204 protein-coding genes, 4 tRNA genes, 2 rRNA genes, 1 pseudogene and 1 riboswitch (1 of these 212 only partly in view) are annotated in these 195978 nt (G+C 67.5%); of the genes and pseudogenes, 84 read left to right on the forward strand and 127 right to left on the reverse strand.

The window, feature by feature from the left end; all coding sequences use genetic code 11:
• From VMT40_RS33315 to VMT40_RS33405, 19 genes are all read right to left on the reverse strand, one after another.
• A protein-coding gene (locus VMT40_RS33315) for an MCE family protein (protein WP_326363359.1) crosses the window boundary here: on the reverse strand, positions 1 to 415 show its start. It extends 593 nt beyond the left edge of the window; 415 of the gene's 1008 nt are visible here — the first part of the coding sequence; its start codon is at positions 413 to 415; its stop codon lies off the left edge, out of view.
• Complete coding sequence (locus tag VMT40_RS33320) at positions 415 to 1491, reverse strand: MlaD family protein (protein ID WP_326363614.1); 1077 nt, start codon at positions 1489 to 1491, stop codon at positions 415 to 417. Before VMT40_RS33320 ends, VMT40_RS33315 begins: the two co-directional genes overlap by 1 nt.
• A gap of 8 nt (positions 1492 to 1499) precedes the next feature.
• The gene (locus VMT40_RS33325) at positions 1500 to 2852 is read right to left on the reverse strand and encodes an MCE family protein (RefSeq protein ID WP_326363360.1); all 1353 of its coding nucleotides are present in this window, start codon (positions 2850 to 2852) and stop codon (positions 1500 to 1502) included.
• Positions 2849 to 3715 (reverse strand): MlaE family ABC transporter permease, encoded by an 867-nt coding sequence (locus tag VMT40_RS33330; protein WP_326363362.1) that lies wholly within the window; start codon positions 3713 to 3715, stop codon positions 2849 to 2851. The genes VMT40_RS33325 and VMT40_RS33330 overlap by 4 nt, the downstream gene beginning before the upstream one ends.
• Before the next feature lie 3 nt (positions 3716 to 3718).
• Positions 3719 to 4513: an MlaE family ABC transporter permease gene (locus VMT40_RS33335; RefSeq protein WP_033088700.1), complete on the reverse strand. Its 795-nt coding sequence runs from the start codon at positions 4511 to 4513 to the stop codon at positions 3719 to 3721.
• A gap of 10 nt (positions 4514 to 4523) precedes the next feature.
• Complete coding sequence (locus VMT40_RS33340; RefSeq protein ID WP_326363364.1) at positions 4524 to 5585, reverse strand: ABC transporter ATP-binding protein; 1062 nt, start codon at positions 5583 to 5585, stop codon at positions 4524 to 4526.
• 380 nt (positions 5586 to 5965) lie between these two features.
• Positions 5966 to 6346 carry a 50S ribosomal protein L7/L12 gene (rplL, locus tag VMT40_RS33345; RefSeq protein WP_442790095.1) on the reverse strand — a complete coding sequence of 127 codons (381 nt, stop codon included), beginning with the start codon at positions 6344 to 6346 and terminating at the stop codon, positions 5966 to 5968.
• Between the two features lie 63 nt (positions 6347 to 6409).
• Positions 6410 to 6973, reverse strand: coding sequence for a 50S ribosomal protein L10 (rplJ, locus tag VMT40_RS33350; RefSeq protein ID WP_326363366.1), 564 nt, complete (start codon positions 6971 to 6973; stop codon positions 6410 to 6412).
• Positions 6974 to 7271: 298 nt separating this feature from the next.
• The gene (locus VMT40_RS33355) at positions 7272 to 8000 is read right to left on the reverse strand and encodes a hypothetical protein (RefSeq protein ID WP_326363368.1); all 729 of its coding nucleotides are present in this window, start codon (positions 7998 to 8000) and stop codon (positions 7272 to 7274) included.
• A gap of 287 nt (positions 8001 to 8287) precedes the next feature.
• Entirely contained in the window at positions 8288 to 8998 is a 711-nt protein-coding gene (gene rplA / locus VMT40_RS33360) for a 50S ribosomal protein L1 (protein ID WP_326363370.1), read from the reverse strand.
• Between the two features lie 92 nt (positions 8999 to 9090).
• On the reverse strand, positions 9091 to 9525 hold the full coding sequence (gene rplK, locus VMT40_RS33365) for a 50S ribosomal protein L11 (protein WP_326305986.1): 435 nt from the start codon (positions 9523 to 9525) through the stop codon (positions 9091 to 9093).
• A gap of 171 nt (positions 9526 to 9696) precedes the next feature.
• On the reverse strand, positions 9697 to 10497 hold the full coding sequence (gene nusG, locus VMT40_RS33370; protein ID WP_326363371.1) for a transcription termination/antitermination protein NusG: 801 nt from the start codon (positions 10495 to 10497) through the stop codon (positions 9697 to 9699).
• Positions 10498 to 10627: 130 nt separating this feature from the next.
• Positions 10628 to 11017 carry a preprotein translocase subunit SecE gene (secE, locus tag VMT40_RS33375; protein WP_326363373.1) on the reverse strand — a complete coding sequence of 130 codons (390 nt, stop codon included), beginning with the start codon at positions 11015 to 11017 and terminating at the stop codon, positions 10628 to 10630.
• Between the two features lie 29 nt (positions 11018 to 11046).
• Positions 11047 to 11119: transfer RNA gene (locus tag VMT40_RS33380), tRNA-Trp, on the reverse strand.
• A 200-nt stretch (positions 11120 to 11319) separates the two neighbouring features.
• Positions 11320 to 12366, reverse strand: a complete 1047-nt coding sequence (locus VMT40_RS33385) for a fused (3R)-hydroxyacyl-ACP dehydratase subunits HadA/HadB (protein WP_326363616.1) — start codon at positions 12364 to 12366, stop codon at positions 11320 to 11322.
• A gap of 198 nt (positions 12367 to 12564) precedes the next feature.
• A complete protein-coding gene (gene rpmG, locus VMT40_RS33390) occupies positions 12565 to 12735 on the reverse strand; it encodes a 50S ribosomal protein L33 (RefSeq protein WP_029925945.1) in 171 nt (56 codons plus the stop codon).
• 43 nt (positions 12736 to 12778) lie between these two features.
• Positions 12779 to 12851, reverse strand: a tRNA-Met gene (locus tag VMT40_RS33395).
• 71 nt (positions 12852 to 12922) lie between these two features.
• Positions 12923 to 12995, reverse strand: a tRNA-Thr gene (locus VMT40_RS33400).
• Between the two features lie 212 nt (positions 12996 to 13207).
• A tRNA-Tyr gene (locus VMT40_RS33405) sits at positions 13208 to 13292 on the reverse strand.
• A gap of 138 nt (positions 13293 to 13430) precedes the next feature.
• Here VMT40_RS33405 and VMT40_RS33410 point away from each other — a divergent pair.
• Positions 13431 to 13922: a YajQ family cyclic di-GMP-binding protein gene (locus tag VMT40_RS33410; protein ID WP_326363375.1), complete on the forward strand. Its 492-nt coding sequence runs from the start codon at positions 13431 to 13433 to the stop codon at positions 13920 to 13922.
• On the opposite strand, the gene htpX is transcribed toward VMT40_RS33410, so the two are convergent.
• Together htpX and VMT40_RS33420 are read right to left on the reverse strand one after the other, a co-directional pair.
• Positions 13919 to 14800, reverse strand: a complete 882-nt coding sequence (gene htpX, locus VMT40_RS33415) for a zinc metalloprotease HtpX (RefSeq protein WP_326363377.1) — start codon at positions 14798 to 14800, stop codon at positions 13919 to 13921. The two genes, VMT40_RS33410 and htpX, sit on opposite strands and share 4 nt — an antisense overlap.
• Positions 14801 to 14875: 75 nt before the next feature.
• A complete protein-coding gene (locus VMT40_RS33420; RefSeq protein WP_326363378.1) occupies positions 14876 to 15898 on the reverse strand; it encodes a polyprenyl synthetase family protein in 1023 nt (340 codons plus the stop codon).
• 178 nt (positions 15899 to 16076) lie between these two features.
• Between VMT40_RS33420 and VMT40_RS33425 the strand changes: the two genes are divergently transcribed.
• Both VMT40_RS33425 and VMT40_RS33430 read left to right on the forward strand, forming a co-directional pair.
• Positions 16077 to 17351 (forward strand): geranylgeranyl reductase family protein, encoded by a 1275-nt coding sequence (locus VMT40_RS33425; RefSeq protein ID WP_326363379.1) that lies wholly within the window; start codon positions 16077 to 16079, stop codon positions 17349 to 17351.
• The gene (locus tag VMT40_RS33430) at positions 17348 to 17767 is read left to right on the forward strand and encodes a helix-turn-helix transcriptional regulator (protein ID WP_326363380.1); all 420 of its coding nucleotides are present in this window, start codon (positions 17348 to 17350) and stop codon (positions 17765 to 17767) included. Before VMT40_RS33425 ends, VMT40_RS33430 begins: the two co-directional genes overlap by 4 nt.
• Before the next feature lie 3 nt (positions 17768 to 17770).
• Here VMT40_RS33430 and VMT40_RS33435 read toward each other — a convergent pair whose 3' ends face one another.
• Positions 17771 to 19420, reverse strand: a complete 1650-nt coding sequence (locus tag VMT40_RS33435) for a purine-cytosine permease family protein (protein ID WP_442790096.1) — start codon at positions 19418 to 19420, stop codon at positions 17771 to 17773.
• A gap of 224 nt (positions 19421 to 19644) precedes the next feature.
• On the opposite strand from VMT40_RS33435, the gene VMT40_RS33440 reads away from it, so the two are divergent.
• On the forward strand, positions 19645 to 20088 hold the full coding sequence (locus tag VMT40_RS33440) for a VOC family protein (RefSeq protein WP_326363617.1): 444 nt from the start codon (positions 19645 to 19647) through the stop codon (positions 20086 to 20088).
• Positions 20089 to 20160: 72 nt separating this feature from the next.
• Here the strand turns inward: VMT40_RS33440 and VMT40_RS33445 are convergent, their stop codons facing one another.
• A complete protein-coding gene (locus VMT40_RS33445) occupies positions 20161 to 20664 on the reverse strand; it encodes a DUF2505 domain-containing protein (protein ID WP_326363383.1) in 504 nt (167 codons plus the stop codon).
• A 39-nt stretch (positions 20665 to 20703) separates the two neighbouring features.
• On the opposite strand from VMT40_RS33445, the gene VMT40_RS33450 reads away from it, so the two are divergent.
• The 4 genes from VMT40_RS33450 (at position 20704) to VMT40_RS33465 (ending at position 27901) form a co-directional block, all read left to right on the forward strand.
• A complete protein-coding gene (locus tag VMT40_RS33450; protein ID WP_442790097.1) occupies positions 20704 to 21222 on the forward strand; it encodes a DUF3592 domain-containing protein in 519 nt (172 codons plus the stop codon).
• A gap of 9 nt (positions 21223 to 21231) precedes the next feature.
• Positions 21232 to 21945: a demethylmenaquinone methyltransferase gene (locus VMT40_RS33455; protein ID WP_326363384.1), complete on the forward strand. Its 714-nt coding sequence runs from the start codon at positions 21232 to 21234 to the stop codon at positions 21943 to 21945.
• Between the two features lie 133 nt (positions 21946 to 22078).
• Positions 22079 to 26770, forward strand: coding sequence for a molybdopterin-dependent oxidoreductase (locus VMT40_RS33460; RefSeq protein ID WP_326363386.1), 4692 nt, complete (start codon positions 22079 to 22081; stop codon positions 26768 to 26770).
• A gap of 54 nt (positions 26771 to 26824) precedes the next feature.
• The gene (locus tag VMT40_RS33465) at positions 26825 to 27901 is read left to right on the forward strand and encodes an alpha/beta hydrolase (protein WP_326363387.1); all 1077 of its coding nucleotides are present in this window, start codon (positions 26825 to 26827) and stop codon (positions 27899 to 27901) included.
• Between the two features lie 4 nt (positions 27902 to 27905).
• Here the strand turns inward: VMT40_RS33465 and VMT40_RS33470 are convergent, their stop codons facing one another.
• Positions 27906 to 28940, reverse strand: a complete 1035-nt coding sequence (locus tag VMT40_RS33470; RefSeq protein ID WP_326363388.1) for an aldo/keto reductase — start codon at positions 28938 to 28940, stop codon at positions 27906 to 27908.
• Between the two features lie 82 nt (positions 28941 to 29022).
• On the opposite strand from VMT40_RS33470, the gene VMT40_RS33475 reads away from it, so the two are divergent.
• Positions 29023 to 29688 (forward strand): TetR/AcrR family transcriptional regulator, encoded by a 666-nt coding sequence (locus VMT40_RS33475; RefSeq protein WP_326363390.1) that lies wholly within the window; start codon positions 29023 to 29025, stop codon positions 29686 to 29688.
• Positions 29689 to 29952: 264 nt separating this feature from the next.
• On the opposite strand, the gene VMT40_RS33480 is transcribed toward VMT40_RS33475, so the two are convergent.
• A complete protein-coding gene (locus VMT40_RS33480) occupies positions 29953 to 30525 on the reverse strand; it encodes a TIGR03086 family metal-binding protein (RefSeq protein ID WP_326363391.1) in 573 nt (190 codons plus the stop codon).
• A gap of 233 nt (positions 30526 to 30758) precedes the next feature.
• On the opposite strand from VMT40_RS33480, the gene VMT40_RS33485 reads away from it, so the two are divergent.
• Together VMT40_RS33485 and VMT40_RS33490 are read left to right on the forward strand one after the other, a co-directional pair.
• Positions 30759 to 30992: a hypothetical protein gene (locus VMT40_RS33485; protein ID WP_326363392.1), complete on the forward strand. Its 234-nt coding sequence runs from the start codon at positions 30759 to 30761 to the stop codon at positions 30990 to 30992.
• Positions 30993 to 31082: 90 nt separating this feature from the next.
• Complete coding sequence (locus VMT40_RS33490; RefSeq protein ID WP_326363393.1) at positions 31083 to 31301, forward strand: hypothetical protein; 219 nt, start codon at positions 31083 to 31085, stop codon at positions 31299 to 31301.
• A 40-nt stretch (positions 31302 to 31341) separates the two neighbouring features.
• Here VMT40_RS33490 and menD read toward each other — a convergent pair whose 3' ends face one another.
• Positions 31342 to 32976, reverse strand: a complete 1635-nt coding sequence (menD, locus tag VMT40_RS33495; protein WP_326363395.1) for a 2-succinyl-5-enolpyruvyl-6-hydroxy-3-cyclohexene-1-carboxylic-acid synthase — start codon at positions 32974 to 32976, stop codon at positions 31342 to 31344.
• An 88-nt stretch (positions 32977 to 33064) separates the two neighbouring features.
• Between menD and VMT40_RS33500 the strand changes: the two genes are divergently transcribed.
• The gene (locus VMT40_RS33500) at positions 33065 to 33892 is read left to right on the forward strand and encodes a siderophore-interacting protein (RefSeq protein ID WP_326363396.1); all 828 of its coding nucleotides are present in this window, start codon (positions 33065 to 33067) and stop codon (positions 33890 to 33892) included.
• Positions 33893 to 33974: 82 nt separating this feature from the next.
• On the opposite strand, the gene VMT40_RS33505 is transcribed toward VMT40_RS33500, so the two are convergent.
• Complete coding sequence (locus tag VMT40_RS33505) at positions 33975 to 34421, reverse strand: DUF6918 family protein (RefSeq protein ID WP_326363397.1); 447 nt, start codon at positions 34419 to 34421, stop codon at positions 33975 to 33977.
• 350 nt (positions 34422 to 34771) lie between these two features.
• Between VMT40_RS33505 and VMT40_RS33510 the strand changes: the two genes are divergently transcribed.
• From VMT40_RS33510 to VMT40_RS33560, 11 genes are all read left to right on the forward strand, one after another.
• Entirely contained in the window at positions 34772 to 35665 is an 894-nt protein-coding gene (locus VMT40_RS33510) for a 1,4-dihydroxy-2-naphthoyl-CoA synthase (RefSeq protein ID WP_326363398.1), read from the forward strand.
• Positions 35666 to 35705: 40 nt separating this feature from the next.
• Positions 35706 to 36095, forward strand: coding sequence for a VOC family protein (locus tag VMT40_RS33515; RefSeq protein ID WP_326363400.1), 390 nt, complete (start codon positions 35706 to 35708; stop codon positions 36093 to 36095).
• Positions 36096 to 36190: 95 nt separating this feature from the next.
• Positions 36191 to 37405 (forward strand): inorganic phosphate transporter, encoded by a 1215-nt coding sequence (locus VMT40_RS33520; RefSeq protein WP_326363402.1) that lies wholly within the window; start codon positions 36191 to 36193, stop codon positions 37403 to 37405.
• A gap of 9 nt (positions 37406 to 37414) precedes the next feature.
• Positions 37415 to 37684 (forward strand): hypothetical protein, encoded by a 270-nt coding sequence (locus VMT40_RS33525; protein WP_326305963.1) that lies wholly within the window; start codon positions 37415 to 37417, stop codon positions 37682 to 37684.
• Between the two features lie 25 nt (positions 37685 to 37709).
• Complete coding sequence (locus VMT40_RS33530; protein WP_326363404.1) at positions 37710 to 38066, forward strand: DUF3349 domain-containing protein; 357 nt, start codon at positions 37710 to 37712, stop codon at positions 38064 to 38066.
• A 109-nt stretch (positions 38067 to 38175) separates the two neighbouring features.
• On the forward strand, positions 38176 to 39312 hold the full coding sequence (menE, locus tag VMT40_RS33535) for an o-succinylbenzoate--CoA ligase (protein WP_326363619.1): 1137 nt from the start codon (positions 38176 to 38178) through the stop codon (positions 39310 to 39312).
• Positions 39313 to 39389: 77 nt separating this feature from the next.
• Positions 39390 to 40400, forward strand: coding sequence for an ATP-binding cassette domain-containing protein (locus VMT40_RS33540; RefSeq protein ID WP_326363406.1), 1011 nt, complete (start codon positions 39390 to 39392; stop codon positions 40398 to 40400).
• The gene (locus tag VMT40_RS33545) at positions 40397 to 41236 is read left to right on the forward strand and encodes an ABC transporter permease (RefSeq protein ID WP_326363408.1); all 840 of its coding nucleotides are present in this window, start codon (positions 40397 to 40399) and stop codon (positions 41234 to 41236) included. Before VMT40_RS33540 ends, VMT40_RS33545 begins: the two co-directional genes overlap by 4 nt.
• Positions 41237 to 41382: 146 nt before the next feature.
• Positions 41383 to 41742 (forward strand): hypothetical protein, encoded by a 360-nt coding sequence (locus VMT40_RS33550; RefSeq protein WP_326363410.1) that lies wholly within the window; start codon positions 41383 to 41385, stop codon positions 41740 to 41742.
• A 59-nt stretch (positions 41743 to 41801) separates the two neighbouring features.
• Positions 41802 to 42557 (forward strand): DsbA family protein, encoded by a 756-nt coding sequence (locus tag VMT40_RS33555; protein WP_326363412.1) that lies wholly within the window; start codon positions 41802 to 41804, stop codon positions 42555 to 42557.
• Entirely contained in the window at positions 42554 to 43417 is an 864-nt protein-coding gene (locus VMT40_RS33560) for a cytochrome c biogenesis CcdA family protein (RefSeq protein WP_326363414.1), read from the forward strand. Before VMT40_RS33555 ends, VMT40_RS33560 begins: the two co-directional genes overlap by 4 nt.
• Here VMT40_RS33560 and VMT40_RS33565 read toward each other — a convergent pair.
• Positions 43380 to 46898, reverse strand: coding sequence for an AfsR/SARP family transcriptional regulator (locus tag VMT40_RS33565; RefSeq protein ID WP_326363416.1), 3519 nt, complete (start codon positions 46896 to 46898; stop codon positions 43380 to 43382). The two genes, VMT40_RS33560 and VMT40_RS33565, sit on opposite strands and share 38 nt — an antisense overlap.
• Positions 46899 to 47076: 178 nt before the next feature.
• On the opposite strand from VMT40_RS33565, the gene VMT40_RS33570 reads away from it, so the two are divergent.
• Together VMT40_RS33570 and VMT40_RS33575 are read left to right on the forward strand one after the other, a co-directional pair.
• Positions 47077 to 47532 (forward strand): SRPBCC family protein, encoded by a 456-nt coding sequence (locus tag VMT40_RS33570; RefSeq protein WP_326363418.1) that lies wholly within the window; start codon positions 47077 to 47079, stop codon positions 47530 to 47532.
• Positions 47533 to 47574: 42 nt separating this feature from the next.
• Positions 47575 to 48450 carry a 1,4-dihydroxy-2-naphthoate polyprenyltransferase gene (locus tag VMT40_RS33575; protein WP_326363420.1) on the forward strand — a complete coding sequence of 292 codons (876 nt, stop codon included), beginning with the start codon at positions 47575 to 47577 and terminating at the stop codon, positions 48448 to 48450.
• Here VMT40_RS33575 and VMT40_RS33580 read toward each other — a convergent pair.
• From VMT40_RS33580 to VMT40_RS33595, 4 genes are all read right to left on the reverse strand, one after another.
• Positions 48447 to 48827, reverse strand: a complete 381-nt coding sequence (locus tag VMT40_RS33580) for a phage holin family protein (protein WP_326363422.1) — start codon at positions 48825 to 48827, stop codon at positions 48447 to 48449. The two genes, VMT40_RS33575 and VMT40_RS33580, sit on opposite strands and share 4 nt — an antisense overlap.
• Before the next feature lie 87 nt (positions 48828 to 48914).
• Positions 48915 to 49505 (reverse strand): Clp protease N-terminal domain-containing protein, encoded by a 591-nt coding sequence (locus VMT40_RS33585; protein ID WP_326363424.1) that lies wholly within the window; start codon positions 49503 to 49505, stop codon positions 48915 to 48917.
• On the reverse strand, positions 49505 to 49726 hold the full coding sequence (locus VMT40_RS33590; protein ID WP_033089567.1) for a helix-turn-helix domain-containing protein: 222 nt from the start codon (positions 49724 to 49726) through the stop codon (positions 49505 to 49507). The genes VMT40_RS33585 and VMT40_RS33590 overlap by 1 nt, the downstream gene beginning before the upstream one ends.
• A gap of 98 nt (positions 49727 to 49824) precedes the next feature.
• On the reverse strand, positions 49825 to 50109 hold the full coding sequence (locus tag VMT40_RS33595; RefSeq protein WP_326363425.1) for a hypothetical protein: 285 nt from the start codon (positions 50107 to 50109) through the stop codon (positions 49825 to 49827).
• Between the two features lie 152 nt (positions 50110 to 50261).
• On the opposite strand from VMT40_RS33595, the gene VMT40_RS33600 reads away from it, so the two are divergent.
• Positions 50262 to 51146, forward strand: coding sequence for a helix-turn-helix domain-containing protein (locus VMT40_RS33600; RefSeq protein WP_326363426.1), 885 nt, complete (start codon positions 50262 to 50264; stop codon positions 51144 to 51146).
• A gap of 37 nt (positions 51147 to 51183) precedes the next feature.
• On the opposite strand, the gene VMT40_RS33605 is transcribed toward VMT40_RS33600, so the two are convergent.
• Both VMT40_RS33605 and VMT40_RS33610 read right to left on the reverse strand, forming a co-directional pair.
• Complete coding sequence (locus VMT40_RS33605) at positions 51184 to 52269, reverse strand: PLP-dependent cysteine synthase family protein (protein ID WP_326363427.1); 1086 nt, start codon at positions 52267 to 52269, stop codon at positions 51184 to 51186.
• The gene (locus VMT40_RS33610) at positions 52266 to 52577 is read right to left on the reverse strand and encodes a DUF4229 domain-containing protein (protein ID WP_326363429.1); all 312 of its coding nucleotides are present in this window, start codon (positions 52575 to 52577) and stop codon (positions 52266 to 52268) included. The genes VMT40_RS33605 and VMT40_RS33610 overlap by 4 nt, the downstream gene beginning before the upstream one ends.
• Positions 52578 to 52803: 226 nt before the next feature.
• On the opposite strand from VMT40_RS33610, the gene VMT40_RS33615 reads away from it, so the two are divergent.
• Both VMT40_RS33615 and VMT40_RS33620 read left to right on the forward strand, forming a co-directional pair.
• On the forward strand, positions 52804 to 53034 hold the full coding sequence (locus tag VMT40_RS33615; protein ID WP_120743867.1) for a BldC family transcriptional regulator: 231 nt from the start codon (positions 52804 to 52806) through the stop codon (positions 53032 to 53034).
• An 84-nt stretch (positions 53035 to 53118) separates the two neighbouring features.
• Positions 53119 to 53307: a hypothetical protein gene (locus VMT40_RS33620; RefSeq protein WP_326363431.1), complete on the forward strand. Its 189-nt coding sequence runs from the start codon at positions 53119 to 53121 to the stop codon at positions 53305 to 53307.
• A gap of 101 nt (positions 53308 to 53408) precedes the next feature.
• Here the strand turns inward: VMT40_RS33620 and VMT40_RS33625 are convergent, their stop codons facing one another.
• On the reverse strand, positions 53409 to 53810 hold the full coding sequence (locus tag VMT40_RS33625) for a Dabb family protein (RefSeq protein WP_326363432.1): 402 nt from the start codon (positions 53808 to 53810) through the stop codon (positions 53409 to 53411).
• A 110-nt stretch (positions 53811 to 53920) separates the two neighbouring features.
• On the opposite strand from VMT40_RS33625, the gene VMT40_RS33630 reads away from it, so the two are divergent.
• Positions 53921 to 54547 carry a TetR/AcrR family transcriptional regulator gene (locus VMT40_RS33630; RefSeq protein ID WP_326363433.1) on the forward strand — a complete coding sequence of 209 codons (627 nt, stop codon included), beginning with the start codon at positions 53921 to 53923 and terminating at the stop codon, positions 54545 to 54547.
• Between the two features lie 25 nt (positions 54548 to 54572).
• Here the strand turns inward: VMT40_RS33630 and VMT40_RS33635 are convergent, their stop codons facing one another.
• On the reverse strand, positions 54573 to 55136 hold the full coding sequence (locus VMT40_RS33635) for a TetR/AcrR family transcriptional regulator (RefSeq protein WP_326363435.1): 564 nt from the start codon (positions 55134 to 55136) through the stop codon (positions 54573 to 54575).
• Between the two features lie 94 nt (positions 55137 to 55230).
• On the opposite strand from VMT40_RS33635, the gene VMT40_RS33640 reads away from it, so the two are divergent.
• Entirely contained in the window at positions 55231 to 55653 is a 423-nt protein-coding gene (locus tag VMT40_RS33640) for a tautomerase family protein (RefSeq protein WP_326363436.1), read from the forward strand.
• 42 nt (positions 55654 to 55695) lie between these two features.
• Here the strand turns inward: VMT40_RS33640 and VMT40_RS33645 are convergent, their stop codons facing one another.
• Complete coding sequence (locus tag VMT40_RS33645; protein ID WP_326363437.1) at positions 55696 to 56886, reverse strand: Rieske 2Fe-2S domain-containing protein; 1191 nt, start codon at positions 56884 to 56886, stop codon at positions 55696 to 55698.
• Between the two features lie 259 nt (positions 56887 to 57145).
• Between VMT40_RS33645 and VMT40_RS33650 the strand changes: the two genes are divergently transcribed.
• Positions 57146 to 58708, forward strand: coding sequence for a glycosyltransferase family 39 protein (locus tag VMT40_RS33650; RefSeq protein WP_326363438.1), 1563 nt, complete (start codon positions 57146 to 57148; stop codon positions 58706 to 58708).
• Positions 58709 to 58717: 9 nt separating this feature from the next.
• On the opposite strand, the gene ccsB is transcribed toward VMT40_RS33650, so the two are convergent.
• The 6 genes from ccsB to hemL form a co-directional block, all read right to left on the reverse strand.
• The gene (gene ccsB, locus VMT40_RS33655; RefSeq protein WP_326363439.1) at positions 58718 to 59704 is read right to left on the reverse strand and encodes a c-type cytochrome biogenesis protein CcsB; all 987 of its coding nucleotides are present in this window, start codon (positions 59702 to 59704) and stop codon (positions 58718 to 58720) included.
• Complete coding sequence (resB, locus tag VMT40_RS33660; RefSeq protein ID WP_326363440.1) at positions 59704 to 61323, reverse strand: cytochrome c biogenesis protein ResB; 1620 nt, start codon at positions 61321 to 61323, stop codon at positions 59704 to 59706. The genes ccsB and resB overlap by 1 nt, the downstream gene beginning before the upstream one ends.
• 1 nt (position 61324) lies before the next feature.
• On the reverse strand, positions 61325 to 62149 hold the full coding sequence (locus VMT40_RS33665; RefSeq protein WP_326363620.1) for a cytochrome c biogenesis CcdA family protein: 825 nt from the start codon (positions 62147 to 62149) through the stop codon (positions 61325 to 61327).
• Between the two features lie 5 nt (positions 62150 to 62154).
• On the reverse strand, positions 62155 to 62814 hold the full coding sequence (locus tag VMT40_RS33670) for a TlpA disulfide reductase family protein (RefSeq protein WP_326363442.1): 660 nt from the start codon (positions 62812 to 62814) through the stop codon (positions 62155 to 62157).
• Complete coding sequence (locus VMT40_RS33675) at positions 62811 to 63455, reverse strand: histidine phosphatase family protein (RefSeq protein WP_326307392.1); 645 nt, start codon at positions 63453 to 63455, stop codon at positions 62811 to 62813. The genes VMT40_RS33670 and VMT40_RS33675 overlap by 4 nt, the downstream gene beginning before the upstream one ends.
• Before the next feature lie 620 nt (positions 63456 to 64075).
• Positions 64076 to 65413: a glutamate-1-semialdehyde 2,1-aminomutase gene (gene hemL / locus VMT40_RS33680; protein ID WP_326363444.1), complete on the reverse strand. Its 1338-nt coding sequence runs from the start codon at positions 65411 to 65413 to the stop codon at positions 64076 to 64078.
• Between the two features lie 338 nt (positions 65414 to 65751).
• Between hemL and VMT40_RS33685 the strand changes: the two genes are divergently transcribed.
• On the forward strand, positions 65752 to 66129 hold the full coding sequence (locus VMT40_RS33685; protein WP_326363445.1) for a hypothetical protein: 378 nt from the start codon (positions 65752 to 65754) through the stop codon (positions 66127 to 66129).
• A gap of 128 nt (positions 66130 to 66257) precedes the next feature.
• Here VMT40_RS33685 and VMT40_RS33690 read toward each other — a convergent pair whose 3' ends face one another.
• The 5 genes from VMT40_RS33690 to hemB all read right to left on the reverse strand — a co-directional run bounded on the left by VMT40_RS33690 (position 66258) and on the right by hemB (position 69140).
• Positions 66258 to 66482 carry a hypothetical protein gene (locus tag VMT40_RS33690; protein WP_326363446.1) on the reverse strand — a complete coding sequence of 75 codons (225 nt, stop codon included), beginning with the start codon at positions 66480 to 66482 and terminating at the stop codon, positions 66258 to 66260.
• Positions 66483 to 66600: 118 nt separating this feature from the next.
• Positions 66601 to 66834, reverse strand: a complete 234-nt coding sequence (locus VMT40_RS33695; protein WP_326363447.1) for a hypothetical protein — start codon at positions 66832 to 66834, stop codon at positions 66601 to 66603.
• Positions 66834 to 67349, reverse strand: coding sequence for a hypothetical protein (locus VMT40_RS33700; protein ID WP_326363449.1), 516 nt, complete (start codon positions 67347 to 67349; stop codon positions 66834 to 66836). The genes VMT40_RS33695 and VMT40_RS33700 overlap by 1 nt, the downstream gene beginning before the upstream one ends.
• Before the next feature lie 278 nt (positions 67350 to 67627).
• On the reverse strand, positions 67628 to 68140 hold the full coding sequence (locus VMT40_RS33705; protein ID WP_442790098.1) for a hypothetical protein: 513 nt from the start codon (positions 68138 to 68140) through the stop codon (positions 67628 to 67630).
• Positions 68141 to 68162: 22 nt separating this feature from the next.
• Positions 68163 to 69140 carry a porphobilinogen synthase gene (hemB, locus tag VMT40_RS33710; RefSeq protein WP_326363451.1) on the reverse strand — a complete coding sequence of 326 codons (978 nt, stop codon included), beginning with the start codon at positions 69138 to 69140 and terminating at the stop codon, positions 68163 to 68165.
• Between the two features lie 227 nt (positions 69141 to 69367).
• Between hemB and VMT40_RS33715 the strand changes: the two genes are divergently transcribed.
• A complete protein-coding gene (locus VMT40_RS33715) occupies positions 69368 to 69667 on the forward strand; it encodes a hypothetical protein (protein ID WP_326363452.1) in 300 nt (99 codons plus the stop codon).
• A gap of 87 nt (positions 69668 to 69754) precedes the next feature.
• Here VMT40_RS33715 and VMT40_RS33720 read toward each other — a convergent pair whose 3' ends face one another.
• The 6 genes from VMT40_RS33720 to VMT40_RS33745 form a co-directional block, all read right to left on the reverse strand.
• A complete protein-coding gene (locus VMT40_RS33720; RefSeq protein ID WP_326363454.1) occupies positions 69755 to 69994 on the reverse strand; it encodes a hypothetical protein in 240 nt (79 codons plus the stop codon).
• A gap of 306 nt (positions 69995 to 70300) precedes the next feature.
• Positions 70301 to 71863 (reverse strand): bifunctional uroporphyrinogen-III C-methyltransferase/uroporphyrinogen-III synthase, encoded by a 1563-nt coding sequence (locus VMT40_RS33725; RefSeq protein WP_326305929.1) that lies wholly within the window; start codon positions 71861 to 71863, stop codon positions 70301 to 70303.
• Positions 71860 to 72888 carry a hydroxymethylbilane synthase gene (gene hemC / locus VMT40_RS33730; protein ID WP_326363624.1) on the reverse strand — a complete coding sequence of 343 codons (1029 nt, stop codon included), beginning with the start codon at positions 72886 to 72888 and terminating at the stop codon, positions 71860 to 71862. The genes VMT40_RS33725 and hemC overlap by 4 nt, the downstream gene beginning before the upstream one ends.
• Before the next feature lie 8 nt (positions 72889 to 72896).
• Positions 72897 to 74303 carry a glutamyl-tRNA reductase gene (locus VMT40_RS33735; protein WP_326363456.1) on the reverse strand — a complete coding sequence of 469 codons (1407 nt, stop codon included), beginning with the start codon at positions 74301 to 74303 and terminating at the stop codon, positions 72897 to 72899.
• On the reverse strand, positions 74300 to 75088 hold the full coding sequence (locus tag VMT40_RS33740; RefSeq protein ID WP_326363458.1) for a redox-sensing transcriptional repressor Rex: 789 nt from the start codon (positions 75086 to 75088) through the stop codon (positions 74300 to 74302). The genes VMT40_RS33735 and VMT40_RS33740 overlap by 4 nt, the downstream gene beginning before the upstream one ends.
• Positions 75089 to 75410: 322 nt before the next feature.
• A complete protein-coding gene (locus VMT40_RS33745; RefSeq protein WP_157393203.1) occupies positions 75411 to 75671 on the reverse strand; it encodes a glutaredoxin family protein in 261 nt (86 codons plus the stop codon).
• A 101-nt stretch (positions 75672 to 75772) separates the two neighbouring features.
• Here VMT40_RS33745 and VMT40_RS33750 point away from each other — a divergent pair, with 101 nt between their 5' ends.
• The gene (locus VMT40_RS33750; RefSeq protein WP_442790099.1) at positions 75773 to 76816 is read left to right on the forward strand and encodes an HAD family hydrolase; all 1044 of its coding nucleotides are present in this window, start codon (positions 75773 to 75775) and stop codon (positions 76814 to 76816) included.
• An 83-nt stretch (positions 76817 to 76899) separates the two neighbouring features.
• On the opposite strand, the gene VMT40_RS33755 is transcribed toward VMT40_RS33750, so the two are convergent.
• From VMT40_RS33755 to VMT40_RS33795, 9 genes are all read right to left on the reverse strand, one after another.
• Positions 76900 to 77919 carry a lysophospholipid acyltransferase family protein gene (locus tag VMT40_RS33755; protein ID WP_326363459.1) on the reverse strand — a complete coding sequence of 340 codons (1020 nt, stop codon included), beginning with the start codon at positions 77917 to 77919 and terminating at the stop codon, positions 76900 to 76902.
• Positions 77916 to 78947 (reverse strand): NAD-dependent epimerase/dehydratase family protein, encoded by a 1032-nt coding sequence (locus VMT40_RS33760; protein WP_326363627.1) that lies wholly within the window; start codon positions 78945 to 78947, stop codon positions 77916 to 77918. Before VMT40_RS33760 ends, VMT40_RS33755 begins: the two co-directional genes overlap by 4 nt.
• 226 nt (positions 78948 to 79173) lie before the next feature.
• Positions 79174 to 79275 (reverse strand): 30S ribosomal protein bS22, encoded by a 102-nt coding sequence (locus VMT40_RS33765; protein ID WP_003402602.1) that lies wholly within the window; start codon positions 79273 to 79275, stop codon positions 79174 to 79176.
• 192 nt (positions 79276 to 79467) lie between these two features.
• Positions 79468 to 79710: a helix-turn-helix domain-containing protein gene (locus tag VMT40_RS33770; protein ID WP_045437601.1), complete on the reverse strand. Its 243-nt coding sequence runs from the start codon at positions 79708 to 79710 to the stop codon at positions 79468 to 79470.
• Between the two features lie 232 nt (positions 79711 to 79942).
• A complete protein-coding gene (gene proC, locus VMT40_RS33775) occupies positions 79943 to 80761 on the reverse strand; it encodes a pyrroline-5-carboxylate reductase (protein WP_326363461.1) in 819 nt (272 codons plus the stop codon).
• Positions 80762 to 80788: 27 nt separating this feature from the next.
• The gene (locus VMT40_RS33780; RefSeq protein WP_326363462.1) at positions 80789 to 81685 is read right to left on the reverse strand and encodes a thioesterase family protein; all 897 of its coding nucleotides are present in this window, start codon (positions 81683 to 81685) and stop codon (positions 80789 to 80791) included.
• Positions 81686 to 81824: 139 nt separating this feature from the next.
• Complete coding sequence (locus VMT40_RS33785) at positions 81825 to 82745, reverse strand: sugar phosphate isomerase/epimerase family protein (RefSeq protein WP_326363629.1); 921 nt, start codon at positions 82743 to 82745, stop codon at positions 81825 to 81827.
• Positions 82746 to 82767: 22 nt separating this feature from the next.
• Positions 82768 to 84144, reverse strand: a complete 1377-nt coding sequence (locus VMT40_RS33790) for a hypothetical protein (RefSeq protein ID WP_326363464.1) — start codon at positions 84142 to 84144, stop codon at positions 82768 to 82770.
• 398 nt (positions 84145 to 84542) lie between these two features.
• On the reverse strand, positions 84543 to 85535 hold the full coding sequence (locus VMT40_RS33795) for a Ppx/GppA phosphatase family protein (protein WP_326363465.1): 993 nt from the start codon (positions 85533 to 85535) through the stop codon (positions 84543 to 84545).
• 65 nt (positions 85536 to 85600) lie between these two features.
• Here VMT40_RS33795 and VMT40_RS33800 point away from each other — a divergent pair, with 65 nt between their 5' ends.
• The 4 genes from VMT40_RS33800 to VMT40_RS33815 all read left to right on the forward strand — a co-directional run bounded on the left by VMT40_RS33800 (position 85601) and on the right by VMT40_RS33815 (position 88452).
• Positions 85601 to 86521, forward strand: a complete 921-nt coding sequence (locus VMT40_RS33800; protein ID WP_442790100.1) for a hypothetical protein — start codon at positions 85601 to 85603, stop codon at positions 86519 to 86521.
• A 100-nt stretch (positions 86522 to 86621) separates the two neighbouring features.
• The gene (locus tag VMT40_RS33805; protein ID WP_326363466.1) at positions 86622 to 87266 is read left to right on the forward strand and encodes a hypothetical protein; all 645 of its coding nucleotides are present in this window, start codon (positions 86622 to 86624) and stop codon (positions 87264 to 87266) included.
• Positions 87267 to 87342: 76 nt separating this feature from the next.
• Positions 87343 to 87909, forward strand: coding sequence for a hypothetical protein (locus VMT40_RS33810; RefSeq protein ID WP_326363467.1), 567 nt, complete (start codon positions 87343 to 87345; stop codon positions 87907 to 87909).
• A gap of 186 nt (positions 87910 to 88095) precedes the next feature.
• Positions 88096 to 88452: a hypothetical protein gene (locus VMT40_RS33815; protein ID WP_326363469.1), complete on the forward strand. Its 357-nt coding sequence runs from the start codon at positions 88096 to 88098 to the stop codon at positions 88450 to 88452.
• A 106-nt stretch (positions 88453 to 88558) separates the two neighbouring features.
• Here VMT40_RS33815 and VMT40_RS33820 read toward each other — a convergent pair whose 3' ends face one another.
• From VMT40_RS33820 to VMT40_RS33830, 3 genes are all read right to left on the reverse strand, one after another.
• A complete protein-coding gene (locus VMT40_RS33820) occupies positions 88559 to 89248 on the reverse strand; it encodes a response regulator transcription factor (RefSeq protein ID WP_326305904.1) in 690 nt (229 codons plus the stop codon).
• The gene (locus VMT40_RS33825) at positions 89245 to 90495 is read right to left on the reverse strand and encodes a sensor histidine kinase (protein ID WP_326305902.1); all 1251 of its coding nucleotides are present in this window, start codon (positions 90493 to 90495) and stop codon (positions 89245 to 89247) included. The genes VMT40_RS33820 and VMT40_RS33825 overlap by 4 nt, the downstream gene beginning before the upstream one ends.
• Positions 90496 to 90660: 165 nt before the next feature.
• Positions 90661 to 91047: a winged helix-turn-helix transcriptional regulator gene (locus tag VMT40_RS33830; protein ID WP_326363471.1), complete on the reverse strand. Its 387-nt coding sequence runs from the start codon at positions 91045 to 91047 to the stop codon at positions 90661 to 90663.
• Positions 91048 to 91135: 88 nt separating this feature from the next.
• Between VMT40_RS33830 and VMT40_RS33835 the strand changes: the two genes are divergently transcribed.
• Positions 91136 to 91804, forward strand: coding sequence for an NADPH-dependent F420 reductase (locus tag VMT40_RS33835; protein ID WP_326363473.1), 669 nt, complete (start codon positions 91136 to 91138; stop codon positions 91802 to 91804).
• Positions 91805 to 91999: 195 nt separating this feature from the next.
• Here the strand turns inward: VMT40_RS33835 and VMT40_RS33840 are convergent, their stop codons facing one another.
• The 6 genes from VMT40_RS33840 to VMT40_RS33865 form a co-directional block, all read right to left on the reverse strand.
• Complete coding sequence (locus tag VMT40_RS33840) at positions 92000 to 94048, reverse strand: CocE/NonD family hydrolase (protein WP_326363475.1); 2049 nt, start codon at positions 94046 to 94048, stop codon at positions 92000 to 92002.
• 246 nt (positions 94049 to 94294) lie between these two features.
• Entirely contained in the window at positions 94295 to 95032 is a 738-nt protein-coding gene (locus tag VMT40_RS33845; RefSeq protein ID WP_326305894.1) for a phosphoglyceromutase, read from the reverse strand.
• 43 nt (positions 95033 to 95075) lie between these two features.
• Positions 95076 to 95963, reverse strand: a complete 888-nt coding sequence (locus VMT40_RS33850) for an ROK family protein (RefSeq protein ID WP_326363476.1) — start codon at positions 95961 to 95963, stop codon at positions 95076 to 95078.
• Between the two features lie 51 nt (positions 95964 to 96014).
• Positions 96015 to 96581 carry a YbjN domain-containing protein gene (locus VMT40_RS33855; RefSeq protein ID WP_326363477.1) on the reverse strand — a complete coding sequence of 189 codons (567 nt, stop codon included), beginning with the start codon at positions 96579 to 96581 and terminating at the stop codon, positions 96015 to 96017.
• Positions 96578 to 97948, reverse strand: a complete 1371-nt coding sequence (mshA, locus tag VMT40_RS33860; protein ID WP_326363631.1) for a D-inositol-3-phosphate glycosyltransferase — start codon at positions 97946 to 97948, stop codon at positions 96578 to 96580. Before mshA ends, VMT40_RS33855 begins: the two co-directional genes overlap by 4 nt.
• 98 nt (positions 97949 to 98046) lie before the next feature.
• Positions 98047 to 98871: an alpha/beta fold hydrolase gene (locus VMT40_RS33865; protein ID WP_326363479.1), complete on the reverse strand. Its 825-nt coding sequence runs from the start codon at positions 98869 to 98871 to the stop codon at positions 98047 to 98049.
• A 59-nt stretch (positions 98872 to 98930) separates the two neighbouring features.
• Here VMT40_RS33865 and VMT40_RS33870 point away from each other — a divergent pair, with 59 nt between their 5' ends.
• The 5 genes from VMT40_RS33870 to VMT40_RS33890 all read left to right on the forward strand — a co-directional run bounded on the left by VMT40_RS33870 (position 98931) and on the right by VMT40_RS33890 (position 104098).
• Positions 98931 to 99665 carry an SDR family NAD(P)-dependent oxidoreductase gene (locus VMT40_RS33870; RefSeq protein ID WP_326363480.1) on the forward strand — a complete coding sequence of 245 codons (735 nt, stop codon included), beginning with the start codon at positions 98931 to 98933 and terminating at the stop codon, positions 99663 to 99665.
• 151 nt (positions 99666 to 99816) lie between these two features.
• Positions 99817 to 100851, forward strand: a complete 1035-nt coding sequence (locus VMT40_RS33875) for a 3-oxoacyl-ACP synthase III family protein (RefSeq protein WP_326363481.1) — start codon at positions 99817 to 99819, stop codon at positions 100849 to 100851.
• Between the two features lie 6 nt (positions 100852 to 100857).
• Positions 100858 to 101739, forward strand: coding sequence for a 3-oxoacyl-[acyl-carrier-protein] synthase III C-terminal domain-containing protein (locus VMT40_RS33880; RefSeq protein ID WP_326363482.1), 882 nt, complete (start codon positions 100858 to 100860; stop codon positions 101737 to 101739).
• Positions 101740 to 101768: 29 nt separating this feature from the next.
• Positions 101769 to 102521 (forward strand): glycosyltransferase family 2 protein, encoded by a 753-nt coding sequence (locus VMT40_RS33885; protein WP_326363483.1) that lies wholly within the window; start codon positions 101769 to 101771, stop codon positions 102519 to 102521.
• Entirely contained in the window at positions 102521 to 104098 is a 1578-nt protein-coding gene (locus VMT40_RS33890) for a class I adenylate-forming enzyme family protein (protein WP_326363484.1), read from the forward strand. Before VMT40_RS33885 ends, VMT40_RS33890 begins: the two co-directional genes overlap by 1 nt.
• Here VMT40_RS33890 and VMT40_RS33895 read toward each other — a convergent pair.
• Positions 104066 to 105412, reverse strand: coding sequence for a phthiocerol/phthiodiolone dimycocerosyl transferase family protein (locus VMT40_RS33895; RefSeq protein WP_326363485.1), 1347 nt, complete (start codon positions 105410 to 105412; stop codon positions 104066 to 104068). The two genes, VMT40_RS33890 and VMT40_RS33895, sit on opposite strands and share 33 nt — an antisense overlap.
• Between VMT40_RS33895 and thrS the strand changes: the two genes are divergently transcribed.
• Positions 105397 to 106836 carry a threonine--tRNA ligase gene (gene thrS, locus VMT40_RS33900; RefSeq protein ID WP_326363487.1) on the forward strand — a complete coding sequence of 480 codons (1440 nt, stop codon included), beginning with the start codon at positions 105397 to 105399 and terminating at the stop codon, positions 106834 to 106836. The genes VMT40_RS33895 and thrS overlap by 16 nt on opposite strands.
• Before the next feature lie 55 nt (positions 106837 to 106891).
• On the opposite strand, the gene VMT40_RS33905 is transcribed toward thrS, so the two are convergent.
• Positions 106892 to 108133, reverse strand: a complete 1242-nt coding sequence (locus VMT40_RS33905) for a L,D-transpeptidase (RefSeq protein ID WP_442790101.1) — start codon at positions 108131 to 108133, stop codon at positions 106892 to 106894.
• A gap of 64 nt (positions 108134 to 108197) precedes the next feature.
• Complete coding sequence (locus VMT40_RS33910) at positions 108198 to 109292, reverse strand: UDP-N-acetylmuramate dehydrogenase (RefSeq protein ID WP_326363633.1); 1095 nt, start codon at positions 109290 to 109292, stop codon at positions 108198 to 108200.
• A 41-nt stretch (positions 109293 to 109333) separates the two neighbouring features.
• Here VMT40_RS33910 and VMT40_RS33915 point away from each other — a divergent pair, with 41 nt between their 5' ends.
• The 3 genes from VMT40_RS33915 to VMT40_RS33925 are packed head-to-tail and all read left to right on the forward strand — an operon-like array spanning position 109334 to position 111136.
• The gene (locus tag VMT40_RS33915; RefSeq protein WP_326363489.1) at positions 109334 to 109819 is read left to right on the forward strand and encodes a DUF2505 domain-containing protein; all 486 of its coding nucleotides are present in this window, start codon (positions 109334 to 109336) and stop codon (positions 109817 to 109819) included.
• A 31-nt stretch (positions 109820 to 109850) separates the two neighbouring features.
• A complete protein-coding gene (locus VMT40_RS33920) occupies positions 109851 to 110366 on the forward strand; it encodes a DUF2505 domain-containing protein (RefSeq protein ID WP_326363491.1) in 516 nt (171 codons plus the stop codon).
• The gene (locus VMT40_RS33925) at positions 110363 to 111136 is read left to right on the forward strand and encodes a class I SAM-dependent methyltransferase (RefSeq protein WP_326363635.1); all 774 of its coding nucleotides are present in this window, start codon (positions 110363 to 110365) and stop codon (positions 111134 to 111136) included. The genes VMT40_RS33920 and VMT40_RS33925 overlap by 4 nt, the downstream gene beginning before the upstream one ends.
• A gap of 13 nt (positions 111137 to 111149) precedes the next feature.
• Here the strand turns inward: VMT40_RS33925 and VMT40_RS33930 are convergent, their stop codons facing one another.
• Entirely contained in the window at positions 111150 to 112640 is a 1491-nt protein-coding gene (locus VMT40_RS33930; RefSeq protein WP_326363493.1) for a hypothetical protein, read from the reverse strand.
• Between the two features lie 61 nt (positions 112641 to 112701).
• Positions 112702 to 113319: a hypothetical protein gene (locus VMT40_RS33935; RefSeq protein ID WP_326363495.1), complete on the reverse strand. Its 618-nt coding sequence runs from the start codon at positions 113317 to 113319 to the stop codon at positions 112702 to 112704.
• Positions 113320 to 113431: 112 nt separating this feature from the next.
• Here VMT40_RS33935 and VMT40_RS33940 point away from each other — a divergent pair, with 112 nt between their 5' ends.
• Complete coding sequence (locus VMT40_RS33940) at positions 113432 to 114673, forward strand: LmeA family phospholipid-binding protein (RefSeq protein ID WP_326363497.1); 1242 nt, start codon at positions 113432 to 113434, stop codon at positions 114671 to 114673.
• Here VMT40_RS33940 and deoC read toward each other — a convergent pair.
• On the reverse strand, positions 114670 to 115329 hold the full coding sequence (deoC, locus tag VMT40_RS33945) for a deoxyribose-phosphate aldolase (RefSeq protein WP_326363499.1): 660 nt from the start codon (positions 115327 to 115329) through the stop codon (positions 114670 to 114672). The genes VMT40_RS33940 and deoC overlap by 4 nt on opposite strands.
• A gap of 90 nt (positions 115330 to 115419) precedes the next feature.
• On the opposite strand from deoC, the gene VMT40_RS33950 reads away from it, so the two are divergent.
• A complete protein-coding gene (locus VMT40_RS33950) occupies positions 115420 to 115986 on the forward strand; it encodes a GNAT family N-acetyltransferase (RefSeq protein ID WP_326363500.1) in 567 nt (188 codons plus the stop codon).
• A 60-nt stretch (positions 115987 to 116046) separates the two neighbouring features.
• The gene (gene purU / locus VMT40_RS33955; protein WP_326363501.1) at positions 116047 to 116928 is read left to right on the forward strand and encodes a formyltetrahydrofolate deformylase; all 882 of its coding nucleotides are present in this window, start codon (positions 116047 to 116049) and stop codon (positions 116926 to 116928) included.
• 17 nt (positions 116929 to 116945) lie between these two features.
• Here purU and VMT40_RS33960 read toward each other — a convergent pair whose 3' ends face one another.
• The 6 genes from VMT40_RS33960 to VMT40_RS33985 form a co-directional block, all read right to left on the reverse strand.
• Complete coding sequence (locus VMT40_RS33960) at positions 116946 to 117944, reverse strand: alpha/beta fold hydrolase (protein WP_326363503.1); 999 nt, start codon at positions 117942 to 117944, stop codon at positions 116946 to 116948.
• 146 nt (positions 117945 to 118090) lie between these two features.
• Positions 118091 to 119104, reverse strand: a complete 1014-nt coding sequence (locus VMT40_RS33965; protein WP_326363505.1) for an alpha/beta fold hydrolase — start codon at positions 119102 to 119104, stop codon at positions 118091 to 118093.
• A 188-nt stretch (positions 119105 to 119292) separates the two neighbouring features.
• The gene (locus VMT40_RS33970) at positions 119293 to 119589 is read right to left on the reverse strand and encodes a DUF2516 family protein (RefSeq protein WP_326363507.1); all 297 of its coding nucleotides are present in this window, start codon (positions 119587 to 119589) and stop codon (positions 119293 to 119295) included.
• Positions 119590 to 119757: 168 nt separating this feature from the next.
• A complete protein-coding gene (locus tag VMT40_RS33975) occupies positions 119758 to 120444 on the reverse strand; it encodes a heparin-binding hemagglutinin (protein ID WP_326363509.1) in 687 nt (228 codons plus the stop codon).
• A complete protein-coding gene (locus VMT40_RS33980; protein ID WP_326305849.1) occupies positions 120441 to 120974 on the reverse strand; it encodes a helix-turn-helix domain-containing protein in 534 nt (177 codons plus the stop codon). The genes VMT40_RS33975 and VMT40_RS33980 overlap by 4 nt, the downstream gene beginning before the upstream one ends.
• 123 nt (positions 120975 to 121097) lie before the next feature.
• On the reverse strand, positions 121098 to 122447 hold the full coding sequence (locus VMT40_RS33985; protein ID WP_442790102.1) for a DUF445 domain-containing protein: 1350 nt from the start codon (positions 122445 to 122447) through the stop codon (positions 121098 to 121100).
• A 162-nt stretch (positions 122448 to 122609) separates the two neighbouring features.
• Here VMT40_RS33985 and VMT40_RS33990 point away from each other — a divergent pair, with 162 nt between their 5' ends.
• From VMT40_RS33990 to VMT40_RS34000, 3 genes are all read left to right on the forward strand, one after another.
• A complete protein-coding gene (locus tag VMT40_RS33990) occupies positions 122610 to 123311 on the forward strand; it encodes a TetR/AcrR family transcriptional regulator (RefSeq protein WP_326307381.1) in 702 nt (233 codons plus the stop codon).
• Between the two features lie 112 nt (positions 123312 to 123423).
• Complete coding sequence (locus tag VMT40_RS33995) at positions 123424 to 124857, forward strand: ABC1 kinase family protein (RefSeq protein WP_326363511.1); 1434 nt, start codon at positions 123424 to 123426, stop codon at positions 124855 to 124857.
• A gap of 24 nt (positions 124858 to 124881) precedes the next feature.
• On the forward strand, positions 124882 to 126123 hold the full coding sequence (locus VMT40_RS34000) for a saccharopine dehydrogenase family protein (protein ID WP_326363513.1): 1242 nt from the start codon (positions 124882 to 124884) through the stop codon (positions 126121 to 126123).
• Positions 126124 to 126148: 25 nt separating this feature from the next.
• On the opposite strand, the gene VMT40_RS34005 is transcribed toward VMT40_RS34000, so the two are convergent.
• Positions 126149 to 127105: a hypothetical protein gene (locus VMT40_RS34005; protein ID WP_326363515.1), complete on the reverse strand. Its 957-nt coding sequence runs from the start codon at positions 127103 to 127105 to the stop codon at positions 126149 to 126151.
• Between the two features lie 81 nt (positions 127106 to 127186).
• Here VMT40_RS34005 and VMT40_RS34010 point away from each other — a divergent pair, with 81 nt between their 5' ends.
• The 5 genes from VMT40_RS34010 to VMT40_RS34030 all read left to right on the forward strand — a co-directional run bounded on the left by VMT40_RS34010 (position 127187) and on the right by VMT40_RS34030 (position 131067).
• Positions 127187 to 127822 carry a TetR/AcrR family transcriptional regulator gene (locus VMT40_RS34010; RefSeq protein WP_326363517.1) on the forward strand — a complete coding sequence of 212 codons (636 nt, stop codon included), beginning with the start codon at positions 127187 to 127189 and terminating at the stop codon, positions 127820 to 127822.
• A 151-nt stretch (positions 127823 to 127973) separates the two neighbouring features.
• Complete coding sequence (locus VMT40_RS34015) at positions 127974 to 128696, forward strand: ESX secretion-associated protein EspG (RefSeq protein ID WP_326363518.1); 723 nt, start codon at positions 127974 to 127976, stop codon at positions 128694 to 128696.
• Between the two features lie 49 nt (positions 128697 to 128745).
• Positions 128746 to 129597, forward strand: coding sequence for a polyphosphate kinase 2 family protein (locus tag VMT40_RS34020; protein ID WP_326363520.1), 852 nt, complete (start codon positions 128746 to 128748; stop codon positions 129595 to 129597).
• A 109-nt stretch (positions 129598 to 129706) separates the two neighbouring features.
• Positions 129707 to 130501 carry a DsbA family protein gene (locus VMT40_RS34025; RefSeq protein WP_326363521.1) on the forward strand — a complete coding sequence of 265 codons (795 nt, stop codon included), beginning with the start codon at positions 129707 to 129709 and terminating at the stop codon, positions 130499 to 130501.
• Positions 130501 to 131067: a vitamin K epoxide reductase family protein gene (locus VMT40_RS34030; RefSeq protein WP_326363522.1), complete on the forward strand. Its 567-nt coding sequence runs from the start codon at positions 130501 to 130503 to the stop codon at positions 131065 to 131067. Before VMT40_RS34025 ends, VMT40_RS34030 begins: the two co-directional genes overlap by 1 nt.
• On the opposite strand, the gene VMT40_RS34035 is transcribed toward VMT40_RS34030, so the two are convergent.
• Both VMT40_RS34035 and VMT40_RS34040 read right to left on the reverse strand, forming a co-directional pair.
• The gene (locus tag VMT40_RS34035; RefSeq protein ID WP_326363523.1) at positions 131064 to 132161 is read right to left on the reverse strand and encodes a S1C family serine protease; all 1098 of its coding nucleotides are present in this window, start codon (positions 132159 to 132161) and stop codon (positions 131064 to 131066) included. The two genes, VMT40_RS34030 and VMT40_RS34035, sit on opposite strands and share 4 nt — an antisense overlap.
• 40 nt (positions 132162 to 132201) lie before the next feature.
• Positions 132202 to 132939 (reverse strand): ZIP family metal transporter, encoded by a 738-nt coding sequence (locus VMT40_RS34040; RefSeq protein ID WP_326363524.1) that lies wholly within the window; start codon positions 132937 to 132939, stop codon positions 132202 to 132204.
• 106 nt (positions 132940 to 133045) lie between these two features.
• On the opposite strand from VMT40_RS34040, the gene VMT40_RS34045 reads away from it, so the two are divergent.
• The gene (locus VMT40_RS34045) at positions 133046 to 134098 is read left to right on the forward strand and encodes an NAD(P)-dependent alcohol dehydrogenase (protein WP_326363525.1); all 1053 of its coding nucleotides are present in this window, start codon (positions 133046 to 133048) and stop codon (positions 134096 to 134098) included.
• A gap of 145 nt (positions 134099 to 134243) precedes the next feature.
• Positions 134244 to 134504, forward strand: coding sequence for a hypothetical protein (locus VMT40_RS34050; RefSeq protein WP_326363527.1), 261 nt, complete (start codon positions 134244 to 134246; stop codon positions 134502 to 134504).
• 81 nt (positions 134505 to 134585) lie between these two features.
• Here the strand turns inward: VMT40_RS34050 and VMT40_RS34055 are convergent, their stop codons facing one another.
• The 4 genes from VMT40_RS34055 to VMT40_RS34070 all read right to left on the reverse strand — a co-directional run bounded on the left by VMT40_RS34055 (position 134586) and on the right by VMT40_RS34070 (position 136193).
• Positions 134586 to 134801: an antitoxin gene (locus VMT40_RS34055; protein ID WP_326363529.1), complete on the reverse strand. Its 216-nt coding sequence runs from the start codon at positions 134799 to 134801 to the stop codon at positions 134586 to 134588.
• A 41-nt stretch (positions 134802 to 134842) separates the two neighbouring features.
• Positions 134843 to 135223: a VOC family protein gene (locus VMT40_RS34060; RefSeq protein ID WP_326363531.1), complete on the reverse strand. Its 381-nt coding sequence runs from the start codon at positions 135221 to 135223 to the stop codon at positions 134843 to 134845.
• Positions 135224 to 135317: 94 nt separating this feature from the next.
• Positions 135318 to 136022 carry a helix-turn-helix transcriptional regulator gene (locus tag VMT40_RS34065; RefSeq protein WP_326363533.1) on the reverse strand — a complete coding sequence of 235 codons (705 nt, stop codon included), beginning with the start codon at positions 136020 to 136022 and terminating at the stop codon, positions 135318 to 135320.
• A 45-nt stretch (positions 136023 to 136067) separates the two neighbouring features.
• Positions 136068 to 136193, reverse strand: a complete 126-nt coding sequence (locus VMT40_RS34070) for a hypothetical protein (protein ID WP_326305823.1) — start codon at positions 136191 to 136193, stop codon at positions 136068 to 136070.
• Between the two features lie 136 nt (positions 136194 to 136329).
• On the opposite strand from VMT40_RS34070, the gene VMT40_RS34075 reads away from it, so the two are divergent.
• On the forward strand, positions 136330 to 137058 hold the full coding sequence (locus VMT40_RS34075; protein ID WP_326363535.1) for an NIPSNAP family protein: 729 nt from the start codon (positions 136330 to 136332) through the stop codon (positions 137056 to 137058).
• A 66-nt stretch (positions 137059 to 137124) separates the two neighbouring features.
• On the opposite strand, the gene metE is transcribed toward VMT40_RS34075, so the two are convergent.
• The 3 genes from metE to aceA form a co-directional block, all read right to left on the reverse strand.
• Positions 137125 to 139440, reverse strand: coding sequence for a 5-methyltetrahydropteroyltriglutamate--homocysteine S-methyltransferase (gene metE / locus VMT40_RS34080; RefSeq protein ID WP_326363537.1), 2316 nt, complete (start codon positions 139438 to 139440; stop codon positions 137125 to 137127).
• A gap of 169 nt (positions 139441 to 139609) precedes the next feature.
• On the reverse strand, positions 139610 to 140482 hold the full coding sequence (locus VMT40_RS34085; RefSeq protein ID WP_326363538.1) for a 3-hydroxybutyryl-CoA dehydrogenase: 873 nt from the start codon (positions 140480 to 140482) through the stop codon (positions 139610 to 139612).
• A 315-nt stretch (positions 140483 to 140797) separates the two neighbouring features.
• Positions 140798 to 142087 carry an isocitrate lyase gene (gene aceA / locus VMT40_RS34090; protein WP_326305815.1) on the reverse strand — a complete coding sequence of 430 codons (1290 nt, stop codon included), beginning with the start codon at positions 142085 to 142087 and terminating at the stop codon, positions 140798 to 140800.
• Between the two features lie 526 nt (positions 142088 to 142613).
• Here aceA and VMT40_RS34095 point away from each other — a divergent pair.
• Positions 142614 to 143093, forward strand: a complete 480-nt coding sequence (locus tag VMT40_RS34095; protein WP_326363540.1) for a DUF1772 domain-containing protein — start codon at positions 142614 to 142616, stop codon at positions 143091 to 143093.
• Positions 143094 to 143190: 97 nt separating this feature from the next.
• Here the strand turns inward: VMT40_RS34095 and VMT40_RS34100 are convergent, their stop codons facing one another.
• Positions 143191 to 143412 (reverse strand): hypothetical protein, encoded by a 222-nt coding sequence (locus VMT40_RS34100; protein ID WP_326363542.1) that lies wholly within the window; start codon positions 143410 to 143412, stop codon positions 143191 to 143193.
• Positions 143409 to 143774, reverse strand: a complete 366-nt coding sequence (locus tag VMT40_RS34105; protein WP_326363543.1) for a hypothetical protein — start codon at positions 143772 to 143774, stop codon at positions 143409 to 143411. The genes VMT40_RS34100 and VMT40_RS34105 overlap by 4 nt, the downstream gene beginning before the upstream one ends.
• A gap of 363 nt (positions 143775 to 144137) precedes the next feature.
• Here VMT40_RS34105 and VMT40_RS34110 point away from each other — a divergent pair, with 363 nt between their 5' ends.
• Together VMT40_RS34110 and VMT40_RS34115 are read left to right on the forward strand one after the other, a co-directional pair.
• Positions 144138 to 146666: a tetratricopeptide repeat protein gene (locus VMT40_RS34110; RefSeq protein ID WP_326363545.1), complete on the forward strand. Its 2529-nt coding sequence runs from the start codon at positions 144138 to 144140 to the stop codon at positions 146664 to 146666.
• 369 nt (positions 146667 to 147035) lie between these two features.
• Positions 147036 to 148061 carry an XdhC family protein gene (locus tag VMT40_RS34115; protein ID WP_326363546.1) on the forward strand — a complete coding sequence of 342 codons (1026 nt, stop codon included), beginning with the start codon at positions 147036 to 147038 and terminating at the stop codon, positions 148059 to 148061.
• 20 nt (positions 148062 to 148081) lie between these two features.
• Here VMT40_RS34115 and VMT40_RS34120 read toward each other — a convergent pair whose 3' ends face one another.
• The 6 genes from VMT40_RS34120 to VMT40_RS34145 form a co-directional block, all read right to left on the reverse strand.
• Positions 148082 to 149182: an ABC transporter substrate-binding protein gene (locus VMT40_RS34120; RefSeq protein WP_326363548.1), complete on the reverse strand. Its 1101-nt coding sequence runs from the start codon at positions 149180 to 149182 to the stop codon at positions 148082 to 148084.
• A gap of 79 nt (positions 149183 to 149261) precedes the next feature.
• Complete coding sequence (locus VMT40_RS34125; protein ID WP_326363549.1) at positions 149262 to 150065, reverse strand: ABC transporter permease; 804 nt, start codon at positions 150063 to 150065, stop codon at positions 149262 to 149264.
• Positions 150065 to 150841: an ABC transporter permease gene (locus VMT40_RS34130; RefSeq protein WP_326363551.1), complete on the reverse strand. Its 777-nt coding sequence runs from the start codon at positions 150839 to 150841 to the stop codon at positions 150065 to 150067. Before VMT40_RS34130 ends, VMT40_RS34125 begins: the two co-directional genes overlap by 1 nt.
• Positions 150838 to 151641: an ABC transporter ATP-binding protein gene (locus VMT40_RS34135; protein WP_326305801.1), complete on the reverse strand. Its 804-nt coding sequence runs from the start codon at positions 151639 to 151641 to the stop codon at positions 150838 to 150840. The genes VMT40_RS34130 and VMT40_RS34135 overlap by 4 nt, the downstream gene beginning before the upstream one ends.
• A 99-nt stretch (positions 151642 to 151740) precedes the next feature.
• Entirely contained in the window at positions 151741 to 152112 is a 372-nt protein-coding gene (locus tag VMT40_RS34140) for a hypothetical protein (RefSeq protein ID WP_326363552.1), read from the reverse strand.
• A 262-nt stretch (positions 152113 to 152374) separates the two neighbouring features.
• The gene (locus VMT40_RS34145) at positions 152375 to 153307 is read right to left on the reverse strand and encodes a hexose kinase (protein ID WP_326363554.1); all 933 of its coding nucleotides are present in this window, start codon (positions 153305 to 153307) and stop codon (positions 152375 to 152377) included.
• 116 nt (positions 153308 to 153423) lie between these two features.
• On the opposite strand from VMT40_RS34145, the gene VMT40_RS34150 reads away from it, so the two are divergent.
• Entirely contained in the window at positions 153424 to 153864 is a 441-nt protein-coding gene (locus tag VMT40_RS34150) for a DUF4254 domain-containing protein (RefSeq protein WP_326305795.1), read from the forward strand.
• 387 nt (positions 153865 to 154251) lie between these two features.
• Here VMT40_RS34150 and VMT40_RS34155 read toward each other — a convergent pair whose 3' ends face one another.
• On the reverse strand, positions 154252 to 155769 hold the full coding sequence (locus VMT40_RS34155) for an ATP-dependent DNA ligase (protein ID WP_326363556.1): 1518 nt from the start codon (positions 155767 to 155769) through the stop codon (positions 154252 to 154254).
• 105 nt (positions 155770 to 155874) lie between these two features.
• Here VMT40_RS34155 and ramB point away from each other — a divergent pair, with 105 nt between their 5' ends.
• The 9 genes from ramB to VMT40_RS34200 all read left to right on the forward strand — a co-directional run bounded on the left by ramB (position 155875) and on the right by VMT40_RS34200 (position 164540).
• On the forward strand, positions 155875 to 157284 hold the full coding sequence (ramB, locus tag VMT40_RS34160; protein WP_326305791.1) for an acetate metabolism transcriptional regulator RamB: 1410 nt from the start codon (positions 155875 to 155877) through the stop codon (positions 157282 to 157284).
• A gap of 60 nt (positions 157285 to 157344) precedes the next feature.
• A complete protein-coding gene (locus tag VMT40_RS34165; RefSeq protein WP_326363557.1) occupies positions 157345 to 157968 on the forward strand; it encodes a hypothetical protein in 624 nt (207 codons plus the stop codon).
• A 304-nt stretch (positions 157969 to 158272) separates the two neighbouring features.
• The gene (urtA, locus tag VMT40_RS34170) at positions 158273 to 159547 is read left to right on the forward strand and encodes an urea ABC transporter substrate-binding protein (protein ID WP_326363558.1); all 1275 of its coding nucleotides are present in this window, start codon (positions 158273 to 158275) and stop codon (positions 159545 to 159547) included.
• Between the two features lie 132 nt (positions 159548 to 159679).
• Positions 159680 to 160564, forward strand: coding sequence for an urea ABC transporter permease subunit UrtB (urtB, locus tag VMT40_RS34175; RefSeq protein ID WP_326363560.1), 885 nt, complete (start codon positions 159680 to 159682; stop codon positions 160562 to 160564).
• Entirely contained in the window at positions 160561 to 161721 is a 1161-nt protein-coding gene (gene urtC / locus VMT40_RS34180) for an urea ABC transporter permease subunit UrtC (RefSeq protein WP_326363562.1), read from the forward strand. The genes urtB and urtC overlap by 4 nt, the downstream gene beginning before the upstream one ends.
• Positions 161721 to 162521, forward strand: coding sequence for an urea ABC transporter ATP-binding protein UrtD (gene urtD, locus VMT40_RS34185; RefSeq protein WP_326363564.1), 801 nt, complete (start codon positions 161721 to 161723; stop codon positions 162519 to 162521). Before urtC ends, urtD begins: the two co-directional genes overlap by 1 nt.
• A complete protein-coding gene (urtE, locus tag VMT40_RS34190) occupies positions 162505 to 163197 on the forward strand; it encodes an urea ABC transporter ATP-binding subunit UrtE (RefSeq protein ID WP_326363566.1) in 693 nt (230 codons plus the stop codon). The genes urtD and urtE overlap by 17 nt, the downstream gene beginning before the upstream one ends.
• A 12-nt stretch (positions 163198 to 163209) precedes the next feature.
• On the forward strand, positions 163210 to 163950 hold the full coding sequence (locus tag VMT40_RS34195; RefSeq protein WP_326363568.1) for a GntR family transcriptional regulator: 741 nt from the start codon (positions 163210 to 163212) through the stop codon (positions 163948 to 163950).
• 56 nt (positions 163951 to 164006) lie between these two features.
• Positions 164007 to 164540 (forward strand): carboxymuconolactone decarboxylase family protein, encoded by a 534-nt coding sequence (locus VMT40_RS34200; RefSeq protein WP_326363570.1) that lies wholly within the window; start codon positions 164007 to 164009, stop codon positions 164538 to 164540.
• A 9-nt stretch (positions 164541 to 164549) separates the two neighbouring features.
• Here VMT40_RS34200 and VMT40_RS34205 read toward each other — a convergent pair whose 3' ends face one another.
• Positions 164550 to 165239 carry a GNAT family N-acetyltransferase gene (locus VMT40_RS34205; RefSeq protein ID WP_326363572.1) on the reverse strand — a complete coding sequence of 230 codons (690 nt, stop codon included), beginning with the start codon at positions 165237 to 165239 and terminating at the stop codon, positions 164550 to 164552.
• 121 nt (positions 165240 to 165360) lie between these two features.
• On the reverse strand, positions 165361 to 166140 hold the full coding sequence (locus VMT40_RS34210; protein WP_326363573.1) for a TetR/AcrR family transcriptional regulator C-terminal domain-containing protein: 780 nt from the start codon (positions 166138 to 166140) through the stop codon (positions 165361 to 165363).
• A 123-nt stretch (positions 166141 to 166263) separates the two neighbouring features.
• Here VMT40_RS34210 and VMT40_RS34215 point away from each other — a divergent pair, with 123 nt between their 5' ends.
• From VMT40_RS34215 to VMT40_RS34235, 5 genes are all read left to right on the forward strand, one after another.
• The gene (locus tag VMT40_RS34215; RefSeq protein WP_326363575.1) at positions 166264 to 166641 is read left to right on the forward strand and encodes a VOC family protein; all 378 of its coding nucleotides are present in this window, start codon (positions 166264 to 166266) and stop codon (positions 166639 to 166641) included.
• Positions 166642 to 166750: 109 nt separating this feature from the next.
• Complete coding sequence (locus VMT40_RS34220) at positions 166751 to 167326, forward strand: dihydrofolate reductase family protein (protein ID WP_326363577.1); 576 nt, start codon at positions 166751 to 166753, stop codon at positions 167324 to 167326.
• Positions 167327 to 167341: 15 nt separating this feature from the next.
• Positions 167342 to 167695, forward strand: a complete 354-nt coding sequence (locus tag VMT40_RS34225) for a YciI family protein (RefSeq protein WP_326363579.1) — start codon at positions 167342 to 167344, stop codon at positions 167693 to 167695.
• Positions 167696 to 167733: 38 nt separating this feature from the next.
• Entirely contained in the window at positions 167734 to 168957 is a 1224-nt protein-coding gene (locus tag VMT40_RS34230) for an RNA polymerase sigma factor (RefSeq protein ID WP_326363580.1), read from the forward strand.
• A gap of 144 nt (positions 168958 to 169101) precedes the next feature.
• Positions 169102 to 169611: a transglycosylase SLT domain-containing protein gene (locus VMT40_RS34235; protein WP_326363581.1), complete on the forward strand. Its 510-nt coding sequence runs from the start codon at positions 169102 to 169104 to the stop codon at positions 169609 to 169611.
• Positions 169612 to 169630: 19 nt separating this feature from the next.
• Here VMT40_RS34235 and VMT40_RS34240 read toward each other — a convergent pair whose 3' ends face one another.
• Entirely contained in the window at positions 169631 to 170482 is an 852-nt protein-coding gene (locus VMT40_RS34240) for an SDR family oxidoreductase (RefSeq protein ID WP_326363582.1), read from the reverse strand.
• 109 nt (positions 170483 to 170591) lie between these two features.
• Between VMT40_RS34240 and VMT40_RS34245 the strand changes: the two genes are divergently transcribed.
• Complete coding sequence (locus VMT40_RS34245; protein ID WP_326363583.1) at positions 170592 to 170990, forward strand: winged helix-turn-helix transcriptional regulator; 399 nt, start codon at positions 170592 to 170594, stop codon at positions 170988 to 170990.
• A gap of 58 nt (positions 170991 to 171048) precedes the next feature.
• Here the strand turns inward: VMT40_RS34245 and lpdA are convergent, their stop codons facing one another.
• The 3 genes from lpdA to VMT40_RS34260 all read right to left on the reverse strand — a co-directional run bounded on the left by lpdA (position 171049) and on the right by VMT40_RS34260 (position 173890).
• Positions 171049 to 172452 (reverse strand): dihydrolipoyl dehydrogenase, encoded by a 1404-nt coding sequence (gene lpdA, locus VMT40_RS34250; protein WP_326363584.1) that lies wholly within the window; start codon positions 172450 to 172452, stop codon positions 171049 to 171051.
• Positions 172453 to 172531: 79 nt separating this feature from the next.
• On the reverse strand, positions 172532 to 172837 hold the full coding sequence (locus VMT40_RS34255; protein WP_326363585.1) for a nuclear transport factor 2 family protein: 306 nt from the start codon (positions 172835 to 172837) through the stop codon (positions 172532 to 172534).
• Positions 172838 to 172888: 51 nt separating this feature from the next.
• Positions 172889 to 173890: a dipeptidase gene (locus VMT40_RS34260; RefSeq protein ID WP_326363587.1), complete on the reverse strand. Its 1002-nt coding sequence runs from the start codon at positions 173888 to 173890 to the stop codon at positions 172889 to 172891.
• A gap of 115 nt (positions 173891 to 174005) precedes the next feature.
• On the opposite strand from VMT40_RS34260, the gene VMT40_RS34265 reads away from it, so the two are divergent.
• A complete protein-coding gene (locus tag VMT40_RS34265; RefSeq protein ID WP_326363589.1) occupies positions 174006 to 176057 on the forward strand; it encodes a prolyl oligopeptidase family serine peptidase in 2052 nt (683 codons plus the stop codon).
• A 3-nt stretch (positions 176058 to 176060) separates the two neighbouring features.
• Here VMT40_RS34265 and VMT40_RS34270 read toward each other — a convergent pair whose 3' ends face one another.
• Positions 176061 to 177380 carry an anaerobic C4-dicarboxylate transporter gene (locus tag VMT40_RS34270; RefSeq protein ID WP_326363591.1) on the reverse strand — a complete coding sequence of 440 codons (1320 nt, stop codon included), beginning with the start codon at positions 177378 to 177380 and terminating at the stop codon, positions 176061 to 176063.
• Positions 177381 to 177545: 165 nt separating this feature from the next.
• Here VMT40_RS34270 and VMT40_RS39460 point away from each other — a divergent pair.
• Positions 177546 to 177887: pseudogene (locus tag VMT40_RS39460) on the forward strand (cyclic nucleotide-binding domain-containing protein); the annotation flags it as partial.
• Positions 177888 to 177953: 66 nt separating this feature from the next.
• Positions 177954 to 179411 (forward strand): aspartate ammonia-lyase, encoded by a 1458-nt coding sequence (gene aspA, locus VMT40_RS34275; RefSeq protein WP_442790103.1) that lies wholly within the window; start codon positions 177954 to 177956, stop codon positions 179409 to 179411.
• 32 nt (positions 179412 to 179443) lie between these two features.
• On the opposite strand, the gene VMT40_RS34280 is transcribed toward aspA, so the two are convergent.
• The 17 genes from VMT40_RS34280 to VMT40_RS34360 form a co-directional block, all read right to left on the reverse strand.
• On the reverse strand, positions 179444 to 180292 hold the full coding sequence (locus VMT40_RS34280) for an alpha/beta hydrolase family protein (RefSeq protein ID WP_326363594.1): 849 nt from the start codon (positions 180290 to 180292) through the stop codon (positions 179444 to 179446).
• A gap of 102 nt (positions 180293 to 180394) precedes the next feature.
• Positions 180395 to 181027: a TetR/AcrR family transcriptional regulator gene (locus tag VMT40_RS34285; protein ID WP_326305750.1), complete on the reverse strand. Its 633-nt coding sequence runs from the start codon at positions 181025 to 181027 to the stop codon at positions 180395 to 180397.
• Positions 181028 to 181690: 663 nt separating this feature from the next.
• Positions 181691 to 182299: a peroxidase-related enzyme gene (locus VMT40_RS34290; RefSeq protein ID WP_326363596.1), complete on the reverse strand. Its 609-nt coding sequence runs from the start codon at positions 182297 to 182299 to the stop codon at positions 181691 to 181693.
• 30 nt (positions 182300 to 182329) lie between these two features.
• Positions 182330 to 182821 (reverse strand): hypothetical protein, encoded by a 492-nt coding sequence (locus VMT40_RS34295; protein ID WP_326363598.1) that lies wholly within the window; start codon positions 182819 to 182821, stop codon positions 182330 to 182332.
• Complete coding sequence (locus tag VMT40_RS34300; RefSeq protein ID WP_326363599.1) at positions 182818 to 183834, reverse strand: putative FMN-dependent luciferase-like monooxygenase; 1017 nt, start codon at positions 183832 to 183834, stop codon at positions 182818 to 182820. Before VMT40_RS34300 ends, VMT40_RS34295 begins: the two co-directional genes overlap by 4 nt.
• Positions 183831 to 184583 carry an ABC transporter ATP-binding protein gene (locus tag VMT40_RS34305; RefSeq protein WP_326363600.1) on the reverse strand — a complete coding sequence of 251 codons (753 nt, stop codon included), beginning with the start codon at positions 184581 to 184583 and terminating at the stop codon, positions 183831 to 183833. Before VMT40_RS34305 ends, VMT40_RS34300 begins: the two co-directional genes overlap by 4 nt.
• Positions 184576 to 185451, reverse strand: coding sequence for an ABC transporter ATP-binding protein (locus tag VMT40_RS34310; RefSeq protein ID WP_326363601.1), 876 nt, complete (start codon positions 185449 to 185451; stop codon positions 184576 to 184578). The genes VMT40_RS34305 and VMT40_RS34310 overlap by 8 nt, the downstream gene beginning before the upstream one ends.
• Entirely contained in the window at positions 185444 to 187279 is a 1836-nt protein-coding gene (locus VMT40_RS34315) for an ABC transporter permease (RefSeq protein ID WP_326363603.1), read from the reverse strand. Before VMT40_RS34315 ends, VMT40_RS34310 begins: the two co-directional genes overlap by 8 nt.
• Positions 187280 to 188443 carry an ABC transporter substrate-binding protein gene (locus tag VMT40_RS34320; RefSeq protein ID WP_326363604.1) on the reverse strand — a complete coding sequence of 388 codons (1164 nt, stop codon included), beginning with the start codon at positions 188441 to 188443 and terminating at the stop codon, positions 187280 to 187282.
• A gap of 71 nt (positions 188444 to 188514) precedes the next feature.
• A riboswitch (SAM riboswitch) is annotated at positions 188515 to 188631 on the reverse strand.
• 146 nt (positions 188632 to 188777) lie between these two features.
• Positions 188778 to 189416, reverse strand: a complete 639-nt coding sequence (locus tag VMT40_RS34325) for an HAD family hydrolase (protein WP_326363605.1) — start codon at positions 189414 to 189416, stop codon at positions 188778 to 188780.
• Between the two features lie 42 nt (positions 189417 to 189458).
• Positions 189459 to 189938 (reverse strand): MarR family winged helix-turn-helix transcriptional regulator, encoded by a 480-nt coding sequence (locus tag VMT40_RS34330; RefSeq protein WP_326363606.1) that lies wholly within the window; start codon positions 189936 to 189938, stop codon positions 189459 to 189461.
• Positions 189931 to 190365, reverse strand: a complete 435-nt coding sequence (locus VMT40_RS34335) for an SRPBCC family protein (protein WP_326363607.1) — start codon at positions 190363 to 190365, stop codon at positions 189931 to 189933. The genes VMT40_RS34330 and VMT40_RS34335 overlap by 8 nt, the downstream gene beginning before the upstream one ends.
• Before the next feature lie 144 nt (positions 190366 to 190509).
• On the reverse strand, positions 190510 to 192543 hold the full coding sequence (fusA, locus tag VMT40_RS34340) for an elongation factor G (protein ID WP_326363608.1): 2034 nt from the start codon (positions 192541 to 192543) through the stop codon (positions 190510 to 190512).
• A gap of 298 nt (positions 192544 to 192841) precedes the next feature.
• A complete protein-coding gene (locus VMT40_RS34345) occupies positions 192842 to 193189 on the reverse strand; it encodes a YrdB family protein (protein ID WP_326363610.1) in 348 nt (115 codons plus the stop codon).
• 141 nt (positions 193190 to 193330) lie between these two features.
• Complete coding sequence (locus VMT40_RS34350; RefSeq protein WP_326363612.1) at positions 193331 to 195412, reverse strand: TerD family protein; 2082 nt, start codon at positions 195410 to 195412, stop codon at positions 193331 to 193333.
• Positions 195413 to 195580: 168 nt separating this feature from the next.
• A 5S ribosomal RNA gene (gene rrf, locus VMT40_RS34355) occupies positions 195581 to 195697 on the reverse strand.
• Positions 195698 to 195800: 103 nt separating this feature from the next.
• Positions 195801 to 195978, reverse strand: a 23S ribosomal RNA gene (locus tag VMT40_RS34360); the annotation flags it as partial.

Here is a 195978-nt window from a genome sequence, read left to right on the forward strand (position 1 = left end):
CCACGTCGTAGGGAGACACGGTGCGCGACAGCGGGATCACGTCCGACGGGTCGAGGATCTTGGTGCCCTTGGGGTCCAGCGCCAGATACTTCTGCCCGAGCAGGGTCTTGATCTGGATGGAGGCGGTGGTCTCGTTGCCGACCCAGGCGTCCTGGGTGCGGAAGTCCACCAGCACCTTGTCGCCGTCGAGCCGGACATCGGAGACCGAACCGACCTTGACGCCCGCGATGCGAACCTCGTTGCCCTTCTTCAGACCGGCGGCCTCGGAGAACTCGGCGGTGTACTTGGTACCGGCGCCCAGCAGCGGCAGCTTGTCCAGATTGAACGCGGACAAGGTGATCAGCAGCACCATGAGCAGGCCGAGCCCGCCCATGAATGCCGGACTGCGCTTACCCAATACGATGCGATCGTCCATCAGCGGCCTCCCTTCCCATGGCAGCGCGGCGCCGGATTCGTATAGATCGGCTGGTTCACGGTCGGCATGTTCTGCAGTGCGGGTGGGAAGTTCAGCTGCGGCGCGTCGCTCAGTCCGGGCCCGGCGACGATGTCGATGCCGCACAGGTAGAACTGGAACCAGGAGCCGTAGGACGCCGCGCGCCCGAGCTTCTCCATCTTGATGGGCAGATTGGTCAGGCCCTCGTCGACCTCGCCCTTGCGATCGTTGAGCGTGCCGGTCAGCTGGTTCAGACCGGCGATCGCGCCCTGCAGGTTCGGCCGCACCGGCACCAGCAGGTCCGCGGTGGCCGAGGCCAGATTGCCCAGCGAGGTGACGGCCGAGCCGATGGTGCCGCGCTCGGCATTGAGGCCGGTGACCAGCGCCTCGGTATTCACGATCAGCTGGTCGAGCTGGTTGCCGCGCGAATTGATGCTGTCCAGAACGGCATTCAGGTTCGTGATCAGCGAGCCGATCACCGCGTCCTTGTCGGCCACTTTGTTGGTGAGCGAGGCGGTATTGGCGACCAGATCCGCGATGGTGCCGGACTCGCCCTGGAAGACCTGAATGATCTCGTAGGACAGCTTGTTCACGTCTTCGGGCGTGAGGGTCTGGAACAGCGGGCGGAAGCCGTTGAAAAGTTCGGTCAGATTCACCGCGGGCTTGGTGCGCTCCAGCGGAATCGTCGCACCCTTGTTCATCTTGCGACCCTGCTGACCGGTGCCCTGTTCCAGCGCGATGTAGCGCTGGCCCACCAGGTTCCGGTACTTGATGGTCGCGGTGGTGGAGGCGGGCAGCCAATCCCGGTCGGTCAGTTCGAATTCCACATTGGCCAGGCGCTTGTCCACGATGGACACGTTGGTCACCTTGCCCACGCGGACACCCGCGATGCGCACCTCGTCGCCCTTGTTCAGCGAGGTCACGTCGCTGAAGCGGGCATTGAACTTGGTGCCGCCGCCACCGTAGTTGGCGATGGTCATCGCCAGCACGCCCGTCAGGAAGACCGTGACGAGAATGAAGGCGATCAGTTTGGTCAGCGTCGGCCCGAGGCCGCGCAACAGATCCTTCACTTGACGCTCACCTCACTGCCGCGGAACGCCGGGGCCGCGATCTTGGTGATCCAGCTGGGCACCTGATCGGGCGAAACACCGTGCGCGGCACCGTAGATCGTGCCCAGCGCCTGGGACTCCTGCGGCGAGTACGCGGTGGTCGGCGTGTACGGGCCGTACACCTTGTACTGCGGCTCGGGCATCTTGCCGATGTTCTGGTCACCCGGATTGCGGCTGGGCGGCTGGTAGGAGCCGTCATTGGCGGACCCGTCGGTGTACTGGCCCGGGTCGGTGCCCGGCGGGTACATCGGGATGCACATGGGCCCGCGCGAATCGAACCAGCGCGGCTCGTCCTGGTTGGGGACGTAGCGGCCGCGCGGGTTCACGATCGACACGCTCACCCGGGAGCCCGGCATGTCGGTGCCCTTGCCGAAGATCTGGTCGATGCGCGGCTTGAGCTCCGCGAAACCGGCCAGCGCGCAGCTGTAGCTGGGCGAGTACTTGGCCAGCGCCTCGAGCGCGGGCCGCGAGTCGGCGGCCACGTCGATGATGTTGTCGCGGTTGGCCAGCAGGAAGTCCGCGGTGGTGGCGGCGCTCGGGGTGAGCGTGGCCATCAGGGTGTCGATCTGCGAACGCTTCTGCACGATGGTGGCATTGGTGGTGCGCAGGTTGTCCAGCGCGTCGACCAGTTGCGGCGCGGCATCGGAATAGGTCGTCGCCACGTCCGCGAGGCTCTTCAGATCCTGCTGCAGCGTGGGCATTTCGCCATTGACCTGCGTGATGATGTCGTCGAGCCGGTCCACCGTCCTACCCAGCTCCTCGCCCTGCCCCTGCAGCGCGTTGGACAGCGCGCCCAGGGTGGAGGACAGGTACTGCGGCGGAATCGCCTGCAGCAACGGCAGGATGTGGTCCAGCAGCTGGCTCACCTCGACGGCATTGCCGGTGGTGTCCTGGTGCAGGGTGACGCCCTCGGTGAGGTGACCCTGCGGGGACTGCGGCCACACCAGATCGATGTAGCGCTCGCCGAACAGGGTCTTGGGCAGCAGTCGCGCGGTCACATTGGCCGGGATCTCGCTCGCCTTGGACGGATCGATGGCCAGGTCCAGGGTGACGTTCTTGCCGTCGTACTTGCTCGACCGCAGCTCGCCCACGGTGACGCCGCGGACCTTCACATCCGCGTTGCGGGTCAGGGCGTTTCCGACGGTGTCGGTGATCAGGTTGACCCGCACCGAGTCGGTGAAGGTCTTGTTGTAGATGGCGATGGTCGTATAGAGGAACAGCGCCACCACCGCGAAGAACAGCACACCGAGGGTGCGCTTGCGCAGCTTCTCGGTGGAGCGCCACAGCTCCACATTGCGCGGATTGCTCATCCGGCCACCCGCACCGTCGTGGTCGTGCCCCAAATGGCCAGGGAGAGGAAGAAGTCCAGCACATTGATCAGCACGATGGCGGCGCGGACGGCGCGACCCACGGCCACGCCGACACCCGCGGGGCCGCCGCTGGCGTTGTAGCCGTAGTAGCAGTGCACCAGGATGATGACGAACGCGAAGACGAGCACCTTCACGAACGAATAGAGCACATCTTCCGGCGGCAGGAACAGGCTGAAGTAGTGGTCGTAGGACCCGCTCGACTGCCCGTTGAAATAGATGCTGATCAACCGCGAGGCGACGTAGGTGCCCAGCAGGCCGACCACGTAGAGCGGGATGACCGCGAGGAATCCGGCGATGGCGCGCGTGGTCACCAGGAACGGCACCGACGGCACCGCCATCACCTCGAGCGCGTCGATCTCCTCGGAGATGCGCATGGCGCCCAACTGCGCGGTGAAGCCGCAGCCGACCGTCGCCGAAAGTGCCAGTGCCGCAACCAGGGGCGCGAGCTCACGGGTGTTGATGTACCCGGTCAGGAAGCCGGTGAGAACTCCCGAGCCGAGGGCGTCGAGAGCCTTGAAGCCCTGCAGGCCGACGACCACACCCACCGACGCCGACATGAACACGATCACGCCGATGGTGCCGCCGATGACGGCCAGCGCGCCCGAACCGAAAGTCACCTCGGCCAGCAGCCGCATGACCTCCTTGCGGAAGTGCAGGATCGTGCGCGGGATGGCGGCAATGGCCCGCGAGTAGAACGACATCTGGTCCCCGGCCCGATCGACCAGATGCACCGGGGCCTCGAGCACGGGCTTGACCCGGCGCGCCGACCGGGAGAAGACGGTGGTGCGCTGCGAAACAACCATGGATCACGCGCCCTTTGCGGGGACGACCTGAAGATAGATCAGGGTGAGGACCAGATTCAGGAAGAACAAGACCAGGAAGGTGATCACCACGGATTGATTCACCGCGTCACCCACTCCTTTCGGTCCCCCCTTCGGATGCAGGCCCTTGTAGGCGGCGATCACGCCCGCCACGACACCGAAGATCAGCGCCTTGATCTCGCCGATCACCAGGTCCGGGATCTGCGCGAGGGCCGAGAAGGACGCGAGATACGCGCCCGGGGTGCCGCCCTGCAGTCCCACATTGAAGAAATAGCCGCCGCAGATGCCGACCACCGAGACGAGGCCGTTGAGCAGGAAGGCGACCAGCATCATGCCCAGCACGCGCGGAACCACCAGGCGCTGAATGGGATCGATGCCGAGGACCTCCATGGCGTCGATCTCCTCGCGGATGGTCCGCGAGCCGAGATCGGCGGCCACGGCCGAACCGGCCGCACCGGCGATGATCAGTGCGGTCACCACCGGAGCGGCTTGCTGCACGGTCGCCAGCACGGAGGTCGCACCGGTGAAGTTCTCCGCGCCCAGCTGCTTGATCAGCGAGCCGGTCTGCAGGGCCACCACCGCGCCGAACGGGATTGCCACCAGGGCGGCGGGGAGGATCGAAACACTCGCGATGAACCACGACTGCTCGATGAATTCCCGCCACTGGAAGGGCCGACGGAACGTCTTGCGCAGCACGTCCAAGAACAGTGCGAAGATGTTGCCAGCCTGGGCAAGTCCCGACTCGACCGGGGTGCGCAGGCGCGTCAGGGTCGGGTTCACGCCGCGTATGTTACCCGTTAGTCAGGTTCTGTCGAACCGTGGTGTCGTACCCGCCTTGATAGGCGGGGATCACCTGTGTGTCGGGATCATCGCCGTTCTGCTCCATGGACTCCCGAATGGCTTCCTGAGCGGCCGGGGGCAGGGTGTGCATGATCTGACGGACCCGTTCGCGACGACGCGAGACCGCGCCACGGATCGGCATGCCCGGTGTGGCCCGCATCTGCGGGATGATGCCCTCGATCTCCTCCGCGCCACCGCTGTGGTGACCGGCGTCGAACATGGCCTGCTCGCGGGCCATCTGGGCTTCGTCCTTCTCCTCGGACATACCGATCGGGCCCTGCATGCGGCCGTTGAGGAACTGCTTGACCACCGGCTCGTCCGAGGTGAGCAGCACCTCGCGGGGACCGAACATGACCAGGTTGCGGCGGAACAGCATGCCGATGTTGTCCGGCACGGTACGGGCCAGGTTGATGTTGTGCGTGACGATCAGGATCGTCGCGTCGATCTGCGCGTTGATATCGATCAACAGCTGCGAAAGATAGGTGGTGCGAACGGGATCCAAACCCGAGTCCGGCTCGTCGACGAGGATGATCTGCGGGTCCAGCACCAGCGCGCGGGCCAGACCGGCACGCTTGCGCATACCGCCGGAGATCTCACCGGGCAGCTTGTTCTCCGCGCCCAGCAGACCGGTCAGCTCGAGCTTCTCCATGACGATCTTCTTGATCTCGGATTCGCTCTTCTTGGTGTGCTCGCGCAACGGGAAGGCCGTGTTGTCGAACAGGTTCATGGATCCGAACAGCGCGCCGTCCTGGAACAGCACGCCGAACAGCTTGCGGATCTCGTAGAGCTCCTTGTTGGAGCACGTGGTGATGTCGGTGCCGTCGATGTAGATGGAGCCCTTTTCCGGACGCAGCAGACCGATCAACGACTTCAGGAAGACGGACTTACCGGTACCGGACGGGCCGAGCAGAGCGCTGACTTCCCCCGGCGGCAGCGTCAGAGTGACGTCCTGCCAAATACGCTGCGAACCGAACGACTTCGTGATGCCTTCGGTCCTGACCTCGACGCCCACGCCAACCTCCACTTTCTCCGACGAGCGCCCTACATGTGACCGCGCGCCACAAAATTCGCGCGGTGTGGCGCGTCACAGTAGGTTCGGCCACTGTATCGCATATATACCGTCTCGGACACCGGGACCTGACTGGTCGGTAGAAAGTTTCTTCGCCTATTCGCAATCACGCCCCAATTACGGGAGCAGAATACGCGAAAAGAGCGGTCCCCCAATGGGAACCGCTCTTTTCGAAAGCAAGGCTGCGAGGCAAAGCCCCGCGACTCTCCGGGTTCCAGGGGCGGAGCCCCTGAATGCCCGCGGGGTTCCAGGGGCGGAGCCCCTGTATGCCCCTGGGGTTTCAGGGGCGAAGCCCCTGAGAGTCCCGAGAGTTGGGAAAACCCTTACTTGATGGTGATCTTGGCGCCGGCCTCTTCGAGCTTCGCCTTGGCGGCCTCGGCGGCCTCCTTGGCGACCTTCTCCAGGATCGGCTTCGGGGCACCCTCGACCAGGTCCTTGGCTTCCTTCAGGCCCAGGCCGGAGACGATCTCACGGACCACCTTGATGACCTGGATCTTCTTGTCGCCCGCGCCCTCGAGGATGACGTCGAACTCGTCCTGCTCCTCGGCAGCCTCGGCCGGGGCAGCGCCACCGGCGACCGCGGCGACGGCGACCGGAGCAGCGGCGGTGACCTCGAACTTGTCCTCGAACGCCTTCACGAACTCGGACAGCTCCAGCAGGGTCATGCCGGCGAAGGTCTCGAGCAGCTCATCAACGTTGGCCATTGATATTTCCTTTCATAGGTTCGTCGCTGTTCGAACAGCGGCGAATAGGTTTGGGGTAGTGACTTATTCGGCGTCGGCAGCAGCGTCGGCGGCCGGAGCGGCGGCGCCACCCTCGGCCTGCTTCTTCTCCTGCAGCGCGGCCAGCAGGCGCGCGACCTGGTTGCCGGGGGCGGCGAACAGACCGGCGGCCTTGGACAGGTTGCCCTTCATGGCACCGGCCAGCTTGGCCAGCAGCACCTCGCGCGACTCGAGATCGGCGATGCGCTCGACCTCGGACACGGACAGCGCCTGGCCGTCCATGTAGCCGCCCTTGATGATCAGCGCCTTGTTGTCCTTGGCGAACGCCTTCAGCGCCTTCGCGGCGTCGACCGGCTCACCCGTAATGAAGGTGATAGCGGTCGGACCGACGAACAAGTCATCCAGGCCTTCCACGCCCGCCTCGGCGGCAGCGCGCTTGACCAGGGTGTTCTTGGCGACGGAGTAGGTAGCGTTCGCGCCGAGCGCACGACGCAGTTCGGTGATCTTGCCAACGGACAGGCCACGGTATTCCGTGACGACGGTCGCGGTGGACGACTTGAACTGCTCAGTGATCTCCGCGACCGCGGTGACCTTCTCAGCCTTTGCCATACTTCGCCTCCTCTCTGGATGGTCGGTTCTCGTGTGAACTACCGAGTTCCGCCACAGGGGTCGGCGACAAAGCTAACGCCCCGGTCGCAGAGCGAACCCGGGGCGCACAAGAAACGATCGCGATGACTCGCGGTTTCCCTACCTCGGCTCTCCCTGCGTGGGCCGTCGGCAATATCGCCGAACCTTCGACTGCCTGACGGCAGCAACCAACGGTCTTCGGTAGAACGATTGGGGTTGATCACCGACAGTGCTTCGAAAAGCTGGCCGATGACCGTCGTCCAATATAGCGGACACGCATCTAACCAGCAAAATCGAGGTGGAATCCGGCCCCGACCCCGCCGCGGCGATCGAGGTCTTCGAGGATCGCGGTCATCGCCGAGCTGCCGCCCCACACCCACTGATTGCCGATCAGGGTCTCCCCCGCCACCACCGGGGCACCGGAGTCGCCCGGAAACTCGGGCACCGTGGTGACCAGATACGGACCCATCGAGGTGAGCGTGGTGCCGCAGGTCCGGCCACTGGTGGTGCCCTGCTTGCACACCGGGGTGCCCTCCGGCGGCGGTGCCGCGATCCCCCGAATCGTCGTATCACCCACCGTAGCAACGGGATTCACCTTCGACCGATCGAAGACGATCACCGCGTAATCCAGCCCCACCCCGTGCGGCCCCGGCCCGATCGGATTCCCGCCGCTGACATACTCCACCGTCCCAATCCGCCCAACCGACGGATCATGCCCCGCCCCCGGCTCAACCGCCGACTGCAGATAAACCGCATCCCCCGGCTCATAGGCACAGTGCGCATTGGTCAGCCCCACCAGATTCCCCGCCCCATCCACCCCGATCGCGGTCACCGTACAGAAGTGCAACAGCGACAACGACCCAACCGGCACCCCCCACGCCAACGCCACCCCGGTACCGCCCCCAACCGGCACGCGGCCCGCTTCCCCCGCGTGCGCAACTGCCGCGACACCGGTGAGCACCACCAGCACCGCACCGAAAAGCATTGCCGCCGAGCGAAACCGGTTCATCACGCCTCCGGATGGGATGGACGATCAGAGCAGACGCGCACATCACGCTTCACCCCATCCAAATGCCCGAAAACGCACGACCCCGGTACCAAACCCCGATCGCCCGGTCGCCCGGCGTGTCTCCCCTTCGACCCCCACCGCAAAAGCGAAGGGCCGGTACGAGATTCGCACCGGCCCAACCATGCCCTCGCGGAGCGTTCGCCCCTCCCCTCCAACACCAAGGGCCAGCGCGATTTCTCGCGCTGGCCCTTGTATGTTTTTGCGTCGCTACGCTACGCGGAGGAGACTCAGTCTTCCTCGGCGAAGTTGCGGGTGCGGTTCGGATCCACCGGGATGCCCGGTCCGGTGTTGGTCGAGAACGTCACCTTCTTGACGTAGCGGCCCTTCGCGGTGGAGGGCTTGACACGCAGGATCTCGTCGAGCGCGGCGCCGTAGTTCTCGGCCAGCTTCTTCTCGTCGAAGGAAGCCTTGCCGATCACGAAGTGCAGGTTGGCCTGCTTGTCGACGCGGAAGTTGATCTTGCCGCCCTTGATGTCCTGAACGGCCTTGGTCACATCGGGGGTGACGGTGCCGGTCTTGGGGTTCGGCATCAGGCCACGCGGGCCCAGCACGCGAGCGATGCGACCGACCTTGGCCATCTGGTCCGGGGTGGCGATCGCGGCGTCGAACTCCAGCCAGCCGCCCTGGATGCGCTCGATCAGGTCCTCGGCGCCCACGGCGTCGGCACCGGCGGCCTCGGCCTCGGCGGCCTTGTCGCCGACGGCGAACACGATGACGCGGGCGGTCTTACCGGTGCCGTGCGGCAGGTTGACGGTGCCGCGGACCATCTGGTCGGCCTTGCGCGGGTCCACACCGAGACGGACGGCGACCTCGACGGTGGCGTCGGTCTTGGTGGTGGCGGTCTCCTTCGCCAGGCGCACGGCGCTCAGCGGGGAGTACAGCTGGGTGCGGTCGACCTTGGCGGCCGCCTCGAGATAAGCCTTGCTTCGTTTTGCCATGATTGTCTGTCCTTGTCTAAGTCAGAAGTGGTGCGGGACAGGCGGTCCCTTCCACGAGAGCTCGCGTCGCTTTGCAGCGACACAGCGGGCTCTTACTCCGCGATGGTGATACCCATCGAGCGGGCGGTACCAGCGATGATCTTCGCCGCGGCGTCGATGTCGTTGGCGTTCAGGTCTTCCTGCTTGGTCTTGGCGATCTCACGGACCTGGTCCATGGTGATCTGCGCGACCTTGTTGCGGTGCGGCTCGGCCGAACCCTTCTGGATTCCCGCGGCCTTCAGCAGCAGACGCGCGGCGGGCGGCGTCTTCAGCTTGAAGTCGAACGAGCGGTCTTCGTAGACCGTGATCTCGACCGGGATGACGTTGCCACGCTGCGACTCGGTCGCCGCGTTGTACGCCTTGCAGAACTCCATGATGTTGACGCCGTGCTGACCCAGCGCCGGACCGACCGGCGGAGCCGGGTTGGCCTGGCCGGCCTGGATCTGGAGCTTGATGAGCCCAGCGACCTTCTTCTTCTTCGGGGGCATCTTTCTTCCTTGGTTAGGTTCCTTACGGATTACCCGTAAGCCTTTTCCGGGACATGCTCCCCGGGGCATGCCTGAACTCAGGCATATATCCGGGGGGCAACCCGGCAAGTCTACGCGGACGCGAAAAAGGCGGTGACACCGGGTGAAACCCGAGCCACCGCCTCCCCGCGACTAAATCTTGGCGACCTGCGTGAAGGCCAGTTCGACCGGAGTCTCGCGGCCGAAGATCGAGACCAGCACCTTGAGCTTCTGCTGCTCGGCATTGACCTCGGAAATGCTGGCCGGGAGGGTGGCGAAGGGGCCGTCCATGACGGTGACCGACTCGCCGACCTCGAAGTCGACCTCGATGATCGGCTTGGCCAGCGGGGCCTCGCCACCGGTGCTCGCGGCCGCGGCGGCGGTCGCGGCGGCCGGGGCGGCCTTCTTCTGCTGCGCGGCCGGGACCAGGAACTTCACGACCTCGGGAATGGTCAGCGGGGACGGGCGCGAGGTGGCGCCGACGAAACCGGTGACACCCGGGGTGTTGCGGACCGCGCCCCAGGACTCGTCGTTCAGCTCCATGCGGACCAGGATGTAGCCCGGCAGCACCTTGCGATTGACGTTCTTCTTCTGGCCGTTCTTGATCTCGGTGACCTCTTCGGTCGGGACCTCGACCTGGAAGATGTAGTCCTCGAGACCGAGGTTCTGCACGCGGGTCTCGAGATTGGTCTTCACCTTGTTCTCGTACCCGGCGTAGGAGTGCACGACGTACCAGTCGCCGGGCGCGCGGCGCAGCGCGGCGGTCATTTCGGCGACGGGGTCGGCGGGCTCGTCGGAGATCTGCGCGACGGGCTGCGCGGGCTCGGCCGCTTCGGCATCGGCCGCGAACTCGTCGGCGTCGGCGAAGCCCTCAGCGTCTTCCGCGGCGGTCTCTTCGATCACCACGTCATCCACCGGGAATTCCTCGGTTGTGCCGTTCTCCGGGGTGCTCACTGGGGCACTCGCTTCCTTAGTCGTCACGTAATCCTCTGCGCGCCGGGGCATTACGCCCGACGGATGGTCCCCCGCCTCTGCACGGGGGCCGGTCACCGGCCGCGACGGTCAGAGGCGGTCATCGTGCCGCCTAGCCGAAGAGCCAGCTGACACCCTTGATGAACGCCACATCCAACCCGCTGATGAACGCGATCACGAAGATCACGAACACCAGGACAACGCTCGTATAGGTGACCATCTGCTTGCGGTTGGGCCAGATGACCTTGCGAAGCTCCGCGATCACTTCCCGCAGGAACTTCACCAGGCGCTTGAACGGATTGCCCGTACCGCCTCGCCCGGCCTTCTTGTCTTTGCCGGACTGCTTGTCGGTTGCCTTGGCCTTCGTCGACGGTCGTTCGATCGTCGCGACGGCGCTGGACGACGCGGCGCGTGAACGCCGGGCGGACCGCTTGCCGCTCGGCCGAGCCACCGCGGCGGTGTCATCGCCATCTTCGTGGCGAGTGTCCCGCTCGTCGCTCACGTCGATCCTCTCTACGTCGGCATCCAGGGCAGGGGCGACAGGACTTGAACCTGCAACCTGCGGTTTTGGAGACCGCTGCTCTGCCAGTTGAGCTACGCCCCTTCGGCTGGACGGGGTTTGGTCCAGCCACTGTTCTTATTCAGTTGTACACGGGTTTTCACACAACATACGCGCCGCTCCTCGGAGCAGCGCGCATCGGCTGGTGACCCCAGATTCCCGAGTGTACGTTACCCCGCGCGGCGATCGCCAATCGGGGTGTCGCAACGTACCTCGGATAATGCGGACGTACCTCGGGTAATGGGTCAGGACAGCTGGACGGTTGCGGTGGCGCGACCGAAGATCTTGCGCCCCTCCGACTTGGCCACGATGGCGATGACGGCGGTGCGGGTTTCGGGGTCCACGGACTTCACCTTGCCGGTGTATTCGATCTCCGCGGGGCGGTCCGCGGGGACGTACACGGGGCTGGTGAAGCGGACGTTGTACTCCTTGACCGCGCCCGGGTCGCCGAGCCAGGAGGTGACGAAGCCGCCGCCCAGGCCCATGGTCAGCATGCCATGCGCCACAACGTTTTCCAGGCCGACCAGCTTCACGACATCGTCGCTCCAGTGGATCGGGTTGGCGTCGCCGGAGACGCCCGCGTAGTTGACCAGGTCGCCGCGGGTGAGTTGCACGATGCGCGCGGGCAATTCGTCACCGGCCGCGATGTCCTCGAAGCGGCGGGCGTGCGCGCTGGCCACCACGCGTCCGGTCTTGACGACCGCCACGGCCTGCTCGGGGGTGTCGATGGCGACGGTCTTGTCGGCGTCGGCGGCGTACGGGCCGACCCCGTGCATGAGCACATTGCGCACGGCGTCACCGATATTGGGATCGATGTCACCGCCGCTGCGGCCGATGAGGGTGGTGTAGGTGGTGAGCACCAGCTCGTCGTTCTGGGCCACCACGTCATTGCGGGTGACGATGATGTCGCCGCCGAAGGCCTGGCGGAACGAGTGCAGGTAGACGATGCAGGACAGCTGGTCCCCGGCCTTGATGGGCCGGTGGAACTCCAGGATCTGGTCGGTCTGCATGATCTGGCTCAGGTCGTAGCCGGTGACGATCTGCTCGAAGAGCTTGCGCTGGGCCAGGATTCCGACCAGGGAGATGAAGGTCAGCGGGGCCACCAGGCCGTCGTGGCCGTACTCACGCGCGACGTCCTCGTCCCAGTGGACGGGGTGGTAGTCCTGCACGGCGCGGGCGTATTCACGCACCTTCTCGCGGCCGACCTCGTAGTAGTCGTCGACGCGGTAGTGATGACCGACCATGGCGGCGGCGTGCGCGGCGGGGTCGAAAACCTCACTCGAATCGAGCATGTCGGCCTCGGTAGTGATCTCGGTGTTGATCGTCACGGCAGGAAGTCCCTATCTGATCCTTCATCAGGATCGGGGCGAGAGCGCTGAACCACCGCTATATACACCAAGTGCCGGACCGGGGCCAATGTCCCTTTTCAAGAGACGAATTGACTTGCCGATCCGGCACTGCTTCCACGCGGTAGAACGCGCGGGGTTAAGTTAGCGAGACTCGCGGTGCGCCCGGTGGGTACCGCAGTTCGGGCAGAACTTCTTCAGCTCGAGGCGGTCCGGGTCGTTACGCCGGTTCTTCTTGGTGATGTAGTTGCGGTGCTTGCACTGCTCGCAGGCCAAGGTGATCTTTGGCCGGATATCAGTGGACTTCGCGGCCACGATTTGCCTTCTTTCCGGTCAGCCTGATTGGAATATCAGTATGTAGCGATGGCCGGACTTGAACCGGCGACACAACGATTATGAGTCGTTTGCTCTACCGACTGAGCTACACCGCCATCTGTTGTCGGTACTTGACGGCGGGGACCTGCAAGGAGAAGCCGATTCGGTCACCACCGGCAATCCGGCGAGCCCCCTAACGGAATCGAACCGTTGACCTTTTCCTTACCATGGAAACGCTCTGCCGACTGAGCTAAGGGGGCGTGTCTGTCTTGCTCCGGTCTCGGCCGGGGCGCTGACGACTTGAACGAGATTACACAACCCACCGCCACACTTCCAAACCGGGTGGTCAGAGCGGGTTTTGAGGCGAATCGGAGGGTACCCGGGCGAACCGGCGGTCGACACGGCGTCGACAGACTTCGATCCCACCCCCAAACGCAAAGAACCCCGTGGACTCTGGGTCCACGGGGCTCTCTGGTGGCGGATGAAGGATTTGAACCTCCGAAGCATTACGCGGCTGATTTACAGTCAGCTCCCTTTGGCCGCTCGGGCAATCCGCCGGGGTACGCCTTGCAGCGCTCCAGCAGAATACAACGAACACACGCCCGGAATGCAAACCGGCTGGATACAGGCATGCCGGAGGGGCTAGCGTCGGCAGGGAACATCCCGAATATCCGATCCCCGGACAGGAGAAGAGTGTGGCGGATTCGTCGTTCGATGTCGTCAGCAAGATCGATCGCCAGGAGGTGGACAACGCGCTCAACCAGGCCGCCAAGGAGCTGAGCCAGCGCTACGACTTCCGCGGCACCGGCGCGAGCATCGAATGGTCCGGCGAGGACAAGATCATCCTCAGCGCGGAGTCCGAGGACCGCGTGAAGGCGGCCCTGGATGTGTTCAAGGAGAAGCTGATTCGCCGCGATATCTCGCTCAAGGCGTTCGACGCCGGTGATCCGCAGGCCTCCGGAAAGGTGTACAAGATCACAGGCACCCTGGTGCAGGGCATCTCCTCGGAGAACGCGAAGAAGATCGCCAAGAAGATTCGCGACGAGGGCCCCAAGAGCGTGAAGGCGCAGATCCAGGGCGAGGAATTGCGGGTCAGCTCCAAGAGCCGTGACGACCTGCAGGCGGTCATCTCCCTGCTCAAGGGCAGCGACTTCGACATCGCCCTGCAGTTCGTCAACTACCGCTAGTAATTGCGGTTGCCACCGGCCATTTCCTCGAGGCGGGCGATGCGGTCCGCCATCGGGGGGTGGGTGGAGAACCAGCGCGCCATTGCCTCGCCGTTGCGGAAGGGGTTGGCGATCATCAGGTGCGATTGCGCCGTCAGTTGCGGTTCGGGGGGCAAGGGGGCGGCCTGGGTGCCGCGTTCCAGCTTGCGCAGGGCCGAGGCCAGGGCCAAGGGGTCGCCGGTGAGTTCGGCGCCGTCCTGGTCGGCCTGGTACTCACGGGAGCGGGAGACGGCCAGTTTGATCAGCGAGGCCGCGATCGGGCCGAGCAGCGAAACCAGCAGGATGCCAATGACATTCGGGCCTTCGCCGTCGCGATTGCCGCCGAAGATGCCCGCGAACATGGCCATCTGGGCCAGACCGGAGATCACCGCCGCCATCGCGCCCGCGACCGAGGAGATCAGGATGTCGCGGTTGTAGACGTGCGAGAGCTCGTGGCCGAGGACGGCCCGCAGTTCGCGCTCGTCGAGGATCTGCAGGATGCCGGTGGTGCAGCAGACCGCCGCATTGCGCGGATTGCGGCCGGTGGCAAAGGCATTGGGGGCGTTGGTGGGGCTGATGTAGAGCCGCGGCATGGGTTGGCGCGCGGTGGTGGCCAGCTCGCGCACGATGCGGTACATGGCGGGCGCTTCCAGCTCGGTCACCGGCTGGGCGTGCATGGCCCGCAGTGCCAGCTTGTCGCTGTTGAAGTACGCGTAGGCGTTCATGCCCACGGCCAGCAGAATCGAGAAGATCAGGATCGTGGGATTGCGGAACAGCGCGCCCGCGAACACGATCAGCGCCGACATGCCTACCAGCAGTCCGAACGTCTTCAGTCCATTCGCATACCCGTGCCCATGCATATGGTCTCCTTCTGACGCCCCCTCATCGCTGAGTTACACCAGGTCAACGATAGAGCCGTGGGTTGAAGTTCCCCGTCAGCCGACGCGTTCGATGGTGTAGCGGACCAGCTGTTCGAGGGCCTCGTTGGCCGGGCCGCCGGGCAGGGCGGAGAGTTCGGCGTGGGCGATGTCGGCGTAGCCGTGCAGTTTCTCCTTGGCCAGCACCAGTCCGCGGGAGCGGCCCAGCAGGTACAGGGCCTCCTCCACCTCGGCGTCGGTCTGCAGCGGTTGGGCCAGCAGTTTGCGCAGGCGGTCGCCCTCGGCGCCCTCGTCGCGCAGGGCGTAGAGGACGGGCAGGGTGTGGACGCCCTCGCGCAGGTCGGTGCCGGGGGTCTTCCCGGACTGCTCGGACACCGAGGAGATGTCGATGATGTCGTCGGCGATCTGGAAGGCGGTGCCCACGGCGTCGCCGAGGCGGGCCAGGCGCTCCACGTGGTCGATGTCGGCGCCGGAGAAGGTGCCGCCGAAGCGCCCCGCGGCCGCGATCAGCGAGCCGGTCTTCTCCCACACGACCCGCAGGTAGTGCTCGACCGGGTCCTGTGATTGCCGGGCGCCGATGGTCTCTCGCATCTGGCCGGTGACCAGTTCGGCGAAGGTCTCGGCGATGATGCGGACCGCGTCGGGGCCGAGGGTGGAGACCAGGCGGGAGGCGTGGGCGAACAGGTAGTCGCCCGCGAGGATGGCGACGCTATTGCCCCAGCGCGAGTTCACGCTGGGCGCGCCGCGGCGCATGGAGGCCTCGTCCATGACGTCGTCGTGGTAGAGGGTGGCCAGGTGCACGAGTTCCACGACCGTGCCCGCGGTGACCAGGTCCGGGCTGGTCGGGTCCGGGCCGAGTTGGCCGGTGAGGATGGTGAACAGCGGGCGGAATCGCTTGCCGCCCGCCTTGGCCAGGTGCAGCGCGGCTTCCTGCAGAAACTCTTCGCCGTCGGACAGCTCGGTGATCAGCAGGTCCTCGACCTCGATCAGCCCCTTGCGCACAGTGGCGGCGAGCTCGGGATCACCAAGATCCACCCCCGCGACCACGGTGCTCTCATCGCTCACAGCTGATGCGCTCATTTCATCTCCCAGTGCCGCGTCCGACCCCACGCCAAAGAACCTAGCGTGTGGACCGATCACCCCCTATGGACACCACCGTAGTGCGACGCACGAAACAACCGCTATGTGAATTGCGACGGCCGCGGCGGACCACAGGGCGAATATGCGCGTCCGGTCATGTGCTGCAAGTATTGACCGCATGGGTTCACCGGAAGTCGCGCCCGAGCAGGGGAAATCATCGGATGTTCTGCCTGCGCACGCCGATGTGCTGGTAGTCGGCGCGGGCCCCGCCGGGTCCGCGGCGGCCGCGTGGGCGGCGCGGGCGGGTCGCGATGTGCTGCTGACCGATTCCGCGGTGTTCCCGCGCGACAAGACCTGCGGTGACGGTCTGACGCCGCGCGCCACCGCCGAACTCGAGCATCTCGGACTCGGCGACTGGGTGCGCGCGCACACCGTCAATCGTGGTCTGCGCATGGCCGGGTTCGGGCGCGAGGCGCTGCTGCCCTGGCCGGACGGGTCCTTCCCCACCTACGGAAGTGCCGTTCCGCGAACCGAACTCGACGACAAGCTGCGCGAGACCGCGGTCAAGTCGGGGGCGCGCATGGTGGACGGGGCCAAGGTGGTGGAGGTGGCCCGCGAGGGCGACCGGGTCACCGGGGTGACGATCAAGACCGACGGCGGGCTGCGGGCGGTGTCGTGCAAGACGCTGATCGTGGCGGACGGGGTGCGCTCGCCGGTGGGAAAGATGCTGGGCCGCACCTGGCATCGGCAGTACGCGTACGGGACCGCGGCGCGCGCCTACATCAAGTCCGACCGCAGTGACGACGAGTGGATCACCTCGCATCTCGAATTGCGGGACGCGAGTGGCGAATTGATTCCCGGCTACGGCTGGGTCTTCCCGCTGGGCAATGGCGAGGTGAACATCGGCGTCGGCTCGCTGGCGACCGAGAAGCGGCCCTCGCACATCGCGTTGAAACCGCTGCTGCAGCACTATGTTTCGCTGCGTCGCGCGGAGTGGGGTTTCGAGGGCGAGGCGCGCGCGGTGGCGTCGGCGCTGCTGCCCATGGGCGGGGCGGTGTCGAATCTGGCCGGGCGCAACTGGGCGCTGGTCGGCGACGCGGCGGGCTGCGTGAATCCGCTGAACGGCGAGGGCATCGACTACGGCCTGGAGGGCGGGCACATGCTCGCCGGGATCCTGGATCAGCCCGATCTGACCCGCATCTGGCCGGACCTGCTGCGCGAGCGCTACGGCCGCACCTATTCGGTGGCGCGTCGCCTGGCGGGGCTGGCCACGCATCCGCGCACGGTGCCGCTGGGCGGGCCGCCCATGATGCGGTCGAAGCTGTTGCAGCGCACGGCCGTCCGGGTGATGGGCAATCTGGTGACCGACGAGGATCTGGATCTGACCGCCAAGCTGTGGCGGGGCGCGGGCCGCGCCTCGATGCGTTTCGACAAGATTCAGCCCTTCGCATGACGACTCGGCCGGTTCCCGAGGAGCTGCTCCCGCATTTGCGGCGAGCGCGGGATCTGGCCGACCGGAATTACGCCGAGCCGCTGGATCTGGAGAGTCTGGCGGCGGCCGCGGGAGTGTCGAAGTTCCACTTCCTGCGCTGTTTCGCCGCCACCTACGGCAAGACACCCGCGCTGTATCTGGCCGAACGCCGGATCGAGCGGGCGCAGGATCTCTTGCGCGCCACGAATGTGACGGTGACCGAGGCCTGCATGCTGGTCGGCTATTCGAGCCTCGGGTCGTTCAGTCGGAAGTTCACCGAGTTGGTAGGGATGTCACCCTCGGAGTATCAGGCGAAATTCGCCGCCGAGGGCGCACCCCACATCCCCGGTTGCTACGTCTTCATGCACGGTCTCTCGGATCGGAAACCGCTGACGTAGCGGCTATTTCGACGGCAGTACGTGCACGCCGGTCTTGTCGGTCGACAGTGCCAGCGAGCTGATGTACTGGATCTCGCCCTCCGGCCCCGGTACCGCCGAGGCGATCATGTCCGGGCGCTCGAATTCCATGCCGGTGACCACGCAGGTGAGGGTCTCGCCCGACGGGTTGCCGTGCTCGTCGAACATGGGCAGGTCGATGCCGTCGTGGTCGCGGCGCAGGTAGTACCTACCCTTGGTCGCGATGGCGGTGAGCGGCGTGGCGAGGAACGAAACCACCACGGCCACAATGGGTGAGTACGGTTTCAGGGTCTCGCCGAAGACTCCGAAGAAGGTCATGATCGACAGCACCGCCGACAGTCCGAAGCCGACCAGGCCGACCGGATTGAAGTCGTAGAGCATGCCGCGCCGGAACTCCGGCCGCTTCGGCGAGATCTTCAGCAGGTACTTGTTGATCGCGATATCCGTTGCGACGGTGACGATCCAGGCGATGCCGCAGTTGGCGTAGAAGCCGAGGATATTGTTGAGGAAGTCGAACATATTGGCTTCCATCAGGATCAGCGCGATGGCCAGGTTCAGGCCGAGGAACACGATGCGGCCCGGGTAGGTCTTGGTGATGCGGGTGAAGGAGTTGGTCCACGCCAGCGAGCCCGAGTACGCGTTGGTCACATTGATCTTGATCTGGCTGATGACGACCAGCGCCACGGCCAGGGTCATGGCCAGCCAGGACGGCATCATGTCGCGGTAGATCTCGAGGAACTGGTGCACCGGCTGATTGGCGATGTCCTGCGCGCCGGGCAGATTCGCGATCAGGTAGACCGCCAGGAACAGGCCGACCACCTGCTTGAGCGCGCCGAAGATGACCCAGCCGGGTCCGGCCAGCAGCATCCAGCCCCACCACCTGCGAGCGTTCTCCGGGGTCCGGGGCGGCATGAAGCGCAGATAGTCGATCTGTTCGGCGATCTGGGCGATGAGCGAGAGGCAGACGCCCGCGGCGAGCAGCGCGCCCGACAGGCTGACGCCCTTGCCGTCCTGGCCGCCGTAGGACAGGAAGGTGTTCACCGAATCCGGGTGGCGCACCAGCAGGAAGCCGAAGGGCAGGACCATCAGGATCAGCCACAGCGGGGTGGTCCACACCTGGAGTTTGGCCAGGGTGTTCATGCCGTAGATGACCAGCGGGAAGATCATCACGGTCGACACCAGGTAGCCGAGCGGAAGCGGCACGTGCAGGCCGAGTTTCAACCCCTGCGCCATGATCGAGCCCTCGAGCGCGAAGAAGATGAAGGTGAACGAGGCGAACACGATGTTCGTCACCACCGACCCGTAGTACCCGAAGCCGCTGCCGCGGGTGATCAGGTCCAGATCGATGTTGTAGCGCGCCGCGTAGTAGGCCAGCGGGAAGCCGGTGATCATGATGACGATCGCGAAGATGCCGATGCCCAGCAGCGCGTTGCCGGTGCCATTGGCGATGCCGATATTCGCGCCGATGGAGAAGTCGGCCAGGTAGGCGATGCCGCCCAGCGCCGAGACGCCGACCACCGCCGGACTCCATTTGCGGTAGCCGCGGGGCGCGAATCGCAGCGTGTAATCCTCCAGCGTCTCCTTGGACGCGGCGACCGCATTGGCCGCGGGTGTTTCGACTTGAACCACCGGCACTCCTCGTTCGGGCTCGTCACGAGCTTGTTCCGGTTTCGAGGGTGGTCAGCGAATGTTGATCTTGGCTTTCCGAGCCGTTGCGTGGCTGTTACGGCAGGCTCACGGAGGTTCCGAGTGTGTGAACTCGGCTATTCCCGTGTGAACCGCGCGATCGACACAGCGTGAATCGAGCAATTTCGGAGAAGCGTCGCAAGGTCGCGGGTCCATAGCCTGGGGGCATGACGATCATCTCGAATGTCTCGCTCGTGACCGTGTACGTGACCGATCAGACCGAGTCCAAGCAGTGGTACATCGACAATCTGGGTTTCGTGGAGCGTTCCGACATCACCATGGGCGACAACGGCTTCCGCTGGGTGACGGTGGCGCATCCGGATCACCCGGAGCTGGAGATCACCCTGATGGTGCCCGGTCCGCCGCTCACCGACGATCTGGCCGAGGCGATTCGCCGCTCCATGGCCAATGGCACCCACGGCGCACTCGGTCTGCGAACCGAGAACTGCCAGAAGGCTTTCGAGGAACTCACCGCGAAGGGGGTCGAGTTCATCCAGCCGCCCGCCGAGCGCCCCTACGGCGTGGAGGCCATCATCCGCGACAACTCCGGCAACTGGCTGGTCCTGGTCGAGAATCGCGAATACGACCCGAGCAAGGGCGACTTCGGGCCGCAGTGACCCGATTCGGCCCGGTGACTCGGATCCGGCCCGTGGATGCGGGACCACCCCCGCATCCACGGTGCTCCGGGATCAGGCGTTCTGCGCGGCGAACCAGGATTCGACGGACTTGCGCTCGCTGTTCATGACCTTCTTGAGCAGGTTCTCGACCAGCGGCTCGATGGCCCCGCCCACCAGCGGGACCTTCACGTCGACCGTGCCGGTGGCCTCGATCTCGGAACCTTCGGCGGTGGGCCGCAATTCGAACGCGCCCGCCATCTCGGTGGTAATACCGCCGGAACGGCCGGTGAAGCCGCCCTTGGCGACGCCGTCGGTGAGCGGACCCCAGGTGTCGGTGCGCTCGAGCATGAGCTCGCTCTTGAGGACCTTCTTGACGATGCCGGGAATCTGGTCTTCGGGAGCCTTTTCGGTCATATGGATCTGAATGGTGCCGGGGCCGTCCGGGTGGGTGAGCTCCAGCGTGGCGGTCGACGCTCCTTCGAAGCGGGACTGCCACATCTCGTCATTGGTGAGTGCCCGGTGAAGATCTTCGACCGGAACGCTGTACTGCACGGTGAAGCTGAATTTTCGGGACATGGCGAAGACGGTAACTCAGCGATGGAATAGCCTGCTGAAGTGTCGGAAACTAGCCAGTCGCATAGCCCTGAACGGAGCCGGACGGTTCGGTTCAGGCGGGCCCGGATCGCGGTCGTCGTCACCGCGTCCGTGTTCAGCGTGCTGGCCGTACTGCTGGTGCTGGCCGCCTGGCGCGACGACCATCTGATCAACTCCGACAAGGGCGTGACCAGCGCGGAAGTGCTCTCGGCGGGCACCCTGCGCTCCGCGGTCATCTTCGTCACCCCCGACGGCGAGACCCACAACCCGAAAACCGGCGTGCTGTATCCGACCAAACTGACCGTCGGCGAACGCATCAATGTCGAATACCGCCGCAGCGATCCCGATCTCGTACGCGTGGCGGGTCGCGATGCGCGTGTCGCGATCATCCCGGCGCTGTCGGTCATCGTGGTCGCCTGGGCCATCGCCCTCCCCCTGCTGTGGCTCCTCGGCTCGCCCCCGACCCTGTGGTGGGGTGCGCTCTCGACGCGACTGCGCGCCGCGCGGGCGCGATCGTCACGGACCGGCACCGCCGGTTAGGGTGCGAAGGTGGCGAAAATCAGGCAGCGGGAATCGTTTCGGGCCCAGCTGGACAAGCAGCCGCACGAGGTCGCGTCGATGTTCGACGGGGTCGCGAAGCGGTACGACATCACCAATACCGTGATGACCGGGGGCATCGACCGCTACTGGCGGCTGGCGACCCGGAAGGCATTGGCGCTGCGGCCCGGTGAACGGGTGCTGGATCTCGCGGCGGGAACCGGTGTTTCGACCGTGGAGATGGCCAAGTCCGGTGCGTGGTGTCTGGCCGCCGACTTCTCCCAGGGCATGCTCGCGGCGGGGCGCTGGCGCAATGTGCCCATGGTGGCCGCCGACGGCATGGCGTTGCCCTTCGCCGACGAGTCCTTCGACGCGGTCACCATCTCCTACGGGCTGCGCAATATCGCCGATCCGGATCTGGCGCTGCGGGAGATGCTGCGGGTCACCAAACCCGGTGGGCGGCTGGTGGTTGCCGAGTTCTCCACCCCGACCTTCGCACCGTTCCGAACGGTCTACATGGAGTACCTGATGAAGGCGCTGCCGCAGGTGGCCAATACGGTCAGCTCCAATCCGGATGCCTACGTCTATCTGGCCGAGTCGATCCGGGCCTGGCCGAATCAGGCGCAGCTGGCGCTGCGCATCGCCGACGCGGGATGGTCGTCGGTGAAATGGCGCAATCTCACCGGCGGGATCGTGGCCCTGCACCGCGCGTACAAACTGGGCTGAAGCCCTGTGGTCTTGCTCACGGCAGCGGCCTGACCTGGCCTCACAGTCGAGAAATCCGACTGTGAGGCCGATTGTCATCTGGCGATAACGTTCGGTAAATCCGTCGCAACCCTGGCTGGTTTAACTCGGAACCATGCCGGATCAGACCGTTCCCCCGACGCGCACCCGGACCGCGTGCTCGTACTGCGGGGTGGGCTGCGGCATCACGGTCGAGACCCAGCCGGACGCGCGCGGGCTGCCGATCATCGCCAAGGTCAAGGGCGACAAGGACCACCCGGTCAACGCGGGCCGACTGTGCACCAAGGGCAATACGCACGCCGAGATGATGGCCGCGCCCGGGCGCATGGAGACCGCCTACCGACGTCCCGAGCGCGGGCAGCCCCCGGTTCCCATGCCGGTCGACGAGGCCATTCACGAAGCCGCGCAACGCCTTCGGGTGATTCTCGACACGCACGGGCCGGACGCCATCGCGCTCTACGTGTCCGGGCAGCTGTCGCTGGAAGCCCAGTACCTGGCCACCAAACTCGCCAAGGGCCACCTGCGCACCGTGCACATGGAGGCCAATTCGCGGCTGTGCATGGCCAGCGCGGCCAGCGGCTACAAGCTCTCGCTGGGCGCGGACGGGCCGCCCGGATCCTATGACGACCTCGACCACGCCGACCTGTTCTTCGTGATCGGCGCGAACATGGCCGACTGCCATCCGATCCTGTTCCTGCGCATGGCCGATCGGCTCAAGGCGGGCGCGAAGCTGATCGTGGTCGATCCGCGGCGCACCGACACCGCCGCGCGCGCCGACCTGTTCCTCCAGATCAGGCCCGGCACCGATCTGGCGCTATTGAACGGGCTGCTGCATCTGCTCGTCGAGAACGGCGATATCGACGCCGACTTCATCGCCGAGCACACCGAGGGCTGGGCGGCGATGCCGGACTTCCTGGCCGGGTACCGACCCGAACTGGTCGCCGAGGTGACCGGGCTGGCCGAGGCCGATATTCGCACCGCGGCCGCGTGGATCGGCGCGGCCGGGGAGTGGATGTCGCTGTGGACCATGGGAATCAACCAGTCCACGCACGGCACCTGGTCCACCAACGCGCTGATCAACCTGCACCTGGCCACCGGCGCGATCTGCCGGACCGGCAGCGGGCCGTTCTCGCTGACCGGCCAGCCCAATGCCATGGGCGGGCGCGAAATGGGTTATATGGGACCGGGATTGCCGGGCCAGCGCAGCGTGCTGTCGGCGGATGATCGGGCCTTCGTGGAGGAGATCTGGGGTCTCGAGCCGGGCACCATTCGCGACGAGGCCGGGCCGGGTTCCATCGAGATGTTCCGCGGGCTCGCCGACACCAGTATCAAGGCCGCGTGGATCATGTGCAGCAATCCCGTTGCCTCCATGGCGAATCGGCGCACGGTCATCGAGGGGCTCGAAGCCGCAGAGCTGGTGATCGCCCAGGACGTGTACACCGACACCGCCACCAATGCCTACGCCGACCTGCTGCTGCCCGCCACCCTGTGGGCCGAAGCCGATGGCGTGCAGGTGAATTCGGAACGCAACCTGACCCTGCTGCGGCGCTCGGTGGATCCGATCGGCGACGCCCGCCCGGACTGGCAGCTCATCGCGCAAATGGCGACGGCCCTCGGCTTCCCGGGCTTCGACTACGCCTCCAGCGCCGAGATCTTCGACGAGATCCGGCGTTTCGCCAATCCCGCCACCGGCTACGACCTGCGCGGCATCGACTACGCCGTGCTCGCCGACGGACCCGCCCAATGGCCCTGTCCGGATCCGGCCCGGCGCCGCAACCCGATTCGCTACCTGAACGACGGCGTCAGCCAGACCCCGTTCACCGACGAGCACGGCCACACCCCGCGCCTGGCGTTCGCAACCCCCAGCCGCAAGGCCATCTTCTGGCCGCGCCCGCACCTGCCGCCGGACGAGATGCCCGACACCGAATGGCCGTTCGTGCTCAATACCGGCCGTCTGCAGCACCAGTGGCACACCATGACCAAGACCGGGAAGGTGGCGAAACTGACCAAACTGAACGGCAAGCCCTTCCTGGAAATCCACCCGGAAGACGCCGCGCACCTCGAGGTCCACCCCGGCGATCAACTCGAAATCGCCTCCCGCCGCGGCCGCGCCGTCCTCCCCGCCCAAATCAGCGACCGAGTCCTCCCCGGCACCTGCTTCGCCCCCTTCCACTGGAACGACGAACAGGGCGAATACCTGACCATCAACGCCGTCACCAACGACGCGGTCGACCCCCTCTCCCTCCAGCCCGAATTCAAGGCGTGCGCGGTGCGACTGCGCAAGGTCGCCGCACTGAACACAACGACGCCGACCGATTCCGACAGCCTCGACGCGACGGGCCAGCGGTCCGCGATGTCATCGAATTCCACAGCCACGAACGGCGATTCGGTTTCCGTGGCTGGTTTCGGCGCATTCCCGAACATGTCCGCCGCGAGAGATGGTGCCGAGGCCCACCCGACCGAGAGCCGATCCGCCGAACCCCACCCACTGGCCGCGATGCTCGGCTTGGAGAGCGCCACCGCGCCGACGCTGAGCGAGGTCGAGCGCATCTACCTGGGCGGCTACCTGGCGGCCCTGCAAAGCCTGCCGGTGACGGGCGTCCCGGTGCTGCCGCCGACCGCACCGATCTCCGACCGCAGCCGCGCCTGGGTCGACGGTCTGCTCAGCGGCATGTACTCGCGTGCCGCACAGACTGTTTCACCGACAATCGCGCCCGGCCCGAGCACCGACGGCGTCGGCTTCTCCGGCAGCGACGCCGCGAATCCCCCGGCCGCGACTCGGACGGTGACGGTCCTATGGGCCTCGCAGACCGGTACGGCCGAAGACTTGGCCGCCGCCCTGACCACCTACCTGGTCGATCTCGGCTTCGAACCCCGCCTGCTGGTCATGAATTCCGCCGAACTGTCCGATCTGACCGGCGATGTCCTGATCATCACCAGCACCTTCGGCGACGGCGGCCCACCCGACAATGGCGCGGACTTCTGGAACCGCCTCAACGACAGCGCCATCCGCCTGACCGGCGTCCGCTACGCCGTCTTCGCCCTGGGCGACTCCTCCTACGACGACTTCTGCGGCCACGGCCGCAAACTCGACGAACTGTTCGCGAAGCGCGGTGCGACACGCCTGCTCCCCCGCGTCGACAGCGAGCCCGACCACGAGGATGCCTCCGCCACCTGGTTCGACGCGATCATCACCACCCTCGCCGACCGCGCAGATAATGCTGCCGCACAGGACGCCGCCGGTCAGGACAATTCGGGCGTGAAAGATGCTGACCTCCAGCGGGACAGGCACGTTGGACCTTCTCGGCCGCTCGGACTAGGTGAATTCACCGGCGCGGCGCACATCTACGGCGGTCCCGGAGGCTCCGAATGGGCGAGCACTGACGCGGCGGGGCGTGGGGCGACCGGTTCCGCGACGAGCGCCAACGACCGCATCCCTGACGACGCCGCTGGAGCCGATGGCGGTCCCGCCCACCCGGGCGGACCGGGGGGCAGATTCGGCGCGTCGGTCGTTCCGACTGGCGACAGTGCATCGAAAGGGCCGACGGGCGCCGCGGGCCGGGGTGGATACGGTGCGGGTGCGGTGAATTCCCGCGGACGAGGCGCGCAGAATGGCACCGGAATCGGCAGGTCCGCCACGCTTCTCGTCCCGGGCCGGGTGGGCGGGCGCGCTGCTGCACCCTTCACGAGGAATTCGCCGGTGATGGCGAAATTGGTGCGGAATGAGCTGCTTTCGCGGGAGGGGTCCGGGAAAGAGGTGCGGCAGTTCGGGTTTGATTTGGGGGATTTGGAGGCCACTTACGAGGTTGGGGATTCGCTCGGGATTCGGCCCGCGAATTGTGAGGCGCTGGTGGCGGAGTGGCTCGAGGTCACGGGGCTGGACGGCGGGCGGGTCATCGATGTCGAGGATGACGAGCTGACGCTCGCCGAGGCGCTGCGCACGCGGTACGACATCACGCGGGTGAGTAGGGATCTGCTGACGTTCGTCAATGAGCGCAATGCGAGTCCGCGGCTGGCGAAGCTGTTGCGGCGGGACAATCGCAATGAGCTCGAGGGGTATCTGTGGGATCGGCAGCTGGTGGACGTGCTGCGCGACTTCCCGGTGCGCGCGGATCTGGTGGAGTGGTTGGGGACGCTGAAAAAGCTGCAGCCGCGCCAGTATTCGATCTCGTCGAGCCCGCTGGTGCATCCCCGCGAGGTGCAGCTGACCGTGGGTGTGGTGCGGTACGGCGATCCCGCGGCCATTGGGTCGTCGGCTCGACGCGGCGGGGTGTGCTCGACGTTCCTGGCCGATCGCGTCGCGACCGAGGTGCCCATCTTCCTGCAGCGCGCACCGCATTTCCGTCCGCCGCTGGACCCGAACGCGCCCATGATCATGGTGGGCCCGGGCACCGGCATCGCGCCGTTCCGAGGCTTCCTGCAGGAGCGTCGCGCCCTCGGCTGCACGGGCCGCAACTGGCTGTTCTTCGGCGATCAATACGCCAGGGACAACTTCTACTACCGCTCCGAGCTCGAGGACATGTTCCGCTCCGGCTTCCTGACCCGCCTGGATCTGGCCTTCTCGCGGGATCAGCGCGAACGGATCTACGTGCAGCACCGCATGATCGAGCACGGCGCGGAGCTGTGGTCCTGGTTGCGCGAGGGCGGCCACTTCTACGTGTGCGGCGATGCGTCGCGCATGGCCAAGGATGTGGACGACACCCTGCTCGAGATCGCGCGCATCCACGGCAAGCTGAGCGAGGACGGCGCGCTGGCGTTCAAGAAGCAGCTGGTGGCCGAGAAGCGGTACGTGCGCGACGTCTACTGATCCTTGCGCCCGATTCCCGCCTCAGAAATCTGAAAACATGATATTCCTGACGCCATGTCGGTCCGGATCAGTCGAATCACCGCGCGGTTGGCGGTCGCTGCCCTCACCGCCGCCGCATCCTTGAGCCTGGGCGTCACCCCCGCCGGGGCCGATCCGGACCCCTCCGCACCGACCACCCTGCCCGGTGTCATCGTGCCCGACCTGAAGACCGAGGACGGCTCCTACATCAAGAGCGTGGCCGCCAAGGACGACCGCACCGTCACCTTCACCGTCTTCTCCGGTGCCATGAACCAGGTCTTCCCGGTCGACGTGCTGCGTCCCGAGGACACCTCGCAGGCGCGCCCCACCCTGTACCTGCTCAATGGCGCGGGCGGCGGCATCGACCAGGCCACCTGGCAATTGCGCACCGACGCACTGGATTTCCTGGCCGACAAGAACATCAATGTGGTGCAGCCCATCGGCGGCGCGTTCAGCTGGTACACCGACTGGCTCAAACCCGACAAGTCACTGGGTGTGAACGAGTGGTCCACCTACCTCGGCAAGGAACTGCCGCCGCTGATGGATGCCGCGCTGGGCGCGAATGGCGTCAATGCCATCGCCGGGATCTCGATGGCCGGTCTGCCCGTGTTGAATTCGGTCATCTTCAATCCCGGCCTGTTTCGCAGCGCGGCCGTGTACAGCGGCTTCTTCCAGACCACCACGCCGCAGGGCCGGGAATCCATCAAGATGGTCACCGAGCTCTACGGCGGCGGCAAGGTCGAGAACATGTGGGGGCCGGAGGGCGGGCCGCTGTGGGTCGCCAACGACCCCACCCTCAATGCCGAGAAACTGCGCGGCACACACCTTTTCATCTCCACCGGCAATGGCATTCCCGGCGCGTTCGATGTGCCGGGCGCGCGCGGGCGCATGGAATCCAACCCCGCCGACACCACCAAGACCGTGGCGCTGGGCTCGTTCATCGAGGCCAATGTGGCACTGTCCACGATCATTCTGCAGAAGCGCCTCGAATCCCTGAATATCCCCGCGACCTTCGAATTCCGCACCAGCGGCACCCATATCTGGGGCTACTGGCAGGACGATCTGAAGGCGTCGTGGCCGGTGCTGGCCGAGGGCCTCTACTCGGCCCCCTAACCGCCTAGACCACAGGCGGATTGAGCCGCGCGAAGTCGCCGAGCCGGTAGTACGGGTAGTAGGGGTACGGCGGGGTGACCGCGCTCGCCTTGTCCAGGCGGGCGATCTGCTCGGAGTCGAGGCTCCAGCCGACCGCGCCCAGATTCTGCCGCAACTGCTCCTCATTGCGCGCGCCGACAATGACCGTGGCCACGCTCGGACGCCGCAGCAGCCAGTTGAGCGCGATCTGCGGGACGGTGCGGCCGGTCTCGGCGGCCAGTTCGTCCAGCACGTCGACCACGTCGTAGAGCACCTCGTCGTCGACGGGCGGACCGGCCTCGGCCGTCTTGTGCAGGCGGCTGCCCGCCGGAAGCGGTTGGCCGCGACGGATTTTGCCGGTGAGCCGACCCCAGCCGAGCGGACTCCACACCACCGCGCCGACGCCCTGGTCGAGGCCCAGCGGCATGAGCTCCCATTCGTAATCGCGACCCACCAGCGAGTAGTAGACCTGGTGCGCGACATAGCGCGGGAAACCGTACTTGTCTGCGGCGGCAAGGGATTTCATCAGCTGCCAGCCCGCGAAGTTGGACGCCCCGACGTATCGGATCTTGCCCGCGCGCACCAGATCGTCGAGGGCCGAGAGCACCTCCTCGACCGGGGTCGCCGCATCGAAGGCATGCAGCTGAAACAGGTCGATGTAGTCGGTGCCGAGTCGCCGCAGCGAGCCCTCCACCGCCGAAATCAGCCGAGCCCGGCCCGATCCCGCGTCGCGCGGACCGGGCCCGGTGGGCAGCGACGCCTTGGTGGAGACGAGCAGTTCGTCGCGGCGACCCCGAATCGCCTCGCCCAGCACCTCTTCCGAGGCCCCGTCCGAGTAGACGTCGGCGGTGTCGAACAGGGTGACGCCCGCCTCCAGGCTGATGTCCACCAGGCGACGCGCCTGACGCGCGTCGGTATCACCCCAGGCCGAGAAGAGTTCCCCGCGACCACCGAAGGTGCCCGCGCCGAAACTCAGGGCCGGAACCAGCAGACCCGAAGCGCCGAGCCGACGGTATTCCATGACCACTCCTAACGGAACTACAGTTTCATTAACACGGGGGACGTTACACTCGTCTCGCCGCAAATGAAACTGGAGACCCGTTATGAGTCGTGACACAGCAGATTCGGCGACAGCCGTCTTCCCGGACCCCGCCGCACCGGGCTCGGTCCGCCCGGGCGGCCGCACCGCCCGGGTCCGCGAGGCCGTCCTGCGCGCCGCGGGCGATCTGCTGGCCGAACGCGGTTTCGCCGCCCTCGATCTCACCGAGGTGGCCGCCCGCGCCGAGGTCGGCAAGACCACCGTCTACCGCCGCTGGCGCACTCCCGCCGGACTGGTCGCCGACCTGCTGGCCGACATGGCGGAAACCTCACTCCCCCACAGCGATACCGGTTCGCTGCGCGGCGACCTCCTCGAAAATGCCCGCCTGGTCGCGAAAACCCTCACCGACTCCCGCCAGGGCCGCCTCTTTCGCGCCGTCATCGCCGCCGCCACCAGCGACGACATCGCCGCCACCGCCCTGCGCGCCTTCTACTCCACGCGCCTGACCGAGTGGTCCCCCTGTATCGAAGCCGCCATCATCCGCGGCGAGGTCCCACCCGAAACCGACCCCCGCGCAGTCCTTTCCGCCGTCTCCGCCCCGCTCTACTACCGCCTGCTCGCCAGTGGCGACCCGGTCGACGAGGCAGCCATCCACACCGCTGCCACGGCCGCCGCCCTCGCCGCCGAGCAAGGTGTATTCGCCCTCGCCACAGAGAAATCCCCGGGCTGAATCCCTCTTCGCCCGGTCGCTCCGGTGCGCTGATGGCCGGAATCCATCCCCCCACAATGAATCCCGGCCACGAGTGTGCCGGGATGGCGGGGGCGTACCCGATAGACACGCGGGCGTGGGCCGCCGGAAATGATCCGAGATGTGGCCGCCGGGATGGGCGAGGAGTGCCCCGGCGCGTGGCCAGCCGCGCGATACCCCGACGCACGATGCGGACCGCACGCGCGACCCCTCGCCGGGCGTGCGGGCCGAGCGTCTCGCGTCGGGTTACGTTGCCGCCCAGGCCGGATCGCGGCCGGTCAGGCCGACCACGCGATCGAGGAGGGGCGCTTCGGCCGGGATGTCGATGACCGGGCCGAAGAGGCCGGGGATGCCCTCGCGCGGGGTGTCGCGGAGGAAGCCGAGCAGGACCGCGAGGTCCTCCTGGGCGGGGCTGTAGGGCTGGCCGGTGGCGCGGGCCAGATCCCAGCCGTGAATCACCAACTCGTCCAGGGCGAAGATGGCCATTTGCGGGGCCGGGGCGAGGACGCCGCCGACCTCCGTCTCACCCACCCACGCCTCGGGTTCGCGCCAGGCGGCCACCAGCGCCTTCAGCTGGGCCGGAATCCGTTCGCGCCAGTCGGGCGCGAGGGGCGCGGGGCCGGGCGGCTGGGAGCGGCCGATCGCCTCCTTGGTCGCGCCCTGCCGGAAGCCCTCGGTGAAGCTGAGCACGTGGGCGAGCATGTCGCGCACGGTGATCTCCGAGGGCGTGCGGCGCTCGAAGTCGGCCTCGGTGACGCCGGAGACGACCGTCTCCACCGCCGTGGCGGCGGCTTCCATATCGAAGGCCGGTGTGGTCATGGTTCCTCCCGGGACGGTTGATCGAAGTGCATGCCGAACCACCGAGTGGCCCGGTCACAGAAGTGGACGGCCCGTCGCCGCCGAATTCATCGGTCGGTGCTGAACGCGCGCTGGAACGCAATGCCGATACTGCGCTGGATCGCGGTGCCGAATGTGCTTGCAGCCCCGTGTCGCAACCGGTTCGTTAGGTCGGAGCAGCGGCGAAAGTCGCTGGTGGGGAGGAGAATTGATAGATGAAGGGTGATCGTGTGGAGATCGTCGTGGATACCGGCGACGGATCTCGGAATTACGAAATCATCGCGACGCGAGCGGGCAGGCGGATCGAGACCCGCATTGCCCGCGGCATCGTGGAAGTCAGTGAAGTGACCCGAACCGGGAGTTCGGTACGCACCGCCCGGTTCATGGCCGGACGGGTATTGGCGCTGGTCGAACACCCCGCCGACGATGGGGCGCTGCCCGACGAGTGACCTTCGTCGGTTGCCGATCACGGCGAACAGGCGCATCCTCGACAGTGCCTGAACTGCACGGCCCGCCAACCCGGCAGAGAGGAGCATCCGATGATCGATCGCATCGATGAAGTGCCCGAGGCCGACTACGTAGAGCAGACCCTGCCCGCCTACCCCGCGGACGACGCGGAGTCCGAGACCCGCGATGCCGATCTCGCCGCGGTCCCCGCCGAGGACAATGGCTGGACCGCTTCCGAGGGCGACCTCGTCGAGCAGGCGATCCCGGTCCCCCTGGACGACGACCACGACGACGTCGGCGAGCAGTACTGACCGACGCCCGCCGCGATCCCGTCAACCCGTCGCGGCCAAGCTAACTCGACACGCCCGCCCGCACGGTGGCGTGCAATTCCCGCAGGCTCGACCTCTCGGTGGCGACCTCGAGCACCCGAATCCCATGGGCGCTCCCGGCCAGTTCGACCGCCAGCTCCGCCGGGTCGACCTGCCGGTGCGGAATCCGGTACGCCGCGCACAATGCGGCCAGATCCATACCGTGCGGTGTGCCGAAGACCCGCTCGAACACGCCCGCGTACTGCGGATCGCCCTGCTCCAGCAGCTCGAAGATGCCGCCGCCGTCGTCATTGGCGACCACGATGGTGAGGTCCTCCGGCCGCGGCTCGCCCGGCCCGATGAGCAGGCCCGACGCGTCGTGCAGGAAGGTCAGATCGCCCATGAGCGCAACCGTGCGCCCGGGATGGGTGAGCGCCGCGCCGACCGCCGCCGACACCGTGCCGTCGATACCGGCCACACCGCGATTGGACATCACCCGAATGCCGGGCCGCGGATGCGAGACCAGCGCCGCATCGCGCACCGGATTCGACGCGCCGAGCAGCAATTGATCGCCCTCGTGCAACGAGTCCATCACCACCGCCGCCACATGCAGGCCGGTCGGCTTCGGATGCCCGGCGAGTTCCGCGCGCACCACCGTGACGGCCTTCTCGTTCAGATCCCGACACTGCTCCAGCCACTCCGGCCGCGGCGCGCCATAGGTGACCGCGCGCGTGCCGGTGCCGACCACATTGCCCGAGACATCGGGCCAGCGCGGACCGGTCGTGAGCGCGTAGACGGTGACCTCGGGATCCGCCAGCACCTTCGACACCTGCCGATGCAGGGTGGGCCGTCCGGTGATGATGGCCTGCTTGGGCTTCAGCAGCGACAACGCCAGCGGATGCAGCGCCGGACCATGCATGGGCGCGGTCGGTTCGGCCACCGTGGGCAGTGCCGCGAGTTCGGACCGATGGCCCGCGCCGTGACCGGAGATGACCACCGTGTCCGGGGTCAGATCGATATCGAGCGGCACATCGAGGGTGGCGTATTGCGTTGCCGTCCAGGGCCGTTCGTCGGAGCGCCCGGGCGGCAGCGGATCACCCGCGACCAGGTCCGGGACCAGCGGTTCGCGCAGCGGGATATCGAAGTGCACAGGTCCGGCATTGCCGGAGCGGGTACCGCGGGCAGCGGCCAGCACCCGGCACACCGCCGAGCGCCAGACGCTGTTCTGCTTCGGGTAGAGCGGCTCGCCGGGTTCCGCTTCGGCCAGGCCGAGGCTGATGGCGGCACGCACCTGGCTACCGAAGAGTCCGAACTGTTCGACCGTCTGGTTCGCGCCGGTGCCGAGCATTTCGTAGGGCCGATTGGCACTCAGCACGATCAGCGGCGTGCGGGCGTAGTTCGCCTCGAGCACGGCCGGGCCGAGATTCGCCACCGCGGTGCCGGAGGTCATGACCACGGGCACCGGGCGACCGCTGGAGACCGCCAGGCCGATGGCCAGGAAACCGGCCGTGCGCTCGTCGATCCGCATGTGCAGGCGGATGCGCCCGGCCCGATCCGCGGCCTGTAATGCGAAGGCCAACGGCGCGTTTCGCGATCCGGGGCACAGGACGACGTCCCGGACTCCGCCGCGCGCGAGCTCGTCGACAACGACGTGCGCCTGTGCAGTCGAAGGATTCACACCCCCAGCCTCTCAGACAGCGGCCCGGCGCGCTGCGTCGCCCCGCTCACACCTATGCTGGCAAGTTAGGCTTTGCTAACCTAAGCCAATGGCGAAGCGCACCAAGCATGTCAAGCCCGAGCACCGCGAGATCCTCACCGCGGAAGTCCTGGCCAGCAAACGAATCAGCCCCAATTTCGTGCGGGTCACCGTGGGTGGCCAGGGGCTCGCGGGCTTCACCGCCATGGGCTTCGACCAGTGGTTCCGGCTGTTCATGCCCGGCCGCGACGGCAATCTGAAACTCCCCACCTCGGCCAGCAACCTGGGCTGGTTCGCGCAGTACCTCATGATGGGCAAGGAGCATCGGCCACTGACCCGCAACTACACGGTGCGCGACTATCGGGCCGCCGGTTTCGGGGAGTTCGGCAGCACGGCCGAGATCGACATCGACTTCGTCGCCCACGGCGACGACAGCCCGGCCTCCGCGTGGGCGAACAATGCCACGCCGGGCAATCGGGTCGGCCTGCTGGACGAGGGCATCATGTACCAGGCGCCGGACCATTGCGACTGGCATCTGCTGGTGGGTGACGAGAGCGCGCTGCCGGGCATCGCGGGCGTGCTGCGGTCGCTGCCACGCGAGAGCGCGGGCGCGGCGTTCATCGAGATTCCGCACGCCGAGGACGCGCAGGAACTGGGCGAACCGGCGGGCATGCAAGTGAACTGGCTGGTTCGCGAGGACGCGCACGCGGAAGTCGGCACATTGGCCGCGGCGGCCGTGGCGAAGGCGGACATTCCCGGCAAGGGCGTCTACGCCTTCGTCGCCGGTGAGCAGAAATTGGCCGCCGGGGTGCGGCGGCACCTCGCGCAGGAGCGGGAAATCCCCAAGACGGACATCACTTTCACCGGCTACTGGCGAGTCGGCAAGTCCCAGGGCTGAATTCGCGAGGGAGGTGGCTGCATTCGCGAGGAAGATGACTGTTCGCGGCCCCTCGCCGGGCCGCGAACCGGTCGGTCTCTAATTAACCAGCGTGCTTCTGCACCAGGTCACCCAGGCGCGGAAGAGCCTCGGCGACATGCTTCTTCGCCGACGAGCGCATGGAGTTGTAGACCTTGGTCAGCGCCGGGCGCGAGGACGCCGCGGCACGCGCGTCGGTCACCGACAGCAGCGCGTCGGCCACCTCGTCCTGCTTGGCGACCAGCAGATCGGCGAACGAACCCGCGCCACCGTTCTGGTACTCGGCCCAGTACGGCTCGAGCTGCTCGACGAACTTGGGCGCGAAGGACTCCAGCGCGTCACCCACGATCGAGGGGCTGACCTTCTTGATCGCGGCATAGCCGCCCTTGACGACGAGGCCCGACGCGCCGCCCTTGTCCGACACCTCCTCATCCAGAACCTTCTCCGCGTCGGCGATGAAGGCCGGACGCTTGGCGTCATCGAGCAGGGATTCAGACAGTGCTGCAACCACTTTCAGGTTCCTCCGGATAGTTTTTCGATGAACGAGCGCACGCAACTATACGCATCGGTGTCCCCGCACACACGATGCCAACGCGCCGCTACTGCCTCAGCAGCAACAGCACTGTAAGCCCTCCGCAATCGATTGGCAGCGTTTCACTTTCGGTGACCGCTCGGTCCACGTTCGTCGACGGCAAAGAGCAAGCGACCGATCGTGCCGTCGGACAACCGAACCCGCTGATAACCAGCGCCCTTATCGCATGGCCGAATTCCGCTTCCCTGGTCCGTGGTGACGCACTGAACACAGCACCGAACAGCGGTGGGCCTGCATCACCCGGAACGCCGGAACAGTATGTTCGGATCGTGACCTTCAATGCGAGTTTGTGGCGGCCCGTTCCGGGTTTCGAGAATCTGACCGACATCACGTATCACCGGCACGTCGAGCAGGGCACGGTGCGGATCGCTTTCGATCGCCCGGAGGTGCGGAACGCGTTTCGCCCGCACACCGTCGACGAGTTGTATCGGGCGTTGGATCACGCGCGGATGAGCGCGGATGTGGGTGCGGTGCTGTTGACCGGCAACGGGCCCAGCCCCAAGGACGGGGGCTGGGCGTTCTGCTCGGGTGGGGATCAGCGCATCCGCGGGCGCAGTGGCTACCAGTACGCCTCGGGGGAGACCGCCGACACCGTCGATGTCGCCCGCGCGGGTCGCCTGCACATTCTCGAGGTGCAGCGGTTGATCCGGTTCATGCCCAAGGTGGTCATCGCGTTGGTCAACGGATGGGCGGCCGGGGGTGGGCACAGTCTGCATGTGACCTGTGATCTGACCCTGGCGTCTCGGGAGCATGCGCGGTTCAAGCAGACCGACGCGGATGTGGGCAGCTTCGATGCCGGGTACGGCAGTGCGTATTTGGCGAAGATGGTGGGGCAGAAGTTCGCCCGCGAGATCTTCTTCCTGGGTCGGCCCTACACCGCCGAGGAGATGCACGCGATGGGCGCGGTCAACGCGGTGGTCGATCACGAGCGGCTCGAGGACGTCGCGTTGGAGTGGACCGCGGAGATCCTGGGCAAGTCGCCGCAGGCGATTCGGATGTTGAAGTACGCGTTCAACCTCCAAGACGACGGTCTGGTCGGTCAGCAACTGTTCGCCGGGGAGGCGACGCGGTTGGCATACATGACCGATGAGGCGGTCGAGGGCCGCGACGCGTTCCTGGAAAAGCGCGCACCCGACTGGAAGCCCTACCCCTGGTATTTCTGATTCACCGTGACCGCAAACACCCGGCTGCCATGCTGCACTCATGGAGATACTGAGCAGTCGGGTGATCCTGCGGCCGAGCGACTACGAGCGGACGCTCTCGTTCTACCGCGACGCCCTGGGTCTCGCCATTGCCCGCGAGTATCCGGGCGGGACGGTCTTTTTCGCCGGTCAGTCGCTGATCGAGGTGGCCGGGCACGGGCGCGCCGCCGACGCGCCGGGCGGATTCGCCGGTGCCCTCTGGTTGCAGGTGCGTGATTGTGACGACACCGCCGCGGAACTCACGTTGCGCGGCGTCCCGATCGACCGCGCGCCCGTGCGCGAGCCGTGGGGACTCGTCGAAATGTGGATCCGCGACCCGGACGGCGTGCCGATCGTGTTCGTGGAGATTCCGGCGAATCACCCGCTCCGGAGGGACATCCGGGGCGACTGAGCGCCACCCGACCCGCCTTAGCACGAAGGTAACTGTGAAACGCGCCGGGGGCACCGGTTAACGGAGCGTAAAGGGTATAGCGCAAACTGATCGGTGTGTCTGCCGAACTGCTCGTTCTGCTGATCGTTGTTTGCACAGCCTTGGCATTCGACTTCACCAACGGATTCCACGACACCGCGAACGCGATGGCCACCTCCATCGCCACCGGTGCGCTCCCGCCGCGTACAGCCGTACTCCTTTCCGGAGCGCTGAATCTGGTGGGCGCCTTCCTCAGCGTCGCCGTCGCCGCGACGGTCGCGGAGGGCATTGTCGACCTCTCGGAGGTGAGTGGTCGGGCCCTGCTCGACATCGTCTTCGCCGGTCTGGTCGGCGGCATTCTGTGGAATCTGTTCACCTGGCTGTTGGGTTTGCCGTCGAGTTCCTCGCACGCCCTGTTCGGCGGCATCATCGGCTCGACCATCGCCGCGCTGGGCTGGCACGGCGTCATCTGGGCCCACGGCAGCAAGGGCGTGCTCGCCAAGATCATCGTTCCGGCCCTGCTGTCCCCGATCGTGGCCGCGCTGGTGGCCGCCATCGCCTCCTGGGTGGTGTACCGGATCACCAAGGGCAGCAATGAGAAGACCGTGACACGCGGCTTCCGCTGGGGTCAGATCGGCACCGCCTCCCTGGTCTCGCTGGCGCACGGCACCAATGACGCGCAGAAGACCATGGGCATCATCTTCCTGGCGCTGATCGCGCACGGCTCGGCCAAATCCACCGATCAGATTCCGCTGTGGGTGATCGTGGCCTGCGCCATCGCCATGGCCGCGGGCACCTGCCTGGGCGGCTGGCGGATCATTCGCACGCTGGGCAAGGGCCTGGTCGACATCGCGCCGCCGCAGGGCTTCGCCGCCGAATCCACCAGTGCGGCGATCATTCTCACCTCGGCCCACTTCGGCCTGCCGCTGTCCACTACGCAGGTGGTGACCGGATCCATCCTGGGTTCCGGCATTGGACGGCCCGGCGCGGAGGTGCGCTGGGGCGTGCTGGGGCGCATGGTGACCGCGTGGGTGCTGACCCTGCCGCTGGCCGGTGTGGTGGGCGCGATCTGCTGGGGCATCCTGCACGGCATCGGCGGCACGGTCGGCGTGCTGGTGGTGTTCGCGCTGCTGATCGCCATGGCCGCGTTCATCTGGTTCCGGTCCAAGCGCGCCGAGGTGAACTCGCACAACGTCACCGACGACTGGGACGACGGGAAGGCCGCCGCGGCCCCGACCCGCCACGACAACCCGGCGGCGCGCCGCAATGACGACACCGTCGGAATCGGTTAGGAGATCGCGATGCACACGCTGCTGCACAACCTCTCCGACCTGTGGCGAGTCATGCTGGCCGCCTTGATCTTCGGGGCCGGACTGCCGACCGTCTTCGCGGTCGGCATCCGCTGCCGGGCCCAGGTGGACGACGGCGCGACCGGCGCCACGCGCACCACCGCCCTGATCGCGTCCACGCTCTGCTTCGCGGTGGTCATGATCGCGGTGGTGGTCGGTGTGCTCTTCATCGCACGCGGCTTCCTGGCCACCCGACTCGGTATCCACCTGCTCGGCGCGTGACGCCGCCGGATCGAAAGGCACGTTGGTGAGCACTCCCGAACCGAACCGGACGCCCGACCCGGCCCCCGCCGCACCGCCGCGCACCAATGTCCTGCAGAAGGTGCTGGACTGGCTGAAAGCCGGATATCCGCAGGGTATTCCGCAATCGGACTATGTGGCGCTGCTGGCGGTGCTGCACCGCCGCCTCACCGACTACGAGGTCCACCTGGTCGTGGAGGAGCTGATTCGCGAGCGCGTGGCCGCCTCCGACATCGAGCGCGCCGACATCGAGGCGGCGATTGCCCGAGTTGCCAAGGAGCAGCCCGGCGAGGACGATATCGCTCGGGTGGCCTCCAGGCTCGCAGCCGGTGGATGGCCGCTGGCGACACCGACGTCCGACTGACCGCACGAGACCCCGCAGCATCGACACCCGGGCGCCGACCCCTCCGCGCGCCGCCACTCCACGGAATGACACGATCGCGAACGTGAGCAATACCCTCCGAATTCTTCCCATGCCCACCGGCGCCGCGGTGGGCGAAGTATTGCCGCATCTCCGAGAAGCCTTGGAGGGCAACGGGCCCGCCTGGCTGCCCGTGCCCACCGCCGACCGCCGCGAGACCCAGCGCCTGAGCGGCAGCCTGCGGCCCGGCGAGGAGATCGACGAGGACGTGGCCCTGGTGGTCACCACCTCCGGCACCACCGGAAACCCCAAGGGCGCCATGCTCACCGCCGCCAATCTGCGGGCCAGCGGCGACGCCACCCACGAGCGCCTGGGCGGGCCCGGGCAGTGGTTGCTGGCCTTGCCGACCCATCACATCGCGGGCCTTCAGGTCCTGCTGCGCAGCATTCTGGCCGGGACCGAACCGACCGTGCTGGACGTCTCCGGCGGCTTCCTGCCCGAGGCGCTGGTCGGCGCGATCGCCAGCATGCGCGGCGAGCGCCGCTACACCTCGCTGGTACCGACCCAGCTCATCAAGGCCCTCGACGAACCCGCCGCCACCGCGGCCCTGGCCTCGCTGGATGCCGTCTTGGTCGGCGGCGCGGCCACTCCCAAGCCGGTGCTGGAACGGGCCCGCGCGGCGGGCATCACCGTCTTCCGCACCTACGGCATGAGCGAAACCTGCGGCGGGTGCGTGTACGAAGGAGTACCGCTGACGGGCACGCAGGTACGAATCGAGGAGGGCCGGGTGCTGCTCGGCGGCGACATGGTCGCCAAGGGCTACCGCAATCTCCCCGACCACGAGGCCTTCGCCGAACCGGGCTGGTTCCGCACCGAGGACGCCGGTCATTTCGACAATGGCGTGCTCACCATCACCGGCCGCCTGGACGAGGCCATCATGACCGGCGGCCTGCTGGTCATCCCCCAGGTCGTCGAGGCCGTCCTCATCACCCACCCGGCCGTCTCCGAATGCGTGGTCCTGGGCCTGCCCGACGAACGCCTCGGCCAGCGCGTGGCGGCGGCCATCGTCCCCGCCCCCGGTGCGACCGCACCCACCCTCGACGACCTGCGCGACCACGTGGTCGCCGAACTCGACCCCATCGCCGCCCCCCGCGAACTGGCCGTCCTCGACGAACTCCCCCTTCGCGGCCCCGGCAAGCCCGACCGCACCAAACTGCGCGAACTCCTCCTGGCGACAACACCGCACTGACCCGCGCAAGAGCCCCTTGCGTGGGCGCGCAATCGTCACGCAAGGGGGGTGCAAGGCCCGGGCCGCAGGCTCTAGCCATGACTTCTTACACACCTGCTGAGGCACTCGCCATCGAGGCGAACGACTTGGTCAAGGTCTTCGGGGAGCAGCGGGCCGTTGACGGCGTGAGTCTCGCGGTGCCGCGGGGGGCTGTCTACGGCGTGCTCGGTCCCAACGGAGCCGGTAAGACCACGACCATCCGCATGCTCGCCACCCTGCTGCGCCCCGACGGCGGCAGCGCCCGGATCTTCGGCCACGATGTACTCGCCGAGCCGACGGCCGTGCGCTCGCTGATCGGCGTGACCGGCCAGTACGCCTCCGTCGACGAAAAGCTCACCGCCACCGAGAATCTGGTGATCTTCTCGCGGCTGCTGGGCCTGTCCAAGACCGACTCGCGGCGCAAGGCGGCCGAACTCCTCGAGGAATTCGGCCTGACCGAGGCCGCCGACAAGGCGCTGGAGAACTTCTCCGGCGGCATGCGGCGCCGCCTGGATCTGGCCGCCAGCCTGATCGCGCGCCCGCCGCTGCTGTTCCTGGACGAGCCGACCACCGGCCTGGACCCGCGCACCCGCGCCCAGATGTGGGACACCATCCGCCGCCTGGTGCGGGAGGGCTCGACCGTGCTGCTGACCACGCAGTACCTGGACGAGGCCGACCAGCTGGCCGACCGGATCGCGGTCATCGACCACGGCAAGGTCATCGCCGACGGCACCTCCGACGAGCTCAAGTCCTCGGTCGGCCTGTCGGCCCTGCAGCTCACGCTGGCCGACCGCGCCCGCATCGAGGAGGCCCGAAACCTGGTGGGCGAGTTGCTGTCCCGCGCCGCGGGCCGGATCGTCGAGGCCACCATCACCCCCGAAGCGGGTCGCATCACCGCGCCCCTGCCCGATCCCTCCATCACCACCGACATCCTGATCCGGTTGCGCGAGAACGACATCCGGGTCGACGAGATCAATGTCGCCAAGCCGAGCCTGGACGAAGTGTTCTTCGCACTCACCGGGCACGCGGCCGAGGACGACACCGACGAAACCGAACGGAGCGCGGCATGACCACGACTCTCTCCGCCCCCGCCGGGCGGCACGCGGCCACGGCCGCGCCCATTCCCGAAGCCAGCAATCACATTCCGTTCAAGCAGACCGTGGCGAATTCGCTCACCATGGCCTACCGCGGCATCCTCAAGATCAAGCACAACCCGGAGCAGCTGTTCGACGTCACCGTGCAGCCGATCCTGTTCACCGCGCTGTTCGCCTACATCTTCGGCGGGGCGATCGGCGGCAATGTGCACGACTACCTGCCCGTCCTGATCCCCGGGATCCTGGTGCAGACGGTGGTGCTGACCTCCGTGGTCACCGGCACCCAGCTGCGCGAGGACATGGACAAGGGCGTGTTCGACCGGTTCAAATCCCTTCCCATCGCCCGCATTTCGGCGCTGGCCGGTGCGCTCATCGCCGATATGGTCCGCTACGGGCTGGCCACCGTGCTCACCGTGGGCATGGGCCTGCTGCTCGGCTACCGCCCGGCGGGCGGCGTGGCCGGTGTGCTGGTCGCGGGTCTGGTCGTGGTGTTCTGCTCGTTCGCGGTGAGCTGGATCTGGGCCCTGGTCGGTATCACCGGCAAGAGCGCGGCCGCCGTGCAGGGCGTCTCCATGATGATCATGTTCCCGCTGACCTTCATGTCCGGCGCGTTCGCCCAGGTCTCGACCATGCCTGGCTGGCTGCAGGGCATCAACAAGGTCAACCCGATCTACTACATGGTCAATGCCGCCCGTGAGCTGATGAACGGCAATGTCTACAGCTCCAACCTGGCGTATTCGATCATCGGCTCCATCGTGGTGATCGCGATCTTCGCCCCGCTCGCGGTGAAGGCGTACATGCGGCGCGCCTGACGCGCTCGCCCGCCCCGCGGTTGGGACGCCCGTCCATCGAGAATTCGATGGGCGGGCGTTCTGTTATGGTCGGTTCGGTGAATCCCGCAACCGCCCCGCTACGCCGAAGGTCCATTCGGCTCCCTTGGGGTGCGCTTTTCGCGGCGATGTTGATTGTCATCGGGCTCATAGCCGCGGTCGCCGGATGGGGCTCGTCACAGCGGCTTTCACTGCTGGAGCCGAGTGCGCCGATCGTGGCATCCGCCACCGGTTCGCAGTTCGCGACGGATTCCGGACACTCGGCGGCGGATCCCGCCCCGGCCTGTAAAAGGCAGGAATACCCGGCGTCCGACCCGACGGGTTCGCTCGCGACACCGCCGCGCGCGATCGGCGACCAGCTGGTCGCCGATTTCACTCGATTCGAGCCGGAACCCTTTACACCCCACTCCTTGTCGATCGGGAAGCAACCTCGAGCGCCCACCCTGCCGGTGGCGGCTCCGCATCTGACGACCGTGCTGATCATTTAGAAGCTCCTCTGTGATCCAGCACCATTTCGTCATGCTCGCAGCAGCCGAGGAGTACCCGCATGTCCAGGAAGACCCAGAAGACCCGAAAGATCCAGCACCGCAGCACTAGAAAAACATTCGCCGGACTCGCCATTATCGCGGCGATCGGTCTGCTCGCCATTGCGGCGATTCAAATGCTGGGTGACGACAAGAAATCCGATAAACCGGCCACCGCGGCCACCCAAACGAATCCCATGTACGCGCAATTGGCGAAAATGGCCAAGCGCGACGCGAACGACCCGCTGGCCATGGGCCGTGCCGACGCACCGGTCGTCATGGTCGAGTACTCGGATTTCCAGTGCCCGTTCTGCAAGGTGTTCGCCACCAAGCTCGAACCCCAGCTCATTTCCGACTACGTCGACAAGGGCGTGCTGCGCATCGAATGGCGCAGCATGGCCATTTTCGGCGCGGAATCCGAGGACGCCGCGCGCGCGGCCTGGGCGGCCGGGCAGCAGGGCAAGTTCTGGGACTACCACAAGGCGTTGTTCGACCATGCGCCCGAGAAGAAGAACACCGGCGCGTTCACCCGCGACAAACTCGTCGAATTGGCCGGTGGGGCGGGCGTTCCCGATATCGACAAGTTCCGGACCGATCTGGACTCCCCCGCCGCCACCGCGGCCGTGCAGGCCGATGTGAACGAGGGCATCGGCATCGGCGTGAACTCGACCCCGGCGTTCCTGATCAATGGCCGCCCGATACTGGGCGCGCAGCCGATCGAGCAGTTCCGCGCCGCCATCGACATCGCGCGTTCGACCGCCGGGCAGGCCACGGAATGACCGGCGGCATCGGCTTTTTCGCGGCCTTCCTGGGCGGGCTGCTGGCCCTGCTCAGCCCGTGCAGCGCGCTGCTGCTGCCCAGTTTCTTCGCCTATTCCTTCGAATCCCAGGGCAAGCTGCTGGCCCGCACCGGCGTCTTCTACCTGGGCCTGTGCACCACCCTGGTGCCGCTCGGCGCGGCGGGCTCGCTGGCCGGGCGGTTGCTGGTCGGCCACCGCGAACTCCTGATCGCCATCGGCGGCTGGACGATCATCGTGCTCGGCGTCGTCCAAATCCTCGGCCGCGGTTTCGCTTTCGGTTTCGCCCAGCGCGCCGCCGCCAGACAGGGCCGCCCCGAGCAGGCGGGCGCGGTGTATCTGCTGGGCCTGGTCTATGGCCTGGCAGGGTTCTGCGCGGGCCCGATCCTGGGCTCGATTCTCGCGGTGGCCGCGGTCGGCGGCTCGCCGATCCGCGGTGGTCTCCTGCTGGCGGTCTACGCCCTGGGCCTGGCCGCCCCGCTGTTCGTCCTGGCCTCCCTCTGGGACCGCTTCGAACTGGGTCGGCGAAAGTGGCTGCGCGGCCGCACCTTCCACCTCGGCCGCGTCGAACTGCACACCACCTCGGTGCTGTCGGGCCTGTTCTTCATCGCTCTCGGCGCGCTGTTCCTGGTGTTCGACGGCACCGCCGCCCTCCCCGGAATCCTCAGCGCTGATACGGAATTCGCCCTGGAGAACCGCGCCCGCCAACTCGGCGACCTGGTGTCCAACACGACGGTGCTGCTGATCCTCGCCGCGATCGCCCTGGCCGTGGCGGCCTGGCGGCTGCTCGCCGGTGACCGGGACGTCAGAGCGTCCCGTCGATCGCCTTCAGGTGATTCATGATCCGATCGGCGGCCTTCCGGCGGCCCAGTCCCGCAACGGCATTCAGCGCGGTGGTGACCCGCTCCTCCCCCACCGCCGCGCGGTGCAGGTCCAGGTGCAGCCGCCATTGCATGGACGGATAGTCCTGGCGTCCGAAGACCTTGGGCGTCAGGGCGATCAGCTCCAGACCGCGCTCGACGTGCTGCCCGGTGGCCAGCAGGTAGGTGCCGATCGCGCAGCTCATCGAGCCGATCTGGGGCAGGTCCCAATACTGGCCACCCATGACCCGGACCACCACGTCGGTGAGTTCGACGGCGGTCCGGCGCACCTGGTCGACGCGGTCGTGCAAGACATGCGCGTCGATGACTGCGGAGGCGTAGATCAGGGTCGCGGGGCCCGGCATCGCGACATTGTGCGGCCAGTCCATCAACGGCAGCACCTGCCGGTACCGACGCAGGCCGGTATCGATATCCCCTTCGGCGAGTTCGATTTCCGCCAGTGCCGCGGCAACGGAGGCGATGCGGTGGTTGGGCTTGGTGACGGGGGCGTCGGCGGGCAGCTCGCCGACCACCGCGAGGGCGGGTTCGAGCGCCGCCCGGGCCGCGGCCGGATTCCCCATTCCGGCCAGTGTGATCGCCAGTAGGCTACGCATCTCCACGGCCTCGTCGAAGGCCCGCAGTTCCTCGAGCAGTTCGACGGCCTTCCGGTAATAGCCGACCGCCTCGTCGTAGCGCGCCGACTGGCCGTACATGCTGCCCAGATGCTGGGTGGTCATGGCCGTGCCCCAGACGTCCTGATCACCGCTGAGGCGCATGGCGATCTCGGCATCCTTGATCGAGCGGTACACCATGCCGTCGTTCTCGCACAGATTGGCGCGCAGGATCAGGGCCGCGAGCCGGATCTGCTCATCGGAGGACCGCACGCCCGCGCTCAGCATCCGAGCCAGCTGCGTGGTGTTCCTGGGCCGGGTGGCGAGTTCACCGAGATACCGGGCGACCGGACTGACCGGTGCTCCGGAGGCCAGAATGCGCCGGATCGTGGTCCGGACCCGCGCCACGTCGCGCGTATCGGGACCACCGAACATCAGGTGCAGGCCGAGCAGAAGCTGGCCTTGGACATAGAGGTCGGTCTCGGCGGCGACGGTCGGAAAGGTCGTGGGCGGCACCGCGATAATGCGCGGCGACCAGCTGATCAATTCGGCGTGCGCGCCCCGCACCACCCACAGTCCGGCCAGGATCGGGAACACCGTGTGCACGGTGGCGACGTCGCGGCGTTCCAGCGCATGGCGCAGTACGGCGACCAGATTGTCCATGTCCGCGCCCAGGCCCAGGACCGCGCGCAGCTGTTCGTCGGTGTGGTACCGGCGGGCGGTCTCCACCGCGAAATCCTTGGCCCACTGAGACATTCGTGCCATGACCCAGTCGATCTCACCGGCGAAGGCCAGCTGCTCCTCGCCGAATTCACGCACGGTCTCCAGCATCCGATAGCGGGTGCCGCCGTCCTCGCCCTCCAGCACCGTCAGCATCGACTGACTCACCAGACCGTCGACGGCCAGTGCGGGATCGTCGATCTCGGGTCCGCTCAACAGGTATTCGGCCGCCTCGAGCGTGAATCCGGCCGGGAATCGGCACAATCGGCGCAGGGCCACCCGCTGCGGCTCGTCGAGCAGATTCCAACTCCACTCGATCACCGCGTGCAGGGTGCGGTGCCGCTGCGGCGAACTGCGATCACCGCTGCGCAGCAACGCGAATCGATGGTCGAGGCGGGAGTCGATCTCCTCCACGCTCATGGTCCGCACCCGTGCCGCCGCGAGCTCGATGGCCAACGGCAAGCCGTCGAGGGTGCGGCAGAGCCGCGCGACCACCTGCGGATCCAGGCGCACCGACGGCCGCACCGCGCGGGCGCGCGCCTCGAACAGGTCGGTGGCGGGCGAACCGGAGGCGTCGATGGTCAACGGCGGCAACGGATATACCGCCTCGGCCATGATCTCCAGCGGTGCGCGGCTGGTGGTGAGCACGGTCAGCTGATCGCTGACCCCGATCAGGTCCGCGACCACCTCGGCCACCGGCTCGATCAGGTGCTCGCAGTTGTCGAGGATGAGCAGCGTCGGCCGAATTCCCAGGGCCTCGCGCATCTTCTGCCGGATGTCGCGCTTCTGGGCCTGCCGCAGCGCGCTGGTCTCCCAGACGATATCGGCCACGCCGAGGGTGGTCGCGATCGCCATCTCGATCTCCGCCCGGGTGTCGGCCGGATTGTCCGCCTCCGCGCGCAGCGAGGCCAATTCCACCAGCGCGACCGCGGTTTCGTGTGCCATCCGGGCACCGAGTTCATTGGCGATCCGGGTCTTGCCGGTGCCACCGGGTCCGAGCACGGTGACCACCCGTGCGGACCGCAGCAGCGCCTCCAACGCCGCCAGATCGGCTTCCCGGCCCAATAGCGGGTTCGGCGCGGCGCGCAGTCCGATCGCGGTCTCGCCCACCAGCTCTCGCGCCTCCGCGGTGCGCGCGGACCCGACGTGAGCGGATGTCGCCATGCGCCCCAGCGAACGCACCTCGTGTGAATCATGGTGCGCGCCACCAGCTCCCGGCGCGGCCCAATGGTGTCCATCGATCGATGTCACCTGGCCTCCGGGCGTGGAACCACCATCCCCGGAACCGGGCCGTTCGCCCCCGCCCGGCACGGCGGACAAACCGCCCTCACCCGAACCGTGTGGCCCGGGCGGTTGATTGCGGACCTGCGGTTCACCGCGCAGGATGGCGGTATTCAAGGCCACCAGGGCGGGGCCGGGATCCGCGCCGAGCTGGTCGACCAGGCGGGTGCGCAGGGTGGCGAAGACGTCGAGCGCCTCGGTGGTGCGGCCCGCCGCGGCGAGCAGTCGCATGAGGGTGCCGTGGGCGGGTTCGTCGAAGGGGTCGGCGGCCACGGCCTGTTGGGCCAGTTCGATGGCGGCGGGTAGGTCGCCGATGGCCTCGCGGGCGGAGAGTTCCAGGGTGTCGAGGGCACGGCGGCGGGTGGCGGCGAGGGTGGCCAGTTCCTCGGCGACCGGGCCGGGCGGCAGGTCGGCGGCCGGTTCACCGCGCCAGAGCCCGCGGGCGGTGGACAGCAGGTCCAGGCAGGTACGGTGGTCACCGGCCGTATGCGCTTGCCGCGCTTGACCTTCCAGTCGCTGGGCCAGGGTCAGGTCGACCTGGTCGGGCGCGAGGATGAGCCGGTATCCGGCCGGGCCGATCTCCAGCGCGCCGTCGGGCAGCGCGGAGCGTAGTCGTGAGACCTGGGTGTGCAGCGCGTTCATGGGCGCGCGGGGCGGGTCCTCACCCCAGACCTCGTCGATGAGCGCCTGCGCGCCGCGGCTGCGGCCGGGGTGCGTCGCGAGCGCGGCCACCAGGAGTCGGGCCCGGACTCCGGGTACGGCGGTGAGCACGCCGTCGCGGCGCACCGCGATCTCACCCAACAGGGCCACCGCGATCTCGCTCCGCAGGGCCATCGGGGTCGAGTCGCCCACGTCCGCCACCCGCGCGCTTCCCGTGCTCGAACTGCCGTTTTCCGAATCCATTCCTCGCCAATCGTAGGTGAGCGACCGGTCCGACGCCCGCTCCGGCTTACCCGAATCGGCGGGCCCGGTTCAACCGGATTTCGCCAGGGCGGGGCCATCGGGGACCGGCACGGCCTAGGCTCATGCCATGGCCGAATTCGACATTCACCGGGAAACGGTCATCAAGGCCGATCCCACGCAGGTGCAGGCACTCATCGACGACTTCCACCAGTGGCGCAAATGGTCTCCGTGGGAGGACACCGACCCCGCCATGGAACGCGTCTACAGCGGCGCCGATCGCGGCATCGGGGCCCGCTACTTCTGGAACGGCAATCGCAAGGCGGGCCGCGGGGATATGGAGATCACCTCCGCGACCTCCGAGGAGATCGGCATCAAGCTGAACTTCGAGAAACCGTTCAAGGCGAGCAATCAGGTCACCTTCGAATTCCGTCCGGCGGGCGACACCACCGCGGTGACCTGGCGCATGACCGGTCAGCAGAACGGGCTCATGGCCATCGTCGGCAAGCTGATGCCGATGGATCGGCTGGTGGGCAAGGACTTCGAGAAGGGTCTGGCCCAGCTCAAGGCCGCCGCCGAGGCCTGACCGACAGGCGCGGTCGCCGACCCTCGCATTAGGCTGCGGTGCATGGCTACAGCAGCGCAGTGGATCGAGGGCGCGCGGCCGCGCACCCTGCCCAACGCCATCGCCCCGGTGTTGGCGGGGACGGGGGCGGCCGCCTCGATCGGGGGGTTCGTGTGGTGGAAAGCGGTACTGTGCCTGCTGCTTTCGGTGGCCCTCATCATTGGCGTGAACTACGCCAACGACTATTCCGACGGCATTCGCGGCACCGATGACGAGCGGGTCGGTCCGCTGCGGCTGGTCGGTTCCAAGCTGGCGGCCCCGGCGGCCGTGCGCAACGCCGCCATCGGCTGTCTGGCGCTGGGCGCGGTGATCGGCCTGGTCCTGGTGGCCACCAGCGCTTGGTGGCTGATTCTGGTGGGCGCGGCCTGCCTGGCCGGAGCCTGGTTCTACACCGGCGGCCGGAACCCGTACGGGTACAGCGGTTTCGGCGAGATCGCGGTGTTCGTGTTCTTCGGCCTGGTGGCGGTGCTGGGCACCGAGTTCGTGCAGGCCGGGCGGGTCGACTGGGCCGGGCTGGCGTGCGCGGTGGCGGTCGGGTCGTTCTCCAGCGCGGTGCTGGTCACCAATAACCTGCGCGATATTCCGACCGACACCGAATCGGGCAAGCTGACCCTGGCCGTGCGCCTGGGCGACACCCGCACCCGCACACTGCATCTGGTGCTGCTGGCGGTGCCGTTCGTGGCGAGCCTGGTGCTGGTGGCGCGCACCCCGTGGGCGCTGGCCGGACTGATCGCCCTGCCGCTGGCCCTCAAGGCCAATGAACCGGTGCGCACCGGCAAGAACGGGCCGGGTCTGATTCCCGCCCTCGCCGGTACCGGTCTGGCGATGCTGGTCTGGTCCGTCCTGACCGCCATCGCGCTGGCCATCTCCGGGCTCTAGTCCTCGTCCGGAACCAGCACGCCCAGCACCCAGTTCACCAGCGAGATGATGATGCCGCCGAGCACCGCGGCCCAGAAGCCGTCCACCCGCAGGCCGTAATCCGTGGTGCCGGTGATCTTCGCGGTCAGCCACAGCATGAGCGCGTTGATCACCAGCAGGAACAGGCCCAGCGAGACCACGATGAACGGGAAGGACAACACCTTCACGATCGGCTTCACCAACGTGTTCACGATCGCGAACACGACGGTGATGGCGGCGATCACCAGCAGCTTGCTCTGGGCGGTGTCCTCGGGGGTCTTGATCTCGATGCCGTTCACCCAGGCGGCGGCCAGCCAGATGGCCACACCATTGATCAGCAGACGTATCAGGAGCGTCATGCCCCCGATCGTAGGGCGAGATCATCTCCGCGGCCGGACATCCAGGACACGACGCGGACCCGATCGGGCCAAACGGTCTGTTCTCGCTCAGGCCGCCCGCCCCAGATAGCCGGACACCGCGTCGCGCAGGGCGCGCTGCGCGGCCTCGTCGCCGAGCAGTCGGCCGGTGACCACATTGGGCGCGCGCAGCACCGCGAGCATGAGGTGCCCCGCCTCGATCCGGTCGTCCTTGCGCGCGATCGCCTCCCGCAGGGACAGTTCGACGATCTTCTTGGACTCCTTGGTGAACGGGATGTGCCCGCGCGGCGCGCCCTCCGGACCCCAGTACTTGCGCCAGCGCGATTCGCCGCCGGGCACCGCCGCCTGCTCGAGGGCGTTCTCGCCGAAGGTGGCCTCCAGACTCTCCCGCACCGCGTCCAGATCGATGCCGATGGACCGCAGCGCCTCCGCGTCCTCCGCACCGAGCGGCTCGCCGGTCCGCTTGCGGGCCAACACATCCCGCACACCCTCGGCGGTGAGTCCGTGCGCCGCAAGGATTTCCACCAGCCCGGCATCGGGACTGGCGAGCAGGCCCAGCAGCACGTGCTCGACCTCGATGCTCGAGGAGCAGAGCTCCCGGGCCTCCTCCTGCGCCATGACGATCGCGTATTTGGCCGCCCTGTCGAATCGTTCGAACATCAGCGAATACCGCCCTTCCGGTTGTACTTCTGGTGGACCGCCTGCCGACTGACCTCGAGCGCGTCGGCGATGGCCTGCCAGGACCAGCCCTGCTTGCGGGCATTGGTGACCTGAATGGCCTCGAGCCGCTCGAGCAACCGGCGCAGCGCCAGCACCGCGCGGAGCCCGACCTGCGGGTCGGGGCTGCCCGCGGCGGCCGCCAGAGTCGTTGCTTCACTCATGTACGTCAATTTACGTTGACATTCGAGGCGCGTCAACAAAAATTGACATACCGAGGAGGGCGTTCACCGTCGGCGAACGTCGGGACGGCGAGAGTCGTTCAGCCCCAGGGGGTGAAGGGCGCGAACTCGCGAACCGAATCGGACCAGTCCCACACGGTCTCGGGATCGACCGGGAATCCGGCCTGCAGGCACAGCCGCCAACCGCGCGCATCCTTCTCCCAGATGTCACCGTCGCGGTCCCGGTACAGCCCGAAAGCCGCAGGCTCCCAAGCATTGCCGAGCCCGGCGGCGGTCGCGGAGGTGAATCCGCCACCCGCCGTGGCGATCACCCAAGGCCCCACCGTGACATTGACATCGAGAACCGGCCGCGGTTGCTGCCCCAATTCGACTCCTGATTTGTTGCTGATTTGTTGTTGTTTCAAACTATTGGAGCAGAACCGTGTACCGCGCAGTCCCGTCCCCGGAGACCGCATCGGGATCGGTCGGCAACCGCGCGTGTACCTGACGGCCATACTAGTAAGGTCAGCCTAAGTAAATGGATGGAGTCCCCACGTTCGGCGAGTACATTCGCCAGCGCCGCACCACCGCGAATCTCACGCGCCCCCAGCTGGCCTGGCTGGCCAACCTCTCGGTGCCCTACCTGACCAAGATCGAAGGCGGCGCCAACCCGTCCCGCCGCGTCATCGAATCCCTCGGCACCGCACTGAAACTCCCCCCGGCCGAATTCGAGTACGCCCTGGTGCTGGCGGAGGGACCGCTCCCGCGCATCGAGGCCGACCACCCCACCCCCGCCGACCAGGAGTACCTGGATCTGCTCAACCCCGCGATCGGCGCGTACGTCACCGAGCTCTGGGACATCGTCGCGGTCAATGCCGCACACCGGGAGGTCTTCCTCGAACTCGAACCCGACGCCAACTACCTGGAATGGCTGATCTTCAATCCGATCTCGCGCACGGTCATGGTGAATTGGGAGACCGAGACGCGCATGGCGGCCAGCCGCTTCCGCATGCAACTGGCCCGCAGCGACCAGGACGAGCGCGGCGCGCAGGTGCTCGAGAAGTGCCTGTCCGATCCGGACTTCGCGCTGCTGTGGCGCTCCGACGCGGTCGCGGCCGCGCGCACCGACCTGGTGAAGCTGGTGCGCGATCCGCGCACCCTGGCCATTACCGAGTTGCGCATCAATATGTGGCGCACCCAATCGAGCCTGCAATCGTGGCTGTTCGTCCTCGGCACGACCGTCGATCGACCGACCGCGGTGACCCGTCCGGTGGTGCGCCAGCGGCCCGAAACGTCAAGGCCTCTTAACGCGACTTCACCCCAAGAAAACCGACCGGTGCGCCCGGAACAAACTGCTCAGGCTAACGACCTGACCCCGACAAAACCACTACAGCAAATTAATGGCAACCCTATGGATGGGTGATCAACGGTTATCGGCCGAGCGCCGTGCGGTGGGAAAACTATCCGGACCAAGTACCGGTGGCGATGAATTCGGCCAGCACCGCGGCGGGCTCGGCGAGACTCAGCCCCTGGTCGGCAACCCAGGCGTCATTGAAATAGGTTCCGGCATAACGGTCTCCGCCATCACACAGTAGCGTCACCACGCTGCCGGTGCGGCCCTCCGCGATCATGTCGGCAATCAGGGCAAACGCACCCCACAGGTTGGTTCCCGTCGACCCGCCGACCCGTCGACCGAGGACCTCGCTGGCATGCCGGGCGGTCGCGATCGAGGCCGCGTCGGGCACCTCGATCATGCAGTCCACTACCGTCGGCAGGAACGACGGCTCCACCCGCGGTCGCCCGATTCCCTCGATCCGCGAAGGCATTCCGGTCTGATAGCCGAGATCGTCGAGCTCGTAGCCCCCGTAGAAGGCCGAATTCTCCGGATCCACCACGGCCAGCCGGGTCGCGTGCCGCTTGTAGCGCAGGTAGCGCCCGATGGTCGCGCCGGTGCCGCCGGTGCCCGCGCCCACCACCACCCACTCGGGCACCGGGTGGGTCTCCAAAGTCATCTGCTGGAAGATCGATTCGGCGATGTTGTTGTTGCCGCGCCAGTCGGTGGCGCGCTCGGCATTGGTGAACTGGTCCATGTAGTGGCCGCCGGTCTCGGCGGCCAAACGCGCTGCCTCGGTATAGATATCGGGGGCCCGTTCGACCAGATGGCAGCGCCCGCCCTGCGCCTCGATGAGCGCGAGCTTCTCCGGCGAGGTCTTGGCGGGCACGACGGCCACGAAGTCCAGGCCCAGCATGCGGGCGAAATACGCCTCGCTGATGGCGGTCGAGCCGGAGGAGGCCTCCACCACGGTGGTGCCTTCCGTGACCCAACCGTTGCAGATGGCATAGAGGAACAGTGATCTCGCCAGGCGGTGTTTGAGACTGCCTGTCGGATGTGTGGATTCGTCCTTCAGATAGAGCTGAATGCCCCACTCGCTCGGGAGGGGGTAGCGCAACAGATGGGTATCCGCGCTGCGCTGGGTGTCGGCGTCGATCAACCGGACGGCATTGTCGACCCAGTGTCGAGGTGCGCTGCGATCGCAGCGTTTCACTGCTCGTCCTTGCCCTGCAGGCGAGACATCAGCTGATCACGGTCCTTGCGGCGCTTGGCATCCACCGCGGCGATGTCCCGATTCACCTGCGAGCGCAGCTTCTTGAACAGCAGCAGCGACAGCGGCATGGCGATGAGCAGCGCGAACAGCAGCGCGACGAACAGCGGGATGGAGACTTTCACCGCGGCGCCCACACCAATGATGATCGCTGCGATCACGGCGACCAGCCCGAGTCGGGCCACCGTGTAGAGGGCCAGGTTTCGGGCCAGTCGGCGGCCCGCACCGTCGGGCGGGGTTGCGTCACTCACGCAGAACAGCGTAGGTGACCGTGTCCCGGCGGATGCCGTTGGCCCATGCGCGGAGGTCGCTGGAGATTCGCTGCGTTCGCGTCAAACGTGACCGTAAACACATAACGGATATCCGTTTTGTCTATTACTTCGTCTTTACCAAAGCGAGACCGTTCGAACACCAGGGGGGTGCAGTGCAACGATGTCGCTACTGATGAGGGATCTGTCGAAACGGAAAGGTTTGCGAATGACTGCGTTCACCGCGCCGAGCCGCGCATTGGGTTCCGTCTCCGGCCAGGACACCTTGCTCACCCCTGGCCAAGTCGCTGCCCTGTTCCACGTCGATCCGAAGACCGTGACCCGCTGGGCTCACGCAGGTCGGCTCGGCTCCCTGCGGACTCCGGGCGGTCACCGCCGGTTCCGCGAATCCGAAGTCATGCAGCTCCTGCGGTCCCTCACCACCGAGGCCCGCGTGTAACACCGATTCAGTTCAGCAATACATCCCGCTTCACGTGCCGCGGGTACGCACTCGGATTACCCTCGTTGTCAGGAGGTGAGCGACGTGACGTACCTGTTGGCACTCATCGCGGTAGTGGCCGTCGCGATGCTGTGCTGGAAGGCTTTCGGGCCCCAGCGACCGGTTGGCACCGGCCCAGCATTCACACGGCGCAACCGCGTAATCGGTCCCGAAGATGACCCGGATTTCCTCGCCACGCTCTCCCAGGAGCATCGCGACGGCGAATCCACCTGAATTACCGAAGCTCGCCAACCAGTTAGCCAGTAGACAGATGTGACCGTCCCCCGCGGAACCGCGCCAGCGCACCCGCGGGGGACAGTCATATCCGCGGCCTCTCAGGCGAAGACCACCTCGGGAATGCTGGCCATCAACCGCTCCCAGTCGGGGTACATCGCCACCTTGCGCAGATGCAGCGCCTGGATCTTGGCGGCCAACTCCGGGTCCGGATCATCCGAAAGGTCCGGTCCTATCACGAGTTTCGCGAAATGCGGGGCGATGTGCGGGTCCCCGGCCAGATGCACCGGGTCGTGCAGATAGCGCTCCAGCGCCGCGAGATCCTCGATCCCCACGCAGAACGCGTGCGTGAGCCCCTGCGACGGATCGCCCAGGCTCTGCCCGATCGTCGAGAAACTCACCGAATCCACCGAGGCGGTGCGCCGCATGGCCGCCAGCACCTCGGCGCGCTGTTCCTCCGTCGTCTCGTCGCGGAAGCGGAACCTCAGGACGTGCACGATCATGGCAACTCCTCAATTGAACTTTTCAGTTCATTTTTCGATACCGACAAGACCAAGTAGACCGTATTGAACCCTTGAGTTCAATACTGCGAACGCACCGGTAGCATCGAGACGTGACCACTGCGAAGCCGAGCCGCGGCCGAATCGACAAGCGCCACGCCATCTTGGAGGCGGCGCTCACCGTGTTCGCGCGGCGCGGATACGCCCAGGCCTGCGTGCAGGAGATCGCCGACGCGGCCGCGGTCGCCAAGCCGACCGTGTACAACCACCTCACGGACAAGGAAACCCTGTTCCGAGAGGCGATTTCGGCCGCCGCGGAGACCGTCGGCAGCGCGGCGCTGACCGCGCTCGAACCCTTGCGCGCACCCGGAGACGACCTCGCCACAGCCGTCCAGGACACGGCCTTGCTCCTGCTGCAGGCCTGTTCCGACGACCGTGCCCTGGCCCTGCATCGACTCACCTACGCGCAGGCCGGGGACTTTCCCGATCTGGTCGAGGCCGTCCTGGAGCGGACCACACTGCGGTTACGCGAGACCCTGGCCGACCGGTTGGCGCGACTGGCCCTGGCCGGTCGACTGCGCCACGGCGATCCGTCCATCGCCGCCGAACAGTTCCTCGCACTCTTGAGCGGACCTTTGGAAATCCGCTCGCGGCAAGGCAATCGCGCGGTGCCGGAGGCGGAATTGCGCGCGCTCGCGGAGGCCGCCACGGAGACCTTCCTGCGCGCCTACCGCGCCTGACGTGAATCGCCGCGGCGGGCGATCCCTATGCTTCGAAGCGGTGCCGCACCAGATCGGTTGCGGTACGGGCCATTCGGTCGAACGGGTCGATCGAGCCCTCGGCCCGGCACAGGACGTGCGCACCCTGCAGGAGGGTGAGCAGGGTGGTGGCCAGATCTGCGGCGGCCGCGGGTTCCATCCCGGCGGCGGTGAGTCGTTCGGCCAAAGTCGTTGTCCAGGAATCGAATGCGGCGGCGGCGACGGTGCGCAGCTCGCCGCTGTCCGGATCGACGGTGACGGCGGCGACAGCACAGCCCGCGCCCTCCGCGGAGCAGGCGACGACCGGGCGGACCAGGTCCAGGAAAGCCTGCACCAGACTCAGCGGGTCGGTGGCCGGTAGGGCGGCGAGCAGTTCGCGCACCTGATCGCCGTTGCGGGCCGCGGCGGTCGCCACCAATTCGGCCTTGCCGCCCGGAAAGTGGTGGTAGATCGCGCCGCGGGCCGCGCCGCTGGATTCCAGGATCGCCGTGAACGACATGCCCGCGACACCCTTCTTCTGCAGCGCGTCGATGGCCGCGTCGATCATGCGATCGCGGGTGGTCGCCGCCATGATTCCTCCCGAACCGTTGACTAGTACGGCCATACTAGTACACACTCGACTCGCTAGTACGTGCGTACTAGCGACTTCGAGAATGGAGCACTCCATGCCCATCACCGTCACCGCACCCCGCGGCATCCTCACCGCTCGCGGCGAACGCGAGATCCTGCCCGCGCTCTCCGCCGCACTCGCCGAGGTCAGCGGCGGCACCGGCAATGACTTCTTCACCGGAATCATCGGCGGCACAGTGCATTTGCTGTCGCCGCAGGACGTCTACGCAGGCGGGGTGAATCGTCCGATCGTCATGGTCGAGTTGAAACTGCCCAATATCGGGCTGCCCGATCCGGCCACCCGCGCGGCATTCATCACCGCCGCCACCGAGATCGTCGCGGGATCGACCGTGGAAGGCCATCGGCGCGAGGACATTTGGGTCAATATCCTCAATGCTCCCGACGGGGCCTGGGGCATCGGCGGCCGCGCGTACACCGGCGAGGACTTGATCGCCGCGGTCACCGCCGCGGCCCACTGAACAGCAGCGGGGCGGGCGGATTGCCCGCCCGCCCCGCGAGCGTCAGTTGCTCAGCGCGTCCTCTTCGGCCTTGCGCCTGAGGTTTTCGGCGACCTCGGCCTGCCAGGCCTGGTTCGCCTTGGTGGTGTCGACCTCGAATTCGAAGCGCTGCACCGACTTCGGATCGATATCGGCGACATCGACGTAGAACTGGTCGTACCAGCGGCGCAGCTGGTAGACCGGGCCGTCCTCCTCGGTCAGCAGCGGATTCTCGATCTTGGACTTGTGCTTCCAGATCTCGACATCCTGGAGGAAGCCCTCGCCGATGCCCTTGGTCATCTTCTTGGCGATGCGGTCGGCGGTGGCGTCGTCCACACCCGTGGGCTTGCGCACCGACATGCCGTACTGCAGCACGAAGGCGTCCTGCGAGATCGGGTAGTGGCAGTTGATCAGCACCGTCTCCAGCTCGAAACCGCTGTAGTTGTTGACCAGCGGATTGACCATATAGGACGGGCCGAAGTAGGAGGCCACCGATTTCAGGGTGGAGTTGCCGCCGTACTGGGTGGCCATGCCCTTGTCGGGACGGGCCGTGGAATCCAGGTACTGCGTGGCGACATGGCCCTCGAAGACGTTCTTGAAGTACGTGGGGTACGCGTAGTGGATATAGAAGAAGTGCGCCATATCCACCACGTTGTCGATGATCTCGCGGCAGTTGGAGCCCTCGATCACCATGGACTCCCAGGTCCACTCGGTCCAGCCCGCGGCCAGCGTCTCCGAACCGCTGCCGTCGGCATTGGTGTACGGGCCCTCGATATAAGGGATCGTCACCTCGTCCGGCGGCGGGTTGCCCTCGTGGTCGTGCCAGACGAACAGTTGGCCATTGCGCTCCAACGTGATCCACGACCGCGTGCGGGCCAGCGGCGGCACCCGGCGGGCGTACGGGATGCCGGTGCACTTGCCATTGCCGCCCCAACGCCAGTCGTGGAACGGGCAGGCGATCGAATCGCCCTTGATCTCACCCATGCTCAGGTCACCGCCGAGGTGGCGGCAGTAGGAATCGAGCACATGCAATTCGCCCGTGCTGTCGGCGAACACCACCAGTTTGGTCCCGAACGCGGAGATCGCGTGCGGCTTGCCATCCCGGAACGAGGCGGCCAGCCCGAGGCAGTGCCAGCCCCGCGCGTACCGCGTCGGGGCGGTACCCACATCGATCTCCCGGACCTTGCCGACGCGACCCTGCGGCGCCACTGCCATGATGAGCCTCCCCATCGATAAAAATTAGAACGTGTTCTAATCACGGACGCTTAATACGGTACAACGCGCCGGTACTCACCGGTAGGGGCGATGGGAAAGAAAGTCCCGGCCGAGCTGCCCATCCGCCGCGGCGGAGCAAGCCCCGGAAACGCCGGGGGCGACCGAACCTCGCGGACCGGATATCCTGCAGCAGATCGACGCCCGGCACCGCCGCAATTCGGTGTCCGCCGGGCGTCTTTGTGTTTCTCGGGAGGGAAAAATGGCCACCACCGGTACGGCGTCCCATGTGGGCGCCGTCGAACCAGTCGCCGAACGGGCGCCGTTCGCCTGGAAGGGCGTGCTGGCGGTGTCCTTCGGATTCGCCGCGATCATGGGCATCGCCGCGGCCCGGATCAATTACTTCGGCGACGAGCTGTATTTCATCGCGGCCGGGCGGCGCCTCGCCTGGGCCTATCCGGACCAGGGGCCGCTGGCGCCGTTCGTCGCGCACGTGATGGATCTGATCGCGCCGGGTTCGGTACTGGGCCTGCGGATTCCCGCCCTCGCCCTGATGGCCGCCGCGGCCGTGCTGTCCGCGGCCACCGCCCGGGAGCTCGGCGCCGGGGCGCGGTATCAGATCCTCGCCGCCCTGGCCTATGCCGTGTCGCCGCTGGCCTTCGACCAGATTCAGCTGATCACACTGACTTTCGACATCCCGTTGCAGGCGCTGATCATCTTCCTGCTGATCCGCTGGGTGCGTGTGCGCCAGGACTGGCTGCTCATCGCCGCGGGCGTGGCCGCCGCACTGGCGTTCCAGGCCAAGTGGATGGTGCCCGGCGTGTGGGCGATGCTGGGCATCGGCGTCCTGGTGGCCGGGCCGCGCGAGGTGCTGCGCCGTCCGGCGCTCTACATCGGCACGCTGATCATGGTGGTCGCCATGATTCCCGGCATCATCTGGCAGACCCAGCACGGCTGGGTGGAATCCCAGATGACCGAGATCATTTCGCAGGAACAGCACGCCGCCAATACCGGACCGCTCATCTGCGCGATCGAGATCGCCGTCCAGTGCGGCCTGATCGGCGGCCTGCTCAGCATCTTCGGCCTGTGGGGCCTGGTGCGCCTGGAAGCCTTGCGCCCCTACCGTTTCGCGCTGATCGCGGGCCTGCTGCTGCTCATCGTGGTGCTGGCCGAGAACGGCCGCTCCTACTACGTCGCGGGCTTCTGGCCCGCCCTGCTCGGCGCTGGCGCGTTCGCCCTCGGCACAGTCGAGGTCAAGCAGCTGTACCGGCGCCTGGTGAACGCCCTGGCCTTGGTCTCGGCAATCCTGTTCACCGCCTGGATGATCGCCGTCCCACTCCCCAAGAGCTGGATCAACTCCCCCATCACCAACCAGGCCGACTACTGGATGCGCGAATCCTGGTTCGGCCCCGACGGCTACACCACCTTCACCGCCGCCGTGAACGACGCCGTCCAATCCCTCCCCGAACCCGACCGCAAGAACACCGCCGTCGTGGCCGCCGCCTACGTCCAGGCCAGCGCCCTAGAGGAATTCGGCCGCGACTACCACCTACCCCCCGTCTACAGCCCCAACCGAGGCTTCGGCTACTTCGGCCCACCCCCGGACTCCGCCCACACCATCATCTACCTCTCCGTAGACGGCGTAGGCGACAAGGACTTCCTCTCGAAATTCGCCGCCACCACCGAATTCCGCAAAATCAACAACCCCAACGGCCTCCCCGGCCTAGAACGCCTCATCACCGTCTACATCTGCAAGGACCCCCTGCGCCCCTGGGCCGAAACCTGGCCGGGCCTGCAAACCCTCACCTTCCCCAGCGGAATCTGATTCGCCGGGTCAGTTGAGACCGGCGTAGCTGTGGAGGCCGCTCACGACGATGTTGATGATGAAGAGGTTGAAGAGCATGGCTATGAAGCCTGCGATGTTGATCCAGGCGGCCTTGGTGTCTCGCCAGCCCGAGGTGGCTCGGGCGTGGAGGTAGGCGGCGTAGAGGACCCAGGCAATGAAGGAGCAGGTTTCCTTGGGGTCCCAGCCCCAGAAGCGGCCCCAGGCGGCCTCGGCCCAGATGGCGCCGAGGATGACGCCCGCGCCGAAGATGGGGAAGCCGATGATGGTGGTGCGGTAGGCCAGGCGGTCGAGGAGTTGGGCGTCGGGGAGGCGGCGGGCCAGCTGGCCGAGGAGGTTGTCGGACTCGTGGCCCGCGGGCTGCCAGATGCGGTAGAGGAACAGCAGACTCGCGACGCCGGAGACCAGGAAGACACCGGAGCCCAGGGAGACGACGGTGACGTGGACGGGGAGCCAGTAGGACTTGAGGGCGGGGACGACGGGGGCCGCGTCCACGTGGAGCTTGGTGCCCGCGAGGAAGAGCAGGATCAGGACCGGGACGAGCAGGAACGACCACATGCCGCGGTAGCGCTGGTCGCGCAGTAGCACCAGGCCGAGGCCGACGGCCGCAGCGGTCGCCATGGAGATGAACTCGAACATGTTGCCGAGCGGGAAGCGGTGGGTCGCGAAGCCGCGCAACACGATCGAGGCCGCGTGCACGCCGAAGCCGACGAACAGGACGGCGAAGGCCATATTGCCCAGGCGTTCCGGGAAGGGGCGTTCCGCGCCGCGGGGCGCCACCTTGCCGGGGACGTTCGCGGGCGGTTCGTCCACGACGTCGGAACCGCCTCCGGCGGTGACCAATTGGCGCGCCGTGGTCGGCACCGTGCGGGTGAGGGCGAACTGCCAGACCAGCATGATCCAGACCAGCGCGTAGATCACGATGGCCGACTTGAAGGCGAGATCGCTGTAGGAGGCGATGGTCTCGTCGATCGGCATTACTTCTCTCCCGTCAGCAGCCGCTCACGCAGGCGATCGAATTCGCCGCCCCATCCGGCCTGGTCGGTGCGGGCCAATCCGCCCATTTCTACTACGGTACGTCGTACCCCATCGGTTTCGTCGCCGGGGTACACGCGCAGCCAGATGCGGCGGCGCTTCACCAGCAGCGACACCAGCAGGCCCGCCATCATGGTCAGCGCCGACACCAGCACCCACTGCTGCGCCGGATCATGCGAAACCTGCAGGTTCACGAACTCTTCCGCGCCGTCGAAGGTCACCTTGGTGCCGTCGGCCAGGGTCGCGGTCTCCCCCGGTTTCAGATTCACGCGCTGCTGTTTGACCAGACGGCCCTGCTTGATCATCTCCTGGTCCAGCGCGAACAGCGACTGCGCGCGACCGGTATCCAGACCGGTGTCGCCCTGATAGATGTCGATTGCCACGGCCGGATCCTTCATGGCCGGATACATCGACGTCAGCAGCTGACCGTGCATCAACGCGGTCGGCGCGAACAGACCCTGGATCGCGACCTGATGCTTACGACGCTCGTCCTCGCTCGGGTACATGCCACCCGGCGGGTCGATGCGCAGCACACCGGAGGACAGGAAGGTGGTGGCGTCGTCCGGCTTCCACTGGATGGCCTCGGTGCGGGTCTGACCGTTCGGGAAGGTCACCGTGAACTTGGGCGCGAACCCGTGGCCCTGCAGGTAGACCCGATCACCGGCGACCCGCAGCGGATGGTTCACCTGAATGGTGGCGTCGCGCCAGGTATCCGAGTTCAGGTCACCGCCGGTCTGGTACTGGATGTTCGAGGTGAACATCGACGCCTGGCCGTTCTCCAGATAGTCGGCCTTGAAGTCCTTGACGCGCACGCACATCGGGGTCAGCCCGGTGCCGTCGTTGACATTGCCCGCGCGGAAGGAATCGAACACCGCGGGGCTGGTGGTGCAGAAACCCGGACCGTCATTGGCGAGCACGACCACATTGCCCTCGTAGCCGAACAGCTTGCCGATGGCCACCGCCGCCAGCAGACCCACCAACGCCAGGTGGAAGACCAGGTTGCCGAGCTCGCGGGTGTAGCCCTTCTCCGCCGACAGCGTCACCTCGCCCTCGCGGGTGCCCGGCTGCACGACCGTCCGCCAGCCGCGCATCTGGCCCAGGGCGCGATCGATCACCGCGTCCGGACTCGACGCATCGGTCCCGGACCAGTGGTGCGGCAGCCGAGAAAGGTTGCGGGGCGCCTTGACCGGGGGCGTGCGCAGCGCCCGATAGTGGTCCAGGCAGCGCGGCAGGATGCACCCGACCAGCGAAACGAACAGCAGCACATAGACGGCCGTGAACCAGGCGCTCGAGAACACGTCGAACAGCTGCAGCCGATCCATCCACGGGCCCAGCGTCGGCCGGTTGCGGATGTAGTCGTCGACCTTGCCCGCGTTCAGACTGCGCTGCGGCAACAGCGCGCCCGGGATGGCGGCCAGGGCCAGCAGGAACAGCAGCATGAGCGCGGTGCGCATGCTGGTCAGGCCGCGCCACGCGTTGCGCAGCAGGGCGATCGCGCGGCGCAAGGGCGACTGACGCGGCGGAGTCACGGGGGCACTGGGGGTTTCGATGGTGGCAGTCATGTCAGATCGGCAGGGTCACATTCGAGACGAAGGCGTCGCGGACCCAGGAGACGAACTGGTCCCACGCCCCGGTCACCAGGGCGATGCCGACGGCCACCAACAGCAGCCCGCCGATCACCTGAATGGTGCGGGAATTACGGCGCAGCCAGCCGACGCCGCGCAGCGCGGTCGCCGAACCGAAGGCCAGGATCACGAAGGGCAGGCCCAGACCCAGGCAGTAGGCCACGATGAGGGCGACACCGCGCACGGCGGTGGTGCCCTCGGTGCCCGCCGACACGGCCATCACACCCGACAGGGTCGGGCCCAGGCACGGCGTCCAGCCGAGCGCGAAGACCGCGCCCAGCAACGGGGCACCGATGATGCCGCTCAACCGACGCGGCTCCATGCGGGTGTCGCGCTGCAGCGCGGGAATGAGGCCGATGAAGGCCAGACCCATCACGATCGTCACCACGCCGCCAATGCGTTGCAGCAGATCGCGATTCACGTTCAAGGCCTGGATCGCGCCGAACACGGTCGCCGAGGCGAGCACGAACACCACGGTGAAGCCCGCCACGAACAGCCCCGCCGCGCCCGCGACCCGCAGGCGCGCGGAATTGCGGTGGGCCACGGCCGTTTTGGCGTTCTTGGCCGACTCGACCGTCACCGGCGGGGCCTCCGCGCCGACCACGCCCGCCAGATACGACAGGTAGCCCGGCACCAACGGCACCACGCACGGCGACGCGAACGACACCAGCCCCGCCAGCAGGCACGCGCCCAGCGCGAGCAGCAGCGGTCCGGTGGCGGCGGTCTGCTGGAACGAATCCCCCACGCTCGCAAGCACGGTCACGTGGTTCACGACTGCTCCTGCGCGAGCTTGTCCACCACCGGCTGCAGGTCCTCGGCCAGCAGGGCGCGCAGGAACACCGCCGCCACCCGGTGCTGTTTGTCCAGCACGATGGTGGTGGGGATGACGCTGGTCGGGAACTTGCCGCCGAGCGCGAGCAGACTGCGCATGGACGGGTCGTAGATCGAGGGATAACCGACCTTGTTGTCGGTCACGAAATCCTGGGCCTTGTCCTTCTGGTTGTCGCGGACATTGATGCCCAGGAAGGCGACGCCCTTGTCCTTGCTCGCCTCGTAAACCTGTTCCAGCGCCGGGGCTTCCGCGCGGCACGGGCCGCACCACTGGCCCCAGATATTGACGACCACGACCTTGCCCGGGAAATCATCGACGGAGGTGGTCTTGCCGTCGTGCGTCAGATCCGGGCCGGACAGCTTGCCGATGGTGCCGCGCGCGGACGGCGGATCGTAGAAGATCTCGGTCTTGCCGCCCGGGGAGACGAAATCGAAGGTGCCGCCCTGCGCCACCGCGTCCTTGCCCGCCGTCGAACACCCGGCCAGCGCGGCCGCCACACACAGGCCCGCCAGCAGTGCCGCCACGCGCCGGAAACGGCGCGGAGCACGGGCGGGCTCGGACGCGATGGCGGGCAGGGGCGCGATGGCGGGTCTCATGCGCCGGTCACCGACGGATCGGACGCGCCCGCGGGCTCCGAGTAGACGATGTCGATCAACGTATCGCCCTGGTAGACAAGCGAAGTCAGCGACGCCAGCGAGCACTGGCGATTGCGCGGGTCGTGCCAGAGCCGCTGGCCCTGCAGGAACCGGCGCAGCGTCCACACCGGCAGCTGATGCGACACCAGCACGGCCTCGCGACCGGCGGCCTCCACCCGCGCCTTGTTCACCGCGGCCAACATGCGATGGGCGATCTGCAGATACGGCTCACCCCACGACGGCGTGAACGGATCGCGCAACTTCCACCAGTGCCGCGGCTTGCGCAGCGCCCGCGCGGTGACGGTCAGGCCCTCGAAGGTGTTTCCGGCCTCGATCAGATTCTCGTCGGTGCGAATGGTGAGCCCGTGCCCGAGCGCGATCGGCTCCGCGGTCTCCTGCGCCCGCTGCAGGGGCGAGGCCACCACCAGCGCGATGTCGTGATCCGCCAGCGACCGCGCCACGGCCTGCGCCTGCGCGCGGCCCGTCACCGACAGCTGGAAACCGGACAGTCGCCCGTACAGAATGCCCTTGGGGTTGTGCACCTCGCCGTGCCGCAGCACGTGCACGATCGTCTCGACATCGGAGGCCACCTCGCCCGGCAGGATCAATCCGCCTGCGGCGCTCTCGGATTCGACGACCTCGTCACCGGATTCGGCCTCCTGCGCCGCATCCGGTGCCACATTGGATTCGACCGCCTGATCGGCGGGGTCGACCTCGACCACCACGTCGGAGGCGAACCCGGCGGACTCGACCAACTCCGACACCCGCGCGCCCGCGTCGGAATCACCGGCATCGGCGACGAATTCATCGGCGGCGGTGACCACGGCCGCGAACACCTCGGCCGCGGAGCCGACCGGCACACCGTCGGCGCCGTGCTCGGCGGCCTCGGCCGCCTCGGCTGTCTCGCCGGAGCCGATGGAGACCGCGGCGGCGTATTCGTCGGCGGGGGTGGCCGCGTCCTCGGCGTCAGCTTCGGCGGCGGGGGTCGCCGCGTCGTCGGCGTCGGCGTCCGGGGCGGCGGCCTCGGCCACGTCGGAATCGTCGGATTCCTCTGGGGCGGACGGGGATTCCGCGGACGGGGAGACGACGATGTGTTCGCCGGTCACCGCCAGGTCGTGTTCGGCCTGGCGGATGGAGTCCAGGAGGCGGGTGGCTTCGGCGGCGGAGAGGGGGACCTCGTGGGGGGTGGGCTCGGGTAGGCCGGAGTCGTGGGGGGTGGAGCTCACGCGGCGGATCCTTCGGGGGTGGCGGCCGCCGCGGCGCGCGCGGCGGCGGGGAGGGCGGCGGCGATGCGGTCGAACGCGTTCTCGTCGAGGGCGGCCGAGACGAACCAGGCTTCGAAGGCGCTCGGCGGCGCGTACACGCCCGCGTCCAGCAGGGCGTGGAAGAAGGCTGGGAAACGCCAGGTTTCGCTCGCCTTGGCGGCGGCGTAGTCGGTGACCGGGTTCTCGGCGAAGAACACGCTCACCATATTGCCCGCGAATTGCACCCGGTGCGCCACGCCTTCGGCGGTCAGCGCCTCGGTCATGAGCGCGCCCAGGCGCTCGGCGTTCTTGTTCAGCGTCGCGTACACCTGCTCGTCGGCGGTCCGCAGCGTGGCCAGGCCCGCCGCGACCGCGACCGGATTCCCGGACAGGGTGCCCGCCTGATAGACCGGACCCATCGGGGCCAGGTGATTCATGATGTCGGCGCGCCCGCCGAACGCCGCGGCGGGCAGGCCGCCGCTCATCACCTTGCCGAAGGTGTAGAGGTCGCCGGCCACGCCGTCGAGGCCGAACCAGCCCGAGTGGCTCACCCGGAAACCGGTCATGACCTCGTCCATGATCAGCAGCGCGCCGTTCTCGGCGGTGAGCTTGCGCAGCCCCTCGTTGAATCCGGGCAGCGGGGCGACCGCGCCCATATTGCCCGCCGCGGCCTCGGTGATGACGCACGCGATCTCGCCCGGGTTGGCCGCGAAGGCGGCGGCCACGGCCGCGAGATCGTTGTAGGGCAGCACGATGGTGTCGGCCGCCTGCGCACCGGTCACGCCCGGCGAGGTCGGCAGACCCAGCGTGGCCACACCCGAACCGGCGTCGGCCAGCAGCGCGTCCACGTGCCCGTGGTAGCAGCCGCTGAACTTCACGATCTTGCTGCGGCCGGTGAAGCCGCGCGCCAACCGGACCGCGCTCATGGTGGCCTCGGTGCCCGAGTTCACCAGGCGCACCCGATCGACCGGGGCGACCCGGGCCGCGATGGCCTCGGCGAGTTCGATTTCCGCCTCGGTCGGCGCGCCGAAGGACAGGCCGCCCGTGGCCGCCCGCTGGACCGCCTCCACCACGGCCGGGTGCGCGTGCCCGAGAATCATCGGTCCCCAGGAACACACCAGGTCCACGTACTCGTTGCCGTCGGCGTCGGTCAGCGTGCAGCCGCGCGCGGACGCGATGAAGCGCGGCGTCCCGCCCACGGATTTGAACGCTCGCACCGGCGAATTCACGCCACCGGGAATGACCGCCGCGGCGCGTTCGAAAAGTTGGGCCGAGACCGGGACCGACACCTGGCTCACACGCGGAGAAGAACTCACGGCACCCAGTCTCTCAGCCGCCCCGACCGGCGTCGACGACAGGGTGTAGTCGAGTGGCCCCTCCCACAGCCGAACCCGACATATTCGCACCTCGATCCGAATTCCGCATCCCGAAGGCAAACCGGCCCACGCGCTCGGGCGCACTCCCCGACAGCCGCAGCCATTCCGGAAATCGCTCTCTCGCCAGCCGACTCCGAGGGGACCGGCCAGCGGATGACCGGGGAGGACGCGCCGGGTGCAACACGCCGGAGTGGAATTCGGACAACGTTATTCGCTAGCTGATTGCCAATGCGTAATGTCTCGAGACAGGAGACGGCTTCGGAGAGAGGGCGGGACGTATGCGGATCGTTCTATTCGGGGTTGGGATCGCCGCGGTCGCGGTGGCGGCCGGAAGCGGGGTGGCGACGGCGGGAGTGCCGGTGGCGCAACCGGATCAGGGGCGGGTCGGGGTGGTGTTGTCGCATGAGGAAACCGTGGCCGTCGCGGACGGTCCCATACCGGCCGTGATCAGCATGTTCGTACCGTTGAGCCGGATGGGCGCGGGCCTGCAGCCGAACACCACCATCTACAGGGACGACAAGGGTGGCGTCCACGCCTCGCTACGACAGGTGATCATGGAGGCCGGTGATCACCCCGACGGCAATGTGGCGGTTTTCTTCAATGCGCCCGGAACCCACGGCGGGCGAGTGCTGGATGTTTACCAGAACTGGGGCTGAGGTATTCGCCCAGACCATTTTTCACCGAATTCGTCCGAGTGGATTTCGCCCCGACGAATTCGTTCCGGCGGAGGCGGCGGCACGGTCTGCGGTCGCGCCGCCACGACCACCCTTGTGACACGAGCCCGCTACGAAAGCGGAATCCCCAGGCAGAACACCGCCCATCCGGTGGAGAGCAGGCAATTCAGCTGGGGCGGTAGTAGGTCTTCCCAGGACGTCGCCGCGGGCTGCGACCGGAGATCCGGGATGGCATCGACCGGAGCGGCAGCCACCGGGGCCGCCGCCACAGCGCCGACGAACCCCGTGGCCAGCACCGCGGCCGCGATGCGTTTCACGTGATCTGTGCGCTTCATGCCTTTCATTTTCCGGCCGTACCCCAGGCCCTCCAAGGCAAAACCAGACTTCGCACCCCCGGCACACGGTGTGTCGACGCGACTCGCAGGCCATTCGCCCATGATTCGGGCGAAAGGGTCAGCGCCGCCGGAAGGCCCGCGCGAGCATATCGATAAAGAACAGCCCCGCCCCGATGGCGAACACCGCGGACCCGGCCAACCACGGCCCCACATACCGCGTCGCGCTGAACGCCGGTGCCTCGCCCTGCGGCTTGAACACGGTGGTCGCGATCCCATTGCGCCAGCACCACACCGCCGCCACCACCAGCACCGGCACGAGCACGAATTCGGCGAATACGGTCGGCCACCGCATCACTGCGCCTCCTTCTTCTCCTCGACCGTCCCACCGTTCAACCGTTCCAGCGCGGCCGCCAATTCGGCGCGCAGGGTGAGATGGTCACGCGCCCATGCCTGCACCAGCCGCCCGTCCTTCAGCTCGAGCCCGAATCCCTTGCGCCGCCGCGGCACTCCGGTCAACTCGCCCAGCGCCCGCGCGGACTGCCAGTCCTCATAATCCCAGGACTCTTCATCTTCCTCCGGCAGCACCTTCGCGATGTCGCGCAGCGGCGTCACCTCGGTGCCCTCGCGCAGGCTCTCGGGCGTCAACTCGACGCTGATGTGCCGCCGCCCGGCCACCACCTGCAACCACACGAAGCCCGCGAGCAGGAGCGCGCAGAAGACCAGCCCGAACCAGTGGATGGCCCCGCCGCGGATCACCTCGATCACCAGGATGATCGCGCACAGCGCGGGCCCGTACGCGATGGTGCGCCAGCGCGCGCCGGGCTCGGAGAACAGCACGGCCCCGGGGGCGTTGATGGCCTCACTCATAGATCGAGGGTAAAGATCGCGGAATCGTTCAGCGGGCCAGGCCCGGAATCAACAGCACGGCGAGGGTGAGCAGTCCGAAGAGGAACAGCAGACTCAGCACCAACACATCGCGCCGCAGGCTGTGCGGCTGCTGGATCACCACTCGCATCGTTGCCTCCGCCTTCCCGGCGCCGAGACGCGCCATAGCACAACGTATGGCGCCCGGCTTCCGGTTCCCGAAATCCCTGTGACTGCCCTCACCATACCCGTTAGTACGCCCGTAACAAACTCAGGAGTACTCATTGCGGGGGCGGCCGGAAGAACGCCTCGGATTCGCTTCGGTAGCAAAGGAATACGGCTCCGCCCGCCAGCACCGCCTGCACGATCCCGGCACCGCCCGCGACCAGCGCGGCAATGCCGTCCTTGCCGCCGAACCCGAACAGCGTGCCCGCCGCGCCGAGCACCAGAAACAGACCGAAACCGGTGAGAACCGCTCGCGCCCAGTTCTTTCCGCGCCCCAGCTGATACACCACGGCCACCGCGGCCCCGGTGAGCACCAGCCAGAAGACGGCGACCAGCACGAACACGATCACCGTCCAGACCTGCACCTGCGCCAGCGTCACGCCCGGCTGCTGGTCCTTGACCTGGTCGAACATCTGCTGCGCCAACTCGTGACGCTGCCCGAACTGGGCGATCAGCGAGGCGATCAACTGCACCACGCCGACACCCAGTGCGGCGTACCAGAGTTGACCGGCGGTGCGGACGTCTTCCGGCGTCGGGCGCGAAACACCCGGCGGGAGCATGGGATTCACGACGGAAACTGCTCGGTTCCGCTCACCGCAGCCAGTGTGCGGCCTCGGTGGCCCAGTAGGTGAGCACCATGTCCGCGCCCGCCCGCCGAATGCCGAGCAGCGATTCCAGCACCGCGCCCTTGCGATCGATCCAGCCGCGCTCGGCGGCCGCGGTGATCATGGCGTACTCGCCGGAGATCTGATACGCCGCCACCGGCACCGGGGAGCGATCGGCGACCTCGCGCAGAATGTCCAGATACGACATGGCGGGCTTGACCATGACGATGTCCGCGCCCTCCATCAGATCCAGCTCCAGCTCGCGCAGCGCCTCGCGGCGGTTGGCCGAATCCTGCTGGTAGGTGCGGCGATCACCCTGCAGCGAGGAGCCGACGGCCTCGCGGAACGGGCCGTAGAACGCCGAGGCGTACTTGGCGGCATAGGCGAGGATGCCGGTATCGACGTATCCGGCGACGTCGAGACCCTCACGGATCGCGCCCACCTGGCCGTCCATCATGCCGCTGGTGCCGAGCAGGTCGGCACCGGTTTCGGCCTGCGCCAGCGCCATTTCCACGTAGCGGGTCAGGGTGGCGTCATTGTCGACCGCGCCGTTGGCGTCCAGCACGCCGCAGTGTCCGTGATCGGTGAACTCGTCCAGGCAGGTGTCGGCCATGACGACCGTGGACCCGCCGACCTCGTGCACCAGCGCGCGCAAGCCGCGGTTCAGGATCCCGTCCGGATCGCTCGCACCGCTCCCCTGCGCGTCCTTGTCCTCCGGCTTCGGCACGCCGAACAGCATGAGCCCGCCCACGCCCGCGGCCACCGCCTCGACGGCGGCCTTGCGCAGCGAATCCATGGTGTGCTGGAAAACGCCTGGCATGGAGGAGATCTCATGCGGCTCGTCGATCCCGTCGGCGACGAACATGGGCAGAATCAGGTGCCGCGGCTCCAGGCTGGTCTCGGCGACGAGCCGACGCATGGCGGGAGTGCGGCGCAACCGCCGAGGGCGGTCCATTCCGGTCATGTTCGCATGATATGCCCGCCCCGCGAACCGGGTGCGCGCGCCTCCCAATGGCCGGTAGGACAGCGCGGCTCGCGTTCGGATGACCTTGAAAGTCATTGTGAGCAGCGGATTTTGTCGGTGGTCGCGAGTAGAATCGAAGATGTGTTCGATGGGGTCGCATTTCCCTTGCGGGGGTGCGGGTCCGGTTCGCGACGGGAGGAATGGCCGTGCTCGCTGCAGTTACCAGCATGTCCGACAAGAGGAACAAGCCCGCCGGGGTGCCGAAGCAGGGGGAGGTAATCGATCACGCGTGGATGCCGCTGGCCAAACAGCCGCTGCCAGCGGGCCGCCCGCGCACGTGGTACATCTCGCACAATCGCCGCCTGAAGGCCATGCGGCTGGCCATCGCGCTGCTGGACTCGGGCGTCTTCAGCCCGGATCGGGCGACGAACGAAACCATCCGCGAGACAGCCGAAGTCATCGGCGTCCACTGGCCCTCCGACGCCACCTGCCGCATGGTCCGCCGCCTGATGGCGGCCCAGCGCTGACCGCTGCGGCCCGCCGACCACGACGGAGGCCCTCCGACGGCCGCGCAAGTGAACGTCGGAGAGCCTCCGCCACAGCGCGGCCCGGCTTCAGGAGTTGAGGCAGCCGGTATGGGTCGACCCCGGAGTACCGAGATTGGCCGAACCGGTGGTCAGGCACTTCACCAGCGTGTTCAGAATGGCGGCGGACCCGGTCTCCGGGTATTGGCCGACAACCGGCACAGCGCTCGGCCCCTGCTCCGAGACCTGCGCGGACGCCGCGGCCGGAGCCAGTGCCGCGCCCACCGCGATCGCGCTCATCGCCAGGAATCCGATTGCCGTGCGCTTCATCAACACTCACCTTTCCAAGATCGAATACTCAACGCAGCCTATGCATTTCGACCCAGAATGAAACGCCGCAACTTCCAAGGCCACCATTTCCATGGGCATCCGCCCAGCGAACCCGCAACCGCGCCCAGCGGGTTCGCATCGCACGTTGCCGCGGTCCATACCGGAGCGGCAATGGCCGGACGCCGGGCACAAGTCGGGGAGGCGTCCGGAACCGGTTCCCGGGCACCCTCGCATCGCCCGGAACCACGAAAGACGATCGGCCCCCGCACCATTCGATGCGGGGGCCGATCGGGGTCGGTTCGAGCCTCAGCGGCTGCGGCGGCTCTTCTTGCGGGGCGGGGGCAGGAGGCCCTCGGCGCGGAGGTGGGCGGCGTGTTCGGCGAGGGCCTCGACGAGGGGGCCGACCTGGGCCACCTCGGGTTGGACGTCGACGCGCAGGCCGAATTCGATCGCCGTTTCGGCCGTCTTGGGGCCGATGCACGCCACGATGGTGCGGGCGTGTGGCTTACCGGCGATACCGACCAGATTGCGGACCGTGGAGGACGAGGTGAACAGGACCGCGTCGAAGCCGCCGGTCTTGATCATCTCGCGGGTCTCCGCGGGCGGCGGAGAGGCCCGCACGGTGCGGTACGCGGTGACGTCGTCGATCTCCCAGCCACGATCGCGCAGACCCTCGGCGAGGGTCTCGGTGGCGATGTCGGCACGCGGCAGCAGCACCCGGTTGACCGGGTCGAAAACGTCGTCGTAGGGCGGGAAGTCGGCCAGCAGACCCTCGGAGGACTGCTCGCCCGACGGCACCAGCTCCGGGTTGATGCCGAAGGAGCGCACCTTCTCCGCGGTGGCCTCGCCGACGCAGGCGATCTTCACGCCGCTGAAAGCGCGCGCGTCCAAACCGAATTCGCCGAACTTCTCCCACACCGCGCGCACCGCGTTGGTGGAGGTGAACACCACCCACTGGTAGCGCCCGTCGACCAGACCCTTGACCGCGCGCTCCATCTGCGCCGGGCTGCGCGGCGGCTCCACCGCGATGGTCGGCACCTCCATCGGAATCGCGCCGTGCATGACGAGCTTCTCGCTCATCTCCCCGGCCTGCTCCTTGGTGCGCGGCACCAGCACGGTCCAACCGTAGAGCGCCCGCGACTCCCACCAGGAGGTCTTGGCGCGCTTGTCCACTTCCTTGCCGACCGTGACCACCAGCGGCCCGACCAGTTCGGACGCGGCATTGTTCAACGTCGCCAGCGTGGCGTCGATGGTGCGCTGCTGGCGCGTGGTGCCGCGCACGGTCACCGCGACCGGGGTCTGCGGGGCCATGCCGTGTTCGACCAGGGCCGAAGCGGTTTCGGCCAGATGCCCCGAGGTGGCGTGCAGCACCAGCGGACCCGGCGCGGCCGCCACGGCCGCCCAGTCCACCTCGCCGCGCACATCCACCTCGGTGTGGCTGGAGCCGATCTCGATGCCCGCGTAGGCCGGAACGGTGGTGCCCGCCGAAAGGCCCGGCAGCACCTCGAAGTTCAGATGCGAGCGGGTGACGGCGTTGATCTCCTGGATGACCGAATCGGTGGTCATGGGGTCGCCGGACACCAGGCGCACCACGTCGAACCCGTTGCGCGCCTCCGCGATCAGGGTCTTGGCCACCTCGGCGGCGTCACCCAGGGCGGGGCGCACGTCCACCGGACGGGTTCCGTCCGGGTTCTCCTCGACCGCGGTGCCGATCAGGGCGAGCACGCCCTTGTCGACATCGGGATCGGTGAACGCCAGCGTCGCCCGGCCGATCACCTCCCGGGCACGCACGGTGAGCAGCGCCGGGTCGCCGGGGCCTGACCCCACGAAAAGGATCCGACCGGGATTCTTCTTCGTCACTCGGCTCATCGTTCGTTCTCCATTGGGCTGGGATTGCTGTCGTCGGTGAGCTCAGCGGATTCCTCTGTGACGCTGAGCAGTTCGCGCGCCCCCAGCTCCAAGAGCTCGCGCGCCAGTGCTCGGCCCAGTTCCTCGGCATCCGCCACCGGGCCAACCACTGAAGCCCGGATCACGTCCGAGCCATCGATCGCCGCCGCGCAGGCGCGCAGCGACAACTCCTCCACCACCCGGCCGTCGTCGTCGAGCGATTCGACGACCTCGGCCAGCGCGCCGATCGGCGCGGTGCAACCGGCCTCCAGTTCGGCCAGCAGCATCCGCTCCGCGGTGATCGCGGCACGGGTGCCGGGATCGTCGAGGGCGGACAGGATGGTCACGAGTTCGGTATCGGTGCTGCGGCATTCGACCGCCAGCGCGCCCTGCGCGGGGGCGGGCAGCATCTGCACCGGTTCGAGCGATTCGGTGACGGCGTCGAGGCGGTCGATGCGGGCCAGCCCGGCCCGCGCCACCACGACGGCATCGAGTTCACCCTTGACGACCTTGGAAATCCGGGTGTCGAGATTGCCGCGCAGCGGCACGATCTCGATGCCGAGGCCCAGCGCCTTCAGCTGCGCCGAGCGCCGCGGCGCGGAGGTGCCGACCTTCGCGCCCGGGGGCAGCTCGCCCAGCACCAGGCCGTCCCGGGCCACCAGCGCGTCGCGCGGATCCTGGCGGGGCGGGATCGCCGCGATGGTGAACAGCGGGTCCTGCGCGGTCGGCAGATCCTTGTACGAGTGCACCGCGATATCGACCGTCCCCGCGGCCAACTCCTCGCGCAGCGCGGCGGTGAACACCCCGACGCCGATCTTCTGCACGGGATCGGTGGCGTTCTGGTCACCGGCGGTCTTCACGATCACCAGTTCGGCCTGCTGGCCATTGGCGACCAGGGCGTCGCGCACATGCCCGGCCTGGGTGAGGGCCAGCAGACTGCCGCGGGTACCGATGCGCCACGGCGCGTCCACTGTTCCGCGCACTGTTGTCTCGTTCTCGTGCACCATAGCTCCGGTCATGCGGTCCGCCCCTGTTCGTCGCCCGGGTGGGCGGCGGTGAAATCGTCGGCCAGTTCGCCCTGTAGGGCGGAGATCTCCATCGGCGCGGCAACCGCTTGTGCCGCACCGGGTTTGAGTTCGAACAACTCGCGCAGCGCCTCGGCGTAGCTGTCGCCGCCCGGCGTCGAGGCCAGCTGTTTGACCCGCACGGTCGGCGCGTGCAGCAGTTTGTCGACCACCCGTCGCACGGTACGGGCGACTTCCTCGCGTTCGGTGGATTCCAATCCCGGTAGTCGGGAATCCAGGCGTAGTAGTTCGGCTTCGACCACATCGGCGGCCATCTGGCGCAGCGCGGCCACGGTCGGGGTGACCTCGGCCATGCGCTGTCCGGCAAGGTATTTGGCGAGTTCGTCGGCCACGATGGAGCGCGCGGCGGCGGTGTCGTCGGCGGCCGCACCGGCCAGCGGGTCGCGCTGCAGCGTCTCCATGTCGATGACGGTCACACCCGGCAGCCCGGCCACCGCGTGGTCCACATCGCGGGGCAGGCCCAGATCGCAGATGACCAGCTCTCTGGCCCCGGCCGTGCCCGTAGACGAAGCCTTCGCCGCCAGCGCGCGATGCACATCCGCGAGGGTCACCACCGTGCCGACCGCGCCGGTACAGGTCACCACCACGTCGGCGGCGGCCATGGCCTCGGCCAGCCGGTCGATCTCGATGGCCTCGGCGGCCACCCCGTGCATGGTGGTGGCCGTATTGGCCAGGCGCTGCGCCTTTTCCAGGGTCCGGTTCACCACCAGGATCTTCTCGACCCCGCCGCGCGCCAGCTGCGCCACCGCGAGCCCGCCCATCGCGCCCGCGCCCAACACCAGGGCGGTCCGCCCGGGCAGCGGACCCAGCACGGTGCGCGCGCGATCCAGCGCCACCGACACCACCGACGCGCCCGCGCGATCGATGCCGGTCTCGGAGTGCACCCGCTTGCCGACCCGCAGCGCGTGCTGGGCCAACTCGTGCAGGGTGCGCCCGGCGGCCTGCTGGGCATCGGAGGCGGAGTAGGCGGCGCGGATCTGGCTCAGGATCTGCTGCTCGCCGATCACCATGGAGTCCAGGCCCGAGGCCACCGCGAACAGGTGCTCGGCCGCGGCCTCCGCGTAGCGCACGTACGCGTGCTTGGTGAGCTCCGGCAGCGGCAGACCCGAATGGCGGGTGAGCAATTCGCCGATCTCGCCCAGCGCGGGGTGGAAGGCGTCCACGACCGCATAGACCTCGATGCGGTTGCAGGTGGAGACGATCATCGCCTCGGAGACGTGGCTCGAGGCCAGCATCTTGTCGGTCAGCTTGGGGCGGTCGGTCTCGGTGATGGCGATCTTCTCGAGCACCGCGACCGGTGCACTGCGATGCGAGATCCCGACGAGAAGCACACTCATGGCTGGACCACCGCTCCCTTGCTGGTTGTCATCGGTACCCGGCGAATCGGGGTGGACACCACGGTTACATCGCCAGCAGCGGCGGCGGCGCTCATGGCTTCCTCCGCGGCCGATTCGGCATTGCGGGCCCGCTCGAACGACAGCAGCTGCATCTCCACCGCGAGATCCACCCGCCGCACCTCCACGGTCGCGGGCGCGTCCAGCGCCAGCGCCGAGAAACTCAGAATGCACTGCATGCCCGCGTCCACCAGCAGATCGCACACGCCCTGCGCGGCCGCGTCCGGCACCGTGATGACGGCGATGGTGGGCTCCAGAGTGGCCACCGCGTCGGACAATTCGGCGACGTCGCGAACGACCAGTCCGCACACGACCGTGCCGATCACGGCGGGATCGTTGTCGAACAGCCCGACCATGGCGAAACCGCGGCGGCGGAAACCGCCGTAGCCGACCAGCGCCCGGCCCAGGTGACCCGCGCCGACCAGCACCACCCGGTGTCCCTCGGACAGTCCGAGCACATCCTCGATGCGGTCGCGCAGCTTGATCACGTCGTAGCCGACGCCGCGAACTCCATTGGGGCCGAGGAACGAAAGATCCTTGCGCAACTTCGCCGAACCGACACCCGCCGCGACAGCCAGTTCCTCACTCGATACGATGGCTACACCGTCGTCGGCGAGTACGGCGAGCACTCGGAGATAGGTGGCCAGCCGGGCCACCGTGGCCTGCGGGATGTCCTTCTGCAGAGCCCTGGAGACGCCATTGGGCGGCGTCTCGTGCTGCTCTGTCACGTCGCTTGCGCTCCTCGTCCGGCCGGGGGTGAGTGTCCGGGTTCTTTTGTCGACCCGACGCCGGGAGACCGTCGCGGTCCTTACAGGCGAGGTCGAGTCAGGTTCAGGGGGTCGCTTCCGCTGCCCGAGAAGGCGGGTCGCGTGCCACCACCGTAACCGCTTGTGAAGCCCTGCACAAAGTCGGTGAATTCAGTCACTTTGCGGCGGGCTCCGGCCCCGCGTTCATTCAACCCTCATCGGCACGAAGCCGCTACGCAACGCGCCGGAGCGGATGGGTGAAGGGGGTTCGGGTATCGCGCCCCCACAATGCCCCTATTTCACGCTATTTCGCGAGGTCGGCGCGCAGTCGCGGCTCGTCCACATCGAAATAGCTGTGCTCGCGCCCGTCCAGCAGCACCACCGGCAGCCGGTCACCGTATTCGGCGCGCAGACCCGGATCGGTGGCGGCGGCCTCGTCCACATCGACCGTGGCGACCTCCACGCCGAACTCGGCGCAGATCGGCCGCAATTGCTCGAGTGCCGTGTGGCACAGTCCGCAGCCGCTGCGGGTCAACAGAGTCACAGCGTGGGGGGAATCGCTCATAGCCACCATCTAACAACTTCCCGTTATGTCGTTCGCCGTCTACGTTGCGGTCACCCCTGGGCGTTACTGTTGACTTGTCGCGCTAACAGGCGGAGGTACTGGTGCCGGAGAGTTCGAAAGAGCCGGGGACGGGTTTCATCGCGGGACGCTTCGGTGAATTTCCGGCGCGTTGGGGGCAGGGCCTGCAGGACCTGCAGGAGCAGTTCACCCGGATCACGCGCAGCCCGTTCGGTCCGAGCGAGGAAGAGGTACGCGCCAATCTGGCCGGTGAGGCCAGCGCCGATGCCGCCCTCGCCCTGCACGACGCCGAACTCGCCGCGCAGGCGCGGGACAGTGACGACGACACGCCGACCCCCGCGGTCCCCCGCGACCTGACCGCCGCCGCCTTCTTCGACGTGGACAACACCATGGTGCAGGGCGCGTCCATCGTGCACTTCGCCCGCGGGCTGGCCGCGCGCAAGTACTTCAAGACCTCCGACCTGGTCGATATGGCCTGGAAGCAGGTCAAATTCCGGGTGACCGGCAAGGAGAGCCACTCGGACATGGCCTCCGGCAAGGAGAAGGCGCTGTCCTTCATCGCGGGCCGCCCCACCGCCGAACTCGCCGCGCTGGGCGAGGAGATCTACGACGAGATCATCGCCGACAAGATCTGGCCCGGCACCCGGGCGCTGGCGCAGATGCATCTGGACGCGGGCCAACAGGTCTGGCTCGTCACCGCGACCCCGGTGGAGCTCGCGCAGGTCATCGCCAAACGGCTGGGCCTGACCGGCGCGCTGGGCACGGTCGCCGAGAGCGAGAACGGCGTGTTCACCGGCCGCCTGGTCGGCGACATTCTGCACGGTCTGGGCAAGGCGCACGCGGTGCGCACGCTGGCCATCCGCGAGGGCCTGAACCTCAAGCGCTGCACCGCCTATTCCGACAGCCACAATGACGTGCCCATGCTCTCGCTGGTCGGCACCGCGGTGGCCATCAATCCGGACGCGGATCTGCGCGAGGTCGCCAAGAACCGCGGCTGGGAGATCCGCGACTTCCGCACCGGCCGCAAGGCCGCGAAAGTCGGTGTGCCCACGGCCATCGCGCTCGGCGCGGCCGGTGGGGCGGCGGCCGCGGTGCTTTCCCGCAAGCGCGAAGCCAAGGCCAGCTAGCCCGAAAAGCGCTTCGCCAGAACATAAGAACGACCGGCCCGCTCCATTTCGGAGCGGGCCGGTCGCCTATGTGTGCGAATTTTCTAGCCCGTGAACGGATTACGCCGCTTGATCAGGTTCTTGTACAGCGTTCCCTGAATGGTTTCGCGGACCTGGTCGGTGATTTCGAACATCGTCATCGGATCATCGGCGTCGGTCGGTTCGTATCCGGCGGTCGAAATCGGCTCGCCGAATTCGATGTACCACTTGGACGGGAACGGAATCGCGCCCAGCGGACCCAGATGCGGGAAAAGCGGTGTCACCGGGAAATACGGGATACCGAGCAGTCGGGCCAGCGGCTTCAGATCCGCCAGCTTCGGGTAGATCTCCTCCGAACCCACGATCGAGCACGGAATGATCGGCACCCCGGTGCGCACCGCCGCCGACACGAATCCGCCGCGGCCGAAGCGCTGCAGCTTGTACCGGTCCGCGTACGGCTTGCCGATGCCCTTGTAGCCCTCCGGGAACACGCCCGCGACTTCGCCCGCGCGCAACAGCCTTTCGGCGTCGGCCGGGCAGGCCAGGGTGTGCCCGGCCTTGCGGGCCAGGCCGCCGATGATGGGCGTCTCGAAGACGAGATCCGCGGCCAGGATGCGCAGCGCGCGCTGCTTGGGATGGCGATCGTGCACGGCCAGCTGCAGCATGAGCCCGTCCAGCGGCACCGTGCCCGCGTGATTGGCCACGATCAGCGCGCCGCCCACCTCGGGAATGTTCTCGATGCCCGACACCTCGACCCGGAACCACAGGTCCGACAGCGGCCGCAGCATCGGGAGGATGACCGATTCGAGAAGATGCTCGTCCAAACCGAATTCGTCGACCTGATAGTCGCCGGTGAGGCGACGGCGCGCGAAATCGGCGGTGTAGCGGACCCCCTCCGCCACGGTCCCCCGAATCAGCTCACTCAGCGATTTGGGCTGACGCGCTTCGACTTCGGCGAGCCGATCGGTCAGCGAGGTCACCGGGGTGAGCGCCGGTTCCCCCACCGGCCACACCCGAGACGGGCGATTGTGCCGCGCCTCGAAATCCGCGTCGTGAAGACGAATCACCTTCGCTACATCACTCATTGGTGTGCTCCCGTCCCGGCCCCGAGCAGGCCGAGAAGTTTGTTCTCTGCGGCGTCGATCCACGCGGGATCGATCACGGGCCGCAACGCTGCGCCCCCTATGAAGTCGTCGAATGCCTGCACCGTTGTCCAGCGCGGTTGGAATCCGAGTTCGGTGCGCATCCGGGTGGTGTCCAGACCGCAGCCGAAGTGGAAGTAGTCGATCTGCTCCGCGGTGAACTCCCGCATCACCGGGCCCATGACGGTGCGCCCGACGGTGCGGAAAACCGCGTATGGGACCGGTAATTCGATCCGCCCGGCCCGGCGGATGGCCTGCGACAGCGCCATGGCGCCGTCCCCGGCCACATTGAACGTGCCGCCCGGAGCCGTCATGGCCCCGTGGACGAGGGCGGCGATGGCGTCCTCCTCGTGCAGCAGCTGCATGCGCGGATCACGCCCGAGGATGGTCGGCGTGATCGGCGAACGGAAATACTGCACACCGCGTTTGGCCAACTGCGGACCCACGATCGGCGGAAATCGCAGAATGGCCGCCGAGATGTCGGGACGCCGCCGCGCCAGACCGCGGACGAAACCCTCCACCTCGACCATGTCGCGCGCGAACCAGCCGCGCGGCGGCGTGCGCGCGCTCATCTCCTCGGTGAACTTCACCGGATCCTTGGCACTGCACCCGTAGACGGCGGAGGAGGAACGCACCACCACCCGCCGCACGCTGGAAGCCTTGCGGCACACCGCGAACAGCTGCATGGCCCCCAGCACGTTCATATCTTTCATGGCGGCCCGGCCGCCGCCCGAGGGCGGACGCGAGAGCGCGGCGGGATGCACCACCGTGTCCACCTGATTTCCATCGATCACCTTGCGGATCAATGGGTTTCGAATATCGGCCCGCACGAATTCGGCACGACCCATGCGGCGCAGCAACTCCCGGCTGGGCTGTTTGGCATCCACGGCGATAATGCGTTCGACGGCAGGGTCGGCCGCCAGACGGGCCACCACATTGCCTCCGAAGAACCGGCTCGCGCCGGTCACCATCACCACCTTGGGCGCCTGCCCGTCCCGGGTCCCTGCCGCACCGGATCCCACTCGCAGCCCCCATGTTTTGCTGTACCGCCGCCGTTATTCCCGCGCTCTCAGGGTAACCGGCCGGTAGGGGTCATCCGAAGGGTATTAACCAGGATCTAACGATGACTTCAATCACCTGATAAATGACGAAAGCCCGCCACCGGAGGTGACGGGCTTCCAGCTACGACGCAGCGGCTTACTTGCCGAGTTTACGACGCTGAACACGCGTGCGGCGAAGCAGCTTGCGGTGCTTCTTCTTCGACATGCGCTTGCGGCGCTTCTTGATCACAGAACCCATAGGGTTGTTCCTCGCGTTCTCTCGGGTCATCCCCACTCGGGGTGCACACTGTCTGACCCTGCACAGTCCCTACCCGATACGGGCCGAGATGGACCCGGCGGCACCACCGGCACGTACAGGATGCCGGTCCATGCTACCGGGCCACTCTCCGGCGAACGAAACGGGTGGGGGCTGACTGACTACCCCGGCGTTCTACCCAGCGTCGAAGTAGGACGTCTCCAGATAGTCGTGCACCGCCTTGGCGTGCACTCGGAAGGAACGCCCCACCCGCACCGCGGGCAGCTCTCCCGAATGCACCAGCCGGTACACCGTCATTTTGGATACCCGCATGAGATTCGCGACCTCGGCGACGGTGAGGAACTGCGTACCACCGCCGATCACGGATCCCGCATTGATTGGGCTGTTTCCGGACCTCGCTTGGCTGTTTCCAGACATCATTGCGCCACTGACCTCCGGCACGTCCGCGCCGCCGGCTTCCCCACCGGCGGAACAGACACGCACGTGCTCCTTGAAGCTTAGCGGGACCAGTGGGATTGCTGCGACGGGTGTGAGAAATCAGCCTTTGCTGTGGCGAGTCGGCCTTCGGCAGCAAACTAGCAACCGAGCAGTATTGGAACCCTGCGGCGCGAAGAAAGGCGCGGCGCACACCGACACCGCACTCTCAACGTTAGTCCGCGATCGCGCCGAGTTCCTGAGAACGGCGTTTTGCGGCGTGCAACGCATCGTGGAAAGCCGAACGCACCGCGCCCCGCTCCAACTCGCGCAGACCCGCCGCGGTGGTGCCCGCGGGCGAGGTGACGGCCGCACGCAATTCCGGAGCAGACTGACCCGACTCGTCGAGCAGGGCGGCCGAACCGAGCATGGTCTGCACCACCAGCTGGGTGGCCACGTCGCGGGTCAGGCCCAGGCCCACCGAGGCGTCGATCATCGCCTCGGCGACGAGGAAGAAGTACGCCGGACCCGAACCCGACACCGCGGTCACGGCATCCATCTGCGACTCGGAGACCGTGACGACCTTGCCGACGGACTCCAAGACCTCGGTGACCAGGGTGAGCTGCTCCTTGCGGGCGTAGCGCCCCGGCGCGATGGCACTCATGCCCTGGCCCACCAGCATTGGCGTGTTCGGCATGACCCGCACGACCGGGAAGCCCGCGGGCAGCTTGGCCTCCATCCGATTGGTCGGCACGCCCGCGGCCAGCGAGACCAACACCTGGTCCTGGTCGTCGCCGAGCTCGGCCTTGGCCAATTCGGTCAGCACGCCGTCCACGTCGTTGGGCTTCACGGCGATCACGATGAGATCGGCGGACTTGGCGGCATCGGCGATATCGGTGGTGGCGCGAATTCCGAATCGCTCGGCCAGCAATTCGGCCCGCGTCGCCACCGGCTCGACCACCACCAGATCCTTGTTGGCCCGCCCCGATTCGAGCAGACCCGCGATCAACGCCTCACCGATCCGGCCGCCGCCGATCACCGCAATCCTCGTCATAACTGTCAAGGCTAGCGGGACAGGCGTTTACCTCGGCTGGGGGATCAGGGCCAGTTGGCGGCTTTGGGCGACGATGGCTCCGGTGGAGTCGAGGACCAGTTGGTCCTCGTCGAACATGCGGTGGCCGACCTCGCGGCTGTGGGCGATGACGCGCAGCCAGCCGGGGGCCGGGCGGCGGCGCAGATAGGTGGTCATCTGAACCGTGGGGGCCCAGCCGAAGTGGCCGAGGTTCATGGGGACCGGGGGGCTCATGTCGGCGGCCATCATGGCGAAGAAGGCGGAGACGTCCGGATCGCGTTCGTCGCCGTCGAAGGGGCGAATCCACAGGCGCAGGCGCGGTTCGGATTTCTCGCCGGTGAGGAAGCGGGCCCACGTCGGGTCGAGGGCGACCGAGGAGCCCTGGGCCACGTGGACGACCTTGCCCATGGGGTTGTTCTCGTCGTAGGCGAGGGCGTCCGGGGCGGGCTCGGCGGGCATGTCCCGGGCGTGGTCGGCGGCGTACTGCGGATCCGCGTCGTCGAGGTGGCCGAAGGTGAAGGCGGTGTGCACCAGGGTGCGGCCGTTTTGGATCAGGCTCGCGTCGATGAGGGCGATCTGACGGCCCAGCTTGCGGGTGCGGACCTCGTATTCGACCTCGCCGGGATCGGGCGCGCCGAGGAAGTCGGTGCTCGCCGAGATCGCGAACATGGCGGCCTGCTCGGGCGCGGTGCGGCGCAGCCACTCCGTCGCGGCCGCGGCGCTGGCGGCGACCATCGTGCCGCCGTGCACCTTGGTGCCGATGGTCCAGATCGGGTCGATGGAGCCCGCGTAGCGACCGAGTTCGGGAGTCGGCGAATCGAGTTCGGTGAGCGCGCAGACGCGACCGAACGGCGCGTCGGCCAATTCGCTCGCCGACGCGAGATCGACGGTCAACTCCGTTGTCATCCGCTGTCCTTCCACTGTGGTTTGTACAGCGTAAATGGACATCACGATCATTCCGAACCGAAGGTGGGATTAGTCACCCAACTCTCGGGGGCTCTCAGGGGCTTCCCCTGAAACCCCAATCAACCGATGAGAAAAATAGTCAGCCGAGGTGGGCGGCTGTGGGCTCCGGGGTTGGGGCGGGGGTCAGGTCGGTGAGGTGTTTGCGGGCGAAGAGCAGGGCGCGGTTGAGCATGGCGGCGCGGGCACCGGTGGTGCGGGCCATTTGGGTGTTCACCTCGATGACGGCCTGGCCGTCGAAACCGTTGTGGACCAACATTTCACACAGTTCGGCGACCGGTTGGGTGCCCTCGCCGGGGATCAGGTGTTCGTCGGTGGCCGCGCCGCGGCCGTCGGCCAGGTGCAGGTGGGTCAGGCCGGAACCCATGCGGCCCGCCAACATCAGCGGATCCATGCCCGCGGTCGCGGTGTGCGACGTGTCGAGGGTGTAGTGGGCGAACCCGACATCGGTGGGGTCGTAGGACGGGCTGAAGGTCGTGATCGAGGGGCCCGGCCCGCCGCGGCGTTCCAGCCGCTGAATCGAGTTGCCGCGGAACAGGGTGTCGGCGCGCATGGGGAACATGTTCTCCACGGCCACCGCGACCGGGCTCGAACTCTCCAGCTCGGCAACCTGTTTGGCGAAGCCCTCGGCGTAGCGGCGCTGCCACCGGAAGGGCGGGTGCACGACCACGGTCGCCGCGCCCAGCGCCTCGGCGGTGTGGACGCTGCGGGTGAGCTTCGCGATCGGGTCCGACCCCCAGACCCGTTGCGAGATCAGCAGACACGGCGCGTGCACGGCCAGCACCGGAATGTCGTATTTGTGGGTGAAATGCTGCACGGTGGCAATGGACTGGCTGGCCGGTTCGGCCCACACCATGAGTTCCACACCGTCGTAACCGAGTTCGGCCGCGTAGCGGAACGCGGCCTCGGTGTTCTCCGGATACACCGAGGCCGTCGAGAGCCCGACCCGGATCTGCCGTCGCCCCGCCCCGTTCTCGGTGCCTGCCCCCTGTGCCCGCACGATGTTCCCCACTGCTGCTCCCTGCTCAGTTCGTACTGAGTAGAAAGGCTAGCGGCCCGAGCGTCACGAAGACGCCTACGACGACGGCAATCACAGTCGAGAAAATGTCGTCGGTGCGGCGCAATACCCGAACCAATGCCACCAGGCCCAGAATCACGATCATCGCCAGGGCCAGGGCAACCCACGGCTGCATTTCCCACATGCGCTCGAAGCCCTTGAACAGCAACATGCCCGCGACCGCCGCGCCCACGCTCTGGCCCGCGATCACCGCCCACTGTCGCCGATTCTCGTCCTCCTCGGAACGACCCTTGGCGCGCGAGCGAGCGGGTGCGGCGGCGCGGCTGCCGCGCGTGGCCGTGCGGCCCTTCGCCCCGGCCTTGCGGCCGATGGTTCCGGCCTTGGCCGTGAGCGTCGAGAGCCGACCGGCCATGGAGGGCCGGGGCTCGTCGTCGTAGTCGTCGTATTCGTCGTCGTCGAGCGGTTCGTAGAAATCGGTGAGGTGATCGTCGGGTTCCGGCTCGGGCACGGCTCGACCGCGACGTTTGCCACCGTTTCGCGAATTCCGGTCCGCGCGTTGGTCGTCGCGGCTCTGGGCGTCGCGGAGCAGATCACCGGCAACCGATTGGCCCGACAGCAGCTGCTGATCGTCGTCGGCCAGTGACGATGACCACGCGGCGGTCGGCACGGCCGCTTGATCCGCGCGAGCGCTCATCTGATCCCCGCGCGCGCCCATCTGATCTCCGCGAGCGCTCGGCTCGGCGTCGGGTCGTCTTCGCGCCGACCACGCCGGAAGTCCATTGGCGGCACCGTGATCGACACCGCCGCGCCGGTCGGCGGGCGGGCCCGGGAGCGGCTGGCGCTGGGCCTCGGCATGCCGACGGGCCGACCGCGACATCGGCGGCGCGCCGGGGGACATGGGCGCGGCCGCGGGGGGCATCGGCGGAGCCGGGGGTGACATCGGCGGGGCCGGGGGTGACATCGGCGGGGCCGCGGCGGCCTGCGGCACATCGAAGGCCGGGCGCGGATTGCGGGTCTGCGGTTCGGATCCCACCGTCGGCGACCACGCGGGGGCCGCCGGGGCCAAGGGGTTGAACTGGGTGCGGGACGAGTCACCGCGGAAGGGACGCACCTCGTCGGTGGTCTCGTCGTCCGGGTCGTAGCGGCGGCGACGGCCGCCCTCGCGCGGCGCGGGCGGAGCGGGAGTCCCGTTGGGCTGCAGGTGGTCCAGGCCGCCCTGCAGGTGGTCCAGCGACACCTCGGAATCCAGCGGATCCGGCTTGCGGCGACGGCCGCCGGTGGATCGACCGTCCGGCGGGGTCTCGGTGGGCGGCCAGTTCAGCCCGGCCGCCCAGTCCCGGCCGGACGGCTCGGGTAGGGACGGCGGCTGCGGGGCGGGCGCCAACGGGTCGTAATACGAAATCGGCCCGGAGAGGGGCGAATACGAGGGTTCCGGATCGGGTACCGAATAGGAAGAATAATCCGGTTGCGCCTGCGGTGCGGGCGCGGAGAAGTCCGAGTAATCCGAAAAGTTCGAGTAATCAGAATAATTCGAGTAGTTCGAAAGGTTTGAATAGTCCGATTCAATCGGAGCAGGCTCGGATACGGGCTCGGCCGCGGCCTCGTCCGGCGCGGCATGCGAGGACGAACCATTGCGCACGACCGGAATATCACCGGTCAGATCCGCGACGGAAATGCCTCGGCCGCTTCGACGTCTACGTCCCCCACCGCTCGCGGGGGGCCCACCTTGCTGCCCGTTCCGTGCCAGTAGTTCGGCGACGGACAGCTGACTTGCATCCTCGGTCATCGAGACACCGTTTCGATCGGGCCCGACAGGCCGCCCTCGGGGCCGCCTGCTATCGGTTCGCTATCCAGGTCGGTATCCAGTTTGCGCAAGATCAATCCCTCTCGCAGTGCCCAGGGACAGATTTCGAGCGTGTCCAGGGACAGTGCCCGCATACTCGCCTCCGCGACCAGCGCACCGGCCACGAGTTGCTGTGACCGATCAGAACTTACGCCTTCCAATTCTGCCCGGTCGGCGGCTGTCATTCGGGAAATGAACGCAATCAGCTGCCGCAGGCCGGAACTGGTGAGGGTACGCCGCACCCGGGGTCCCGCAACAGAGGGGGCGGCACCGGTCAGCCGCGCCAGCGAGCGGAAGGTCTTGGAGGTGCCCACCGCCAGATCCGGGCGGCCCACCTCGAGCAGCTGCTTGGCGGGCAGCACCAGCTCGGCGTCGAGCCAGTCGCGCAGCACGGCGACCCGGCGTTTGCCCGGCGGGTCGTGGCGCAGCCAGTCGCGGGTCAGGCGGCCCGCGCCCAATTGCAGCGAGAGCGCCACATCCGGCACCTCGTCCGCGCCATTGCTCATTTCGAGCGAGCCGCCGCCGATGTCCAGGTTGAGAATTCGCCCGGCGCTCCAGCCGTACCAGCGGCGCACGGCGAGAAAAGTGTGTCGAGCCTCATCGACACCGGAGAGGACCTTCAGATTGACGCCGGTCTCGCGGCGCACCCGGGCCAGCACCTCATCGGAGTTGGTGGCCTCGCGGACCGCGGAGGTGGCGAACGCCATCAGCTCCACGCAGCCGGAAGTCTTTGCGATGCTTGCGAATTCGGCTACCGTGGCGGTCAGTTTGGCCGCGCCCGCGGCGGTGATCCGACCGTGGTCGTCCATGCTCTCCGACAGCCGCAGCGCGGACTTCGTCGAACTCATCGGCATCGGGTGTCCACCACGATGCGCGTCCACCACGAGCAGGTGGACGGTATTGCTTCCCACATCGAGTACACCGAGCCGCACAAGAACACGGTACTGGGTGCGTCACGACTTCAGGCCAGGCGACTGAGCTGTTAGCGTTCCGCGTTGTGACGGCAGGTGCATCGGCGAGCGGGCCGACCGGGCTTCGACCAGCGACGAAGATCGACCCGGCGCCCGAGGTGGAACTCGACTTCCCCCGGGAGTGGATCGAATTCGTGGATCCAGCTAATGACGAGCATTTGATCGCGGCCGATCTGACCTGGCTGCTCTCGCGCTGGACCTGCGTTTTCGGCACCCCGGCCTGCCAGGGCATCATCGACGGCCGCGAGAACGACGGCTGCTGCTCGCACGGCGCGTTCCTCTCCGACGCCGAGGACGGCAAGAAGCTGCACGCGGCTGTGAAAATGCTCACAGCCGACGACTGGCAGCTGATGGACAAGGCCGTCGACAAGGACGGGAAGGTCCGCAAGAAGCTGTATCTGGAAGAGGACGACCTCGACGACGAACCGGCGTTGCGCACCCGGCGTGTCGACGGCGCGTGCATCTTCCTGAATCGGCCGGGCTTCAGCGAGGGCATCGGCTGCGCGTTGCACACCATGGCGCTGCGCAAGGGTCTCGAGCCGCTCACCGTGAAGCCCGAGGTTTGCTGGCAGCTTCCGATTCGCCGCACCCAGGAGTGGGTCGACCGGCCCGACGGGGTGGAGATCCTGCGGACCGTGATCACCGAATACGACCGTCGCGGCTGGGGTCCGGGCGGCCTGGATCTGAACTGGTACTGCACGGGTTCGCCGGACGCGCACGTCGGCACCCGGCCGGTGTGGGAGGCGTACGCGCCGGAGCTGATCGAGCTGATCGGCAAGCCCGCGTACGACGAGCTGGCGCAGCATTGCAAGCGTCGGCAGGGGCTCGGCATCGTGGCGGTGCATCCGGCCACGGCCATCGCCGAGGAGAAGGCGGCCGCGGAGGCGAATACCCCCGCGAAGAAGCCGAGCGCGGCCAAAACGGCCCGCAAGCCGAAGAACGGTTAGCTGATCGTTCCTCAGTTTTCTGAAATCTAGGATTTTCAGAACTGGTTTCACCTACTGTGCGATTGACCCAACCCCTCATGGGTCCAGCACAGGAGTACACATGAGCAAGACTTCGCCCGCACGGCGGCAGCTCGGCCTCGGCCTGGCCGGTGTCGCCGTCGCGGCCGGGGCCGTGACGGTACTGGTGGCCTCGCACTCGCCGACCGCCAATGCCACCGTCGATTCGATCAGCATCTCGAGCACGGATCTCGTCGTCGGCCATACATACACGCTCAGCGCCGATCTGAGCGGCGCTTCGGTCGGACTGCTCGTCTATTGGAGCGACAACGGCCACAACCTCACCAGCGTGGGCAAGGTGCCGTGGCCGCCCGGGCACGCCAGCCTGGACTGGACCCCGGGCACGGCCGGACAGCACATCATCGCGCTCTCACAGGGCAACAGCACCAAGACGCTGATCGTGAACGTGTCCGACGGGTCGGTCCCGACGACCACCACCACGGTGCCGCCCACCACGACCACCACCGTCCCGCCCACGACCACGACGGTGCCGCCCACGACCACCACGACCGTCCCGCCGACCACCACGGTCCCGCCGACGACGACCACCGAGCCGCCGACCACCACCACGGCTCCGCCGACCACCACCACCGAGCCCCCGACCACCACCACGGCCCCGCCGACCATCACCACCCAGCCCAGCGGTGGCGGCACCGGTAGCGCCAACGGCCTGCCCTTCGGGCTCTGACGGATTTCCAATTCCCTTGGGCCACAGCCCGAGACATCCCTTGGGCCACGGCCCGAGACACAGCACAGGAGTACCCATGCGCAGCAACCCTTCGGGCCGCGTGATCGGGGCCGGACTGGCCGCCCTCACCGTCACCGGCGCGGCCGCGATGGCGGTGACCATGTCGCCCGCCGCGAACGCCACCGTGGACACCATCACCGTGTCGGACAACTCGCCGGTGGTCGGCGGCTCGTACACCCTCTACGCCGATCTCTCCGGCGCGTCGATCGGCCTGCTGGTCAACTGGAACGACAACGGGCAGAGCCTGACCAAGGGCGTCGGCATCGTGCCCTGGCCGGTCGGGCACTCCAGCGTGACCTGGCAGCCCACCACCCCGGGCCAGCACATCATCACGGCCTCGCAGGGCAGCAGCACCCAGACCCTGATCCTGAACGTGAGCGACGGTTCGGGCACGCCGACCACCACCACCGCACCGCCGACCACCACCACGACCGTGCCGCCGACCAGCACCCCGGCCACCAGCCAGCCGAGCACCAGCCAGCCGGGCAACGGCGGCAGCGGCAGCGGCGGCACGGGCAGCGCCACCGGTAGCGCGGGCACGCTGGTCGGCGCGCTGCTGCGCGGGCTCTTCGGCAGCAGCTAGTCGCACCGGGCGCGGGTGTCCGGCGGGTGAACATTCGGTGTCCCCGCCGGGCAATCGAATCAACCTGCGCCGAAGTATATTTCGATTCGCTATCGGCGCCGTGACCTCGGCCGGTGAATAGCCGGAAGTATGCGTGACATCGCCTCGCTATTGCGAATTCACCGAAACGTGTTAGACATCCTGGCCATGATCAAGAAAACCCTCGCCGTCGCGGCCCTGGCCGCCGGTGCCGTTGTCTCCCTTGCGCCGCAAGCCTTCGCCGATAACGCCGATCCCAACGCGTACTCCGATCAGACCGCCAACTTCGTCGTGTACAACGACCCCGCCGTGCTGGGCGCGAAGGATGCCGGTAAGCAGATCATCGTCAGCCCGTACGGCACCAGCCACACCATCGCGTGCAAGGGCAATGGCGTGGACGTGCCGCTGTACGCCTGCATGCAGCAGGACAACCCGGGTCTGGGCTGGATCATCCTGCAGCAGCAGGATCTTCCGGGTCTCGGCCCGGCGTGGGTCGACACCATGCAGAACGACCCCAACGCCTAGTCGCCGACAACGGCCGGGGGGCTGCTCGAATCTTGGTCGGGAGAAAGCACGAAACCCGCCCGCCTCGCGAATCGCGAAGCGGGCGGGTTCTTTTCGTTCGAGGGGCCTACGCTTCCAGCTTGTAGCCCAGGCCGCGCACCGTGACCAGGTGTTCCGGCTTGGCCGGGTCCGCCTCGATCTTGGAGCGCAGGCGCTTGACGTGCACGTCGAGGGTCTTGGTGTCGCCGACGTAGTCGGCGCCCCAGACGCGGTCGATGAGCTGTCCGCGGGTCAGGACGCGACCCGAGTTGCGCAGCAGGTACTCGAGCAGGTCGAACTCCTTGAGCGGCAGGGTCACCGCCTTGCCGTTGACCTGCACGGTGTGGCGGTCCACATCCATGCGCACGGGTCCGGCCTCGAGCACGCTGGTCTCGCTGCCGTTGTCGGGCTCCTCGCCCGCGCCGCGGCGCAGCACCGCGCGAATGCGAGCGATCAGCTCACGCGAGGAGTAGGGCTTGGTGACGTAGTCGTCGGCGCCCAGTTCCAGGCCGACCACCTTGTCGATCTCGCTGTCGCGCGCGGTCACCATGATGACCGGGACGCTGCCGCGAGCACGCAGCTGCTTGCACACGTCGGTGCCGCTCATGCCGGGGAGCATGAGATCGAGCAAGACGATGTCCGCGCCGGAACGATCGAACTCGGACAGGGCGGACGGGCCGTCGCCCACCACCGTGACCTCGAACCCCTCCTTGCGCAGCAGGAACGCGAGCGGATCGGCCAGCGACTCCTCGTCCTCGACGATCAGCACACTCGTCATCGGGTTGCCTCCACACCGTTGGTTCTGGCCCGCCCGACGGGGCGCGGGCCGTTTTCCTTCTTGGCCACCGGAACCCCGATGGCAAGCTTCTTCTCGCCCTGCCCGTTGGAATCGGCAGGGTGGGCCGGGATACGCAGCGTGAACGTCGATCCGGTGCCCAGTTTGCTCCACAGCGTGATCTCACCGTTGTGGTTGGCGGCCACATGCTTGACGATAGCCAGCCCCAGGCCGGTACCGCCGGTGGCGCGCGAGCGCGCCTTGTCGGCCCGGAAGAAACGCTCGAAAACGCGCTCCTGGTCCTCCTTGGAAATGCCGATACCGCGATCGGTGACCGCGATATTGACATAGCCGCCGCGCAGCGCCCGGCTCACCGAGACGTGGGAGCCGCGCGGGGAGTACGCGATGGCGTTCTCGACCAGGTTGGACAGCGCGGTCACCAGCAGGGTCTGATCGCCGAGCACCTCGAGGCCGCTGGTGGCGTCGGTGGAGACGGTGATGCCCGCGGCCTCGGCGGCGGTGCGGGAGCGCTCGATGGCCTGGGTGACGACGGTGTCGACGTCCACGGCCTCGAGCTCGGGCAGGCGTTCGGCGCCCTGCAGGCGCGAGAGCGCGATCAGCTCGGTCACCATCTTGCCCATGCGGCGGGCCTCGCCGTGCAGGCGTTCGCCGAAGTGCCGCACCGAGTCCGGATCGTCGGCGGACTCCAGCAACGCCTCGGCCAACAGGCTCATGGCACCGACGGGGGTCTTGAGCTCATGGCTCACATTGGCGACGAAGTCGCGGCGGGTGGCCTCCATGCGGGCCTGCTCCGAATCGTCGTCCGCGAACAGGACCACGAAGTTCGGATTCTCCTGCGAGAGCGGGCGAGCAACCCCTCGGACAGCGAGGCGGGCGCGGCCGGGCATGGGGATCTTGGCGGTGAGCTCGAACTCCACGTCCTGGCCGCCCGCCAGGACCTGTTCGACCGCGGCCCAGGCGCGTTCGTCGAGCAGCCGGTCGTGGACCACGCCCAGTTCCTCGGCGCGCGGGTTCACCAGCACCACGTCCCGGTACTGGTCCACCACGGCGATGCCGGACTCGGAGGCGAGCACGATCAGGTCCAGGACCTGCGACATGGTCAGCCCGGTGTCGGTGGCGGCGCGCAAGCGCTCCTGACGAGCGTTCACATACGGAATGAGCAGTCCGCCGACGGCCAGTCCTACTACGGCCGCCAGGACTGCCAAAAGCACGGCCTGTGGAACGCTCACACTTTGAATCGTACGGTCGCCCACGCGGGGTCAAACCCCGGGTGCAGGAAGTTTCGCGCAGGTCATGGGCACTTCCACGCTCGTTAGCCCGGCGTTTACGCAATGTTCGGTCTGCGTGTCAGCGCTGGTGAGCGGCTTTGCGGCAACCACTTTCGAGGCGCGCGTTCAGTCCTCCGGATCGTCGTAGAGCGCGGCGCGCACGGCGTCCCCGTGACGGTCCGCCCACTCACCCAGCGCGAAGATCGGACGCAGCAGATCGACGCCCGCCGGAGTCAGCGAATACTCCACGCGCGGAGGCGCTTCCGCGTATCGGCGACGTTCCAGCAACCCCATGGTCTCCATGCGCCGGAGGGTCTGGGTGAGCATCTTCTGACTGATTCCGCCGATGGCCCGGCGCAACTCGACCGGACGCATGGGCCCGTCCCGGAGTGTGTAAACGATCACAGTCAGCCACGAGTTGCCGAAGATGTCCACGCCCAACCGCGCCGGGCAGTCGGATTCGTAGGCGCCGTATTCGGGGAACCGCACCGGCTCGATGCTCTCGACCGTCATGAATACAGCCTGCCAGCGCCATTGCGCACCCGCAGGTGCGCATCGGAATTCCTAGCGTCGGGTTCGCAAGTCGAACCTAGGAGTTGAAATGCGAATCGGAATCATTGGAGCCGGTGCGATGGCGCGGGCACTCGGCGGCGGCTGGGCGGCGGCGGGCCACGAAATCGCCGTGGGGGCAAGGACTCCCGACGGGGCGGCCGCGGCGGCCGAGGTGATCGGGCACGGCGCCCGCGCGACCACCATCGCGGAGGCGGCGCGGTTCGGCGAGGTGACACTGCTCGCCCTGCCGGTCTCGGCGCTCGACGATGTCGTGCGGGAACACGGCGAGGCCTGGGCGGGTCGAACGGTCATCGACTGCACCAATGCCTATGCCCCCGACGGCTTCGCGCCGGACAGCGGCGGATTCACCCTCACCGAACCCGCCGTCGCCGAACGGATCGCCGCGACCGCTCCCGGCGCGCACGTGGTCAAGGCGTTCAACCTGCTGGCGGCCGAGGTATGGGAATCGGAGCAGCGCGAATTCGAGGGCCGCCAGCTGGCCGTTCCGCTCTGCGGGGACGCGCCCGAGGCATTGGATCTCGTGGCGAGCCTCGCCGAGGATCTGAAGCTGCGCCCCCTGCGCGCGGGCAAGCTCCGCCACGCCCGCTACCTGGAGGCCACGTCCGCTTTCGTGGTCGGAAACTGGTTCGCGGGCAACGACGCCCGAGCCATGTTCCCGCCCCTCGAATCGGCCTTCGCCATCCCTGACGCCGAATAGTACTGCCGTGTAGGACTGTTCGACATCGCACAAAGCCCGCCCGCGTCATCCCGGCATGTTGTTGGCCGGGATCTCCCCGCCGCTGGTGGGTTGCGGCCACACACGTCGGAATGACGGGGAGGGGGCCGAATAGCGAAAACCCCGGGGTGCACGCCGTTGTGCACTCCCGGGGAATTCATTCCCGGCGAGGCGGATTCACCAACCGGTGTTGCCGCGGACCGGGATATTCACGAAGCTCGGGCGGTTGGGGTCGAGTTGCAGGTGCTCGGGTTTCAGGCCGGTGTCGATGAGCATCGGCAGGATGGGCAGGCCCTTGGGGAAGTTGCCCGCGAAGACGTCGACGCGCAGGCGGTGGCCCGGCTGCAGCACGGCCTGGGTGCCGCCGAGGGCGATGTCCAGGGTGGTGGCCTCGCCGGGAACCGTCTCCTCGCGCTTGTCCAGGGAGGTGTAGGCGCGCGGGTCGGTGTAGTCGCCATTGGCCGAGCGGGTGCTGTTGGCCTCGTCGACCTGGCGCAGCGAGGCCATGAGCGAGCCGGAGGTCAGCACCGTGGACTGGCCGTCGGGCGCGACATCGTTGACGGTGACGGTCCAGTAGCCGTCGATGGCGTCCTGAACGGTATTGAGGTGCACCGCGATCGGGCCCGAGACGGTGGTCGCCTCGGCCACCGGCGCGCTGGTGAAGGTGAGCGCGTTGGTCTCGGCGATGCGGGAGTCCTTGGCGCAGGCGTCGATCAGGTTCAGGATGCCCGCGGTGGCCTGGGCGGCGTCATTGGAGCAGACGGTGGACAGGCCGGGCGCGATGGTGAGCCGGTCGGTATCGCCGTTCGCGGCCGCGGTGAGCGAGCCGTCGTGGACGCTGTTCGCGGTGCCGGAGGGCTGCGCCGAGAGGTACATGCGGCGGTAGTCCGCGGCCTCGGAAGCCGGTGCGGTGGGGCCGAATCCGCCCTGGGTGTTCCAGCCGCCGCCCTGCGTCTTGAGGGTCACCGGGCCGTAGGCGTCGATGCCGTTGTCGATGCCCTTGAGCCACTTGTCGAACCAGGCGCGCTGCAGCACGTCCAGGCGCGGCGGTGCGCCGACGCGGTTGACGTCCGAGCCCGAGGTGACGTGGTAGGTGTTGCCCATGAGCAGCTGCTTCTGGCCGGGCGGCAGCGGAATCTGGTTGTAGATCTTGGATTCCGAGTAGGTGAACAGGTCGTGCCAGCCACCGGTGACGAAGGTCGGGACCTGGATCTTGCTCGGGTCGCCGAGCCAGTCCCGACGCTCCTGGGTCAGGCCGTTGAGCATGTCCTTGACCCGCGGGTCGAGGCTTTCCATGGTCGTGCTGGTGTACGCCGACATGAGCACGTCGAGGTAGCCGAAGGGATCGTTGGCGCGATCCTGCAGCCACTTGAAATCGAAGCTGCCGTTGGCGATCGAGGCCAGGTCCGGCACCCACTTGAGGCCGTTGATGGCGCTCAGCCACAGCGGAATGAAGTTGAAGCCGAAGCCGCCGCCGGGCGCGAGCACGTCGTCGATGAGGTCGCTGCCGGGCACGATGGGGAAGATGGCCTTCAGCGCGGGCGGCTGCTTCTCGGCGGCCTGCACCTGGTTGATGGCCGAGTAGGACAGGCCGTTCATGCCGACGCGGCCGTTGCTGAAGCCCTGCTTGGATGCCCAGTCGATGACCTCGACGGTGTCCTGCTGCTCACGGCCGCGCAGCATGTCCCACTCGCCCTGCGAGAAGCCGGTGCCGCGCACGTCCACGACGACCTGCGTGTAGCCGGACTTGATGAGCTGGCGGTCGACGGAGAAGTTGCGGAGTTCGCCGTTGCCCGCCGCGTTCAGCAGTTCACCGAAGCCGGTGATCGGGGTGCCGTCGAGGTGGATGTTGCGGAAGACATTGAGCAGCGCGTCGCCCAAGCCGGGAATCGAGAAGGCGCTGTCGGCGACGTTCGACACCAGCTTGGTGTAGGGCGTCATGTTCACGATGGTCGGCGTCGGGGTGTCGATGCGACGGCCCGCGGCGTCGGCCGGGTGGTAGACGTTGGCCTTGAGGACCGTGCCGTCACTCATGGTGATCGGGACGTCCCAGTCGATGGCCACGTTCGGATACTGCTGCGGCCCATCCTCGGTGGCGGTCCAGGCGGCTCCGGCGGCGCCGCCGTCGGGTCCGGTCGGGGTGTCGGCATCGGCTGTGATGCCGGTCAAAGGAAGGAGCAGAGCGGCCGCGGTGGCTAGCACCGTGGCCCGTAGCGCGTGCCTCATCGAACGTGATCTACCTCTCGCAAATGGTCGAACGACCAGAGCATATCTACTCCGAAGTAAGTTGCAAACTCCGGTTACACATACCGATTTAAAGGGGCAACGCTTCGGCAAATTCATTTGCGAGAGTTGAGAAATACCCTACGGCGACGTAGTGAGATGCGGATCACACGAGCGTATAAGACATTCTGGAAATGAAAAACGCGCCGCGCCCGAAAGATTCGGTCGCAGCGCGTTTTTCGTTACTAACTACTTACCGCCCTGGTTGGCGACGGCGGCGGCACCGGCCGCGGCGGCCTCGGGGTCGAGGTAGACGCCCGCGCCGATCGGGCGCAGGTTCTCGTCGAGCTCGTACTTGAGCGGAATGCCGGTGGGGATATTCAGCCCGGCAATGTCCTCGTCCGAGATGTTCTCCAGGTGCTTCACCAGTGCGCGCAGCGAATTGCCGTGCGCGGCAACGAGAACGGTCTTTCCGGCGCGGACATCGGTCGCGATGGTGTCCTCCCAGTAGGGAACCATGCGGGCGACGACGTCCTTGAGGCATTCGGTGCGCGGCACCTCGATGCCCGCGTAGCGCGGGTCGCCGTCCTGCGAGTACTCGCTGTCCAGTTCGATCGGCGGGGGCGGGGTGTCGTAGCTGCGACGCCACAGCATGAACTGGTCGTCGCCGTACTGCTCCTTGATCTCCGCCTTGTTCTTGCCCTGCAGCGCGCCGTAGTGGCGCTCGTTCAGACGCCAGTCGCGGACCACCGGAATCCAGTGGCGGTCGCAGGCGTCGAGGGCATTGTTGGCGGTGCTGATGGCGCGGCGCAGCAGCGAGGTGTAGACGATATCGGGGAGAATCCCGTGCTCGGCCAGCAATTCACCGGCACGCTTGCCTTCCGCGACACCCTTGTCGGTGAGGCGAACGTCCACCCAGCCGGTGAACAGGTTGAGGGCATTCCATTCGCTCTCGCCGTGGCGCAGCAGCACGAGGGTGTACGTCATGAGGTCATCCTGCCACGCGGGATTTCACCCCTCACGCTGGGGTTTAAAGCTCGGCGAGGGCGAGAATCGCGGCCCCTTGCAGGGTGGCCTGATCGGTCAATTCGGACGGCACCACGCGCAGTTGGCGCAGGAATGTCAGGCGGGCGTGCGCCGCGGCGGCCGCGCGCAGCGGACCCCACAGCGGCTCACCGGATTGCGCGAAGCCGCCGCCGATGGCCACCAGATCGGTGTCGAGCAGGGCAGCCGCCGAGGCGACGGCCGTCCCGATCGCGGTGCCCGCCCGCTCGAGCGCGGCCACGGCGATCGGCTCGCCCGCGTGCGCGGCGGCCGCGAGCTCGACCCCGGTCGTCCCCGTCCACCCCTGCCGCCGCGCCCAGCGCACCGAGGATTTACCGCTCGCCACGGCCTCGACGCAGCCGAAACCGCCGCAGGCACAGGGCTCTTCCTGTCCGGGCACGACGATATGGCCGATGTGTCCGCCATTCCCGGTGCGGCCCATGACAACCCGGCCGTCGGAGATGATGCCGCCGCCGATACCGGAGGACACGGTCAGGGCGAGGACGTTGTCCACCCCGCGCGCCGCACCCAGCCGCTGTTCGGCCAGCACCAGGCACACGCCGTCGATGGCGAAGCGAATCTCGGCCTCGGGAAACAGTTTTCGCACCGAGTCCACGATCGGGAAACCGTCCACCCATTCCGGAATATTGAGCGGCCCGCACAGTCCGGCGGTCACATCCACCGGCCCGGCCGACCCGATCCCCACCGCGGTGACCCGGCTATCCCCCGCCACCTCGGTGAGCAGCGTCCGACAGGCGTCCCACACCCCGGATTCCGGCACCGCCACACGCCGAGACTCCCCCACCGTCCCGGCCGAATCGACCATGGCGGCCGCGAATTTCGTAGCCCCGATATCCAAAGCCAACGCCGTCATGGTTCCCGGTCTCCTTCGGTCGATGGAATCCGGACCGATTGTGCCAGCCGATTACTCTTTGTCGGCGGCTTCCACGAGGTGTTCGAAGGCTCGGAGGTTTTTCAAGGATTCGCCGCGCGAGACTCGCCATTTCCATTCCTTGCGAATGGATTCGGCGAAGCCGAGTTCGAGCAGGGTATTGAAGTCGGCGTCGACGGCCTCGAGGATTTGGCCGAACCAGCGGTCGAGTTCGTCGGCGCTGACGCGGTCGTTGGACATGCGGCCGACCAGGTAGATGTCGCCGACCCGGTCGATGGTGTAGGCCACGCCGTAGAGGCGGCGATTGCGGCGCAGCAGGAACTTGTAGACGCCCTCGAAGTTCTCGTCGGGCTTGCGGCAGACGAAGGACTCCATGCGCACGCCGTGCTTGCCGACGCTGACGCCGATGACGGTCTTGAGTTTGCGCTCGCCGGGCAGCACCACCACGAACAGGTCGGGTGCCTCGCGGCTGTGCTCGATCTCGCGCTCGCGCAGTGTCTCGGCGATGAGTTCGGCGGTGGCGCGGGCGGTTTCGTCGTTCAGGCCGCCGGTGCTCGCGTGCGGGCGCGGGGTCCAGTCGTCGCGGTCCACCTGACTCATCTGCGTAGTGCTCCCGTCCGACGCCGCCAGAGCGCCAGCGATCTCGCGTGATTGCTGTCGGTATGCAGGCTACCGCTGCGAATCCGGCTGCCCCGCGCCTGGGACAGGGCCGCCGAGTAGCTGGTGAGCAGTCCATCGGCGGTGTGCGCCCAGGAGAAGTTGGCGGCGTGGTCGACGGCGGCCGCGCCCATGACGCGGAGTCGGGCCGGGTCGTCGAGCAGGGAACGCAGGGCGGCGGCCCAGTCCGGGGTGCGGTGGCCCGGGACCAGCAGGCCCGAGACGCCGTCGCGCACGGCCGTGCCGAGTCCGCCCACATCGGCGGCCAGCACCGGGGTGCCGCTGGCCTGCGCCTCGATGGCGACCAGGCCGAAGGATTCGTTGTAGCTGGGCACCGCGACCACGTCGGCGGCGCGATAAACCTGCACCAAGCGGTCCGGCGGCTGCGGCGGCAGGAACGTGACGCGGTCCGAAATCCCCAGGGCCGCAGCCAATTCGATGAGGGCGTTGGGTCGCTCCAGGCCGCTGCCGGAGGGTCCGCCGACGATTACCACGCGCAGCGGGCGTCGGGTCGGATCGGGTTGGGCGGCCTCGTCGGCGAGCAGCTGCGCGGCGGCGCGGACCAGGACGTCGGGGGCCTTGAGGGGCTGGATGCGGCCGACGAAGGCCACGATCCGCTCGTCGGCGGGCAGCCCGAATTCGGCGCGGGCGGCGAGTTTGTCGCCCGGGCGGTAGCGGCTCAGGTCCGCGCCCGGCAACACCACGTCGATGCGTTCGGGGTCCGCGCCGTAGAGCTCGATGAGCTGGCGGGCTTCCTCACCGGTATTGGCGACCAATCGGTCGGCCTCGGCCACGATCTGCTTCTCACCGATCTCGCGCACCGCGGGCTCGGGACAGTCACCCTCGGCCAGATAGGCGTTCTTCACCGCGGCCAGGGTGTGCGCGGTGTGGACCATGGGCACCCGCCAGCGATCCCGGGCCAGCCAGCCCACCTGGCCGGACAGCCAGTAGTGCGAGTGAATGAGGTCGTAGTGCCCGACCGGATGCCGGGCCTCGGTGCGCAGCACCTCGGCGGCGAAGGGGCACAGCTGCGTGGGCAGATCGTGCTTGTCCAGGCCCTCGAACGGCCCGGCCACCACGTGGCGCACCAGCACGCCCGGGGCGGCCTCGACGACGGGTTCGTCATTGGAGGAGGTGGCCCGGGTGAAGATCTCGACCTGGGTGCCGCGCCGGGCCAGTTCGATGGCGGTCTGCAGCACGTAGACGTTCATGCCGCCCGCATCGCCCGTGCCGGGCTGGGCAAGTGGTGAGGTATGGACCGACAGCACGGCAATCCGATGGGGCCGTACGTCCGATCGTTGACTCACCACTTCAGTGTGCACGGGTGATTCAACACCCCATGCGGTGGTTACCTTCCCAAGTGACCTGCTTCACAAGGATTTTCGTCAGCGTGAATACAAATCCGCTATCAGCCCAGGTCGCGGGAAAAAGTAGTGATCTCCGACACGAACCGCTCGGGATCCTCGATGAAAAGGCCGTGCAGCGAGCCCGCCCAGTACGAGGTCCGCGCGTTCGGGACGTGCTCGGCGATATAGCGGCCGTTCTCGATCGGAACCACCGGGTCGTCGGTGCCGTGCAGGACGAGAACCGGCACGTCCAGGCCGCGCAGGGTCTCGGTGTTGTCGACCGTGCGATAGAACAGCGCCTTGCGGACCCTGGGCAGGGTGGCGATGCTGCCGCCGAACAGGCGCTGGGCGTCCACACCCTTGTCGCGGCCGGGGCCGACATTGGCATTGCCGAAGGCGGCGAAACCGCGGGTGGCCTTGCCCGCGTTCTCGTCGAAGACGTCGGGAATGGCCTTGCCCATGTTCGGGCCGGTGGCCGCGCCCTCGACGCCGCGACCGATATTCGCCTGTGAACCGGTGTAGACGACGCCCGCGACGGCGGTGGTGCCGTAGGCGGTCAGGTAGTCCGACAGCACGATGCCGCCGTAGGACCAGCCGAGCAGGATCGCGCCGGAGGTGATGTGCTCGGCGGCGAGGACGGCGGCGATATCGGCCGCCCAGTTCTTGGGATCGTCGTATCCGGTTTCGGGGGCATCGGAGTAGCCGTGGCCGCGCAGGTCCACGGCGATGACGCGGAAGTGCTCGGCGAGCAGATCGGCCGCGCGGCCCCAGTTGCGCAGGTTCCCGGCCCACCCGTGCAGGAGGACCAGCGGCCGAGCCGCTTCCGGACCGGTCACCCGGTAGACGATGGTCGTGCCGTCCGCGCTTGCCACATCCCGAATAGCCATACGAGTGAGGCTAACCACCCGCGACGCGCCGCCGACACGCCCTGCCTAAGCTCAGGATCATGAGCACTCGTAGCGCTGTGGTGACCGGAGCCAGTTCGGGTATCGGCGAGGCAACCGCCCGCGAACTCGCCAAGCAGGGGTATCACGTCTATGTCGGCGCGCGGCGGGTCGATCGGCTGGCGAAGCTGGCCGAGGAGATCGGCGGCACGGCGCTGCCGCTGGACGTGACCGACGAGGAGTCGGTGCGCGCCTTCACCGCGGCCGTCGAGCACTGCGACGTGCTGGTCAACAACGCGGGCGGCGCGAAGGGGCTGGCCCCGGTGCTCGAGGCCGATCTGGACGACTGGCGCTGGATGTGGGAGACCAATGTGCTGGGCACGCTGCGGCTCACGAAGGCCTTGCTGCCCAAGCTGATCGCCTCCGGCGACGGCCTCATCGTCACCGTCACCTCGGTGGCGGCGTTCTCCATCTACGACAATGGTTCCGGCTACACCTCCGCCAAGCACGCGCAGGCGGTGCTGCATCGGACGCTGCGCGGCGAATTGCTCGGCCAGCCCGTGCGTTTGACCGAGATCGCGCCGGGCGCGGTGGAGACCGAGTTCTCGCTGGTGCGTTTCGGCGGCGATGCCGAGCGCGCGGCGAGTGTGTACCGGGGCATCGATCCGCTGGTGGCGCAGGACATCGCGGAGATCGTGGGCTTCGTGGCGTCGCGGCCGCCGCACGTCAATCTGGACACCATCGTGGTCAAGCCGCGCGATCAGGCCGAGTCGGGTCGCTTCGCCCGGCGCAGCTGAGCTGCGTATCGCCGCGTAGCTGACCGGTCGCACGCCTGATGCGTTGTGCCGCACTGTAATTCAGCTCACAGATCTGAATCATAGATTTTTCAAAACCGAAATGCGGGCACTGCTAGCGTCCCTCGAAACCGAGGACGCTGGAAGTGAACACATGGCGAGATCACGCATCGAGGCGATCGGGTCCCATCTGCCCGACACCGAGGTATCGACCGCGGAACTACTGGCCCGACTGGCCGTCGAAGCACCTCTCGACCTGGAGCGCATCAGCGGCGTGCGGCACCGCCGCGTGTGCGCCGAGGGTGAGGATTCGTTCAGTCTCGCCCTGGCGGCGGCGCGTGCGGCACTGGACAATTCGTCCTATGACGCCGCCGAACTGGATGTCGTCATTTCCTGCTCCATCACCCGCATTCGCGACGGCGAATTCTGCGTCGAGCCCTCGTTCGCGCTGATGCTGCGCAATGAACTCGGCGCGGCCGGTGCCATCCACTTCGACGTCTCCAATGCCTGCGCGGGCATGATGAGCGGAGTTCTGGTGCTGGATCGCATGATTCGTGCGGGCCTGGTGAAACGCGGCCTGGTGGTTTCAGGAGAGTACATCACGCCCATCTCCGATACCGCGGTGCGTGAGATGTCGCAGAAATACGATCCGCAGTTCGCCTCACTGACCGTCGGTGACGGCGCGGCGGCCGTCATTCTCGATGGCGAAGGCACGGACGAGGATTGCGTCGACTACATCGAACTCAATACCAGCGCCGCGTTCGCGCAGCTCTGCCTCGGCATGCCCAGTGATCGCAGCCCCGGCATCGCGCTGTACACCGATAATCGGGCCATGCACAACGAGTCTCGCTATCTGCTGTGGACGACCCGGCAGCGAGATTTCCTCGCCGAGCGCGGCAGCAGTTTCGCCGCCGAGCGCTACGACCATGTGATCCATCATCAATTCAGTGCCCCCGCAGTGGAATTCGTGGCCAAGATCGCCGAGCGGGAATTCGATGCCGCGGTGCCGCCCGCGCTCATGGTCCTGGACCGCTTCGGCAACACCGCTTCCACCTCGCATTTCGTTGTTTTGCACGACGCGCTCAAACAACAACGGATAGCGTCCGGAGCGAAAGTACTGATGGTGCCCGCGGCCTCCGGTGTCGTGGCCGGGTTTCTGTCGGTGACGCTCGGCGATCTTCGGGTGTGATGCAGCATGGGAATCGTAATTTCTTCCGTAACCACCGAAATCGGCGGCGGCAGTTCCATCGAACAGGCGGCGGCCGCCGCGCGCCGCGCCATCGCGGAGGCCGGTACCACGCCGGAGCGCATCGACGCGCTCATCAATACCGGCGTCTATCGCGACTCGAACATGGTGGAACCGGCCATGTCCGCGCTGATTCAGCAGCAGGCGGGCATCGGGCTGGAGTATCACAGCGGTGATGTGCCGTGCCTGTCGTTCGATCTGATGAACGGGGCCTGCGGGATTCTCAATGCGGTGCAGGTCAGCCAGGCGCTGCTGGAGGCCCCGACCGTGCACCGGGTGCTGCTGGTGTCCGGTGACGCGCACCCGTCGAAATCGCCGGAGCCGCAGGCGGGCTTCCCGATCAAACCGGTCGGTGCGGCCATGCTGCTGGAAAAGGTGCCCGGCACAGCCGGTTTCGGGGCCTTGCACATCAGCGCCACCGACGGACGACCCGCGGCCGAAGGCTATCTGCGCTTATCGGAGATGGGAACGACCGGTCGGTCTTCGATCACCGTGAACCGCACCACCGGCCTCGAAGAGCTCCTGCACCACGCGATTTCGGCGGCCAGCGAGGCGCTCGAGGTGGCCGACGTGCCCGCCGACCGCGTCGTGCTCATCTGCGGACGGCCCACCGCCGACTTCCCGCACCTGCTGGCCCAACGGCTCGGCATCGACCCCGAGGCCGTCAGCGCCGACGACACCGAGAGCGACGCGCACACCTCGGCACTGCCGGTCGCCTTCCTGGCAGCCCGCGACAGCGGCAAGCTCGAGCGGGCCGACGTAGCCTTGTTCGTGGCCGCCGGGGCCGGACCCTCGGCCGCCGCCATCGCCTATCGCTTGCCGAAACGGTAAGCCCGGGCGCGAAATCCACCGGAGGAACGATGCACGGACTCTGGGTGATCGTGCCCGCCTACAACGAGGAGCACGGCATCACCGCCACGCTCGCCGCCCTGGCCGCCCAGCGCGACCGTGATTTCACGCTGCTGGTGGTGGACAACGATTCGACCGACGGCACCGCGAAGGTGGTGCGCGACTTCGCCGAAACGCATCCGGGAATGCGGATCGAACTCATCACCGAGACGCGCAAGGGCACCGGCGCGGCCGCCGACACCGGCATGCGACACGCCATCGCGGCGGGCGCGGTGTGGCTGGCCCGCACCGACGCCGACTGCCTACCCGCGCCGGACTGGACCGCGCGGATACGGGCCGCCTTCGATTCCGGGCTGCGGCTGATCAGCGGGCAGCTGCTGCCGCGCACCGACGAGGGCGTGAACCTGCGCGACCGCACCGTGATTCGCGTGGCGCTCGAGGTCGCGTCGTACTTCGGGAAATTCCGGCCCGGCAATCGAGATCCGCGCTATCTGGGGCCGTACGTCATGACGCCCGGCTGCAATATGGCCATTACCGCCGAGCTCTACGAGGCCGCGGGCGGCTTCCCGCGCACCGCCATCGAGGACCTGCACGAGGATCGGGCGCTGGTGAACGCGGTTCGCATGCTCACCACCGACTACGGGCTGCGCCGGGACGTGCGGGTGTACGGCTCCAATCGGCGCGTGCGAGCCTGGGGTGTGCGCAAGACCCTGGCCTGGTACGCCGATCACCGCTACAAACCGGAGCTGGTGGACATCCGGTGATGGACGGTGGTCTCGACAGTGGTTCGGCGGGTGAGGATTTCACCGCGCTGCTGCGTGAGCAGGTGCTGCGCACCCCCGACGCGCCCGCCCTGGGCATGATCGGGGAGCCGCCGCTCAGCTTCGCCGAACTGGACGCCCGGATTCGGCTGGTGGTGAAGCGGCTGCACAGCAGGGGCTTCCGGCCCGGCGACCGCATGCTGTTCTCCATTCGGCCGTGTGTCGACGCGGTGGTGCTCATTCTCGGGACGGTCACGGCGGGCGGCACCATCGTGTTCGTGGATCCGGGGGTCGGTCCCGAATTGTTCGCGCGCCGACTGGAATTGGTGCGGCCGACCTGGGCGGCGACGGAATCGCTGCTGTACCTGCTGAGCGGACCGTTGCGGCGTTACGGGCGCAGGCTCGGGCTGTCACTGCCCGAATTCGGGAAGCTGCCGCTACGCCACATTCACTGTGGGCCGCGCCTACCCGGGACGCCGCGCGGGTCGATTCCGCTACGGCAGCTGATCGGCTCCGAGCCGGGCTGGTCGGGTCCGGCCAGCGGCTCGACCGTCGACACGCCGGTCGAGGATCCCGAGGCGGAGGCGCTGATCGTCTTCACCTCCGGCACCACCGCCGCGCCCAAAGCCGTTGTGCACACCCGGGGTTCGCTGGGCGCCGGGCTGACGGCCATGGCCGGGTCCACCACGCTCATGCCCGGCTCCCATCTGCACACCGAGCAGCTGATGATGGGCCTACCCGCGGTGCTCGAGGGCGCGCGCTGGTCCATGCCGCGGTATCCGCGCTTCGAAACCCATATCGACCCGGTCGGATTCGCGCGGACGCTGGATACCGCCACGCACGCGTTCTTCACGCCCGCCGATCTCGCGGTGGCGCTCGACGCCGTCGAATCCGGGCGGGTGCCCGCACCGACGAACCTCGAGGAGATCTCCCTGGGTGGCGCGCCGGTGACCCCGGCACTGCTGCGGCGCGCTCGCGCGGCGCTGCCCGACACGGAATTCCTCGCCATCTACGGAATGACCGAGATACTGCCCGTCGCCATCGTTTCCGGCACCGACAAGCTGGATTTCGACGCTCCCGGCGATCTGCTCGGCCCACCGGCCGAGGGTGTCGACGCGCGCATTGCCGACGACGGCGAACTCATTCTCTCCGGCCCCAATCTGTGCCGCGGCTACCTCGGCGAGCCCGCCTTGAAGGAGATCGCGACCGGCGACCTGGCCCGCTTCGAGGGCGACACCCTGGTGCTGATGGGCCGCAAGAAGGACATGATGATTCGCGGCAAGACCAATATCTATCCGGGACTGTACGAACCGGCCATCGCCACGGTGGCGGGCGTGCGGCAGGCCATCATGGTCGGCATTCCGGACGAGATCGGCGACGAACGCATTGTGCTGGCCGTGGTGGCGGACCCGGACGCCGGTGATGTCGAATCCCGGCTGCGGCGCGAATTGCCCACGCTCATCGATGTTTCCGCGTTGCCGGACGACATTGTGACGGTCGCGGAAATCCCCGTCAGCGGCCGCACCAGAAAGCCCGATCGGGCCGCCCTACGCACCCTGCTGGAGCGCCGGATCGGCTGACGGCTCCGGCCGCGCCAGCAGGGCGGACACCACCGCGTCGGCGAATGCCTCCGCCCGCCGCGCGGTGACCACCTGCTCGACGTAGCAGAACGCGAGACGCATTTCGTCGTGCGCGGTCGCCACCGCGACCGTCATGACGCTCACGCACGAATTCGACGCCGCCAAGGTGAGGTCCGAAATGCGGTGTGCGCCCACCCGGCCCGGAAAATCGACGCGGCCGATATTCGTGACCGAGACATTCCAGGGCGCACGCCGATCCACCATGCCCGCCAAGCGTCGTCCGGCGCGTGCGTCCTTCGGCGTCCCGAACCGCATCCCGGCCACCGTCGACAAATGCCGCCGCTCCCGCACGCCGCGATCCAACTGCCGCTTCACCGAGCGCGCGGCCTTCCACACCGAGAGTTCCGGCCCGAACGGCACGAAACCCACCAGCACCGGAGCATAAATTCCCAGGTCATCGGGCTCGGGCGCGGGTTCCAGCAGGCTCCGGAAATCCACGGGCGACCCAATTCCCGCGAAACCGGCTACCCCCGGGTCCGCCGCCCGGCCGATGGCCCCGGCCACCGCTGCCGCCAGCATCCCGTGCACCGTGACCCCGGCTCGGCGGCAATCGGAAACCAAGTCCGCCAACGCTTCCCGATCGACGACCCGATGCACAACCCTGGTCCGCCGATCCGACAACTCCACCGGCGTCCCGGTCAACCGCACCGGACGCGCCCGCAAGGCCGCCACCTGATCGAACAGATTCGTGTACGCGTATCGCCAAAACCCGCGTGCCGCAGCAGGAATCACCACGTCGGCCGGGGCCGTCGAATCCCGTTCGACCGGGGCGGCACCGTGCCCGCCTACGTGCAGTACCAATTTCCGCAACAAGGTCATCAACGATCGGCCATCGACGATGATGTGCGACACGGTCAGCACGATGTCGTGAAACTCGCCGTCGGTCCCGACGCCCACGGCGATATCGACCACTCTGACAAGGCCTTTCCGAAGGTCGAACGGCGTCCGCAACTCCGCGTCGATCGCACCGACCCAGGCCTCCCCGTCGCCGGTCACCATCCGCCGCACCGGAATCGAGGACGCCGCTTCCGGCCGCAGCCAGGGATCCCGTCCCGCGCGGTCCACCACCCCCATCCGCAGCAACGGATACTCGGCGAGCAAGGCGTCGGCCGCCGCCGCCACACGTTCCGCGGCGACCGGCCCACCTACTCGCACCCGCCCCACGCAATGCGCCGGGGACAACCGGTCGATGATCCAAAACCAGCGCTCCGACGGGCTCAGGGGCCGCCCGAATCGTGGTGTCGCGGTGGTCATTCGACGACCCTAACCGTGACGGACCGAACTCGCAGTTGTCGTTCGGCCGAGGGCCGAGGTACCGTTCCCGTCATGCAGCGCGCTCAGTCGACTACGACGCCGGACACCGTCCCGGCGCGCTGAACCCTGTTCTGACCAAAGCCCCGGGCGAATGCCCGGGGCTTTTGCTTTGTGCGGTCATTCGCCCTCGTTCGGAGGAGACCCACATGTACGACCATCGAAAACTCGGCCGCGAACTGGAATTGTTCGACACCGACCCGCTGATCGGCGCGGGCCTGCCCTACTGGCTGCCGGACGGCGCGATCATCCGCCACAGCCTCGAGGAATACATCCGCACCGTCGAACGCCGGGCCGGATACCGCCACGTGTATTCCCCGGTGCTCGGTAAACGCGAGCTGTACGAAATCTCGGGCCACTGGGCGCATTACAACGACGACATGTATCCGCCGATGGATCTCGGCGGCGAACAGGTGGTGCTGCGGCCCAGCCTGTGCCCGCATCACGCCCTGATCTACCGCTCCCGCTCACACAGCTATCGCGAACTGCCGCTGCGACTGGCCGAGCTGGGCGGCATGTATCGCTCCGAATTGTCCGGCGTCCTGGGCGGTTTGACCCGGGTGCGCTGTATTCAGCTCAATGACGCGCACGTCTTCTGCACCCTGGAGCAGGTGGCCGACGAGGCGGCCGCGGCGCTGGAGTTGATCACCACCGCCTACCGCGCCATGGGCATCACCGCGAGCCGCTACCGGCTGTCCCTGCCCGGTGGGGGCGGGAAATATGTTGCGGCACCGGAGATGTGGCAGCAATCCACCAAACTGCTGACCGAGGTGCTGGATCGCTCCGGGCTGCCCTACGAGTCGGCCGAGGGCGAGGCGGCCTTCTACGGGCCCAAGATCGACGTCCAGGTCACCGACCACGCGGGCCGCGAGGCCACCCTGTCCACCGTGCAGATCGACTTCCACCAGCCCGAGCAGTTCGATCTGCACTACATCGGCGCGGACGCGAGCAAGCATCGCCCGGTCATGGTGCACCGCGCCATTATCGGCAGCGTCGAACGCGCGGTGGCGCAGCTGATCGAACAGCACGGCGGCGCGTTCCCCGCCTGGCTGGCCCCGCTGCAGATCGCGGTGTTCCCGGTCTCCGAGGCCGAGGAGTCCGCGGCGGCCGACCTGGTCGACCGCTGTGTCGCCGCCGGGCTGCGCGCGCAGGTGTTCGGCGCGGAGTCGGGCAGCCTGGGCGCGCGCATCCGCGAAAACCGCTTGGTCCCTTACCAGTTCATTCTCGGACCCGCCGAAACCGCGAACGACGAGGTGGCCGTGCGGCTGCGGGACGGACGACGGCTACCCGCGCAGCCTGCCGCCCAGGCCGTGAATCACGTTCGCGCCCTGGTCGAATCCCACGACACCCGGCTGTGGATCGACTGAGGCGCGAGGCTCGCCGCGGCAGGTGAACACGAGTTCACCTGCCGGGCAGGACGTTTCAGCGGCCGCCGACGGGCTGCGGCGGCAGCGGAGTGGCCGAGATCTGGTTCTTCGGCTCGCCCTGGAGGGCCGAGAGGCCCTTCCAGGTATCCCAGTCGATGGTCCAGTCGTAGATGTCGCCGTCGGCCGCCGAGAGCTGGATGCGGGTGCCGGTGACCTCGACCGGATCACCGTAGAGAGCGGTCGGGAAGTACGCCTGGGCGTCGGCGGTGCTGAGGTTGATGCAGCCGTTGGTGACGTTCGAATTGCCCTGGGCGCCAGCGGACATGGGGTTGGCGTGAATGAATTCGCCATTGTTCGAGATGCGGACGGCCCAGCGTTCCCGCGCGTTGGTGTAGAACGGCGGGTTGGACATCACGAAGTCCTCGTACTTCTCGGTCACCACGTGGATGCCCGACCGCGTGACATTGCGGTCCTCATTGCCCTCGCCGTAGCTGCAGGGGAAGTCGAAGACGGTCTGGCCGTCGCGAATCACCTGGACGCGGTGGCTGGGCGCGTAGCCGCGCACGATCTGCGAGCGACCGATCTTGAAGTCGGAGGTGAGGTCGGAGTCGCCGAACAGGCCGCCACCCATATCCAGGCCGTACAGCTTGGCGCCGACGTGCACCGTGGTGCCGGGCTGCCAGTACTCGCGCGGTCGCCAGTGCACGCGCGACCCGCCATTGTCGTCCTGCAGCCAGGCCCAGGAACCCTCGGTGGCCGGGGTCGCGGTGACGGTGAGCGCCTTCTCGACGGCCGCCTTGTTCTCGATGTGCCCCTTGAACTGGAGCATGATCGGCGCGGCGATGCCGACCTCCTGGCCGTCACCGATATTGATGGTGGCGGGCGCAGTGGCCTTGGGGCTGACGGTGGTGAACTTGCCGTCGATGGCCACCGGCTTGTTGTCGGTGCCGATCGCGGTGCCCGCCCAGGTGTAGGTCACGCCGTACCCGAGGGCTTCGTTCACCGTGAATTTGCTGCGCGTGGCGTCGAAGGTGCCGGTTACCTGCTTGCCATTGGCATTGGTCAGGGTCAGCTGATCGATGCGGCCATTGGTGACCGTCGCGCTCACCGCCGCCGTCGGGTTGACGTTCTCGCTGCCATTACCCGGTTCCAGCTTGACGGTCGCGACCGGCTCGGCGGCCTTCGGAGAGCCGCCGCCACCGTTCTTGGATGACGAACACGCCGCCGCGATCACTGCCGTCGATGCCACGAGTGCCGCCCGCAGGGCAGCACGACGGGACAGTCCTCGATTGCTCACTTTCTCGACCCTACCCCCGCAAACCGTGTATCCCGGACGCTGAAATGGTGGCCCAAGCCACTCGCTACAGGCTCACACCCACGGTCACGGGTTCGGGTTCGAGACGAATCCCGAAGCGTTCAGCAACCCCGTCGCGAACCGTGCGGGCGAGGGTGACCAGATCGGTCGCGGTGGCCGCGCCCCGATTGGTCAGCGCCAGCGTGTGTTTGGTCGACAAACGTGCTGGGGACCCGTCGCCCGGAAAGCCCTTGGCGAAACCGGCGCGTTCGATGAGCCAGCCCGCGGAGAACTTTACCCCGCCCGCGCCGGGGAACGTGGGCACGGCCACGTCCGCGCCCACATGTGACGCGATCGCCGCCCGCACCGCCGCCACCTCATCGTCCGGAATGACCGGATTGGTGAAAAACGAGCCAGCACTCCAGGTGTCGTGATCGTCCGGATCGAGCACCATGCCCTTGCCCGCCCGCAGCCGCAGCACCTCCGCGCGCACCTGCGCCGCCGGGCGCGATTCGCCCTCCGCCGCACCGAGGGCCGTGGCCAGCTCGCGATAGCCCAGCGGGGCGCTGGAACCGTCCGCGCGCAGCGCGAATTCGACGGCCAGCACGACCGCCGCGTCGCTGTGCTTGAGAACCGAAGTGCGATAACCGAATCCGAGCTCCCCCGGCTCGACCCAGCGGATCTCGCCGCTCGCGCGGTCCAGCAATCGCACCCGGCGCAGCAAACTCGCCACCTCGACGCCGTACGCGCCGACGTTCTGCACCGGCGTGGCACCCGCGGAACCCGGAATGCCGGACAGGCATTCGAGACCGCCGAATCCGGCCGCCACGGTCGCGGCCACCACCGTGTCCCAGTTCGCGCCCGCCTCGGCGAGCACCGAGTCCGCGCCGATCTCGACGCCCTCGGTGGCGATGCGCACGACCACGCCCTCGAAACCCGCATCGGCGATGAGCAGATTGGAGCCGCCCGCGATGAGCAGCACCGGGATTCCGGCCGCGTCCAGTTCGCGCACGGTCGCCACCAGCGCGTCGGTGCTCGCGCACTCGGCGACCGTGGCCGGACCGCCGACCCGCAGGGTCGTCAGCTCGGCCAGCGGCACCTGCGCACGCAGCCGCGCGCCGGTCGCCGTCAGTCGGTCCCGCAGGTCGTCGAAGGACACCACCCGAGAAGTACGCACAGGCACAGACGGTAGCGTGTCCGACCATGGCGACACCTCTGGCCTTCACCGCGCACTCCACCCATCCCATGGCCGCGGTGCGTGCGGCGTTCGCCGACGAGCAGTACTGGAAGGACCGGATCGAGGCGGTGGGCGGTCCGAACGCCCGCATCGAGAACATCGCGATCTGCGGCGACCAGGTGCGCGTCGACATGGTGCAGACGATCCCGGCCGAAGAACTCCCCAGCCAGATCACCGCGATCAAGCCGGAGGGCCTGGTCATTCCGCGCACCGAGACCTGGCACGGCAGCGGCGGCACCGTCGAGGCGCACGTGGACGGCGCGCCCGCGAACGTGAACGGCACGCTGACCGTCACCGACGACGGCTCCGGTTCCACCTTCGTGGTGGACGCGTCCATCGAGGTGAAGATCCCGTTGTTCGGCAAGAAGATCGAGGCCGCGATCCAGGAGCACCTCACCGCGCTGCTGGAACGCGAGGCCGAGTTCACCGACAATTGGCTGAGTTCGCACTGACGGGGGTCGCCCGGCAGTAACCTGAGCGATCGTGGCCCGCCGACTCGACTACTCCGCGCGGTATCCGCTGCACACCACGCAAGAGGTGTACGCGGCGATGATGAACCGCGAGCACTGGGATGCCCGCATCGCGGAACTGCGCAAGCACTCCCCGAACGACATCGTGAGTCTGGACTCCGACGAGGACGGCATCACGGTCGAACTGCGGCACGTGCTCCCGCGCGACACGCTGCCCGACATGGCGCAGATGGTCGTGCACATGGACATGGTGATCACCCGCCGGGAAACCTACGGCCCCTTCGGACCCGAGGTGACCGGCGCTTACACCACCGAAGTCCCCAGTGCCCCCGGCACTCTGGGCGGCACCATGCGCCTGTTCCCCACCGATATCGGCTGCACCCTGCGGATCTCCTCACACGCGCAGGTGGCCATGCCGTTCTTCGGGCGCAGGCTCGAACAGCTCATGCTGGTGAACCTGGTCGACCTGTTCCGCATCGAGGCCGAGGTGACGAAGAACTGGCTGGATCAGCACTACCCCGTCGGCTGAACAAACCGATCGGGACGATCACCCGCGGCACCACCGGGATCAACAGACTGCGCCGCAGCGACCGGTGGCTCAGCCACGACCCCTTGGTCGCTCATCGGTTGCTGGAAGCCGCCGACCCGCTCGTTGTAGATCTCGGTTACGGGGCCAGCCCGGTCACCACGCTGGAAATGGCGGCGCGGCTGCGCACCGTTCGACCGGATCTGCGCGTGGTCGGGCTGGAGATCGATCCGGACCGCGTCGTCCCCGCCCGGGACGGCGTGGTCTTCGCCCGCGGCGGTTTCGAGCTGGCGGGCCTGCGCCCCACCCTGGTTCGCGCCTTCAACGTGCTGCGCCAGTACCCGGAGGCCGCCGTCCCCGATGCCTGGTCCACCATCCAATCCGGCCTCGCCCCCGACGGTCTGCTCCTCGACGGCACCTGCGACGAACTGGGTCGCCGCTGCGCCTGGATCCTCCTGGACCGCACGGCACCGCTGTCGCTCACCCTGGCCTGGGACCCCTTCACCGTCGAAACACCCTCCGACATAGCCGAACGCCTCCCCAAAGCCCTCATCCACCGCAATATTCCGGGCGAACCCATTCACACCCTGCTGACGGCCGCCGACCGCGCCTGGGCCGTCGCCGCGCCGCTGGCCCCCTACGGTCCGCGCGTGCGCTGGCGGCACGCCGCGGAACTCCTACGCCAGCAGGGCTTTCCGCTGCGGGTGTATCGCCGCCGCCTCCGCGACAACGTCCTGACCGTGCCGTGGTCCGCGGTCGCGCCCCTACCTTGAGGCGTCGAAGAAACTACTGGAACTTGTGACGCAGTTCGCGGATCGCGCCGGACAGCGCGGCGGGGGCGAGCAGCGAGCGCGGGGCGAAGGGCTGACGCCATAGGCCACCGTGGGCCGCGCCGGTCGCGAAAAGCGCCTCGGGGTTGGGGATTCGGGGCTCGTCCGGGGCATGCAGATCGGCGACCAGCTTGGCGGCGAGCAGGGTGCGGGCGGTGGCGGGGTCGAAGACCTCGATGCCGAAACGAGAGGCGGCGCGGTACGCGGCCGTGCGCCAACCGGGTTCGCGGGCCAGGCTGCGGGTCCAGGCGGGTGGGGCGACCGTGAAGGAGACGGGGTGACCGGCCGATTTCGCCAGGACGGCGCGCCAGCGCGGAAGCCGTTGCGCCAGGGCGTAATCCGGTCCCGCGAGGGCGGGCAGATTGTCGAACAGGCCCCAGGCCCCGCCCTCGGTGTCGAAGATGGGGCGGGTGTAGTTGAGGCGGTACAGCGAGCGCGGCGCGAGCTTGTGCACCAGATCCTGGGCGCTACCGCGAAAACCGCGCCGCACCAGCTGGTCTCGGGCGGCGGCCACCACCGAGGCCGGGACGGCGTAGGTGTCGGTCGGGGAACCGAGCAGGGCCAGGGCGGCATCCGGATGGTGGCGCAGCAGGGTTTCGGCGAGGACGTCGGAGGCCGCGGCCAGGCGCACGCCCGCCGCACCGGGGAGTTCCGCGTAGAGACCGAGCACCGGCCGGGCGTCACTGTGGGCGGTGATCCAACGGGCCAGGGCCGGAAAGCTTCTGGCGATATCGACGCCGGGTTCGGTGTCGGTGACGGGGAATCGCATGACACCGGCCCCACCCCGCGCGGCGGCCCGCAGTCGGTCCCAGCGGGCCCGCCCGGGTCGATCCACGGCCAGCACCTCCGCACCCCAGGCCAGCAGCGGCCGCAGCGGTCCGAGTTCCGCGCCCGCGCCGGTCACGGTGACGCGGAAACCGGGCAGCGCCAACCATTCCGGGTGATCGATGACGCGCTCGATCGCCGCCACGAAATCGGGCTCGAGAATTCCCTCGGTCTGCCACCGCGCCAGCCGCAGCCGCAGCGCGTCCTCGGCGAGCAGCAGGCCCCGCCACGGCACCTCGAGTCGTTTCACCGCCGCGGCCTCGCCCGCCACCTCGGCCGTCTCCAGCACGGCCGCATCGGCTTCGGCGTCCACGTCGATGGTGTCCAGGGTGGCGACGGTGCGCCCGACCGCGAAGCGCAGCATGTGCCGCACCGAGTCCAGTCCGGCCGCGGCCATGCCCAGCGAGATCTCCGGCGCGCTGATGGCCAGCGCCGTCATGCCCCGGAAGACCCGGTGATATTCGCGCCGCCAGTCGCGGCAGGTCTCCACCGATTGCGCGAGATCGGCGTCGTAGGGCCGAATCGCGTCGGCGACCACGGCCGCGGAGAACATGTCCGCGATCAGGTCGGGCGGTCCGGGCGGAAACACCAGATCCCACACGCCAGCACCGACCTTGCCCATGGACAGTCACCCTGCCACGAATCCGGCCCCCGCAAAACTCGAAGCCCGCGCGCTGAAACCCCTAACGCGGGTCCTGCTGGGTGCGGGCCAGCGCCCGACGCAGCCGCGCGGCCGTGGACGGGTCCAGAGCGGCACTGGCGGAACGGATTTCGGCCCGCGCGCAGCGGTGGATGGCGACCGCGTCGGACACCACCTCGTCCAGCGCGGCCTGCCCGATGCCCGCCTCGGCCAGATCCAGCACGGTGCGCAGCGGCGTCGTCACCAGGAACGCACCCGCCGACTCCACATCCTTGCGGGCGAAACCGCGACGCAGCACCACCAGTCGCGGCGAGAGCGGAAACCGCCCCACCCGCGCCGACAGATGCACGAACCTGGGCCGCAGGCGACCGAGACCGTGCAGTTCGGCCGCACTGTGATGGGAGACCGCGGCCGCGCCGTCGAACCAGGCCGACCACATGGCGTATTCGTCCAGCGGACCGTCCGGCCAGTCGGCCAGCCGCAGCAGCCCGACACCGGACCGCAGCACGCTGCCGTCGCGCAATCCGTCCCGAATCCGAACCTCACACCCCGTGCGCAGCACCTGACGGGTGGTGAAATATCCGGCGTGCCGCCCGGCCTGCTCCCGCAATGCCTGCCATCCGTGTTCCGGATCGGGCTCCGGCGCCCCGTCCCCTGCCATGAGATCCAGAATAGGCCGGAGCCCTGTGTGATACGTCACAATCCGGCGCTGTGAGCCGACACCTCACGGGAAGCTCAGAGCCCGCACAGAAAGCTCGGGAAGAATCGCTGCCATGAGTTCGGACCCCACCTCGAACGATGCGACCCCCCGCGACACCGCCGCGCAACCGGCCGATGCCACTGTGCAGCCTGCCGATCAAAAAGTGCGGCCTGTCGATCCACAAGGGCGGCCTGTCGATCTCGACAAGCCGGACAGCGCGCCCACCGAAGTCCTAGGCACGCAGCACGACTCGCAGACCGAGGTGCTGAACGGCCAAGGCGCAGCGCCGACGCCCCGACAAGAGTGGTGGAACGACCCCACCGCCCAGCACGGCGACCAGCCCACCGCGGTGCTCGGCGAGCAGGCGACCCAGGCCATTCACCCGGGCGAGGCCGCCTACGCGCCGGGCGCGAGCGGCGGTCACCCGATCGCCGACCAGGCGGGCTATCCACCGAACGCGACCGCGCCCCTGCCGAATGGCATGGGCTACACCGGCGACCCCGCCTACGCCCAGGGCGCGACCGGCGGTTTCCAGCAGCCGCCCGGCACCCCGCCACCGCCGGTGAATGTCGGTGGTGGACAGGGAGGTTCGCCCGGTATGCGCCGAAATCGCAAGAAGACCTTGCTGATCGTCGGCCTGGTGGTGGCGCTGCTGGTGGCGGGCGGCCTGGCCGGTGGCGAGGCCTATGCCCGGCACAAGTACGAGTCGTGCATCAGCTCGCAGTTCGAGGCCCAGATGGGCTCCAAGATCGATGTGTCCTTCGGCTGGAAACCGCTGCTACTCACCATGTTCGACAAGAAGGTGTCCTCGGTGACGGTCGACAGCGACGACACCAAGTTCGGCCCGGCCCAGGACATGGTCGTGCACGCCACCTTCAATGATGTCGAGCTGAAGGACAATGGCCAGCAGGGCGCCACCGTCGGCAGCTCCACCGCCGAGGTGACCTGGAGCAACGCGGGCATCACGAAGACCTTGGGCGGCTTGGTCTCCGGCGCGACCTCGGACCCGAACTCGGGCACGCTGAGCTTCGCGGTGCTGGGCGGCCTGGCCCAGCTGCAGGTCAAGCCGAAGATCGTGGGCGACAAGATCCAGGTCGACACCCTGCAGGCCTCGCTCATGGGCTTCGGGCTGCCCACCGATCTGGTCTCGGGCATCGTGGATCTCATGACCCAGAGCCTGCAGAGCTACCCGATGGGGTTGAAGCCGACCAAGGTCGAGGTCACCAACGACGGGCTGCACGTCTCGCTGCGCGGCGGCCACGCCGATCTGCAGGCCGCCGACCAGAACGGGCAGCAGCAGAACGTGACCTGCTAGACCGGAAACCCTTCCAGCACTTCACGAGACCGTGACAACCCGAGCCGCGTAGCGCCAGCGGCGATCATCTCCGCCGCCTGCGCCGCGGTGCGGATGCCGCCGCTGGCCTTCACGCCCAGTCGTCCACCGACGGTGTCGGCCATCAGCTTCACCGCGTGCGCGCTGGCCCCGCCCGCGGGATGGAAACCCGTGGAGGTCTTCACGAAGTTCGCGCCCGCCAGTTCGGCGGCCCGGCAGGTCTCGACAATGGCCTTGTCGTCGAGCGCGGCACTTTCGAGAATCACCTTGAGCAAGGCCGTGTCCCCCATGGCCTCCCGCACCGCGACGATGTCGGCCAGCACCGCGTTGTAGTCCCCCGCCCGCGCCGCGCCGACATCGATGACCATGTCCACCTCGGCCGCGCCCTGGTCCACGGCCAGCCGGGCCTCGGCCGCCTTCACCAGCGAATGATGTTTGCCGGACGGGAAACCCGCGACCGTGGCCACCACCAGACCCGGCGCGCGCACCGGCAGCATGGAGGGGGACACGCAGATCGCGAGCACCCCCAACTCGCGCGCCTCGTCCACGAGCGCGGTCACGTCGGCGGGGGTGGCCTCGGGGGCCAGCAGGGTGTGATCGATCATCGCCGCCACGTCACGGCGGGAAATCTGTGCCATGAGCACCGAGTTTGGCACATCCTCACGATCCAGCACCGTCCCGGCGAATTTCGTTGCGGGCCGCAGCCGCCGTCACGCATGCTTGTAGGCGTGCTGATCCGTCGTGAACGTACCGGCGATGCCGTAACGATCGACGCGGTGCATCGCAGCGCCTTCGAGCGCTCCCCCGGTAATCCCTCCGCTGACCCAGCCAATCCCTCCGCTGATGCAGCCAATCCCGCCACCGACCCGGTCGAGGTCGGTCTCGTGCACCGATTGCGCGACGATGGCTCGGCCTGGATTCCGACCCTGTCGCTGGTGGCGGAATTCCAGGATCAGGTGGTCGGCCACGTCTGCCTCACCCGCGCGGGCGTGGGGCCGTTCCCGGTGCTGGCCCTGGGCCCGATCGGGGTGCTGCCCGCCCACCAGGGCAAGGGCATCGGATCGGCCCTCATGCACGCCGCCCTCGGCGCGGCCGACGCCCTCGACGAGCCGCTGGTCGGCCTGCTCGGCAGCCTCGAGTACTACCCCCGCTTCGGTTTCGTCCCCGGCACCCGGCTGGGCATCCTCCCCGATGTCGCGGACTGGACCTCCCACTTCCAGGTCCGTCCCCTGACCGCCTACGAACTCGAGATCAAGGGCGATTTCCACTACGCCGACGCCTTTTACGCCCTGTGACCGGAAGCACTGATTCACCCCTTTGATCCCGTGCCGAGCGGTTGCTGGGAAGATGTCCGAATGAGTTCCACCCCGGACGACCGTCGCTACGTGCTCACCCTGGGCTGCCCGGACCGTCCCGGCATCATCGCCCGCATCACCTCGTTCATCGCCGACTTCGGCGGCTCGATCGTGGAGGCGGGCTACCACTCCGATCTGGAGACCGGGTGGTTCTTCACCCGGCAGGCCATCAAGGCCGCGACCGTGCCGTTCGACCTGACCGAGCTGCGCGACCGATTCACCGCCGTCGCCGCCGACCTCGGCCCGGAAACCGACTGGCAGCTCATCGACTCGGGCGAACGCCGCCGCGCGGTGCTGCTGGTCTCCAAGGACGGCCACTGCCTGCACGACCTGCTCGGCCGCGCCACCAACGGCGAACTGCCCGCCACCATCGAGGCCGTCATCGGCAATCACCCGGACCTGGCCGGAATGACCGAGGCGCACGGCATCACGTTCCACCACGTGCCGTTCCCCAAGGATCCGGCCGAGCGCGGCCCGGCCTTCGAGCAGGTGCGCGCACTGGTCGACGCCCACGACCCGCACGCCGTAGTGCTGGCCCGCTTCATGCAGGTGCTACCCGCGCAGCTGTGTGAACACTGGGCGGGCAAGGCCATCAATATCCACCACAGCTTCCTGCCGTCCTTCGTCGGCGCGCGGCCCTACCACCAGGCCTTCGCGCGCGGCGTGAAGCTGATCGGCGCGACCTGCCACTACGTGACGGCCGAGCTGGACGCGGGCCCGATCATCGAGCAGGACGTCATCCGCATCGACCATTCCGACACCGTGCACGACATGGTCCGCCAGGGCCGCGATATCGAGCGCGTGGTGCTCGCCCGCGGCCTACGCTGGCATCTCGAGGGCCGCGTGCTGGTGCACGGGCGTCGCACCGTCGTCTTCGAATAGTCCTGTCGCGGAACGGATCAGACCGCGGTGGCCATCGTGCCGCGGCGGGCGACCCGGATGACGCGATGCAGTTCGATATTGAACGCGTGCGCGGCCTCGATGTTCACCAGGTGACCGGTCGGCAGCACGCTGTAGCGATCCAGATAGCCCGCCTCGGCGAGGGTGTCGGCGATCTCGCGGGAGTGGACCTCCGGCAGCAGCTTGTCGTAGGAGCCCGCGATGACCGTGGTCGGCACCGTGAGATTCGCCGCGGCACCGTGCAAGTCGAGCTTGACCAGACCCCGGGCCACGGCCGCGCGCACCGACGGACGGCAGGAGCGGACGATGGAGACGCCGAAGCGGACCTCGTCGCGGGTGGCGGCCGGATTCGCCAACCGATGCTTGGCGATGAGGTTGACGGCCGCGCCGCCGGGCAGCGGAACCGGTGTGCCGAAGAGCGCGACCGCCAGCCATTCCGGACCGGGAATCACGTCGTTGAGGATCGGAATCACGGTGGCGCGGGTGGGAATCTGGCGCGCGGCCGTGGTGGCCAGCAGGACCGCCGAGGCCCGGAACCGCACCTGCTCCGGGTACTTCCGCGCCCAGGCCTGAATGGTCATGCCGCCCATGCTGTGTCCGACCAGCACCGCCCGCTGCCCCGGCGCCAGCACGGCGTCGAGAATGTCGGAGAAGTCGTCGGCCAACTGGTCGGCGCTGAAAGGCCGTGTGCCGCTCTCGCTTTCGCCGTGGCCGCGCTGATCGAAGGCGATCACCCGATACTCGCCTGAGAAGGCGTTGATCTGCGGGTTCCAGTATTCGATGGCGCAGGACCAGCCGTGGGCCAGCACGATGACCTCGCCGTCGGCGGGACCGTAGGCGTGCACGCGCAGTTTCGCGCCGTCACGGGTGGTTACGGGGATGATTTCGGCGGGACGCGGTGTGTTGAGCGAGGCCGTCCGGTAACGACGCGACCGCAGTCCGGGGCGAAAGGGGGCGGTCAGCGCATCCACGCCCGCCTCCGGCAGTTTCACCAACATGAGCACTCCTTTGTGTTCCAGACCACAGTAGCGCGCTAGCCGAGGTGCTTGCTAGTGCAAGCGCCATATATCTTTCGCTTCACTTCCATGGTCGAGGCGGCCACCGCCCCGGAATAGGGCACCAAGGGTGGGATTTGGTCCCACCCTCAGGCACCCACCACCCGCGCGGGAATCCCGAACGCGGACTTGGCAACCCGGGCGAGTTCGACATTGAACTCCTGGTATGCCTCCACATTTCCGAGATGCCCCGTCGGGAGAATGGTGAAACCATCGAGACTTCCGGTCTCGGTGAGGATTTCGGCGATCCGCTCCGCGTGCACGGGCGGGGTCATATCGTCGTCCGCCCCGGCGATGATGGTGGTCGGCACGGTCAGCTTGGCCGCGCCGCCCCCGACATCCAGGGACGAGAGCAGGGTTCCGAAGCGGCCGCGCACCCGTGCCGGGCAGGAGCGGACAATGTTCATGCCGAAGTCGGCGATGTCACCGACCGCCGCCAGGCTCATGATGCCGCGGCGGAACAGCCACTTCACCGGTGCGATGGGCGGGAAGACGATCGGCGCGCTCAACCCCAGCTTGCCGAGTACGTAGGGCAACTTGATCAGGCCCCGGTTGCAGAAAGGCACCACGGTGGTCTCGGCGATCAGGTCACCGGCGGCGGTATTGGTGAGCAACACGGCCAGCAGCTGCTTGTTCACGCGCTGCGGATACCGTTTGGCCCACGCCTGAATCGTCATGCCGCCCAAGCTGTGTCCCACCAGGACGGCGCGCTGCCCGGGTCGCAGGACCGCGTCCAGCACCTCGGCCAGATCGTCGGCGAGCTGGTCGACGGTGAGCGGAGCGCTGCCGGATTCGCTCTCGCCGTGGCCGCGCACGTCGTAGGCGACCACACGGTATTCACCGGCGAAGGCATTGATCTGGGGGTTCCAGTATTCGAGGCAGCAGGTCCACCCGTGCACCAGCACGAGCACATTGCCGTCGGCGGGGCCGTAGGCGTGCACCCGCAGGTGGGCGCCGTCCGAGGTGGTGACCGGTACGACCTCGCAGGGACCGGTCGGCGGGTTCAGGTCGGCATTGCCGTAGGTCCGGGTGCGCAGGTCCGCGCGGTGTTCGCGCAGTCGATCGCGGACCTTTCGGCCGAGGTCCGCAGGATGAGGCAGCATGGCCCACATAGGACACTCCTTTGTGTTACTGATCGATACACTAACTCGCTCACCCGGTGCTTGCTAGTGCAAGCACCCGAAAAGTTTCCGAGTCGGAACCGACTTCACCCCTGGCCAGCACATTGCGGTGAAAAAAATCGGCCGCCACCCGGAAGATCCGAGTGACGGCCGAAGGTATCGGGAGCCGGTTACCAGCGCGGCCCGCGCTGAATCTCATCCACCTTGGGGCGGACATCGGCGAGGTAGACGCCGGTCGCCACGACCGCGGCGATGCCAAGCAGCCCTACCGGAGTCTGGGCCAGCAGCAGAGCACCCAGCGACGCCGCCAGAATCGCGATCCAGACCGGCTTGGTCAGTTTGTCCACGGCGGTGAAGGCATCCGGACGCTGACGAATCGCGTGTACGAGGGCGAACACCGTCATGCCCAGCGCGCACAGTTGCAACACCCACAGAATCAAGCTGGGAATTCCCATCACCCGATCCATCATACGGAGCGAAGCCCTGGCCACCAGGGGTTCTCGGCGCGACACGAACTCCTTGACGCAACGTTCACACGCGGCGAATCGCCGCCCCGCAAACGGCAGTGGCCCTCGCATACTCCGTTGTATGCGAGGGCCACAAGCTCTTTCGCGTGAAACGCGAGGACTTTCGTCTTACTTCTTCGCGGCAGGCGCGGCCTTCTTGGCGGGAGCCTTCTTGGCCGGGGCCTTCTTGGCGGGCGCGGCCTTCTTCACGGGCGCCTCGTCCTCGACCGGAGCGGTCTCGGTGGTCACGTCGACGACCTCGGCGTCGACGGCGTCCTCGGCCGGGGCCTCTTCCTTACCGGTCAGGCCGATGTACGGGCCGACCTGCTCGTAGGCCTTCTCGAAGGCCGCCTCGGCCTGCGCCCGCGCCTTGTCGAAGGCGTCCTGGGCGGCCGCCACGGCATCCTGGTTCAGCAGCGACTCGACGTACTCGCTGTGGCGCAGCTTCTCGACGGTCTCCTCGCCGCGGGCGGCCAGGTCGGCGTACAGGTCCAGCAGCTGGTGGTAGTACTGGTCGACCAGCTTGCGCAGCTCCTCGGGGGTGGCCTTCTCGCGCAGCTCGGCCAGGTCCTCGGGCAGCTCGGACGGCAGTGCCTGCACGCGCTGGCGCAGGGTCTCGACCTGGCCCTGCACGTCGGCCGGGAGGTTGGCGAAGCGCTCGCGGGCCTCTTCGATACGGCCCTGCACGTCGGCGGAGTTGGCGCGCTCGCGGATCTGCGAGACGACGTCCAGCACGGTGGCGTAGAGGGCGTCGCCCGCACCGACGGTGGCGTAGAGCGGCTTGGTCACGGTGGTGGTGAGCTTGGGCTCGGTCATGGTTCGTTCTCCTGGCGTGGCGGAACTTCGGTTGTGCGGTGCGGAACCTCGTTGTCCCTGTCTCCCCCGGGAACGCCCCCCTTAAGGTCCGTTGCGTCCCCTCTGTCCTCGTCCACCTGGTTTTCCCGGCGGAACGATTCGTAGATGTCCAGGAGGACCTGCTTTTGGCGTTCGGTCAGATTGACGTCGGCCAGTAGGGCATCCCGGACAGGGCCGTGCGGCCTCTGCTCGAGGTACCCGGCCCGCATGTACAAGACCTCCGAGGAGACCCGCAGACCCTTCGCGATCTGTGCGAGCACCTCGGCGGACGGATTGCGCAGCCCGCGCTCGATCTGACTCAAGTACGGATTGCTCACCCCCGCCAGTTGTGCGAGCTGACGCAAGGAGACCTGGGCGGCCTCGCGTTGCGCCCGGATGAAGCCCCCGATGTCGTGAGCCGCGTTGGCTACGCGGCCCGACCGGTCTCCGGCGGCGGACGTCTCCGCTGCGTCGCCTTCGATCGGTTCGGGAACCTCGGGATCGTGCTTCATCACTCACCTTCCGGCGGTTGTACGGTCAATTCTAGGGCGGGGTGCTAGCTCTTGCAAGCGCTCTGCTAGCACCATCTCGGCAAACCGATAGCGCTCCACTCGAGGCGCTATTTGGACGTTTGATCAGCCATTGAACAGCAAATGCGATATCGCGTAGATGACCAGACCCGCCAGCGAACCGACCACCGTGCCATTGATGCGAATGAATTGCAGATCCTTGCCCGCCGCCAATTCGATCTTGCGGCTGGCCTCCTCCGCGTCCCAGCGAGCAACGGTGTCGCTGACCAGCGTCGCGACCTCCGCGCCGTAGTTGGCGATGAGGTACCGGACACCGCGCTCGATCCAACCGTCGACCTTGTCGCGCATCTCCGGATCGCTCGAGAGCCGCTCGCCCAACTGCTGCACGTTATCGGACACCTTGCGGCGCAACGTGGAATTCGGGTCCTCGGCCGATTCCAGGATCATGCGTTTGGCCGCGCGCCAGGTGGCCTGTGCCAGACCGTTGACCTCGCGGCGGGTCATCAGCTCGGTCTTGATCTTCTCGGCCTTCTCGATCATGGCGTCGTCGTATTGCAGGTCGTGCGCGAAATCCTCGAGGAATCGATTCGCCGCCAGCCGCACCTCGTGATCGGGCTGGGTGCGGACCTTCCAGGTGAATTCCACCAGCTCCCGATAAATGCGCTCGGCCAGCAGCGAATTCACGAATTTCGGGGCCCAGGACGGCGCGTCGCGATTCACGATGCGGTCCAGGGTCTCCTGCGAATCCAGCGCCCACTGGTGCGCGCGCTCGGCCAGCAGATCCAGCAGCGGGGCCTGGCGGTTGTCGGCGATGAGCTCGTTGAGCACCTTGCCGATGGGCGGACCCCACAGCGGTTCGGCGATCCGCTTGACGATGGTGTTGTCGATGATCTGCTCGACGTCCTCGTCGCGCAACACGCCGATGACCGCGCGCAGAATCGTCGCGCTCTCATCGGAAATGCGTTCCGCGTGCGCGGGTTCGGCCATCCAGCGGCCCAGGCGCAGCGAAATCTGCGCCGAATTCACCTTGGTGGCAACGACATCGGGTGAGAGGAAGTTCTCGCGCACGAATTCGCCCAGGCCCGCGCCGACCTGGTCCTTCTTCTTGCGAATGATGGCGGTGTGCGGAATCGGGAGCCCGAGCGGATGCCGGAACAGCGCGGTGACGGCGAACCAGTCGGCCAGCGCACCGACCATGCCCGCCTCGGAGGCCGCCTTCACATAGCCGACCCACTCCCCGGCCCCGCCGCGGGAGGTGGCCCAGGCGCAGAGGATATAGATGAGGGTGGCGGCGGCCAGAAAGCCGGTGGCAATGGCCTTCATGCGCCACAGCTCCCGCTTCTTGCCCTCTTCGTCGAGGAAATCGGCGAACGCCCCGCCGCCGGGCGGTGTGGTCTTCATGGGCCCGGGCTCGGTGGTGTCGAGTACCCCGGCACTGCCGACAGGTTGCTCCATATCTTCCATTCTGGCGCGTGGTGTGACGAACTCCCCGCCACCGGGCCCGTCCCGAACGGCGCCGATCCACAGCATGGGAGGCTTAAGCTGAATAGGCCCAGGCCCAGGACGCGAACAAGGAGCCAACGCAGCGTGACCACCAAAGGCACCGTAGGTGCCGCCATGGAGGCGGCCACTACCCCACGCGGTGGTCGGGTCGACGGCCGCAAACGCCGCTGGCAGCAGCACAAGATCGATCGCCGCGAGGAGCTGGTGGACGGCACCCTGGCCGCCATCCGCAAGCGCGGCGGCGACGCCGGGATGGACGAGATCGCCGCCGAGATCGGCGTCTCCAAAACCGTGCTCTACCGGTACTTCTCGGATAAGCAGGACCTGACCCGCGCCACCATGGAGCGGTTCATCGAGACCACGCTGATGCCGCGCATCTACGAGGCCATCAGCGACGACCTCGACGAGTATCAGCTGGTCCGCAACACGCTGGCGGCGTACGTGCACACCGTCGATTCCGATACCGATGTCTACCGGTTCATCATGGGCAACGGCTCGGCCACCGACACCTCCACCCTCGCCGATTTCGAGAAGCTGTTCGCGCAGGTGGTCTCGGCGGTCATCGTGGACAAGGCCTTCGACCGCAATGTGCAGACCGAGGGGTCGATGCTGTGGTCGTACGTACTGGTCGGCGGCGTGCAGCTGGCGACGGACTGGTGGATCTCCAACCGCACCATGTCCAGCGAGGAAATGCTCGATTACCTGACGATGATGGCGTGGAGCGCCATCGAGGGAATGGTCCGCGCGGGCGGCGATCGGCACTACTTCAACTCGCGTCCGCATGTCCTACCGGATCCGGAAAATACTGCTAGCTGACAGCTAGCACTCGAGTTCGCAGTGTGGTTAGGCTGATTCGTGGCGGACCGCACCGACGGTTTTCCGCCGTGTCGGCACCAACGGGGGTGTTGGCTCCCATGGAGGGTCACTGATGGCGAAAGAGCTGCCTACATCCAGGCTCGCGCGGGGGACGAAGCTGGGGATGGCCGTCGCGGGGAATGCCTTGCGGGCCCAGAAGACTCGACGTTCGATGCGCGGCCGTTCGGAGGCCGTGCGGGCGCGGATGGCCGAGGAGTCCATGATCCGGGCCACCGAGCAGATGGTCATGGTGCTGGGCACCATGAAGGGTGTGGCCATGAAGCTCGGGCAGATGCTGTCCGTGCTGGACCTGGATTTGGTGCCGCCGCAGCATCGGGAGCGTTTCCAGCGACGGCTGGCGGTCCTGCGCGACAGCGCGCCCTCGGTGTCGTTCGAGGTCATGAAGGCCGTCATCGAGGAGGACTTCGGCAAGCCGCTGGAAGCCGTTTTCGCCGAGTTCGATCCGGAGCCGATCGCCGCGGCCTCGATCGGGCAGGTCTACAAGGCCACCCTGCACGACGGCCGCCAGGTCGCGGTGAAGGTCCAGTACCCCGGCATCGACGCGGCGGTGCGCGCGGATCTGAAGAACCTGGCCATGTTCCGGCGGATTCTGCAGTCGGCCATGCCGTGGGTGACCCCGGCCGTGCTGGACGAGCTGCGGCTGAATCTGGAGAGCGAACTCGACTACGTCGCGGAAGCCAATACCCAGCAGCAGATCTCGGCGCTGTTCACCGGACATCCGTTCATCGTGGTGCCGACCACCTATCCGGAGCTGTCCACCACCCGCGTGTTGGTGAGCGAGTACTTCCCGGGGCGCGGGTTCGAGGAGATCCGGGAACTGCCCGCCGCGGAACGCGATCGGATCGGCGAGATCATCTACCGGTTCTACGTGGGTTCGCTGTTCACCTTCAACGAGTTCTGCGGTGACCCGCATCCGGGCAATCTGCTGCTCGGGGCCGACGGTCGGGTGGCGTTCCTGGACTTCGGGCTCTACAACCGGATGGATCCCGAGCATGTGCAGTTCGAGGCCATTTGCATTCGCGCCGCGGCCGAGGAGCGCGCGGAGGACCTGCGCGACCTCATGATCAAGCGCGGCGTGATCGAATCGCCGGACGAGATCACCCCCGAGGAGTGTCTCGAGTACGTGCTGGCGGCCTGCGAATGGGCGCTGGTGGACGAGGAATTGACCATTACGCCGGAATTGGCGTCCGGCGCGTTCGTTTTGGCGGTGGATCCGCGGGCCAGCGAGTTCGCGGGAATGAAGCAGCAGAATCTGCCGCCGGAGCACCTGTTCTCGCGGCGTGCCGACTTCCTCACCTTCGGCATGCTGGGGCAACTGGAGGCGACGGGGAACTGGCATCGCATCGCCCGGGAGTGGCTGTACGGTGACGAGCCGGTCACCGAGCTGGGCCGCGCACACCATGAATGGCTGGCGAGTCGCCCGACCCCGACGCCGACCACCGGGGGGCCGACCAAGAAGACCCGCAAGCGCGCCGCCAAGGCGTGAGCACCTCACCGGATGGGAAAACCAATGGTCAACAGGGAATTCGACATCGTCCTCTTCGGGGCGACCGGGTTCGTCGGCAAGCTGACCGCTGAGTACCTAGCCGAGGCTGCCCCCGCCGGGGCGCGCATCGCGCTGGCCGGACGCTCGACGGAGAAGCTGGCCGCGGTTCGCTCCGAGCTGGGTGCCGCGGCCGCGGAATGGCCGCTGGTGCAGGCGGATTCGACCGATCAGGCCAGCCTGGACGCACTGGCGGCGCGCACGAAGGTGGTCGTCACCACCGTGGGCCCGTACCTGCGCTACGGCCTGCCGCTGGTGCGGGCGTGCGCCGAGAACGGCACGCACTACGCCGATCTCACCGGTGAGCCGCTGTTCATTCGCGAATGCATCGACCAGTTCGGCGACAAGGCCGCCGAAACCGGCGCGAAGATCGTGAATTCCTGTGGCTACGATTCGATTCCGTCGGATCTGAGCGTGTACCAGCTCTACAAGCGCACGGTCGCGGACAATACCGGCGAGCTCACCGATGTCACCCTGGTGGCCAGCCTCAAGGGCGGGGCCAGCGGCGGCACCATCGATTCCGGCCGCGCCATGATGGAGGCCATTGCCGAGGATCCGCGCAAGGGCGCGATCATGTCGCACCCGTATTCGCTGAGCCCCGACAAGGCCATGGAGCCCGATGTCGGCCGCCAGAGCGATCAGGCCCTCGCCCGGGCCTCGACCATCGACCCGAGCCTGGACGGCTGGGTGGCGACCTTCATCATGGGCGCGCACAACACCAAGATCGTGCGCCGCTCCAATGGCCTGCTGGGCTGGCCGTACGGCAAGAACTTCCGCTACCGCGAGGTCATGAGCGCGGGGAAGTCGGCCACCGCGCCGCTCATCGCGGCGGGTATCGCGGGCGGCATCGTGGCCACCATGGCGGCGGGCGCGGTGCTGTCGCGGGCGGCGGTGGGCCGCAAGCTGATCGACCGCATCGTGCCCAAGCCGGGCACCGGCCCCAGCGAGCAGTCCCGCAAGAGCGGCTGGTTCACCATGCGCACCTTCGCCAACACCACCTCGGGCGCGCGGTACGTGTGCACGTTCGCGGGCAAGGGCGATCCCGGCTACCAGGCCACCTCGGTCATGCTCGGCCAGTCCGGCCTGTGCCTGGCCTTCGACACGCTGCCGGAGCTGGCGGGCATTCTGACCCCGGCCGCGGCCATGGGTGACGCGCTGACCGAGCGGCTGCGCGCGGCGGGCATCACCATCGAGGTCACCACCGCGTGACGCGGTATTACCCCGTGACGCTGCATTACCCCGTGACGCTGTATTCCGCGATGAGCTCGCGGTAGCGGTCGAAGGCGGGCTTGGGCGTGTAATCCGAACGCAGGAGCCCGAATTCGAGATTCATATCGCCCTGGTCGCTGTAGGAGTCGCGCAGGCCGAAGTGTTCGTAGGTGGTGATGGTGAGTTCGTCGGCGAGACCGTCGACCACTCGCACCACCGACTCGAGCACTTCGGCCTGACGCGCATAGGACCGGTTCGGCCCGGTGGCCCAGCCGTTTTCGGTGATGTGGATGGGCGTCGTATCCGGAATGCCCGCGGCCGTGAGGCTTTCGCGGCGGAAGCCGGTGAGTACCGCGGTGACGGCGGCCTCGAGTCCGTCGGCCGGAATCGGGCGGAAGACGTCGGCGAAGAAGTCCAGGCCGACATAGTCGAGCGCGTGCGCGAATTCGCTGCCGCCGCGGCGACCCAGATCGGTCCAGAACTCTTGTGCCGGATCGAGTATCACCGAGGAGTTGCAGCCGATCCGGACGTCCAGACCGAGCCGGTCCACCTCCGCCCGCGCGGCGCGCACGCCCTCGATGACGGCTTGCCGGACCGCCGGTTGCCCGCCGTCCCCACCCGGACCGGAGTGATTCGGCTCCTCCGCGATCTGCAGCGTGGTGAGCACCGGCCCGTGCTCGCGAATCTGCGCGCGCAGGAACTCGAGCCAGCCCGTGAGATCTTGGCCCGGCTCGCGGAAGCACACCACCAGATCGAGCTTGCGCCGCCCGGTGGCGTACTGCCACGGGCGCGGCGGGGCTTCGCGATTGCCGCGTAGGGCATCGCTGTATTGGACGTAGCCGCGCACCACGAAGGGGTGTTCGCCGTGCAGTGCGTCGAGGGCGTCCGCGATCCGATCGGATCGTTCGGCCGGGCCGGGGGTCGTGCGACGGAACTGATCTTCGCCGAGTCCACCCGCGTAGATACCGAATCTGAGCGTCATGTCCCGACCGTACCTCGAATTTTGGTGTCACACCAATTTTAGTGTCACCCCTATACTGCTTCCGACAGTGAGGAGAGGCCGTTGGCACTACGCGAGGAGAAGAAGCTCGCCACCCGGACCGCGCTCGCCGACGCGGCCATGACGCTGTTCCTGGAACGCGGCTTCGACAAGGTGACCGTGGCCGAGGTGGCGCGGTCCGCGAACGTCTCGGTGAACACCGCGTTCAACTACTTCCCGACCAAGGAGGACCTGTTCTTCGACCGCCAGGACGAGGTGGCCGACCGCCTCGCCAAGGCGGTCCGCGAACGCGAACCGGGCGAATCCGCGGCGGCCGCCGTGCGCCGCGGCTTCCTCGAACGGCTGCGCGCCGACGACCCCACCCTGGGCCTGTCCCCCGCGGCCACCGCGTTCTGGCAGCTCATCGATGACAGCCCCGCCCTGCAGGCCCGCCTACGCCAGCTCGGCGAACGAACCGAAGCCGCACTGGCGCAAGCCCTCTCGGAGGCGACCCACGCCACCCCGGACGACCCGACCCCGCGGCTGGTCGCCGCAATTCTCGCCGGACTGGACCGCGCCCTGCACGCCGAGATCCGCCGCGGCATTCTCGCGGGCGAGCGGCCGGAGACGGTCCGAGCCCGGGTCATCGGGGCCGCCACTCGCGATTTCGATACCGCGCTCACCGGACTCGCCGATTACGCCACGCGGCAAGGCGATTGACTCCCCCGGTCGAACCTGTTCGATAGCAACGGTGTTCACAAAGTGCGACAGGTCACAGATCGAGCTCTCCAATGACACCCAGCACCCGCAGAATCTCTCCGGTAGGGTCGCGGACGGGACGGAGGTGACCGAAGAAAGGGGGGTCGGCCACATGAAATGGATCTTGACCCCGGACGAGTTCGCGATGATCTGGACCCGCGAAACCGATCTGGCCCGGCGGCCGTATCCGCTCGATACCAGTCCCGCGGCACCCGAGAGCGGCGCGGGCACAACGCGATTCGGGGCGTCGGGAGACACGGGTACGCCGTGGGGCACGCCGCCGCCGCGCTTCCTGCGCCGCACCGATCCGGAACTGGCCGCGGCCCTGGCGCTGTGCGCCCGCACCGACACCACCACCGTCACCCTCTATGGCGAGCGCACGGCCGGGCCGCAGGCGCGCCGCATTCTGGCGTTCGCGGCGGTGGCCCAGCAGCGCGCGGGCATTCTGGTCTCGCTGCCGGACACGGTGACCGTATCCCTGTGTCCCGCCGAGCAATTGGGCCGCGAGCTGGTGGAGATCATCGGCTCCGCCCCGCCGGGTCGGCTGGAACCGCTGCGCGAACCGCAGCAGGCGGTGCTGTATCCGGACGCCTCCGGCACCGGCGCGCAGGCCGACCGCTTCCGTCGCAAGCTGCGGGAACCGGTGGACGGACGCGGATTCATCACCGTCACGGTCGAACCCGCGAATCCGCTCTCCCCGCCGACCCGGCATCGCACCTGGCTGGATTTCTCCGGTGACGGCCGCTACCTGCTCACCACCGCCGCGGACCTGACCCTGACCCCGGTCACCGATGCCGAATTGGCCGCGCAATTGGTGCACTTGGCGCGGGTCTGATTCGGCGCGGTTGCCTGCGCGAATCCCCCGCGTGTGCTAGCCATGACTGATGGCGAAGGCGACATCCTGGTCGAAACCGGTAACCAAGGCACTACGCGCCGATGGCGTCGAGGTGAAGGATTTCAATACATCCGCGACGCCCGGCTTCAAGGGCGACAAGAAGGCCGGGGAGGCCCTGCTCGCCGAGCGCGCCGAGGTGCTGTCGGATCTGCAGGAAAAGCTCTATGCCAATGGCCGTTCCGGCGACAACCGCAGTGTCCTGTTGGTCCTGCAGGGCATGGACACCGCCGGTAAGGGCGGCATCGTGCGGCACGTGATCGGGTCGGTGGATCCGCAGGGTGTCGATCACGCGGCCTTCGGGGTGCCGACCGCCGAGGAGCGCAAGCACCACTACCTGTGGCGAATTCGCAAGCAGCTGCCCAGGGGCGGGCAGATCGGCGTGTTCGATCGCTCGCACTACGAGGACGTGCTGGTGGTGCGGGTGCACGAGCTGGTCGCCCCCGAGGTGTGGGGCAAGCGCTACGACGAGATCAACAAGTTCGAGCGCAAACTCGTCGACGACGGCACCACCGTGGTGAAGGTGGCCATGTTCGTCTCGCTGGACGAGCAGAAGAAGCGGCTCATGCAGCGGCTGGAACGGCCCGACAAGTACTGGAAGTTCAACCCGGGCGATATCGACGAGCGCGCGTACTGGCCGCAGTACCAGGAGGCGTACCAGGCGGTCCTGGACCGCACCAACACCGAGTACGCCCCGTGGTACGTATTGCCCTGCGATCACAAGTGGTACGCGCGCCTGGCCGTCACCGAATTGCTCATCGACGCGCTGCAGAGTCTGAAGCTGGACTGGCCGCCCGCGGACTTCGATATCGACGAGCAGAAAAAGCGCCTGCAGCAGGGGTGAATTACACGCCACACGACTCGGCGCGTCCATATCCAGGAATCTCTCAGGTTCACGGGTGAAGATGGGCGCGCACGAGTCGTGGACGAATGGAAGGCGTGGTGGCGCAGAGGTGAGCAAGAAACCGACGGGAAAGAACCCGCTGGCGAAGGCCGCGCAGGCCGAACGCAATCGGAAGATCTTCATCCAGGTGGGCGTGGCCGTCGTGCTGATCGGCCTGATCGCCGCCATCGGCATCACCCTGGCCCTGCGCAAGCACAATGACGACAAGGCCGAGGGCGCCAACACCTTCCACTGGGACGCCGCGCAGGCGGCCCTGGTTCCGGCCAACCTCACCCCCGACGGCGCGATCCGCATCGACAACACCGCCGCACCCGCCCCCGAGGGCAAGCAGAAGGTGAATGTCCGGGTGGTCGCCGATATGCAGTGCCCGGCCTGTGACATGTTCGAGAGCGCCAATGCCGACGCGCTGAAGAAGGCCGTGCAGAGCGGCCAGGCGGTCGTGGACTACAACATCATCACCTTCCTGGACCGCGCTTCGAACGGCAATCAGTTCTCCACCCGCGGCGCCGCGGCGGCCTATGTCATGTACGAGGCCGATCCCACCAAGTTCCAGGGCTGGCTGGCCGCCATGTACCAGAAGCAGCCCAAGGAGGGCGGCAACGGTATGACCGACGACCAGCTCATCCAGATCGCCAAGGACGCCGGGTACACCGATCCCGCTGTCGCGCAGGCCATCAAGGACGGCAAGTACACCTCCTGGGTGAAGACCCAGACCGACAAGGTCTTCGCCACCGGCGTGAAGTCCACCCCGACCGTGTACGTGAACGGCACCCAGGTGCAGGACGCCCAGTCGCTGATGAGCCCCGGCGGCATGACCGCGGTGATCGAGAACGCGGCCAAGTGATGATCTCGGCGGGACCGCGCTCGGCTTGGCCGCTGCTGCTGGGCGCGTTGATCGGCTGGGGTGCGTCGGTGACGCTGCTGGTCGAAAAGTTCAAATCGCTCACCGAGCCGAACTACAAGCCGATGTGCACCATCGACGCCACCCTCTCGTGCACGACGGTCATGGAGTCCAAGTCCGCGTCGATGTTCGGATTCCCCAATCCGATCATCGGCGTGGTCGGCTTCTCGGTGTTCGTCACCATCGGCGTGCTGCTGGTGGTGGGAATCGCCCTGCCGCGCTGGTTCTTCGGCGGCATGTGGCTGGGTCTGTTGCTCGGCGTGGCCGCCATCGGCTGGCTGGTCTGGGACGCCACCTTCGAGATTCACGCGCTGTGCCCGTGGTGCATGGTGGTGTGGGCGGTGACCCCGGCCATGTTCGCCATCGTGACCGGACTGCTGTTCGGCCGCTCGCGCGGGCTGCTGCAAATCCTGGTGGAGTGGCGTTGGACGCTGGTCGCCATCTACTACGCCATCATCATCCTGACCGTGTATCTCAAGTTCCAGGACTACTGGAACGGCAAGTTCTAGTTGGGCGGGCCGACGGTGAGCGTCACGCTCACCGTCCGGTGTCCGCCGTCGGCGTCGCTGACCTCGAGCCGCACCACATCGTCCGGTCTATGGGCGTTGAGTGCGGCTTTCAGCGTTTGCGAGTTGGCGATGGGGCGGTCGTCGAGGGCGGTGATGGTCTCGCCGTCGACCAGTCCGGCCGCGTAGGCGGGCTGGCCGTAGATGGCCACGTCGATGTGCGCGCCGCTGGGCCGGGCGTCGGAGGTCAGGATGCCGAGGGTGGCGGTGGGTCCGATGTGCACGGTGTCGGTCGGTGTGCCGGAACGGATCTGGCGCACCACGTTCATGGCGGTGTCGATGGGGACGGCATAACCGTTGGGGCCCTTGCCCAGTGTCTTCTGCAGATCCCCCGAGGCGGCGGTGATGACGCCGATGACCGCGCCGTAGCGGTCGACCAGCGCGCCACCGGATTGCCCGGGGGCCACCGCGGCCGCCACTTCGATCATGCCGTGCAGCGACTTTCGCGACAGGTCGGCCGAATTGCGGGCCACGATGGCCGAATCCAGATTCGTGATGGAGCCGCCGACTGCGGTCGGTGAGCCGGTGCCGCCCGCATTGCCGATGGCCAGCACGTCGTCGCCCAGGTGCAGCGGGGCGGAGCTGCCGATGTGGGCGATCGGCAGCCCGTCGGCCCCGTTCAGGTCCAGCAGGGCGATATCGGCCCCGGCGTCGTATCCGGCGACGGTGGCGGTGTAGGTCGCGCCGGTGCCGATGTCCGAAACCGTCACGGAGTCAGCGCCTTTGATGACGTGATGGCTGGTGAGCACCTCGCCCTCGGCGGTCAGCACGATGCCGGAACCGGCCGCGCCCAAACCGTAGGGACGAATGCCCGCGGTGATGTTCACCAGGGACGGCTCGGCCACGCGGGAGACCAGCTCGACATCCAGGGGCGGCAGTTCGGGGCCGCTGAGGCTGGCGGTGGTGGCGTCGTCGGCGAACGGCCAGCGCGGCAATTCGCCTCGGTAGCAGAGGAATCCGGTGATGGCGACGACCGCGGCGACGAACAGGGCCAGTATGCGGCCGCCGCCCCGGCCTCGACGTGTGCCGTCGTCCATGGACCCTCCCGACGCTACTTCGGTGACGCAGTACTGCCATTCAGCGGCTGAGGGCGGCCACGAACAGCATGAGCAGCACGCCCGCCAGTGTGCACACCAGCGGTCCCCTCGCCGGTTTGCCCGCATGTGCCTCGGGCAGGATATCGGCCGTCGCGAGATAGAGCAGGAATCCCGCGAAATAACCGAGATACAGCCCGACCAGTTCGGTAGGGACCTGCACCAGCGTACCGATCACCGCGCCGACCACGGGCGCGATCGCGTCCAGTCCCAGCATGATCAGACCGCGCCGCCGGGCATTGCCGTAGAGCGTGGTGAGGGTGAAAGTGTTGAAACCATCGGCGAAGTCGTGGCAGATGACCGCGATGGCCACGGCCGCACCGACCGCCGCGCCCGCCTGGAAACCGAAGCCGATGCTCAGGCCGTCCAGCGTGCTGTGGAAGATCAGCCCGCTCGCGGCCAGCAGTCCCAGCGAGCTGAAATCGTGTCCGTGCTGGTGGGCGACGTACTCGTCCTCGTAGCCGGTGTGCAGGGCCATGGACCGCTCGATGATGTGAACGGTGAAGAAGCCGACCACCGCGGCCAGCAGCGGCACGGGCACGCCGAGCACGATCCGATCGTCGGCCTCCAGCGACTCGGGCATGAGGTCGAAGGCCACCACGCCGAGCATGACGCCCGCGGCCAGCCCGAGCACCAGGCGCTTACGGTCGCCGATGCGGGCCGCGATCAGACCGCCGATCAGCGTGGCGCACATCGAGATCAGGGAGAGCAGGATCGCCATCGTGCCAGCATGCCGACCGTTTGCCAGGGTGCCCGTCGCGCCGCGCCGGGATGATATATCCGACCCCGGTTGGTGCCCGCCGGAATGCGGGAGTAGGCATGAATGCATGAGCACAGCTGCCGCATATGCCGTATCCGCCCCGGACGGGGCCTTCGAGAAGATCGCCATCGAACGCCGCGAGCTCGGACCGCACGACGTACTGATCGACGTCAAGTACGCGGGCATCTGCCACTCCGACATTCACACCGCCCGCAATGAGTGGAAGGGCACCGCCTACCCGTGCGTGCCCGGGCACGAGATCGCCGGAATCGTCGCCGCGGTCGGCTCCGCGGTGACCCGCCACAAGGTCGGCGATCGCGTCGGGGTGGGCTGCCTGGTCGACTCGTGCGGTGAGTGCGAGCCCTGCGTGGCCGGTGAACAGCAGTACTGCACCAGGGCCGCGATCTGGACCTACAACACCCCGGTGCCGGAGTCGCAGCAGGCGGGCGGGCGCACCCTGGGCGGCTACTCCACCCAGATCGTGGTGACCGAAGGCTTCGTGCTGTCCATTCCGGAGGGCATCGGGCTGGATGTCGCCGCGCCGCTGCTGTGCGCGGGCATCACCCTGTTCTCGCCGCTGCGGCACTGGAACGCCGGGCCCGGCAAGCAGGTCGCGATCATCGGCATGGGCGGGCTCGGGCACGTCGGGGTGAAGATCGCGGCCGCAATGGGCGCGGAGGTCACCGTGCTGAGCCACTCGCTGTCCAAGCAGGAGGACGGGGTGCGCTTCGGCGCGCACCACTACTACGCGACCGGTGACCGCGAGACCTTCAAGAAGCTGCGCAATTCCTTCGACCTCATCATCAATACGGTGTCCGCCGACCTGCCGATCGAGGATTACCTGCGGCTGCTCAAGCTGGACGGCAGCCTGGTGGTGCTGGGCCTGCCCGAAAACCCCTACACCGTGCGGGCTTCCACGCTGGCGGGCTTCCGCCGGTCGCTGTCGGGTTCCATGATCGGCGGCATTCCGCAGACCCAGGAGATGCTGGATTTCTGTGCCGCGCACGGCATCGGCGCGGAGATCGAGGTGATCTCCGCGGACCGCATCGACGAGGCGTACGACCGCGTGGTCGCCTCGGATGTGCGCTACCGCTTCGTCATCGACGTCGCCACCATCTGAGGCCGGGTGTTCGCGCCGACGGCGTTGTGTCGGCGCGAATACACTTCCAGCGTCACCGGGCGAACAGAGAAATCGGCCGCTGATCAGCACCATTGTTTTCACGGGAACGACTCCCGGGACCGTGAAAGCCCAAGGAGCAGATCACATGTCGATCATTGCCAAACGCCTGGTGACCCTCACCGCGGCCGCCCTGTTCGCCCTTCCGGTGGGCGCGGGTGTGGCCTCCGCCCTCCCGGTCGGGACGGGCGGCGGCCTCGCACCGGCCGACCACGATGACAACTATTGGTACAACTACTACTGCGATCGCGACAGCCACGGCTTCAACTGGGAGTACTGCTGGGAGCACTACCACGACCGGTACGACCGCGAGCACCCCGGCCACCACGATCGCGACCACCGGTGGTGATCGCGGGACCACGAATCAGGCTGTGACAGTGCGAATCCGGCGGCATCGTCGCCGCCGGTCGCTCAATGGCCGAGCCTCGCGCTACTGCCCCGCCTGCTCGTGCAACGCCTTCTTGGCGGCGTCCTGCACCTTGTCCACCGCATCGGCGAACTTGCCCTCGGTCTTCTCGTCGATCAGATCGCCAGCCTTGTCGATCAGGGGTTCCAGCTTGTCGGCGTGCTGGCCCGCCAGCTCCGCCGCCTTACCCGCCACATCCTTGAACTGATCGAACATGCCCACGATCCACACTCCTGTCATCGAAAACGCTTCGGTGACAGGCTAACCGCGACCGGTGCCGCTCAGTTGCCGGGCGGCGGGCTGAAGATGCCGAAGCGGTTGCCCGAGGTATCGAGCAGTTCGGAGAAGACCAGGCCGTTCTTGGCGGTCACCGGTTGCACGAACACCTTGCCGCCCGCCTTCTCGGCCGCCGCCAGAATGGCCGGAACGTCCTGGACCAGAACGTAGAAGATGGCGTGATTGCCCGAGGCGTCGTCCTGATGCGCGATGCCGCCCGCGGGCATATCGCTGCCCGGGTAGGTGACGATGTCGTACTTTCCGTCCTCGTCCGGATCCGGGGCGAAGTTCCAGCCGAAGAGTTCGGCGTAGAACGCCTTCACCTGCTCGGGCTCATTGCTGCCGACCTGGAACCAGGCGACGGTGTTGAAGGGCGGAGTGCTCATGAGTATCTCCCCTATGTCCTGGTGGATTGCCTTGCCCCACCACGATCTCCCCGCCTCGCGACAACCCCCTGTCGGTGTTTCCGATCTTTTCCGCCTAGTTGAGCGAGATCATCCGCACCTCGTGTATCGCCTCGTCCGGTCGGCACATATCGATGGACCGCTCCGGGCCCACGTACTCGGTCAGCTCGATGGCCTTGATCCGGTCGAGCCGGAAGTTGCGCGGTTCGTCGCGCAGGCGGCACCAGGCCAGCAGGTACCAGCCATTGCTGCCGTGCAGCAGCGCCACCGGCTCCACCTCGCGTTCGCTGAGCACGCCCGCCCGATCCAGATATTCGATGCGCAGCACGCGCCGCGCCAGCACCGCCTGCTCCACCTCGGGCGGGATCGGCATCGGTGCGGCGGCATCCGGGGACTCCAGTATTCGCACCCGCTGCGCCAATTCCTGTGCGGCATCGGCATTCTGGCGTGACATGGCGGCCAGGATCTTGCGCAGGGCACTGCGCCCGGCCGCCGCGAACGGCCCGTCCTCGGCGCGCGCCACCGCGACCGCCAGTGCCACCGCCTCGGCCGCGGTGAAGTTCAATGGCGGCAGCGACATGCTCTTCTCCAGCGCGTACCCGCCGCGGCGACCCACATCGGCGTAGATGGGTACCCCCGACTGCTGCAGCGCGCTGATGTCCCGCTCGACCGTGCGCACGCTCACCCCGTGCCGCAGCGCCAATTCCCGTGCGGTGCGCAGGCGCGGCGACACCGCCCGCAACTCCTCGACAATCGCGTAGAGCCGATCCGTGCGGTTCACGCCCACACCGTAGCGGCCCCCACCGACATTTTTCCGCCGCCGACGTCAGCGCCCCGTCTTCCAGGGCGGGTCCTGGGTCACCTCGTCACCCTTCTGGTTGTACGAGTCGTACCACTGCTTTTCGGTCTCCGGATCATCCACCGGTTGATCACCCTTGCCCGTCGGATCCATGCCCGCCTCCTGTCTCGAAACCAACCGGATCACAAGCTAATCCAGGTTTCATGACCACTTCGTGAGTGGCCAGATCTTGACGGAAAGCGGCATTCTGGCCACTGGAGCGGCCGTCCCGGCGGTGCGACGGTGAAGCATGACCGAAACTCACTGGCCGGTCCTCGAATTGCGGCACTACACGCTGCGACCGGATACCCGCGACATTATGGTCGAGCTCTTCGACCGTGAACTGCTCGACCCCCAAGAGGCGCTGGGCGCACGCATCCTCGGGCAGTTCCGCGACGAGGACGATCCGAATCGCTGGGTCTGGTTGCGCGCCTTCACGACCATGGCATCGCGGCTCGAGGTGTTGAAAGGCTTCTACCTGGAGAGCGAGACCTGGCGCACGCATGCCGCCGCGGCCCGCGCGACCATGGTCGACACCTCCGATGTGCTCCTGCTGCGGCCGCTTCCGGGTGCCGAACTACCGATGCTCGACACACGTCCGGGACGCGAGGCGACGGCGCTCCCGCCCGGTCGCCTGCAAGCCACCGTCTACCACCCCGACGTTCCGATCGACGAGTTCGCCGACTTCTTCGATCACGGGATGGTGCCGGTACTGCGCTCGGTGGGTATCGAGCCGCTCGGACGATACGAGACCGAGCCAGCCCCCAACGATTTCTCGCAGCTGCCGATCCGGGAGGGCGAAACCGTCTTCGTCTGGTTCACGCGCTTCCGCGATGCCGACGAGCGCGTGCGGAAGCTCACGGCACTGTCTCGTAATCCCCTGTGGAGGAACGATATTCGCCCACACCTCGACAAGCTTCTCGCCACCTCCGAAGCGGTACTGCGCTTGGCTCCGACCGCGCGTTCCGCGCTGCGTTGAGCCGAACGGCAAAACCCCGGCCCGATCGGCGGATCGGGCCGGGGTTCGATCGAGAGTGACTCCGCCTCAGGCGGTTTCGCTCGCGGCGGCCTCGGCGCGGCGGCGGACGCGGCGGGCGGCCGCGACCAGGTTGCGCAGGGACGGGTCGAGCTGCCAGTGGTGGCGGGTCTTCAGGCCGCCGTCCGGATTGGCCCACAGCCGCTCCGGAGTGACGGCTTCGGCCGCGGCGGTGAGCAATTCGTCGAGCTCGTCGATGTCGGGAATGCGGGCCGACCGCGATTCGTAGACACCCGGGCCGACGCCGTGGGTGAGGCCGCGGCCCTCGGCGCAGTCCTCCTTCAGCGCCGCCAGCACCCACTCGATGGAGCGGGTCGCCACGATGGCGGTGACGTCGGCGTCGAGTTCCTCGATGGCGGCCACCACGTCGGTGCGGCTGGAATAGCCGATGTGCGTGTGGATCTGGGTCTCCGGCTTGACACCGGAGGTGGCCAGCTTGAACGCGCCGACGGCCCAGCGCAGGTACTCGGCCTGCCCCTTCTTGCGCAGCGGCAGCAGCTCGCGAATCGACGGCTCGTCCACCTGGATGATGGCGATGCCCGCCTTCTCCAGATCCACCACCTCGTCGCGAATGGCCAGCGCCACCTGGTCGGCGGTCTCGTAGAGCGGCTGGTCCTGGCGCACGAAGGAGCGCGCCAGCATGGTGACCGGGCCGGTGACCATGCCCTTGACCGGCTTGTCGGTGAGCGACTGCGCGTAGGTGGTCCACGACACCGACATGGGCTCGGGCCGCGACACGTCGCCGTACACGATCGGCGGTCGCACACAACGGGATCCATACACCTGCACCCAGCCGAAATGGGTGGTGGCGAAGCCGTCCAGCAGCTCGGCGAAGTACTGGATCATGTCGTTGCGCTCGTGCTCGCCGTGCACGAGCACATCGAGGCCGATGTCCTCCTGCAGGCGAATGGTCGACTCGATCTCGGCCTCGATGCGCTTGCGGTAGTCGTCGTAGGACAGCTTGCCCTGCCCCAGATCGTGGCGCGCCTGCCGGGCCGCCGCGGTCTGGGGGAAGGAGCCCAGCGTGGTGGCGGGCACCAGCGGCAGCCGAAGTTTGGCCTGCTGCGCGATCTTTCGCGTCTCGTAGGGTTCGCGCACGCGCATCTGGTCGGTGATGGCGTAGACGCGCTGGCGCACCGCGTGCTTCTGCTTGAAGTGCACCGAGGTCGGACGCTTGCGCCACTTCTCCGACGGGCCCTCGGTGAGCGCCTTGGCCAGCGAAACCACTTCCAGCACCTTCTGTTTGGCGAAGGCGAGGCGGTCGGCGACATTGCCCTCGAGCTCGTATTCGACGAGCACGTCGTAGGGCACGTGCAGCAGGGTCGTGCCGGTCGAGACCACCATGTCGGGGCAGACCTGGGCGAGCGCGTTCAGGTATTCCAGCGTCACGTACCGGTCGGCGCGCCACACATTGGTGCCGCTGATCACGCCCGCGTAGAGGCGCTTGCGCCGGATGCCCGGAATCTTGGCCAGTTCCTCGGGCACCACCCGGTGGCTGGCCAGGTCCAGGCCGATGGCCTCCACCGAAGTGCGGCACAGGATTTCGACGGCCTCGCCGAAGTCGCCGTACTGACCGGTGACCAGCATGCGCGGGCGCAGCGGGGCCTTGGACAGCTGCTGGTAGGTCTTCTCGAACAGCTCCATGGTGGAGGGCGAGCGGTCGCTGGTGAAGCAGGGCTCGTCCAGCTGCACGCAGGTCGCGCCGCGCTTGGCGAGGATCTCGAACAGTTCCTCGTACACCGGTAGCAGCTTGTCCAGCAGCACCAGCTTGTCGAATTCGGTCTGGCCGGGCACGTGTCCGGTCTTGGACAGCAGCAGCAGCGACAGCGGGCCCAGCACCACCGGGCGCAGTTCGATTCCGGCGGCCTTGGCGCGGTCGAACTCGTCCAGCAGCGCCTCGGGGTGCAGCGAGAATTCGGTGTCGGTGTCGAGTTCGGGCTGGCGGTAGTGGTACGGCGTGTTCAGCAGCTTGACCAGTTCGAGCGGCGGCAGATCCGGTCGCCCGCGGGCCATCAGGAAGTAGAAGTCCAAGGGGTGCAAGCCTTCTCGGAAGGGCTCGAACCGCTTGGGGACCGCGCCGAACAGCAGCGCGTTGTCGAGAATGTGGTCGTAGAACGAGAAGGTGTTGCCGGGGACCTGCGTCAACCCGGTGGCGGCCAGCTCCAGATACTGGCTCTCCTGAATGTCGCGCCCGACGGCGATGAGCTCGTCGCGCGACAGCGTGCCGTGCCAGTAGGACTCGAGCGCGCGCTTGAGTTCTCGATGCGGACCGATCCGCGGGTAACCCAGGATGCTGGATCCGAACCCGTCGGTGATGTTGACCATCTGAACGGACACTCCTTCCGAGCTGCCGGTCCCGAACGACCTGTTTGCAGCTTATGCCCGGTTGCGGTGGACGCCCCACATGCCCAGCGGCGTGCACCTGTGGTGAAGAAACACGATGCGCTCACGCGACCACCCGCGTGAGCGCATCGTTACGCCATGAAGGCTCGGGTCACGCGCGGTTGTACTGGTAGAAGCCAGCCCCGGCCTTCTTGCCGAGCAGACCGGCCTCGACCATGCGCATGAGCAGCGGGGGCGCGCTGTAGAGCGGCTCCTTGAACTCCTCGTACATGGAGTCGGCGATGGACTTCACGGTGTCGAGGCCGACCAGGTCGGTCAGGGCCAGCGGGCCCATCGGGTGGGCACAGCCCAGCACCATGGCCTTGTCGACGTCTTCCTTGGTGGCGAAACCGGATTCGACCATGCGAATGGCCGAGAGCAGGTACGGCACCAGCAGCGCGTTGACCACGAAACCGGAGCGGTCGGCCGAGCGCACGACCTGCTTGCCCAGCACGTCGGCGGCGAACTGCTCGGCGCGCTTGGTGACGGTCTCGGTGGTCTTGAGGGTGGTGACCAGCTCGACCAGCGGCAGCACCGGCACCGGGTTGAAGAAGTGCATGCCAACGACCCGCTCCGGGTTGTTGGTGGCGACCGCGATCTTCATGATCGGGATCGACGACGTGTTGGAGGCCAGCACCGCGTTCGGATCGGTGACGACCTTGTCGAGTTCGGCGAAGATCGCGGTCTTCACGTCCTCGTTCTCCACGACGGCCTCGACCACCAGCTGGCGGTCGGCGAAATCGCCGAGGTCGCTGGTGAAGCGCAGCCGCCAGGCGGCCTGCTCCCGCTCGCGCTCGGTGATCTTGCCGCTGGACACCCCGCGGTCCAGCGACCGCAGGATGCGGGCACGGCCCGCGGCGGCGAGCTCGCGAGTCTGCTCGAAGACGAGCACGTCGACGTGCGCCCGAGCGCACACCTCCGCGATGCCCGCGCCCATCTGTCCGGCACCGATGATGCCGACGCGCTGAATCTTCTCTGTGCTCACGTCCCGCTCCTGCTGTTTTGGCCGTGGTGGCTATGGATGAAGGCGTCGTATAACTGAACGACCCTGCGCCTTCTTAAGGTCTCGAATTGCGTCTTACGAAAAACACGGTCTACGAAAAACGTTATAAGGAAATGCCCTCCCCGCCGGGGCTGTCGACGGGAAGGGCGGGTGAACTCGCCGGGAGAGGCTTGCCGACTCTCCCGGCGAGTTCTGAGGTCCCGCGGCGGCGGAAGGTGTGATGCGACTGCCGCCTTGGGTGTGCCTCGGAACCTGAAGTGGCTCAGACGTTTCCGTCGGTGAGCCGCCTCGGGTGGCTCAGTGGAACTGGCCCTCTTCGGTCGAGCCCTTCAGCGCAGCGGTGCTGGTGTTGGGGTCGACGGTGGTGGCGATGGTGTCGAAGTAACCGGCACCGACCTCACGCTGGTGCTTGATGGCGGTGAAGCCACGCTCGGCGGCGGCCTTGAACTCGCGCTCCTGCAGGTCGACGAAGGCGGTCATGCCCTCGCGGGCGTAGCCGTAGGCCAGGTCGAACATGCCGTAGTTGAGCGAGTGGAAGCCCGCCAGGGTGATGAACTGGAACTTGAAGCCCATGGCACCCAGCTCGCGCTGGAACTTCGCGATGGTCGCGTCGTCCAGGTGCGCCTTCCAGTTGAAGGACGGCGAGCAGTTGTAGGCCAGCAGCTGGTCCGGGAACTCGCCGCGGACGGCCTCGGCGAACTTGCGCGCGACCTCGAGGTCCGGCACGCCGGTCTCCATCCAGATCAGGTCGGCGTAGGGGGCGTAGGCCTTGGCACGCGCGATGCAGGGCTCGATGCCGTTCTTCACACCGAAGAAGCCCTCGGCGGTGCGGGTGCCGTCCAGGAACTCGCGGTCGCGCTCGTCCACATCGGAGGTGATGAGGGTGGCGGCCTCGGCGTCGGTGCGGGCGATGATCACCGACGGCACGTCGGCGACGTCGGCGGCCAGACGCGCGGAGGTCAGGGTGCGGATGTGCTGCTGGGTGGGGATGAGCACCTTGCCGCCCAGGTGGCCGCACTTCTTCTCGGAGGCCAGCTGGTCCTCCCAGTGCACACCGGCCGCGCCGGAGGCGATCATGGCCTTCTGCAGCTCGTAGGCGTTCAGGGCGCCACCGAAACCGGCCTCGGCGTCGGCGACGATCGGGGCCAGCCAGTTGGCGACCGAGGTGTCACCCTCGACCTTGGCGATCTCGTCGGCGCGCAGCAGCGCGTTGTTGATGCGACGGACCACGGCCGGAACCGAGTTGGCCGGGTACAGCGACTGGTCCGGGTAGGTGTGGCCGGACAGGTTCGCGTCACCGGCGACCTGCCAACCCGACAGGTAGATGGCCTTCAGGCCCGCGCGCACCTGCTGCACGGCCTGGTTGCCGGTGAGGGCGCCGAGGGAGTTGATGTAGTCCTCGTTGTTGACGAGATCCCAGAGGATCTCGGCGCCACGACGAGCGAGGGTGTGCTCCTCGACGACGGTGCCCTGCAGCTTGACGACCTGATCGGCCGTGTAGTTGCGGGTCACGCCCTTCCAGCGAGGGTTGGTGTCCCAGTCCTGCTGGATTTCCGCAGCGGTCTTCGGGGTGCCGACCTTCGACATCTCTGACTCCACTTCTTCGTTCGGTCTCGGTAGCCCCGCCGGTCGAATCGAGGGCTGGGGAGCCTCGGATATTCGACCACTGCTGGAGCGGCAATTTGCAGGCTTGCTAGGCCTGCGCTGTGTACTTCCACACGATGGCACAGGAAAAAATGTCCGTCTACCTGTTGCAAGTGTGAATCCCCGCTAGCTTTCACCCGCATTTTGCTAATGCTGCAAAATTTGCTTGCGAATAGCAGCGGCGGAATCTACTTGCCAGTAGCTCTGACGTGCGGTTTTACATTACGCCCGTACTGTTTGCGTGACGGGGGCCACCGGTGCGTGACGCGCCGACGGCCGTCCAGATGTGAGCACCTTCACAGATCATTGTGATCTTGATAGTTGTGAGGCGAGCCACCGGGGTACGCATTTCAGACCAATCGGTCGACTTGAAATCGAAATTCTAGCGACGCTAGACAAGCTAGCTCGCCTCCTGTTATCGTTGCTTCAGTTCCTAGCGCTGCTAGATCCGAATGAAAGAGGCACCCCGATGCTCGTCCTGACCGGCCAAATCCTCGCCGCCCTCGCCGTTCTCGCCAATGCCGTCGTCTACGGCACCGACTGGTCCGTCGCCCTCATCACCCGGTCCGTCTACCGCGACCACCTGGACGACGCCACCGTCACCATCAGCGCCGGATGGGGCCACTACTACGGCGACAAGCGCATGCCCATCTTCGGCGCGGGCGGCGTCATCACCGCCCTGCTCACCCTGGCCCTGGCCATCGCCGCCGGACAGCTCGCCGCGGCCGTCGCCGCGGGCCTCGCCCTCGCCGCCCTCCTCACCTGGCTGGCCTGCTACGTCCGCATCGCCAAGCCCATCAACACCGCCCAGACCACCGCCGCCCAAACCGGCGTCATCCCACCCAATGCCCGTGCCCTGCAAACCAAGTGGGACAGCATCCTGAACACCCGCGTCGCCCTCCAAACCCTCGCCCTCACCGGCCTACTCACCGCCCTGATCCTCTTCTGATCCCCACCCGTTCCCGAGCACGCGACGGCCCCGCACCGAATCTCGGTGCGGGGCCGCGTATTTCGTGTTCCTACGATTCCCGGCCGACGAGCACCCCTCAGCTCGCCGACCTCGGCCCGGAGGTGGTGGTCCCCGGGCAGAACGGTTGGCAGCCGCCCGCCACCAGCGGCTGCGAGGTGGAGCCCGACCCCGGCGGGTCGGTGGCCACGTGGTCCCCGCACCCGGTCGCCACCACGAGCATGACCGCGATCGCGAAGGCGAGAACCGCCGCGAAGGTGATCGCGCAGCAGGCCGCGAAGGAGCCCAGCCAATCGGTCATCGAATCGCCTCCCGCCGGGTCGATGCGGTCGATTCGCCCTCCTCGTCGCGGTCCGCGTCCCGGGTCCGCCCCGTCGCGCGCAGCGCCAGCCAGCACATGGCGTCGGTGACCGTCACCCCGATCATCTCGGCGTGCAGCGTCGCGACCTCCGCGTCGAATTCCCCTCCCGGACTGGACAATCCGATGAGAATCATCTCCGCGAGGCGTAGCCCCACGATCGCTTCATCACGCGACAACCTCCGATAGGTCGGCAGATAGGACAGCACCCACCGTCCCCGATCTTCTCCCGGCACGTCCACCCGGAAGGCGACTTCATCGGCCTTGTCGCTGGAGATCAGCCAGTCGAAATCCAGAATTGCCATCGATCCGTCCCTTTACTGACCGCGGACCCGTCCCCCGTGCCCGTTGTTTTTCGGTCACTCAATGATCGCGAGCGGACGAGCCGCATTCGATCCCATGGTGTTTCGCGAATTCTTGGCACATCACGGGTCCTTGACCAGGCGAAACCCGCGCGGTACCAAGGAAATGTTCACAACGGCGGGGGTGAGACCGTGGATGCGAAGAGTGCCGGGCGGCGGAACGGGGAGAATGATGCGCTGGGGGCGGAGGCGCGGAAGGAACTTCGGGGAATTCTACTGGGAATCGGGTTGCGGGAGAATGAACTTCTGGAACCTTTGGTCGCCGAATTGCGGTATCGGGGGTGTCGGCCGCGGAAGGCCTGGCGGTTGGCGAACGAGTTCACGCAGCAGCATGTGGCGGCGCAGTTCAATCGGCTGACGGGGAAGCCGAGTGCGCCGATGAAGGCGGCGCGGATTTCGGAGTACGAGTCGTGGCCGGGGGCTCGGGGCGCGGGGCGGGTGCATCCGCGGCCGACGCTGGACGTGTTGAAGAATCTGGCGGTCATCTATCGGACCAGTTGGGATCAATTGGTGGATACCGCGGATCTGGCGCAGATGCCGAGCGCGGAGGTGGCCGCGTACCGGGCGGTGGTGGCGCGGCGGACCACGGCGCTGCCCGCCGCCGCGGACAGCGGATTCCCCAGTGGGCTGGTGCCTTTCGTCGGTCGCACCGAGCCGCAACGGCTGTTGCGGGAGCGGATCGAGGCGCATCTGTACTCGGGCGGTCCGGGTGTGCACGTGGTGAACGGGCTTGCGGGCGTGGGGAAGACGGCGCTGGCGCGGTGGGTGGTGGAGACCTTCGGGGACCGCTATCCGGACGGGATCATCTGGGAGAACCTGCACGGCCACACCGACGGCCGCCCGCCCCGCACACCCGCCGGGGTGCTGGAACAGATGCTGTTGAAGCTGGGGGTGCCGCCGGAGACCATCAAGACCGACACCGGGCACCGGTCCGCGCGCTGGCGGCACGAGATGCGGGATCGGCGCTCGCTCATCGTGTTCGACAATGTGCTCGATTCCAAGCAGGTGCGGGCGCTGCTGCCGGAGGCGCGCGACAGCTTCGTGCTCATCACCAGCCGCCACAAGCTGACCGGGCTGACCGGCGCGGTGCCATTGCAACTCGATGCCATGGAACCGTCCGAGGCCGAGGAGCTGCTCGTCGAATTCGCCCATCTGCCACCGGATTACGATGTGGAGGCGGCGCGGCTGGTGTTGCGGGCGGCGGGCGGGCTGCCGCTGGCCATCCGACTGATCGCGGGCCAGATCGCCTACCAGGGGCCGGATCTGCTGGGTGCGGCGGCGGCCGAGTTCACCCCGTTGGCCGACCGCATGCGGCAGGGCCCGGACGACGGCACCGAGGATTCGCTGGTGGAGCGGGCCCTGGATCTGTTCTCCGCGGAGGGCGAGACCCTGCGCGCGGCCTTCGAACTGTCCTATCAGCGGCTGCCGGATCTGGAGTTGCAGCGCTGCGTGCGACTGCTGGGCTGGTTCCCGGGCACCGAGATCACCGCCGAGACGCTCGCGCCCATGGTGGGCGTGCCGCAGGCGCAGGCGTACGGGCTGATCCGGCAGATCTTCGAGGTGGGGCTGCTGGATCCGGCCGAGGCCGGACCGAACGGCCAGCGGTACCGAATCCACGATGTGACAAAGCTTTTCGCCCGCGTGAAGGCCGATGCGGCCGATCTGCCGAGCGAGCATGCCGCCGCGGTGGGGCGGCTGGTGCGGCATTGCCTGAGCGTGGCGCGGCAGGCCGGGGTGCAGCAGCCCTACGAGTCGGCGGGCAGCTTCCCGGCCCCGCTCGCCCCGGACCCGACCGGGACGACCCAGCGGGCGCGGGCCTGGCTCGCCCGGGAGCGCGAATTGCTGCTGGGCTGCGTCCGGGTCACCGGGTCGGAGCGCGGCACCGGTGAACTGGCCCGGCTGCTGGGCGCGTATCTGTCCGAGCTCGGTCACCTCTCCGACGCGCGCGGACTCCTGTTCCGCGCCTTGGCCATTGCCCGCGACGCCGACGACCGCACCACCGCCTGCGACATCCTCTTCGAACTGGGCACCCTGCACCGCCGCGCCTGCGCCTACGAGACCGCCGCCGCCTGCTTCCAGGAGGCCCACGACATCGCCACCGCCCTCGACGACACCCAGCGCATTGCCGCCACCCTGTGGGGTCTGGCCGATATCACCAGGCACCGCGGCGATTACGACCGTGCCCGCATCGCCTACTCCGATGTGCTCGGCATGGCACGGCAATTGGAGAACCCGAAATTCGAGGGCGACGCCCTGCGCGGCCTCGGCCACATGGAGCGCATGGGCGGCGACCGCGCCATCGCCCACCGCTACTATCTCGACGCCCTGCGCATCGCGGGCGAGATCGGCGACACCTACAGCCTGGGCTGGTCGCTGTGGGGCCTGGGCAGTGTCTCCCGGGAATCCGGCGAATTCGACACCGCCCGAACACAATTGACGAAGGCGCTGACCATCGGCGGCGAGATCGGCGACCACCTGCTGCGCGCCGACGCCCTGCGCGGCCTCGGCCACCTCGAACGCGATGTCGGCGACCTCGATGCCGCCCAGGAGTTCTACGCCGAATCCCTCGACATCACCCGCCGCACCCGCGACCCCCACGGCGAGGCCGATGTCCTGCGCGCCCTGGCCTACATCGCCCTGCGCTCCGGCGGCGCGCATTGGCGCCCCTGCGATCTCCTGCTCAAATCCCTGCTCCTCTACGAGAGCATGGGCATCAAGCTCGCCGAGCAGGTTCGCTCCGAACTCGTGGATGCCCTGTCCCGCTGCCGCCGGGAATCGGTGCTGCTGCCGGACCGGATTCAGGAGGATCTCCGTCGCCTCGGCTTCGACTGCTGAGCACCACCGCGCCGGTCCGCAATAGATCGGGGGCGCTCCGGCAATCGTTGATGGTCACTTGATCAGCGAAGCGCGCCGGGCGGGATTACCCTGCTCGCGTGAACCCCCGAACGCTGCGACGACACGGTGCCGCGCAGCCGGTGGATTCGATACTTGCAGCGGGGACTGTCGCCGCGCGGAAGAGTGCGCCGGGGAATTCCGGCGCGCGGAAGGCTGATGCCGGGAGCGGCGCGAGCGCGGAGCGAAATTCAGGGGCGGACGCTTATTTACGGCAACGAGCGGATATGGTGTGCGTCACGTGCGATGACCTCGCGACGGGGATCGATCGGGACTACCCGGTGGGCAGCGCACGGTGATCGGGAGCATGTGATGCGGGAAATCATCGACGACCTTCTCCGGGTGTGGCACAGCGGTCGGACGGGCGGGTTGGCGACTCTGGTTCGGACCCAAGGGACCACCCCCGTGCCGATCGGTTCGGCCATGGTGGTGGATGCGGACGGGCGGGCCTTCGGCTCGATCTCGGCGGGCTGCGCGGAGGCCGCCGCCTACGAGGCCGCGGTGGAGTCGGCGCGGACCGGGCGGCGCGGGTTGCAGCGGTTCGGGCCGGGCAGCGGGTTGGACGCGCAGATGGACTGCGTCGGCACCCTGGACGTCTTCATCGAACCGTTCTCGCGGCGGCATTTCCCCGAATTCCCGGATGTCGCGGCCGATATCGCGGCGCAGCGGCAGGTCACCGTGTTCACGGTGGTGTGGCACTCCGACCCGGACGTGATCGGCCAGCATCTGGTCACCGACCGCAAGCACGGCACCGAACTGGTCTCGCTGCCGGACTCGGACGTGTTCGTCTCCTCCTTCGCCCGGCCGCCGCATCTGATCCTGGTGGGCGCCAATACGTTCGCGGGCGCGTTGGCCACCCAGGCCAAGCTGCTCGGCTATCGCGTCACGATCGTCGATGCCCGGCCGACCTTCGCCAATGCGGCGGCCTATCCCGGCTGCGAGGTGGTGGTGGACTGGCCGCACCGCTACCTGAACACCCTCGCCTCGGCGGGCGAGATCGACTCCACCACCGCGCTGGTGGTGCTCTCGCACGATCCGAAGTTCGACATCCCGCTGCTCACCGTGGCTTTGCGACTACCCGAGCTGGGGTATCTGGCCGCCCTGGGCACCCCGGCGTCGCACGCGCATCGGCTGGAGGCCCTGCAGGCGGGCGGCTTCAGCGACGACATCCTGGCCCGCCTGCACTCGCCCGCCGGGCTGGACGTGGGCGCGCGGACCCCGGCCGAGACCGCCGTCGCCATTGCCGCCGAACTGCTGGCGGTGCGCAACGGGACCTCGGCCGAGCCGCTGTCCACCTCGCCGGGTCAGGGCAAGCGGCACGTGCAACTGGTGCGCTGAACCGCTTGCGCCCGAACCGCTTACGACTTCAGTTCCGGGTGCTCGGCGAACATCTCCTTCAGCACCGATAGGTCGAACAGCTTGTCGGCCTTGATGTCGATCTTGGCCTTGGCCAGCGCCGCGATATTGTTCGCGATCAGCTCGTCGGTCATGGTGAACAGCCCGTTGGCCTTGGTATCGGCCGACACCACCAGTCCGTTCTGCGCCGCCGCCTCCATCGTCTGTTCCTTCAGTTCCAGCCGCTGATCCTTGCCGTACACCTCGACGGCCAGGCGCGCGGACTCCTCCGAACTCGCGACGGCGTCCTTCCAGCCCTTGACCTCCGCCATGAGGAACGCCTTGAGCTTGTCGCGCTCGGTGTCGATGGTCTTCTGGCTGACCGTCAGCGTCTCCGCCACCAGCGGCAGCCCGTAGTCGGCGAAGAGGAAGTTCACGTTCTGGAAGCCCTTGGAGGCCAGGGTGATCGGCTCATTGGTCGCGTAACTGACCCAGCCGTCCACCTCGCCATTGGCCAGCGGGGTCGGATCGTATTGCGCGGGCACGATGGTGACATCGCTGGGCGTCATGCCGTTGGCGGTCAGCAGGGCATTGAAGATGAGCTGATTGGTGTCCTGCACACCGATCTTGCGGCCCTTCATGTCCTGCGGATTCAGGATCGGTTTCTTGGCGCTGCTCACGATGCAGAAGGGGTTCTTCTGATACGTGGTGCCGACGATCTTGGCGTTCAATCCCTCCAGCACGGCGGGCGCGGTGGTCTGCGGCGCGGACATGCCGATCCAGATCTTGCCGGTGCCGAGTCCGGCCTCCACCGAGGTGCTGGCCGCGCCGCCCGCGACCAGGTTCACCGAGCCGAACCCGGCGTCCTTGTAATAGCCCTTGGAGTCGGCGAAGTACTCACCGGCGAATTCGATGTTCTTGAGCCACGACAGCTGCACCGCCACGGTCCCGTACTTGGAGCCGTCCGCGACGGAACCATTGCCGCCACCCGAGGAACTGCTGCCGCAGGCGGCGAGCACTCCGGCCCCGCCCACCGCCGCACCGGCGAGCCCGGCGTAGCGGAGGAAGGACCGGCGGCCCATGGACGACTGCGAGGCCGGAACCGGCCCGAACAAACCACTCATGCGGAAAATCTAGGCGGTTTCGATTTCCGATATTTTGCTTTTCACCAGGTATTTGTATGCGGCAGGTTAACTCGTCGTGTCAGTCGCGGACCCGCTCCGGTGCGAAACGCGCCAGCACCAGGTTCTCCAGCACGCCCACCACGGCGTAGGCGAAGACGGACACCACCGTGACCAGGGCGATCGAGGCCCACAGCCGGTTGTACTGGAAGGTGGGTATCGCCCGGATCAGCCCGGCCCCCAATCCCGTACCGCTGCCCAGCCATTCGCCGAGCAATGCGCCGATCAGCGCGCCCGGCACCGAGATTCGCGCCGCCGCGAACACCGCGGGCAGCGCGGCCGGGACGGCCACCATGCGCATGGCGGTCCAGTTCGAGCCGCCGTAGGCCACCACCAGTTCCGTGGCCTGCCGCGGCGCCGAGCGCAGACCGGTCATGATCATCACCAGGGCCGGGAAGAACACCACGATGGCGGCCATGACGGTGACGCCGAGCAGCCCGCGCCCGAACACCAGCACGATGATCGGGGTCAAGGCCACCAGCGGTACCGACCGCAGCAGCATGGCCACCGGCATGAACGCCTGCGCCACCGCCGGAATGCCGATGAACAGCGCCGCCACCACCAGGGCCGCGCCCAGGCCGGAGCCGAAGCCGATGAGGGCGTCCTTCAGCGTGATTCGCATATCGTCGAAGATCACCCGGCGGGCGGTGTCGGAGGTCGGACCGGTCACCAGGTAGCTCCACACGTCGCTCGGACTCTTGCCGACCAGTCCGACCTGCGGGTACAGCTGGAGAAATCCCGACCACAGCACCACCAGCAGGATCAGCGAAACCACCAGCAGCAGCAGGAATCTGCCGATGGGGCGCAGCAGGTTCAGGGTCTTCATCACGCCTCCGCTCGGGTCCACGGGACCGCCACCCGGGCGACCAGCGCCACGAGGGCGTAGCCGAGCCCGGCCAGTGCCGCCGCGGCCAGCGCCATGCCCCAGGTGCGCGGCACGTTGTAGGCGGTCTGCGCGGCGGTGAGGGCCACGCCGATTCCGCTGTCCACGCCGCCCAGATACTCGCCGATGATCGCGCCCAGCACCGCCGAGGGCGCGGCGATCTTCAAGGCGGCCAGGGTATTCGGCAGCGCCGCGATCACCTGCACGCGCCGCAGCCGCTCCCACCGGCCGCCGCCGTAGGCCCGCACCAGATCCAGGCTGGTGCGATCGGCCGACCGCAGCCCGGACACGGTGCCGACCATGGTGGTGAAGAAGCAGTACATGGCCGCCAGGAAGATGGTCGGCGTGCGACCGCCGAACACCACCAGGATGATCGGGCCCAAGGCCAGCAGCGGCGTGCAGTAACTGAGAATGGCCAGCTGGGTGACCAGCATTTCGATCGGCGGAATCAGCACCACCAGGATCGCGAGCGCGATGGCGAGGGCATTGCCCCACAGAAACCCTTGCAGCGCGCCCCAGGCCGTGATGCGGAAGTTCGGGCCGTAGAGCGCCCAACCGTCGGTGTACATGGTGTGCACGACATTCCACGGGCTCGGGATGGTGCCGCCCGCGACGCGCAGCTCGGCCAGCAGGGTCCACACGGCCAGCAGGACGAGAATGCCCGCCAGGCCACCCAGCCGGGTGATCCGGAACCGTTCTCTTATTGCGCCCCAGTTCATTCCGTCACGACCCCGCCCTGCCCGCTGCGTCCGAACAGCAGTTCCAGCAAATGGTCGTGCAGCTTGTGGAACTCGGGTGAACGCATCATCTCGGGTGTGCGTGGCCGCGGCAGGTCGATGTCGACCACCTCCACCACGCGGCCGGGGCGCGGGCTCATCACCGCCACCACATCCGAGAGGAAGACCGCCTCGGCGATGCCGTGCGTGACCATCAGTGTGGTGGCGGGCTTTTCGGTCCAGATGCGCAGCAGTTCCAGGTTCAGCCGCTGCCGGGTCATATCGTCGAGGGCGCCGAAGGGCTCGTCCAGCAGCAGGACCGTCGGCTTCACCACCAGCGCGCGGGCGATCGAAACCCGTTGCCGCATACCGCCGGAGAGCTGCGCGGGCTTGGCCTTCTCGAAGCCCTCCAGGCCGACCAGCGCGATCAGATCGGCGATCAGGTCCTTCTCCACGGGCAGGCCCGCCACCTGCAGCGGCAGCTTGATATTGGATTCCACGCTGCGCCAGGGCAGCAGCGCCGAATCCTGGAAGGCGATGCCGAACTCGTGCCGCCGCCGCAACTCGGCGGGAGTCTCGCCATTGATCTTGGCGGTGCCCGCGGACGGTGATTCCAGATCCGCGAGAATGCGCAGGATGGTGGACTTACCGCAGCCGGACGGCCCCAACAGCGACAGGAAAGCTCCCTGCGCCGTATGCAGATCGACATTGTCGAGCGCCTGCACCACACGCCGCCCGGAGCGGAAGGTCTTGCTCAGCCCGCTGATATGAATGCCCGTTCCCGTGGCGACTTCCGAACTCATAGGGCAACGGTAAGGGCCGGGAATTGCACGCAGATTGCGAATCGGCGGACTAGATTTCGCGGTTGTTACTTCCGGCCACCCCGAGCGGTTACCGCGAGCTCACCACCAGGCCGGTGGCTCGAACCAGTCACGGGCCTCCTTGCGAAACAGCAACACGATCACGGCCAGCGAGACCAGCGGTCCCAGTGGGCCGGGCGGCTGCCACTCGGTGATCGACGGGACCGTCCACACCATGTTCATGGCCGCCACCAGAATCGCCGCGATGCGGACCGACTGGCCCTCCGAATTGAAGGTCAACGCCACCAGACCGAGTAGAAACGCCGCGACGAAGGGCACCCCGGTCTGGATCGCGGCCCGCGTCCCCAACAGCCACCCCGACGACGCCACACACATCACCCCCAGGCCCGCCAAGCCCAGCGCGAGCACCTGCGCCGCGCGCACCGCACGCGGCATTCGATATCTGTCGTCCACGCCCGACCCTCGGTCGGGCTGAATATCTAGGTCCGACACACCCCCAACCTAGCCCCGTATGACCCCCTAACCCGCCCACCACGCCGCCAGCCCCGGGCCCATTCGGCAGCACTCCCCGCCAATCCGGCTCGCCCCCTCCGCCATTCCGGCTCGCCCCTCCGTCATTCCGACATGCTTTTGGCCGGAATCCACAGCCGCCCGAGATGGATCCCGGCCAAATACACGCCGGGATGACGAGGTAGGGCCTCGCCGCGATGACGGGTCAGGGCCTCGCCGCGACCGATTCGAGTTCGCGGACCTGGACGGTCGGCAGCAGGCGGTCGCGCAGCACGCGGTCGATCTCGCCCGCGACCGGAATCACCACGGCGGCAGCGGAAGTCGCGACGGCGTCGGCGAGGACCGCGGGCCAGTCCGGGTTGCGGTCGCCCGCGAGGGCGGCGATCAGGGCGGCGACGGCCGCGTCGCCCGCGCCGGTGGGGTTGCCCGCCAGCGGTTTCGGCAGGGCCGCGGTCCAGGCGCGGGTCGGGGTGACGGCCACCAGGCCCGCCCCGCCCCGGGTCACGATCACCGCGCCCACGCCGTCGGCGATCAGGGGCTCGACGGCGGCGAGGATCTCCGGAATCGTGCCCGCCGGGCGGCCGGTGAGGCGCTCGAGCTCATCGACATTGGGGGTCAGCACGACGCCGGGCACGCGCGCGGCCAATTCCAGTGCCTGACCGTCGAAATCACAGACCGTGGGCACCCCCGCGGCAATGGCGGTCCGCGCCAGCTCCGCGGGCAGGCCCGTGCTCACCCCGCCGGGCAGCGACCCCGCGATGACCAGGCCGCTCATGTCCGAGAGCATGCCGTTGACCCGCACCCGCAACTGGTCTACCGCGTGCGGTTCGGTGACGCGCGGCCCGGGTTCCCACAGCGCCGTGGCCGTGCCGTCCTCGGATTCGCTGATCACCACGGTGCGCCGCACCCACGGCAGCGCGTGCACGAAGTCCACCGGCATCTCGAGTTCGGCGGCCGCCGCGAAGGAGTGATCGGCGAATCCGGTGGCCCGCGCGTACTTCCCGAGCTGGTTCAGCACGCGGGTGACATTGATGCCGCGCCCGCCCAGCCGTTGATCCACCGAGCGCACCCGCTGCGCCCGCCCGCGCTCGAAACGCTCCACCCGATAGGTCATGTCGTAGGCGGGGTTCAGTGTCACGGTGAGGATCACCCCACCATCACGGCACGTCACGGCACCGGATGCAACCCCTGAATCTCATTGTGGCACCGAATGTCGTTGCCATTCGGAGATATTCGAGGGGCAGGATGTCGGCCGTGCACCCGCTCCCACCGAAACACCTGCTGCTGCAGGCCTGCCGCGGCCTGCCACCCGACGATCATCCGGTGCTGCGCTGCGCCGGATTACTCGCGGACCTGCACGAACGCAGACTCACCGCCGCGATCGGCACCGAGCGAATCGACCATGATCGGGCCCGGCTGGTGCACGATATCGACGCCTGGGTGGCGGCCGAACTCCCCAAGGCCGCCCGCGATGCACACCTGCACACCGAGACCGTGGGAACCGTGGTGGACCGGCTGGCGCAGTTCTCCGCGCTGGCCTATCTGACGCTGGCCATGTCGCCCGACGACACCATGCACGACGCGGCGCAGCGGCTGACCGAACTGGCCATCGCCTACGAGGATCTGGCGGGCGAACTGGCCGCGGGTCGGCGACGGCTCCCGAACCTCACTGGCACCCACGACTACGAATCCTGACCGCGCGCATCGCGGGGCCGCAGAAATGACCGCGGCCGGTGGTACCCGGCGAGGGGGCGGGGCACCACCGGCCACACAGGTGGACCATGCGCAATCCACCGTCGACGTCGAGCGGGCGGCACGAGTTCACAGGAATCCGCGTGGGAGATGCGGTGGCAGTACCTGCTTCTCGTCACCTGACAACCGCCCGGTCGAACCTCGACCCCCCGAATCCTCCATCCGAAACCTCGGAGCGACCCCTGTTCCAGCTGTGAATCCCCTGTGAGACACCCCAACTCGCGGGGACTCTCAGGGGCTCCGCCCCCGAACCCCCTCGAGATTTCGGGGGCTCCGCCCCCAAACCCCCGGTGAACTTTCTCGGAGGCTCGGCCCCCGAACCCCCGAGGGTTACTTGGTATTTGGGAGGAGGGCTCGGATGGTGTCGATGGTGTCGGCTTGGGCCGGTTCCTTGTCGGGGCGGTAGCGGACTACGCGGGCGAAGCGGAGGGCTACGCCGCCGGGGTAGCGGGGGCTGGTTTGGACGCCGTCCAGGGCGATTTCGACTATGAGGGAGGGGTGGAGGTAGACCGTGGTGGGGTCGCGGTCGCGTTCGTGGCGGGGGAATTCGGCTGTCTGCCAGTGGAGGAGGGCGTCGGTGAGGCCCTTGAAGGTTTTGCCGACCATGATGGGGTCGCCGCCCTCGGGATCGCGGGCGCCGAGGTGGAGGTTGGAGAGGTAGCCGGTGCGGCGGCCGTAGCCCCATTCCGCGCCGAGCACGATCAGGTCCAGGGTGTGGGTGGGTTTGATCTTCTGCCAGGCGCGGCCGCGGCGGCCCGCCGCGTAGGGGGCGTCCAGGGATTTGATCATGATGCCCTCGTGGCCCGCGGCCAGCGCGCCGTCGAAGTATTCGGCGGCGGTCTCGAGATCGGGGGCGATGAGGGCCGGAATGCTCAGGCCATTGGCCACGCCGGTGAGGGCGGCGCGGCGCTCGCGCAGCGGCGCGTCGAGCAGGTCTACGCCGTCGAGGTGCAGGCAGTCGAAGAAGTACGGGTGCAGCAGCAGTTCCTGGGCGGTGGCCGCGCCGAAGCGGCTCATGGTCTCCTGGAACGGGCGGGGACGGCCGGAGTCGTTGAGCGCCAGCGTCTCTCCGTCGAGCACCACGCTGGTGCACTCCAATTTCCGCACCAACTCCACCAGTTCGGGCACGCTCGCGGTGATGTCGCGCAGCGTCCGCGTGAACACCCACACCCGATCGCCGTCTCGGTGCACCTGAATGCGCGCCCCGTCCATCTTGTGCTCGACGCTGGCCTCCCCACCGAACTCGGCCATGGCCTCGTCGAGGCTCGCGCCGGGCGAGGCCAGCATGGGTTGAATCGGCCGCCCCACCTCGAGCCGAAAGGCCTCGAGCGCCGCGACCCCGCCGGTCCGCGCCGCGACCGCGGTCACCGGCAGCCGCCCGGACAGCATGTGCGCCCGGCGCACCGCCGCGATCGGCACCTCGAAGGCGACCGCCACCGCCTCGGCCACGATCGCCGTCAGCGCGCCCTGCCGCATTTCCCCGGTCAACAGCCGAATCAGAAAGTCGCGTTCCTCCGGCGTAGCGGCCGCGAAAAGGGTGGTGAGCAATTCCTGCCGCCGCGCCGCCGACCCACTCCCGCCGACCTCGGCGAGCGCGCCGAAACTCTTGTCCACCTCGTCCACGGACAGGGCCGGGGCGGCAGCCGATTCCACCGCGAGAGTGGTGAGCGTCCGCCATCCGGTCCCGATCCGCCCCTGCAGCAGATCCCCCGACAGCCACGCCACCACCTGCGCCAATTCCCCGACCTCGGCGCGTTTCAGCAGCTCGGCAAAGATATTGATCTTGTTCTTGCGCGACGACGTAGCCCGCACCTCCCGCGACGCATCGACCACTTCGGACAAGAGCATCGTTCGACGGTAACCCGCCCCACCGACAGGATGTGACTCAAAGCTCAGCAGGCATGCTAATCCCGGCGTTGGCAACCATGCTAATGCGCCCATAAACTCGGTCGTATGGCCAAGACTTATGTCGGGGCGCGACTCCGCCAGCTGCGCACCGAACGCGGGCTGAGTCAGGTCTCCCTGGCCAAGAAGCTCGAGATCTCCGCGAGCTATCTGAATCAGATCGAACACGACGTTCGCCCGCTCACCGTACCGGTCCTGCTGCGCATCAGTGAAGTCTTCGGCGTCGACGCCGGATTCTTCTCCTCCCAGGACGACACCCGGCTCATCGCCGAGCTCCAGGAGGTCGTGATGGACCAGGAACTCGGGGTGGAGGCCGACGCGCAGGAGATCGCCGAAATGGTGTCCGCGCACCCGGGTTTGGCGCGCGCCATGGTGAATATGCATCGCCGCTATCGGAATACGACCGCGCAGCTGGCCGCGGCCACCGAGGATCGCTTCGCCGACGGCAGCGGTTCGGGCGCCATCTCCAAACCGCACGAGGAAGTGCGCGACTACTTCTATCAGCGGCAGAACTACATTCACGAATTGGATACGGCCGCCGAGGAACTCACCCATCGTATGCGATTCCACGGCGGTGACCTGAAACGCGAGATTCCGCGCCGCCTGGCCGACGCGCACGGCGTGCAGATCGTGGAGCGCATCGACCTGGGCGACGGCCTGCTGCACCGCTACGATCCGGAGCAGCGCCGCCTGGAGATCGCCCCGCATCTCTCGGGCGGGCAGCGGGTGTTCAAACTGGCGGCCGAACTGGCCTATCTCGAATGCGGCGAGCTGATCGAAAAGCTGGTCGCCGAGGGCAATTTCTCCAGCCACGAATCGGTGGTGCTGGCGAAACTGGGCCTGGCCAACTATTTCGCGGCCGCGACGGTGTTGCCCTACACCCACTTCCACGAGGTGGCCGAGGATTTCCGCTACGACATCGAGCGGCTCTCGGCGTTCTTCACCCAGAGCTACGAGACCATCTGCCACCGCCTGTCCACCCTGCAGCGCCCCAAACTGCGCGGCGTCCCCTTCTCCTTCGTCCGGGTGGACCGGGCGGGCAATATGTCGAAACGCCAGTCCGCCACGGGTTTTCACTTCTCCTCCAGCGGCGGCACCTGCCCGCTGTGGAATGTGTACGAGACCTTCGCCTATCCGGCGAAGATCATGACCCAGATCGCGCAGATGCCCGACGGCCGCAAATACCTCTGGGTGGCGCGCACCGTGGAACGCCGCGCCACCCGCTACGGCGAGCCGAGCAAAATCTTCGCAATCGGACTCGGCTGTGAATTGCGGCACGCGGGCCGCACCGTCTATGCCGACGGCCTGGATCTCAATGAGCCCAAGGCGACTCCGATCGGCGCGGGTTGTCGAGTATGCGAACGCTCGAACTGCCCGCAGCGCGCATTCCCGCCGCTCGGCAAATCTCTCGATATCAGCGAGCACCGAAGTTCCATCTCGCCCTATGTCATTCAATGACAGATATGGTGACCGATCCACACGGTGAACACCGGTGAAATCCCGTACGAACATGATCGGGTGAGTATCAGAAAATTGGTCGTCACGGCCGGACTCTCCATTGCCGCCATGACGATCACGGGGGGCACCGCCTACGCCGCTCCACAACCGACCACGTCGGACGTGTCATCGATGACCCAGGTCTCCGGCGATCTGGACGGCATCCATTACGACACCGTGCGCTCCGATGCGGACAAGACCGTCACGACCACACTGTCCGGCGGCACCTTCGTGCTCGCCGACGGCGGTGTGCAGGTGCTCGACGCCGCCGGTGCGGTCACCTCGACCCTGCCGCTGTCGATCACCGACGGCACCAACATGATCGCGCTGCGACCCACCATCACCGACGGCGGCGCGAAGCTGGTCGCCGCACCGGTCTTCGAGCCGATCTGGATGGCCTGCTCGCCGAGTTCGCCGCGCAGCCGCAGCATTCAGACGGGCCTGGGTCTGGTCGGCGCGCTGGGTGCGCTGCTGGGCGGCATCGTCGGCTTCGGCATCGCCATCGCGACCATGGGCATCGGCCTCATCGCCGTCCCGTTCACGACCATTATCGGTGCGCTCATCGGCGGTGCGATCGGCGCGGCCGCCGGTGCGGCGGTGCCGAATTCGGATGAGCAGGACATGTGGGAGTGCTCGGTGCCGTAGTGCCGGTCGGATACCCATCTCACTGATCACACCGGGCCGGTGCCAGCTCTCGCTGGCACCGGCCCGAGCCTTTTACTGGTCCTGAGCTGCACGAACGCCGTGCATGCGGGATCCGAATCCCATTGCGGTGAGCAGAAATTCATCGCACCGAAACACCAGAAATCGGACCTTCATCGAGAGTCATTCCGGCGCAACACTTCCCGTTTACCGTTCCGTTCCACGAATACAACCGTTGTATACGCGGCGGTATTCGCAAGCGGCGCACGTGGCGTCGCAGCACATCGTGAAGTGAAGGATCCGCCCCATGCACGACTCTTCCCGCCGGGACAGGGCTTCCCGCCTGACGAAGGCGATCATCATTCCGACCGCGCTGGCGCTGTCCGCCGTCATGGTCGCCGGTTGTGGGTCGCGTGACAGCGACACCGCGTCGGGTTCCAATGCCAAGTCCTGCGTGGACACCTCGAAGGACACCATCAAGATCGGATCCCTGCACTCGCTGACCGGCACCATGGCCATCAGCGAGGTGACCGTCGCCAATGCCACCAAGCTGGCGGTCGACCAGATCAACGCCGCGGGCGGTGTCATGGGCAAGAAGCTCGAGGTGGTGCTCGAGGACGGCGCGTCGGATCCGAAGACCTTCGCGGAGAAGGCCGAGAAGCTGATCAGCTCCGACTGTGTGGCCGCGGTCTTCGGCGGCTGGACTTCCGCCTCACGCAAGGCCATGAAGCCCAAGTTCGAATCGCTGAATTCGCTGCTGTACTACCCGGTCCAGTACGAGGGTCTGGAGGATTCCAAGAACATCTTCTACACCGGCGCGACCACCAATCAGCAGATCATCCCCGCGCTGGATTACCTCAAGCAGAAGGGCATCACCTCCCTGTACCTGGTGGGCTCGGACTACGTCTTCCCGCAGACCGCCAATCGCGAGATCAAGGCGTACGCCAAGGCCAATGGCATCGAGATCAAGGGCGAGGACTACGCGCCGCTGGGCTCCACCGACTTCTCGACCATCGTCAACAAGGTCCGTAATTCCAAGGCGGGCGCGGTCTTCAACACCCTCAATGGCGACTCGAATGTCGCGTTCTTCCGCGAGTACGCCAACGCGGGCCTGAAAGCCGCCGACATGCCGGTGGTTTCGGTGTCCATCGCCGAGGAGGAGGTCGGCGGCGTCGGCGTGCAGAACGTCACGGGCCAGCTGACCGCCTGGAACTACTACCAGACCGTCGACACCCCGCAGAACAAGGCGTTCGTCTCCGCGTACAAGGCGGCCTACGGCGCGAACAAGCCCACCTCCGATCCCATGGAGGCCGCCTACACCTCGGTCTTCCTGTGGAAGAACACCGTGGAGAAGGCGAAGTCCTTCGCGGTGGCCGACATTCAGAAGGCCGCCGACGGCGTCAGCTACGACGCGCCGGAGGGCACCGTCACCATCGACGGCTCCAACCACCACATCACCAAGACCGCCCGCATCGGCGAGATCCACCCGGACGGCCTGATCTACACCGTCTGGGATTCCGGCAAGGCGATCCAGCCGGACCCGTACCTGAAGAACTACGACTGGGCGAAAGGCCTCAAGTAAGGCCAAGGGCCTCGAGTAATTCGGCGGCCGCCGATGAGGGGCGGCTGGTGCGTTCCCCGCGAACTCTCACCGCGTGGCCGCACCAGCCGTACGGCTGCCCCCGCCCGCGTCTTTGTCGAAGAAGGTGCTCACATGGATGTCCTTGTCGGACAACTCTTTACCGGGCTGAGTCTCGGCTCGATCCTGCTGCTCGCGGCGCTGGGCCTGTCGCTGACCTTCGGTCAGATGGGCGTCATCAATATGGCGCACGGCGAATTCATCATGGCCGGTTGTTACACCACCTACGTTGTGGAACAACTGATTTCGGCGACGGGGGTGGCGCTGATCGTGTCGCTGTTCGTCGGCTTCCTGGTCGGCGGCCTGCTGGGCGCGGCCCTGGAGATGGGGCTCATCCGCTGGATGTACGACCGGCCGCTGGACACGCTGCTGGTCACCTTCGGCGTCGGGCTGGTGCTGCAACAGGCGGTGCGCGACATCTTCGGCGCGCCCGCCAAGAACGTGGTCGCGCCGCACTGGCTGACCGGCGGCCTCACCATCGCGGGCACGGTGGTGCCCAAGACCCGCATCTTCATCATGGTGCTGGCGGTGGCGGCGGTGATCGCGCTGGCCACGGCCCTGAAGACCACGCCGCTGGGCCGCCGGATCCGGGCGGTGGTGCAGAACCGCAGCCTGGCCGAAACCTCCGGCGTCTCTTCGCGTCTCACCGATGTCAGCACCTTCTTCATCGGTTCGGGCCTGGCGGCGGTGGCCGGGGTGGCGCTCACCCTGATCGGCTCCACCAGCCCCACCATCGGGCAGTCGTATCTGGTGGACGCCTTCCTGGTGGTCGTCATCGGCGGGCTCGGGCAGATCAAGGGCACCGTCATCGCGGCCTTCGCCATGGGCCTGCTGAATTCGTTCGTCGAGTACTCGACCACCGCGACGGTCGCCAAGGTGATCGTCTTCATCGTGGTCGTGATCTTCCTGCAGGTGCGCCCGCAGGGCCTGTTCACCGTCCGGACGAGGAGTCTGGCATGACCACCATCGCGCGACTGAGCGCCAACAGCTCCCTGAAAGCCCTGGGCGGCTTCGCCCTTGCCGCCCTCGTGCTCTTCGGCATCGCGCCCGCGGTGCTCACCGATTTCCGATTGAGCCTGCTGGCCAAGTTCCTGTGCTTCGCCATTGTCGCGGTCGGCATCGGCCTGGCCTGGGGCCGCGGCGGCATGCTCACCCTGGGTCAGGGCGTGTTCTTCGGCATCGGCGCGTACATCATGGCCATGCACCTGCAGATGGCCGATGCCGCCAAGGCGCACGAGGATGTGCCGGAGTTCATGACCATCGCGGGCGTGGACAAACTGCCCTCGTATTGGCAGCCTTTCGAGTCCGCGCCGGTGGCGATCCTGGCGATTCTGGTGCTGCCCGCGGCCATTGCCGCGATCCTCGGCTTCGGTGTCTTCAAGCGCCGGGTCAAGGGCGCGTACTTCGCCATCCTGAGCCAGGCCCTGGCCGCGGCGCTGGCGATCCTGCTCACCGGCCAGCAGACCATCGGCGGCTTCACCGGCCTGAGCGACTTCCGTTCCTTCTTCGGCTTCCGCCTCGACGATCCGGTGAACCGGCGCATGCTGTTCTTCATCGCGGCGGGCACGCTGCTGCTCGTGGTGGCCGTGGCGCGCCAGCTCATGCGCAGCCGCTACGGGGAACTGCTTGTCGCCGTGCGTGATCAGGAGGAGCGGGTCCGCTTCCTCGGCTACGACCCGGCCAATATCAAGATCGTCGCGTATGTGGTGGCCGCGTTCTTCGCGGGCATCGCGGGCGCGCTGTTCACCCCCATCGTCGGCATCATCTCCCCCGCGGATATCGGTGTGGTCCCGTCCATCGCCTTCCTGATCGGCGTCGCCATCGGTGGTCGCACCACCCTGCTCGGACCGGTGTTGGGCGCGATCGGCGTGGCGTGGGCGCAGACCACGTTCTCCGAGCATTTCCCGTCGGCGTGGACCTACTTCCAGGGCGCGCTGTTCATCGTGGTGGTCGGCTTCATTCCGGCCGGGCTGGCCGGATTCGGGCCCATGGCACGGCAATTGGTCGAGCGGCTGCGGCCCCGGCGCGGTGAGGCTACCCCGATAGCGGTGGAGTCGGCGCCCGTCGAACCGGACGCGGACCTCGCGCCCGCCGTCGAGGAGAAGGTGGAAGCCTGATGGCCGAGTACCTCGAAATCAGCAGGCTCTCGGTGAGTTTCGACGGCTTCAAGGCCGTCTCCGACGTCGACCTTACCGTCCTGTCCGGCGATCTGCGCTTCCTCATCGGACCCAATGGTGCGGGCAAGACCACCCTCATCGACGCCATTACCGGCCTCACCCCCGCGACGGGTTCGGCGCGCAAGAGCGGCACCGAGCTGATCGGCCGCAAGGTGCATCGGATCGCCCGTCTCGGCGTCGGCCGCACCTTCCAGACCGCCAGCGTCTTCGAACAGCTGACGGTGCTGCAGAACCTCGACATCGCCGCTGGCGCCGGACGTTCCGCGCTCACCCTGCTGCGGCGACGCACCTCGGTGCTGCCCGCCATCGAGGAGGCGCTCGAGCTCACCGGTCTCGGCGAGCTGCGCGACAAACCCGCCGGGGTGCTCGCGCACGGTCAGAAGCAGTGGCTCGAGATCGGCATGCTGCTGGTGCAGAACGCCTCGGTGCTGCTGCTGGACGAACCGGTCGCGGGCATGAGCGCCGAGGAGCGCGAGGAGACCGGAAATCTGTTGCGCCGCATAGGCACCGAACGCGTCGTCATCGTGGTCGAGCACGATATGGACTTCATGCGCGCCTTCGCCAACTCGGTGACCGTGCTCGCGGGCGGCCGGGTGCTCAGCGAGGGCAGCGTCGAGCACGTGCAGGCCGACCCCAAGGTGCAGGAGGTCTATCTCGGCACCGCCGCGGCGGGTGACCTGCCGCCGACCACCGACATCACCGACCAGGAAGCGGAGGCCGCGGATGCTGGAGCTCGTTGACCTACACACCGGCTACGGTCGGACCGAGGTGATCCACGGTGTGTCCCTGAGCGTTCCGGAGAACGGGGTCGCCGCCATCATGGGCCACAACGGGGCCGGGAAGACCTCGCTGCTGCGCGCGGCGGTCGGGCTGCTGCCCGCCAAGTCCGGGCGGATTCGCTTCGACGGCGAGGACATCACCAAGCTGTCGCCGTCGCGTCGGGTCAAGCGCGGTGTCGCCTATGTTCCGCAGGGGCAGCAGAGTTTTCCACAGCTGTCCACAATGGAGAATCTGCAGGTGGTGGCGGACGGCCGCAAGCGCGGTAAGGAGCTCGTCGCCGAATCGCTGGACCTGTTCCCCGCGCTGCGGGACCTGTTGTCCCGCAAGGCCGGACTGCTCTCCGGCGGCCAGCGCCAGCAGCTCGCCATCGCCCGGGCCCTCATCACCGAGCCGAAGCTGCTGATTCTCGACGAACCCACCGAGGGCATCCAGCCGTCGGTGGTGGCCGAGATCGAACGCACCATTATCGATCTCACCGCGCGCGGCGGATTGAGCGTGCTGCTGGTGGAGCAGCACATCGGTTTCGCCTTGCAGGCCGCACAGCAGTTCTACGTGCTGCGCTCGGGCCGCGTCACCTCCTCGGGGGCGGGCGGCGCGGGCGCGGAATCCGCGGTGCGCCTGGCCATGGCGATCTGATCGGATCGCGACGTGAACGCGCGCAGGGGGCGTATTCCGTTGTCCGAGCGGGTCTATCGATCGCTGCGACGCGATCTCGCGGCCGGGGCGCTGGTGCCGACCGAACGGCTCGGCGAGGAACGCCTCGCCGAGACCTACGGCGTCTCCCGCACCCCCGTCCGCGAGGCGCTGGCCCGCCTCTACGCCGATGGACTGCTCGAGCGCCACGCCGACGGCCTCTACCCGTACCGCCCCCGGGTCGACGAACTCGGCGACCTCTATGAACTCCGAATCGTCCTGGAGGCCAGGGGAATCCAGCGCCTCCAGGCCACCCCCTCCGGCCTCCCGGAGTCCGTGGCAACGACCCGGACGCCCATGGCCACCCTGCACGATATGACCGCGGTCCGCCGCGAGCTCGAGACGTGGCGGCGGATTCGCGAGTACCCACCGGAGCCGGGAGCCGAGCTCATCGTCGCCGACGAGGAGTTCCACACCACGCTGCTGCAAGCGGCCGGGAATTCCGCGCTGTCCGACGCACTCTCGACGGTGCACGCCCGGGTGCGGCCGGTGCGCGCGCTGGACATGCCCACACCCGCGCGCATCGCCGCGATGGCCGAGGACCACATCGCCATCGCCGAACAGCTGCTCACGGGCGACCTGGACGGCGCGCTGCGGACCCTCCTGGCCCACCTCACCAGCTCCCGAGCCCACGTCCTGACCCGAGCCCGCCGCGCCCTGGAACTCACCAAACTCGCCCAAGCCGTCCGCGAATAGCCCGTGGTGGGATGGCGGGTGACTGGGACAGGGTGTTGACTGGGGAGATGGTGTCGATGAAGCCACGAATCGCGCCGGGGCGGCTGCGGGAGCTGGGTCCGGTGAATTGGGTTGTCTGGCAGGCGCTTTCCCGGGCCGCCGGGACGAATGATGCGCATCTGTTCAGCACGCTGGGCCGGACGGGTGGGCTGTTTCGGGGATGGCTGCACTTCTCGGGGCGGCTCATGCCGGGCGGCTCGCTGCCCCGCTACGAATCCGAATTGGTCATCCTGCGGGTCGCGCATCTGCGGCAGTGCGAATACGAGATGGACCATCACATTCGACTGGGCCGCCGCGCGGGTGTCACCGCCGAGATTCTCGACCGCCTCCGCGAGGGCGGCCCGACGGCGGCCGGGTGGACCGACCGGGAACGCGCCCTGCTCACGGCCGTCGACCAACTCGTCACCACCCGCGACCTCGACGACGACACCTGGCAGCGCCTCGCCGCCCACTACGACGAACGCCGCCTGATCGAAATTGTCCTGCTGATCAACCAATACGAGGGCCTGGCCAGCACCATCACGGCCCTGCGCATCCAAACCGACCACTAGGCCGATTCGTCAGCGGCGGAGGCGGTAGACCGGCTGGGTGGCGGCTTCGGGGAGGGCGGAGGACTGGGGAAGTCGGTGCGCGAGCGCCGGTTCGACCGGGTGCGCGAGCGCCGGTTCGACCGGGTGGGCGACGCGGGCGTGCAGGTGCATGTCGTGCCAGCCGTCGGCGTGCAGGCCCGCGCTGCGATTGATGCCCTCGAGGACGAAGCCGGATTTGTGCGCGACCGTGCAGGATTGGGCATTGTGGACGGAGTGGCGGAGTTCGAGGCGGTGGAATCCGGCCACCTCGAAGGCCCAACCGACCAGCGCGTCCACCGCGCGCGGGGCGATGCCGCGGCCGCGGGCGGCGGGCACCACCCAGTAGGCGACCTCGGCCTCCCCGTGCCAGAGCTCCATGTGGTGCAGTGAGGCGCGCCCCATGAGCCGACCCGTACGGCTGTCCGCCACCGCCCAATTGGCGGCCGTGCCGCTGTGCCAGGAGCGCGCCCACGAGTCGACCCAGTCGCCCGCCTCCTCCACGGTGTCGGCGGTGCGCACATGCCAGCGGCGGATGGCCGGATCCTGGAAGGCCGCGTACACCTCGGGCCCGTCGCGGCGCAGCCACGGGCGCAGCACCAGCCCGTCCTCGATCGAGAGCACCGGCTGCGCTGCCCGAGTGAAGATTTCGGCGGCAACGACTGCCGGGGCTGCTCGCGGCATAGCTGGAATTCTGCCCGCGCACCGCCGCTCCGCGCGGCGAAATTGAGACCATCGTCCCGATCGGTCTGTGCCGTGCGCTTCGGTCCGTGCCCCGCGAACCGTCCGCGCGGTCAAAGAATGCTCAGGGCCTGCGGTTTTCGATCAAGACGGCCAAACCGTCCAGGACCCGCGCCAGCCCGAACTCGTAGGCGTGATCGGCGCTGTAGGCGCTGTCGTGGGCCTGCCCGGCGGCCGCGCCGACCCGGGCCGCCAAGGGATAGCGGTCGGCATCGAAGACCCGGGCCAGCAGTGGAGCGGCCCGCTCCCACCAATCGTGGTCGGATTGCCCGCTTTCCGCCGCGGCCCGCGCGGTGTCGATGGCCAGCTGCGCGGTCGAGGTCACGAAGCCCAGCACATAGGTGAGGGCCGCGTCCATCTCGAGGTCGTCGAGTCCCAATCCGTCGAAGGCCCGCAACTCGTGGTCGTACTTGGCGGCCACGCCAGGCCCCAGGGGCGGCCGCGTGGTCGGCAGGTACGCCACCCACGGATGTTCGCTCAACAGTGCGCGATTCTCGTTCGCGATCGTGGATACCCGCTCCCGCCAGGACATTCCGCTCAAATCGTGGCGCGGCATGCGCTGATAGACGGTGTCGAGCATGAGGTCGAGCAGTTCCGCCTTACCCGGCACGTAGGTGTAGGTGGCCATGGGCGTGATGCCCAGTTTGGCCGCGACCGAGCGCATGGTGAGCGCGCCCAGCCCCTCGGCGTCGGCGATGTCCAGCGCGGCGGCGATCACGGCGTCGAGGGTGGTGCGCTGTTTGGGTCCGCGCGTGGGCCCGCCGGATCCGGACACCCGCCACAGCAGTTCCAGCGTGCGCACCGGGTCGCCCGCGCTGCTGCGTTCCCCGCCCTTTCCGGCCATTCGCCTCACCTCCGCCGCCGATCGTATCGGCGTGACCGTCGCCACATTGCACCCCGTCGGGAATTTACGTACAAAGTACATCGTACTATGTATAGAATTAACCGGCACCGCCTAGGAGGACCCATGAACGTCACCGCATCCGCGATCTCCCTGAATGTGCCCGACCCCGTCGCCTCGGCGAAGTTCCTCATCGACCACTTCGGCTTCACCGAGAAGATGTCGGCCGACGGCTTCGTGAACCTGACCCGCGAGGACGCCGGATTCGATGTCATCTACCTGCGCACCGGCCTGGGCAGCTTCAAGCCCGAGCGCATCGCGGGCAGCGCGGGCGAGGGTCTGCTGGTCGTCTTCGTCGTCGACGACATCGACGCCGAACACGAGCGGGTCCGCGCGGAAGGCGTTCCGATCGTGACGCCCATCGAGACCGAGCCGTGGGGTGAGCGCTATTTCCAGGCCCTCGATCCCAACGGAATCGTCATCCAACTCGTCCAATGGGTCTGACCGAAAACCGCTAGAAAAAATTCTTCCGAGGGTGTCGATTCCACCGGGGCCCGATCGAGGAGTAGGTGAGGACCACCCACGGTCCCGCAACTCGACGGAAGGATTCGCCATGCGAAAAGTAGCGGCTTTCGCGCACATGACCCTCGACGGCTTCGCGGCCTCGAATACCGGCATGGGACTGGAATGGACGGCACACGCCTACAGCCCGGACCTCGCCACGTTCCATGACGAGCACATTCGCGCCGATGTCGGCACCGCCGTGTACGGCCGCAAGACCTTCGAGGGCATGCGCGACCACTGGTCGACGGTCCCGGACAACCCGGACGCCACCGCGCACGATCTCGAGCACGCCGCCTGGGTCACCGCGGTCGACAAGATCGTCTTCTCGAACACGCTCACCGAGCCCCGCTGGAACAACACCCGCGTCATCGGCAAGGACGCCGCCGCCCGGGTCGCGGAGCTGAAGGCGGAAACCGGTGACACACTGGCCATCTACGGCAGCCCGACCCTCGTGCACTGGTTCGCCGACAACGGTTTCATCGACGAGTACCGCATCATCATCCACCCGGTGACGATCGGCGCGGGCACCCCGCTGTTCCGCGACAAGACCGCGCTGACCCTGAAGCTGCTGGAGTCGAAGACCTTCGATTCCGGTGCCGTTTTCGTCAACTACACCCACGCCTGAGAAGAGGATCGAACAATGCGACACATGGTGCTGATTCGCCTGGACCCCGCACAGGCCCCGGACGGTCCCAGCGAGACGCTCATCAATGACATGAACGCCCTCATCGAGGAGATGACCAAGGCCGGTGTCCTGCTGGACACCGCGGGCCTCGGCATCGAGGAGACCGTGCGCATCCGCCAAACCGGCGGCACCCAAACCGTCCACGACGGCCCGTACACCGAGTCCAAGGAGATCATCGGCGGCTACTGTCTACTCCAGACCCGGTCGACGGAGGAGGCGGTGGAATGGGCGAGCCGATTCCTGCGCGTCCACGGCCCGGAGTGGAACGTCGAGGTCGAGGTGCGAAAGGTCGAGGGCGGCCAGAACTGAATCCCCTTGGGCCGGAGGCCGAGCGAGCGCGCCGGGCGGTGGAGGCCGCCTGGCGCGTCGAGTGGCCCAAGCTGGTCGCCGGGCTGACCAGGCTGATCGGGGATATCGCGACGGCGGAGGAGTTGGCGCAGGACGCCCTCGTCGCGGCCCTGGAGCAGTGGCCGGGTGCGGGCGTTCCGCCCAATCCCGGCGGCTGGCTCATGCTGACCGCGAAACACCGTGCCGTGGACCGCATTCGGCGCGATGCGAACTTCGCGCGGAAGCTGGAACTGCTCGGGCGGGAACTGCGCGACGAGGAGCCCGGCGAACCGGAACCGGCCATCGCGGACGACCTGCTGCGCATGATCTTCACCGCCTGCCACCCGGTGCTGTCGCCGCCCGCGCGGGCCGCGCTCACCCTGCGCATGGTGGGCGGTCTGAGCACGGTCGAGATCGCCCGGGCCTATCTGGTCCCGGAATCGACCGTGGCGCAACGCATCGTGCGCGCCAAACGCACCATCGCCGCCAAGCGGGTCCCCTTCGAGGTGCCCGAGGGCGCGGAGTTGACCGCGCGGCTGGATTCGGTGCTGGAGGTCGTCTATCTGATCTTCAACGAGGGGTACACGGCCACCTCCGGCGAGCGCTGGGTGCGGGCCGAATTGTGTGAGGACGCACTGCGATTGGCGCGCATTCTGGCCGGGCTGCTGCCCGAGGAGCCCGAGGTGCACGGGCTGGCCGCCCTGCTCGAACTCCAGGCCTCCCGCACCACGGCCCGCAGCGATGCCGAGGGCGGCCTCGTCCTGCTGCCCGATCAGGATCGCTCGCGCTGGAATCGGCTCTACATCAACCGCGGTTTCGCCGCCCTGGCCCGCGCCCACACCCTGAACCGCACGCGCGACCGCGAGCCCGGGCGCTATGCGCTGCAGGCCGCCATCGCGGCGGTGCACGCCATGGCCCCGACCGCCGCCGACACCGACTGGCGGCGCATCGCCGGGCTGTACGCGATCCTGGCGCAACGGTTTCCGTCCCCGGTGGTGGAGTTGAATCGGGCGGTCGCGGTGTCCATGCTGCACGGCCCGGCGGCCGGGCTGGAATTGCTCGACGCGCTCGACGCCACCGGCGCGCTCGACACCTATCACCTGCTGCACGCGGTGCGCGGGGATCTGCTCGCGCGCGCGGGCCGAGACGCCGAGGCCCGCGCGGCATTTCACCGGGCGGCGGAATTGACCGCCAATGACAGCGAGCGGGAATTGCTCCTCGGTCGTGCCACCGATTCGCTCTGATCAGGCATTTCGCCGCGTGTCGCTGACCGCTTCAGCGAACTGAAAGGGCGTACGGTCAATTTCTGTCTAAAAGACAAATAGGTCTGTTTTTCGTGGCTGTTGTGACCGCTAGGCATTGCAGAGAACACACGGAAGGACCAGGCGTTGCCCGATTTCGCGCACTCCGACACCAGGCGGCATCCGCTCCGAGTCGCTCTCCTCGGACTGTTTCTGGCCGCCGTCGCACCGCTGACCGTCGCCGTCGGACATGCCGACGCGCGCACCGATATCGCGAACCCGATCGCCGACGCGTCCTCGATCGGGGTTGCCCTGCCGGTCAATCCGTCCGAGCTGATCGAGCTGATCGGCACGGCCCAGCGCTACACCAAACCCGCGCTGCAGACCGTGGCCCGCTTCATCGTGCCCGGCGATCAGTGGGATTCGTTCAACCAGATCATCACCCACGAGAGCAACTGGGAGGTCTTCGCCATCAACCCGACCTCCGGCGCCTACGGCCTGGCCCAGGCCCTCCCCGCGCACAAGATGTTCAGCGAGGGCCCGGACTGGATGTTCAACCCGCTCACCCAACTTCGCTGGGCCTACCGCTACATGGTGCAGCGCTACGGCAGCCCCAATGCCGCCTGGGATTTCTGGCAGGCCCACCACTGGTACTAGGGGGCCTGCCGCTCGATCCTCAGCTCAGCGCGGCTCGGAAGACCTCCGCGACGGGGGTCGACGGGCGGCCGAGCAGGCGCTGCAGGTCGCCGGAGTCGACGGCCAGGATGCCGTTCGCGATGCCCGCGTCGGCATCGGCCAGGGCGGCGGCGTATCCCGCGTCCAGACCCGCGCCCTGGAGCGCCGCGGCGTACTCGTCCTGCGGCAGGTCCTGGTAGCGCACCGGCTTGCCCGAGACCTCCGAAAGCACCTGCGCCAGTTCGGCATAGCTGAGGGTCTCGTCGCCACCCAGTTCGTAGACCTTGCCCTCGTGGCCGTCGGTGGTGAGCACGCGGGCGGCGGCCTCGGCGTAGTCGACGCGGGAGGCACCGGATACCTTGCCGTCCTTGGCCGCACCGTAGAGGGTGCCGGTCTCGACCGCGTGGGCCAGGCCGCCGTTGTAGTTCTCCCAGTACCAGCTGTTGCGCAGCAGCACCGTCGGAATGCTCGCCTCGGCCAGCACGGCCTCGGTGCCGATGTGCTCCTGGGCCAGGATCAGCGGGTTGACCGGGGCCTTGGGAATGCTGGTGTAGGCCAGCAGTTTCACGCCCGCCCGCTCGGCGGCGCGAATCACGTTGGTGTGCTGGGCAACCCGCTTGGCGAACTCGTTGCCGGAGACCAGCAGGGCGCGGTCGACGCCCTGGAACGCCCGTTCCAGGGCCTCCGGATCGTCATAGCTCGCCACCCGGACCTCGACGCCGCGCTCGGCCAGATCGGCCACCTTGGCGGGATCGCGCACCACCGCCACCACGGGCTGCGATCCGTCCTTCAACAGTGCCTCGACGACCAGACGGCCCAGCTGCCCGCTTGCTCCGGTGACTGCGACGGTCATGTCTACCTCCAGGTATCAGGGAATGAACTGCACTCTCGACATGTACTAACTAATAGTAAGCACATACCATTCCCAAACCGCTACCCGAATGACAGGTAACCTGAATCTCATGACCACCCAGCGTCCCGACCAGGCGTTTGCGGTCGACCCCACGCTGGAGGCCGACGTCTTCGCCCGCAATTGCGCCTCGCGCCCCGTCCTCCAGGACGTGGCCAGCCGCTGGGGCGTGCTCGCCCTGGCCGCCCTGCGCGAGGGCCCCTACCGCTTCTCGGCGCTGCGCCGCCGCGTGGACGGCATCTCCGAACGCATGCTCTCCCAAACCCTGCAAACCCTGGAACGCGACGGCATGATCAATCGCGAAGTCCAGCAATCCATCCCCCCGGTGGTCGAGTACACCCTCACCGATCTGGGCGCGCAGGTGGCCGACAAGCTCATCGGCCTGATCGAGATCCTCGAATCCAATATCGACGCCATCACCGCCGCTCAAGAGGCATACCACCGCGAATAGGGCATGAAAAAGGCCCGGTACCAGCGGTTTACGCTGGCACCGGGCCTTCATTCGAAGATCAGAAGTTGATCATATGGCCTGCGAGGCCGTGGATCGCTTCTTGGATCGCTTCCGACAGGGTCGGGTGGGTGTGGACGTTGCGCGCCACCTCGTTGACCGTCAGGTCCCACTTCTGGGCCAGGGTCAGCTCGGGCAGCAGCTCGGAGACGTCCGGGCCGATCATGTGCCCGCCCAGCAGTTCTCCGTACTTGGCGTCGGAGATCAGCTTGACGAAGCCCTGCGCGTCGCCCAGACCGTGTGCCTTGCCGTTCGCGGTGAACGGGAAGTTCGCGACCTTGACGTCGTAGCCCTCGGCGCGGGCCTGCTCCTCGGTCAGACCGAAGGAGGCGACCTGCGGCTGGCAGAAGGTGGCGCGCGGCATCATGCGGTAGTCGCCCAGCGTCTGGGTCTCGGCACCGGCGATGGTCTCGGCGGCGACCACGCCCTGCGCCTCGGCGACGTGCGCGAGCTGCAGCTTGGCGGTGACGTCACCGATGGCGTAGATGCCGGGCACATTGGTGCGCATGTACTCGTCGATGGCGATGGCGCCGCGGTCGGTGAGCTGCACGCCGGTGGCCTCGAGGCCGTAACCCTTGACGCGCGGCGCGAAACCGACGGCCTGCAGCACCTTGTCGACGGTGACGGTCTCGACCGAGCCGGACTTGTTGTCCTTGATCGACACGGTGACCTTGGACCCGTCGTCCTCGATGGACTGCACGGCCGCACCGGTGGTGATGGTGATGCCGAGCTTCTTGTACGCCTTGGTGATCTCCTTGGAGACGTCGGCGTCCTCGTTCGGCAGTGCGCGGTCGAGGAATTCGACGATGCGCACGTCCACGCCGTAGTTCTTGAGGACGTAGCCGAACTCCATGCCGATGGCGCCCGCACCCACGATGAGGATCGAGCCCGGCAGGTCGCGGGTGAGGATCTGCTCTTCGTAGGTGACCACATTGGTCGAGAGCGAGGTGCCGGGCAGCAGCTTGGTCTCGGTGCCCGCGGCAATGATCACGTTGTCGAACGTGATGTCCTCGGTGCCGCCCTTGGTCAGCTCGACCGACAGCGACTTGGGACCGGTGAAGGTGCCCTTCCCGTCGAACTCGTCGATCTTGTTCTTCTTCATCAGGAAGTGGACGCCCTTGACCCGGCCGTCCGCGACCTTGCGGCTGCGGTCGAATGCCGCGCCGAAGTCGAAGGTCGCGTTACCCGAGATACCGAAGGTCTTCGCTTCCTTGGTGAAGATATGGGCCAGCTCCGCATTGCGCAGCAGTGCCTTGGACGGGATGCAGCCCACGTTCAGGCACACGCCACCCCAGTATTTCTGCTCGACGATCGCTGTTCGCAGGCCGAGTTGAGCGGCGCGAATCGCGGCGACATAACCGCCGGGACCAGCGCCGAGAACGACGACATCGTAGTGGGAAGTCACGACACCGAGACTAGACCTGTCGCCGGTTGCTCACTGCGCCATCCCCCGCCCGGGTGAGACGCGGAACACGTGAGACAGCTCACGCCTGACCCGTCTCGAAGCGACTGATCAGTCCGTCACGCACGGTGAACCGCCACGCCGTGCGCATGGCGCCCCAGCGATCGTTCGAATAGTCCGCCACGAATTCGGTCGGGCCGGAGACGGATTCGACCTTCATGCGGCCATTGGTCGCGAAGATCTCCGAATCGGTCCACTGGGCCAGATTCCGCTCCTGACCGTCATCGGTCATCGAAGCGTCGGCGGTCAGGGTCTTGAAGAAGGCCTCGGCGTCGCCCGCGTTCACCGCGTCGACGAACTTCCGGACGGTCGGATCGAGCTCTGTCATCGCACATCCCTCTCGGTCGGCGAGCACTGATCGAGCAACCTCGTGGCGAGTCTAATCCCGCCACACGGCACGGGCCACGCGCGCGAAGTTGCCGCCGAAGACCGCCGCGCGATCGGATTCGGACAGCCCGCGCGCGGCCAGGACCGCGTCCAGCCCCGGCACATTCGACTGCCCGAGCAGATCCTCCGGCGGCGTCCACTGCAGCGGCCCGAAGCGGGTGTAGTCCTCGGAGAAGTCCTGCGGGCTCGCGGCGATCACCGCGTTGAACTCATCACCGTCGAACGAGAAGTCCGAGCCGACACCGATGTGCTCGATGCCGACCAGTTCCGCGCCGTAGACAATGTGGTCGGCCATGGCCTCGACGCGCTCCGCCCGCGCCTCGACCGCATTGTGCCCCAGGAAGATTCCGACGCCGTTGATGCCGATCACCCCGCCCGTGGCCGCGCACGCCTTGGCCTGATCGTCGCCGATATTGCGCGGATGTGCCCACACCGCAGCGAAATTCGAGTGGCTGTAGATCATCGGCACGCTCGTGGTCTCGGCGATGTCGAGCCCGGTCCGCCGCGAGCAGTGCGATCCGTCGGCGAACACCCCGACCTCGTTGAGCTTGCGAATCAGGTCGCGCCCGTACGCGGTGAGTCCGGTGTCCTCGGTGTCGAGGCAGCCGCAACCCGCCGCATTGGCGTAGTTGTAGGTCGGCAGCAACGAGCGCAGCCCCAATTCGTAGAACAGCTCGACATTGTCGAGATCGCCTTCCAGCGGCCCGGCGTCCTCCAGATCGAAGGCCAGCGCGAGGGTCGCGTCCGAGTCCGCGGTCGGCCGCTCCGGCCACGCGTCCTCGATACTGTGCACGAGCCGGAAACGCCCGTCCGTCAAGGCATCTCGCCGAAATTGGGTGACCAACTCCAGCGAATCCCGCGTACTTTGCGGCGAATATCCGATATTCACCGATAGGTACGACCCCCTCGGATACCGGGTCAGATCGGTGAGGTCCGCGGTCGGGAGGAGCGGCAGACAGCAGTGCTGTTCCCACAGCCGGAACCCATGCGACACGCCGAGACCTCCTGGATCGGACCGATATCGAAACCGCAATCCTACTGACCGGCCGTCACGCCGTCCGGCAACACGTTCGCGACCGGCGAACACCGGGCTGGGCAACAATGAGGGGATGAGCGGTGTTGGAGAGGGCGTGACGGATCCGTACCTGTGGCTGGAAGAGGTCGAGAGCGAGCGCGCCCTGGAGTGGGCGCAGGAGCGCAATACGATCGTGAAGGGCAGATTCGCGTCCTCGGAGCGCTTCGGCGAACTCGAGGCGCGGGTGCTGGCCATGCTCGACACCGACACCCGCATCGCCTATCCGGGACGCCGCGGATCGTGGCTGTACAACTACTGGCGCGATCGCGAGCACCCGAAGGGCCTGTGGCGGCGCACCACCTTCGCCGAGTACGCCAAAGACGATCCGGACTGGGAGATCCTCATCGATCTGGACGCCCTGGCCGCGACCGAGGACGAGAACTGGGTGTGGGGCAGCGCGGCCGTGCTGCGCCCGGCGCAGCGCCGCGCGCTGATCAGCCTCTCCCGCGGTGGCGCGGACGCCAAGGTGGTGCGCGAATTCGACATCGAGACAAAGGCTTTCGTCCCGCCGGAGGACGGCGGCTTCTACCTACCCGAGGCCAAGTCCGACTTCGCCTGGATCGACGACAACACCCTGTACGTGGGAACCGATTTCGGCCCCGGCTCGCTCACCGACTCCGGCTACCCGCGCGTGGTCAAGCGCTGGCGGCGCGGAACCCCCCTGGAAGCAGCGGAATTCGTCTACGAGGGTGAGACCACCGATGTGGCCGTCTCGGCGGGCTACGACCGCACGCCCGGCTACGAACGGCACTTCCTGGGCCGCGCCACCGACTTCTTCAACGAAGAGGTCTACCTGCTCGAGTCCGACGGCACCCTGCGCTTCATCGACGTCCCCAGCGACGCGTCCGAATCCTGGTACAAGGACTGGCTGCTGGTGCGGCTGAAGTCCCCATGGGAGGTGAACGGCACCACCTATCCGTCCGGCTCGCTGCTGGCCACAAACTTCGAGGAATTCCTCTCCGGCGCACGCGATTTCGATGTCCTGTTCACCCCGGACGCGCACACCGCGCTGCACGGCTACGGCTGGACCGAGAACCACCTGCTGTTGATCACCCTGCGCGACGTCCAGACCGACCTGCACGTGCTCACCCCCGGCCCCGACGGCTGGACCCGCGAGCCGCTGGCCGACACCCCGCGCATGGCCACCACCAGCGTGATGAATCTGGACCGCCTCGAGGGCGGCGACGAATTCATGCTCTCCACCAGCGGTTTCACCCGACCCACCACCTTGATGGCGGGCTCGGTGGGCGGACCCATCGAGGTGCTCAAGCAGGAGCCGGAGTTCTTCGACGCCGACGGCATCGAGACCGAGCAGTTCTTCGCCACCTCCGACGACGGCACCCAGGTCCCGTATTTCGTGATCCGCCACCGGGATCGGCGCGGCACGCCGGGCCCCACCGTCATGTCCGGCTACGGCGGCTTCGAAGTCTCGCGCACCCCGGGCTATTTCGGCGCGGTCGGCATGGGCTGGCTGGAACGCGGCGGCACCTACGTCATGACCAATATCCGCGGCGGCGGCGAATACGGCCCCGAATGGCACACCTCGGTCCTGAAGGCCAACCGGCACAAAGCCTTCGAGGATTTCGCGGCCATCGCCCGGGACGTGGTGGCGCGCGGCATCACCACCCCCGAGCGGTTGGGCGCGGTGGGTGGCAGCAATGGCGGCCTGCTCATGGGCGTCATGCTGACCCGCTACCCGGAGCTGTTCGGTGCCATCGTGTGCCAGGTGCCGCTGCTGGACATGAAGCGCTATCACCTGCTGCTGGCGGGCGCGTCCTGGATCGCCGAATACGGTGACCCGGACAAGCCGGAGGAGTGGGAGTACCTCTCGAAGTACTCGCCCTATCAGAACACCGACGCCGACCGGCGGTACCCGCCGATCCTGCTCACCACCTCCACCCGCGACGACCGCGTGCATCCGGGTCACGCGCGAAAGATGGCCGCGCGCTTGGAATCCGAGGGCCACGACGTCTGGTACTACGAGAACATCGAGGGCGGGCACGGCGGCGCGGCCGACAACAAACAGTCCGCCTTCCAGGCCGCGCTCATCTACGAGTTCTTCGCCCAGCAGCTCACGCTGGAGTGACGCTCAGCCGATGATCGCCGCCAATCCGTAGCCGATGGCGATGGAGGCGACCAGGGTGACCAGACCGGGACGCATGAACGAGTGGTTGAGCACGTACTTCCCGAAGTGCGTGGTCCCGCTCTGGTCGAAGTTCACCGCCGCGATGCTGGTCGGATAGACCGGCAGGATGAACAGCGCGGCCACCGCGGGCAGCATGGCCACCAACTGTGCCGACGGAATGCCCAGGGCCATGCCCAGCGGCATCATCGTCTTGGTGGTCGCGGCCTGACTCAGGATCAGCGCCGCGACCACGGTCACGATAATGGCGAAGGTCCACGGGTAGTCCTTGGCGACGGTGCCGAGCTTGTCGACGATCAGAGTCTTGTTGGCCTCGACGAAAGAGTCGCCGAGCCAAGCCAATCCGAACACGCCGACCAGCGCGACCAGACCGGCCTTGGCCACCGGCGTGCCCGGCACATCGACCGCGGACACCTTGCACGCCACCATGATCACCGCCGCGGTCGCGAGCATGAGCACCTCGATGGCGTAGGGCATGGCCAGCGGGGCCACCGAGCCGTTCGTGCCGTGCACGTCCGGCCGCAGGCTCGGGAACGCGCCGGAGATCACGATGGCGAGCACCCCGAGCAGGAAGATGCCCGCCGACCAGGACGCGCGCGGCGGCAGCGGTGCCCGGTCGGCGTGGTTCGGATCGATGGGCGGGATCTCCCCGGCCGCCAGTCGGCGCTGATACTCCGGATCGTCGTCGAGGTCCTTGCCGAGCCGCAGCACCGACAGCGCGCCGACCATGGAACCGAGCAGCGTGGACGGAATGGTGATGGCCAGGATCTTCACGATGGACCACCCGTCGGGCCCGAAAATGACCACCGACGCGGCGGTCGAGGCGGAGACGGGGCTGGCCACGATGGCGATCTGATTGGCGATGGTGGCAATGGAAATCGGCCGCTCCGGCCGGATTCCGCCCTCCCGGGCCACCTCGTGGATGACCGGCAGCAGCGGATAGAGCAGATGCCCGGTGCCCGCGCCGACGGTGAAGGCATAGGTGACCAGGGGCGCGACGAAGGTGATCCGCTTGGGATTGCTGCGAATTATCCGTTCGGCGATTCGGACCATGTAATCGACGCCGCCCGCGGCCTCCATGGTCGCCGCGGCCACCACCACCGACAGAATGATCAGCAGCACGTCCACCGGCGGCACGGTCGGCTCGACCCCGAAGATGGTGGCCAGCGCGAAAACGCCGATGCCGCCCCAGACACCGAGACCGATGCCCCCGACCCGGGATCCGATCATGATGATGCCGAGCATGACGGCGAGTTCGAGCAGCATCTTGACCATCGTCGACCCGCCTGTTCAGCTCGTAGGTGGTGGTGCCGGGCCCTGCCGTTATCGCGTCGCTCTTGAAAGATATCCGGACCTTTCGGAAAGATAGCGATTTGTTTGCCAGTTTCGGTTGCAGGAAACAAATGCCGCCCTTCCGGACGAGGAGTCGACGTGGGCCAACTGGACGAGCTGATCAAGAGCACCGCCGCCGCCACCGGACTCGATCCGGACGATGTCCGGGCCTTCACCGCCACCGCCGAGCGCCGGGAGTACCCACCGGGCTCGATCCTCTTCCACGAATCCACGCCGCGGGAATGGGTGGGCATCGTGGTCGAGGGCGAGGTCAAGATCAGCACCGGGCTCACCGGTCACGAGACCGAACTGGCCCGGCTCGGGCCCGGCAGCATGGTCTCGGAAATCGCGTTGGTGGACGATGCCCCGCACACCGCCACCGGCCACGCCCCGAAGGGCGCGACGGTGCTGACCGTACCCACCGCCACCCTGCGCGCACTGGCCCAGACGCATCCGGATCGCTACTACCGCATGGTTTCTCGGGTCGCGCAGCTGGTCGCCCACCGCATGCGCAGCGTCTCCGAACAGCTCTCGGCGGCGATCGCGGCACAGCAGCAGCTGGGCGGCATTCGCACCGAACACGATTCGCTGGGCACCCGGGAACTGCCCGCCGAGGCCTACTACGGCGTGCAGACCCTGCGCGCGATCGAGAACTTCCAGATCTCGGGCATCAAGCTGCGCAAGTTCGGGCACCTGGTGCACGCGCTCGCCTACGTGAAAAAGGCCGCGGCCCTGGCCAATCTGGAGCTCGGTTCGATCACGAAGGAGAAGGCCGACGCCATCGTGCGCGCCTGCGACGAGATCATGGAGGGCAAGCTCCGCGAGGACTTCGTGGTCGACATGGTGCAGGGCGGCGCGGGCACCTCGACCAATATGAACGCCAACGAGGTCATCGCCAACCGCGGCCTCGAGCTCATGGGGCATCAGAAGGGCGAGTACCAGTACCTGCACCCCAATGACGACGTGAACTGCTCGCAGTCCACCAATGACGTCTACCCCACCTCGGTCAAGCTCGGCGTCTACCTGTCCCTCCAGGACGCGATCGCCGCGCTCGAGGAACTACGAAACGCCTTGAAGGCCAAGGCCGTCGAGTTCAACGATGTGATCAAGATGGGCCGCACCCAGCTGCAGGACGCGGTGCCCATGACGCTGGGTCAGGAGTTCGGCGCGTACGCGGTCATGATCGGCGAGGCCATCGCGCATCTGCGGCGCATTTCCCAGGACCTGCTGGCCATGAACATGGGCGCGACCGCCATCGGCACCGGCATCACCAGCCCGCCCGGCTATGCCGAACTGGTCACCGCCAAGCTGGCCGAGGTCACCGGTCTGCCCATCTGCCAGGCCGAGAATCTGGTCGAGGCCACCCAGGACTCGGGCGATTTCGTGGCCGTCTCGGCCACCCTCAAGCGGGCCGCGGTGCAGCTGTCGAAGATCTGTAATGACCTGCGCCTGTTGTCCTCCGGCCCGCGTGCGGGGCTGGGCGAGATCAATCTGCCCGCCATGCAACCGGGTTCGTCGATCATGCCGGGCAAGGTCAATCCGGTCATTCCGGAAGTGGTGTCGCAGGTCTGTTTCCAGCTCATCGGCTACGACATGACCGTCACCATGGCGGCGGAGGCCAGTCAGCTCGAGCTCAATATGGCCGAACCGGTCATGGCCTACGACCTCATGATGGGCACCATGATGCTGCGCAACGCGGCCATCACGCTGACCAGCCGCTGCATCACCGGCATCACCGCCAATCGCGAGCATTGCCGGGACCTGGTGAACCACAGCATCGGTCTGGTCACCGCGCTGGTGCCCAAGCTGGGTTACGAGCAGTCGGCGGCCATTGCCAAGAAGGCGCTCAAAACCGGCGAGAGCGTGTACGACCTGGTGCTGCAGGACAGTTCGCTCACCAAGGACGAACTCGACGAACTCCTGAGCCCCGAGAAAATGACCGCCCCGCGCTCCCGCCTGCTCTGACACCGGTCGCGAACCACTCCGCCCCCCGCGAATCAGCGGTCCCGCAGCCACTTTTCGACGTAGTCGAGGGTGGAACCGGGATCGCTGATCCAGCCGTTGTGTCCGAGCGGGTCCGGATTGTGCCAGGTGGTGATGTCGGCATTCGGCATCTTGGCCAGCAGCTGCCGCGCCGAGCTCTGCGGCGTCAACTCGTCGCCGCGCAGGGTGATCGACAGCACCGGCAGTTTCAGCCGCCCGATGCGCTCCTCGTAGTCGATATCGGCTCCGGCGGGCTGGAATCGACCCGTGCGGGCCAGCCGCGCCCAGTCGGCGATGAGCGTCTTCGACTGCCGCCCGAACCCGCCCGCCGTAATGGTCTCGCCGGGCCAGAATCCGGCGAGATTGGCGGTCAGGGAGAGCGCGGCGCTGCCGAGCGCCGCCAGTCCGGTGTAGCCGCGGTGATGCGGTGTGCCCGAGGCGATCAGGATGAGCCCGCCGAGCCGACCGCGAATCCGCGAGGCGTACATGACGCCGAGCTGCCCGCCCATGCTGTGCCCCAACAGATACGGGGTGCTGTCGGGGAACCGTTCCCGCACCACCTCGAACATGGCCGGAAAGTCGACGGCCACCAATTCCTGATAGCCGTAGGAGCCCGCCGAGCCGGGCTTCGGCTTGCTATCGCCGTTTCCGCGAATCTCCAGCAGCGCCACGTCGAAACCCCGGTCCGCCAAGGGCTTCCCGAACAGCGAGTAGTACTCGCCCGGAACCCCCAGTCCCGGAACGATCACCACCACCGGCCGCGGGCTGTCGGCCGTAATCGGATGCCGGTGTGGGCCTTTCGCCGGAATCAGCCGCACCGGCACGGTTGACCCGTCGGGCATCTGAATGGGCACGGTCTCCATGCGCCGCACGCTACCCGTAAAGGTCGTGCCCGTCCGCCAGGCGGCGGACGGGCACGAAATCGAGTCGGACAGGACGGGTTCGGGCCGGGAGAGCTACGGGTGTCAGGCGCTGACCGCGCCCATGATGACGCGACGCAGCACGCGGATGACGTCGTCGAGCGGCTGGCGCGGTTCCGAACCGCTCCAGGCGTCCACCACGTAGTTCACCGCGCCGATAATGGCCAGCACGCGCATTTCGTAGTCACCGGGCGGGATTTCACCGTGCAGCGCGGCATCCTCGGCGGCGCTGGCCAGCAGCGCGCCCCAGGCGCGGCGCAGTTCCAGCCGGAACTTCTCCACCTTGGGTCCCGCGCCGACGACTTCGACGAGCGCGACTCTGGCCTTGCGCGGATCTCGCCCGATGGACTCGATATAGGCGCGCACGGCCGCGTCGATGATGTCGATGGCGCTGGCGTCGGTGTGCTCGGCGATGGTGGCCGCCACGGCTTCCCGGGATTCGCGATCGATCTGCTCGTAGAGCTCGAGCAGGAGCGATTCGCGTCCGGTGAACTCCTCGTAGAACTGCCTCGAGGAGAGCCCGGCGTCTTTGCAGATGGCTCCGACGGAACTATTGGCATACCCATCGCGCGCGAACACCGTGAGCCCGGACTCCAGAAAACGCGCACGACGCTGCCGCTGCCGGTCTTCTACGGGCTGCCCGGCGTACATTCTTCCCGCGTTCGTTTCCTGTGACATTGCGCCAGACAATACCGAAGGGCCCGATCCCCTCGTCATGGATCGGGCCCTTCGTTTGCACCTTCGACTTACCGCGCGATAGCCGAAAGTTGGCTCAGTGACTTCGGGCAGTGCGGCGCACCCGGGACGGTGGGTATAGGCAGGGGAACCGTCCCGGGTTCGGGACGCGGGTCCGGGGGGAGACTCGCGGCCCGATGTCGCATTGACCCGAAAGTCACTGATCGTTTGCCGTTCACCACGATACAGAGCAGGCGAACTGGACGGAATACTTTTCGAGGAGATTTTTAGTATTAATTTCGCGAGTCGCGGCGACGCGCCGGGCCAGGTCGCTCGGACCCACCGGACCGGCGGCCGATCAATGGCACGAAAAAGGGCCCGATCCCCTCGTCAAAGATCGGGCCCTTCGTCATCGAATCGGCTTCCGCGCAGTAGCCGAAAGATGGCGCCTGCGCGGCTACTTGGCGGAAAGGCTCGACGAGCCGGTCTGCAGCAGCTTGAGGATGGTCTGAACTAGAACATCCGAAAGGAAGTTCGCCATGGTGGTGCTCCGATTCAACAGGTTGCCAGTGCCGTCACTGGCCGTTTGCCATCCGGACGATACCGAGCACCCACCCACCGGGGGAAGATTTCGGATGAACTTTCTAGAACTTTTTCCAGAGGCCGCTAGATTTCACTCACCCCGCCGGGAACCTCCGGCTCGCCCAGGGTGAGCATGAGGCGGTTGGCCCAGGAGAAGGAGGCGGTCGAAAGCACCAGATCGTGCAGTTCGACCTCGCTGAAACCCAGCTCGCGCAACCGTTTCAGATGATCGGCGGCGGCGCGGGGCGGGTTGGCGGCCAGCGCGTCCACGAAATCGATGACGGCGTCCCACTTCTCGTCGATCCGTACGCCATTGCCCTCGTCCAGCAACCGCTGCACATCCTCGGTTCGCTTGGATAGCGCGGAAGTGAAACGAGAATGAACGGAGGCGCAGTATTCGCAGCCGTTGTGCCGGGAGGTAACGGTCGCCGCGAGTTCGCGCTCGGCGCGCGAGAGCCCCTCGCGGCCATAGAAGATCTCTTTGTCATTGGCGCTGCGATGGGCCAGCACCGCCGCGTTGCGCGCCAGTAGCCGGAAGTAGGGGCCGACGCCGCGGTCGCCCTCGAGCAACGGCCGCTGGGTCTCGTCGGCATCGGCCAGCGCGATGGGCTCGACCCACGGCACCCAATCCAATTGCTCCTGGGTGAATCCCCGTGGCCGCCGCGCGGTTTCGACGCTGCGCACTTCACTCATGTCCCAGCACCTCACTCATGTTCCAGCACCTCACTCATGTTCCGCTCCGATCAGTGTCAGCCCGGCCAGCAGCCGGACCTGGAAATGCACGAACCCGATGAGCTGCGCCACCGTCACGATGTCGCGCTCGGACAATCCGGCCGCGGCCAGCGCGTCGATATCGGCCCGGGTCGCCGCCGCGGGCGCGGTGGTGACCCGCTCGGCATGACGCAGAATGGCCGCCAGCACCGGATCACCCTCCGCCGGAACGGTTCTCAGCCCGGCGTAGTGCGCGGCCAACTCCGGCGCACCGGCCAACTCGGCCACGGCGACCGCGGCCGCGATCAGCCGCTCCCGGCCGACACTCGCGCTGGCGGGGCCGTTGAGCAGCGCCTCGTACACGCCCTGGGTGTGCTCGATGACCGCCGGACGCGTCTCGCGCAGCGCCCGTACCGCCGCGGCGCGCTCCCCGAGCACGGCATCGATGACATCCGCCGTCCCGGCATCCGGCCCGGCCGCGGTGGCGGTGGGTGCTTCACTCACGGGTGAGTCCTTTCGTCCGACCGCCAACCCAGTTGCGGCGCAACCTTCGTGGCGATGAGTTCAATGGAGCGCAGGGTGGCGACATGGCCGGGATCGACCGGATGCACCTGCACGATGAAGTCGGTGGCCCGCCGTAGCGCCGTATCCGCCGCGAGCTGCTCGGCCACCTCATCGGGTGTGCCGTAGTAGATGTCGCGCAGCACCTCGGCGACGGAATTCGCCACCTCGGGTCCACCATTGCGGCCCAGCTGATTCAGGAAGCGGGCCGCGCCGCGCTCGGCGAGCTCGGCCGCCTCGGCGTGGTCGTCGGCCACGAAAACACCTCGGGAAGCACCGATTCGGGGCGTCGCTCCCCCGGGCAACGCCGCAAGATAGGCGTCCACCAGCGGCTGCTGGATCTCCCACAGGGGCGCGTCGGGCGCGGCCGGATCGCGGGGCTGTGCCTTCGACAGCAGCAGGCCGTCACCGGCGGCTCCGGCGCGGGCCGCTCCCCCGGCCGAGAAAGTCGCCTGCCACAGCCGATTTCGCAGACCCGGGGCGGGCGGGTTCAGGCCGCGGTCACCGACCAGCGGCGTGCCTTCCAGCGCCGCCGTCACCCTGGCCAGCTTGTCGGCGTAGACCCGCTGGCGATCGGCACCGGCCAGGTCGAACAGCTCGAACGCGTGGCGTGAGCCGCCCGCGCCGAAGCCCAGTTCCAGCCGACCGCCCGCGAGGGTGTCCAGCACGGCCGCGTCCTCGGCGACCCGGATCGGATCCTCCAGCGCCAGGGTCACAATGGCGGTGCCGAAGCGCAGGCGCTCGGCGCGGGCCGCCGCGTGCGCGAGGAAGACGAAGGGCGCGGGCAGCCCGCCCTCGGCCGGATCCAGGTGATGCTGTGCCACCCAGGCGGTGTCGTAGCCGAGCCGTTCGGCCAGTTCGATCTGCTCGAGCGCGTGCCGATAGACGGTGGCCGCGTCCTCCCCCGCCTCGGTGCGGACCAGGCGGGTGAAGAAGCCGAGACGGTGCGGGGTCATAGGGTCACCTTTCCCAGGTAGGCGTCGCGCACGGCCGGATCGCCGACGAGTTCGGCGGCCGGGCCGTGCAGCACGATCCGGCCGGTGCGCAGCACGTTCGCGGTGTGCGCGATGCTCAGGGCCAGTTCCGCCTGCTGTTCCACGATCAGGATGGCCAGGCCCAGTTCTCGATTGAGCCGGGCGATCTCGTCCAGCACCCGATCCACGAACAGCGGCGACAATCCCATGGTGGGCTCGTCCATGCAGATGAGCCGCGGCTTGCTCATGAGTGCCCGCGCGAACGCCAGCATCTGCTGCTCACCGCCCGACAGCGTGCCCGCCCGCTGGGTCCGGCGTTCGGCCAGCCGCGGGAAGTGCTCGAACAATTCGGCGGCCCGCGCGGCCAGCACCGCGCGGCGCTCCTTGCGAATGTAGCCGCCGACGAAGAGGTTCTCCTCGACGGTCATGGCTCCGAAGACGCGCCGGGCCTCCGGCACCGAGGCCAGTCCGGCCCGAATGCGTGCCGAGGCGGGCGTGGCGCTCACGTCGACACCGTCGATCTTGACCGCGCCCGAGGACGGCTTCAGCAGTCCCAGTGCGGTTTTCATGGTGGTCGACTTGCCGGAGGCATTGCCGCCGAGCAGTGACACGATCTCGCCGGGGCGGACCTTCAGCGAGACTTCGTCCAAGGCCCGCGACGGCCCGTAGTGCACCACGACCTTGTCGAATTCGAGGATCGGTGTGGCGTTCTCGTCGAATCCCTCAGACATCGACGGCCGCCTTCCCGGCAACCCGGCTACGGCCGAGATACGCCTCGATGACGCGCGGGTTCTCGAGCACCTCGTCGGGGGTGCCCTCGGCGATGACGCGGCCCTCGTCGAGCACCAGCACCCGGTCCGAGAGGTCGTGGACCAGGTCCATCTTGTGTTCGACCAGCAGCACGGTCTGGCCCTGCGCCTTCAATTCGGCCAGCTGCCTGCCGATTTCGGCGGTCTCGGTCTGGTTCATGCCCGCGGCCGGTTCGTCGAGCAGCAGCAGATCGGGTTCGAGCGCGAGCGCCCGGGCGATCTCGGTGCGGCGGCGATTGGCGTAGGACAGCGTGTAGGTGGGGTGATCGGCGCGCGGCCCGAGTCGCTCGGAGAAGCGGGCCACTTGGGCGTCGATGCGGGCCGCCGACTCCCGGCGCTCCGCACGCGCCGCGGGCGTGGGCACCAGGGCCACGGCGAGCTCGGCGAGCTCGGCGAGCAACGAAATCCACCGGAGCACCGGAATATTCGCGATCGAGCGCAGGGGTCGGGTGGCACGCAGTGTGGTTTGCAGGCCGACGTCGACGTTCTCGCGCACGGTCATATTGCCGAAGACCCGGCCGTTCTGGAAGGTGCGCGCGATACCCGCCGCGGCCGCCGCCTCGGGTCGGCCGGGACGAATCCGTTTGCCGCGCACCAGGACTTCCCCGGCGTCCGGCTTCAGGACGCCGGAGATCAGGTTGACCGTCGTCGACTTGCCGGACCCGTTCGGCCCGATGATCGACACGAATTCGCCCGGTGCGATGGAGAATTCGACCCCGTCCACCGCCCGGACGCCGCCGAAGGCACGCCGCAGGCCGGTCACCGTCAGCACCGCCTCGGTATCAGGCATTGACCGGGACACGATCCCTCCTCACCAGAATCCCCTGCGGCCGGAACCGCACCACCAGCAGCAACACCAAGCCGTACAACACGATTCGCCACGACGGCGCCAGTCGCAGCGCCTCCGGAACCCCGATCAACACGACCGCGCCCAGCACCGCGCCGTAGGGCGAGGCGGTGCCGCCCAGCACGAGAATGGTCACCACCAGCAGCGACATCGGCAGGTTGAACACGGTCGGGTCGATATAGGAGTACTGGTGCGCCAGCAGCGCCCCGCCGATTCCGGAGAAGAACGCCGCGAGCGCGAAGGCCAGCGCCTTGTAGTCGCGCACCGGCACACCCGCCGAGCGCGCGGCCACCTCGTCGGCCCCGATGGCCCGGATGGCAATGCCCAGTCGCGACCGCTGCACCCCGATGATCACCGCCAGCACGATCGCCAGCACCACCAGCTCCAGGCGGAAAATATCGGTGTGCGTGGTGAATTCGTGGCCGAACAGCTCGGGCGCGGGAATGCCGAAGATGCCGTAGCTGCCGCGCGTCACCGACTCCCAGTTGCGAATGATCGCCACGATCACGATGCCGATGCCCAGGGTGGCGATGGCCACGTAGTGACCGCCCAACCGCCACAGCGGCGCGGCCAGCACCGACGAGACCACCGCGGCGACCAGGCCCGCGACCAGAATCGCGGGCAGGAACGCCCAACCGTGCGACACCGTCAGCACCGCCGAGGTGTACGCGCCGATGGCGATCGGTCCGGCCTGCCCGATGGCCAGCTGGCCCGCCGAACCGGCGACCAGCGTCATGGACACCGCGATGATCGCGTAGGCCAGGATCTGGGTGCCCACCGAAATGCTGTAATCATTGGCGACCAGCGGAATCACCACCGCCGCAAGAGCGAAGACGATGAGCGCGTGCCACCAGCGCACCGGCCGCTCCCGGCCCGCGGCCAGGAAGGTGCCGGTCATCGGCTCGGATTCGATGGCGGGCGGGCGGGCCAGCAGGCCGCCGGGCCGCAGCACCAGGAAGATCACCAGGAGTCCGAAGGTGATCAGATCGCGGTAGCCGTCCCCGAACCAGTAGATGCCGAAGGCCTCCACCAGTCCCAGCACGAAGCCGCCGAGCACCGCGCCCGGAATCGAGCCCAGCCCGCCGATGGTGGCGGCCACGAAACCGGTCATGCCGACGATGCCGCCGCTGGTCGGTGAGATGTTCGAGTTGTAGAGGCCGACGAAAATGCCCGCCAGCCCGCCCAATCCGGACGCGATGGCGAAGGCCAGCGACTGCACCCGCCCCACGCCGATGCCCATTTGGGCGGCGGCATCGGGGTCCTGCGCGGTGGCGCGAATCGCCAGACCGTGACGGCTGTAGCGCAGGAAGGCCCACAGCCCCGCCATCACCGTGAGCGTGATGGCGAACATGACCACGTCGGAGGTGCCCAGTCGCACCCCGCCCACCCGAATATTGTTGGTGGACAACACCTGTGGAAACGGTCGGGTGTCCGGTCCGAACACCAGGGCGACCACGTTCTCGATGATCAGCCCCACCGCCACCGTGGCCAGCAGGGCCGCGATGGCCGGAGCCCGGCGCAGCGGCCGCACCGCCAGCACGTCGATGGCCACGCCGACCAGCGCCGTCACCGCCACCACCACCAGCAGCGCGGCCCACCACGGCACCCCGTGCTGGGCGATCAGCCACCAGCCCAGCACCGAGCCGAAGGCGAAGATCGCGCCGTGCGCGAAATTGATGACATTGCTGACCCCGAAGATCAGGGTGATGCCCACGGCAATGAGCGCATACGCATTGCCGTGGACCAGACCCGCGATGAGCGTGTCGAACATCTACTTGTTGCTTCCGACCGGCAGGAACTTGCCGTTCTGCAGGATCAGCTCGATCGGCTTCACCCCGCTCGGCCGCCGCGTCTGCTGGTCGAAGGCGAAGGTGCCCAGGCCGATTCCGTCGAAGTCCTTGATCTCGCGCAGGCCCTTCAGCACGCCGTCGCGGGTCGCGCCGCCGTATTTCGCCGCCTTCACCAGCACGTTCAGCGCGTCGTAGGCGTAGACGTTGAAGTCGCCGGGATCGGTATTGAACTTGGCCTTGAACTTGGTGACGAAGTTCTGGATCTTCGGGTTCGGGTCCGACGGGGTGAACACGCCGTTCACGATGTCGCCCTCGGCCGCCTTGCCCGCCAGATCGATGAACTGCGGGGTGTTCTGGCCGCCGAAGAACTGGCCGTTGAACCCGACATCACGCAGCTGCTTGGCCACCAGCGCGCCGTCCGGGCCGTAGCCCAGGTGCACGAACGCGTCCGGGTTGGCGTCGCGGCCCTTGATCAACACCGGGCGGAAGTCCTGCGAGTCCGGCAGAATCGAGGAGGAGTAGGCGATCTCGACACCCTTCTCCTTGGCGAACTGCTGGAAGTACTGGAAAGCCTGCTTGCCCCAGTCGGTTTCGAGGTAGACCACCGAAACCTTCTTGGCCTTGGACTTCACCCACTCGGCATTGCGCTCCTGGAACACGTCCAGGGTGATGGAGGGGCTCCACGAATAGTCGCCGCCCTTGGTGAAATCCACCGAGGAGTTGGTGAATCCGTACTGCACCAACTTGCCGCGGTTGTAGACCGGCGAGGCCGCGATGGAGGCGGGCGAGGAGAAGTCGCCCAGCTCGGCGATGATCGATTGGTCGCCAACGAATTTGGTGGCGATCGGCACCGTCTGCTTGGGATCGGACTGGGAGTCCTCCCATTTCAACGCGACCTTCTTGCCATTGATCCCGCCATTGGCATTGATCTCGTCCAGCGCCAGGTCGAAGCCCTGCTGCCAGAGCCGCCCGTACTCGGCCGAACCACCCGTCTTCGGACCGGAAACACCGAAATAGACGGTGTCCGACCCGCTTCCGGAGGAATCGTTGGAGCAGGCCGACGCCAGCCCCGCCACCAGGGCCGCAGCCGCAACACCCACCGCCACCCGGCCGACAACACGCTTCCGGGACCAGATCCTGCTCATTGTTACCTCTACACTCGCGCACCGACTCGCCAGCCGGGCATGGGGACACGACCGCGCTGCCACACGCGGTCGAATAGCGCTTGCGATACCCGCGACGGCATCGCCTGGTCGTCACCCGGGGCACCCCACCGCTACGCGAGGGTTGCCGATCAGCGAGCCGGGGCTCGAACATGCTGATACTCGTGACCGTGGGGCAAAGGTAGCCGCGGGCGGTCCCGCACCGACAGCATTCGAATCACCCTGATGCCAACGGCACCCGTCGAGCGGGCGGGCAAAGCCCTTGCCGGGCATGCGGTTACCCCGGCGTTGTCCCGCTGTGCCGAGGCTGCAATGGCTAGTGCGCGAGGTGGGCCGTGAGCCAGGCCGGGAATTCGGTGAGGTCGCCGAGCACCACATCGGCCCCGGCCGCCGAGAGTTCCTCGGCCGAGTACGGTCCGGTGGTCACCGCCACCGACACCGCGTCGGCCACCTTGGCCGCGCGCACATCGCCGAGATGGTCGCCGACGTAGATCGACGCGCCGCGCTCACGCAGCACCTCGCCCTTCTCCTCGGCCCACGCCCCGCCGACCAGTTCGTCCACGTTCAAGCCGAGGTGATCGAGGTGCAGTTGCGCGTGCGGCCCATTCTTGGCCGTGATCACCAGGACTCGTCCCCCGGCCGCGTGCACCGCCGCGAGCGCGTCGACCACACCGGGCAGATGCGCGGACGCCTCCACCGCCAAATCCGGATAGAACTCCCGATACATGGCCACGATCCCCGGCACCTCGTGCTCCGGAAACCACTGCGCGGCCTCGTGCGCGAGCGGCGGCCCGAGCCGCGAAACCACCAGCTCCGAATCGATCTCCACCCCGGTCTTCGCCGCCACCGCATCCCACACGGCGGCAATCCCCGGCCGCGAATCGATCAGCGTCATATCCAGGTCGAACCCGACAATGAGCCCGGTGTCCGCCGGAGTCGCATGATCGCTAGCCACGATCCGACCCTACGGTGTGCCTCGGTGCGCGTCGCAGTGCGGTCAATCGGGGAGACGGTGCGCGGCGATGGGTTTCAAGTGTTCGCGGAGGAAGTCGCCGTCGGGGCCGAAGATCTCGACGTCGGTGTCCACGGCGATCTGGACGGCCCGACTGACCAATTCCCGTCCGGCGGGGGTGAGTTCGATGCGCAGGGCGCGGGCGTCGGCGGGGTCGGCGCGGCGCGCCAGCAGGCCCCGGTCCTCCAGGCCGCGAATCACCTTGGAGGCCATCATGCGGTCCGAGCCGGACATGTCGGCGACCTGCTGTTGGGTGGGCAGGTCGTCCTGGCGGCTCAGCCAACCGGCCGAGGCCAGCAGGTTGAACTGGGTGGGGGTCAGCCCGAGCGGGCGCAGGTTGCGCTCCAGCCGCGTCCGCCACTCCAGTGCCGCGTGATGCAGCCAGAAGCCCGGACTCATGAGCGGACCCCGCGGGACGCCTCGTAGTTCTCGCGGCTCCCGCGGTTCGCCCGGCGATTCAGCCACGCCGCATTGCCTCCTGTTCCAGTGCCGCGAAGGTCAGCGGCATATCGGCCCGCATGGCCTTCTCCCAGATGAGCTTGAACAACGGCCCGAAGATCCCGTGGACCTCGACATTCTCCGCCACCTTCACCGTGCCGTCGCCGAGCGCCTCGTAGGTGCGGTGGCCGCGCAGTTTTCCGAACGGAATGCCCGCCTCGCTGGTCCACGAACGGCCCGGTTCCACCGCCACGATGGTAAACGGCCCGGCGGGCGCCCCCTTCGGCTTGACCCACCCCGTGGTTCCCGGCGCGAATTCGCCATCGATGCGGGACTTCTCCTCGTGCGGATCCCATTCGGACCAGCGGGCCACATCGGTGGCGACCGCCCAGATCTTGTCGACATCACCCTTGATCACGGCCGATTCGGTGAACGAGTACATCATCGCTGTCATCTCCTGAAGAGAGTTTCTGTTGTTGCGACAACAGTAACCGTAGTCGCGACAACAATCAACCCCTTCTCGTGAATTCGCCCGTGCGGGTGGGTCCGGTGGGGCGAGAGCGATCCCTCACCCCACCGAACCCGATCCGACCCGCCGCTACGGAGCGGGCGCGTAACCGAGCGGGCGCGTCGTGAACGTGCCGCGTCCCTGCGTCCGACCGCGCAAACGGGTTGCGTAGCCGAACAATTCGGCCAGCGGAACCGTGGCGGTGAGCACCACGGTGCCGGTGCGGGTCAGCGAACCCGTGACCCGGCCGCGCCGAGCCGCGAGATCACCCAGCACGGCGCCGACATGATCCTCGGGCACCGTGGCGGTCAGCTCCACCAGCGGCTCGAGCACCGCCATGGCGCTGGCGCGCAAGGCTTCCCGCATGCCGAGCCGTCCGGCGGTGCGGAAGGCCAGCTCCGACGAATCCTTCGAATGCGTCGCACCGTCGGTGAGGGTGACCCGCACGCCGGTGACCGGATGGCCCGCCAGCGGCCCCTCGGCCAGCGCGTCGCGACACCCGGCCTCCACCGCGCGCACGAACTCCGCGGGCACCCGGCCGCCGACCACCGTCGACTCGAACTCGAAACCGGTTGCCCCGGCATCGGATTCGCGCAACGGTTGAACATCGAGCACGATATGCGCCCACTGCCCGGCCCCGCCGTCCTGCTTGGCGTGCCGATACACCAGACCCCGCACGCCACGCACAACGGTCTCACGGTAGGCCACCTGCGGACGCCCGACCGACACGCTCAGCCCGCGCTCGCGGCGCAACTTCTCCACCACGACCTCGAGATGCAGTTCGCCCAGACCGGCCAGCAGCGTCTGCCCGGTCTCGGGATCGGTCCGCACCGACAGCGACGGGTCCTCCTCCGCCAGCCGGGCCAGCGCCACGGCCAACTTCTCGGTATCGGCGCTGGACTTGGCCTCGATCGCCACCGACATCACCGGTTCGGTCGGCGTCGGCGGTTCCAGCAGGACCGGCGCGTCCGGCGCGCACAGTGTCGCGCCGACGCGCACGGCCTTCGGCCCGACCAGGGCGACGATATCGCCCGCGACCGCGGCATCCACCTCCGCGTGACGGTCCGCCTGCACCCGCAGGATGCGCGCGATCCGCTCGCGACGGCCGCCGCTCGCGTCGAGCACGGTGTCGCCCTTGGTCAGGACGCCCGAGTAGACCCGCACGAACGTGAGCCGTCCGGTCGGCGTGGCGTGCACCTTGAACGCCAGTGCCGCAAGCGGTTCCGACGGATCCGCGGCACGGCCGTCGTCCCCGCTGACAATCGCGGGCCGGTCCAGCGGCGACGGCAGGTAGGCGACGACGGCGTCCAGCAGCGGCTCGACGCCGATATCGCGGTAGGCCGCGCCGCACAGCACCGGAACCACCTCGCCGGAGAGGGTGAGCTCGCGCAGCGCCGCGGTCAAGGTGTCGGCGGACAGCCCGGAGTGTTCGACGAACTCCTCTAGGGCCGCCGAATTCCGTTCCGCCACCGCCTCTTCCAGCTCCCGACGCGCACGCTCGACCTCGGCCGCGAGGTGGTCGGGCACCGGGCCTTCGACCACGCCGCCATCCCAGTGCAGCGCCCGCAGCCGCACCAGGTCGACCACGCCGGTGAAGGCGTCATCGGAGTACACCGGCAGCTGTACAAGCAGCGGAACCGGGTGCAGCCGTTCGCGAATCGAGGCGACGGCGGCCGTCAGATCGGCCCCGGCGCGATCCATCTTGTTGACGAACGCGATGCGCGGAACACCGTAGCGGTCGGCGCGCCGCCAGACGGATTCGCTCTGCGGCTCCACGCCCGCGACGGCGTCGAAAACGGCCACGGCACCGTCCAATACGCGCAGGGAGCGCTCGACCTCGGCGGAGAAGTCGACGTGCCCGGGGGTATCGATGACGGTCAGCCGGTGGCCGTTCCACGCGCAGCTCACGGCCGCCGCGAAAATGGTGATGCCCCGATCCCGTTCCTGTGGATCGAAATCGGTGACGGTGGTGCCGTCGTGCACCTCGCCGCGCTTGTGGGTGATACCGGTGAGAAACAGCATGCGTTCGGTCACCGTGGTCTTCCCGGCATCGACGTGCGCGAGAATTCCGAGATTGCGAACGATGGCAAGGTTGTGTCGAGAGACATTGGTACGCACGGTCATACGTCCTTCGTGCTGATCTTGAACAGAACAGCGCGATTCCCCGGGACGTCAGCGGTCCAGGGGTTGACTCAGTACCGGCCGCGCAACCGGCACCGAGCGGGCGAAGACACCAGGATCACCTCGAAGCGCGGACGGGCGACGACGGTGGTGCGATGGGTGCGCATGACCGGCCCTTCCTGCTCGAGTGAGAGTTGCTGCGGGACTCCCCGTCCCGCCGAGTGAACGTAACAGTGCAACGCTGTAGGTGTCGCGCGAATTTCCGGGCCGCCGAGTGAATGTCCCTGCGGCCCAGGGGTGCTCACATCGACAGATGCCCGAAATGGATCACGGCGAGGTTGGCCACCACCAGCACCGGAAAGGCGACCGCGGTCGCGCGGTGCCCGAGCTGCCACAGCGCGGCGGACGCCCCGCCGAACACCGCGATCTTGGTGGCCACCGCCGCGACGGGGATGGAGTAGCTCGCCTGCGGTGCGGCGAACAGGCCCCAGAGCACCACGGCCGCCACCGCCATGCCGATACCCAGCAGGATCTTCGCCACCCGTCCGCGGCCGGTGCGGAAACCCCAGTAGGCCAGCGCTCCGACGGCCACGAGTTCGAAGACGAAGGCGAGGGTGAGGTTGGTGGCCGTCCAGACGGTGGCGAGCATAATTCGATTCTCACCGAATCACTGCACCGAGTCAAGAGCAGTGCTCTCGCTGGGCGGTGAGGAGAGCGGAAGCACTGGATATCTACCCAAAAGAATTAGAAGGAAGCGCCTCCATGGCCTCACCGCGCATCACGGTAGCAGTCACTCCGGGATCAGGTCACCCAGGTTTTCGGGGGTGAACATCCGCGATCCCTCGGGCAGGCGCTCCGGCCGCTCCATGCCGATGAATGTCACCGGCTCCTCGAAAGTCTGTCCGTCCCAGAGAGTTACGTCGTCGGCCAGCAGACCAGCGAGGTAACCGACCGTCAGATACCGGCGGTCGACCACCGCCCGGGCCAGCGCGGTCGCCGAAACCCGGTTGTTCTCCACGGCATTGAACTCCGGCTCGCCCGCGAGGTTCAGGTGCAACCACTTCACCAGCCACTCACCCGACGGCGCGCGGAAGAAGACCAGCGGCAGCGCGACCCGACCCGGGCCGCGCAGCTCCGACTTCATGCGCACCGTGCGCGGTTCGTAGGGCAGACCCCGCTGGTCGCCGTCGCGCAGCATGAAACCGAAGAACGACTCGGCGACCTCGTCGAACCCCTCACCGGCGAACACATTCACCTGCGGCACGATGGCATGCGCCTCGACCTTCGACAGATCCAATTCGATGAACTCCGAGGCACCTTCGGGAGCCTCGGTGATGTCGCCCGAATGCACGCCACCCACCGCCGTCAGGCTCGTGTAGGACAGCCAGTCGACGAGTTCGTAATCCTGGTCCAGCAGGAGCGCGGAGAGATCGAAGTCGGTGCGCTCGGCCAGCTGCCGCCAGTAGACGAAGAACCGGAGCCGCTCACCGCGCACCGGCGAGACGGAACCGCGCGGCAGTACGCCGAGGCCGCCCGGGATTGCCTTGCCGCTCAGGGGAAGTGCGAGATCGAAGACGTCCGGATCGATCACCAGGCGGGCCGGAGACGGCAGGCGACGCCGCAGCTCCGCATCCAGTACGCGGCGCAGACGGGCGAGAATGTCCGAGTCGATCGGCTCACGGGTATCCGCCAGCACTCGGCCACGACCCATCCGATTGGCGAACACGCGCTGCGCGACGCCGTCACGATTGTCCAGATGCTCACGGACGGACAGGATCACCCGGCCGGACACGGTCCCGATCGTCGACTCGACCGCCGCCAGCACCGCCTCGCGGTCGGCATCGGAGCCGCTCGTCCGCAGGAGTCGATCCAGGGAACGCAGGAGCAGACCCGGTGCCATCCGCAGCAATTCGGCCGCACCCGCGATATCACCGGCCGCCACCAGGGCCTCCAGCCGCGACGCGAACGAGGGCGCGCGCCGCTCGCCCCGGGCGACCGCGAAAACCATTGCGGCGTGCTCCCACTGCGGGAACTCGTGCGGATGCAGCCGCTCGCCCAACCGCTTCCACGCTTCCCGGTGCGCGGACACATCGCCGAGCTTGGCGGGCTGCTCGGCAATCACCGTGTCCAGGGCGGACAGCAGTCCCCGTCGGGTACGACGCGACAGGGAACGGAATCGTGTGGGATTCAGTAGCGAGACATCGCCGTCCGACAACAGGCACGCCAGCCGCAGGACGTCGGTCACGGTGTCCGCCAATAGCTTCTCGCCCGCCGCGAGGCGGATCTCGTTGATGATCGCGCGATGCTCACGCACCGGAATCGAATCCGGTTGCGGGCCCTGGGCGCAGTAGAGCGCCAGCTCCCGCAGGATCGCCAGATCTTCGTCACCCAAGGGCGTGGTCCGCCCGGCCAGGGAGAGGTAGAGCGCGGATACCTCGTCCTCGACCGACCGTCCGAGGCCCAGCACGGTCACCCGGTCGCCCGCGGACTCGATCAATTCGTCGTGCGCCGCGGCCATCTCGGCATAGTCGTGCTGATACCGGCCGTACTTGGGCAGGGCGAGCAGATTCAACACCCCTTGCTCGAGCCCCTCGGCCACCGCGGCCGCCGCCAGCTCGTCACCGAGCGCGTCCAGCAGGCACTCCGTCCAGAACTCCACGGTGTCGGGCACATTCGCGGGGAAGTCCTTGAAGTACACATTGTGCTCGACATGCGCCCCGGCGATCCGCCGCACGATCGGCAGCACGCGCACCGCGGTGTCGATCACGAATTCCGGTGTCAGACCCGACAGTGCGGCCAGCAGTTCCCCGGAAAGCTTGAATCCCACCGTCATCAACACGGCATCGAACTGCCGAGCCGCTACCTTCCCCACCCCAGCCGGTCCATCAATACCGGGCAGTCGCAGTGTCCGGCCGATAACCAGCTCTTCCAGATCCCAACTCACCCAGGCATCTTCGCAACCTTCGGCCGCAGAGCACAGTGAATTGTTTTGGATACGCCGAAGGCCCCCAGCTGATGCTGGGGGCCTTCGCGAAGGATGTTCCGGCGGTGTCCTACTCTCCCACACCCTGTCGAGTGCAGTACCATCGGCGCAGGTGGCCTTAGCTTCCGGGTTCGGAATGGGACCGGGCGTTTCCCCACCGCTATAGCCGCCGTAACTCTATGAAACTATCCACGCGGTGCGACAAGGGCTTGGGGGCCCTCCGCAACACATGTCGTGTGTTGTTTCAGATACTGCACAGTGGACGCGTAGCTTCTTTGTTGGTAAGTCCTCGGCCTATTAGTACCAGTCACCTACACCCGTTACCGGGCTTCCAGTTCTGGCCTATCAACCCAATGGTCTGTTGGGGGCCTTACCCCCTCGAGGGGGTGAGAAACCTCATCTTGGAACAGGCTTCCCGCTTAGATGCTTTCAGCGGTTATCCCTTCCGAACGTGG

The organism is Nocardia sp. CDC160 (genome assembly GCF_035818795.1).
Lineage (GTDB): Bacteria > Actinomycetota > Actinomycetes > Mycobacteriales > Mycobacteriaceae > Nocardia.

Bases quoted from the DNA above. Each gene is read 5' to 3' on its own strand.
- VMT40_RS33325 (WP_326363360.1), bottom strand. From the start codon at position 2,852: ATGAGCAATCCGCGCAATGTGGAGCTGTGGCGCTCCACCGAGAAGCTG.
- VMT40_RS33330 (WP_326363362.1), bottom strand. From the start codon at position 3,715: ATGGTTGTTTCGCAGCGCACCACCGTCTTCTCCCGGTCGGCGCGCCGG.
- rplL (WP_442790095.1), bottom strand. From the start codon at position 6,346: ATGGCCAACGTTGATGAGCTGCTCGAGACCTTCGCCGGCATGACCCTG.
- rplJ (WP_326363366.1), bottom strand. From the start codon at position 6,973: ATGGCAAAGGCTGAGAAGGTCACCGCGGTCGCGGAGATCACTGAGCAG.
- VMT40_RS33355 (WP_326363368.1), bottom strand. From the start codon at position 8,000: ATGAACCGGTTTCGCTCGGCGGCAATGCTTTTCGGTGCGGTGCTGGTG.
- rplA (WP_326363370.1), bottom strand. From the start codon at position 8,998: ATGGCAAAACGAAGCAAGGCTTATCTCGAGGCGGCCGCCAAGGTCGAC.
- rplK (WP_326305986.1), bottom strand. From the start codon at position 9,525: ATGCCCCCGAAGAAGAAGAAGGTCGCTGGGCTCATCAAGCTCCAGATC.
- VMT40_RS33385 (WP_326363616.1), bottom strand. From the start codon at position 12,366: ATGCTCGATTCGAGTGAGGTTTTCGACCCCGCCGCGCACGCCGCCGCC.
- htpX (WP_326363377.1), bottom strand. From the start codon at position 14,800: ATGCATGGGCACGGGTATGCGAATGGACTGAAGACGTTCGGACTGCTG.
- VMT40_RS33420 (WP_326363378.1), bottom strand. From the start codon at position 15,898: ATGAGCGCATCAGCTGTGAGCGATGAGAGCACCGTGGTCGCGGGGGTG.
- VMT40_RS33425 (WP_326363379.1), top strand. From the start codon at position 16,077: ATGGGTTCACCGGAAGTCGCGCCCGAGCAGGGGAAATCATCGGATGTT.
- VMT40_RS33430 (WP_326363380.1), top strand. From the start codon at position 17,348: ATGACGACTCGGCCGGTTCCCGAGGAGCTGCTCCCGCATTTGCGGCGA.
- VMT40_RS33445 (WP_326363383.1), bottom strand. From the start codon at position 20,664: ATGTCCCGAAAATTCAGCTTCACCGTGCAGTACAGCGTTCCGGTCGAA.
- VMT40_RS33460 (WP_326363386.1), top strand. From the start codon at position 22,079: ATGCCGGATCAGACCGTTCCCCCGACGCGCACCCGGACCGCGTGCTCG.
- VMT40_RS33465 (WP_326363387.1), top strand. From the start codon at position 26,825: ATGTCGGTCCGGATCAGTCGAATCACCGCGCGGTTGGCGGTCGCTGCC.
- VMT40_RS33470 (WP_326363388.1), bottom strand. From the start codon at position 28,940: ATGGAATACCGTCGGCTCGGCGCTTCGGGTCTGCTGGTTCCGGCCCTG.
- VMT40_RS33475 (WP_326363390.1), top strand. From the start codon at position 29,023: ATGAGTCGTGACACAGCAGATTCGGCGACAGCCGTCTTCCCGGACCCC.
- VMT40_RS33480 (WP_326363391.1), bottom strand. From the start codon at position 30,525: ATGACCACACCGGCCTTCGATATGGAAGCCGCCGCCACGGCGGTGGAG.
- VMT40_RS33485 (WP_326363392.1), top strand. From the start codon at position 30,759: ATGAAGGGTGATCGTGTGGAGATCGTCGTGGATACCGGCGACGGATCT.
- VMT40_RS33490 (WP_326363393.1), top strand. From the start codon at position 31,083: ATGATCGATCGCATCGATGAAGTGCCCGAGGCCGACTACGTAGAGCAG.
- VMT40_RS33500 (WP_326363396.1), top strand. From the start codon at position 33,065: ATGGCGAAGCGCACCAAGCATGTCAAGCCCGAGCACCGCGAGATCCTC.
- VMT40_RS33515 (WP_326363400.1), top strand. From the start codon at position 35,706: ATGGAGATACTGAGCAGTCGGGTGATCCTGCGGCCGAGCGACTACGAG.
- VMT40_RS33525 (WP_326305963.1), top strand. From the start codon at position 37,415: ATGCACACGCTGCTGCACAACCTCTCCGACCTGTGGCGAGTCATGCTG.
- menE (WP_326363619.1), top strand. From the start codon at position 38,176: ATGCCCACCGGCGCCGCGGTGGGCGAAGTATTGCCGCATCTCCGAGAA.
- VMT40_RS33540 (WP_326363406.1), top strand. From the start codon at position 39,390: ATGACTTCTTACACACCTGCTGAGGCACTCGCCATCGAGGCGAACGAC.
- VMT40_RS33545 (WP_326363408.1), top strand. From the start codon at position 40,397: ATGACCACGACTCTCTCCGCCCCCGCCGGGCGGCACGCGGCCACGGCC.
- VMT40_RS33550 (WP_326363410.1), top strand. From the start codon at position 41,383: ATGTTGATTGTCATCGGGCTCATAGCCGCGGTCGCCGGATGGGGCTCG.
- VMT40_RS33555 (WP_326363412.1), top strand. From the start codon at position 41,802: ATGTCCAGGAAGACCCAGAAGACCCGAAAGATCCAGCACCGCAGCACT.
- VMT40_RS33560 (WP_326363414.1), top strand. From the start codon at position 42,554: ATGACCGGCGGCATCGGCTTTTTCGCGGCCTTCCTGGGCGGGCTGCTG.
- VMT40_RS33570 (WP_326363418.1), top strand. From the start codon at position 47,077: ATGGCCGAATTCGACATTCACCGGGAAACGGTCATCAAGGCCGATCCC.
- VMT40_RS33575 (WP_326363420.1), top strand. From the start codon at position 47,575: ATGGCTACAGCAGCGCAGTGGATCGAGGGCGCGCGGCCGCGCACCCTG.
- VMT40_RS33580 (WP_326363422.1), bottom strand. From the start codon at position 48,827: ATGACGCTCCTGATACGTCTGCTGATCAATGGTGTGGCCATCTGGCTG.
- VMT40_RS33585 (WP_326363424.1), bottom strand. From the start codon at position 49,505: ATGTTCGAACGATTCGACAGGGCGGCCAAATACGCGATCGTCATGGCG.
- VMT40_RS33590 (WP_033089567.1), bottom strand. From the start codon at position 49,726: ATGAGTGAAGCAACGACTCTGGCGGCCGCCGCGGGCAGCCCCGACCCG.
- VMT40_RS33600 (WP_326363426.1), top strand. From the start codon at position 50,262: ATGGATGGAGTCCCCACGTTCGGCGAGTACATTCGCCAGCGCCGCACC.
- VMT40_RS33615 (WP_120743867.1), top strand. From the start codon at position 52,804: ATGACTGCGTTCACCGCGCCGAGCCGCGCATTGGGTTCCGTCTCCGGC.
- VMT40_RS33625 (WP_326363432.1), bottom strand. From the start codon at position 53,810: ATGATCGTGCACGTCCTGAGGTTCCGCTTCCGCGACGAGACGACGGAG.
- VMT40_RS33635 (WP_326363435.1), bottom strand. From the start codon at position 55,136: ATGGCGGCGACCACCCGCGATCGCATGATCGACGCGGCCATCGACGCG.
- VMT40_RS33640 (WP_326363436.1), top strand. From the start codon at position 55,231: ATGCCCATCACCGTCACCGCACCCCGCGGCATCCTCACCGCTCGCGGC.
- VMT40_RS33645 (WP_326363437.1), bottom strand. From the start codon at position 56,886: ATGGCAGTGGCGCCGCAGGGTCGCGTCGGCAAGGTCCGGGAGATCGAT.
- VMT40_RS33650 (WP_326363438.1), top strand. From the start codon at position 57,146: ATGGCCACCACCGGTACGGCGTCCCATGTGGGCGCCGTCGAACCAGTC.
- ccsB (WP_326363439.1), bottom strand. From the start codon at position 59,704: ATGCCGATCGACGAGACCATCGCCTCCTACAGCGATCTCGCCTTCAAG.
- resB (WP_326363440.1), bottom strand. From the start codon at position 61,323: ATGACTGCCACCATCGAAACCCCCAGTGCCCCCGTGACTCCGCCGCGT.
- VMT40_RS33670 (WP_326363442.1), bottom strand. From the start codon at position 62,814: ATGAGACCCGCCATCGCGCCCCTGCCCGCCATCGCGTCCGAGCCCGCC.
- VMT40_RS33685 (WP_326363445.1), top strand. From the start codon at position 65,752: ATGCGGATCGTTCTATTCGGGGTTGGGATCGCCGCGGTCGCGGTGGCG.
- VMT40_RS33690 (WP_326363446.1), bottom strand. From the start codon at position 66,482: ATGAAGCGCACAGATCACGTGAAACGCATCGCGGCCGCGGTGCTGGCC.
- VMT40_RS33695 (WP_326363447.1), bottom strand. From the start codon at position 66,834: ATGCGGTGGCCGACCGTATTCGCCGAATTCGTGCTCGTGCCGGTGCTG.
- VMT40_RS33700 (WP_326363449.1), bottom strand. From the start codon at position 67,349: ATGAGTGAGGCCATCAACGCCCCCGGGGCCGTGCTGTTCTCCGAGCCC.
- hemB (WP_326363451.1), bottom strand. From the start codon at position 69,140: ATGACCGGAATGGACCGCCCTCGGCGGTTGCGCCGCACTCCCGCCATG.
- VMT40_RS33715 (WP_326363452.1), top strand. From the start codon at position 69,368: ATGTCCGACAAGAGGAACAAGCCCGCCGGGGTGCCGAAGCAGGGGGAG.
- VMT40_RS33720 (WP_326363454.1), bottom strand. From the start codon at position 69,994: ATGAAGCGCACGGCAATCGGATTCCTGGCGATGAGCGCGATCGCGGTG.
- VMT40_RS33725 (WP_326305929.1), bottom strand. From the start codon at position 71,863: ATGAGCCGAGTGACGAAGAAGAATCCCGGTCGGATCCTTTTCGTGGGG.
- hemC (WP_326363624.1), bottom strand. From the start codon at position 72,888: ATGGTGCACGAGAACGAGACAACAGTGCGCGGAACAGTGGACGCGCCG.
- VMT40_RS33735 (WP_326363456.1), bottom strand. From the start codon at position 74,303: ATGAGTGTGCTTCTCGTCGGGATCTCGCATCGCAGTGCACCGGTCGCG.
- VMT40_RS33745 (WP_157393203.1), bottom strand. From the start codon at position 75,671: ATGAGCGATTCCCCCCACGCTGTGACTCTGTTGACCCGCAGCGGCTGC.
- VMT40_RS33755 (WP_326363459.1), bottom strand. From the start codon at position 77,919: ATGAGTGATGTAGCGAAGGTGATTCGTCTTCACGACGCGGATTTCGAG.
- VMT40_RS33760 (WP_326363627.1), bottom strand. From the start codon at position 78,947: ATGGTGACCGGCGCGAGCCGGTTCTTCGGAGGCAATGTGGTGGCCCGT.
- VMT40_RS33765 (WP_003402602.1), bottom strand. From the start codon at position 79,275: ATGGGTTCTGTGATCAAGAAGCGCCGCAAGCGCATGTCGAAGAAGAAG.
- VMT40_RS33770 (WP_045437601.1), bottom strand. From the start codon at position 79,710: ATGTCTGGAAACAGCCAAGCGAGGTCCGGAAACAGCCCAATCAATGCG.
- proC (WP_326363461.1), bottom strand. From the start codon at position 80,761: ATGACGAGGATTGCGGTGATCGGCGGCGGCCGGATCGGTGAGGCGTTG.
- VMT40_RS33780 (WP_326363462.1), bottom strand. From the start codon at position 81,685: ATGACAACGGAGTTGACCGTCGATCTCGCGTCGGCGAGCGAATTGGCC.
- VMT40_RS33805 (WP_326363466.1), top strand. From the start codon at position 86,622: ATGAGCAAGACTTCGCCCGCACGGCGGCAGCTCGGCCTCGGCCTGGCC.
- VMT40_RS33810 (WP_326363467.1), top strand. From the start codon at position 87,343: ATGCGCAGCAACCCTTCGGGCCGCGTGATCGGGGCCGGACTGGCCGCC.
- VMT40_RS33815 (WP_326363469.1), top strand. From the start codon at position 88,096: ATGATCAAGAAAACCCTCGCCGTCGCGGCCCTGGCCGCCGGTGCCGTT.
- VMT40_RS33820 (WP_326305904.1), bottom strand. From the start codon at position 89,248: ATGACGAGTGTGCTGATCGTCGAGGACGAGGAGTCGCTGGCCGATCCG.
- VMT40_RS33830 (WP_326363471.1), bottom strand. From the start codon at position 91,047: ATGACGGTCGAGAGCATCGAGCCGGTGCGGTTCCCCGAATACGGCGCC.
- VMT40_RS33835 (WP_326363473.1), top strand. From the start codon at position 91,136: ATGCGAATCGGAATCATTGGAGCCGGTGCGATGGCGCGGGCACTCGGC.
- VMT40_RS33840 (WP_326363475.1), bottom strand. From the start codon at position 94,048: ATGAGGCACGCGCTACGGGCCACGGTGCTAGCCACCGCGGCCGCTCTG.
- VMT40_RS33845 (WP_326305894.1), bottom strand. From the start codon at position 95,032: ATGACGTACACCCTCGTGCTGCTGCGCCACGGCGAGAGCGAATGGAAT.
- VMT40_RS33850 (WP_326363476.1), bottom strand. From the start codon at position 95,963: ATGACGGCGTTGGCTTTGGATATCGGGGCTACGAAATTCGCGGCCGCC.
- VMT40_RS33855 (WP_326363477.1), bottom strand. From the start codon at position 96,581: ATGAGTCAGGTGGACCGCGACGACTGGACCCCGCGCCCGCACGCGAGC.
- VMT40_RS33865 (WP_326363479.1), bottom strand. From the start codon at position 98,871: ATGGCTATTCGGGATGTGGCAAGCGCGGACGGCACGACCATCGTCTAC.
- VMT40_RS33870 (WP_326363480.1), top strand. From the start codon at position 98,931: ATGAGCACTCGTAGCGCTGTGGTGACCGGAGCCAGTTCGGGTATCGGC.
- VMT40_RS33875 (WP_326363481.1), top strand. From the start codon at position 99,817: ATGGCGAGATCACGCATCGAGGCGATCGGGTCCCATCTGCCCGACACC.
- VMT40_RS33880 (WP_326363482.1), top strand. From the start codon at position 100,858: ATGGGAATCGTAATTTCTTCCGTAACCACCGAAATCGGCGGCGGCAGT.
- VMT40_RS33885 (WP_326363483.1), top strand. From the start codon at position 101,769: ATGCACGGACTCTGGGTGATCGTGCCCGCCTACAACGAGGAGCACGGC.
- VMT40_RS33890 (WP_326363484.1), top strand. From the start codon at position 102,521: ATGGACGGTGGTCTCGACAGTGGTTCGGCGGGTGAGGATTTCACCGCG.
- VMT40_RS33895 (WP_326363485.1), bottom strand. From the start codon at position 105,412: ATGACCACCGCGACACCACGATTCGGGCGGCCCCTGAGCCCGTCGGAG.
- VMT40_RS33915 (WP_326363489.1), top strand. From the start codon at position 109,334: ATGGCGACACCTCTGGCCTTCACCGCGCACTCCACCCATCCCATGGCC.
- VMT40_RS33930 (WP_326363493.1), bottom strand. From the start codon at position 112,640: ATGGGCAAGGTCGGTGCTGGCGTGTGGGATCTGGTGTTTCCGCCCGGA.
- VMT40_RS33935 (WP_326363495.1), bottom strand. From the start codon at position 113,319: ATGGCAGGGGACGGGGCGCCGGAGCCCGATCCGGAACACGGATGGCAG.
- VMT40_RS33940 (WP_326363497.1), top strand. From the start codon at position 113,432: ATGAGTTCGGACCCCACCTCGAACGATGCGACCCCCCGCGACACCGCC.
- deoC (WP_326363499.1), bottom strand. From the start codon at position 115,329: ATGGCACAGATTTCCCGCCGTGACGTGGCGGCGATGATCGATCACACC.
- purU (WP_326363501.1), top strand. From the start codon at position 116,047: ATGAGTTCCACCCCGGACGACCGTCGCTACGTGCTCACCCTGGGCTGC.
- VMT40_RS33960 (WP_326363503.1), bottom strand. From the start codon at position 117,944: ATGTTGGTGAAACTGCCGGAGGCGGGCGTGGATGCGCTGACCGCCCCC.
- VMT40_RS33965 (WP_326363505.1), bottom strand. From the start codon at position 119,104: ATGCTGCCTCATCCTGCGGACCTCGGCCGAAAGGTCCGCGATCGACTG.
- VMT40_RS33970 (WP_326363507.1), bottom strand. From the start codon at position 119,589: ATGGATCGGGTGATGGGAATTCCCAGCTTGATTCTGTGGGTGTTGCAA.
- VMT40_RS33975 (WP_326363509.1), bottom strand. From the start codon at position 120,444: ATGACCGAGCCCAAGCTCACCACCACCGTGACCAAGCCGCTCTACGCC.
- VMT40_RS33980 (WP_326305849.1), bottom strand. From the start codon at position 120,974: ATGAAGCACGATCCCGAGGTTCCCGAACCGATCGAAGGCGACGCAGCG.
- VMT40_RS33985 (WP_442790102.1), bottom strand. From the start codon at position 122,447: ATGGAGCAACCTGTCGGCAGTGCCGGGGTACTCGACACCACCGAGCCC.
- VMT40_RS33990 (WP_326307381.1), top strand. From the start codon at position 122,610: ATGGAGGCGGCCACTACCCCACGCGGTGGTCGGGTCGACGGCCGCAAA.
- VMT40_RS33995 (WP_326363511.1), top strand. From the start codon at position 123,424: ATGGCGAAAGAGCTGCCTACATCCAGGCTCGCGCGGGGGACGAAGCTG.
- VMT40_RS34000 (WP_326363513.1), top strand. From the start codon at position 124,882: ATGGTCAACAGGGAATTCGACATCGTCCTCTTCGGGGCGACCGGGTTC.
- VMT40_RS34005 (WP_326363515.1), bottom strand. From the start codon at position 127,105: ATGACGCTCAGATTCGGTATCTACGCGGGTGGACTCGGCGAAGATCAG.
- VMT40_RS34015 (WP_326363518.1), top strand. From the start codon at position 127,974: ATGAAATGGATCTTGACCCCGGACGAGTTCGCGATGATCTGGACCCGC.
- VMT40_RS34020 (WP_326363520.1), top strand. From the start codon at position 128,746: ATGGCGAAGGCGACATCCTGGTCGAAACCGGTAACCAAGGCACTACGC.
- VMT40_RS34030 (WP_326363522.1), top strand. From the start codon at position 130,501: ATGATCTCGGCGGGACCGCGCTCGGCTTGGCCGCTGCTGCTGGGCGCG.
- VMT40_RS34035 (WP_326363523.1), bottom strand. From the start codon at position 132,161: ATGGACGACGGCACACGTCGAGGCCGGGGCGGCGGCCGCATACTGGCC.
- VMT40_RS34040 (WP_326363524.1), bottom strand. From the start codon at position 132,939: ATGGCGATCCTGCTCTCCCTGATCTCGATGTGCGCCACGCTGATCGGC.
- VMT40_RS34045 (WP_326363525.1), top strand. From the start codon at position 133,046: ATGAGCACAGCTGCCGCATATGCCGTATCCGCCCCGGACGGGGCCTTC.
- VMT40_RS34050 (WP_326363527.1), top strand. From the start codon at position 134,244: ATGTCGATCATTGCCAAACGCCTGGTGACCCTCACCGCGGCCGCCCTG.
- VMT40_RS34055 (WP_326363529.1), bottom strand. From the start codon at position 134,801: ATGACAGGAGTGTGGATCGTGGGCATGTTCGATCAGTTCAAGGATGTG.
- VMT40_RS34060 (WP_326363531.1), bottom strand. From the start codon at position 135,223: ATGAGCACTCCGCCCTTCAACACCGTCGCCTGGTTCCAGGTCGGCAGC.
- VMT40_RS34070 (WP_326305823.1), bottom strand. From the start codon at position 136,193: ATGGATCCGACGGGCAAGGGTGATCAACCGGTGGATGATCCGGAGACC.
- VMT40_RS34075 (WP_326363535.1), top strand. From the start codon at position 136,330: ATGACCGAAACTCACTGGCCGGTCCTCGAATTGCGGCACTACACGCTG.
- metE (WP_326363537.1), bottom strand. From the start codon at position 139,440: ATGGTCAACATCACCGACGGGTTCGGATCCAGCATCCTGGGTTACCCG.
- aceA (WP_326305815.1), bottom strand. From the start codon at position 142,087: ATGTCGAAGGTCGGCACCCCGAAGACCGCTGCGGAAATCCAGCAGGAC.
- VMT40_RS34095 (WP_326363540.1), top strand. From the start codon at position 142,614: ATGCTCGTCCTGACCGGCCAAATCCTCGCCGCCCTCGCCGTTCTCGCC.
- VMT40_RS34100 (WP_326363542.1), bottom strand. From the start codon at position 143,412: ATGACCGATTGGCTGGGCTCCTTCGCGGCCTGCTGCGCGATCACCTTC.
- VMT40_RS34105 (WP_326363543.1), bottom strand. From the start codon at position 143,774: ATGGCAATTCTGGATTTCGACTGGCTGATCTCCAGCGACAAGGCCGAT.
- VMT40_RS34115 (WP_326363546.1), top strand. From the start codon at position 147,036: ATGCGGGAAATCATCGACGACCTTCTCCGGGTGTGGCACAGCGGTCGG.
- VMT40_RS34120 (WP_326363548.1), bottom strand. From the start codon at position 149,182: ATGAGTGGTTTGTTCGGGCCGGTTCCGGCCTCGCAGTCGTCCATGGGC.
- VMT40_RS34125 (WP_326363549.1), bottom strand. From the start codon at position 150,065: ATGAAGACCCTGAACCTGCTGCGCCCCATCGGCAGATTCCTGCTGCTG.
- VMT40_RS34130 (WP_326363551.1), bottom strand. From the start codon at position 150,841: ATGAACTGGGGCGCAATAAGAGAACGGTTCCGGATCACCCGGCTGGGT.
- VMT40_RS34135 (WP_326305801.1), bottom strand. From the start codon at position 151,641: ATGAGTTCGGAAGTCGCCACGGGAACGGGCATTCATATCAGCGGGCTG.
- VMT40_RS34155 (WP_326363556.1), bottom strand. From the start codon at position 155,769: ATGCTCTTGTCCGAAGTGGTCGATGCGTCGCGGGAGGTGCGGGCTACG.
- ramB (WP_326305791.1), top strand. From the start codon at position 155,875: ATGGCCAAGACTTATGTCGGGGCGCGACTCCGCCAGCTGCGCACCGAA.
- urtA (WP_326363558.1), top strand. From the start codon at position 158,273: ATGCACGACTCTTCCCGCCGGGACAGGGCTTCCCGCCTGACGAAGGCG.
- urtB (WP_326363560.1), top strand. From the start codon at position 159,680: ATGGATGTCCTTGTCGGACAACTCTTTACCGGGCTGAGTCTCGGCTCG.
- urtC (WP_326363562.1), top strand. From the start codon at position 160,561: ATGACCACCATCGCGCGACTGAGCGCCAACAGCTCCCTGAAAGCCCTG.
- urtD (WP_326363564.1), top strand. From the start codon at position 161,721: ATGGCCGAGTACCTCGAAATCAGCAGGCTCTCGGTGAGTTTCGACGGC.
- urtE (WP_326363566.1), top strand. From the start codon at position 162,505: ATGCTGGAGCTCGTTGACCTACACACCGGCTACGGTCGGACCGAGGTG.
- VMT40_RS34200 (WP_326363570.1), top strand. From the start codon at position 164,007: ATGAAGCCACGAATCGCGCCGGGGCGGCTGCGGGAGCTGGGTCCGGTG.
- VMT40_RS34205 (WP_326363572.1), bottom strand. From the start codon at position 165,239: ATGCCGCGAGCAGCCCCGGCAGTCGTTGCCGCCGAAATCTTCACTCGG.
- VMT40_RS34210 (WP_326363573.1), bottom strand. From the start codon at position 166,140: ATGGCCGGAAAGGGCGGGGAACGCAGCAGCGCGGGCGACCCGGTGCGC.
- VMT40_RS34215 (WP_326363575.1), top strand. From the start codon at position 166,264: ATGAACGTCACCGCATCCGCGATCTCCCTGAATGTGCCCGACCCCGTC.
- VMT40_RS34220 (WP_326363577.1), top strand. From the start codon at position 166,751: ATGCGAAAAGTAGCGGCTTTCGCGCACATGACCCTCGACGGCTTCGCG.
- VMT40_RS34225 (WP_326363579.1), top strand. From the start codon at position 167,342: ATGCGACACATGGTGCTGATTCGCCTGGACCCCGCACAGGCCCCGGAC.
- VMT40_RS34240 (WP_326363582.1), bottom strand. From the start codon at position 170,482: ATGACCGTCGCAGTCACCGGAGCAAGCGGGCAGCTGGGCCGTCTGGTC.
- VMT40_RS34245 (WP_326363583.1), top strand. From the start codon at position 170,592: ATGACCACCCAGCGTCCCGACCAGGCGTTTGCGGTCGACCCCACGCTG.
- VMT40_RS34255 (WP_326363585.1), bottom strand. From the start codon at position 172,837: ATGACAGAGCTCGATCCGACCGTCCGGAAGTTCGTCGACGCGGTGAAC.
- VMT40_RS34265 (WP_326363589.1), top strand. From the start codon at position 174,006: ATGAGCGGTGTTGGAGAGGGCGTGACGGATCCGTACCTGTGGCTGGAA.
- VMT40_RS34270 (WP_326363591.1), bottom strand. From the start codon at position 177,380: ATGCTGCTCGAACTCGCCGTCATGCTCGGCATCATCATGATCGGATCC.
- aspA (WP_442790103.1), top strand. From the start codon at position 177,954: ATGCGCAGCGTCTCCGAACAGCTCTCGGCGGCGATCGCGGCACAGCAG.
- VMT40_RS34280 (WP_326363594.1), bottom strand. From the start codon at position 180,292: ATGGAGACCGTGCCCATTCAGATGCCCGACGGGTCAACCGTGCCGGTG.
- VMT40_RS34285 (WP_326305750.1), bottom strand. From the start codon at position 181,027: ATGTCACAGGAAACGAACGCGGGAAGAATGTACGCCGGGCAGCCCGTA.
- VMT40_RS34290 (WP_326363596.1), bottom strand. From the start codon at position 182,299: ATGAGTGAAGTGCGCAGCGTCGAAACCGCGCGGCGGCCACGGGGATTC.
- VMT40_RS34300 (WP_326363599.1), bottom strand. From the start codon at position 183,834: ATGACCCCGCACCGTCTCGGCTTCTTCACCCGCCTGGTCCGCACCGAG.
- VMT40_RS34305 (WP_326363600.1), bottom strand. From the start codon at position 184,583: ATGTCTGAGGGATTCGACGAGAACGCCACACCGATCCTCGAATTCGAC.
- VMT40_RS34310 (WP_326363601.1), bottom strand. From the start codon at position 185,451: ATGCCTGATACCGAGGCGGTGCTGACGGTGACCGGCCTGCGGCGTGCC.
- VMT40_RS34315 (WP_326363603.1), bottom strand. From the start codon at position 187,279: ATGTTCGACACGCTCATCGCGGGTCTGGTCCACGGCAATGCGTATGCG.
- VMT40_RS34320 (WP_326363604.1), bottom strand. From the start codon at position 188,443: ATGAGCAGGATCTGGTCCCGGAAGCGTGTTGTCGGCCGGGTGGCGGTG.
- VMT40_RS34335 (WP_326363607.1), bottom strand. From the start codon at position 190,365: ATGACAGCGATGATGTACTCGTTCACCGAATCGGCCGTGATCAAGGGT.
- fusA (WP_326363608.1), bottom strand. From the start codon at position 192,543: ATGACCGTGCGTACCAATGTCTCTCGACACAACCTTGCCATCGTTCGC.
- VMT40_RS34345 (WP_326363610.1), bottom strand. From the start codon at position 193,189: ATGCTCGCCACCGTCTGGACGGCCACCAACCTCACCCTCGCCTTCGTC.